The organism is Streptomyces albiflavescens, assembly GCF_014645835.1.
In the GTDB taxonomy this organism is placed as follows: Bacteria; Actinomycetota; Actinomycetes; order Streptomycetales; family Streptomycetaceae; genus Streptomyces; species Streptomyces albiflavescens.
The window spans coordinates 111,938-341,563 of the sequence record NZ_BMMM01000006.1 but is presented as its reverse complement, the minus strand read 5'-3'; the positions used below and the strand labels follow the sequence as shown (position 1 = coordinate 341,563).

Here is a 229,626-nt window from a genome sequence, read left to right as displayed (position 1 = left end):
CGGGCCGCTGGCCTCTTTGATCAACGGCCCTGTCGACCAAGGCGAGGTCTCGTTCACGTCCTCGGTCAAGTCACACCACCGCTCCAGTAGTGCGGCGACGTAGGCCGCAATCCGCTCGGTCGGCGGGTGCTCCACCTCCGTGTCGACGTAGCGGTCGTAGAGATCCCTGAAGGTCCGCACGGCTGCTCGGTCGTCCGCCGGGCGCTCGCCCTCCCACACTGCCAAGTCGTAGCTCATGCCCGGAGGCTCTCATGCGGCACTGACAGGCCGGCGTGGCCATCAGCTTGGGAAGCTGCGGTCATTTACGGCGGGTTTGGGCGCTGACCTGGGTGAACAGCCGAGGCGCAGCCTCGCCGGGCTCCACTGCTTTCACCGTGATTCCCCGCTGTTCCCCGCTCGCTCTGGTGCGCTTGTGGTGCGGCCTGCGCGACAGCCGGCAGCCTCCCGCTGTCAGATGCGAGTGCCATGATGGCCGGCATGGATGAGGACGCGTTCTGGGCGCTGATCGAGGAATCCCGACCGTCCGGGCCTGACCCCGATGCCGATGGCCTCGCGGCGGCCCTTACCGCTCGGCTTGCGGCCGGGCCGGTGTCCTTGATCGCCGAGTTCGCCGAGCAGTTGGCCTGGACGCTGTACCGATTGGACCTTCAGGAGTACGGCCGTGGCCTCTCCGGCGACGCGTTCCTCTACACGCGTGCGGCCGTCGTCGCCGATGGCCGCGAAACCTACCGGCGCGTCCTCCTCGATCCCGCGCGCTTCACGACGTATGCCGCGGGCCTGAAGTGGGCCGAGTCTCTGCTCTACGTGCCAGACCGGGCATACAAGGCCGTGACTGGGCAGGAGTGGGATCGCGGCACCCGCTACTCGTACGAGTCCTATTCGAACCGGGCCGGCTGGGGGCGACAGGCCATGACCGACGACGAGCTTGTCGAAGCCGTCCGCACCCGCGTCGCCGATCGTGACCTGCCCCCGCCGGCCATGCCGGAGGACATCGCGGCGGTCGAACGCGCGGTCGGCCGCCCGATGCCACAATTGCTGCGGCGCCTCTACCTCGAAGTCGCCAACGGCGGCTTCGGAGTCTGGGAGTGCCTCTCGCTGACGGACACCGGCAATTGGTTCAGCGACGAGCGAGACATGATCGAGGCCCACCGGCTCTTCTCGGCGAAGGACGACTCCGGCATCCCCGCAACGCCGGAGGGGGTCGTCCCGCTCATGGACCGCGGCTGCTGCATGTGGACCATGGTCGACTTCAGCACTCCCGAGGGCTGCGTCTGGGACTGGGATGCCAATGACTGCTGCGTCCTGGTACCGACCACCTTGACCCTCGCGCGGTGGCTCACGGGCTGGCTGGAGGGCTGGATAGTCCCAGGGCCGTACTCCCCGTTCCGTATACACGCTGACGGCTGCCCTGACCGGCAACCGTCAGTTTCTTCGTAGTGGGCTCGGCTCCAAGCATCATCCGTTACCGAGGTGATGGGACTCTGAGGCAACGCCGCTGTTCAGGGCGTTGCAGACGCGACGTCGGATAGGACTCGCCGCCGGTCGTCCACGGGAGCCCTGACCACCGCTTTAGGAGCGTGGTGGGGCGAGTTGAGGTCTGACCTGCGGGATACCGACTTCGGCGTCTGCTGGCTGTAGCCTCCGCCAGCAGCCGCAGTTCCCCGTGAGTCCCCGCCTGATCTGGCGCGGTTGTGGCACGGGGAACCGCTGATCCGTAGGCAGTACGGCGCCTGTGCTCGGGGCTGTCAGCCCTTCCGCCTAAGCTGCGCCCATGTGGAAAGAAGCCGCTGCTGGAGCCTCGCCCGACGTCGAGTTCCGGGCACCCGTTGCCGCGAAGGCGTTGGCTGAGGCGGAGCGGCGCCTGGGCCGAAGCTTGCCGGCGCAGCTGACTGCGCTGCTGATGGAGACCGACGGGATGGTCGGTGAGTACGGGACTGGCGTCGTGTGGTCCCTGGAGCGGATTGTGGAGCAGAACTTGCTGTTCTGGGCCCCCGATACGTTCCCGGGCCTGTATATGCCGTTTGATCCGCTGCTGTTCTTCGGCGACAACTGCGGGGGCGACCAGTTCGCCTTCGTAGTAACGCCCGAGCGTCCGGATATCTTCGTCTGGGACCACGAAAGCGACAGTCGGCTGTGGGCTGCACGGGAGTTGGAGGACTACCTGCACCGCTCCCTCGCGGGTGACGGCGACTGGTGGTAGCCGAGCATCCCCCGCCCAACAAGTTTGACCAGGTGACCTCATCCTTATCAGGTCGAAGACAGGGACTTGCCGACAGCGACAAACCGTCCTGGCGCTTCAGTCGAGCGTCCGCCGAGATCTGGCGTCGGCCGCCGATGTTCGCGTTCGTTGGTGTCAGTCGCTGATGTCAGCCCACGCCGTTACGCCTGCGCCTCTCCTGCCAGCGGGCGAATCCGCCGGCGATGTCGTCAAGCGAGTGGATCCACTCACCCTCACCCATGGTGCCGTGCCAGACGACTCCCGGACGATGCGGATCCCGGCACAGGTCGAAGCCATGCAGATGCTGCAGGGCCCCGAAGACTATCGGCGGGATGCGGATCGCTGCCTCGTCTTCGACCCATGAGGCTGCCCATGAATGGACCGCCTCACGGGTCACGTCGCCCGCGACAAGCGCCTGCCACTGAGCAGCCACTTCCTCGCTGCTGGGCGCGGGCTTCGGCGCCTTGAGATCGCTCATGCATCCACAATCGCAGCCGCGTGGGCCGGGAGACAGAGCAAATCCGATCCTTGATCGGTCGAACAGCTCCTAGTCGGACCACCGGCGCACCACGGTCTGCGGTCGACGACGCTGAGAGGTTGGCTCCGAGACTTTGGGCTGGAGCTGCCATGGGGCGAGTGATCATGGCCCCGTAAGCTTCCGGCGAGTCGGGCAGTCTGTGGACCTGCCCGTTAAAGCACGACGTTGGGGCCATGATCTTCGAGGCTCGCCCCATGGTGGCTGCCTAAAGTCTCGGAGCCAACCGGCCCATCAGGGTGTTTACCATTCTCGACTCGGGCCCGTACTCGCTGCGGCCCAGGGCTTGGCCCCCGCGCCGAAGGCGCAGAGGGGCCAAAGCCCAAGGGCCAGCCCGCGCTCGCGCGGGCACTTGATGAGGTAGAGAAACCTGTAACAGCTCGCTAGATCAGCGGTCTCGGAGGCTAGGCGTCGAGGATCTTGCGGCCGTCGTGAGATCGAACGTGTGGGGCGTCGTCTCGGAGGGCGTCGAGGATGCGGATTGAGTAGACCTCGCCCATGCGCTCGGCGACTTCCTCAGGAGACAACCATTCGACGGCCGTGGACTCGTCTGAGAGCTGCTCGTGCCCACCCTCTGCGCGGCATCGGAAGACCAGTGCCACGACCCCCAGCGTCATGTTCTTGTACACGCCTGTCAGGTCGCCGACCTCGACTTTTACACCGGTCTCTTCGAAAACCTCGCGCCGCACGCCATCTTCGGGTGCCTCGTCCAGTTCGAGAACGCCTCCAGGCGGCTCCCAAGTGCCGTTATCTGCACGCCGGATCGTCAGAACACGTCCGTCTTCGCGTACCACCACGCCAGCCACCGACACGGAGTGCAGTGGCGTTGACGGACTCTGACGAGGGCTGTTACTCATGTACAGGAGGATAGGAGACTCTGAAGGACTATGGCGAGTGGTGAGGTGGCCCCTTCAGCCAAGGCTAAGTACCTACAGATCGCGGATGATCTAGCGGCGCAGATCAGGCTGGGCACCTTGTCCCCGGGTCGGGCTGTCCCTAGCGAAACCGAGCTGATGCAGCGCTATGGGGTGGCTTCGGGAACCGTGCGGAAGGCCATCGCCGAGCTGCGGACGATGCAGTTGATCGAGACACATCATGGCCGCGGCTCCTTCGTTCGCTCTCGACCTCCTGTGCAGCGCAAGTCCTCTGATCGGTTTCGCCGTTCACATCGGAAGGCGGGTAAGGCTGCCTACTTGGTGGAGGAGGAGCGGGCCGGCGGCAAGCCGTCTGTGACTGTCCTGCATGTGGGTCCGGCAGCAGCCTCGGAGAACATCGCTCGACATCTGCGGGTGCCCGAGGGCACTCAGGTTCTGGTCCGGCGTCGTCGCTACTTCCGGGACGGTGTGCCGACCGAAGAAGCGACTTCTTACCTGCCCTGGGACATCGTGCGGGACATCCCGGAAATGTTTGCTGAGAACCCCGGCGGTGGTGGGATCTATGCCCGCCTGGAGGAGCACGGGTACGAGCTAGCAGAGTTCGTGGAGACCGTGCAGGCGCGGCTTGCCACCAAACCGGAGACAGCCGCACTGGCCCTGAGCCCGGGTTCACCCGTGATCCACCTCGTGCGACAAGCTTTCGACACTTCTGGGCGCGTCGTAGAGGTCTGCGACACGGTGATGGCCGCTGACCAGTTCGTTCTTGACTACCGTTTCCCTGCAACTGACTGACGAACAGTCACGTCGACACTCTGAGTCAAACAATCTTCACCGTGCGGGTTGACTCATGTACATGAGTCGGGCACTCTCGGAGTATCACTCATGTACATGAGTGCATGAGTAAGCCTCTTGTAGAGGAGACTCCCGGCTATGCCGTCCTTCAAGATCGATGTCTCGACCGCTGTGGTGTTCGTGGCGACCGCGCCGGCGCCGAAGCTGGTCAACAAGAAGACCGGGGAAGTCGCGATCGACAGGGAAACCGAGGCGGCGCTGTACACCGTCGGCCTGCTGGTCTCGGACGAGGGGGAGGGCAACCTGTACCAGGTCGCCGTTCCCGAGACGGGTATCCCGGAGGGTCTGGCGCCGGGCGCGTCGGTGCGTGTGATCGGGCTCAAGGCCCGTGACTGGGAGAACGAGTTCAACGGCCAGAAGCGGCACGGGATCTCGTTCCGTGCGGTCGCGATCACGGCGGCGGCCTGATCATGCCGGATCTGTCGATGTGGTTAGAGGCGTCCGGGGCCTTAGCGGGTGCCGGTGGTGTGGGCTATGGGAAGGTGCGCGCTCCGCGCGTGTACTGGTCGCTGGTCGGGCTGCCGATGGCTTGGGGCCGGTTCACGGTGACGTACCGCTCGACCATGGATGTGTGTGGGCTGACGGTTCAGCCGTCCGGCCTGCGGGCGTTCATGACCCGCAACGTCGCTCGCCGTGAGGTGCAGCCGGTGCCGCCGAAGGTCCGCCGGGTCCGCGGCACTTCGACGGGCCTGCGGGTCACGCTGCGGCTTCCCGCTGGCCTGGAGCCGGCGGACGTGGTCGCCTCTTCGGAGCGTCTTCGGCACGCCTGGGGCGTTCACTCAGTGATCGTCACCGAGACCAAGCCGGGCTTCGTGGAACTGCGGATGACGGGCTATGACGTGCTGCGCCGGGTGCGGATGCCGCGCAAGGCCCAGCCTCACGACATGGTCGTGCCGGTCGCCCTGCGGGAGGACGGGACCGCGTTCGAGCGGGACTACCGCAAGGTGCCCATGGCACTGACTCTGGGCGCCAACCAGTCCGGCAAGTCGATGTATCAGCGCAACCTGATCAAGGGACTGGCTCAACTGCCGGTGGCTGTGGTGGGCATCGACTGCAAGCGCGGAGTAGAGCAGAGTGCGTACGCGCCCCGGCTGTCGGCGCTGGCCATCACGCCGGACGATGCCGCATCCCTGCTCGATGTCCTGGTCGCGGAGATGGAATCCCGCTTCGACCTCCTCAGCGCTCACGGTGTCTCGGAGGTGTGGGACCTGCCGACGAAGGTGCGTCCGGTGCCGATCGTGGTCCTAGTGGATGAGGTCGCCGAACTCTTCCTGATCTCCTCGAAGAAGGATGAGGAGCGTCGGGAACGTCTGGTGACGGCGCTGATCCGGCTGGCACAAATGGCCCGCGCGGTCGGCATCTACCTGGAGATCTGCGGGCAGCGCTTCGGCTCCGAGCTGGGCAAGGGCGCCACCATGCTCCGCGCTCAGCTCACCGGCCGCGTCGTGCACCGCGTCAACGACAAGCAGACCGCCGAAATGGGCCTGAACGACGTGGCCCCCGAATCGGTCCCGGTCGCCACCACCATCGCCCCGGATCGCCCCGGCGTGGCCGTGGCGGCGGATGCCTCCGGCGGATGGTGCCGTATCCGAACCCCGGACTTGTCGCGGGATGAGGCCGTCGCGGTCTGCCGCGACTTCGTCCACATGGTTCCTGACCTGCCTGCTCTCGACCCGTTCCGGCCGCATGTTCCTGTGCCGGCGGCTGGCGGCCCCTCGCTGGTCAAGCCGGTCCCGGCCGTCGACTGAGCACCACTGCACCCCGGTTGACGCGACCGCTTCGCGCCAAGTCCCTACCCGATCCATGCCTGAACAAGGGAGAAAGCCACTCATGTGCGCGTCCTCCGAGGACTTCAACCGCACGGTGCTGATGCTCGGTGACCTGGCCCTGTACCTGGACCAGCCGGACGTTGACCAGGCATTCGTCGGCGTCATCGGCCCGTCGCTGGCCGCGTCGTTGCCGGAGCCTCCGCCCGGTCTGCTGCCGCCCGGATACGACCTCAACGAGGGTCCCGAGTACCCGGGTTCGGGGTGGTGATCGTGGCCACCGCGAAGAAGCCGGTTACCCGCCGTGCCGCGCCCGTGGCTGAGCCCGCGAAGTGCCCGGACTGCAAGGGCACCGGCGAGATCACGGAGACCGTCCGGGTCGGCGCCCGCAAGGGACGCGCCACCACCGATCAGCAGGCCGCACTGTGCCTGACCTGCTTGGGGGCCGGCCAGGCCCTCGACTGAACTGCCGGAGCCGGGCGGCCGGCCATCGGGTCCCGCCCTGCTCCTGGCCCAACTCCCCTGAAGGGAGGTGCAGAACATGAACCGCACGATCCGCCCGGACGCTGTTCTGATCCAAGCCGTCATCGCCGGCGCCCTGTCCTTCGCCCACCTGCACGACCTGGCCGAAGCCGCCGGACAGACCGGATGGAAGGCCTGGGCCTACCCCGTCTCCGTCGATCTGCTGCTGGTCGCCGCCTGGCGCCGACTGCGTACCGCCCGCCGTGACCGGTCGGCCTGGACCTGGTTCGTGATCGCCCTGTTCGCCTCACTGGGTGCGAATGTCGCCACCGCTGGACTCCTCGACCTGGATCACGTGCCGGACTGGCTGTGCATCCTCGTCGCCGGTTGGCCCGCGCTCGCTTTCCTCGGCGGCACCCTCCTCGTTCACGCGCCGACCGAAGCCGTGACGCCTCCACAGCCTGTGGACGGACCCGCCACGCCTGAAGTCGACATGCAGCGTGCCGACGAACCCGCTGCCACCCCGGCACCGGAACTGACGGCCGCTCCACCGCAACCGCCGACAAGCCTGCCGACGGTGCCGGTCGCGCTTCTGGACCACGCCCGGAAGATCGCCGAAGCCCACCGGGCCACGACCGGAACGCCGATGGGCGCGGACGCCCTGTCCGCCCGGCTCGGGCTGCCGGGCCCGATGTCCGAAGCGATCGCCGCTCAACTCCAACTCGCCTGATGGGAGGCGCTATGCGTCCGCACATTCGTGCCGCCTTGGAGCGGTCCGCCGAACTCACCCGAAGTAACCGTCTGGTTGAAGCCGTACGGATCGGCGAGGCCGCGATCAACCGAGCCACTGACGAGGAACAGCCCGAAATCCAGCAGTGGCTGAGCGACCACGTCAACGACTTCGTTGGGCGGGAGGACCTGCCGTGACCGTCTATCGCCGCTTCCGCGACCGGATCCGCATCGGCCCCGTGCAGGTCGCCACCTACTACGACGGCCGTGGCCGCGACAAGCACACCGCCGCCTGCACCGCCCCCGGCTGCGGCTTCTCCGCCGACTACCACGACCGCTCCGGTGCCGAACTCGCCGCCCGCACCCACCGCTGCAAGGCCTAGGAGACCTGCCGTCATGGATGTTCCGCTCTGGCTCGCCCTGATCGTCGTCGGATACCTCGGCGTCAAGCTCGTCCGCCCGCCCTGGTGGCTGGTGGCCGTGCTCCTGCTCGGCGGCTACCTCATCGCCGGCAGCGTCCTCGGCCCCGTCGTCGGCGCGGCCGTCAAGTAACCCACCCCAGAAGGGAGCAAGACCCGTGTTCACTCCGAAGTACCCGACCCCGGACACCGCACCACCCCCGGTACAGCACGCCCCTACTGCGGGCGCCAATGCCCCGGCCACCAGTACCCCGGCGCCGGCCCCGGTCGCCCCGGTCTCGAACCGCCCGACCGTGCAGCTCACCCCCGGCAGCGCGCTCGCCCTCGCCGCTGGCGGAGGCGCCGTGGTCCTCGTCGTCGGCGCGGTCCTGGTCTCGCTGCTCCTCGCGGTCGCCATCACCGGGATGTCCGTGGCCGTGTGCGCGGTCGTCCTCCGCTCGCTCCTCAACCAGGAAAGGAAGCACTGACATGGGCTTCTTCAAGAACAAGACCAACGACACCCCGAGCAACCCGGCCATGGCCGAACTCGGACGCGAATACGGCATCGCCAAGCGCCACGGAGACCGCAAGGCCATGCGCCGCATCGCCCGCGAGGTAGGCGCGAACACGGTCACGGACTCCGACGCCGAGTCCTTCCGCCAGGGACAGCAGGCCTACAACAGCATCCCGCCGGCCCACTCCAAGCCGCGCCGCAACCGCCGCTCCTAAACGGCCCCCGGGGCGGCCTCCGTCGCCAAACTTCCGCCGCCCCGGGCGCCTTCACCACTTCCTGATCCAACGGACCCGAAAGGGAAGCCTCATCATGCCCCAGCACGCCCGGAACACGCGCGTCTGCCGTAACTGCGACGGCTTCGCCACCGCCGCCATCACCACCGGTGGACGCAACCGCGACGGATCCCGCACCACTCTCCGCGTCACCTGCACCACCTGCCAGGGCACCGGTACGGCCCGCATCGCTCGTCGGCAGGAGGTGAGCGTCTGATGCCCCGCCGCTGGAGCCTCGGTGTCGACCGCATCCACTCCGACGGACTGGACGGCGAGTACGACCAGCTGAAGAAGACCGTCAAGGCCCACCAACTGCACGACGGAGCGACGAAACTGCCCGCTCCGAGCCGCGGGTCCAAGAACCAGTCCCAGACCACAAGCCGCGACGCCAGCACCCCGCAAAAGCGCCGCTGGGGCCGGTGATCGTGTGACCTACACCGCCACCCCGGCGGGCCTGGATGCGGCCACCTTCGGCGACGTGCTGAGGGTGGCCGGCTCCGCCGACTTCGACCGCTGGCAGGAACAGATCCGCCGCACCGGAGGATGCTCCGACCCCATCCGGCTGACCGGTGGCACCAAGACCATCGACCCGACCACCAAGACCGTCCTGCACGCCTACACGACCGAGCACGAGCCGGGCGGCATGCTCCGCATCGCGTGCGGCAACCGCCGCGCCTCCCGCTGCCCGGCCTGCGCCTGGACCTACGCCGGCGATACCTACCACCTCATCCGCGCCGGGCTCGTCGGCGACCCGGACAAGGGCACCCCGCACACCATCCGGGATCACCCCCGCGTCTTCGCCACCCTCACGGCACCGTCGTTCGGCCGTGTCCACAACCGTCCCGACACGGGCCGCTGCCGCTGCGGTATCCGGCATCCCGAGGACGCTCCCGAACTTGGCACCCCGCTCGACCTCGGCTCCTACGACTACGCGGGCGCGGTGCTGTGGAACAACCACGCCTCGGAGCTGTGGCGGTACTTCACGATCTATCTGCGCCGCGAGATCGCACGACGTGCCGGCCTCACCCAGAAAGAGGCCCGCGAACAGTCCCGCGTCTCCTTCGGCAAAGTCGCCGAATACCAAAAGCGCGGGGCCGTGCACTTCCATGCCGTGATCCGCTTCGACGGACCCGACGGGCCCGACGACCCCCCGCCCGCCTGGGCCACCCTTGACCTGCTCACCGACGCCATCCGCGCCGCCGCAGCCCGCGTCCGGGTCGACGTCGAGGCCGCCGGCGACCAACCGGCCCGCATCCTGCGCTGGGGCACACAGCTCGACGTCCGCCTGATCCGGGCCTTCGACGATGGCGGAGACATCACCGAACAAGCCGTCGCCTCCTACGTCGCCAAATACGCCACGAAAGCCGCCGAGACCACCGGTGCCGCTGACGCTCCGGTCCACTGCCGCAAATGCCGCGGCAGCGGCCGCTCCCCTTTGTACGAGCGCGCGGGCTCGGCGCTCAGCCGCTGCGCCGCCTGCCACGGCACCGGTCTGGGCGAAGATCTCATCCGCCTGGAGATCACAGAGCATGCCCGACGTCTGATGGCCGCGTGCATCGATCTCCAACCGCTCTATCCCGAGCGCCAACTGGCCCGCTGGGCCCACATGCTCGGCTTCCGCGGCCACTTCTCCACCAAGTCCCGCCGCTACTCCACCACCCTCGGCGCCCTCCGCCAGGTCCGCGCCGACTACCGAGCAGCCCAGCAACGCGCCGCCCTCGGCCTGCCCGACCCTGACGACCACCCGGAGGCCACCACCCTCGTGCTCGCCCACTGGACCTACGCCGGCCACGGCTACACCCCCGGCGAATCCTGGCTCGCCGCCAACATCCGCCGGGACATCCAACTCAACCGCGAAACCGCACGCGAAGCACTGCAAGACCAACTGGCCCTGGAAGGAGCCGCGACGTGACGACGACAGTGATTGAGCGGAAGTGGTACTCCACGCGAGAAGTCGCCGAGATGCTCGGCTACGGACTTTCCAAGACCAAGATGCTGGTCCTTACCGGAGAGATCCGCTCCATCAAGGACGGCCGAAACCGCCGCATCCTGGCTCGTTACGTAGATGAGTACGTGGAACGGCGCGCCCAGGAAGCCGAAGCGGGGCGGGCGGTATGAGGGGCAAGCGTGGCAACGGTGAGGGTTCCATCTACCCGTACAAGAACGGCTACGCGGCCTACGTCTGGGTAACCAAGCCGGACGGGAAGCGGGCCCGCAAGTACGCCTACGGCAAGTCACGCGAGGAGGTCCACGAGAAGTGGCTCCAGCTGCACGCCGATGCGAAGAAGGGGCCGGTGGCCACTCGTCACCGGACGCTCGATGCCTTCCTCGTGTACTGGCTCGACTCGATCGTGAAGCCCAACCTCGCCCCGTTGTCGTACGTCTCGTACGAGGGATACGTGCGGCTCTACATCGCCCCGCACCTCGGGCCCAAGCGGCTGGACAAGCTGACCGTCCGGGACGTGCGCGAGTGGCTGACCAAGCTGGCGACCGTCTGCCAGTGCTGCGCTCAGGGGAAGGACGCCAAGCGGGAGCCCAACCGCCGAAAGTGCTGCGCGGTCGGTGACTGCTGCGAGTCGTATCCGTCCCGGCGGGTGATCCAGGGGTCTCGCGACGCCCTGCGCGCCGCGCTCACTCACGCGGTCACCGAGGAGGAGATCACCAAGAACGTCGCTTCCCTGGTGAAGGTGCCCAAGCCTCGCCGCCGCCGGATCAAGCCGTGGTCCGTTGCGGAGGCGGGCCGGTTCCTCGCCGATGCGGCTGCCCGCGATGACCATCTCTTCGCGGCCTGGGTGCTCGTGCTGTCCCTCGGCTTGCGCCGTGGTGAGGTGCTCGGTCTGACCTGGAAGTCCGTCGACTTCGAGAGGGGCGAGCTGTACGTGGATCATCAGATCCAGCGGGCGGGTCGGCAGATCCTGCACCGCGAGACCAAGACCGAGGACTCCGACGACTTCCTGCCTCTGCCGGCGCTCTGTCTCAAGGCGCTGCGGATGCGTCATGCCCAGCAGACCGGCGACCGGAAAGCTGCCGGGGAGCTCTGGCAGGACGGTCACGGCCTGATCTTCACCACGAAGTACGGAACCCCGATCGAGCCGGGCAACCTGACCCGCATGTTCGCGCTGCGTGCTCGCCGCGCCGGCCTTCGGATGATCCCTCTGCGGAACACCCGGCACACGTGCAGTTCGCTCCTGGTCGCGCTCAAGGTCCACCCGAAGGTGGCGCAGCGCATCCTCCGTCACTCGCAGATCGCCATGACGATGGAGGTCTACGCCGAGGCGAGCGAGGAAGAGGTACGCGCGGCGATCGGCAAGCTGTCCGACGCAATGGGCGGTACCGGTTGACACGGTTGCTGTACTTCGCTGCTGTACGGCTCTGAAACGCAAGAGGCCCCGGATCTCTCCGGGGCCTCTCACCTGTGTGCACTCGGCAGGATTCGAACCTGCAACCTTCTGATCCGTAGTCAGATGCTCTATCCGTTAAGCTACGAGTGCTTGTTTTGTTTTTGTCCCGCTCCCGGGCTTTCGGCCCGCTCGCGGCGACAGGAAGAACATTACATGACTGCCGCCGCCATGTGAAATCCGTTTGCCGCACCCCTTGTGAGCTGGGCAAACGCTCTGCGGCGCGCCGAAACGCCGAAGCCCCGGTCCTAGTGGACCGGGGCTTCGGATCTTGGCGCGGAGGCGGAGGGATTTGAACCCTCGATGGGCTTTGAGGCCCAAACCGCATTAGCAGTGCGGCGCCATAGACCGGACTAGGCGACGCCTCCCGCACAGCCACTCGCGCGAGCGCGAGTGGTGCGTGCAGATGATGACACAGTCGAGCGTGGTGTCACCAATCGCCCCCTACGGTACTAGGCAGGCGGGCCGCAGAGCAAAGTCCATTGCCGCATCGCAACCGGGCGGCGCGCGCGGCGTTAGTCAGGTCATGCTGCACCGTCTTGTTCTCACCGCCGCCGCGTCCGCCACGGCCGCCCTGTCCGCCGTACCGACCGCGTCCGCCGCGCCCGCCGGTCCCGTGTCCGCCGTACCCGCCACCGCGTCGGCCACCGGGCTCGCCACCACCATGTACGGCGAACCGGTTCTCCGGAGCCTGCCCCGGATGCCCCCGCCGGGCTCCGTCGACGACTCCGGGGACCGGCTGACCGTGACCGTCCACGACGCGGGAGGCGGTGCGGACGGGACGTACGAACTGCGGTGTCATCCCGACGGCGGCAGTCACCCCGATGTGAGCGGGGCGTGCCAGCAGCTGGACCGGAGCACCACCTGGGGCAAGGACCCCTTCGCCGCAGTGCCGCCTGGCACGATGTGCACGATGCTGTACGGCGGTCCGGCCACCGCCCATGTCACGGGAACCTGGGCGGGGCGGCCCGTCGACGCGCAGTTCGACCGCGCGGACGGGTGCGAGATCGCACGGTGGGACGCGCTGGTGCCGCTGCTGCCGGACAGCCACGTGTAGCCCGGACAGCCACGTATGGCGAGGACATCGTGGAGTCACGGCGACCTCATGGTTCCGGGATGGATTCGGGGGTTGAAATGCGCGGTCACAGGTTCTACGCCTCTTCTGCGTCCTATCCGCGTCACTTCCGCGTGCGACCTCCCTCTCATCCGGCGTCGCGAGCGCAACCACTGCCCGTAGACTCCCTCGCGTGACACGCTGCGGACCGATTGGCAAGATGGCATCCGCGGTCGGCAAGGTGCGGTAACAGGGAGGAAGCGTCTCGTGAGCAGCAGGCCATCCCGAGGCGCTGCTCGCCTCGCAGCCATACTGGACGCGCTGCCCGATGCGTTGGTGCTGGTCAACGCCAATGGGACCGTCGTCAACGCCAACACCATCGCCCTGGAGGCCTTCGAGGCCCCGGGCACGGCTCTGGTGGGCCGGGGGCTGCTCGATCTGCTGCCGCAGTTCGACTCCCGGCTGATCCCCGGATCCATGCGGCGGCCCGACACCATCGACCAGAGCGGGCGGACCAAGCCGACCAGGATGATCGCGCGGCGGACCGACGGCACAGAGTTCCCGGTCGAGGTCACCAGTGCGAATCTGGAGAACGGCCAGCAGGCCTACGACAGCTACGGCCCCACCCCTGACGAGCTGCTCATGCTCGTCGTGCGCGATCTGTCGGGCACCGTCGACACCGAGGCCGAACTCGCGCGTTCGCAACGACAGACCGAGATGATCCTGCGCGCCGCGGCCGAGGGCGTGGTCGGGACGGACACGGAAGGGCGGGTCGTCCTCGTCAATCCGGCGGCCGCTCAGATACTCGGTTACCGGGCCAGCGATCTCGGCGGCCAGGATCTGCACGCCCTCATCCTTCACTCGCGCGCGGACGGCGAGCCCTTCGCGTACGAGGAGTCGCCGCTCGCCGACACCCTGCGCTCCGGGCGCAAGCACCGGGTGCGCGGGCAGGTGCTGTGGTCGAAGGCCGGGGACCAGGTGCCGGTCGACCTCACGACCGCGCCGGTGCGGGACGGGGACCAGCTCGTCGGCGCCGTCATGACCTTCACCGACCGGCGGCCGTACGACACCCTTGCCGAGGAGAAGGACGCCGAGGCCACCCGGCATGCCGACGAGCTCGTACGCCTCGCGGACGAGCACGCCGAGGAGCTCAAGACGCTGCGCGAGCGGCACGCGGCCGAGCTGGCCGAGCTGAGCGAGCGGCACGAGGAGGAACTCGCCGCAGGCGACGAGCGGTACGCGGCGCTCGGCGAGCGCGAGAAGGACCGTTACGAGGCGCTGACCGCCCGCCACGAGCAGCTGCTCGCGGTGCTCGGCCAGTCCCTGCGCGGGCCCCTCGACCAGCTGCGCGGCGAACTCTCCAAGCTCGCCGCCGACGACGCCGGACAGCTGTGGCCCGAGGCCAACCAGGTGCTCCACCACCTGGCGGCCGGCTACTCGCGGATCACGACGCTCGTGGACAACGTCCTCGGCTATCAGCGACTCGACTCCGGGGCCGAGGAGATCTCCCGTACGAAGGTGATGCTCGACGCGGTCGTCACGGCCGGTGTCGACGGGGCCGTCGAGCTGATCGGACCCGGACGGGTCCAGTTCGCCGTGCACGCGCCGCCGATCGAGGCCGAGGTCGACCCGGCACGGCTCGCGAACGCCCTCGCGCATCTCATCGCGGACGTCGCCGGAGTCGACGCGACCGGCAACGCGCCCGTGTCGGCGGGCGGTTACATGGACAACACCGTCGTCGTCGCAGCGGCGCAGCGCGGTGAGGGCGTCCGTATCGAGGTGCGCGGGCCGTACGCCGGGGGAGACCCGGTGCACGAGCCGATCGTGCGCGGGATCGTGCGCGCGCACGGCGGTGTGCTGCAGACGCACGAGGTGCCGGGGATGAGCGGCAGCGCGTTCGTGCTCGAGGTGCCGATCGGGGGTGGGGCCGGGACGGTTCCCGCTCCCGAGAACACTGCCGGTTCCGAGGTCGCCCTTCCTGAGCAGGCCCCGCACCAGAGCGGTGGCAGGCGGCGGGCCCGGCGGTCCTCCGTGGACGCCTTCCTGGAGAGCGAGGTACCCGGGGAGTCCGGCACCACGGCTGTCGAGACGGGCGGGGTCGCTCCCACAGGGCGACGGCGCCGGCGTGCGGGGGACGGCGAAGTATCGGTTCCCGCCCAGGCGTCGGGAGTCGAGGGTCCCGGTGACGGCGGGGCCTCCGGTTCCGGTGGTACCGGGCGCCGGCGGGGACGGCCGAGTCCGGCCGAGGGCACGGCCTCCGACGTGAACGGCGACGTCTCCGAGGGCGCGGTCGTCATGGCGGGCGAGCACGCGGCGGGGACCGCGGCCGTGGGTACGGGGCTCGGCGGGACCGTGCCTCCGCAGGGGGTGCCGGTGCCCTCCGGCCGGCGCGCACGGCGGGACGGCGAACAGCACGCGCTGCCGCCCGCGTTGCCCGCGGCGCCCAGTACGCCCGTCGCACCGGACGCGCCGGACTCCAGTGGCTCCGCCGACGCGGGGCAGCCGACCGGGCGGCGCCGGCGTGCGCTGGCCGCCGCGGCCGAGCGTGCCGCCGCGCAAGAGGCGGGCGCTCGTACGGTGTTCGCACTGCCGCCCGCTGACGCTGACCGCTCACCCGAGTACGCCCAGGCGCAGGCACAGGTCCAGACTCAGCAGGCCGACAGCGGTCTCGTCGGGCACGAGCCGGGCGACGACGGCCGTCATGACGCGATGCTGCACGACCCGGCCGACGATCACACTCCGCCGCAGCCGCACCCCGTTTCCGCTCCGACGGGACGGCGGCGCGCTCGCCGTGCCCCGGGTACTCCGGGTCAGCCGGACGCGGTGGGAACGCCCGCACAGGGGATTCCGGCACAGGCGGTTCCGGCACCGGGGGTTCCCGGCCAGACCGTGCCCGCGCAAGGCGTTCCCGCGCAGGGCGTTCCGGGTGCGGCCGCCGCCGGCCGGTCGGTTCTCGCGCAGACGACTCAGGCACCGCAGGCGGCGCCGGCCACACCAACACCGCAGACCGCTGCCGCCGCCCAGGCCACCCCGGCCGCCGGCACCCCGGCACCGGTCCCGGCTCCGGCGCCGCAGCCGTGGCCGAACGCGAACACCCCCGCCAACGCCAACGACACATCGGGCGCGGGAACTCCGACCCCCGTACCCCCCGCGGCGGCGTCCGCACAGCCCGGAGCTCCGGCACCGAGCGCGGCCCCCGCCGCCGCTCGGCCGACCCCTGCCCCGGGCACCCCGCTCCCCCCTGAGCTCCCGGCGCAGCCCCGGGTCGCCCAGCCCCTGCCCGCCGAGGCCGCGGACCCTGTCGACCCCAACTCGACACAGGGGCGCGCGATCAGCGTGCGGACGCTCGGCCAGGGCGTCCCGTTCGCCCGCCAGGCCCCGCCGAACCAGCCCGCGCCACAGGCCCAGCCCCAGACCCCCACTCCTCCGCCGCACCAGGCGAACGGCGGCGGCCGTCGCCGCAAGCTCGGAACGCCCCCCGAGCCCGCAGCTGAGCGTCCGGAGACTGCGGCCCGTCCGCACCCGCAGGCCGGACAGGCCCCGACGGCCCCCGGGGCCCGGCTGCCCGGAGCCACCGAGGGCGCCGGACGGTCGTACGCCATAGGAGCACCGGACGAGAACGCCGACGAAGGCCCCGAGCCGCTCGACGGTCCCGGCGGTGCCGTCGAGGTCGCCGACAAGCCGCAGCCGCGGCCCCTGGACGACGAACTGCCCCCGGAGCCGCTGGACAACCCGCGGCGGCTGCTCGTCTGGCCCGCGCCGGACGTGACGACCCAGCAGGCGCTGAGCGACCGCGGCTACCGGCCCGTCATCGTGCACTCGCGCGAGGAGGTCGACGCACAGATCGCCGCCTTCCCGGCCGCGCTCTTCGTCGACCCGCTGACCGGGCCCATCACGCGCACGGCGCTCCAGTCGCTGCGCCAGGCCGCCGTCGCCGCCGAGGTGCCCGTCCTCGTGACGGCGGGACTCGGCCAGGCGACACGCGAGGCGGCGTACGGCGCCGATCCCGCCGTACTCCTGAAGGCCCTGGCGCCGCGGGACTCCGAGCAGCACCCGCCACGCGTGCTGCTCATCGAGGAGCACGCGGAGATCGCGCTGGCGCTGACCGCGACGCTGGAGCGGCGCGGGATGCAGGTCGCACGTGCGTCGACCGACGAGGACGCCGTCACGCTGGCCTCGCAGATGCGGCCCAACCTGGTCGTGATGGACCTGATGCAGGTACGGCCTCGGCGCGCCGGGATCGTGGACTGGCTGCGCGCGCACGGCCAGTTGAACCGCACCCCGCTGGTCGTCTACACGGCCGCCGTCGACCACGCCGAACTGCCGCGCCTGGCCGCGGGGGAGACGGTGCTGTTCCTCGCCGAGCGCTCGACCAGCGCCGAGGTACAGGACCGCATCGTCGACCTGCTGGCACGCATCGGGACGAACTAGTCGGCGCACATGGGCACGAACTGGTCGGCACGTCGGGGTACGGGCTGCACGCTGATCACGCCGCGGGCCTGCGCGCCGGCGATGGCGGCGGTCTTGCGGGCGTGGTGCTCCTAACGCTCGGCCTCGTCGGGGAGTTCGGCCGTGCCGTACTGTGCGTCGGTGACGTGCCCCGTGCCCTTACGCAGGTGACATGCGCGTACGTCGGGCGGGGAGCCCTGGGGCGCCCCGCCCGACGGACCTCTTTGTCATTGTTGGGTGACGCTGTTGCCGTCGGTGACGCTGTGCCGTCGGTCAGAGCTTCGTCACGTCGAGTTCGCCCTCCGCGTACTGCCTGCGGAGCACCTTCTTGTCGAACTTGCCCACGCTCGTCTTCGGGACCGACTCGATGATCGTCCAGCGCTCGGGGAGCTGCCACCTGGCGATCTTGCCCTCGTCGGCGAGGAAGGCGCGCAGCGACTCGAAGTCGGCGGCGGAGCCCGCCTTCAGGACGACGGTGGCCAGCGGCCGCTCGCCCCACTTCTCGTCGGGGACGGCGACGACGGCTGCCTCGGTCACGTCCGGGTGGGACATGAGGGCGTTCTCCAGGTCGACGGACGAGATCCACTCGCCACCCGACTTGATGACGTCCTTGGCGCGGTCGGTGAGGGTCAGGAAGCCGTCGGCGCTGATCGTGCCGACGTCACCGGTCTTGAGCCAGCCGTCCTCGCTGAACTTGTCGGCGGGGCGCAGTGGTTCGACGCCCTGGCCGCCGTAGTAGGCGCCCGCGATCCAGGGGCCGCGGACTTCCAGCTCGCCCGCGGACTCGCCGTCCCAGGGGAGCCGCTCGCCGCCGGGTCCGGTCAGCCGGGCCTCGACGCTCGCCGGGAAGCGGCCCTGCGTCAGCCGGTATCCGAACTCCTCGTCCGTGCCCACGGCATGGGCCGGCGGCCGGGCGATCGTGCCGAGCGGCGAGGTCTCGGTCATGCCCCAGGCGTGGCAGACCCGCATGCCCAGCTCGTCGAAGGCCGTCATGAGCGAGGGCGGGCAGGCCGAGCCGCCGATGGTGACCTGAGTGAGGGAGGAGACGTCACGGGGCTTGGCGTGCAACTCGGCGAGCAGGCCCTGCCAGATGGTGGGGACGGCGGCGGCGTGCGTCGGCCGCTCGCTCTCGATCATCTCGGCGAGCGGCGCGGCCTGCAGGAAACGGTCCGGCATCAGCATGTTGATGCCGGACATGAAGGTCGCGTGCGGCAGACCCCAGGCGTTGACGTGGAACTGCGGGACCACCACGAGGGAGGTGTCGCGGTCGGTGAGACCCATCGACTGGGCCATGTTGACCTGCATGGAGTGCAGGTAGATCGAACGGTGGGAGTACACCACGCCCTTGGGGTCGCCGGTGGTGCCGGAGGTGTAACACATGGCCGCGGCCTGGCGCTCGTCGATCTCCGGCCAGTCGTACGTGGTCGGCTTCCCGGCGAGCAGCTCCTCGTACTCGTGCACCCGCACGGCCGCGCCGTCGAGCAGCGAACGGTCGCCGGGGCCCGAGACCACCACGTGCTCCACCGTGGGCAGATGGGGGAGGAGCGGCGCGAGCAGCGGCAGCAGCGAGCCGTTGACGATGACCACGCGGTCGGCGGCGTGGTTGACGATGAAGACGAGCTGTTCCGCGGGCAGGCGGAGGTTGAGCGTGTGGAGCACCGCGCCCATGGAGGGGATCGCGAAGTACGCCTCGACATGCTCGGCGTTGTTCCACATCAGCGTCGCGACCCGCTCGTCGCCCGTCACACCGAGGTCGTCGCGAAGGGCATGCGCGAGCTGAACCGCGCGCGTCCCGGCCTCCCGGAAACTGCGCCGCTGCGGCTCGCCCTCCCCGGTCCAGGTCGTGATCTGCGACGAACCGTGCACGAGCGCCCCGTGCACGAGAATGCGGGTCACAGTCAGCGGTACGTCCTGCATCGTGCTCAGCACGGCGTCCTCCCGGGGGCGACATTGCCTACGCGGCAGTAAGGGCTGCGCTGATTCTGCGCACATACCGCGCGGTATGTCACTAGTCCCGGGCGATCGATCACGTCACGTATTGGCTGTGCAACACCTCTACCAGCGGTAACTACCGCACCGGGCTCAACTCAGGATCCTCACGCAACTTGCCCAGCGCGCGCGAAACGGCCGACTTGACCGTCCCGACCGAGACCCCGAGCACCTCCGCCGTCTGAGCCTCGCTCAGGTCCTCGTAATACCGCAGGACGACCATCGCCCGCTGCCGCGCCGGCAACTTCATGATCGCCCGCCACATCGCGTCGTGCAGTGCCTGCTGCTCGGCGGGGTCCGAAGAGGGCAGCGCCTCCGGCTCCGGCAGCTCGTCGCACGCGAACTCGTCGACCTTGCGCTTGCGCCACTGGGACGTCCGCGTGTTCAGCAGCGCCCGGCGGACATACCCGTCCAGCGCCCGGTGGTCCTCGATCCGGTCCCATGCGACATACGTCTTCGTCAGCGCGGTCTGCAGCAGGTCCTCGGCGTCGCTCGGGTTCGCGGTGAGCGACCGGGCGGTACGCAGCAGCACCGGCTGGCGGGCCTTCACGTACGACGCGAACGATGAGTACGGCACGTACGGAAGGGTCCGCGTCGCGACGTTCGAAGCGCTGGTGCAGACGGGTGTGGTCATGGCTCCACGCTAGGTTCGCCCCCTACTCTCGCGGATCGGCCGCAGGTCCCGAAGCCATGTCCCCCTCAGGTTGTAGGAGGGGGGTTGCCCCCACCTCCTGAGGGTGGACGAGCAGCGCCTGCACCCTGAGGGTTCACCCCTGAGGGACGACTACCGTGGCAGTACCCAGGGGCAGTGGAGGGGTCCTGGGGACCGTGGACGGGACCTCGGGGGTGGTGCACGGGACCTCGGGGCAGTACACGGAGCCTTGGGGCAAGTGGGCGGGAACCCCGGGTCGGCGCACGGGACCTCGATGCAGTGGGCTGAACCCCGGGCGCGCTCGGACGGACTCGGACGAACGAACTCGGACGAACTCGGGCGGACTCGGACGCCCTCACCCGTCCGTCCCGAGGATCAGCCCCGAGGTAGGCACCCCCGTGCCCGCGGTGACGAGAACGCGGCCGGCCTCCGGTATCTGGTTCACGGACGTGCCCCGGAGCTGTCGTACCGCCTCAGCGATCCCGTTCATCCCGTGCAGATACGCCTCCCCGAGCTGCCCTCCATGTGTGTTGAGCGGCAGCCGCTCCTCGGCGACGAGGTCCGCGGCCTCCCCGGGCTTGCAGAACCCGAACTCCTCCAGCTGCATCAGCACGAACGGAGTGAAGTGGTCGTACAGAATCCCCACGTCGATCTCCGCCGGGGTCAGCCCGGACGTCCGCCACAGCTGCCGGGCCACGACGCCCATCTCCGGAAGCCCGGTCAGGTCGTCCCGGTAGAAGCTGGTCATCTGCTCCTGCGCCCGGCCCGCGCCCTGGGCGGCGGCCGTGATCACCGCGGGGGGATGCGGGAGATCGCGGGCCCGCTCCACCGAGGTGACCACCAGTGCCTGGCCGCCGTCCGTCTCCTGACAGCAGTCCAGCAACCGCAGCGGCTCGACGATCCACCGCGAGGCCGCGTGCTCGGCGAGGGTGATCGGTCTGCCGTGGAAGTAGGCGGCAGGGTTCGTCGCCGCGTACTTCCGGTCCACCACGGCGACATGGCCGAACGCCTCGGGCGTCAGTCCGTACGTGTGCAGATACCGCTGGGCCGCCATCGCCACCCAGGACGCGGGCGTGAGCAGCCCGAACGGCAGTGACCAGCCCAGCGCCGCGCCCTCCGCCGACGGCTCCCGCTGCTGCACGCCCGAGCCGAATCTCCGGCCCGACCGCTCGTTGAACGCCCGGTAGCAGACCACCACCTCGGCCACCCCGGTCGCCACCGCGAGCGCCGCCTGCTGGACGGTCGCGCAGGCCGCCCCGCCCCCATAGTGGATCCGCGAGAAGAAGGACAGCTCCCCCATGCCGGCCGCCTGGGCGACGGTGATCTCGGGGCTGGTGTCCATCGTGAACGTGACCATCCCGTCCACGTCCCCCGGCGTCAGCCCGGCGTCGTCGAGCGCGGCCCGCACCGCCTCCACCGCCAGCCGCAGCTCGCTGCGCCCCGAGTCCTTGGAGAACTCGGTGGCCCCGATTCCGACGACCGCCGCCCTTCCGCCGAGGCGGTCCCTCATCCGTACGCTCATCGGGCGCCTCCGGGCGGAAGAGTGACCGTCACAGTCCCGGTCACATGTCTGCCGATGCCGTTCGCCCCGACCACCCGCACCGTCGCCGTGTCGCCCGCGACCTCCTCCACGGAGCCGGTCAACACCATGGTGTCGCCCGGGTAGTTGGGTGCGCCGAGGCGTATGGCCACCTTGCGGAGCACCGCGTCCGGTCCGAGGCAGTCGGTGATGTACCTCCCGACCAGGCCGTTGGTGGTCAGGATGTTCATGAAGATGTCGGGTGAACCCTTCTGCCGCGCCAGCTCCGCGTCGTGGTGCACGTCCTGGTAGTCCCGCGACGCGATCGCCCCGGCCACGATCAGCGTGCGCGTGACCTCGATCTCCAGCGGCGGCAGTGCGTCGCCGACCCTCATGTCTCCACCTCCCCGCTCACGATCAAATCCCCCAATTCCTGGAGCACTTCGCTCCCGCACCCCAGATACGCGTCGAGCTGCCGCCCCCAAAGGAAGTGCCGGTGCACGGGATGCTCCAGGTCGGCCCCCGTCCCGCCGTGCAGATGCTGGCCCGTGTGCACCACTCGCTGTCCCGCCTCGGACGCCCACCACGCGGCGGTCAGGGCGTGCGTCGCATACGCCAGCCCCTCGTCGCGGCGCCACGCCGCCTCGTATGCCGTCACCCGTATCGCCTCGGTGTCCATGTACGCGTCGGCGGCCCGGAGTTGAACCCCTTGCTTGGCGGCGAGCGGCCGCCCGAACTGCTCCCGCCCGTTGGTGTGCTCCACGGCCCGCGCCAGCGACCCCGCACACACCCCGGCCTGCAGCCCCGCGAAGGCGGTACGCGCGAGAGCGAGCACGTCCTCGTACGCATCCACGCAGGGTTCTTCCCGCCCGCCTGACGCGCTCGCGGAAGCCTCCTCCCGCCCAGGCGGCTTGCTCGCGGAAGCCTCCTCGCTCCCTGCCCGCGTGCCCACGGGCGCATCTTCCCGCCCAGCCGACGCACCCAGCCGCTCTCCCGGCGTCCCGTCGAGCGTCAACCGTCCCGCCGACCAGGGCGCCGTCAGCTCCACCGGCTCGCACCCTGCCTCGGCGGTCCGCACCAGCCAGAGCCGACGCCGGTCGTCCGCGACAAGCACATGGGTGGCGTCCCGCAGCCAGGGCACCACGGGGACCACACCGCTCAGCCGCCCCGCTGCTTCCTCCCGCACGGCCCCCGCATCAGCGATGGCCCCGCTCACCACCACCGTGCCGTCCCCGATCCCCGGCACGAGCCGCTCCCGCTGCTCCCGTGAACCGTGCGCCGCCACCGCCAGCAGCCCGTACACACAGCTCGCCGCGAAGGGCACCTGAGCCGTGGTGCGCCCCTGCTCCTCCAGGAGGAGCACCAGGCCGAGGAGTCCTATGTCCGCCACGGCCGCCACGAGCCCGGCCGCGCACAGCTCCTTCCACAGCTCGGCGTCGCTGCCGGTTCCAGCCGCAGCGAGCCGCTCGTGCGTGGAGAGGTCGCCGAAGATCCGTGCGGCCAGGTCACGGGCGGCCGCCTGCTCCTCGGTCGGCGTGAAGTCCATCTCAGCTCCCCCCGCCATCGGTCTCGCCGGCCCGGAAGACCGGCAGCACCAACTCTTCGTCGTACCGCTCGAACTGGAGCCGCACGGGCATCCCGATCCGCACCTTGTCGTACGGCACCCCGACCACGTTGCTCACGATCCGCACGCCCTCCGCCAGCTCGATGAGCCCGACGGCGTAGGGAGGGTCGAAGGCCGGGAAGGGCGGGTGGTGCATGACGACGTACGAGTAGACCGACCCCTCGCCGCTCGCCTCGACCGTGTCCCACTCCAGGCAGCCGCAGGCGCCGCACCCTGGCAGCCAGGGAAACCGCAGGCTCCCGCACCCACCGCACCGCTGGATGAGCAGCTTGTGCTGCCCGACGCCCTCCCAGAACCCGGCATTGTCCCGGTTGACGACCGGCCTCGGGCGCCTGGCCTTCGGCTTCCCGCGTGCCGGCGCGTACTTGAGGATCCGGAACCGGTGCGTCCCGGCCAGTTCCCCTCCCGCGCGCACATCCATCCGCGTCGTGACGAAGTGGCCCGTCCCCAGCTTGGTCGTCTTGCGCTCGGAGACCGACTCGATCACCGCGTCGAAGGTGATCTCGTCCCCGGGGCGCAGGGGGCGTACGTACTCCTGCTCGCAGTCGGTGGCGACCACGGAGGTGTAGCCGGCGTCGTCGAGCAGTCCCAGCAGCTCGTCGTACGCGCCGGAGCGTCCCGTGTGGCCCGAGAGACCGCCCATCGTCCACGCCTGGAGCATGGTGGGCGGCGCTATGGCCTCGGGCCCCGCGTACGCCGGATTCGTGTCGCCCATCGCCTCGCACCAGTGCCGGATCATCGGCTCGTTGACCGGGTCCTTGCCCGCGCCCGCGACGGCTGCGGCCCGCCCCTCAAACGCCTTCAACCGCATCGCCAGTTCGTCCGATTCGTCGCTCACCGCCGCCCCCTCTTCATCCCGAGCCGCATCGTCGCCACGATCTCCCGCTGCACCTCGCTCACCCCGCCCCCGAACGTGTTGATCTGTGCCGCCCTGTTCATCCGCTCCAGCTCGCCGTCCCCGAACACCCCCGGCGAACCGGAGCGCACCAGCGCGTCCGCTCCCACAATTTCCTGACACATTCGGTACACCGCGACCGCGGATTCGGTTCCCACGACTTTCACGCCGCTCGCGTCGCCGGGCGCCAGCCGTCCGGCCCCCACATCGCCCACCAAACGCCAGTTGAGCAGGCGTGATGCCGCCAGTCGGGCATGCACTTCGGCCAGCCGGGATCGCACCCAGGGCTCGTCAATCCGACGCCGACCCGTCACTGGATCGGGTGTACGCGCCGCCTCCAGCGCGGCCGCGTAGAAGTCCTCGGCCTGCATCCCGATCGCGGCGAGCGCGACCCGCTCGTGGTTGAGCTGGTTGGTGATGAGCCCCCAGCCGCCGTTCTCCTCGCCGACGAGGTTCGCGGCCGGGACGCGGATCCCGTCGTAATACGTCACCGTGGTCGTCAGCCCGCCCACCGTCTCGATCGGGGTCCACGAGAAGCCGGGCGCGTCCGTGGGCACGAGGAGGATCGAGATGCCCTGATGCTTGGGCGCGTCCGGGTCGGTGCGGCAGGCGAGCCAGATCCAGTCGGCGTTCTGGGCGTTGGAGGTGAAGATCTTCTGTCCGTCGATGAGCCAATCGCCGCCGCCGGCAAGATCGCCGTCATCCCCACGATCGGCGTCACCCCCACGATCGGCGTCAGCCCCGCGATCGCCGTCCCGCACTGCGCGTGTCCGCAGGGAGGCGAGGTCCGTCCCCGCGGAGGGCTCCGAGTACCCGATGGCGAAGACGAGGGCTCCGCTCAGGATGCGCGGCAGGAAGAAGTCCTTCTGCTGCCGGCTCCCGTACTTCATGAGCGTCGGCCCGACGGTGTTCAGCGTGACCATGGACACCGGCGCGCCGGCCCGGTACGCCTCGTCGAAGAACACGAACTGCTCGTCCGCGCCGCGCCCCTGGCCTCCGTACGCGACCGGCCAGCCGAGCCCGAGCAGCCCGTCGGCGCCGATGCGACGGAGCAGGGCCCGCTGCCCTCCGTGGTCGTCGGCGGGCGGTGGGCCTTCGGGCATCAGGTCCCGGAAGTACGCACGCAGCTCGGCGCGCAGCCGCTGCTGGCGCTCGGTGGGGGCGAGGTGCACGGCGGCGGCCCTCCCGGACCTCGTACGAACAAGGGTTTCTGACTGTCCGTCAGATACTGTCGACTGTCAAGGTCGCCGGAGGGACCCCACGCCGCCTGCCCGTGAGCGGGTCCGCCCGTGCCGCGAACACGTCTGCGCGGCGGCACCGAAGTACCGCCGCGCAGATGCCTTACCACCCCACAGAGCACAACCCCGCACGGGGATTTCCGGGCCGATGTGAGCGCACCGGCCCCCGGCTCACCAGAGGTTGGTGAAGTTGACGACGGTGGTCGACTGGTCGATGGCCGTAAAGGCGGAGCCGTTCACCTGGGCCGTGTTGCTCTGGTTCGAGGCACCGGAGCCGACCGCCTGCTGCTGAGTGGTGGAGGAGTTGCCGTAGTTGTCGTGTCCGACCCCGCTGCGGCTGATGGTCGCCACTCCCGCGTTCGATCCGTCGTCCGCGAAGGCGCCGTTGTCCGCCGCCGCGACGCCCGTGAAGAGGGCGGCCGCGAGGGGCAGGGCTGCGACGGCGGCGAGAACGCGGGCGGTACGGATGCTTGCCATGTGAATTCCTCCATAACCGGTTGTACGCACCGGCGGTGAACCGGGATGTACGTGAAATACGGCTTGTTCCAAGGCAGTTGGCCGACCGCCTCGGAGTTGTTCACGACGTCGCGAGTCCAGAGTTGCCCACCGAATCCCCGGCGAACCACCCCGGAAGCCGTGATTCGCCCTCAAGCGTGAGGACATGTCGATAAACCCCCTTCACGCCCACTTCGCCCCCACAAAGCCCCTGCTCAGCCCCCGGCAGGCGACTCAACCCAGGCGCCGCAAGGGCTGAAGCGTTCCGGCACATTTTCGGCCAATCTCACCTGGCGCCCACCCCGCGCCCTCGCGTGTCCGGTCAGCCCTTCCTTTTTTCGAACACTCGTACGAACATGGAGTCATGGCCACCATCGACCGGCAGGCCACAACCCTGGCCCTGGCCCACGCCCTGTCCGCAGCCGAGCGCGGACTGGCGGTGATCCCGCTGTCCCGAACGAAGCTCCCGGCCCTGCGTTCCCCCCACCGCGACGACCCCGATCCCTCCCCCTGCCACGGCGAATGCGGCCGCTTCGGACACGGTGTGTACGACGCCTCGACCGACCCCCGGCGCATCCGCGAACTCTTCGCCGCCGCCCCCTGGGCCACCGGCTACGGCATCGCCTGCGGACTGCATCCGCACCACCTCATCGGCATCGACCTCGACACCAAATCCGGTACGGACTCCTCGACGGCCCTGCGCGAACTCGCGCTCCGCCACCTCTTCACGATCCCGGCCACGGTCGTCGTGATGACTCCCAGCGGCGGTCGCCATCTCTGGCTGAGCGGACCGCCGGACGTGGTCGTCCCCAACTCGGCGAGCCGCCTGGCCCCCGGCATCGACATCCGCGGCGCCGGCGGCTACCTCGTCGGCCCCGGCTCACGCACCGAACGCGGCGTGTACGCCACGGCTCCCGGCACCGCGCATCTCGCACCGGCGCCCTGCCCGCGCGAACTGCTGCGCCTGCTCATGCCCCCGCCCCGCGCGCACCACCCCACGCCTTCCGCGACCGGCCAACACGGCCAGGGGCTGGTCCAGTTCGTACTCGCCGCCCACGAAGGCCAGCGCAACACTCGTCTTTTCTGGGCCGCCTGCCGCGCCTACGAGAACGGCATCGGCCCCCAACTGACCGACCCCCTTGTCGAAGCCGCCGTCCAGACGGGCCTCACCGAACGCGAGGCCCGCTCGACGATCGCCTCCGCGGCGCGGATGACGGCCCCGTCGCCCCGCCACCGCGGTTGACCACCCCACGGCCGAAGCCACCGCGGTTGACCACCCCACGGCCGAGGCCGGCGCGGCTCAGTGCCACGCCGGCCTCGGTCGGTGTCATGGGTCGGCCAGGAGCCAGCCGGTGTCAGCCGACGGGTCAGCCGGCGAAGCGGTAGCCAAAGTTGCCACCGCCGACCGGGCCGCCGAGTGAGCCCAGGTGGAAGCTGACGGCACCGGTGCCGGTGACGCCCGACACGCCGGTCGCCAGCTTCCAGACGCGGCCCTTGTAGTGGTCTTCGCCATTGCCGCCGACGTACACCTCGGGGCTGCCGTTCCCATCGGCGTCGAGCACGGCGGCCGCGATACCGAAGTGGTCCTCGTTCTCCGAGGTGCTGGGGATGCCCTCGGCGTTCTGGGTGAACGACTGGGCGCCGCTCGTGGTGACCCCGGATGCGCTGCCGCGCAGCACGGTGATCGCGCCCGCGTGGATGCTCGCCGCCGTGCCGGAACCCGTCTCGTGCGAAACGCCGATGACCACGTCGGGATAGCCGTCCTTGTTGGTGTCGCCGATGGCCACCGCCGAGCCGAACTTGTCGCCCTCCTCGTCCGCACCGGGGACACCCGTGCTGGCCTGGGTGTAGGAACGGGCGCTCTTCGTGCTGCTCACGCCGTCCGGGCCGCCGTAGGTCACATAGATCTTGCTCTGGCCCGGATATCCGGTGACGAGGTCCTGATAGCCGTCCTTGTTCAGGTCGCCGAAGGCGGCGGGATAGTGGTTGGTGCTGAAGCTGTAGTACGAGTACGGGCCCGCGTACGTGCTGCCCTTGACCAGGCCGGTGGTCGAACCCTTGAGCACCACGCCACCCGCCGCGCCGTTGCCGCCCACGGTCTCGCCGCTCACCACGATGTCGGCGGTGCCGTCCCCAGTCATGTCACCCACATAGAGCGTGGACGTCGCGACGCCGTCCAGGGTCGGGGTGTCGCGGTGCCACACCCCGGCCGGCTTGCCGGTGGTCCGGTCGAGCGGGCCGAGCAGGACGGAGGTGCCGTAGGAGGTGCCGTTGTTGCCACGGCTGACGAAGTCGTCGATCCCGTCGCCGTTGACGTCGCCCACCCCGATGCCGCCTCCGAGCAGTTTTGGTGAGGTGGGGCTGTAGGTGCCGGTCGGCAGGGTGGTGCTCGCGCCCGTGATCCCGTTCTTGCTGCCCCAAAGGATCATGTTCTTCTCGAGCCAGTGGACGACCAGATCGTCGTACCCGTCACCGTCCAGGTCGCCGAACTCGCTGACTTCCCGCCACCTGTCGTTCTGCTCGGGATCCCCGGGAACCCCGTCCGTGGCCTTGCTGATGATGGACGCGGTGTCGTACTTCAGGCCCGTGGCGGAGCCGTAGGTAACGGTGACGACACCGGCGCTCGTAACCCCACCCACGGTCGCGGTGTGCGCTCCGACGGCGAGGTCCGCGTACCCGTCACCGTTGAAGTCGGCGAAGTTGCCCTTGCCGGCTGCCGACGCGGCACCGGCACTCGGCGCCAGGGCCGTACCGCCGAGAATCGTGGCCGCGCAGACGGCAGCCGTGATCAGCGCTCTCTCGCGCATGAGAACCCCCCCGGGTTCACAGGCGGCCCTTCCTCGGACCGCGTGAAGATCGTGTACCCCGGAGGATACGGGGCTGCAGTGACACAAGGGACGTGTCCCCGGCTCATCGGCTCTGCCCCCCGTCGGCCGACGTAGATGGCGGCGTTAGAGGTCACTTGCGAAATTGCTGGAGCAGTGTGCCGGCACTCCGGGCAGCTACCTGTGGTTCCAGGGCGACTGAAGCTCGTGCCCCATCCGTGCCCGATCGACCGGGGACTCACGGAGAGTCGCGGTCATCAGCAGGAAACGTGCATGAGGAAGGCCCTCGACCGACGTTGCTGGTCGAGGGCCTTCCATCTGCGGTGGGTGTGGGATTTGAACCCACGGTGACATCGCTGCCACGACGGTTTTCAAGACCGTTCCCTTAGGCCGCTCGGGCAACCCACCCCGCGCCGCCCACGATCGTCGGCGGCGCGGGGACAAGACTAGCCGGTCAGCTGTCGCCCTCGCGCTGCCCCAGGGTGACGTCCACGGTGTGGGTCTTGCCGTCGCGCGTGTAGGTGAGCTTGACGGTGTCGCCGGGCTGGTGGGTCCAGATCTCGCCGATCAGGGTCGGACCGCTGTCGATCACCTGGTCGTCGAGCTTGGTGATGACGTCGCCGGGCTTGAGGCCGGCCTTGTCGGCGGGCCCGTTCGGGGTGACCGCGTCCGAGCCGCTCGCGCCCTGCTCGGTGATCTTCGCGCCGCCGGTGCCCTCTTCGAGCGAGACCGACGCACCGATCACGGGGTAGACCGGCTTGCCCGTCTTGATCAGCTGCTGGGCCACGTGCTTGGCCTGGTTGATCGGGATCGCGAAGCCGAGGCCGATGGAGCCGGACTGGCTGGTGCCGCCGAAGCCGCCGCTGCTCGACGACTGAATCGCCGAGTTGATGCCGATGACCGCGCCCTGCGCGTCAAGGAGTGGGCCACCGGAGTTGCCCGGGTTGATCGAGGCGTCCGTCTGCAGGGCGCTCATGTACGAGGCCTTGCTGCTGGCACTGCCGTCACTGGAGGCCACCGGACGGTTCTTGGCACTGATGATGCCCGTGGTCACCGTGTTGGAGAGACCGAAGGGCGCGCCGATCGCGATGGTGGAGTCGCCGACGGCCACCTTGTCGGAGTCGCCGAGGGCGAGCGGCTTCAGGTCGGACGGGGCGTTCTTGAGCTTGATGACCGCGACGTCGTAGCCCTGCGCGTGGCCGACCACCTCGGCGTTGTACTTCTTGCCGTCGGGGAAGGTGGCGGTGAGCTTGCCGCCGTCGACCGCGTCCGCCACGACGTGGTTGTTGGTGAGGATGTGGCCCTGGGTGTCGAACACGAAACCGGTGCCGGTGCCACCCTCGCCGTTCGTGCTCTCGGCCTCGATGGTGACGGTGCTCGGCAGCGCCTTGGCGGCCACGTTCGCGACCGTGCCCGAGGCGCGCTTCACGTCGCCGCTGCCGCTCGGGGCGGAAACCGTCGTCGAGTCGGTGCCGTTGTTGTCGTTGTTCCTGGCCAGCGAGTAACCGATGCCGCCGCCGACACCGCCCGCGACCAGCGCGGCCACCAGGATCGCGGCGACCAGGCCGCCGCGCCCGTTCTTGGGCTTCGGCGCGGGCTGCTGGTAGGAGGAACCCCAGCCGCCGGCCCCCGAGCCACCACCGTCCGCGTACGACGGAACGGCAGGCGGCGGAGGCGGCCAGCCCGCCTCGGCCGCGGAGCCGGGGGCTCCGGTGCCCTGTCCGTGCGGGTCGGCGCCCTGTCCGGCTCCGACGGACGCATACGCCGGCTGCTCCGCGAGCGCCGGTGCCTGCTCCGGCGCGCCGGGGGCGCTCGGAGGCACCGCCGGGATCGGGGCGGTCGGTGCGCCCCCCTCGGGCGCAACGTTCTGCGCGGAAGCAGCGGGAGTGTCCACCGGCACAGGAGGTGCGGACGGGGCCGGGGGTACTGCGGTGCCCTCGTTCTCGGTGCTCACAGCTCTTCTCCTCGATCCACGGCTGTTGTTCTCGGTCGCACTCGGTCACGCTCACTCACGCTTGTCGACGGTCCGGCGCGATTCAGCTGTGCATGTGCATGTGTACGCCGTCAGCTTTTCCCACCGGCCGTCAGAGCACCATAAGCGGTGGCTGTGGGTCCGGGACCATCCTTTATAACGGACACGTCCGGCGAAATACATACATTCCTGACGTCTCAGACCTCACGTCCGCCCCGCGACGGTGGCACCATGACGCGGTGACCCTCGCACGACAGCACCCGATTCAGGTCGTCGCCCACCGGGGTGCCTCCGAAGAGGCCCCCGAGCACACCCTGTCCGCGTACAAGAAGGCGATCGAGGACGGTGCGGACGCCCTCGAGTGCGATGTACGGCTGACCGCGGACGGCCATCTCGTCTGTGTTCACGACCGCCGCATCAACCGTACGTCCAACGGCCGCGGAGCGGTCTCGGCTCTGGAGCTCGCCGAGCTCGCCGCGCTGGACTTCGGCGCCTGGAAGAACCGCGACGAGTCCCCCGACTGGGAGTACGGCCCAGGGGACCCGGAGGACACCTCCGTCCTCACCCTGGAGCGGCTGCTCGAACTCGTCGCCGACGCGGGCCGCCGCGTCGAGCTGGCCGTCGAGACGAAGCACCCGACCCGCTGGGCGGGCCAGGTCGAGGAGCGGCTGCTGGTCCTGCTGAAGCGTTTCGGCCTGGACGCCCCGGAGTCCGCGGCCGAGTCGCCCGTACGCGTCATGAGCTTCTCGGCACGCTCGCTGCACCGCGTCCGCGCCGCGTCCCCGAACTTGCCCACGGTCTATCTGCTGCAGTTCATCTCGCCCCGGTTGCGCGACGGACGGCTTCCGGCGGGTGTCCGGATCGCGGGCCCCTCGATGCGGATCGTACGCAGTCACCCCGCGTACATCGAACGACTGAAACGAGCCGGACACCAGGTACACGTCTGGACCGTGAACGAGCCAGAGGACGTCGATCTCTGCGTTGAGCTGGGGATCGACGCCATCATCACCAACCGCCCGCGCGCGGTGCTGCGCCAGCTGGGCCGCTGACTTCGGGGCACCGCTTCCAGGACGCCGCCTTCGGAACCCCGGACTCCGACGTCGAATTCAGGCCACGCGATTACAGGGAGTGCACCGGCGCGTTCGTTCTGTATTCGAACGTTACGAGTGCGTCAGCAGACGTGGATTGGCCGGTTTCCGGTCCAGCCCAGAGGGGCATCCACACCGTGGCGTGGGGCAAAGGAGGTCTCGGGGGTGGCGTTGGTGGTGGCACAGGAGGTGCCCACGTCGTCGAGCATGGCCGTACCCCATGGCCCTGCGGGCGTGGGGGAAGCAAGACACCGGATGCGTGATCAATTGCGCTCCAGTGGCGTGGCTGAATCGGTCATCGACGATGCCGTACTGATCCTTTCCGAACTACTGAGCAACGCGTGCAGGCACGGCAGGCCGCTGGGCGACGCCCTGGCCGGCGACGGCGACGTCCGGGCCGCGTGGCGCATCGATCCGTTCGGAAGACTCACCGTCGAGGTGACGGACGGCGGTGGTCCGACCCGCCCGGTTCCGGCCACGCCCTCGGTCACCGCACACGGCGGCCGCGGGCTGAACATCATCACGGCGCTCGCCAAGGACTGGGGCGTGCGGGACGACGCCCGCGGCGAGGTCACGGTCTGGGTCGTCGTCCAGGAAGACGTGGGCGACACGACGGCCGCGCGTCGGCGTGACGATTTCGCTACGCGCGTCGCGTCACCGACCGTGTCGGCGACACCCGACCTGGACTTCGCGGACGCCTTCGACGACCTGGACTGAACCCGACCGCGCCGCGCCGAGCGGGCTCGACTCGCCACGACACCGACCCCGACCGAAGCGTCCGTTCCGGGACGACTCGGTGCGTTGTCCACAGGGTCCCATCAGCTCTCGTACGAACGGCTAGGCTCGCGCCCGTACGAGACGAGCCGTGATCGGGAGACACCCACGATGGCCAAGAAGCGACCCCAGACGAAGGCCAAGCAGCCGCAGCTGAAGGACGGCGGCGAGATCCCGGTTGTCGGCGCTCGCGAGCCCTGCCCCTGCGGCAGTGGCCGCCGCTACAAGGCCTGTCACGGCCGAGCGGCCGCGCACGCCGTGACCGAGCTGGTGCACCGCCCCTTCGAGGGCCTGCAGGGCGAGGGCGACTGGGTCGCGCTGCGCGAGCTGGTGCCCGCCGCGACGGTCGAGCTGAAGCTCAAGGAGAAGCTCCCCGAGGACGTCCCCTCGGTCACGCTCGCCACCGTCCTGCCGATGGCATGGCCCGCGCTGCGCCGCGACGACGGCTCGGTCCTGCTCGGCCTGCAGAACGACACAGCGTCCGGTGACATCAGCCGCGATCTGGCCGACACACTCCAGCGCGCGCTCACCGCGCAGCCCGGCACTCCGGTCGAGGGCCGGCGGGCCCCGGCCGGCGGTCCGCGGCTGCAGGACGTGCTCGACCCCGAAGGCGCGTTCGAGCCAGTTGTGCACGCGGGCTTCGAATTCTGGGTCCCGGACGCGGAGAACGCGACGCCGGAGGTGACCGCCTCCCTGGAGCGGGCCAACGCCGCCGCCATCCCGACCGTGAAGCTTTCCGGGGTCGACGCCGCCTACTGGTGCGAGACCCCCGACAAGAACCACCTCCGCTGGGTCATGCCCTACCCGGAGGAGCACCTTCTGGACGCGCTGGCGCGGCTGCACGCGGCCGGTCGGTCGAGCCTCGGGGAGGGCACCCGACTGGTCGGCTCCTTCCGCGCCCACGGGCTCACGGTGCCGGTCTGGGACCTGCCGACGGGCGTCACGGCGGACGACATCGAAAAGCCGGCGGCCGAGTTCGCCGAGCGCCTCGCCACCGCTCTGGCCACGGACGCACCGCTCACCGCGGACGAGCGCCGCGCGCGCGGCGGCCTCACCAACCGACAGGTGACTCTCAGCTGACGCACAGACTGGGGAACTGACCGGCCGGTCAGCCGGTCAGGACCTCACAAACGGGTGACTCCTGTCACAACTCGCCGTTGTGACAGGTAAATCCGTGTCCGAATAGCCGAGATCGAATTTGCGAACCGCCGATCTCTTGTTACCGTTCGAGTAGCCCGGTTGCTGGTGCATCCCCCGTCGCCAGCAGCCGGGTCTTTCCATGCGCGCGATCCCTTGCGACGTCAACGGCCTTGCTACAGGCCCGAGTTGCTCCCCGAACGCAGCAACAGCGGCCCATGGGCCGCGGTACCTTTCGCGAACTCCGCGACCGCCGTGTAGCCCCCGACATCGCCCGTCGTCCGCTCCCTGGGCGTCTCGCACACCCCTGGATCGTCCTCCGCGCCCACCGCGCAGTTCATCTGCACCGTGCGGCCGCCAGGCCCCATGAGGCTCAGTACGGAGCTCAGCTCGTCGCCGCTCGCGTTGCGGTAGTAGGTGCGCGCCCAGGTGTCCTCACCCTCTGTGAGGACACAGGTCTGCGCCTCGATGCCGTCGGGCGAGGAGAGTTCGGGTCCGCACCGGGCGGCGGTGGCGAGGCCGAGACCGAGCAGCAGGGGAGAGTGCGTGGGCTCGGGAGCCTGCGGTCGGTCATCGGCACGCGCGGACCCGCGTACGTCTCCGGGGGCCGCGTCGCCCACAGGACCGGCGGACGCCACAGTGAGCGGCAGGGCGACGATGAACGCCACGACGCCTGCCAGCGCCACCAGGCGAACTCTTCGGGGGTCTGGGGGGCACCCCCCGGAATGACGCAGCATAGGGCGGACGATAACGAGCGGGAGCGGGCGTTCGGTTCGCCGCGCGCCCGACACCCCTACAACTCGGGTGCGCTCACACCCGTACGAGTGAGGGCCTCCACCACGGCGTCCACGACGGCCTCGACATCGGGCACCCAGGGGGCGGCCGAGCCGGGCAGCGGGGCACGCTCCCAGCGGATCTGGCCCTGGCCGGTCTCGGACGGCGGCAGCGCGATGTAGCCGCCCTCGCCGTGGAAGCGGAGGGAGCCGGGCACGAAGTCCTTGGCGTAGAGCAGCTCGCCGAGCTGCTCCATGGAGTAGGGCGCGACGAGGATCGACCAGCGCGCGGGGGATGCGACGACGGGGCCGAGGCGCATGCCCTTGCGGTCGAGGACGTCGAGGGCGCGAGCCGCCGCGAGAGCGGGCAGGCTCACCGCGCAGGGAGCCGAGCCGCCGGTGGCCAGCACGATGGGTGCCGACGGACGGTTGGTCCACCACCAGCGCACCATGCGCTCGTCGGTGGTGGCCGCGAGGAGACCGGGGTCGAAGGGATGGGCGCCGGGCACCGTGCACTCCGGGTCGGGGCATCCGCAGCGGGCGCGCCCCTGCGGGTCCGCCGCCACACCCGGGAGTACGGGCCACCGCCATTCGGTCGCGAAGGTCAGGGCCGCGCCGAGCACCTCAGGCCTCCCGTTGTTTCGCCTGGACAGGAGCCTGCGTCGCCTTCCGAGGATCTCGCGCATGAGCGCTCGTTCCTTTCCGTTGCACGCCTGGCAACACCGAGGACCACATCACACCATGTGTCGATCACTTCACTGTGCGTACCTGCTGGCGCATCACACCCCTGCTGGAGGCAAGGGGAACCCCTCTGGGTCGAGCGTTTGGCTGCGTCCGCGTCCATACTGCGTCTGTCTAAAGCATGGGCATGGCGTGGGGTGGCGGCGCCTGGCGTTTTGCTGTCCCGCGTATTTCTTGCCGCCTCCACCACGGGAGGATGGGGCACGGTCGTCGGTGGTTAAGACGCCCGGGTCCACTGCCAGGTTCCGGGCTGATCTCAACCACCCCTGGCCTTCTCCGAGTACGTACCCATCACGACCGCTGTGACGCTCCGTCGAACTAGGCCAGTCGACCTCAATAAGCCGTTGCCCGAGTCAGTTTTAAGCCAACTTTGCTTTCCCGCAAGGGTTACCGACAGTCTCATGGACACCAGGAATCCCAGCAGGACAATGCTGGACATCCCCTCACGAGTGCGTGTACATGTGGAGACACTGCTAGCGCCGCAGAACGACATGGGGGTTTGCGATGCTATCGAGCAATACGCACCGGTCGGAAAGCCGGACGTCATGAACGCCCCTCACCTTCCGAAAGTGGCTGGAATCGATTCAACGGTTCCCTCGCCCGCACACACTGTCGCGCCGACGCCTGCCGCCACGGGTGTCTCTTCGGCCACCTCTTCCACCGGCGCCGGAGCCGTACTCCAAGATCGCCTCGCCGGGTGGGTCTCGGATCTCACCACGCTCCACGAACTCACCGAGCGCCTGGCGCGCACCGCGACACTGAGCGACGCGCTGCAGGAACTGCTGCGCGCCGGAGCCGCCCTCGTCGGCGCCCGGCGCGGCCTCGTCGTGATGGAACCGGGCGACGGACTCGGCCCCGACACCACGATCGGCCTCGGCCTCGCCCGGGCGGATCTCGGCCACATCGAGACCGTGCCGCGCAGCTCCATGTCGTACGGAAAGATCCTGGACGGACTGCCGGGCGGCGAGGGCGAGATCACCCAGCCGGATCTCTTCTCCGAGGACGGCCTCGACCCCCGCCACCGCGAGGTGGCCGCCCGGCTCGGCTACGCCGCGAGCTACGCACTCCCCCTGACCACCGAGGCGGCGGGCCGACTGGGCGCCGCCGTATGGCTCTACGACGAGCCCGCCGAACCGGTCGAGCGCCAGCGCCATCTCATCGGCCTCTACGCCCGGTACGCGACCGAGCACTTGGCACGGCTGGTGGAACTGGAGCGCACGCGCGCGTGCGTGACGACGATCTCCGAGGAGCTGCTCCCCCCACGGCTTCCCCGGGTCTCCGGCGTCCAGCTCGCCGCACGGCACCGCACGGGCCCCCGCGGCGGCGGCGACTGGTACGACGCCTTGCCGCTGCCCGACGCAGCGCTCGGCCTCGCGGTCGGCTCGGTCACCGGGTCCGGGCCCAGCGCGGTCGCCGCGATGGGCCGGCTGAGGGCGTCCCTGAGGGCGTACGCCGTGATGGAGGGCGAAGACCCCGTCGCCGTCCTGTCCGACCTCGAACTGCTGCTGCGGCTGACCGAGCCCGCCCGCTCCGCGACCGCCCTGTTCGCGTACTGTGAGCCCGCGCTGCGCAAGCTCACGCTGGCCGGTGCCGGACACAGCCCGCCGCTGGTGATCGGCGCGCGGCGCACGGAGTTCGTGGAGACCTCCCTGTCGGCCCCCCTGGGGATGCTCGCCTGCTGGGAGGCGCCGAGCGTCGAACTGACCGCCGGGCCGGGCGAGACCGTGCTGCTCTACACCGACGGCCTGCTGCACCGCACCGGTGACCCCATGGACCGCGCCTTCGCCCGGCTGCACGCGGCGGCGGCGAGCGTCCCCCGGGCGCTGCGCGAGGACCCGGGCGCGATCGCCGATCACGTCCTTCGGAGTGTGCTGCCGGACGGACTCGACGAGGCCGACAGCGAAGAGGACGTCGTACTTCTGGCGGCGCGTTTCGAGTGAGCCGTACGTAACAGGTCTTCCGGCCCTGGGCCCCCTTCAGTACGACCGTACGATGGTGGGGGTCCAGAGTCGTATCTAGGAGGCAGACCGTGTCGGAGGCGCTCAACCCGGAGACCCCGGAAGCCGTACTCGACGACGCCGCTGACGAAGCGGGCGAAGAGGAGCCGATCAAGCAGCGCAAGAACGGCCTGTACCCGGGCGTGTCCGACGAGCTGGCCGAGAACATGAAGTCCGGTTGGGCCGACACGGAACTGCGCGGCCTGGAGCCGATCGCACAGGCCGAGTACACCGCCGCCCGCCGCGCCGCGCTCTCCGCGCGCTTCCCGGGCGAGCGCCTGGTGATCCCCGCGGGCAACCTGAAGACCCGCTCGAACGACACGGAGTACCCCTTCCGTGCCTCGGTCGAGTACGCGTACCTCACCGGCAACCTGACCGAGGACGGCGTCCTGGTCCTGGAGCCGACCACTTCCCCGAATGGGAAGGGCAGCCACAAGGCGACGATCTACCTGCTGCCGCGCTCCGACCGGGAGAACGGCGAGTTCTGGCTCTCCGGCCAGGGCGAGCTGTGGGTCGGCCGCCGCCACTCCCTCGCCGAGGCCGAGCAGCTGTACGGCATCCCGGCCTCGGACGTGCGCGAGCTGGCCGGCAAGCTGAAGGAAGCCACCGGTCCCGTCCGTGTCGTGCGTGGCTACGACGCCGGTATCGAGGCGGCCCTGACCGACAAGGTGACCGCCGAGCGCGACGAGGAGCTTCGGGTCTTCCTCTCCGAGGCACGGCTGGTCAAGGACGCGTTCGAGGCCGGCGAGCTGCAGAAGGCCGTCGACTCGACGGTGCGCGGCTTCGAGGACGTCGTACGGGTCCTGGACAAGGCCGAGGCGACCAGCGAGCGCTACATCGAGGGCACCTTCTTCCTGCGCGCGCGGGTCGAGGGCAACGACATCGGCTACGGCTCGATCTGCGCCGCGGGGCCGCACGCCTGCACGCTGCACTGGGTGCGCAACGACGGCCCGGTCCGCTCCGGCGACCTGCTGCTGCTCGACGCGGGCGTGGAGACACACACGCTCTACACCGCCGACGTCACGCGCACGCTGCCGATCAACGGCACGTACACGGAGATCCAGAAGAAGATCTACGACGCCGTGTACGAGGCCCAGGAGGCCGGTATCGCGGCCGTGCAGCCGGGCGCCAAGTACCGCGACTTCCACGACGCGGCGCAGCACGTGCTGGCCGAGAAGCTCGTCGAGTGGGGTCTGGTCGAGGGCCCGGTCGAGCGCGTCCTGGAACTGGGCCTGCAGCGCCGCTGGACCCTGCACGGCACCGGCCACATGCTCGGCATGGACGTCCACGACTGCGCCGCCGCGCGGACCGAGACGTATGTCGAGGGCACGCTGGAGCCGGGCATGTGCCTGACCGTCGAGCCGGGCCTGTACTTCCAGGCGGACGACCTGACGGTGCCGGAGGAGTACCGCGGCATCGGCGTCCGGATCGAGGACGACATTCTGGTCACCGAGGACGGCAACCGGAACCTGTCGGCGGGGCTCCCGCGCCGCTCCGCCGAGGTCGAGGCCTGGATGGCATCCCTGAAGGGCTGACATAGTGCCCCGCGAGGGCTGATACGAGACTGATGGCCGGGTGCCCTTCTGGGTACCCGGCCATTGGTGTGTCCAGAGGGCTTCCGGTGGCCCCCTGGTTTTTGGTGTGCCTAGGGGGGCGGCTTTTCGTGGACGACTTCTGGTCCGGCGTCGGCGTGGACCTGCATCTGGAACCGGACGCCGCTGCGGGGCGCAGGGCCGGGCTCGAGCGCGCTCTGCGGGACGCCGTGCGCGACGGGCGGCTCGCTCCGGGCACCCGGCTGCCCGCGACCCGGCGGCTCGCGGCCGAGCTGGGCATCTCGCGCGGGACGGCGAAGGGGGCGTACGACCAGCTGATCGCCGAGGGGTATTTGACGGCACGGCAGGGGTCGGGCACCGAGGTCGCCCGGTTGCCGGCCACCTCTTTGGAGGCGCCGGGCGCGCGTGCACGCGCGCGTGCACCGCGTTTCGATCTGCGCCCCGGCAGCCCGGACGTCGGTACGTTCCCGGCGGCGGCCTGGCTGCGGTCCCTGCGCCGGGCGATCGCGACGGCACCCTCCCTGGCGTACGACTACGGGGATCCGCGCGGCCGGATCGAACTGCGGACGGCGCTGTCGGGCTACCTCGGGCGGGCACGGGGGGTGAGCGCGCCGCCTGAGCGGATCGTCATCACTTCGGGGTACGTACAGGGGCTCGCGCTCCTCACGCGGGTGCTGAACGGCGGGGCGCTCGCCATGGAGGACCCGGGGCTGCCGTTCCACCGGGATGTGGTGCGCAGGAGCGGCGGAACCGTGGTGCCGCTGCCGGTCGACGAACGGGGCGCCTGTCCGGGCGAGCTGGACGCCGTGCGCGCGGACGCGGTCGTCGTCACGCCGGCGCACCAGTACCCGACCGGCGTGACCCTGCACCCCGAACGGCGGCGGGCACTCACCGACTGGGCACGCGCGCGTGCCGGACTGATCGTCGAGGACGACTACGACGGGGAGTTCCGCTACGACCGGCAGCCGGTCGGCGCCCTCCAGGGGATGGCGCCGGGCCATGTCGTGTACCTGGGCACGGCCTCCAAGACGCTCGGGCCGGCACTGCGCCTCGGCTGGATGGTGCTGCCGCCGCACCTGGTCGACGCGGTCGCCGACATCAAACTGCACAGCGACCATCACACCGAGTCCATCGGCCAGTTGGCGCTCGCCGAGATGATCGACAGCCACGCCTACGACCGCCATGTGCGCGCGTGCCGGCTGCGGTACCGGCGGCGCAGGGACCAGCTCCTGGACCGGCTGGGGGCGCGCAGAAGCGTACGGGGGATCGCCGCCGGGCTGCACGCGTTGGTGGAGGTGGCGGACGAGGCGGAGGTACTGGCCCGTGCGGAGGAGGAGGGGCTCGTGGTCGGGCATCTCGGGGACCACTGGCACGCGCCCGGTGAGGGGCGCCCGCAGGGGCTGGTCGTGGGGTACGGGACGCCTCGGGAGCGGCTGTATCCCGAAGCGTTGGAGGTGTTGGGGCGAGTGCTGGACGAGGTGTGAGCCCGGGCCGGAGCTGACGGATGTCATGGGAGGCCATGGATTGGGTCATGAAAAGACGTGAGAAATGGGCCTGTTGAGCGATCCAACCGGCCCATAGCGTCGGAGACATGACGAATCCGGCAGCACTTCCCACGTCGAGCCGCCTTGTTCCTCCCGCCGGCCCGCAGCGCGTGCTGGCCCTCGCCCAGCTGGGCAACTCCGTGGGGGACGGCGCCTATTACGTGACGTCCGCTCTGTACTTCACGCATGTCGTGGGGCTCGCCCCCGCGCGCGTGGGTCTCGGGCTGACCGTCGCGTGGGCGGTCGGCTCCCTGGTGGGGGTGCCGCTGGGCCGGCTCGCCGACCGGCGCGGGCCGCGTGGCACGGCGGCATTGCTGGCGCTGGCGACCGCGGCGGCGGTGGCGTCCTTCCTGGTCGTCCGCGGCTTCGTCCCCTTCGTCCTCGCTGCGTGCGCGTACGCGTCCGCGCAGTCGGGCCTCGCGGCGGCCCGGCAGGCGCTGCTCGCGGGGCTGGTGCCGGCCGGGGAGCGGACCGGGCTGCTCGCCCATCTCCAGTCGACGCTCAACGCCGGTCTGGCGGTGGGCGCGGGCCTCGGCGGGCTCGCGCTGCACGCGGGGACCCGGGCCGCGTATCTCGGGGTGTTCGCGCTGGACGCGGTGAGCTTCCTGCTGTGCGCGGCGCTGCTGTTGCGGCTGCCGTCGCCGGCGGCCGCGGCACCCGTGGCCGTGCGCCGGGGGCAAGGACTCGGCGTCCTGCGCGACGGCCCGTACGTGTTGGTCACGTTCCTCAACACCGTGCTGCTGCTGCGGATGCCGCTGTTGAGCCTCGGCATCCCGCTGTGGATCACGGAGCGCACCGAAGCGCCCGCCTGGCTGGTCTCCGCGCTGTTCGTGCTCAACACGGGTGCGGTGATGGTCTTCCAAGTACGGATGGCCCGCGGTGTCACGGACCTCGCGACCGCCACGCGCGCGATACGCCGCTCCGGGCTCGTCATGCTGGCGTCCTGTGCGGTCTTCGCCCTGTCGTCCGGCGCCACCCCGCTTGTCGCCGCCGGGATCCTCGTGGCGGGCGCGGTCCTGCAGGTCATGGCCGAGATGCAGCAGTCCGCGGGCTCCTGGCAACTGGCCTTCGGCCTCGCCCCGTCCGACCGCATGGGCGAATACCAGGGCTTCTTCGGCACCGGCGTCACCGTGGCCCGCACCATGGGCCCACTCGTCCTGATGACCCTGCTGGTGAGCTGGGGGACTCCGGGGTGGCTGCTGCTGGGGGGCTTGATGGTGGGGGCTTCGTACGGGATGGGGCCGGCGACAACGTGGGCTGCCACGAGGCGCGTCGGCGATCTGCCGTACACAACCGCGGGCAATCGGTCCGTGGGGGCCGCAACCCACGCGTCCTAGCTGCGGCCATTGTTGCGCCCGGGGCGACAGCCGTCCGAGCTGCGGGCAATCGCGCCGCAGGGCCCGCAACCCCACTCGTCCAAGCTGCGGGCAATCGTGCCGCAGGGCCCGCAACCCCACTCGTCCAAGCCGCGGGCAATCGCACCGCAAGGGCCACAGCCCCACCCGTCCAAGCCGCGGGCAATCGCGCCGCAGCGCCCGCGCCGTCCCAAGGGAGTGGCACCTGCTCAGCACCGGTGAGTGGCACCCTGCCGGCACCGATCAGCGGCACCCACTTCGAGCTCAGCCCCTGTGCCGGTTGCCCCTCAGGCAGCCCGCACCGAAGAGGCGACCACCACCGGCAAGGAGTCCACGAACAGCGCCCCGGCAAGAAGCACCCCGCTCCCACGCGGGCTCCACGCGCGTGCGTGCAGGTCGTCGTCGAAGGCGTACAACGCATCGCGACCCGCCTCCGTGAAGGTCCCGCCCGCTTCCAGCACTCCACGGGCACCCGCCTGGACATGGCGAAGCCCGAGAGGACCTGCGGTGTACAGCAACTCCGTGTCCTGGAGGGTGGACATGACGGTGAGAAGGGCGTCGAGCCGGGCGTACGGTTCGGGCGCACCGGCCGTGCGGGCCGCGGCGAGCGCGTCCAACGCCCGCCGCACGTGGGGGAATCCCGCTCGCGCCTCCCCCCGAGCCCCCGCGGCACCGTACTTCGCCGATACGGACGACCCCCGGGAGGGCCGCCGCGGTGCCCGTCGGTCGGCGTGCGCCGCGATCCGCTTGGCGCTCGCGGCGACGTCGTTCCCCCTGGCACGGGGGTTCAGGGCCGCGCCCGCGACCAGGAGCCCGAGGGCCCACAGGGCGCCGCGGTGACCGCCACCCGCCAGGGCCACCGAGTGCTCGGTGGACCGGCCGATCGCACCCAGCTCCGCACGGAGTTCGGGCGTGGGGTGGCCGGTACGGCGGGCGGCGGCGGCCATGGCCGCGAGGCCGGGTGTCAGCGCCTTGGCCGACCAGCGCAGGGAGCAGTGGTCCTGGCGGGTGGTGCGGGCGCCGAGATCGCGCGGGTCGGGCAGTCCGGGCTTGGGGGCCAGCTCCAGCTGCCACGTCAGCGCGGCCACCGCGGCCTGCGCCAGCGTCTCGTCCTCGCGGCTGCTCATCGGCGTACCTTACGAGGACGCCGAGGCGGACGGGGAAGCGCTGTCGCTCGGGGCGTCGCTCGGCGGGGTACCGGTCGGGGCGTCGCTCGGAGCGCCGCTCGGAGGCGTGCCGCCACCGCCGCTGCCCGCGCCGGTGTTCTCCACGTCCGGGTCGATGCCGAGGGTGATGAACCCCTTGTAGCCCTTGGACGGGTCCTTCTTGTGCACGGCCTTGAGGGTGAGCAGACCTCGTCGGCGAACGCCGCCTGGTATCCGGCGACCGCGAGGCCACCGGCGGCGACCGTGCCTCCGGCCACCGCGATGGCGCGGCGCCGGGTGATCGACTTGTCTTTGTGGCTTCCCGTCATGCTGGGAAATTAGGAACGTCAGCCCTCAAAGACATGGGGGTGCACTGTGATTGACCTATGGACTCTGAGAAAGCTGAAGGAGGCAGGGTTGACTTCCATATTGCGCAGCGGCACCAAGGGGGGTTCCACCGCTGCTCAGAGCCTTAGGCCGTCAGCAAAGAAGGGTCCTTCTTCCACTTGAGGATCTTGTCGAAGCTGACCACGGCGCCGCCTCGCCCCGGCTCATTGCCGATGTGGACGTGGTCGGCGAGCTCGTGGATCAGGCACAGGCCGCGCCCGTGCTCGGCGTCGCCGCGCGCCTGACGCAGGGGGGTGAGGGCACGGCCGGCCGGGAAACCCGGGCCGGAATCGACGACTTCGATGCGGCACTTCTCGCCGTCGAGGTAGGCGGTCACCCGGTAGGCCTCGGACGAGGCGCCGTGCGCCGAGTCCCCGCCGTGCTCGACGGCGTTCGCACAGGCCTCGCTGAGGGCGACGGACAGGTCGTAGGAGACGTCCGGGTCGACGCCCGCGCTCTCCATCGTGCCGAGCAGCAGGCGTCTGGCGAGCGGAACGCTCGCAGCTTCGCGCCGCAAATGGAGTGACCACCAGATGCTCATGCTCCAGCCTCCCGGCCGCGGCTCGACATACCGTTACGTATTGCCGCAAGCACCCGGACGCAATCGCCCACTTGACGTGATACCGCCCATACGGCGGACGCGCGCGCGACAGAGGTCGGTGTATGTGCGTTCGGCTTGCCCCAGATAGTGATCTTGTGGGCCGAACGTCACCTTGCGGACCTGCCGTATGCAGGGGGCGGAGCCAGTGCGATGATGAGCGCGCCATGACTGCCCCCCACCAGCGCGCGGCGCGCTCCGGACACGGTCTCCGGACGGTGCGCTCCGGACGCGATCTTCGGATCCTGCGGGCCGCGGTGTTCGCCGCGGTCTGCGTCGTGCTGGCCGCGGCCGGTCATGGGCTCGCCTCCTGCGCCACGGTCCCGCTGTGGACGCTGGGCGCCGGATTCCTCGCGGTCTTCGCCGTCGCCGCCGCGCTCGCGGGGCGTGAACGTACGCTGCCGGGCATCGTGGCGCTCCTCGCGGTCGGACAGACCGTGCTGCACACGCTCTTCGGACTCGGCCAGCACGCCGGTACGCCGTCCATGGGGTCCATGGCTTCGGGCATGTCGATGTCCGACACCTCGCTCGTCGAGCGGGCCGCACGCCTCGTGTGCGGCACGACCGCGGCGGCGATCAGCCCCGCGCAGGCCCAGAAGATGCTCGGCGACGCGCGGATCGACACGGCCATGACGCCGTCCATGCACCATCCGGCGGACGCCATGTCGGCCACCGCGGGCTCCTCGATGTCGGTGCTGCCCTCCCTGCCGATGGTGCTCGCACACGTCGTCGCGGCCGTCGCCGCGGGTTGGGTGCTGCGCCGCGGGGACATGGCGCTGCTGCGTCTCATGCGGCTGTCCGCGCACGGGGTTGCGGAAGGGGCGCTCGTACGGTCCTTGCGCTCCGCGTTCGCTCTCGTACGCGCCGTGCGTACGGGACTTCCCGGTGCGCCCGCCGTGGCGCGCACCCCGCGCACCGCACTCCTCGCGCCTCCGAAGCCGCGTACGACCGCACTTCAGCACACCGTCATCCGGCGCGGGCCGCCCTCCTCCACCGCACTCGTTCTCGCCGCCTGACACGACGCACCACTCCACCGAGGGGCTGCCGTCGTGCGGCACGCGCGCGTGCCCGCCTTTTTCGGTGACCCGCTCTGGGAGACGTTTCGCTCACCCCAGAGGCACCGGTCCGCACGCGCACCCCTCTTCCTCACTGGACTCATCGCTCAAAGTGGAGTGTTTCCTGTCATGAAGGCTTCCCGTATCGCCGCGGCCGGTGCCGTCGCCGCCTCGACCGTGGTCGTCCTGTCCGCCCCCGCCTTCGCGCACGTCAGCGTGCAGCCGGAGGGCCCCGCAGCCAAGGGTGGCTACGCGGTCGTCGACTTCAAGGTCCCGAACGAGCGCGACGACGCCTCGACCACCAAGCTCGAGGTCAACTTCCCGACCGACCACCCGCTGGCCTCGGTGATGCCGCAGCCGATGGAGGGCTGGACCGTCAACGTCACCAAGTCCAAGCTGGACAAGCCGCTGGAGATGCACGGCGAGAAGATCTCCGAGGCCGTCACCAAGGTCACCTGGACCGCCGACGGCAAGGGCATCGAGCCCGGCTACTTCCAGAAGTTCCCGCTCTCCATCGGCGCGCTGCCCGAGGACGCGGACGAACTCGTCTTCAAGGCGATCCAGACGTACTCCGACAAGGAGGTCGTGCGCTGGATCGAGCCGCAGAAGGAGGGCGCCGAGGAACCCGAGAACCCGGCTCCGGTGCTGACGCTGTCCGCCGCCTCCGAGGACGAGCACTCTCACGGTGCGTCGAACGCCGAGGACGCCTCCGACGACTCCAAGGCGGCCGCCGAGGACACCACCGCCGCGTCCTCCTCCGACAGCAGTGACACCACCGCACGGGTGCTCGGTGTCGTGGGCATCGTCGTCGGCGTGGCGGGCGTGGCGTTCGGCGTCGTGGCCAGCCGTCGGCGTACCAACGCCTGAGGCCCTACCGCTTTCGGTGCGCACCGGGACGTCGTACGACATCTCCGCGACGAACGGGGTACGACCTCGCCGTTCGGGCGTCGTACGACCCCGGTGCGCACCGGAGTTCTCACATCTGGGACATTTTTCTATGCGCAAGAAGACGTATGCCGCGGCCGCCCTGTTCGCCGCCGCCGCTCTGACCCTCTCCGCCTGCGGCAGCGGCGACGACAGCAACAAGCCGATCGCCGACGTATCCGCCGAGGCCGGCTCCGGCAAGGTCGCGACCATCCTCGACAAACCGTTCGAGAAGCCGGACCTCGTGCTCACGGACACGCACGGCAAGAAGTACGACCTGCGCGCGCAGACCAAAGGCCGGCCGACGCTGATCTACTTCGGCTACACCCACTGCCCCGACGTCTGCCCGCTGACGATGAACAACCTCGCCGTGGCCAAGAAGCAGCTGCCCAAGGCCCAGCAGGACAAGCTCCGCGTCGTGTTCGTCACCACCGACCCGGACCGTGACACGCCCTCCGCGCTCGGCACGTGGCTCAAGGGCATCGACTCCGACTTCGTCGGCCTGACCGGCGACTTCGCCACGATCCAGGCCGGTGCCCGCACCCTGGGCATCTCGATCGAGCCGACGTCGAAGGACAAGAACGGCAAGCTCGTCTCCGTGCACGGCACCCAGGTCATCGCGTTCTCGCCGAAGACCGACGGGGGCTATGTGCTGTACGGCGAGGACGCCACGGTCGACGACTACACCAAGGACCTCCCCAAGATCATCAGGGGAGAGAACCCGTGAGGCGTCCCGGCCGTCCTTCGCGGTCTCTCGCCGGATGCGCGACGGTCATAGCCGCGATCGTGACGCTGGCGGGCTGCGGCTCCGGCGGCAATGACTCCTCGGCCGAGCCCGAACTGAAGGTCACCGGCGCCTACATGCCCGCCCCGAGCATGGACTCCATGGCGGCCGGCTTCTTCACCGTCACCAACTCCGGTGGCGCCGACACCCTGACCTCGGTCAGCAGCGACCTCTCGGACGACATCACACTGCATTCCACCAAGGGCGGCGCGATGGAGGAGGAGAAGTCCTTCGCGATACCCGCGGACGGCAGGCTCGACTTCGCGAGCGGCGGCAACCACCTCATGTTCGAAAAGCTCACCCACAAGCCGAAGCAGGGCGAGAAGGTGTCCGTGGAGCTGCACTTCGCCAAGTCCGGCACCGTGAAGATCTCCATGCCGGTGAAGTCCGCGACGTACACCCCGAAGACCGGGCACTGAGGGAGGGATCACCTTGACGCAGACCATCGCCTCCCGCTTCCGGAACTTCCAGGGTCTCAGGAACTTCCGGACCCTCTTGCTGCTGTTCCTCGCCGTCTCCGGCGCGCTCCTGGCCGGCGCGACGCCCGCCTCCGCGCACGCCGCGCTGACCGGCAGCGACCCGAAGCAGGGGTCGGTGGTCGACAAGGCGCCCACCCAGGTCTCGCTCACCTTCTCCGAGAAGGTCGCGATGAACGACGGCTCGCTCCGCGTGCTCGACCCGAAGGGCAAGCGGGTCGACACCGGCAAGGCGACCGACCTGAGCGGCACCACGTACGGCGTGAAGCTGCACTCGGGGCTGCCCGACGGCACGTTCACCGTCACCTACCAGGTGGTGTCGGCGGACAGCCACCCCGTCTCGGGCGCCTTCACCTTCTCCATCGGCGCTCCCTCGCAGACCTCCGTCTCGCTGTCCGACCAGGCGGCGGGCGGCGGGGTCGTCGGCGTGCTCTACGGAACCGCCCGCTATATCTCCTACGCGGGATTCATCCTCCTCGTGGGCGGTGCGGCCTTCGTGCTGGCCTGCTGGCAGCGCGGCGCCGGGGTCCGGCCGGTGCAGCGGCTCGTGGTCTCCGGATGGCTCGCGCTGACCGGCGCCACACTCGCGCTGCTGCTGCTGCGCGGTTCATACGTCGGTTCCGGCAAGGTCGGCGACATCTTCGACCTGACGCTGCTCGGGCAGGTGCTGCAGACCAAGTCGGGCGCGGCGCTGGTGTCGCGGCTGCTGCTGCTCGCCGCGGCGGCGCTGTTCATCGCGGTGCTCTTCGGCGCGTACGTGAAGCGGGACGAGGCCGATGCGTCCGGCGGGTCCGGCGGGTCCGGGTCCGGCGGGTCTCACGAGTCCGACGGGACCGACGGGACCGACGGGACCGACGAGGACGCCGCCGAGGACGCCGCCGAGGACGCCGCCGAGGACGCCGCCGCCGAGAAGAAGGACCTCACCTTCGGGCTCGCGATCGGCGGTGCCGTCGTCGCGGCGGGCCTGGCCGCGACCTGGGCGATGGCCGAGCACGCCTCGACCGGGCTCCAGACGGGCATCGCGATGCCCGTCGACGTCCTGCACCTGCTGGCCGTCGCGACCTGGCTGGGCGGTTTTTCGACGCTGCTGACGGCCCTGTTCCGGGCGCCGGCGGAAGCGCAGATCGACTCGGCGGCCGTACGCCGGTTCTCGCGCCTGGCCTTCGGCAGCGTCCTCGCGCTGGTCGCGACCGGGATCTACCAGTCCTGGCGTCAGCTCGGCTCCTGGTCGGCATTCACCGACACGACGTACGGGCAGCTGCTGCTCGTGAAGATCTGCCTGGTGGCGGTCCTGGTCGGCATCGCGTCGATCTCGCGCCGCTGGACCGCGCAGTTGTCGGAGGTCGCCGCTCCGGAGTCCGTGGCGTCGGCCGTGGTCGCACGGCGCGAGAAGGCACGGACAACCGTTCCCGCGGACTCCCCACGCGCCGCCCAGCTCGCCCGGCAGCGGGCCGCCGTGGCCACCGCCCGCGAGAAGCGCGTCCGCGACGCCGACCCGCACCGCGCGGGGCTGCGCCGCTCGGTGCTCGCCGAGGCGGGCGTCGCCATCGTCCTACTGGCGGTCACCACCGCACTGACGACCACCGAGCCGGGGCGTACGGAGGAGGCCGCCCAACAGGCCACCGCGACTGCCTCCCAGCGGTCCGGACCGCTGTCCCTGAAGATGCCGTTCGACACGGGCGGCCAGGACGGCAAGGGCACCGTGGAACTCACCCTCGACCCGGCCCGTGTCGGCGGCAACGAAATGCACGTCTTCGTGGAGCGGCCGAACGGCAAGGCCTTCGACGTCCCCGAGGTGAAGGTCGCCTTCACGCTCACCGCGAAGGAGATCGGCCCGTTGCCCGTCACCCCTGATCGCATCGCCACCGGACACTGGTCGGCGAGCGGCGTGCAGATCCCCATGGCGGGCGACTGGAAGATCGCGGTGACCGTGCGCACCTCCGACATCGACCAGACGACCGTGAACAAGAACGCGCAGATCGGCTGAACCTCACCATGGCTGACCCGTCCGCTCCGGAGGCGTCCTCTACGGAAGCGTCCTCAACGGAAGCATCGTCTTCGGAAGCGTCCTCTACGGAGGCGTCGTCTTCGGAAGCGTCCTCTTCGGAAGCGTCTTCTCCGAAGACGTCCGATCCGAAGAAGACGTCCGCTCCGAAGGCGTCCTCTCGGGAGACCTCTCCCAAGGTGACCGCTCCCAGGGAGGCCGTTTCGGAAAACGCCTCCCCCAGGGAGGACGTTCCCCAGGACGCCTCCCCCAAGGGCGTCTTCTCACGTCGTCGGCTGCTCGGCACCGCGGGTGCCACCGGTCTCGCCTTGGGCGCGGCCGGAGGCGCCGCGGGATACGCGGCGGCGCCTTCCGCCGAGAAGGCCACACCCTTGGCGTCGCTCGGCGCGGACGCGGTGATGTTTCACGGGAAACATCAGCCCGGCATCACCACCGCTCTCCAGGCCCGCGGCCACCTCGTCGCCTTCGACCTGGCAGCGGGCGCGGGCCGCAAGGAGGCCGCCGCACTGCTGCGCCGCTGGTCAACGACGGCCCAGCGGCTGATGGCGGGCGAGACGGCCGCCCACGAAGACACGGACGTCGCCCGCGACGCCGGCCCGTCGTCCCTGACGCTCACCTTCGGCTTCGGGCACAGCTTCTTCGCGCGTACGGGTCTGGAGAAGCAGCGCCCGGTCGCCCTGGACCCGCTGCCCGACTTCTCCTCCGACCACCTCGACAAGGCGCGCAGCAATGGCGACCTGTGGGTGCAGATCGGCGCGAACGACGCCCTGGTCGCCTTCCACGCCCTGCGCGCGATCCAGAAGGACGCGGGCAGCGCGGCCCGCGTGCGCTGGCAGATGAACGGCTTCAACCGCTCGCCCGGCGCCACGGCGCAGCCGATGACGGCCCGCAACCTGATGGGCCAGATCGACGGCACCCGCAATCCGAAGCCGACCGAATCCGACTTCGACAAGCGGATCTTCGTGCCCGCGTCGGGTTCGGCCGACCCGGCGTGGATGGCGAACGGCTCGTACGCCGTCGTACGCCGTATCCGTATGCTCCTCGACGACTGGGAGAAGCTCTCGGTCAAGGCCCAGGAGGACGTCATCGGGCGGAAGAAGTCCACCGGGGCACCACTGTCCGGCGGCACCGAGACGACCAGGATGAACCTGGACAAGAGCGACGCCGACGGCAACTTGGTCGTCCCCATCAACGCGCACGCCCGGATCACCCGGCCCGACCAGAACGGCGGCGCCGCGATGCTGCGCCGTCCGTTCTCCTTCCACGACGGCATCGACACGGACGGGGTGCCCGACGCGGGCCTGCTCTTCATCTGCTGGCAGGCCGATCCGTTGCGCGGCTTCGTCCCCGTCCAGCGCAAGCTCGACCGAGGCGACGCGCTCTCCACGTTCATCCGCCACGAGTCCAGCGGACTGTTCGCGGTGCCGGGCGGGGCGTCAGACAGGGAGTACGTGGGGCAGCGGCTGCTGGAGGGCTGAGGTCACCTCTCGGGACCGCGGTTTCCCCAGGCGTAAGCCGGGATGAGCAAGGCCCATTAGGGTGAGGTCATGCCAGCCAGCTATGCGTATCTCGGTCCCGAAGGCACCTTCACCGAAGTCGCCCTGCGCACGCTTCCGGAGGCCGCGACCCGGGAGCTCGTCCCGATGGTGTCGGTTCCCGCAGCGCTGGACGCCGTCCGTATCGGCGAGGCGGAGGCCGCGTTCGTACCGATCGAGAACTCGGTGGAAGGTGGCATCACGACGACCCTCGACGAGCTGGTCGCGGGCGCGCCCCTGATGATCTACCGCGAGGTGCTGCTGTCGATCACCTTCGCGCTGCTGGTCAGGCCCGGCACCAAACTGTCGGAGATCAAGACGGTGACCGCGCACCCCGCCGCGCAGCCGCAGGTGCGCAACTGGCTGAAGAACAACCTGCCGGACGCGCTCTGGGAGTCCGCCGCCTCGAACGCGGACGGCGCACGGCTCGTGCAGGAGGGCCGGTACGACGCTGCCTTCGCGGGCGAGTTCGCGGCGGCCAAGTACGGTCTGCAGCCGCTGGAGTCAGGGATCCACGACGCGGAGAACGCGCAGACGCGCTTCGTACTGGTGGGCCGGCCGGCCCGGCCCGCGGCGCCGACCGGCGCGGACAAGACGTCCGTGGTCATCTGGCAGCGCGACGACCATCCGGGTGCCCTGCTGGAGCTGCTCCAGGAGTTCGCGGTGCGCGGCGTCAACCTGATGCTGCTGCAGTCCCGGCCGACCGGCGAGGGCATCGGCAACTACTGCTTCGCCATTGACGCCGAGGGCCACATCTCGGACCGCCGCGTGGGCGAGGCACTCATGGGACTCAAGCGGGTCTGCCCGCAGGTGCGCTTCCTCGGCTCGTACCCCCGTGCGGAGGTCGACCCCAAGGACGTACGCGCGCCCCGGGCCGGCACCTCGGACACCGAGTTCTCGGCCGCGTCGGACTGGCTGGCGCGCTGCCAGGACGGCCGGTTCTGAGCAGGCGGCGCGTCCGAGTCGCTCGGTCGGCCGTGAGCAGGCGGCTTGTCCGAATGACTCGGTCGGCTCTGGCAGGGCGGCCTGTCCGAATGACTCGGTCGGCTGTGAGCGGGACGGCCTGTCGGAGTAGCTCGCAGTAGCTCGGTCGGTTCCCAGCAGGTCTCACGTCACTGACGCGGCCAATTTCCACCAGTCCTATCTGCCGATTTCCGTCATCCACAGGTGTTATCCACAGGTGTGCTTCTCGACCTGGGGACAAGTCGACAACGAAGCACTACATCGTCGACAAATCGGCCTACAGGCCCCAACTTCGTCCACAGTCACGCACGTCACCCCTCGTCCACTCTTTTCCCTTGATCAATCCTTTGGAGCGAAGCATTTCCACTCGAACGTGGGTGTAGGGATGGTTTGAGCCGGGAATTCTTCGCCCCACATGCGGCTTTCGGAACGATCACTTCCGCAATCCACAGATCTTCCACACAGCCTGTGGATAACTTTGCGGGGGCGTGGATGCCTGTGGACAACGCCTTGCCAAGTACCGCTCTCCACAAGGAAATCCAGTCAACCCTTAGACTCCCCTCTGCCCCGTTTCAGGGAGTCGCGCCCCTTTTATTGACGCCTCTCGGCCCCCGACGAGACCCCATTGATGATCAAGAGATGCAGTCCGGCATTCCACTCATAACGTGATGGAAGCGACGGACCGGAATACCGAGTCGTTCGCCGGAACCGCGCACCGGTAGCCTTGAGGGGTGATCGACCTTCGCCTGCTCCGTGAGGACCCCGACCGGGTTCGCGCCTCCCAGCGCGCCCGTGGAGAGGACGTCGCCCTTGTCGACTCCCTCCTCTCCGCCGACGAGCGGCGCAGGTCGTCCGGCGTCCGCTTCGACGAGCTGCGTTCCGAGCAGAAGGCGCTCGGCAAGCTGATCCCCAAGGCCTCGGGTGACGAGAAGGCCGAGTTGCTGAAGAAGGCGGGCCAGCTGGCTGCCGACGTCAAGGCGGCCGACGCCGAGCAGCACGAGGCGGACGAGGAGACCAAGCGGCTCCTCCTCCAGCTCGGCAACCTGGTGCACCCCGACGTCCCGGTCGGCGGCGAGGAGGACTTCGTCGTCCTGGAGACGCACGGCACCATCCGCGACTTCGGTGCCGAGGGCTTCGAACCCAAGGACCACCTGGAGCTCGGCGAGGCGCTGGGCGCCATCGACGTCGAGCGCGGCGCCAAGGTGTCCGGCTCCCGCTTCTACTACCTGACGGGTGTCGGCGCGCTCCTGGAGCTCGCCCTCGTCAACGCGGCGATCGCGCAGGCCACCGAGGCCGGCTTCACCCCGATGCTGACGCCCGCGCTGGTCCGCCCGCGCGCCATGGAGGGCACCGGCTTCCTCGGCCAGGCCGCGGAGAACGTGTACCACCTGGAGAAGGACGACTACTACCTGGTCGGCACCTCCGAGGTCCCTCTCGCGGCGTACCACATGGACGAGATCCTCGACGCCGAGCAGCTGCCGCTGCGCTACGCGGGTTTCTCCCCGTGCTTCCGCCGCGAGGCCGGCACCTACGGCAAGGACACCCGCGGCATCTTCCGCGTGCACCAGTTCGACAAGGTCGAGATGTTCTCGTACGTCGCTCCCGAGGACGCGGAGAACGAGCACAAGCGGCTCCTGGAGTGGGAGAAGCAGTGGCTGACCGGCCTCGAGCTGCCCTTCCAGGTCATCGACGTGGCCTCGGCCGACCTCGGCGCCTCCGCGACCCGCAAGTTCGACTGCGAGGCGTGGATCCCGACCCAGGGCAAGTACCGCGAGCTGACCTCGGCCTCGAACTGCGAGGGTTTCCAGGCCCGCCGCCTGTCCGTGCGCATGCGCGACGGCAAGAAGGTCCAGCCGCTCGCGACGCTGAACGGCACGCTGTGCGCCGTACCGCGCACGATCGTGGCGATCCTGGAGAACCACCAGCTGGCCGACGGCTCCGTCCGGGTGCCGGAGGTGCTGCGTCCGTATCTGGGCGGTCGTGAGGTCCTGGAGCCGATCGCCAAGTGACCGGCACCACCGGGTCGACCGGGGCAACCGCCTCGTTCCCCTACAAACTCGTCGCGACCGATCTCGACGGAACGCTGCTGCGCTCCGACGAGACGGTCTCGAAGCGTACGCGTGAGGCGCTCGCCGCGGTCACCGCGGCGGGTGCGGCACACATCGTCGTGACGGGGCGCGCGGTGCCCTGGACCCGGCACATCCTCGACGACCTCGGCTACGAGGGCCTCGCGGTGTGCGGTCAGGGCGCGCAGGTGTACGACGCGGGGGAGCACCGGCTGCTCACCTCGGTGACCCTGGACCGGCAGCTGGCCGGTCTGGCGCTCGCCAAGATCGAGGCGGAGGTCGGCCCGCTGCTGCTGGCCGCGAGCCGCGACGGGCTCGACGGCGAGGTGCTGGTGGGCCCCGGGTACCAGGTGCAGGACGGCCCGCTGCCGGTCGTCCCGATCAGGGACGCTTCGGACCTTTGGTCGGCGCCCCTGAACAAGGTGTACGTCCAGCATCCGACGCTCTCCGACGACGAGTTGGCCGCGGTGGCCACGGAGGCCGCGGGCGGACTCGTCGGCGTCACGATGGCCGGCGCGGGGATAGTGGAGCTTCTCCCCCTCGGCCTCTCCAAGGCGACGGGGCTGTCCCTGGCGGCCCGCCGCCTCGGCGCCAAGGCCTCGGACACCATCGCCTTCGGCGACATGCCGAACGACATCCCGATGTTCGCCTGGGCCGCCCGCAGCGTGGCCATGTCCAACGCCCACGACGACCTCAAGGCGGTCGCGGACGAGGTGACGCTCTCGCATGAGGAGGACGGCATCGCGGTGGTACTGGAGCGCCTGCTGGGCTAGGTGCATTGCCCTGTGATGTGCCGACCTCGGGGGTCAGCAAGTCCCTGGTGCGTTCTTGAGGAGGATGCGCGGATCGAACGCGCGCGGGGTTTCACCCCCGACCGCGGCTTAGCAAGCCGGTGCCTTACCTCTCGGCCAATCCTCCGGGTGGGCGGCCCGCGCGAGATGCGCGCTCGAAGCGGCCGCCCCGGGCAGCCCCCCGTGCGGGCGGGTTCGACGGAGGGTAACTACTCCGGAACCCGCTGCGGGCTGCCCTGTCGGGAGCTCGACGAACTGCTCCTGATGAACATCGTCGCGCTCCTCTCCCAGAACGTGGCGCCGACTCGATGCGGCGGGGTGGACAGAACTACTGTGCCCGTACGCCGACTTGGGCGCCACTGATTAAAAGCCGCCGCCTCCGGGGGTCACCGGAAGCGCCACCTGCGCCGACGCCCCTTGCTGAAGAACCACCCCGCGGGCGGCTCGTCGGACCGCCAGGGCTGCGGATCGGGTCCACCCTCGCGCCAGCGGGCGGCGAGCATACGCGCACGTGCCGACGGCTCGGTCGTCTCCGCGGAGCGTATGAAGTTCTCGTCGAGTACGAGGTCGTCCCAGACGTCCCCGACGTCCCCGGACTGCTCGCGACCGTCACCTCGTGGTTCCTCGGATGCCATCCCCGTTCCTCCTGGCCGTGCGTCCCAGTTTGCCCAGTGTGCCCCGACACACGTGAAGCCACTGTCAAAGAAAAAGGGGCTCCACGCGCGCGTGCGTGGCGACGGCCCGCGCGCGTGGAGCCCCCGCTCACTCCTCGCCCGCCAGTGTCAGCGACCTCAGCCGCTGCCCGGCGTACCAGGTGGCGAGCACGGTGACCGCGGCCAGCAGCACCGTCGCGGTGGGCAGGCCCACGTCCGAGGTGACGAGGTCGCCGCCGGTGACCTTGTGGCCCACCGCGAGCGCCCACTGCTGGACGCTGAGCGTGCGCGCACCGGACACCAGCGACCCGAAGAGGGCCTCCCAGACCAGCGCGTAGACGAGCCCGAAGACCACGGCGTGCCGGGTCACGGTCCCCAGGAGCAGGAACAGCGCGGCGTACGCGATCGAGGCGACCAGCGCGGCCACGGTGTAGGCGACGGCGATCTGCTGCCCGTTGCCGTTCAGGATCATGCCCGCGATGAACGTCGGCACCGCCGAGAACGCCATGGTGACGGCAACCGCGACGATCAGCTTGGTGAAGATGATCGTGGGCCGCTTCAGGGGCTTGGCCAGCAGATACACCACCGAGCCGTCATCGATCTCGGGCCCGATCGCGCCCGTGCCGGCGATGACGCCGATGATCGGGACCATCGTGGCGAGCGCGAACCCGCCGAGCACGTCCGAGGCCACCTGGTCGTCGGCTCCGGAGAAGCCGCGTACGGCCGCGGAGATGATGATGAGCAGGACCGGCAGGGCGCCGAGGATGAGGGCCCGGCGGCGGCCGAGCAGGCCCCGATAGGTGAGCCGGGCGACTGTGGGGTCGTACATCTTGGGCCTCCTACGCCGCGACGAGATACGAGAAGACGGACTCGAGGGACTCGTCGGACGGCGAGACCGTGAGCAGCCGGATGCCGTGCTCGCGCGCGACGCGCGGCAGCAGGGCGGTGAAGCGGCCGAAATCGACCGCCTGAATGCGCAGCGCGCCCTCCGCCAGGTCCACCTCGATGCCGGACGTCGAAGGATCGGCGATCAGCGCGGCGGCCAGCGCCCGGTCGTCGCTGGAGCGGACCAGGTAGCGGTGCGGGCGGTCGGTCATCAGGCGGCGGATGCGCCGGAAGTCGCCGCTCGCCGCGTGCCGTCCGGCGACGATCACCTCGATGTGCGCGGCGAGTTGCTCGACCTCTTCGAGGATGTGGGACGAGAACAGCACCGTGCGCCCCTCGTCGCCCATGCGTCGCAGCAGATCCATGAGCTGCATGCGCTGGCGCGGGTCCATGCCGTTGAAGGGCTCGTCGAGCAGCAGCAGGGAGGGGTCATGGACGAGCGCGGACGCCATCTTCACGCGCTGCCGCATGCCCTTGGAGTACGTCGAGATCTTGCGGTCCTGCGCGTACTCCATCTCGACCGTGGCGAGCGCCTTCTGGGCCGCCTTCGTGCCGAGGCCGTGCAACTCGGCGTTGGCGACGACGAATTCGCGGCCCGTGAGGAAGTCGTACATCGCTTCCCGCTCGGGGACGATGCCGATGTGCCGGTAGATCTGTTCGTTGCGCCAGACCTGCTGGCCGTCGAGGGTGACGGTGCCCGTGGAGGGGGCGAGGAAGCCGCCCATCATGTTGATCAGGGTGGACTTTCCGGCGCCGTTCGGGCCCAGCAGGCCGGTGACTCCGGGGCCGATGGTCATGGTGATGTCGTTGACCGCCACCACGTTGCCGAACCAGCGCGAGACGTGGTCGATGTTGAGCGTGGTCACAGCCCGACCTTTCGGTAGCGACGCATCAGGAGGCCGTAGCAGCCCGCGATGAGACCCAGGACGACGAGGAGGTAGACGACACCCTGCCCGGACGAGGGGCCTTCACCTCCGGGGAAGGCGGAGGTGGCGCCGAGGAAGGCCGTCTGCACTCCGTCGATGAGTGTGATCGGCGAGAAGAGGCCGAGCCACGGGACGGCTCCGGTGCTGGACTGGTCGAAGGCGATGGCCTGGACGGTGGAGACCGCCCCGTAGGAGATGGTCAGGGCGGCGATGACGGCCGCGATGCCGAAGCCGCGGCGCGGCGTGACCGCCGAGATGACCAGGCCGATGCCTGCGAAGAGGAGCGACAGCAGCGCCACGGAGACCAGCCCCTGTCCGAATCCCTTCGTCTGGTCGGCGAAGTCGAGCTTGGCCAGCAGCGCCCCTACGTAGAGCACGATCAGCGGCGCGGCCGTGAGGATGAACAGCGCCGAGGCCAGCGCCGCGTACTTGGCGCGTACGTAGTCGACGGTCTCGATGGGGCGCGAGAAGTACAGCGGGACGGTCTTGAAGCGCAGGTCGCGCGAGACGGACTGGGGTCCCTGGGAGGCGACGTACAGACCGATGACGGCCTGCATGATGATCGCGTAGCGCGTGTAGTCGACCGGCAGGTCCTTGGCCTTGGTGGCGACCGCGACGGCCACCATGATCAGCGCGGGGACGCACATCACTACGAAGAGCAGCATCGGCAGCACCTTGGACTTGACCGAGCGGCCGAGTCCGTAGGCGCCGCGCAGGGACTGCGAGTACAGCGAGCGGCGGGCGTAGGCGCGGCCCAGGCGCGGGCCGTCGTAGTTGCGGTAGCCGATGTTGTGGATACGGGTCTGCTCACCGGGCTGGGTGAGGGAGTGCTCAACCGCCATGACCGACCGCCTCCTTCCGCTGGTCGTCGCCCGTCATCTGTTCGTCTCGCGCCCGCTGGTCGTCGCTGTCCTTGAAGACCTCGGCGATGTGGTGCCGGCGCTGCTCCATCCGGACCAGGCCGAGGCCGAGGTCGGCGACGACGTCGCGGACGAGGTCGTACGTCTCCTCGCCCTCGGCGGTGAGCAGCAGGATGTGTCCGGCGCCGGGCAGGCCGCTGCCGTCGTGGGTCTCGATCCCGCGCGCGTGGAGCACGTCGCGCAGCGCGCCGGTGCCGTCCGGGTGCTCGTCGGTGTCGGTGACCTCGATGGCGAGGGTCGTCGTGGTCTGGGTGAAGTCCGTGGTGGAGCTGGAGCGCAGCAGCTTGCCGCCGTCGATGACGACGACGTGGTCGCAGGTGCGCTCCAGTTCGCCCAGGAGGTGCGAGGTGACCAGGACCGAGATGCCGAAGTCGGTGTGGATGCGGCGGATCAGGCCGAGCATCTCGTCGCGGCCGACCGGGTCGAGGCCGTTGGTCGGCTCGTCCAGGAAGACCAGCTGGGGGTCGTGGACGAGGGCCTGCGCGAGCTTCACGCGTTGCTTCATGCCCGTCGAGTAGCCGCCGATGGGGCGGTAGCGCTCCTCGTACAGACCGACATGGCGCAGCGTGTCCGCCGTGCGCTCGCGGGCCGCGGCCGGCGGGAGCCCGGACATGCGCGCCATGTGGACGACGAACTCGGTGGCCGAGACGTCGGGCGGCAGGCAGTCGTGCTCCGGCATGTACCCGACGCGCTCGCGGATGGCGCCGCCCTCGGTGGCGACGTCGAGGCCGAGCACTTGTGCGCGGCCCTCGGTGGCGGGGGACAGACCCAGCAGGATCTTGATCAGTGTGGACTTGCCGGCTCCGTTGGCTCCGACGAGTCCGGTCACACCGGGCCCGACGTCCACGGAGAGCCGGTCAAGAGCGGTCACCCTGGGGAACCGCTTGCTCAGGCTTTCGGTCGCGATCACAGTCACGCTTCGAAGGTAGTGGCGCACGCCACAGCGGTCGTCAGCCCACGGAGCTGGATCCGCATCAGACTCCAGTCGTACGGGCCCGTAGGGGTCCCCCTGAGGTCGAACAACCGACGGTCGGTCATCCACATCGGCGCGGTTGTCCACAGGCGTCACGCAGGTCTATTGACGCAGCCTCTAACAACTGTCACATTCACCAGTGTCAAGTTACGGGCACGTACCGCAGTCAGCGTGGACACAGGGTGGGCGGTGGCATGACGACGGCAGTGACAGATGAACTCTCCGCGGAACTGCGGGGGTTCAGGGAGGTGCAGCGTCTCGCGTACGCGTGCGCGGAGGCCGTGGCCGCGCAGCTGAAGCCCGGCGTGACCGAGCGCGAGGCGGCACGCATGCAGCGCGAGTGGCTGCGCGAGCGCGGGGTGCGGGACTGGTTCCATCTGCCCTTCGCCTGGTTCGGAGACCGCACGGCGTTCGTGAACTTCCGGATCCCGCTGCAGTTCTTCCCCACCAACCGCCGCCTGGAGCCGGGGATGCCCTTCATCCTCGACATGGCCCCGGTCCACAAGGGCTTTACGGCGGACATCGGTTATTCGGGCTCGCTCGGGCTCAACCCCGTGCAGGACAAGCTGCTCGCCGACCTGGAGGCGCACCGCGAGCTGATCCTGCGCGAGGTGCGCGAGCGGCGGCCGCTGCGCGAGATCTACGAGGACGTGGACCGGCTCATGGTCCGCCAGGGCTATGCGAACCGGCACCGGGCGTATCCCTTCGGCGTGATCGCCCACAAGGTGGACCGCGTGAAGGAACGCCCCTGGTCGCCGCATCTGTTCGGGTTCGGCACCCAGTCCCTCAAGGGGCTGGCGAGCGACGCGATCCACGGGCACCGCGACGGCTGGTCGCCGCTGTGGTCGCCCTACAGGTTCTCCGACCATCCGCCCCAGCCGGGGCTGTGGGCGGTCGAACCGCACCTCGGCTTCCGGGGTACGGGCGCGAAGTTCGAGGAGATCCTGGTCGTCACCGACTCCAAGGACCCTGAAGCGAGCGCGTTCTGGCTGGACGACGATCTGCCGCATGTGCGGCGCTGGGCGGAGGACAAGTGAGTCTCGAGGGCGCGCGCGAGCGCTGGGTACGGACGGGCGGAGTCGAGCTGTGCGTCGCGGAGTTGGGCGACGAGACGCAGCCCACGGTGGTGCTCGTGCACGGCTATCCGGACTCCAAGGAGGTGTGGTCCGAGGTCGCGACGCGCCTCGCCGACCGCTTCCACGTCGTGCTGTACGACGTACGGGGACACGGCAGCTCGACGGCACCGCAGCCACTGCGCGGCGGCTTCACGCTGGAGAAGCTGACCGACGACTTCCTGGCGGTCGTGGACGCGGTGAGCCCCGACAAGCCGGTGCACCTGGTCGGGCACGACTGGGGTTCGGTGCAGTCGTGGGAGTTCGTCACCGTCCGGCGCACCGAGGGCCGGATCGCGTCCTTCACCTCGATGTCCGGGCCGTCACTCGACCACTTCGGACACTGGATCAAGCAACGTGTGAAGCGGCCGACCCCGCGCAAGGTAGGCCAGCTCCTCGGCCAGGGCGCCAAGTCCTGGTACGTGTACCTGCTGCACACGCCCGTGCTGCCCGAGCTGGCCTGGCGCGGCCCCCTCGGCAAGCAGTGGCCCAAGATCCTCCAGCGGGTCGAGAAGGTGCCCTCGGGCGACTACCCGACCCCGTCGCTGCCGACCGACGCGGCGCACGGCGCCTGGCTGTACCGCGACAACGTACGGGCCCGGCTGAACCGACCCCGCGACGACGCGTACGCGCACGCGCCCGTGCAGCTCGTCACGCCCCTGGGGGACGCGTTTCTCTCCGAGCGGCTCTACGACGAGCTGGAGCAGTGGGCCCCGCAGCTGGTGCGCCGTACGCTCCCGGCCAAGCACTGGATTCCGCGCACACGCCCGGATCAACTGGCCGCCTGGATCACGGAGTTCGTGCACGCCAACGAGGACGGAGTGCCCGTGCGGGACACCGTGGCCACCGGCAAGTACGCGGACCGCTTCGGCGGGCAGCTCGTACTGGTCACCGGCGCGGGCAGTGGCATCGGACGGGCCACCGCCTTCGCGTTCGCCGAGGCCGGCGCACGCGTGATCGCCGTCGACCGGGATTCCGAGAGCGCGGCCCGCACCGCGGAGATGTCCCGGCTGATCGGCTCCCCCGAGGCCTGGGCCGAGACGGTCGACGTCTCCGACGAGCAGGCCATGGAGAAGCTCGCCGAGAAGGTCGCCACCGAGTACGGAGTGGTGGACGTACTGGTGAACAACGCCGGGATCGGCCTGTCGGGCTCCTTCTTCGACACGACCGCCGCGGACTGGAAGAAGGTCCTCGACGTCAATCTGTGGGGCGTGATCCACGGCTGCCGGCTCTTCGGGAAGCAGATGGCCGAGCGCGGCCAGGGCGGCCACATCGTCAACACCGCGTCGGCGGCGGCGTACCAGCCCTCCAAGGCGCTGCCCGCCTACAGCACCTCCAAGGCGGCCGTCCTGATGCTCAGCGAGTGCCTGCGCGCGGAGCTGGCAGGGCAGGGCATCGGCGTCTCGGCGATCTGCCCCGGCTTCGTCAACACGAACATCACCTCGACCGCTCGCTTCGCCGGGGTCGACGCCCTGGAGGAGAAGCGGCGCCAGAAGAAGTCGGCGCGGCTGTACGGGCTGCGCAACTACCCGCCGGAGAAGGTGGCCGACGCGATCGTACGCGCGGTGGTCCGCAACCAGGCGGTCGTGCCGGTCACCCCGGAGGCGCGGGGCGCCCACCTCATGTCGCGCTTCACGCCGAAAGCGCTCCGCGCGATCGCGCGAATGGAGCCACCGCTGTGACCGAGATGCCGAGCGACTCGATCGGCGACTCCGTGAGCGACGGCCACTACCCGATCACCCCGAGGCGGGTGTCCTTCGACTGGGAGGAGACCCCTCTCCACCGGATACCGGACGAGCCCACCGCCACGCACCTCACGACCCCCGGCTCGCCGGGCGCGCGCTACTCGCTCGCCGCACACAACAGGTCCGTACGCAAAGGGCTGTTGCCCACCTGGAGGGAACTCGGCGCGGCCATACCCCGCTATCTGCGGGGGTCGTACCATCCGTCGCAGGAGGGCTCACTGCGCAGGGCCGTGGAGTATCCGGCGCAGTCGCCGGCGGCGCGGTCGGCAGCGGGGGCGATCGGTCGGGCGGCGATCGCGTAGCGATGTCGCCCGACGCTGCGGGAGGGCAGGAAGTGTGAGCGACGAGTCGGTCGGTGTCGCCTACCGGATCGAGGACCTGGCACACCACAGCGGTGCCACGGTCCGGACGATCCGCGCCTATCAGGACCGCGGGCTGCTCCCCCGCCCCGAGCGGCGCGGCCGCGCCAATGTGTACGCGGACGCCCATCTGACCCGGCTGCGGCAGATCGCCGGTCTCCTCGACCGCGGCTACACGCTGGCCTCCATCAAGGAGCTCCTGGAGGCCTGGGACGCGGGTCGGGGCCTCGGCGGGATCCTGGGCCTGGTCGCGGAGGTCGACGGGCCGTGGACCGACGAGGAGGCAGCCCGGATCTCGCGTGCCGAGCTCGACGAACGGTTCGGCGGCAGCCCGGACGACGACGCGGTGGCCGACGCCGTGGAGCTCGGCGTGCTGGAGCCGATTCCCGGAGACGAGGACTCCTTTCTCGTCCCGAGCCCTCAAGAGCTGGCCGTGGCAGTCGAGTTGTATGCGACGGGCGTTCCGCTGTCCGCGATCTCGGGCCATCTGCGGGAGTTGAGGGGTCAGGTCGAGCACATCGCCGCCCGTTTCCTGGAGTTCACGACCGAGCATGTCTTCGCGCGTTATCTGGGGGAGCACCCGCCGACCGACGCCGAGGCGGCCGAGGCGGCCTCGCTCGTACGGCGGCTGCGGCCGCTCGCGCAGCAGACGGTGGACGCCGAACTGGCCCGCGCCATGCGACTGTTCGCCAACCGGTACCTGCATCAACACCTTGGCGCGGGGCAGCCGGTGGAGCGCCGCATCGAGACGCATACCGTGGAGATTCCCACGGACACAATGCGGGCTGTGGAAGGGCTGGTTGGGGCGGGCCAGGTGGCGGCCTTCATCACGGCTGCCGCCGAACGGGAGGTGCAGGCACGCACCTTGGATCGCCTCGCGTCAAACCACGGCAATAACAGCAAGGTTGATGAAACCGCCTAAATTGCCTGTGAGTTGTCCACAGAATCGCCAAATCCCCTGTGGATAACAGGACTTGGCTGTGGATCAAACCTCCGAATCAAAATCAAATGCGTGACCCGTCTCTCGCCAGGCACCCTGGAGAGATGAACGAACGGATGGATGAAAGACGCACCGTGAAGGTGTCGAAGTACCTCTCGAAGCATCTGCGGCACCAGCCCGAGCGGATCGGGCTCACCCTCGGCGAGGGCGGCTGGGTCGAGATCGAGACGCTGATGGCCGCGGCGGCCGCGCACGGCTTCCGGTTCACGCGTGAGGAGCTCGATCACGTCGTGGCCCACAACGACAAGCGGCGCTTCGCGATCGAGGGGACCCGGATCCGCGCCAGCCAGGGCCACTCCGTCGAGGTCGACCTCGGACTGCCCCCGGCGACCCCGCCCGCGTACCTCTATCACGGGACCGTGGCCCGCAACCTGGACGCGATCCGCGCCGAGGGCCTGCGGCCCATGAACCGGCACGACGTGCACCTCTCGCCGGACCGGGAGACCGCGACCCGCGTCGGCGCCCGCCGCGGCCGGCCGGTCGTGCTCTCCGTGGACGCCGCCGCCATGCACCGCGACGGCCATGTCTTCCGGGTCAGCGCGAACGAAGTCTGGCTCACTCAGGCCGTACCCCCGCAGTACCTGCGATTTCCCTCGGGGCACTGACAGGCAGGCAGCGCGGGTCATCACAGGCAGGCAGCGCGGGTGATCATGCGGTGGCCGCGACCACTCCGCGATTCCCTTTACGCTCGATGCATGAGTCTGCGTCTGAGCACCGTGATCCTGCCGTACGTCCGCTGGCACGAGGGCGGGCGTTCCGCCTGGCAGCGTGCGGAGCAGCTCGGCTTCCACACCGCGTTCACGTACGACCATCTGTCGTGGCGGACCTTTCGGGACGGCCCGTGGTTCGGGGCCGTGCCGACACTGACCGCCGCGGCCGCCGTCACCGAGCGCCTCCGCCTCGGCACGCTCGTGACCTCGCCGAACTTCCGGCATCCGGTGACCCTCGCCAAGGAACTGATCTCCCTCGACGACATCTCGAACGGCCGGATCACCCTGGGCATAGGAGCGGGTGGCACCGGCTTCGACGCCACGGCGCTCGGCCAGGACCCGTGGACCCCGCGCGAGCGCGCCAACCGCTTCGGCGAGTTCGTGCCGCTGCTCGACCGGCTCCTCACCGAGGACTCCGTTTCGTACGGCGGTGACTACTACTCGGCGCACGAGGCGCGGAACATCCCGGGCTGTGTCCAGCGCCCCCGGCTCCCGTTCGCGGTGGCCGCCACCGGTCCGCGCGGACTGAAGCTCGCCGCCCAGCACGGACAGGCGTGGGTGACGACCGGTGACCCGAAGCTGTACGAAACGGGCACCCCTCACCAGTCGATTCAGGCCATTCGCGGGCAGGCCGACAAGCTGGCCGACGCATGCGCCGCGATCGGCCGGGACGCGAACGAGCTCGACAAGATCCTGCTCACCGGCTTCACTCCGGACCGCGGCCGTCCGCTGGAGTCCCTGGACGCGTTCGTCGATTTCGCAGGCAGGCACGCTGAGCTCGGCTTCACCGACATCGTGATCCACTGGCCCATCCCCGACTCGGACTTCGCGGCTGACGTGAAGGTCTTCGAGCGGATCGCGATGGAGGCCCCGGCACAGCTGCCCTGAGGTCCCGCACAGCTGCCCTGAGGTCCCGCACAGCTGCCTTGAGGTCCGGCACGGATGTCCTGAGAGCCGGCCCAGTTGTCCTGAGGGGTCGGCCAGCCCGAACCGAGAGTCAGGCCCTGCCGGCTCTGGTTCGACGGGGCGTAACGATGCTGGTGAGGACGGTAACCACTCAAGTGTGCGCACCGCCGCACGGCCGTGCGCGCATATGCGGGAGAATGGGCGCGTGACCTCAGCGACTCGACAGCCCGAGACCCCGGCCTCCACTGTTCCGCCCCGGCTGATCGCCACGGATCTCGACGGCACCCTGTTGCGCGACGACAAGTCGGTGTCCGAGCGCACGATCGCCGCCCTCGCCGCCGCCGAGGAGGCGGGCATCGAGGTCTTCTTCGTCACCGGCCGCCCGGCCCGCTGGATGGACGTCGTCAGCGACCACGTCCACGGGCACGGCCTGGCGATCTGCGGCAACGGCGCCGCGGTGGTCGACCTGCACGGCGGCCCCGGCGCCCACCGCTTCGTGAAGATCCGTGAGTTGGCTCCCGACATCGCGCTCGACGTCATCCAGCTGCTGCGCTCGGCGGCGCCCGGCACTGTGTGCGCCGTCGAGCGGACGTACGGCCTCCACCTCGAACCGGGCTACCCCTCGCTGCACATGGAGCCCCCGGAGACCGTCGCACCCGCCGAGAAGCTCCTCGCCGAGGATGCGCTGGACGCCGATCAGCCGGTGCTCAAGGTACTCGCGTACCACCCCGAGATGGACCCGGACGGTTTCCTCACCGTCGCCCGCCTGGCCATCGGCGACCGGGCCAATGTGACCAGGTCGAGTCCCAGCGCCCTCCTTGAGATCAGCGGCCCCGGCGTCTCCAAGGCCAGCACCCTGGCGCTGTGCTGCGCCGAACGCGGCATCTCCCACGAGGAGGTCGTCGCCTTCGGTGACATGCCGAACGACGTCGAGATGCTCACCTGGGCGGGCCAGTCGTACGCGATGGGCAACGCCCACCCCGAGGTGATCGCCGCGGCCTCCGGGCGCACGGTCGCGAACAACGACGACGGGGTGGCGGTCGTCATCGAGCGGATCCTCGCGGAGCGGCTGTAAGCGGATTCTCGTGGAGCGGTTGCAGGAGCGGGAGCGCGCCCTTTACCGGGCGCCCGCGCCCGCCGTCCGCTGGATGTCCACCCCGTGCTCCGCGAGCCATGGCACAGGGTCGATGGCCGACCCCGGGTCCGGTGTGACGCGCACCTCGAAGTGCAGATGCGGACCGGTCGAGTTGCCGCTGGTGCCGGACTGCCCGATCCACTGCCCGGTGGACACCCGCTCTCCCTGGTCCACGGCGACGGCGGCGAGGTGTGCGTACCGCGTGCAGTAGCCGCCGGGGTGTTCGATCACGATCTCGATGCCGAACGCGCCGCGGCAGGACACACTCACCACCCGGCCCGTCCCGACCGCGCGGACCGGCGTGCCGATGGGCACCGCGAAGTCCTGCCCGGTGTGCCGGCTCGCCCAGTGCTTGCCGGCACGGCCGAAGCCCGCGGAGAGTACGTACGTCCGCACCGGCGCGACCCACGCGCGCTTGGACTTCGTCTTCGGCTGCTCCAGCCGGACGGCGCCACGGCAGGAGCCCGCGGCCACCGAGGCGTCCGCCTGGCTCTGGAGCGTCGACCGCGCCTCTTCGAGCTTCGCCTGGATGATCCGCTTCATCTCGGCGAATTCACCGTTCCGGTGCTCCACCGCCTGCCACTCGGACCGGGCCCTCGCCTCGTCGGCGGCGAGCCGGGCTTCCGCGCGACGGCTCTTGGTCACCGCGTTGCTGACGTCGAGATCCGCCCGCCAGACAGCGCGCTGACCGCGTATCAGGTCATCGGGGCCGCCCGCGATCAGAATCTGCGCGGTGTACGGGAGCCCGCCACCCTGCCGGTACTGTTCGCGAGCGATCCGGCCCAGGTCCTCATGCCGCGCCGCGACCTCCTGCCGCTCACGTGCGAGGAGTCGCTCGGCCCGCCGCGCCTTGGTCCGCTGCGCCTCGGCCTCCCGCCGTCCCGCCTCGTACTGCCGCGTCGCCACGGAGGCGTCCTCGTACAGCCGCGCCACGCGTGCGCTGATGCCGGGGTCCTCGCCATCGTCTTCGGCCGCCGTGGGCCGGGCCGCGAGGACCACGAGCGCACACAGGAGCGCCGACACGAGCAGCGGACGGCGGCGGGAAAAACGCATGGCAGCGATCGTGTCCCGCGCCGTCGGGCGCGGTCTCGTCCACGTCGTGCACCTGGGGGACCGATCGCCACGGATGGGTCACTCGGCTGGGCCGAACAGGTGCCTGGCCTCGGTACGTTGGCCACAGCGCTCGGGGGACGAGGGGGAGCCGGGGGGGGGACGAGGGCCCGGGATGCAACGGCGACCCGGGGGGTTGAGGGCCCGGGATGCCAGGGCGACCCGGGAGCGTCAGTGGGGCGCCTGCCACACCACCGTCGTGCCGCTCCCGTCGTCACCGATCCCCGGCCCGTACCAGCTGTCGCCGCCCAGGGCCTCGGCGCGCCGCTTGAGGTTCCGCAGACCGCTGCGTCGGCCGCCGCTCGGGATGCCGACGCCGTCGTCGGCGACCGTGAGCCGTACGGCCTGCCTCCCGCCCGGCAGTTGGACGGTCGCGTCGACGACGACGTCGATGTGGGAGGCCCCGGAGTGCCGGAAGGCATTGGAGAGAGCCTCGCGCAGGGCGGCGATGAGGTTCTTGCCGGTGAGTTCGCCGACCACCGTGTCGACGGGCCCGATGAAGCGGTGGCCAGGCTTGAAGCCGAGGGGCACGGCGGCCATGTTGATCTCGCGCAGCACGCGGGTGCGCAGTCCGGACGGCGCTTCGGCGGGGCCTTGGCTGAGGGCGAAGATGGCGGTGCGGATCTCCTGGATGGTGACGTCGAGTTCGTCGACCGCCTTGCCGACGCCCTCCTGAACCTCGGGCACGATCGACCTCCGCTGCGCGCTCTCGAGCAGCATCCCCGTCGCGAACAGCCGCTGGATGACGAGGTCGTGCAGGTCACGGGCGATCCGGTCACGGTCCTCGTACACCGCGAGCCGCTCCCGGTCCCGCTGGGCCTCGGCCATGATCAACGCGAGCGCGGCCTGGGCGGCGAACTGCGCGGCCAGGGTGCGCTCGGTCTTCGTGAACGAACGCTCTCCTTGGGCGCGCGCCAGGACGAGGGCCCCGAGCAGTCGGCCTTCGCTCTGCAGCGGCAGCATCATGACCGGCCCGTAGTCGCGCACGAGATCGGTGAGCAGGCGCGCGTCGGTGGTCGCGTCCTCGACGAACACCGGCTTTCCGTCGAGGAGTTCGGCGACGGCCTCGCTCTCCGGCGGGATGACGAGGCCGAGCGCCTTCGACCGGCGTTCCGAGGCGACGGCGACGATCTCCAGACCGCCCTCCTTCGCGGGAAGCAGCACGATCCCGGCCGCTGAGCCGGAGAGCCGGCGGGCCTGTTCGGCGACGACCTGGAGGGCTTCCTCGGCGTCGCTGCCCGACAACAGCGTCGTCGTGACGGCCACCGAGCCGTCGATCCAGCGCTCGCGCTGGTGGGCGGCCTCGTACAGGCGGGCGTTGCCGATGGCGATGCCCGCCTCCGCGGCCAGCACCCGGACCATGTTGAGGTCGCCGTCGTCGAACGGGCCGCCGCCGCGCTTCTCGGTCAGGTACAGATTCCCGAAGATCTCTCCGTGCACCCGGATCGGAACCCCGAGGAAGCTCCGCATCGGCGGATGGTGCTCGGGGAACCCGCAGGCCCGCGGATCATCGGCCACGTTCGCCAGCCGCACCGGCTCCGGATCGTGGATGAGCGCCCCGAGCAGCCCCGTGTGCCCGTCGGGCAGCCGTCCGATCCGCCGGGCGGTCCCCTCGTCGAGCCCGTGGTGGATCAGGTCAACGATGCCCTCCCCGTCCTCTGCCGCGACCCCGATGGCCGCGTACCGCGCGTCCGTGAGCTCGGCCGCCGTCTCGCAGATCCGGTCCAGCGTGGAGTGCAGTTCCAGCCCCGATCCGACCGACCGGATCGCCTCCAGCAGTTGTGGCACCCGCGCGGTCACCTCGGTAGGCAGCCCGTGCGGACCCCGGGGCAGCCGAGTCGCCGCGTCCGGGCTGACGTCCGGGCCGCTGTCCCGGTCGGGCGAGGCGGGAGCTACTGACATGCCTCGAGCGTAGTTAGTCCTATTTGTAACGGAAACTTGGGCTATGCGGCCTGGACCAGCAGATCCCCCGCCGCCTCCCGCTCCACCATCTCGCGCAGCGGACCCGCGACAGCCGCCAGCGCCGCGTACCGACCTCGCTGGACGACCCGACCCTCCGCGAGCACGATCACCTCGTCCACCGCGTCGAGCCCGGCCAGCCGGTGCGTGATCAGCAGCGTCGTACGGCCCTCGGTCGCGGCCAGCAGATCAGCGGTGAGCGCGTCGGCAGTCGGCAGGTCGAGGTGTTCCGCGGGCTCGTCGAGGACGAGGACGGGGAAGTCGGCGAGCAGTGCCCGGGACAGTGCGAGCCGCTGGCGCTGGCCGCCGGACAGCCGGGCCCCGTGCTCCCCGATGAGTGTGTCGAGCCCGTCGGGCAGCCCGTCCACCCAGTCGAGGAGCTGCGCCCGCGCGAGCGCCTCACGCAGTTCGGCCTCGGTCGCCTCCTTCCGGGCCAGCAGCAGGTTCTCGCGGACCGTGCTGTCGAAGAGGTGGGCGTCCTGGGCACAGAGCCCGACCAGACGGCGTACGGCGTCTCCGTCCATCGCGTACGCGTCCACGCCGCCCAGCGTGTACGTCCCGGCGCCCGCGTCCAGGAATCGCAGCAGCACCTGCGCGAGCGTGGTCTTGCCGGACCCCGAGGCGCCGACGACGGCGATCCTGCGGCCCTGCTCGAGAGTCAGGTCGAGCCCGGCGAGCGCGTCCCGGTCCTGTCCGGTGTGGCGGGCCCGGAGCCCTCGCACAGACAGCGGGAACGGCGACGCCGGGGCCGGCTGCGGACGCTCCGGTTCGCGGACCGGGTCGGGGGCGTCCAGCACCTCGTACACGCGCTCCGCGCTCTTACGCACCCGCTGCCGGTACTGGACGGCGAGCGGCAGCCCCATGACGGCCTCGAACGCGGCCAGCGGGGTGAGGACCACGACGGCCATCGCCACGCCGCCCAGCCGTCCCGTGGCGACCGCCTGGGCGCCCACGAGGGCGGTGGCCGCGACGGTCAGCCCGGACGCGAGTGCCGTGAGTCCGTCGCCGAGCGCGGTCGCGGTGGCAGCCCGGGAGGCGATGCGGGTGAGCACCGTGTCGGCCTGCCGTGCCTCGGCGGTACGGGCGGGCAGCGCGCCCGCGACGGTCAACTCGGCCGTTCCCGTGAGCAGGTCGGTCACCCGGGTCGCCAGGACGCCGCGCGCGGGAGCCAGCCGCCGTTCGGCTCGCCGCGCCACGGCGCCGGTGACGAGCGGGACGCCGACCCCGGCCGCCAGCAGTCCGACGGCGAGTGCGGCACCGGCCTCGGGCAGCAGCCAGGCGGTGAAGCCTACGGAGGCGGCGGACACCACGACCGCGGCGCCCGCGGGCAGCAGCCACCGCAGCCAGTAGTCCTGCATCGCGTCCACGTCCGCGACCAGCCGCGACAGCAGATCGCCTCGCCGGGTCGTCCGCAGCCCCGCGGGCGCGAGGCTTTCGAGGCGCCGGTACACGGCGACCCGGGTGTCGGCCAGCATCCGCAGCACCGCGTCGTGCGACACGAGCCGCTCCGCGTACCGGAACACGGCCCGGCCGATCCCGAACGCCCGCGTGGCCGTCACGGCCACCATCAGATACAGCACGGGTGGCTGCTGGGACGCCCGCGAAATGAGCCACCCGGAGGTGGCCATCAGCCCGACGGCGCTGCCGAGCGCGAGGCTGCCGAGGAGCAGAGCGAGCGCGAGCGGCCCCCGCCGGGGAGCGGCCATGGCCCGGACTCGGGCGAGCACGCCGCCACGCTGCCGCGGAGCCGGTGGGGGCTCTTGGCCCTCGGTCAGGGGCAGGCTTTCCGGCTCGACCGGCCGGAGCGGCCGGGCGGGGCCGGCTTCCACGGGGCCGGACGCCTCGACAGGTGCCCCGGACTCCAGTCGCACCACCCGGTCCGCCACTCCCAGCAACGCCGGGCGGTGCACCACCAGCAACACCGTCCGCCCCACGGCGAGCCGCCGCACCGCCTCCACGACCTCCGCCTCCGTCGATCCGTCCAACGAGGCCGTCGGCTCGTCGAGGAGCAGCACGGGCCGGTCCGCGAGGAACGCCCGGGCGAGGGCAAGGCGTTGGCGCTGGCCGGCCGACAGCCCGGCGCCGTCCTCGCCGAGGACCGTGTCGACCCCGTCGGGCAGCGCTTCCACGAAGCCGGCCGCACCCGCGTCGACGAGCGCCTGCCGTAGCGCCGCGTCGTCCGCGTCGGGCCGCGCCAGCCGCACGTTCTCGGCAATGGACCCGGCGTAGAGATGGGGCCGCTGCGGCACCCAGGCCACCCGTGACCGCCACTCGGACAGGTCGGCCTCGGCAAGATCGACTCCCCCGACCCGCACCCGCCCCGTGGTGGGCTCCACGAACCCCAGCAGGACGTTCAGCAGCGTCGACTTGCCCACGCCGCTCGGCCCGACCAGGGCCACGGTCTCACCGGGCTCGACTGCGAAGGAGACGTCCGTGACCGCGTCGCCGGAGCGCCCGGGATACCGCACGCTCACCCCCTCGAAGCCGATCTCCCCCACCGGCGCGTGCAACGAGCCCGAGGCCGGCACCGGGGCTTCCAGCACCGAGAAGATCTCCTCGGCCGCCGCGAGCCCCTCGGCGGCGGCGTGGTACTGCGCCCCCACCTGCCGCAGCGGCAGATATGCCTCGGGCGCGAGGACGAGGATGACGAGCCCCACATACAGATCCATCTCGCCGTGCACGAGCCGCATTCCGATGGTCACCGCGACCAGCGCGACCGAGATGGTGGCGAGCAGCTCCAGCGCGAAGGACGACAGGAAGGCGATCCGCAGCGTCCGCATGGTCGCCTGCCGGTACTCACCGGTGATCTTCCGGATCGACTCGGCCTGCGCCTTGGCCCGGCCGAACACCTTGAGCGTGGGAAGTCCCGCGACGACGTCCAGGAAGTGCCCCGAAAGGCGGGACAGCAGCCGCCACTGGCGGTCCATCTGGGTCCGCGTGGCCCAGCCGATCAGAATCATGAAGAGGGGAATCAACGGCAGCGTGCCGACGATGATCGCCGCCGACTCCCAGTCTTCGGTGACGATCCGGGCGAGGACGGCCACCGGGACCACCACCGCGAGCCCCAACTGCGGCAGATAGCGGGAGAAGTAGTCGTCGAGCGCGTCGACTCCCCGTGTGGCGAGGGACACCAGCGAGCCCGTCCGCTGCCCGCTCAGCCACCCGGGACCGAGCAGCGCAGCCCGCTCCAGCAGCCTCCCCCGCAACTCCGACTTGACCGCCGCGCTCGCCCGGTGCGCAGCGAGCTCGGTGAGCCAGGAGACGACCGCCCGTCCGATGGCAACCACCGCCAACAGCAACAGGGGCGTGCGGAGCGCTCCGGCCGAGAGACCGTGCTGGAAGGCGCCGACCACCACTTCGGCGATGAGCATCGCCTGAGCAATGACCAGGGCCGCTCCAGCAGCCCCCAGTCCAACGACGGCCGCGAGAAACAGGCGAGTGGCGCGGGCGTACCGAAGCAGACGCGGATCGATCGGTTTCACGTGAAACACACCCTTGGCTCATCAGGCATGTTTCACGTGAAACGACCGTTTCACGTGAAACATGCCCTGTGATTCAGCGGACCTCCGCGCGCAGCGCGCCCTTCGGCCCTGCGGACTCAGTGCGCCACATCGGGGGCGATGTGATGCGTGCCGATCCGCTTGCGGAACACCCAGTACGTCCACGACTGGTAGAGCAGGATGATCGGCGTGGCGATTCCTGCGCACCAGGTCATGATCTTCAGGGTGTACGGGCTCGACGACGCGTTGGTGACCGTCAGGCTCCAGTCGTCGTTGAGCGAGGACGGCATGACGTTCGGGAAGAGCGTCAGGAAGAGCATCGCGACGGCGGCCACGATGGTGAGCCCCGACAGTGCGAACGCCCAGCCCTCACGGCTCCCACTGACCGCCACGAGCGCCGCGACCAACGCGACCACGGCGACGACCAGCGCGACCAGCGACGTGCCGTCGCCGTTCTCGACCTGGGTCCAGAGCAGGAAGATCAGCGCCAACACGGCTGCCGCCGGTCCGAGTCGCAGCGCCAGCTTCCGCGCCCGTTCCCGGATGTCCCCGACGGTCTTGAGCCCGACGAACACCGTCCCATGGAAGGTGAACAGCGTCAGCGTGACCAGGCCGCCGAGGAGCGCGTAGGGGTTGAGCAGGTCCCAGAAGTTGCCCACGTACTCGAAGTTCTGGTCGATCTTCACTCCGCGCACGATGTTGCCGAAGGCCACACCCCACAGGAATGCCGGGATCAACGAGGTCCAGAAGATCGCGGTCTCCCAGTTGCGCTGCCAGTTCTCCTCGGGCCGCTTCGCCCGGTATTCGAAGGCGACACCGCGCACGATCAGGCAGACCAGGATGATCAGCAGGGGCAGATAGAAGCCGGAGAAGAGCGTCGCGTACCACTCAGGGAAGGCGGCGAAGGTCGCACCACCCGCGGTGATCAGCCACACCTCGTTGCCGTCCCAGACGGGGCCGATCGTGTTGATCAGCACCCGCTTCTCCAGGCGGCCCCGGGCCAGCATCTTGGTGAGGATGCCGACGCCGAAGTCGAATCCCTCCAGGAAGAAGTAGCCGGTCCAGAGGACCGCGATGAGCACGAACCAGACGTCGTGAAGTTCCATGACTCAGCAGCTCCCTCGGCCTAGTAGGAGAAGGCCATCGGCTTGTCGGCGTCACGGGAGTCGCCGCCGATCCTGGTGGGCGGTTTGAGGTCGGCCTCGGTGAGCTCGGGCGGTCCGGCCTTGATGTACTTCACGAGCAGCTTGACCTCGATGACGGCGAGGATCGCGTAGAGCGACGTGAAGACGATCATCGACGTGAGAACCTCACCCTGCGAGACGCCGGGGGAGACCGCGTGCCGGGTCTGCAGCACGCCGTAGACGACCCACGGCTGGCGGCCCATCTCGGTGAAGATCCAGCCCCAGGAGTTGGCGATCAGAGGGAAGCCCAGGGTCCAGATCGCGATGAGCCAGTACCACTTGGTGAGCGTCGGGCCGAGCGCCTTGTTCTTGAAGAGCACGAGATGCGGCACTTCGTCGTCGCCGACCCTCAAGTGCTGCGGCAACATGAACTTCTTGCGGGTCAGCCAGAGTCCGACCAGGCCGATGGCGAAGGACGCCATCCCGAAGCCGATCATCCAGCGGAACGCCCAGAAGGTGACGGGGATGATGGGCCGGTAGTCGCCGGGACCGTACTTCTCCTGCTCGGCCTTGTTGGTGTCGTTGATGCCGGGGACGTACGAGCTGAAGTTGTCATCGGCAAGGAACGACAGTATCCCCGGGATGGACAGCTCGACGGTGTTGTGTCCCTTACTGACGTCGCCGTACGCGAAGACCGAGAACGGCGCGGAGTTCTGGCCGTCCCACAGCGCTTCGGCAGCCGCCATCTTCATGGGCTGCTGCTTGAACATGACCTTGCCGAGGGTGTCGCCGCTGATCGCGGTGAGCAGTCCTGCGATGGCGACGGTGACCAGGCCCAGCCGCAGCGAGGTCTTCATCACGGAGACGTGCTTCTTGCGGAACAGATGGAAGGCGGCGATTCCGACCATGAAGGCGCCACCGGTCAGGAACGACGCCGTGAGCGTGTGGAATGCCTGGGCTAGCGCGGTGTTCTGGGTCAGCACGTGCCAGAAGTCGGTGAGTTCGGCACGCCCCCTCGCCTTGTTGATCTTGTAGCCGACGGGGTGCTGCATCCACGAGTTGGCCGCGAGGATGAAGTACGCCGACAGGATCGTGCCGATCGAGACCATCCAGATGCAGGCCAGATGGATCTTCTTGGGCAGCTTGTCCCAGCCGAAGATCCACAGACCGATGAAGGTGGACTCGAAGAAGAAGGCGATCAGGGACTCGAAGGCGAGCGGGGCACCGAAGATGTCACCGACGAACCGCGAGTAGTCGGACCAGTTCATGCCGAACTGGAACTCCTGCACGATGCCGGTGACCACGCCCATCGCGATGTTGATCAGGAAGAGCTTGCCCCAGAACTTGGTGGCCCTGAGGTACTTCTCCTTCCCTGTGCGTACCCAGGCCGTCTGCAGGCCGGCGGTGAGCCCGGCGAGCGAGATCGTCAGGGGGACGAAGAGGAAGTGGTAGACGGTGGTGATGCCGAACTGCCATCGCGCCAGAGTCTCCGGCGCCAGAGCCAATTCCACGTCGTCAGTCTCCTTACGTCGCCGTGGTACAGCGGCAGTTTGCCCCCTTTGTCACGTACATCACGGGAGCAACCGGGACACGTTTGTGAACGCGTTCACATTCACAAGCAATTATGACGCATAGCCGTTCGAGGGTTGACGGGTGGGGGGTACCTAAGCGTGGCCGTACGGGCCACAGGCGCGGCTGCCTCCACCAAGAGGCCCGCCGAGCCCGGCGAATCCCTTGGCAAGAACTTCAACATATTGTTGAATCCGTGGCATGCAGATACGGATCTCCTGGCCCGCGGGGCACCTCACCGCGGCCCTCGACGACACCCCGACCGCCCGGGCCCTCGCCAAGGCACTGCCGCTCGCCTCCACCGCCCGCACCTGGGGCGAGGAGGTCTACTTCGACACCGGCGTCTCCGTCGCTCGTGAGGAGAGCGCCCAACAGGTCGTCGAGCCCGGCACCGTGGCCTTCTGGACCGACGGCGACGCCCTTGCGCTCCCCTACGGCCCCACCCCGATCTCGAGAGGCGAGGAGTGCCGCCTCGCGAGCCCGTGCAACGTCCTCGGCCGCCTCGACGGGGACCCACGCACGCTCGCCACCGCAAGGGACGGCGACCCGGTACGCGTAGAACTCGTGGCGGACTAGAGCTCCTTGCGGAACGCCTCCGTCGCCTTCAGGAAGATGTCGTTGGCCTCGGTCTCGCCGATCGTGACGCGGACTCCCTCGCCGGCGAAGGGGCGTACGACGACACCGGCCTGTTCACAGTGGGCGGCGAAGTCGAGCGTGCGCTCCCCCAGTCGCAGCCACACGAAGTTGGCCTGCGTCTCGGGCACCGTCCAGCCCTGACCGTGCAGCGCCTCGACCACACGCTGGCGCTCGCAGACCAGCGAGCCGACCCTGCCGAGCAATTCGTCCTCGGCGCGCAGGCTCGCCACCGCGGCATCCTGGGCCAGCTGGCTCACGCCGAAGGGGACCGCCGTCTTGCGCAGCGCCGCGGCGACCGGCTCATGGGCGATCGCGAAGCCGACCCGGAGGCCGGCGAGCCCGTACGCCTTGGAGAAGGTGCGCAGCACGCAGACGTTGGGCCGATCACGGTAGATGGCCACGCCGTCCGGCACCTCGACGTCACGGATGAACTCGCGGTACGCCTCGTCCAGCACGACCAGCACATCGCTGGGCACCCGGTCCAGGAACCGCTCGAGCTCGGCCCGGCGCACCACGGTGCCGGTCGGGTTGTTGGGGTTGCAGACGAAGATCAGCCGGGTCCGGTCGGTGATCGCGTCCGCCATCGCGTCCAGGTCGTGCACCTCGCCCGGCGTCAGCGGCACCTTCACCGAGGTCGCCCCGCTGATCTGCGTGATGATCGGGTACGCCTCGAAGGACCGCCAGGCGTAGATGACCTCGTCGCCGGGGCCGCTCGTCGCCTGCAGCAGCTGCTGGGCGACCCCGACCGAGCCGGTGCCGGTCGCCAGGTGCGAGAGGGGGACGCCGAAACGGTCCGACAGCTCGCTGATCAGCCCGGTGCACGCCATGTCCGGGTAGCGGTTGAAGGACCCGGTCGCGGCGGTCACGCTCTCGATCACACCGGGCAGCGGCGGATACGGGTTCTCGTTCGAGGACAACTTGTACGCCACCGGACCGTCGGCCGCGGCCGGCTTGCCGGGCTTGTAGGTGGGGATACCCTCCAGCTCGGCACGCAGCTTGGGGTTCGTCTCGCTCACCGCAGTCCTCCTCGTGACCACCACCGGCTCATGACCACCACCGGCTACCAATGCTTCTCACCTTATGAGGATTCGGCGCCGCTGCGAATGGGCTGTGGACAACCGAACGGCAACCGGGCCACCACCGGCCGCGGCCCGACGATCACTCACGTGCGGCCCGGCGGTGATCCTCGTACGTCCCGGTGATCATCCTCGTCCCGTCCGCCGGTCATCCTCGTACGAAGGCGTACGAATTGGGGGGCGCACCATTTGGCCGCGCACGCGCCGGTGGCTCACGCCGTGGCGCGCATCCCTCGTGAAGGTGAGTTGAGACCTCTTCGAAACATGACCCCCTTGGCAGGCCCATGCGTGCCGACAAGTCATGTACTACCGTAGAATCGCTCAACTTCCTTTATTTCCAAGGAAGTTGACTGCCTTTGACCATGCAGAAACGTGCCTGTCAACGAGTGCATATGCGTCCGCACTACCCCACCGCATGAGCCCTACTATCGGCTCGCCATGACAGCAGCAGGGAAGCACCAGGTGAGCCGGGCGGAAACCTCCCGCCGAGGCGGTCGACCGGGCCGGGCGGGTATCAGAGACGTGGCTGCGGCCGCAGGAGTCTCCATCACGACCGTGTCCGATGCCCTCAACGGCAAGGGCCGGCTCCCGGACGCCACCCGACGCCACGTCCGCGAGGTCGCCGACCGGCTGGGCTATCGCCCGTCGGCCGCGGCCCGAACCCTCCGTACCGGCAAGTCGGGCCTCATCGGCCTGACCGTGACGACATACGGGGATGAACCTTTCACCTTCACGGAGTTCGCGTACTTCGCGGAGATGGCCAGAGCCGCCACCTCGGCCGCGCTCGCCCGGGGCTACGCCCTGGTCATCCTCCCCGCGACCTCGCGCCACGACGTGTGGTCGAACGTCGCCCTGGACGGAACCGTGGTCATCGACCCGTCCGACCAGGACCCAGTCGTCAGCGAGCTGGTCCGGCAGGGATTACCGGTCGTCTCCGACGGCCGCCCGGCCGGCTCGCTCCCGGTCACCGCCTGGGTGGACAACGACCACGAGGCCGCGGTTCTGGGCATCCTCGACCACCTGGCCGACGCCGGCGCCCGCCGGATCGGCCTCCTCACCGGCACCACCACCGACACGTACACCCACCTCTCGACCACCGCATACCTGCGCTGGTGCGAGCGTGTGGGCCAGGATCCGGTGTACGAGGCCTACCCCGCGCACGATCCGTGCGCGGGAGCCGTCGCCGCCGACCGGCTCCTCGCCCGGCCCGACCGCCCTGACGCCGTCTACGGTCTCTTCGACCCGAACGGCACCGACCTGCTCGCCGCGGCCCGGCGCTACGGCCTGCGCGTACCGGACGACCTGCTGCTGGTCTGCTGCAGCGAGTCCACCGTCTACGCCAACACCGAGCCGCCCATCACAACGCTCTCCCTCAAGCCGCGCCGGATCGGCACGGCGGTGGTCCAGCTCCTCATCGACGCCATCGAGGGGGTCGAATCGGACCAACCGGTCGAGCAGGTGATACCGACGGAGCTGATCGTGCGGACGTCCTCCGAGCGCCGTCCGCCCCGTACGACAGTCAGTCCGCCCCGATCACCCGAGGAGGGTTGACGCCCGGTGCAGAAAGGGCGGGGAAAGCCCCGCCCAATTCGGGCGAAAACCGCGGTGAACTGGGCTCCTCCTCCGATTCACCACCCCTGGGTCATCACATGGCGCGATCCGCATTCCTATGATGGGCGGACGACACCGCGGGCCGCTGCGACCAGGCAGTCCGATCCGGTGCAGATGCGGCGCGATGGTGGTGGAGGGGTCGATGACTCAGGGGGCCGGTCAGGGACCCGAGGTGGTGCGGACGGCGACGTTGCGCGACTTCCGGGTGCCCGCGTACGTCCACGAGACCGGTCCGTACGCACAGAACACGCCCCCCGGTGGGGGCACCAGACCCGCCGAGGAGTCCCCTGCCTACCCGGCGGACTCCACGGAGGCGTACACCCCCACCCTGCGCGATCTACCCGTCATCAACCGAGGTGACACGCTTCAGGTCGCTGTTGACCCCGCCGCTGTGGCCGCTCCGCAGCCGATCGACGGGCCCGGCCCGCTGTACGTCGTCGGGGACGTGCACGGCTATCTCGACCAGCTGGTCGCCGCGCTCCAGGAGCAGGGCCTCGTCGACGCCGCGGGCAACTGGTCCGCCGGAACCGCACGCCTGTGGTTCCTCGGCGACTTCACCGACCGCGGCCCGGACGGCATCGGCGTGATCGACCTCGTGATGCGGCTGTCCGCCGAGGCGGCCGCGGCCGGCGGCTACTGCAAGGCGCTCATGGGCAACCACGAGCTGCTCCTGCTCGGCGCCAAGCGGTTCGGCGACACCCCCGTCAACTCCGGAGCGGGCACCGCCACCTTCCAGGCGGCCTGGCTGCTCAACGGCGGCCAGAAGACCGACATGGACCGTCTCCAGGACCACCACTTGCAGTGGATGGCCCGCCTCGACGCCATGGAGCTGGTCGACGATCACCTCCTGGTGCACTCCGACACCACCGCCTACCTCGACTACGGCGACTCCATCGAAGCGGTCAACGACACAGTCCGGGAGACACTCACCCGCAATGACGCGGACGAGTGCTGGGACCTCTTCCGCAAGTTCACCAAGCGCTTCGCCTTCCGCGACGACGGCGGCGCCGAGGCCGTCCGCGAACTGCTCGGCACGTACGGCGGCACCCGCATCGTCCATGGTCACAGCCCCATTCCGTACCTCCTGGGCGAGGTCGGCTCGGAGGACAGCGAGGACAGCGCGGGCCCGGTGGTCGAGGGACCGCATCTGTACGCCGACGGGTTGGCCATCGCGATGGACGGCGGCGTGACCATGGCCGGAAAGCTACTGGTCCAGCAATTGCCCCTGGATAGCTGAGCGTTCACCGGGCAGGCGTCCCCCAGGAGGACTGCGCTGGCCAGGGGGCAATTTCTGGAAACCCCCTGTCACGGCGTGCCGTCACCGCTCTACCATCGGCTTATCCGTAGCAGGCTCCCCTCCGTTTCTGCCCAACGGCTCGTCAGCGTGCGAGCCACCAGCCCTACGGAGCATCGGGGGATGCACATGAACAGCGTTCCGCAGCACCTGCTGAGCGAGGACCGCCAGGAATACGAGCGGATCCTCGATGAGGCGCTGCGCTCCGCACCAACCCGCCCGGAACTCGCCGCTGTCGGCCAGCGGCTCAACCCCGAACAACTGCGCACCATGGCGCTCAACGCCACCGCACTCATCACGGTGGCCGCGGCGACCGAATACCAGCATTACGTGAAGGTCCGCGAGGAACTGCGCCAGCCGGCGTCGTCCGCCCAGGTCGTGAGCGAGGAAGCCGGCTCCGCGGAGCCGGGTGCGACCGCGATGGGGCTCGCCGCCACCGTCGGCGAGGTCTCCGAGACCGCCGGGGCCGGCGCCATCGCCGTCGTCGCGGTGCTCGCCCCCGTCCTCGCCGGGACAGCGGCGGCGATCTTCCTCCTCGTGGGCTACCTCCTGAAGATGCTCGCCCCTGAGCAGGCGTTCGCCAAGACCCTCCTCACCACCGGATGGGTCTTCGGCGCGGTCACGGCCGCCGCGATTCTGGTCGCCGCGGTCGGACTACTGCTGACCGCACTGCGCAACAGCTCGTCCTCGCTCCAGGCCGGAGCGCGCGGCGAGCTGGACGAACGGGTGGCCCGGGCCAGGGAAGCCTGGCACGAGGCCCTGCTGGAGCGCGGCATCCTGCCGTTCCTCCGGGAGGCCCTCGCCGACCCGGGCTCGGCGGCACTGGGCCGTCCGGCACCGACGCCCAGCCGCATCCCACAACTCGGCTACAACCGGCCGGGGTTCAGCAGCCCCGAGGGCGGGCCCGCGGCCGGCCCTCGCCCGAGCTTCTCCAGCCCGGACTTCACGAGCCCGGACTTCGGAGGGCCGGAGCACCAGCCGGAGTGACGCCCGGGCCGGCCGGGTGGCTCATGTCCGGGGGTGACGCCGGGTGCGGGGAGGAACCGGGGCCCGCGCTGATGAGGCGTGGGCCCGAACCGGTGGGTGACGTACGCCCGTGCGCTCCCCGGGAGGGCGCGTTCGAACGCCCCCTGGCCGGGCGCCATCAGCCGATGCCCGGTCCGGCAGGACCCGGTCGGATGCCGCGCACCCCGGAAGGGTTCGGTCAGATGATCCCGAGCCGCCGGGCCGCGGTCATCCAGGCCGGGAACTCGGACAGCAGCCGGTCGTACAGCTCCGGGTCCGGGACGCCGCTGATGTCGTCGACGGCCAAGAATCCGACGTTGTCGACGCGTCGGCCCGACAACGTGTCGAACCGCTCCAGCACGCCGTAGTTGGACCGGCCCAGGCCCACGACTGCCAGAAGATCGGCTCCTCGACCGCTTCCCGCAGCTCCTTCTCGATCTCCTTGTTGCGATAGACACCTCCATCGGAGAAGAACAGCACCAGAGTGGGATCGGCGGCCGGGTGCTCACGCGGCGTTGGCGAGTCGCTCGGCTGTGCCCCAGGCCGGGGGTTCGCCGTCCGGTCCAGCCGGGCCGTCGAGACGAACGACCGCGTGCACGTGGACGGCGGCGCGCTTCTGGTATTCGGCGACGCGGGCGAAGGACAGCCGCGCGTCGTCTGGGAAGCGGGACTGACGAGGCCCGCCGAGGAGGCGAGCTGACGCCGAACGGCGATAGCGGGCCTCGCGAAAGCCGCGAGCCCGGCGCGATGCCGGACCCGCGGCGGGGTCATGCCAGAATCAGGCCAGGGTCACGCCTTGTCGAGGGTGACCTGGGTGGTCTGCTGCCCAGTGTTCACAGTCGCCGGGTAGTCGCGGTCGTCCGCCTTGGCCGCACCCCGCAGGGTGGCGGCGCCGGAGCGGAAGGCGGTGCCGGGCTCGATGCTGGCGAAGGAGACCGTCCACGGGACCGGCGCGCCGGGCGTGCAGGCGACGGTCGTCTCGTAGTAGCCGATCGCCGTCGCCTTCTTCTGCACCTGGTCGACGTTGCCACTGACGGCGACCTGCGCCGGTTTGTTGCAGGTCACCGAGCCGCCAACGGTGATCTGGCCGGTTTGCGAGTTGACCTTGCCCGCGGAGTCGAGGGTCATGCCCAGGGTGAGCTCGGCGGGCGGCTCGGGCATCTGGGCGTGGAGTTCACCGCGCGCGGGCACGGTGGCCCCGTTGCAGTACTGCTCGAAGGTGGCGTCGATCTCGCGTACATAGCCGTACGGTCCGAAGGCGATATGCGAGACGGTGAAGGAACCGGTGCTGGTGTCGCACTGGCGCGCGTCCTCGCCGAACGCCAACTCCGGGTCCTGCGGCTGGGCGTAGGGCCAGCGCAGGGCCCCGGTGTAGGTGGTGCCCTCGGTGAGCTTCTGGCCGTCGGGGGCGGCCAGGTGGAGCGTCCAGCGTTTGCCCTCGTTCGTCACCACGGAGGTGAACACGGAGTTCCCGTCGGTGGCGCCCTGGACGTCGAACTGCTGGACCGCCCCGGCCGTGTACGTGGCGGACTGGCCGCCGGTGGTGTACTCGCCCGGGTCGCCGCTGAAGCTGAGCGTTCCCGTCGCCGCCTCGTGAGCCTGTGCTGTGCCCGTCAGCGGGGCCGCCGCCACCGCGAGCCCCAGGGCCGCCGTGAGAACGGCCGCAATACGGGCCGGACGCCCCAGCACGCTGCGTGTCTTCAAGTTTCTCCTCCAAGGAGTGACTCGTCCGGTCGAGTGGACCGGGCGTAATCGCACGGCTCGTGCGCATACGTCACTGAATGTCAGGTGCGAGTCGCTCTGCACCTGAAGGGGGGCGGCCGTGATCTCTTCAGCGACGCACAGGAAGCTAACAGGAGCCACTGACAACCCAGACCCCCCGCCGTGCGACCTACGCCTCACGCCTCACCGGCGCCGCCCCCGGCAGATGGGTTACCAGCAGGACGACCCCGGTGGAATTTTCGAGTCGCGTGGGGCCACTTGAGTCCGAAGACCGGCGGCCTTGACGCGCTCGTTGAGCCTCGTCGGCGTCCCAAAGCCTCCCGGCCCGGGCCCGGACTCCCACCCGGCTCGAAAAACCGCAGGCCAGCCCCACAACGCGAACCCGGGAAGACCGTGAAACGAGCCGAAATCACGACGAAGGTGGGCGACAGTCCCGCTTCCTTCCCCGCCGATTTGATCAACAAGCAGGTCGAGCGGCTCAGGAATGCCCAGCGACAGTGAACTACGGCGGTGCTCCTTGGTCGACTGCCCCAAGGAACACCGCCGTTCCAGCGATCAGTTCGCGAGCGGCAGGTACACCCGGTTCCCGCTAGCCGCGAACTCCTTCGACTTCTGGAGCATCCCCTCAGCGACCTCCTCAGCCGTCGCCCCCGCAGCCGCCGTACCACCGAACTGCTCTGTGATGCTTTGACTAATCTTCATCGAGCAGAACTTCGGCCCGCACATGGAGCAGAAGTGGGCCGTCTTGGCGGGCTCGGCCGGCAGTGTCTCGTCGTGGAACTCCCGTGCCGTGTCCGGGTCGAGGGCCAGATTGAACTGGTCCTCCCACCGGAACTCGAAGCGGGCGTCGGACAGCGCGTCGTCCCATTCCTGCGCACCCGGGTGCCCCTTGGCGAGGTCGGCTGCGTGGGCGGCGATCTTGTAGGTGATGACGCCGGTCTTGACGTCGTCACGGTTGGGCAGGCCCAAGTGCTCCTTGGGCGTGACATAGCAGAGCATGGCCGTGCCCCACCAGGCGATCATCGCGGCACCGATGCCGGAGGTGATGTGGTCGTACGCCGGCGCGACGTCCGTCGTCAGCGGGCCGAGCGTATAGAACGGAGCTTCATCGCAGATCTCCTGCTGAAGGTCGATGTTCTCCTTGATCTTGTGCATCGGGACATGTCCCGGGCCCTCGATCATGGTCTGTACGTTGAAACGCTTGGCGATCGTGTTGAGTTCCCCGAGCGTCCTCAACTCCGCGAACTGCGCAGCGTCGTTGGCGTCCGCGATGGAACCGGGCCGCAGCCCGTCGCCGAGCGAGTACGTGACGTCGTACGCCGCGAGGATCTCGCAGAGCTCCTCGAAGTTCTCGTACAGGAACGACTCCTTGTGGTGCGCCAGGCACCAGGCCGCCATGATCGAGCCGCCGCGCGAGACGATGCCGGTCTTGCGGTTCGCGGTGAGCGGCACGTACGACAGGCGCACGCCCGCGTGGACCGTCATGTAGTCCACGCCCTGCTCGGCCTGCTCGATGACCGTGTCCTTGTAGATCTCCCAGGTCAGCTCCTCGGCGCGACCATCGACCTTCTCCAGCGCCTGGTAGAGCGGCACCGTGCCGATGGGGACAGGGGAGTTGCGCAGCACCCACTCGCGGGTGGTGTGGATGTTGCGGCCGGTGGACAGGTCCATGACCGTGTCGGCGCCCCAGCGGGTCGCCCAGGTCATCTTTTCGACCTCCTCCTCGATGGAGGACGTCACGGCCGAGTTGCCGATGTTGGCGTTGACCTTCACCAGGAACCGCTTACCGATGATCATCGGCTCGATCTCCGGGTGGTTCACGTTCGAGGGCAGCACCGCGCGGCCCGCGGCGATCTCCTCGCGTACGACCTCGGGGTCGACGTTCTCGCGGACCGCCACGAACTCCATCTCGGGCGTGATCTCACCGCGGCGGGCGTACGCGAGTTGCGTCACCGCCTGTCCGGGGCGGCCCCGGCGAGGCTGGCGCGGCCGCCCCGGGAAGACCGCGTCGAGGTTGCGCAGCCCCCCGCGCGGTGAGGTGTGCTTGATCCCGTCGTCCTCGGGGCGGACCGGACGGCCCGCGTACTCCTCGGTGTCACCGCGGGCGATGATCCAGTTCTCGCGCAGCGGTGCCAGCCCCCGGCGTACATCGGTGTCGACGGTCGGATCGGTGTACGGGCCGGAGGTGTCGTACAGCGTGACGGACTGCCCGTTGGTGAGGTGCACCTGACGGACCGGCACTCGTAGATCGGTGCGCGAGCCCCCGACATACGCCTTGTGCCAGCCGATGGACTTCCCGGCCTCGCCGTTCTCGGCCGGGGCGGATACCCCACCGCTTTCGTCCGGAACAAGCGTCCCGTCCGTCTGGCTGGAGGCAGGCGTGCGTACGTCCTTGTTGGTCATGAGACCTACTCCCTACGCCGGCATTACCCGGTAACAGGTTCGGCGGTCGACGCAGCGGCTTCCGTCCGTCGATGTTTCATGTGAAACATCGCTGAGACGAAGGTCAGCGCCCTCTCAGCCCGGTGCTCCGAGCTCCCGCGTGTGCAAAGGTGCCTCCACGCTAGCGTCATATCTGGCGCGCTGAACAGAGGGCCCCTTCCGTTCTTGCGATGATCGGTCGGTGACCACAATGCAGCAGCCCCCGTTCCCACCGTCCGGACCGCCTCGCGGATCCGGCTCCGGTGACGGCCATGGACATGGTTCCGGCGACGGTCGCGGACATGGACCGATCGGTGGCGGCCATGGCCCCGGACCCGGCGACAGCCACGGGCCGGGCGCCGGGCACGGCCACTCACACAGTCACAGCCACGGCCCCGCAGCGCCCGTCTCCAAGCACCTGCGCAAGGTCATCGCCGCGGTGCTGATCCCCTTCGCGACAGCGGTCGTCGTGGGCCTTGTTGTGCTCTGGCCGGGGGGCGCCCCGTCCCACGAGCGCACCGGTGTCGGCTTCGACCGGCAGACCCAGCAGGCGACGGTCACCAAGGTCGACAAGGTGGACTGCAAGTCCGTGAACGCCTCGGGGGAGACCCCGACCGGTGACACCTCCACCGCCGAGGGCTCCTCCGCGCAGCAGCAGGCGACGGGCGACTGCAAGAAGGCGTCGATCCGGATCGACACCGGCAAGGACAAGGGCCGTACGTTCACCGAGATCGTCCAGCCGGACCAGTCGCGGCAGTTGCATCAGGGCGAGAAGGTCGTGGTCGCCTACGAGCCCTCCGCGCCCAGGGACTTGCAGTACTCGGTCACCGACGTGAACCGGAAGTTCCCCCTGGCGCTGCTCGCCGGGATCTTCGCGCTGGTCGTCGTGGTGGTGGGCCGGATGCGCGGTGTCATGGCGCTCATCGCGCTGGCCATCAGTTTCCTGATCCTGAACCTCTTCATCCTGCCCGCGATCCTGCATGGCTCGGACCCGCTGATCGTGGCGGTCGTCGGGGCCAGCGCCATCATGCTGATCGCGCTCTACATGTGTCACGGCCTCTCTGCCCGCACGTCGGTGGCCGTCATCGGCACACTGCTCTCGCTGGTGCTGATCGGTGTGCTCGGCTCCGTCTTCATCGGCTGGGCGGCGCTGACCGGAAACACCGACGACAACACCGGCCTGATCCATGGCTTGTATCCGTCCATCGACATGAGTGGTCTGCTGCTCGCGGGCGTGATCATCGGTTCGCTCGGTGTGCTCGACGATGTGACGGTGACGCAGACGTCCGCGGTCTGGGAGCTGCACGAGGCGAACCCCTCGATGGGCTGGCGCGGCCTGTACCGGGCGGGCATCCGCATCGGCCGCGACCACATCGCGTCCGTCGTCAACACCCTTGTCCTGGCCTACGCGGGCGCCGCGCTGCCTCTCCTGCTGCTGTTCTCGATCGCGCAGAGCAGCGTGGGCAGGGTCGCCAACAGCGAGCTGGTCGCCGAGGAGATCGTGCGCACCCTGATCGGCTCGATCGGCCTCGTCGCCTCGGTACCGGTGACCACGGCGCTGGCCGCCCTGGTGGTTTCTGCGGACCGCACGGAGACCGCGGCCGACCCTGTGGGGCCCGCGGGAGCCAGGACGCCGGTACTCAGTGGGAAGGGCCGCCGCCGCAAGCGCTGAAGGCAGCCGGCACCCCTGCCCCTTGTGAGGAAGCGTTACTCCGCTTAGGGGTGTCGATGCGTCAGCCCGCGCTCTGCTCCTCCGCCAGAATGCGGTCCAGCGCCTCGTCGAGGTGCGTGTCGAAGTCCGCGAGGGAACGCTCCTGTCCCAGCGGCACCAGCTTGTCCGTGCGGTCGAGGAACGCCACGAGCGGCGCCGCCCCGGACCGGAACAGCGCGTGGTCGCCGCCCACCTGAAGTCGGATCAGCACCTCGCCGAACGCCTCCGGGTCCGCGGGCGCGATGTGCACATCGCCGTCGCCGCACGGCCGGCCCACGCCATCGATCATCAACTCTCGGCCGAACGCCCAGGTCACAGGGGCGTCTCCGGGCAAATGGAAGGTCAACCGCACGGCATACGGATCACAGGTCTCGTATCGGAGCTCCACCGGAATGCGGAAGGACAACTCCTCCGACACGAGGAAGCTCATCATGACCTCTGCCTGTACTGACTCGCGCATCGCCTACCCCGTCGTTTGCCGTCGACTGGCCAGGAATCGTCCCCCTGACACTGCTGGAATCTTGCTCAACGTGCACGAGAGATCACAAGGAGTGAGTTTTCAGATACTGATAGAGATCGCGAGTGTCCCTAGCAACTTGCCGATTTCGCTCTGCAATTGGCGTGCGGCGGGTAGCAGTCGCTCGGCCTGATGACAAGGCAGAGAAATGGCCATCGTCCCGGCAGTTGAGCCTGCCGTGATGGGGATCGCGGCGCAGACGGTGCCCAGCGCGTACTCCTGGCGCTCGATGACGGGCTCCATCCGTCCCGTCCGCTCCAGGCGCCGCAGCAGGCTGTCATTGTCACGCACCGTGTACGGAGTGATCGACTGCACCGGGTAGCGGTCGAGGTGGTCCCGGCGGGCCTTCTCGTCCAGCTGGGACAGCAGGCACTGGCCGATCGCGTGCGCGTGCCCGGTCTCCCGGAAGTCGGCCCACTCCTCGACCGCGGGGTTGCTCGGGGTGTCGGCGACGCACATGACCTCGATCTCGCCGTCGCGGTAGATCGCGTAGTAGACGGGTACGCCGATCGAATCGCGCCAGTGCGCGAGCATGTCACTCACCGTGCTGCGACGTTTCTGCTGTGCTCCGCTGCTGCTCAGCCGCTCGGCCGCCCCACCGAGGAAGAACAACCCCTTGTCGCGGCGCAGATAGCCCTCATGGACCAGGGTGCGCAGTAGGTGGTACGCCGTCGGCAGCGCGAGCCCGGCCTCCCGGGCAAGCTGCTTGGCGGGGGCACCGTGCTCGCGCGCAGCAACGGCCTCCAGAAGGCGCATCGCGCGCTGCACGGAGCCGATCAGGGTCGTGGCGTGCGGCTCGAGGGGCGCGGCCTCCGCGGGCGGGGTGCGCGGGGCACACGTCTCTCCGGGCGTGGTGCGGGGCTGGGTGGGCGGGACACATGATCCCGCGGGCACCACCGATCGCTGGACGGGTGGAGTGGGGGAATCTGCGGGTGCGGTGTCAACCGTGGCCAAGGGGCACTCCCGAAGCGCGAAGGGGACCACCCGTGCGGGGGAACACGGGAGGGGGCTGTGCGCTGCCCGCGGGGGGTCGACCCCGCGTCGAGTTCCGGACTTTAACCGCCCGCCACCACTCGCAGACGGCCTCGCCGGAAACTTCCCTCGCCCGAGGGAACCTCAGGTTCCCTTTGCCGACCTGCCCGTTACCGGTCGTTCACCCTCCAGCGCCTCACCCGTCAGCCCGACACCCGTCACCCCGCCAGGCCTCACCCGTCACCGTGCGAAGCCTCACCAGTCGCTGCGCGACGACGAGCTCGACATGAACTTCCGCACGATGTAGATCAGTCCGCCGACCAGTGCGACGAAGACCAGGGCCTTGAAGAGCAGGCTGATGACCACGCTGAGCACGCTGACTATCACCGTGCCGAACACAACCAGGGCGATGACCGGCACCGCGACCCACTTCACCCACCACGGCATACCGTTGAAGATCTCTCGCATCGCCCTCGTCCTTACCTCTCCGCCCGTTGCCCCAAGTCCGGGGCGATGATTACGGGTTCTCAGATGTCCAGCATTGATGTGCTGCATTGATGTTCTGCATTCGATGCTAGGGCCGAGAGGGGGCCGGGCGGAGGCCTCGCGCCCCTTGTCCTCCCCTGACCGTTCCCCTAGGGAACCCTGAGGCGGAGGTCAGCTCTCCGGCGGAGAGAACACCACCAGCACCCTCAGGTCCTCGGTGATGTGGTGGAACTTGTGGGCGACCCCGGCGGGTACGTAGACGACGCTGCCGCGTGCCACCTGGGTGGTCTCCAGACCGACGGTGATCGATGCGCGCCCGCTCACCACGAAGTAGACCTCGTCCTGCTGGTGCGGCTTCTGCGGGTCGAGGGCGCCCGCGTCGAGCGCGTACAGGCCGACCGACATGTTCCGTTCACGCAGAAACTGCAGGTAGGCGCCGTCGTTGGCGGCGCGTTCCGCCTCCAGTTCATCCAGCCGGAATGCCTTCATCGCCCTCGTCCGCTCTCGTACGCCGCAGGCTGTATCCACAGCCTGGTCCCCAGTCGATCTCTTCTGCCACGATCAGACACATGAAGAATTTCGTAGTCAAGACGCTCGCCAACGCGGGGGCCCTGGCCGTCGCCGTGTGGCTGCTCGACAAGATCACCCTGACGGGCGACAGCACCGGCAAGAAGGTCGGCACGCTGCTGATCGTGGCGCTGGTCTTCGGCCTGGTGAACTTCCTGGTCAAGCCGATCGTGAAAGTGCTGACCTTCCCGCTGTTCATTCTCACGCTCGGCCTGATCACCCTGGTGGTCAATGCCCTGATGCTGCTGCTCACCTCGTGGCTGGCCGACAAGCTCGATCTGAGCTTCCACGTGGAAGGCTTCTGGACCGCGGTCCTCGGCGGCCTGATCATCTCCATCGTGTCCTGGGCGCTCAACGTCGTGCTGCCCGACGGCAAGGACTGAGTGCCCGATGCCCTATCGAGTCTGCTTCGTCTGCACCGGCAACATCTGCCGCTCCCCGATGGCCGAGTCCGTCTTTCGCGCCCGCATAGAAGAGGCCGGGCTCGATGGCCTGGTCGAGGTCGACAGCGCGGGCACGGGCGGCTGGCACGAGGGCGACGGCGCCGACTACCGCACCGTCGCCGTGCTGGAGGCGGGCGGCTACGAGAGCGACCACGCGGCCCGGCAGTTCCAGGTCGCGTGGTTCTCCCGCCTCGACCTCGTCATCGCCCTCGACTCCGGCCACCTGAAGGCGCTGCGCCGCCTCGCACCCACCCCGCAGGACGCGGCCAAGGTCCGGCTCCTGCGGTCGTACGACCCGGCCGCGGGCGACGATCTGGACGTCCCCGATCCGTATTACGGACATATGGACGGCTTTGAGGAGTGTCTTGAGATGGTGGAAGCGGCGAGCCCCGGACTGCTCGCCGCGGTACAGGAGCAAGTGGAGGGACGAGCGGCATGACGTCAGGGGATTTCGTCACGGGAACAGGTGACGGCACGCGTGCGGTGCGGGCGGGACTGCCCGAGCCCGTCAAGTACGAGTCGACGCTCCCGGGCCCGGTATTCGCCGCGCACTTCCATCTGCCGGGCGAGCCCACCGGCCCGTACACCTATGGCCGTGACGAGAACCCGACGTGGACGCTCCTGGAGCGTGCCATCGGCGAGCTGGAGGCGCCCGGACAGGACGGCGTCGAGACGCTCGCCTTCCCTTCGGGTATGGCCGCCATCTCGGCGGTGCTCTTCTCCCAGCTGCGCGCCGGCGACATCGTGGTCCTGCCCGACGACGGCTATCAGGTGCTGCCGCTGGTGCGCGAGCAGCTGACCGCGTACGGCATCGAGGTGCGCACCGCCCCGACCGGCGGCGACGCCCAGCTGGAGGTGCTCGACGGCGCGAAGCTGCTGTGGATCGAGACCCCGTCGAACCCGGGCCTCGACGTGTGCGACGTACGGCGGCTCGTCGCGGCGGCACACGCCCAGGGCACCCTCGTCGCGGTGGACAACACCCTGGCGACCCCGCTCGGCCAGCGCCCGCTGGAGCTGGGAGCCGACTTTTCCGTGGCCAGCGGCACCAAGATGCTCACCGGGCACGGCGACATCCTCCTGGGATACGTCACCGCGCTCGACGCCGCTCTGATGGCTCCCGTACGGCGCTGGCGGAAGATCGTCGGTGCGATCCCCGGCCCCATGGAGGCCTGGCTGGCACACCGCTCGCTGGCCACGCTCCAGCTGCGCGCCGACCGGCAGACCGCCAACGCCCTGACGATCGCCGAGACGTTGCGGGAGCGGCCCGAGGTCACCGGACTGCGCTATCCGGGACTGACCGACGACCCCTCGTACAAGATCGCTTCGCAGCAGATGCGGCGATTCGGGTGTGTGGTGTCCTTCACGCTGCCCACGCGCGCGCGTGCCGAGCGTTTTCTCGATGCGCTGCGACTGGTGGACGACGCGACGAGCTTCGGTGGCGTGCGGTCCACGGCCGAGCGGCGCGGCCGGTGGGGTGGGGACGCGGTACCGGAAGGCTTCATTCGCTTCTCCGCCGGCGCCGAGGATCCCGAGGACCTGGTGGCGGACGTGCTGCGGGCACTCGCCGAATCCGCGGAGTGAATGCCTACTGAGCGACCGGTGAGTACCCGGTGGCGCGCGTCCGCGCCGCCGGTTTAGTACCCCGCTACGTACAACGGACGGTCCGAGCCTCCCCCCTCGTGGCTCGGACCGTCCCGGTTCTGCGCGCGAAGAACCGCGCAAACAAGGCTAGTTGACTCTGTGTCAGTGTCCAATCACAGTAGCGACAGAGACCTATCGACTTATTTATAGTTGAGGCTCGCGCGGGGGTGCTGGGAGGGGAGGGGCACCATGGACTTGGCCTTGCTGCGCACTTTTGTGACTGTGCACCGGGCCGGTTCCTTCACTCGCGCCGCCGCGTTGCTCGGACTGTCGCAGCCCGCCGTCACCTCGCAGATCCGCACGCTGGAGCGGCAGTTGGGGCGGCCCCTGTTTTTGCGCCAGGCCCGCGGGGTGACTCCGACCACCATCGGCGACGAGCTCGCCCACAAGGCCGCTCCGCATCTCGACGCCCTGGTGGAGATCGCCGAGACCGGGCTCGAAGAGGACTCGTCCTTACGCACCCTGCACCTCGCAGGGCCACCGGAGTTCACCGCCGAACGGGCCCTGCCCGCGCTGACGGAACTGACGGGCGACGACGGCCAGGGCTTCGCACTGCGCGCCTCCTTCGGAAACGCCGAGGAGACGCTGGAGGGGCTGGCTGCCGGACATCATGATCTGGCCATTACGACAGCCCGCCCACGGGGTGCGCTGCTCACCGCGACTCCGCTCTGCGACGAAGAACACGTCCTGGTCGCCGCCCCGCGCTGGGCCGCCTGCGTGGGCCCGGGCAAGCTGCGCCGCAAGGGTGCCCACGTGCTGGAGAACCTCCCCGTGGTCGAGGTGCACGAGTCGCTGCCACTCGTCGCCCGCTACTGGGCCTCTGTCTTCGACTGCCGCCCGGCCGCCTCGGGCACCGTCGTCGTCCCCGATCTGCGCGCCGTCCTCGCCTGTGCCGCCGCCGGCGCCGGCCTCGCCGTGCTGCCCCGGTATCTGTGCACCGACGCCCTGGAGCGTGGCGACGTCGTGGCACTCCTCGACCCGGCGGTGCCTCCTCTTCGTACGTACTTCCTGGTGGTCCGCACCGGAACGCTGGCGATGCCGCATATCGCGCGGGCGCACGAGTGGCTGCTGAGAGCGGCCGCCGACTGGAGCTGAGGCCGCCTGGGCCTCAGGTGGAGCCGAGGCCGGGAAGGCTCGGCCGGTACTGAAGCCCGTACTGAGGCCCGTACTGAAGCCCGTACCGAGGCCCGTACCGAGGCCCGTACCGAGGCCCGTACCGAGGCCCATTCTGAAGCTCTTGGGGCTTTGCGATGTTTCACGTGGAACCAGCCGGGCCACATTTCTCCCATGACCGTCCGACCCGTGGTCAAGCGCACCGCCCGCGCCATCCTGCTCGATGGCGACGACCTGGTCTTGATCAAGCGCACCAAGCCCGGCGTCGATCCCTACTGGCTCACACCGGGTGGCGGGGTCGAACCGGAGGACACGACTGTCGTCGACGCACTCCACCGTGAAGTGCACGAGGAGCTCGGCGCAAAGATCACCGATGTGGTGCCCTGCTTCGTCGACACCGTCGAGCACATCGGCGACGACGGCGGCGCGACCGGCGTGAAGGTGCAGCACTTCTTCGTCTGTCGTCTTGAGTCCATGGACCCGGCCCTGCGGCACGGTCCCGAGGTGGACGAGCCGTGCGGCGAGTACGAGATCGTACGCGTGCCGTTCACCCGGGTCGGGATCGCCTCCGTCCACCTCGTACCGCTGTCACTGCGGCACTACCTCGACGGGAACATCGAGGGCGTACGGGCCATGCACGCCCCCGACCTGGGCTGACTTGGGCGGCTGCGGCTTGCCCGGAGAAGCCCGAGGCCCAGGTCAGTCCCCGGCAGCGACAAGTTCCTCCACCGAGTCGTGGCGTATGCGATCCGACGGGATGCCGATGTCCCTCAGCGCGTCCACACCGCTGCGGATCATCCCGGGCGGACCCGAGAGATAGGCGTCGTACTCATTCCACGGCCCGTACTCGCGTACGACGTCCGGCAGCTGAAGATGGGCCTGCTGGTCGACGACCGGGCGCACCGCGAGCCACGGGTGACTCTGCTGGAGCCGCAGCATCGTGTCGATGTCATACAGGTCGTGACCGGTGCGAGCACCGTAGAAGACCTCGACCGGGCGGCGTTCCCCGTGCTCGGCGACATCCTCGACCAGGGCCTTGATGGGCGCTATACCGGTGCCGCCGCCCAGACAGAGCAGTCCGCTGTCTGTGGTGTGGTCGACGGTCATCGTGCCGGCCGGCGGTCCGAGCCGGATGATGTCGCCGGGCCGGGCGCGGTGCACCAGCGCGTTGGACACCCAACCCGCCGGAACCGCCTTCACGTGGAACGACAGCAGCCCGTCGGAGCGGGGCGCCGAGGCGAACGAGTAGTGCCGCCAGATCCGCGGCCACCACGGTGTCTCCAGGCTCGTGTACTGCCCGGCGAGGAAGGGGTACGGCTGGTCGGGGCGGACGGTGATGACCGCGACGTCCGGGGTCCTGAGGTCGTGCGAGACCACCTCGGCGTACCACCAGGCCGGGGCCCGCAGTTCGTCGGCGGCCGCCGCGTCGATCATGACCTGGGAGATGGTCGTGTAGGCCCGCACCCAGGCCGCCTCCGTCTCGGTGTCCCAGACCGCCGAGGCGTACCGGCTGAGCGAGCCGATGAGGCACTCACCGACGGCCGGGTAGTGCTCGGGCCGCGTGCCGTACTTGCGGTGGCCACGGCCGAGGTTCTGCAGATACGCGACGAGGACCTCGGTGTTGTCGATGTGCTCGGCGGCGGTCAGCAGCGCCTTGAGAAGCCGGTCCCGCTGGGTGTCCATCGCGGCGGGGAACAGTGAGCGCAGTTCCGGGTGCCGCACGAAGAGCAGCGCGTAGAAGTAGGAGGTGACCTTGTCGGCGATGGGGCCGACCTCGGCCATGGTCTGGCGGATCAGCACGGCGTCGGGGGACGCCTTGGGAGCGGGCCTTTGGGCGGGCACACGCGGCTGAGGGCCGGGATCAGGCTGTGGAGAGCCGTACGGGGGCCTCTCGGGACCCGGCTGCGGTCGTACGGCTTCGTGGGCGTCGTGGGCGGGCTCGGGCTGTGCTGCCTGGTGGGGGCGCGACTGCGCCGGTACGGGCTCGTGGGGCCGTACCTGAGTCGGTGCGGGCTCGTGGGGCCGTACCTGAGTCGGTGCCGCCTCGGGGTGTCGCGTCCCAGCCTGTGGCGTCTCGTGGGGCCGCGTCCCAGGCGATGGCACGTCATGGGATGCCGGCGCCGCATCATGCTGGGCGGGTGGCGCTTCCACGGCCGGGGATATTCGTTCCTGTGCCGACGATCCCTGCTCCGGCGCTCCCTGCCCCGTGGCGGGACGTCCGACCGGACGCATCGCGGCCAGTCGACGGCCGTCGGCTGCCCCCTGGTCCCCAACGGAAGGCGCCGGCTCCTTGCGCGGTGTGAACCAGCCGCCCCCGCCGTTGCCGTCGGAAGTACCGTTGTCGGCCGACGTGGTGGTCGGAGCGTCCATGGTGTGCCTCGCCTCGAACATCTTTCGGTCGGTCTGCGCACTTCCACGGTCGGAAAGTGCCTGCTTTCCCCCGCAGACGGCTTGCTTGCTTTCCCCGTTCAGTCCCCGTCGGCCAATGCGGCCACATTGAACCGGATTCCCGCTCTGTACGGACAAGTAAGGCGAGAATGTGACATTGGCCGCAGTACTCTCACCGCAGCATGCCACGCCGAGCCGACGAGCGGCCGCATAGCGAAAAATGCGGGTCTTCGATCTCTCCGTCCCGTTAGGCTGCTTCGGCCTGCGTTCGTGCCCCCATGGGACTTGCGCACATCTCGGCGGACGCGAACCGGACTCGACCCTACCGGCAGCGGCTGCATACACAAGTCCCCCCTCGCATCACCACGAATTGGCGGGGCCGATCCATCAATGGCCCCAATTACCGGGCGCGACGTACCAATTCATAGGCATCCGATAGATCCCGCCCCCCCCCGTAGGCATGGGTGGCGAGACCCTGCAGATGTCGATCCGCATTGACCGCCACGGATACCGGCACGGCACCGAACAGGTCCCTGTCGGACAATGAGTCGCCATAGGCGACGCGGTCGGCCCGGCTCACCTCGAACTCCTCACAGAGCCGGTCCGCGATCTGCACCTGGGCTGCACTGCTGAGAATCCCTGCCGGATCGACCGCCTCGGTGAACGGCACGGCGGGAAAACGCGAGCCATCCATCAGAAGCCCCCTAAGCGCCCCGCGGAGATCGCCTCATCGAGCGCGACGGTCTCGGCTTCCAGCCCGAGCTGTCGCGAGATCTCCACCGGTGCGGTGCTCCCGTGCAGCAACGTCCCGTCGAGATCGAAGAGATGAAGTCGCGCCATGTCCGCCGAGGCTAGCGGTGCTGTCCCTCCATCGGAGAGCCCAGCGAATGATCCACGCCGTTTCACGTGAAACATCTGTCCGTGCGCTGTGCGGTTGTGCACGACATGGCCAAAAGCGCGTACGTGTGCCCGCAAAGCGGTGGACGTCAGGGGTGCGTGTCAGACAGCCTGACATGCGTGTCGACACCTTCCCCCGCCGCTCCGCCCATTCGCCGTCTGACGCCTCGCGATCTCACCGCCTGCGCCGACTTGTCCGAGAATCGGGGCTGGCCCCGTGAGGAACACAAGTGGGGCCTACTCCTCGCGGCGGGAACCGGTTACGGCATCGATGACCCCGAAGGCGGTCTCGTCACCGCCTGTGTCGTGACCGAGTACGGACCGCGGGAGCGCCCCGATCTGGGGGCGGTCGGCATGGTGCTCGTCGCCGAGCGGCATGCCCGCCAGGGCATTGGCCGCCGACTGATGCGCCATGTGGTCGCTGAAATGGGGACGACCCCGCTGACCCTGCACGCAACTCCGAGCGGCCGCCCGCTCTACGAGGAACTGGGCTTCAAGGTCACCGGCCGGGCCGAGATGGTCCGTGGACACTTCGTCCACGGCGGGGTGGAGCCCAAGGTCTTCACCCGCCCGGCCACTGCGGAAGATCTCGCCGCCATTCTCCGGCTCGACGAGGAGATCTTCGGTGTCGACCGCACCCATGTGATCACGCGGCTGCCCGCCTTCTCCGACCAACTGCGCGTCGCCGAGGAGAACGGCCGGATCATCGGATATGCGTCCGCCTGGCCCAACGTGGACAACCATGTCGTGGGTCCGCTGATCGCCCGTGACACGGAGACCGCGAAGGCGCTCATCGCCTCGCTGGCCGCCCACACCGACCGCCTGATCCGCACCGACATCGACGTACGGCACGAAGAGCTGCTGTCCTGGCTGAAGGACCGCGGCCTGACGTCCATCGCCTTCAACGCGGTCATGACGTACGGAATCTCAGAGCTGCCTGGGGACTGGACGCGACGGTTCGCTCCCCTGACAGTGGCGGCGGGTTGAGACGGCTTGTCTACAGGCGTCTATAGACGACCTGCGTCGGCCGCCTGTAGACGCCTCCGAGACACCTTTGAACGCCCGTAAGCGTCTGCAGAGAAGCGGGGGGGGGGGNCCCCCCCCCCCCCCCGCTTCTCTGCAGAGGTGCACTCAGACGAGCGAGTCCACGGCGGCGGCAGCGAAGCCGTGGTCCTGGTCCGGCGCACCACCGCCGACGCCGATGGCTCCGATCAGGCGGCCATCACGATGGACCGGCACGCCGCCCGCGATGAACAGCAGCGGCCGGTCGAGCGCGGTGGGCAGGGTGTGGAACAGGCCTCCGGGCTGGACCGCGTCGACGAGATCGGCGGTGGCGGAGTCCAGCTGGAGTGCCGTGTAGGCCTTGCGGGTGCTGGTCTCACCCGAGATCAGCACGGCCTGGTCGTCGCGCCGGAAGGCGAGCAGGTGACCGCCCGCGTCGAGGACGGTGACGCTGACCCTGACTCCGGCGGCCTCGGCGGCGCGGCGGGCCGCGGTGACGAGAACTTCGGCGTCCTCGGTGGTCAGCGGTGCGATGGCGGTGGTGGTGCTCATGAGGGGGTTTCTCCTTGTGGAGGCACGTGCTGAGTCGCTTGCGGGTGGTGCTGAGTCGAGCCAGTGCGGGGACGGCCCTGGCCCCACGCCGTCTCGACCCCGGTCAGTGGTGGACGGCAGTTCGCCGTTCTACGGGCGCGCCGCCGGCGACAACGGTGCTGGGGTTGTCCGCACGGCGCTCCAAGGCGGCCGAGAGGACGGCGAGGACGAGCGCGCTCGCGGCGAGGACGGCGCCGACCCAGTTGGGGGCGGTGTAGCCCAGGCCGGCCGCGATGACGAGGCCGCCGAGCCAGGCCGAGAGGGCATTGCCGAGGTTGAAGGCGCCGATGTTCACGGCCGACGCCAGTGTGGGGGCGCCGTGCGCCTGGTCGAGGACTCGCTTCTGCAGCGGCGGCACGGTCGCGAAGCCCAGAGCGCCGATGAGGGCGATCGTGACCGCCGCGAGGATCTTGTTGTGCGCGGTGACGGTGAACAGGGCGAGCACGACAGCGAGGCCGCCCAAAGACACGTACAGCATCGGCATCAGCGCGCGGTCGGCGAACTTGCCGCCGATGAGGTTCCCGCCCACCATGCCGAGGCCGAAGAGGACCAGCAGCCAGGTGACGGAGCCGTCGGCAAAGCCCGCGACGTGCGTCATCATCGGCGCGATGTAAGTGATGGCCGCGAAGACCCCGCCGAAGCCGAGCACGGTCATCGCCATGGCCAGCAGCACCTGGACGTTCTTGAAGGCGGCCAGCTCATGACGGAGGTGTACGCCTTCGGGCTTCGGCAACTCGGGTACCAGCTTGGCGATGCCCAACAGACCGATCAGGCCGAGCGCGGCGACACCGGCGAAGGTGACCCGCCAGCCCGCGGACTGTCCGATCAGCGTGCCCAGGGGGACTCCGACGACGTTGGCGATGGTGAGCCCGCTGAACATCATGGCGATGGCACCGGCCTTCTTCTCGGGAGCGACCAGTTCGGCCGCGACGACCGAACCGATGCCGAAGAAGGCGCCGTGGGCGAGGGAGGCGACCACTCGGCCCGCCAGCATCAGTCCGAAGGCAGGTGCGACGGCGGAGAGCAGATTGCCGAGGACGAACAGTCCCATCAGCAGCATCAGCATCCGCTTGCGGGGCACCTTCGTGCCGAGCGCGGTCATGATCGGGGCACCGATCACCACGCCGAGGGCATAGCCGGTCACCAGCAGTCCGGCGGTGGGGATGGAGACGCCGAAGTCACCGGCGACCTCGGGCAGCACGCCCATGATCACGAATTCGGTAGTTCCGATTCCGAAGGCCCCGATCGCGAGGGCCAGAAGCGCGAGAGGCATGGTGGGGTACACCTTCCCAGAAGATTGCAGGAGCGCTTTGCGTGCTTCCATAATAGTTGCAGACGCGGGCTATATGCAACAGCGGGCTATTGCACTGGTGCTCTATCCTGGGTTTCAGCCACTCCGGGACGGAGGAAAACGCCATGACAGCCACGGACCCCGCGCTCACCGCCCTCTCTCAGGGCTGGTGCGCTCTCTCCCTTTTGCACGGGAGGATCGAGGCCCGCATCGAGCGCGAGTTGCAGGCCAAGCACGACCTGAGCGTGCGGGAGTACTCGCTGCTCGACGTGCTCAGCCGACAGCACGACGGTGAGGGCGGTCATCTGCAGATGAAGCAGGTCGCGGATGCGGTCGTCCTGAGTCAGAGCGCCACCACTCGCCTTGTCACCCGGCTCGAGGACCGCGGGCTGCTTTCCCGTTACCTCTGTCCGACCGACCGCCGCGGCATCTACACGAATGTCAGCGAGGCGGGCCTCAAGCTCCTCGAAGCGGCACGTCCCACCAATGACGCCGCCCTGCGCGAGGCACTCGACGAAGCGGCCAAAACCCCGGAGCTGGCCCCGCTGGTCCGAGTCGTGGAGTCGGCGAGCGTGCCCGCATAGACCGTGCACCCCATGCCCGTGCCCTCATAAGGTGCGGGCATGGGAGATCTTGAAATACGAGCGGCTGTCGCCGAAGACGTGCCCGCCATCGTCGCGATGCTCGCGGACGATCCGCTGGGCGCCCAACGCGAGTCGCAGGACGACCTGACCCCGTATCAGACCGCCCTGGAGCGCCTGCGCGCCGACCCGAACCAGCACCTGGTCGTCGCCGTGCGCGAAGGCCGCGTCGTCGGCACCCTTCAGCTCACGGTGATTCCCGGGTTGTCCCGCAAGGGAGCGACTCGCTCCATCATCGAAGGCGTACGCATCCATGCCGACGAGCGCGGCAGCGGCCTCGGCACCCAGCTCATCGAGTGGGCGATCGACGAATCCCGGCGCCTGGACTGCCAGTTGGTCCAACTGACCTCCGACGTCACCCGCACCGACGCCCATCGCTTCTACGAGCGGCTCGGCTTCACAGCCTCCCACGTGGGTTTCAAGCTGCCGCTCTGAGGCATACCGCTGCATGGTGTGGGGTGGTGTGTTTCACGTGAAACACACCACCCCACACCATGGCGCCGTCTACTGAATCCCTCGCCAGCCCTCGGGGTCCACCCCACCCGGCACAGGAGCCCCCTCGTCGTAGGGCTGCCGCGTGAAGACGAAGGACCCGAGGTCGAGATGGCTCACAGAGCGGCCCGGGCGCCGTACGGCCCGCAGCAGCTCCCCCGCGTAGTAGCCGTCGAGCCCCGTCCATGTCCCGTCACCGTTCGCCCGGAATCGGGCGCGCCGACCGACGCCGGACAGCGGCTCCAACGTGACGTCCCCGCCGGCCGTCAGCCGCAACCCGAACGCCTGAGTCCCCCAGTACCACTGCCCCACCAACTCCAGTACGGAGCTGTCGACTTCGATCATGGGACGCCAGGGCTCGGGGATTCTCGGCTCGGCCTCCGCAACAATCCGTACGAGATCAGCGGCAACGGTCAGCGCGGGCGGGCCCGAGGTGCAGTTGGACAGCACGACCGCCGCCACGTCGTCCTCCACACCGATCACCAGGCCGGCCAGGAATCCCGGCAGGGAGCCGGAATGTCCGACGAGCATGTGGCCGTCTCGGTGCAGGATCTGCATGCCGAGGCCGTAGGCACCACCCGCGGCCAACTCCGCCGCCTCGGGCGGCGCGGCAGGCGTACGCATCTCTCGTACGGACTCCGCGCTCAGCACCCGGTCGTCGCCCTGAGCCAGAAAGGCGGCGAAGCGCGCCAAGTCCGCGGTGGTGGACCACAGTTGTCCGGCTGGAGCCATCCGGCCGAGATCCTGCGCAGGTTCGGGCATCATCACGTCCGCCCAGGGATGGACGGCCCAGCCTCCCGCGTGCGGCGCCTGCGGCCGACCGCTCGTACGGTGCAGACCCAAGGGCTCGAGCACCTCGCGCCGCAGCACCTCCTCCCAGGGGGCGCCCCGCAACTCCTCGACCAGCGCGCCCAAGAGTGTGTAGCCGGGGTTCGAGTAGTGGTGCCGACGCCCCACCGGGTGCCGGAAGGGCTGCTCGCCCAGAACGTCGGACAGCTCGGGACGGAGCGAGCCCGGCGTGCGCTCCCACCAGGGTGCGGGCGACTCGGCAGCCAAACCGCCGGTGTGCGCGAGCAGTTCGGCGATGGTGGCCTCCCCCGCGCCGGTCCCGGGCAGATGCTTCTCCAGCGGGTCACAGAGGTCCAGCACGCCGTCGTCACGCAACCGCAGTACGAGTACGGCGGTAAAGGTCTTGGTAATGGAGCCGATCCGGTACTGGACGTTCTCGTCGGGCCCGTGCCCGTCCACCGAGGTCCGTGCCCCGTTCCACACCGTCTCCCCGCCCCGGACGACCGCCGCGACCAGCGACGGCGCCCGGCCCTCGGTCTGTGCGACGGCGATATGGTGCAGCAGAGCCCGGCGCGTGGCGGGAAGCAGATCATCCTGAGGCGTCGTCATGACACCAGTCCACCCGGCCCGGCACCGCACGTCGAGCGCATTAACCTGAGGCCGCCCCGCAGCGCGTGTGGGGTCTCGCTGCTCGTGACATGTCGATCTTGCGTGACCTGGGCGTTCTTGGCTGTCTCACGGCCTTGTCACCCATGATCAGCTCAAATCCGTGGCATTTCCTCGCGAGGGCGAGGTCGAGATCAGGCGGCTTGCCCGTGTCGGCCGAGTACACCACGCTGAGCCCCGAGCACGAGGAATACCGGCGATGCCGCCGGGCTGATCGACGAGTACGTGATCGCCGCCCATCCGGTCCTGGTGGGCGGCGGCACGCCGTTCTTCACCGCGCTGGACAGCTGGGTGAACCTGAACCTGGTGGAGACGCGGACGTTTCCCGGCGGCGTGGTCCTGACCAGGTACGAGACGAGGCGCTGAGCAGCTTCCCGCTGTCTCACGGCTTGGATGGATGTTTCCTCTCACCGTCGCGGCGATCTCCCCCACCGCACACCCCCGAGCCCACGAGCGATGCCCCGTGAGCCCACGGTGTCAGTGGGCTTCTACCAGGGCACCAGCATCAGAGCCCAATCACCCATACGAGTGGGCGGCTTGACCTGCCAGTCTCAGATTCGTGTCAGGTATGCCATCGCTTGGCCATCGCTCGTGAGATTTGGCCACGAAATCTGAGACCCTACAGCGCGTCGGATCAGGTCTGCGCCATGTCCACGAAGCGCGAGTAGTGGCCCTGGAAGGCCACCGTGATCGTGGCCGTCGGACCGTTACGGTGCTTGCCGACGATGATGTCCGCCTCGCCTGCGCGCGGTGACTCCTTCTCGTATGCATCCTCGCGGTGCAGCAGGATCACCATGTCCGCGTCCTGCTCGATCGATCCGGACTCACGCAGGTCGGAGACCATGGGCTTCTTGTCCGTACGCTGCTCGGGACCACGGTTGAGCTGCGACAGCGCGATCACCGGCAGCTCCAGCTCCTTGGCCAGCAGCTTCAGGTTTCGCGACATGTCGGAGACCTCCTGCTGACGGCTCTCGGACCGCTTGCCGCCCGACTGCATCAGCTGGAGGTAGTCGATGACCACGAGCTTGAGATCACTGCGCTGCTTGAGGCGACGGCACTTGGCGCGGATCTCCATCATCGACAGGTTCGGGGAGTCGTCGATGTAGAGCGGTGCGGCCGAGACATCCGGCATGCGGCGCGCGAGCCGGGTCCAGTCCTCGTCGGTCATCGTGCCGGATCTCATGTGGTGCAGGGCCACCCGGGCCTCGGCCGACAGCAGACGCATCGCGATCTCGTTGCGGCCCATTTCGAGCGAGAAGATCACGCTGGGCATGTTGTGCTTGATCGAGCAGGCCCGCGCGAAGTCCAGGGCCAGCGTCGACTTACCCATGGCGGGACGAGCCGCGATGATGATCATCTGGCCCGGATGCAGACCGTTGGTGAGCGAGTCGAGGTCGGTGAAGCCGGTCGGCACACCGGTCATCTCCCCCGAACGCGACCCGATCGCCTCGATCTCGTCGAGAGCGCCTTCCATGATGTCGCCGAGCGGCAGATAGTCCTCGGTGGTGCGCTGCTCGGTGACCGCGTAGATCTCGGCCTGGGCGCTGTTGACGATCTCGTCGACGTCTCCGTCGGCCGCGTATCCCATCTGGGTGATGCGCGTGCCTGCCTCGACCAGGCGGCGCAGAACCGCCCGCTCGTGCACGATCTCGGCGTAGTACTCGGCGTTCGCCGCGGTCGGGACCGTCTGTACCAAGGTGTGGAGATACGGGACGCCGCCGACCTTCGTGATCTCGCCGCGCTTGGTGAGCTCGGCCGCGACCGTGATGGGGTCGGCGGGCTCGCCCTTGGCGTACAGGTCGAGGATCGCCCCGTAGATGGTCTCGTGTGCCGGCCGGTAGAAGTCGTGCCCCTTGAGGACCTCGACCACATCGGCGATGGCGTCCTTGGACAGGAGCATGCCGCCGAGGACGGACTGCTCGGCGTCCAGGTCCTGGGGCGGTACGCGCTCGAAGGACGAACCGCCGCCCTCCCACGAGCCACTGTCCCGGTCGCGGTCGTGCTGCTCGTCTCGGCCGCGGCCACCGTTGCTGTGCTGGCGGGAAGCGGGCAGACGATCACTGGGACCGCTGTCGGCCCAGGGGTCGTCCAAAGGCTCGGAAATACTCACCGAGCCACCTCCTCCCGTCCGCCGAGCGGACCTAACCGTGCCTCTCATTTCTACGGCACGGCACTGACAACTGAGATGCCCAACTCCGGTTCTGACACGTCGGTTTTGCCAGGTTTCCGAGGACGGAGGAGAGAGCGGGCGCCGCACCACGTTAGGGCCGCGGGCACCGTCAGCCAATCTGGTTATCCACAGGCCATGTGGACGACGGCCCGGATGCTGTGGAGAACCCCACAAAACCTGTGCACGACCCGGTGGACAGCCCTGTGAACAAGCCCTCAACCTCTCCGACACACCCACTCTGACCAGCTACTTTCCCATCCACCGGCTGTGCAGAAGAAAAACTTTCCCAGTCGGACCAAGATCGCTGCAAACGGTACGTGACGGCACACCCCACCCTGGGCTGAGTAAGGGTCCTTATGGCATTGCATCTCTTACCTGTGGAAGATTAGATTGGTGCTCATGACACAGGCTCCCGTGGCGCCCAAGGCCACCCGACGCCGGCACGACCGAGAGATCGTCGCGCTGGCCGTTCCGGCCTTCGGCGCACTCGTAGCCGAGCCTCTCTTCGTGATGGCCGACAGCGCCATCGTCGGCCATCTCGGCACCGCACAGCTGGCCGGCCTCGGCGTCGCCTCGGCACTCCTCATGACCGCCGTCGGCGTCTTCGTGTTCCTCGCCTACGCCACCACGGCCGCCGTCGCCCGCCGTGTCGGCGCAGGCGATCTGCGGTCCGCAATTCGCCAGGGCATGGACGGCATCTGGCTTGCCCTGCTGATCGGCGCAGCCGTCATAGGCATCGTCCTGCCGGCGGCCCCCAGCCTCATGGAGCTGCTCGGCGCCTCCGACACCGCCGCCCCGTACGCCACCACCTATCTGCGGATCTCAACACTCGGCATCCCGGCCATGCTCGTCGTGCTCGCCGCCACCGGTGTCCTGCGCGGACTGCAGGACACAAAGACTCCCCTCTACGTGGCTGTCGGGGGCTTTGTCGCCAACGCCGTCCTCAACGCAGGCCTCGTCTACGGTGCCGACCTGGGCATCGCCGGCTCCGCCTGGGGCACCGTCATCGCCCAGTTCGGCATGGCCGCCGTCTATCTGTACGTCGTCATCCGCGGCGCACGGAAACACGGTGCCTCGCTGCGGCCGGATGCCGCCGGGATACGAGGCTGCGCCCAGGCCGGTGCTCCTCTGCTCGTGCGCACGCTGTCGCTGCGGGCCATTCTCGTGGTCGCCACGGCGGTGGCCGCGCGGCTCGGGGACGCCGAGATGGCAGCGCACCAGATCGTCCTCTCCCTGTGGAGTCTGCTCGCCTTCGCACTCGACGCAATCGCCATAGCGGGACAGGCCATCATCGGACGGTATCTCGGCGCGGACGACGCCCAAGGAGCCCGCGAGGCCTGTCGGCGCATGGTGCAGTGGGGCATCGCTACTGGGGTCGTACTCGGTCTGCTCGTCGTCGCCGCTCGCCCCCTGTTCCTGCCCCTCTTCACCGGTGATTCGACCGTGCGAGACGTTGCGCTCCCGGCCCTGGTGCTGGTGGCCGTCTCGCAACCAATCTGCGGCATCGTCTTCGTCCTGGACGGAGTCCTGATGGGGGCGGGGGACGGGCCATACCTGGCCTGGGCCATGCTGCTCACCCTGGCGATCTTCGCTCCCGTCGCGCTGCTCGTCCCTGCACTCGGGGGCGGTCTCACCGCGCTCTGGGGTGCCATGACGCTGATGATGACGATGCGGATGCTGACTCTGTGGCTGCGTTCTCACTCGGGGCGCTGGATCGTCACAGGCGCAACGCGCTGACCGTTTCACGTGGAACCCGCGTTTCACGTGAAACAAGGAGCACCAGGCGTCTACGTGAAACGCAGCCTCGCACTCGAGAAACGCAGAAGGGCCGCACCCCGAGGGGTGCGGCCCTTCTCTCAGCTATGCCGAGCGCTGCACTCAGGCAGCAACAACCTCGATGTTGACCTTGGCGGCAACCTCGGGGTGCAGACGCACGGACGTCTCGTGGGCGCCCAGGGTCTTGATCGGCGCGCCCAGCTCGATGCGGCGCTTGTCGACCTCGGGGCCACCGGAAGCCTTGATCGCCGAGGCGATGTCGGCCGGGGTGACGGAACCGAAGAGACGACCGGCGTCGCCGGAGCGAACGGCCAGGCGGACCTTGACGCCTTCGAGGCGGGCCTTGATCTCGTTGGCCTGCTCGATGGTCGCGATCTCGTGGATCTTGCGAGCACGACGGATCTGCTCGACGTCCTTCTCGCCGCCCTTGGTCCAGCGGATCGCGAAGTTCCGCGGGATCAGGTAATTGCGAGCGTAGCCGTCCTTGACGTCGACTACGTCGCCCGCGGCACCGAGGCCGGAGACCTCGTGGGTGAGGATGATCTTCATGTGTCGGTCACCCTTCCCTTATCGCGCGGTGGAGGTGTAGGGCAGCAGCGCCATCTCACGGCTGTTCTTCACGGCCGTGGCGACGTCACGCTGGTGCTGCGTGCAGTTGCCGGTCACGCGGCGGGCACGGATCTTGCCGCGGTCGGAAATGAACTTCCGCAGCATGTTCGTGTCCTTGTAGTCCACGTACGTGACCTTGTCCTTGCAGAAAGCGCAGACCTTCTTCTTCGGCTTGCGCACAGGCGGCTTCGCCATGGTGTATCTCCTGTGTGATCAAGAAGTGGGGGTACGACCCACCCTCGGCCCGGGGGCCTAGAAGGGGGGCTCGTCCGAGTAGCCGCCGCCGGAACCGCTGGAGCCGCCGGAGCTTCCGCCCCAGCCGCCGCCACCGCCGCCGCCCTGGTTGCCACCGGCAGGGGCGCTGGTCGCCCAGGGGTCGTCGGCGGGAGCGCCGCCACCCTGCTGCTGACCGCCGCCGGGGCCTCCGCCCCAGCCGCCGCCCTGCTGGCCGCCGCCACCGCCGCCGTAACCGCCCTGGCCACCTCGACCAGTGGTCTTGGTGACCTTGGCCGTGGCGTTCTTCAGGCTGGCGCCGACTTCCTCGACGTCCAGCTCGTAGACCGTGCGCTTGACGCCCTCACGGTCCTCGTAGGACCGCTGCTTCAGCCGGCCCTGCACGATGACGCGCATGCCTCGCTGGAGCGATTCGGCGACGTTCTCAGCCGCCTGACGCCAAACCGAGCAAGTCAGGAACAGGCTCTCGCCGTCCTTCCACTCATTGGTCTGACGGTCGAAGGTGCGGGGAGTGGACGCGACACGGAACTTCGCGACCGCCGCACCAGAAGGGGTGAAGCGCAGCTCGGGGTCGTCGACAAGATTGCCGACGACCGTGATGACGGTCTCGCCTGCCATGGGGGTACCTCTCGGCGGGTTTGCTGCTGGCTGCTTGCTGCTACTCGAATCCCGAGTACCGCTGAGCTAGGAAGCTCAGTGGGTCTCGGGACGGAGGACCTTGGTCCGGAGGACCGACTCGTTCAGGTTCATCTGGCGGTCGAGCTCCTTGACGACCGCAGGCTCGGCCTGCAGGTCGATGACCGAGTAGATGCCCTCAGGCTTCTTCTTGATCTCGTACGAGAGACGACGACGGCCCCAGGTGTCGACCTTCTCGACCTTTCCGTTGCCCTCACGGACGACGGAGAGGAAGTTCTCGATCAGGGGGGCGACAGCGCGCTCCTCCAGATCGGGGTCGAGGATGACCATCACCTCGTAGTGACGCATGTGGAACCCACCTCCTTTGGACTCAGCGGCCACGGTCGTTCCGTGGCAGGAGGGTTGTGATGCGTACGCAACGGTATCGGCCGCCACTGACAATCGGGTTCCCCGTCGGCGGACCGAGCGGGATTCCCTGTCGTGACCTGGCCATGCCCTGGGCAGACACCGGTGCAGAGGGTACAGACTACCTGCACACCGGCTTCCGGTTGAAATCCGACCGTGTTGACCGTCAATCTGTACACATCGGGTGTGTATGGCGCTACGATGCGCCGCCTTCCGCAGGAGGTGCCCCATGGCACAGGTATTGCGACCCAACACCACGACCGGCTCTCTCTTCGCCACGGATGGCAAGCCCCATCCGCTCCAGGACACCTTGCTCGCGGTGACCCTGGTGCTGGGGATCACGGCCTTCGTCACGGCGATGTTCCACAGCTTGCATCTGATCAGCTCCTGGGCCGGCCTGGTGGGAATCCTCACCGGTGCGTACGGGCAGTTCATCTCCGTGACGACCCGCGAGCGCTTCGGGCTGATCCTGGGGCTCGGTGCCTCGGCGATCGGCTTCTTCCTCGGCATGGCCCACGGGGGTCTCTTCGGCGGCCTCTTCTGACCCGAACGCCCGTTTTCCTCTGACCCCGGGACTCTTCGACATCTGTCCCCAGGGCGCAGGTTCCATACGGCCATTCGAGGCGCTCCCAGGGCGCAGTAGGCTTCGGCGCGAGAGCCGGAGCCCCTGTACCCATGGGGACACACCAGCCCGAGGAGCGCCCCGAATGAGTCTGACCCTGAGGACCATCAGTCGAGAGCAGCATCTGGCGTACATCCAGAGCCTGCCCGCGGCGAGCCACATGCAGGTCCCGGCCTGGGCAGATGTGAAGGCGGAGTGGCGCTCCGAGAACCTCGGCTGGTTCGACGACAGGACCGGCGAGATGGTCGGCGCGGGCATGGTGCTGTACCGCCAGCTGCCCAAGATCAAGCGCTATCTCGCGTATCTGCCCGAGGGTCCGGTCATCAACTGGTTCGCGCCGAACCTCGACGACTGGCTGCAGCCGATGCTCGCGCACCTCAAGCAGCAGGGCGCCTTCTCCGTGAAGATGGGCCCGCCGGTGATCATCCGCCGCTGGGAGGCCGCTTCGATCAAGGGCGGCATCCAGAACCCGGACGTGAAGCGCCTGCGCGACATCGAGGCGGACTTCATCGAGCCGCGCGCCTTCGAGGTCGCCGACAAGCTGCGCCGCATGGGCTGGCAGCAGGGCGAGGACGGCGGCGCCGGCTTCGGCGACGTCCAACCCCGCTATGTCTTCCAGGTGCCGCTGGCCAACCGCTCCCTGGAAGAGGTCCACAGGAACTTCAACCAGCTGTGGCGCCGCAACATCAAGAAGGCCGAGAAGGCGGGCGTCGAGGTCGTCCAGGGCGGCTACCACGACCTGGAGGAGTGGCAGCGGCTGTACGAGATCACAGCCGTCCGCGACCACTTCCGGCCCCGGCCGCTGTCGTACTTCCAGCGCATGTGGACGGCCCTCAACACCGAGGACCCCAATCGCATGCGGCTGTACTTCGCGCGCCACAACGGGGTGAACCTGTCGGCCGCGACGATGCTGGTCGTCGGCGGGCACGTCTGGTACTCCTACGGCGCCTCGGACAACATCGGCCGCGAGGTCCGGCCCTCGAACGCGATGCAGTGGCGGATGCTGCGCGACGCATACGCCCTGGGAGCGACCGTCTACGACCTGCGCGGTATCTCCGACTCGCTGGACGAGACGGATCACCTCTTCGGCCTGATCCAGTTCAAGGTGGGCACGGGCGGGCAGGCCGCCGAGTACCTCGGCGAGTGGGACTTCCCGCTGAACAAGCTGCTCCACAAGGCGCTCGACATCTACATGTCGCGCCGCTGAGCCAGCCCGAATCGCATGCCGAGCCGCTGATCCGGCCCGGCGTCGCCCCGTCGGTCCGGCGAATCCGCCACAATTTCCTTTCATACCTCTGATACACCGCAGCCACGAGAAAGGTTCCGGGACCGGCCATGGCGCTCACGCTCTACGTCGACACCGCGCGCTGGCGGGCACACCACAAGCAGGTGTCCGAGCAGTTTCCGGGGCTGGTCCCCGTCTGCAAGGGCAACGGCTATGGCTTCGGCCACGAGCGGCTCGCGGACGAGGCCACCCGCCTGGGCTCGGACATCCTCGCCGTCGGCACCACGTACGAAGCCGCCCGGATCAAGGACTGGTTCGGCGGCGACCTGCTGGTCCTGACACCGTTCAGGCGGGGCGAGGAGCCCGTGCCACTGCCCGACCGCGTCATCCGCTCCGTGTCGTCCATCGACGGCGTGTACGGCCTCGTGGGCGCCCGTGTCGTCATTGAGGTGATGTCCTCGATGAAGCGGCACGGCGTGAGCGAGCAGGATCTGCCCCACCTGCACTCCGCCATAGAGAACGTCCGGCTGGAGGGCTTCGCCATCCATCTGCCGCTGGACCGCACCGACGGCTCGGATGCCGTCGAGGAGGTCATCGGCTGGATGGACCGTCTGCGCGCCGCCCGCCTGCCGCTGCACACGATGTTTGTCAGCCACCTCAAGGCCGAGGAACTCGCCCGTCTCCAGCAGCAGTTCCCGCAGACCCGCTTCCGCGCCCGCATCGGCACGAGGCTGTGGCTGGGGGACCACGAGGCGACCGAGTACCGCGGGGCCGTCCTGGACGTCACACGCGTCTCGAAGGGCGACCGCTTCGGCTACCGGCAGCAGAAGGCGGCCTCCGACGGCTGGCTGGTCGTCGTGGCGGGCGGTACGTCGCACGGAGTGGGCCTGGAGGCCCCCAAGGCGCTGCACGGCGTCATGCCCCGCGCCAAGGGTGTCGCCCGCGCCGGCCTCGCGACGGTCAACCGGAACCTTTCGCCGTTCGTCTGGGCGGGCAAGCAGCGTTGGTTCGCGGAGCCCCCGCACATGCAGGTCTCGATCCTCTTCGTGCCCGCGGACGCCACGGAACCGAAGGTCGGCGACGAGTTGGTGGCCCATCTGCGGCACACCACCACGCAGTTCGACCGCATCGTCGAACGCTGACCCCAGGGTCCGACCCGCTCGGAAACAGCAGAGAGGCCGTACACGAACACCGTGTACGGCCTTTTGCGTGGCTTCCCTACGCCCTGTTCGCTCAGGGCGAACTGTCCCCGGCCGCCGCGCTCTGGCTGCCCCATTCGACCTGCGGCCCGTCGAAGTGCGCCGCGTGCCGCGGCGGATGGGCCGCGGCCCCGAGTACGAAGACGTCCTCCGCACCGTCCAGGACACCGCCCGATGGATCGTCGTCACCGGCTCGGCGCACCATGTCGCGGTCCGGCATGAAGATGTCGCGTACGACCACAGCGCACAGGTACAGCGTCCCCAGCAGGTGGACGGCGATGGCGACTTGGTACCCGTCGGTCGGCAGGCCCTTGTGGGCGTCCCCGCTGGTCGTATACGCGAGGTACATCCAGATGCCCAGGAAGTACGCGACCTCGCACGCCTGCCAGATCAGGAAGTCCCGCCAGCGCGGCCGGGCCAGCGCGGCGAGGGGGACCAGCCACAGCACGTACTGGGGCGAGTAGACCTTGTTGGTGAGGATGAAGGCCGCGACGATCAGGAAGGCGAGCTGGGCGAAGCGAGGGCGGCGCGGGGCGGTGAGCGTGAGCGCGGTCAGGCCCACGCAGATGAGCAGCATCATGATCAGCGCCCAGTTGTTCGCCGCCTGGAAGGTGATCGTGATCTTCAGCCACTGTGAGATGAACAGGAACACCGACCCGAAGTCGACGCCGCGGTCGTGGCTGAAGCTGTAGAACTTCGCCCAGCCTTCCGGCGCGAAGTACATCACCGGAAGGTTCACGGCGAGCCAGGCGCCGACGGCGCCGAGCAGCGCGGTTCCGAACTCGCGCCACTTGCCGGCCCGCCAGCACAGCAGGAAGAGCGGTCCGAGCACCAGGAACGGGTAGAACTTGGCGGCCGTGGCAAGCCCGATCAGCACGCCGAACGCCAGAACCCGGCCCCGCGACCACATCAGCATGGCGGCCGCCAGCAGGGCCACCGCGAGGAGATCCCAGTTGATGGTGGCCGTAAGCGCGAAAGCGGGCGCTAGGGCGACCAGGAGGCCGTCCCAGGGCCGCCGACGGTGGGTGCGCGCAGTGCACACGGCGATGACCGCCGCGCACACCATCAGCATCCCGGCGTTGACCATCCAGTAGATCTGCTCCTGGTCCTGGATGCTCCCGCTGCCCGGGGTGAGCCAGGCCGCAACCTCCATGAACACACCGGTCAGCACCGGGTACTCGAGGTAGTCCATATCGCCGGGGATCTTGTCGAAGTACGGCACAAGACCGTCGGCGAAGCCGCGTCCCTGGTAGAGGTGCGGGATGTCGGAGTAGCACGCGTGGGTGTACTGCGAGCTGGCGCCGAAGAACCAGCCACCGTCGTAGCACGGCAGCTTCTGCACCATGCCGAGGGCGAACATGCCGATCGCGATGAGCGCGACGATCCGCACGGGCGTCCACCAGGACGTCCCGGGCAGGGCTCGTCGGCCGATGGGTCCGCCGATCAGCTCACTGCCGCTCGCGGCGACCTCGTCCTCCTTGGTCGGCCGTACCAGCTCCGGCTCGTGCACGCTCGCTCGCGTCGTCTCTGCACTGGGCATGCCGCACATCCTGCCGTACGCAGCTAGGAATACGCCGAGGGCCGCCGCACCTGGTCGGTGCAGCGGCCCTCGTTTCACGTGAAACGGTGTGTTTCACGTGAAACACAGACGGAGGCGGCTATCCGGTCGGCCCTCCGAAGATCCCTCCGTTGCCGTTGCCATTACCTCTGGTGGATCCGGTGCTGGTGGTCTCCGTCGGTGTGGCGGTTACCCCTCCGTCCGTTCCACCGGTATCCGTGCCACCCGTGTCCGTCCCGCCGGTACTGCCGCAGTTCAAGTCCCACTTTTTACAGGTCTCGCTCACCGAGGGTGAGGGAGAGTTCAGACTCTCGCTGGGGGTCGGAGTCGGCGTCGCACTCTCCGTGGCGCTCTCGGTGGCCGAGGGGGTCGCGCTCGGGCTCGGGGTGTCATTGAGGACCGTGCCGATTGGCTCGGGGGTCGGGAAGTTCTCGACAGGTTGCCCCTTGAGCGCCTGTTCCATGTAGTCGCGCCAGATCTGGGACGGGAACGAGGCGCCGTGGATCGTCTTCTCGCCACCCGTGCCGTACATCTGCAGGAACTCGCGGTTCTTGTTGGTCTCGTTGTCGTCCATGCGATACATGCCGATCGAGGTCGACAACTGCGGCGTGTACCCGACGAACCAGGCGGACTTGTTGCCGTCGGTAGTACCGGTCTTACCGGCCACTTCACGACCGGTCAGCTGGGCGTTGGTACCGGTTCCCTTCTCGACCACGGTCTTCAGGACGTCGGTGACGTTGTCGGCCACCCGCGCGGTGAAGGCCGTCTTGGTCTTCTCGACGTCGGCGTGCCGGAAGACCGTGCCGTCCTTGTCGGTGACCTTGTCGACCGAGTACGGGTCGTTTTGCTTGCCGCTGGCCGCGAAGGTCGCGTACGCACCGGCCATACGGATCGCGCTCGGGGAGGAGGTACCGAGCGAGAAGGAGGGAAACCTTGAGCTGGCGAGACTCGACTCCTTGATGCCCGCGTCCACGACGGCTTCCTTCACCTTGTCCAGACCGACGTCCATGCCCAGCTGGACATAGGCGGAGTTGACGGACTCGCGCATCGCCTCACGTAGGTCGATCTTGTAGCTGGGCGGGTTGTAGGACCGCTCACCGTCGTTCTTCTGCAGCCACTCCTTGCCCTTGTCATCCTGCCAGGGAGTGTGGTCGTAATCCTGGATCTTGAGCTTGTTCTTACCGCTGTACAGGCTCTTCGGAGAGACGATGGTCCGCTCATCCTGTGCCTGGTCCGGGTCGCCGTCGGGATCCTTGACCCCCCACGACATGGCGGCCGCCAGTACGAAGGGCTTGAACGTCGAACCCACCTGGGCACCGGTCTGGTCGGCGTTGTTGGTGAAGTGCTTGGTCGCGTCCTCACCGCCGTAGATTGCCTTGATCGCGCCGGTCTTCGGGTCGACGGAAGCCCCACCGAACTGGACGTACTTGTCCGTCTTCGGACGCAGCTTGGGCTTGATGTTGGCCTTCTGGACCTTCTTCACGGCGGCCTGGAGCGCTTCGACCTTCTTCTTGTCGAAGGTGGTGTGGATCGAGTAGCCGCCCTGCTGGAGCTGGTTGGCGGTGATGTTGGTGTTGTTGATGATGTAGCCCTTGGCGAGGTCGACGAGATAGCCGATCTGGCCGCTGAGCCGGGTGTTCGAGCGCGGGTTCTGCCACTTGGGGAGTTCCTTGTACTTGGCCCGCACCGAGGCGCTCAAGTGGCCGTACTCGACCTCCTTGTCCAGGGTGTCTCTCCACTGGGCCGTGGCCCGCTTCGTGTTGGACTTGGGGTCGGCAGCCGGGTCGAACTCCGTCGCACCCGCCGGGTCGTAGTACGTGGCGCCCTTGAGCATCGCCGCGAGGAAGGCGCACTCGCTGGGGTCCAGCTTGACGGCGTCCTCGTTGAAGTACGCGCGCGCGGCCGCCTGGATACCGTAGGCCCCGCGACCGTAGTACGCGGAGTTCAGGTAGCCGGCCATGATGTCTTCCTTCTTGACCGTGGCGCCGACCTTTATCGCTACGAAGAGCTCCTTGAACTTCCGCGAGACCGTCTGCGACTGGTCGTCCAGCATCGCGTTCTTCACGTACTGCTGGGTGATGGTCGAGCCGCCCTGCGTCTGACCGCCCTTGGCCATGTTGAGGAGGGCTCGGGCGATGCCCTTCGGGTCGATGCCGCTGTCGGTCTCGAAGGTCTTGTTCTCCTGCGAGATGACGGCGTACCGCATCGCTTCGGGGATCTGGTCGTAGTTGATGATCTGGCGGTTGGTCTCACCACCGGTGGCGACCATCTCGCTGCCGTCAGCCCAGTAGTACACGTTGTTCTGTGCCCTGGCGGTGTCGGCGACCTTCGGGACCGAGACCATCGCGTACGCGATACCGGCCACAGCGACCAGGCTGCCGAAGAAGCCGATACACAGTCCCGACACGAGCTTCCAGGACGGGACCCAGCGCGCCGCGCCGTACCTACCCGCGCGCGGGTAGTCGATGAAGCGCTTCTTGACGGGCCCGGAAGGACGGCCGCGGCCACGTCCCGGACCGTTGGGGCCCGGGGGGCCACCACGTCGGCCGCCACCGCCTCCGGGGCCGCCACGTCCCGCGCCGTCGGCCGATCTGCGTCGGCCTCCGCCACCGGCACTTCTCTGTGCCGCCCGTCGGGCCTCGGCACGGCCACCGTACGGGCGCTCCTCTTCACCTCCCGACCCATAGGAGTCGGAAGGAGACCCGGTGGCGCCTCGCGGTGCCGCACGGCGACCGGAGGGCGTGCCGGACTGGCCGCGTCGGGCCGCGGCACGTCCGCCTTCCTGCGGTTGCGGCAGTTTGCGACGGTGCTCGCTCATCGAACGATTACTCCTCGGGCAGGCGCACCCATGCGCGCCTGGAAACGGCGGCTGGTTTCCGGTCCCCCCGAAGTACGGATGCGGTCGTTTGCGCATTCACCCGTACTGCACCAAAGACGTTGACGCCCTCAGGCGTCACTCGGTTCCCGGTGGTGTGCATGCCGCACAGACTACGCACCGTCAAAACCCACCTAGGGCCGAAGTTCACCCCAAATCAGGCAACTCGCTTCGTATGAATCGGTGATGTGACGCCGTTCACCGTGACCCCTCTTGTCGCATCCGGATGGCCGTTCTATCGTGCTGATGTATCGAGTCGATACATCAGTGCGGCATAAAGACTGTGCCGACGAGGCAGCGACAGGGAGGAGGCGACGATGAGCCGGCGTTCCGGGATCCTTGAGTTCGCCGTACTCGGCCTGCTCCGCGAGTCCCCGATGCACGGCTATGAGCTGCGCAAAAGACTCAATACGTCACTGGGTGTGTTCCGTGCGTTCAGCTACGGGACGCTCTACCCCTGCCTCAAGACGCTGGTCGCCAACGGCTGGTTGATCGAGGAATCGGGATCCACACCTGAAGACGCCCTCACGGCAACACTCGCGGGGCGTCGCGCCAAGATCGTCTATCGATTGACGGCGGAAGGTAAGGACCACTTCGAGGAACTTCTCGCGCAGACGGGTCCCGACGCGTACGAGGACGAGCACTTCGCCGCTCGCTTCGCCTTCTTCGGTCAGACGTCACGCGATGTACGCATGCGCGTACTGGAGGGTCGCCGCAGCCGTCTGGAGGAGCGCCTCGAAAAGATGCGCGCCTCGCTGGCGCGCACCCGGGAGCGCCTCGACGACTACACGCTTGAGCTCCAGCGCCACGGAATGGAGTCCGTGGAGCGCGAAGTGCGCTGGCTGAACGAGCTCATCGAGAGCGAGCGGGCGGGACGGGACATCAAGAGTTCCGCCTCCGAAGGCTCCGCTCAACAGAACAACACATCTGGAGAGACGGGCGGCCTGCCCCGGCACCGGGACAGCACCCGGCCGGATCCGTCCGACGACACCGCCACGTGAGGCCCATTCGGGGTTTCACCGATACACACAGGGAGCAACCGGAATGGGTTCGGTTCGCGTAGCCATCGTCGGCGTGGGCAACTGCGCCGCCTCGCTGGTACAGGGCGTCGAGTACTACAAGGACGCCGACCCGGCGTCCAAGGTGCCCGGTCTGATGCACGTCCAGTTCGGGGAGTACCACGTCGGTGACGTCGAGTTCGTCGCCGCCTTCGACGTCGACGCGAAGAAGGTCGGCCTCGACCTCTCCGACGCCATCGGTGCCAGCGAGAACAACACCATCAAGATCTGCGACGTCCCGAACAAGGGCATCAAGGTCCAGCGCGGCCACACCCTCGACGGTCTCGGAAAGTACTACCGCCAGACCATCGAGGAGTCCGCCGAGGCCCCGGTCGACGTCGTCCAGATCCTCAAGGACAAGCAGGTCGACGTCCTCGTCTGCTACCTGCCCGTCGGTTCCGAGGACGCGGCGAAGTTCTACGCCCAGTGCGCCATCGACGCCAAGGTCGCCTTCGTCAACGCCCTCCCGGTCTTCATCGCCGGCACCAAGGAGTGGGCGGACAAGTTCACCGAGGCGGGCGTCCCGATCGTCGGCGACGACATCAAGTCGCAGGTCGGCGCCACCATCACGCACCGTGTGATGGCGAAGCTGTTCGAGGACCGCGGTGTCCGTCTTGAGCGCACCATGCAGCTCAACGTCGGCGGCAACATGGACTTCAAGAACATGCTGGAGCGCGACCGCCTCGAGTCCAAGAAGATCTCGAAGACGCAGGCCGTCACCTCGCAGATCCCCGACCGCGACCTGGGCGAGAAGAACGTCCACATCGGTCCGTCGGACTACGTGGCCTGGCTGGACGACCGCAAGTGGGCGTACGTGCGCCTCGAGGGCCGTGCCTTCGGTGATGTCCCGCTGAACCTGGAGTACAAGCTCGAGGTCTGGGACTCCCCGAACTCCGCGGGTGTCATCATCGACGCCCTGCGCGCCGCGAAGATCGCCAAGGACCGCGGCATCGGCGGCCCGATCCTGTCGGCGTCCTCGTACTTCATGAAGTCCCCGCCGGTCCAGTACTTCGACGACGAGGCCTACGACAACGTCGAGAAGTTCATCAAGGGCGAGGTCGAGCGCTAAAGCACGTCTTTGTGAGTGCTGTCGAGGGTCCCTGGGCATACCGCCCGGGGACCCTCCTCGGATGTGAGGCTGTGCCCCATGACTGTCGTGCGTGACCTGCGCGTACTTCTGCGTTTCCAGGGCTTCAGACGCCTGCTCGGCGTACGACTGCTGTCCCAGGGCGCCGACGGCGTCTACCAGGTCGCGCTCGCCGCGTACGTCGTCTTCTCACCGGAGAAGCAGACCTCCGCGGCCTCGATCGCCTCCGCGATGGCGGTCCTCCTGCTCCCTTACTCCCTCATCGGCCCCTTCGCCGGCGTCCTGCTGGACCGCTGGCGGCGCCGCCAGGTCCTGCTCTACGGCAACCTGCTGCGGGCGGCGCTGGCCTGTGTGACGGCCGTCCTGATACTGAGCCCTGTCCCCGACTGGCTCTTCTACGTCTCCGCGCTGTGCGTCACCGCGGTCAACCGCTTCGTCCTGGCGGGCCTGTCGGCGGCGCTGCCGCGCGTCGTCGACTCCGAGCGCCTGGTGATGGCCAACTCCCTGTCGCCGACCGCGGGGACACTCGCCGCCACCACGGGCGGCGGTCTCGCCTTCGTCGTACGGCTCGTCGCCTCGGACTCCGACGCGACGGTCGTCCTCCTCGGAGCGGCCCTGTATCTGTGCGCGGCGCTCGCCTCTCTGCGCATCGCGCCGGACCTGTTGGGCCCCGACGCGAAGTTGGTGCAGTCACGCCTGGCTACGGCGCTCGTCGGCACGGCACGCGGCCTCGTGGCCGGCGTACGCCATCTCGCCGAGCCCGAGCGTAGGGAGGCGGCCTGGGCACTCGTGTCGATGACCCTGATGCGCTTCTGCTACGGCGCCCTGTTGGTCATGGTGCTGATGCTCTGCCGGTACGCCTGGTCGTCCGACTCGGACGACGGCCTCGCCCTGCTGGGACTGGCCGTGGCCATCTCCGGAGCGGGCTTCTTCGCGGCGGCCGTAGTGACCCCCTGGGCAGTGGGGCGACTCGGCTCCGGCGGCTGGATCGTCGCATGCGCGGGCGCTGCCGCGATCCTGGAGCCGGCGCTCGGCCTCCCCTTCGCGGCCTCGCCCATGCTGGTCGCCGCCTTCGTCCTCGGCCTGACCACGCAGGGCGCGAAGATCGCCACGGACACGATCGTGCAGTCATCCGTCGACGACGGCTTCCGCGGCCGGATCTTCTCCCTCTACGACGTCCTCTTCAACGTCGCGTTCGTCGGCGCGGCGGCAGTAGCCGCTCTGGTACTGCCTTCTGACGGACGCTCGGTTTCCCTCGTCGTCTCCGTGGCAGCGCTCTACGCGGCAATTGCTGCCGCTATGGCCCACTTCGAACTGCAGTAAGTGTCACATCAGTGCCACAGAGCCCCTCCGGGCTACTGAGTTGTCACAGGGGCCCGATAGCTTACGTGCGTCTTATTCGCGTCACGCGCCTACGTTCTAGGGGGACCCCCAAGTGACCACTCCGCCGCCCCAGGGCCAGAACCCGTTCGCCCAGGGTCAGCAGCCCTACGGCCAGCCGCCCCAGGGGCAGGCCCCGTACGGCCAGCAGCCGCCGCAGGGTTACCCGCAGCAGCCGGGCTACCCTCAGCAGCCCGGCCAGCCCGGCTTCCCGCAGCAGGGCGCCCCGTACGCCCCCGTGCCGCCGCAGCGCCCGAAGCGCAGCTTCAAGCAGTACCTGCGCATAGTCGTGGCCATCGCGGGCGTCGGAATCATTGTGGGCGGCTGGCTGATCAACAAGGACGGCGATGACGCCAAGAAGCTTTCCGTGGGCGACTGCCTGTACAACAAGGGGACTTCGAACAAGCCGGACGTCGTCCAGGTCGACTGCAGCGACTCCAAGGCCACGCACAAGGTCCTCAAGAAGGCCGACGGCGCCTCGCTGCCTTCGCTGACCTGCGGAAGCGTCACGGGCACGACGGCGACGCTGACGTGGAAGGAAACGGGCGAGTCCTTCACGCTCTGCCTGGGGGACAACAAGTAACCCGCGGAGCCGGATGCGCGAAGGGGCGGTGTTTCACGTGAAACACCGCCCCTTCGCGTTGCCCAGGGTCATGTTTCACGTGAAACATGACCCGCTGCATGGGCCTCAGCTCTGCTCGGCCCACCACTCCTTGAGCGCCGCCACCGCCGCGTCGTGCTCCATCGGACCGTTCTCCAGCCGGAGCTCCAGCAGGAACTTGTACGCCTGGCCGATCGCCGGGCCCGGGCCGATACCCAGGATGTCCATGATCTGGTTGCCGTCGAGGTCGGGGCGGATCGCGTCGAGCTCTTCCTGCTCCTTGAGCTGGGCGATGCGCTCCTCCAGGCCGTCGTACGCACGGGAGAGCGCCGCCGCCCTCCGCTTGTTCCGCGTGGTGCAGTCGGAGCGGGTCAGCTTGTGGAGGCGGTCGAGGAGCGGGCCCCCGTCGCGGACGTAGCGACGAACTGCGGAGTCCGTCCACTCGCCGGTGCCGTACCCGTGGAAACGCAGATGCAGTTCGACCAGACGTGAGACGTCCTTCACCAGATCGTTCGGGTACTTGAGCGCTGTCATGCGCTTCTTGGTCATCTTGGCGCCCACCACCTCGTGGTGGTGGAAGGAGACCCGCCCGTCCCCCTCGAATCGACGCGTCCGCGGCTTGCCGATGTCGTGCAGCAGCGCGGCGAGCCGGAGGGTCAGGTCGGGACCGTCCTCCTCCAGCGCCATCGCCTGCTCCAGAACGATCAGCGTGTGGTCGTAGACGTCCTTGTGCCGGTGGTGCTCGTCGCGCTCCAGCCGCAGAGCGGGAAGCTCAGGCAGCACATGGTCGGCGAGTCCGGTGTCGACAAGCAGCGTCAGGCCCTTACGGGGGTGCGCGGAAAGGATCAGCTTGTTCAGCTCGTCCCGCACCCGCTCGGCCGAGACGATCTCGATACGGCCGGCCATGTCCGTCAGCGCCGCGACGACGTCGGGGGCCACGTCGAAGTCGAGCTGCGCCGCGAACCGCGCGGCACGCATCATCCGCAACGGATCGTCGGAGAAGGACGCCTCGGGCGTACCAGGGGTGCGCAGGACGCGATCGGCAAGGTCGTCGAGGCCACCGTGCGGGTCGATGAACTCCTTCTCCGGCAGTGCCACGGCCATCGCGTTCACCGTGAAGTCACGCCGTACAAGGTCTTCCTCGATGGAGTCGCCGTACGACACCTCGGGCTTGCGCGAGGTCCGGTCGTACGCCTCGGAGCGGTAGGTGGTCACCTCGATCTGGTAGCCGTCCTTCTGGGCACCGACCGTCCCGAAGGCGATCCCGACCTCCCACACGGCGTCCGCCCAGGGCCGCACGATCTTCAGTACGTCCTCGGGGCGTGCATCGGTCGTGAAGTCCAGGTCATTGCCGAGCCGGCCAAGGAGCGCGTCCCGGACAGAGCCGCCGACCAGGGCGAGCGAGAACCCGGCGTCCTGGAAACGGCGGGCTAGGTCGTCGGCGACAGGAGACACCCGCAGCAGTTCATTCACCGCGCGGTGCTGCACCTGATTCAGGGCACGGGGATTGTCTTCGTTGGCGTTCGGCACAACAGAAAAGGGTACGTGGCCCGCACGGGCGCGGGCGCCTCCATTAAATATGCACAGGTGCTCCAGCCGTCCCTGGCCGTGCGCCCTCCTTGATACGCATATATATAGGACAGAACGGACCCGATCCCCCGATCTTGTGGAGCGGACCGCGGCACTTCCCCTCAGCGCACATCGTTACCATGCGTGGACGCACATTCCGACGACCACTGACGACGACGAGGGACGGGCGAGCGCGTGGCCGAGGCGGCAGACTTCCAGGGGACGAGTCCCTCACCTGCCCGCCGGTGGCTCCGGCGAAGCGGCGCACTGCTGGCTGGAGTACCCCTGCTGGCAGGGCTGCTCCAGCTGCCCATGAGCACGTCCGCGTCCGCTGCGGAGAAGACCTCCGTGGCCGAGGCCACCGGGTCGAGTACGGTCGACGTCTCTCTCGACTCGCTCAGCCCCAGCGCTCCCGCAGACGGCGACACCATCACCGTCTCGGGCTCGGTCACCAACAACGGCAAGCAGACGGTCACGGATGCCCATGTGGGCCTGCGGGTGGGACCGTCCCTGAGCAGCCGCTCCGCCATCGACAGCGCCGCACAGCGCACCGGGTTCCAGCTGGGCCTGGACGCCCCGGAGGTCGGCGGAAAGTACGTCACGGAGTTCTCCAAGATCGCGGCGGGCGTCTCTCAGCACTTCAGCATCTCGGTGCCGGTCAAGGAGCTGGACCTGGGCTCCGACGGGGTCTACCAGCTCGGTGTCTCGCTCACGGGCCGGACCGCCGCCCAGCCGTGGGACCAGATCCTCGGGATCCAGCGGACGTTCCTGCCGTGGCAGCCCGAGGCGGCGGACACGAAGACGAAGACGACGTACCTCTGGCCGCTCATCTCCACGGTCCACCTCACCGCGGAAACCGGCTCGGACGAGAAGCAGACGCCCGTCTTCAAGAACGACGACCTGGCCAAGGAGATCTCCCCGGGCGGCCGCCTGGACCAGCTCCTGTCTCTGGGCAGCGACCTCGACGTCACCTGGGTGCTCGACCCGGACCTGCTGGCCTCCGTCGACGCGATGAGGGACGGCTACCAGATCCGGACCGAGGACGGCAGAACCACGGCGGGCAAGAGCCAGGGGGTCGCCAAGGCCTGGCTCGACAAGCTGGAGAAGACGGTCCAGGACAAGAAGGTCGTCGCCCTCCCCTTCGCCGACCCCGATCTCGCGTCGCTGGCCCACAACGGCAAGGACGTCACAGGTTCCCTGAGCCACCTGAAGGACGCCACCGATGTGGCCTCCGACACGGTGGACACGATCCTTCATGTGAAGCCGAGCACCGATTTCGCCTGGCCCGCCGACGGTGCCGTCGACCCGTCGATCGTCAAGGTGGCCACCTCGGCCGGTGCCGACAAGGTGATCGCCCGCAGCGACAGCCTGCGTGAGAGGGGCGGACTGCCGTACACGCCGAGCGCGGCGCGCCCCATCGGCGGCGGCACGACGGCGGTGGTCGCCGACGCCCGACTGTCGACCGCTTTCCAGGGCGACATGACGAAGGCCGACACCTCCACGCTCGCGGTACAGGAATTCCTCGCCCAGAGCCTGATGATCAACCTGCAGGAGCCGGACGAGCAGCGCAGCATCGTGGTCGCCCCACAGCGCATGCCGTCCGCGAGCCAGGCCCAGACGATGGCGCAGGCACTCAAGGCCTTCCAGGAAGGGAACTGGTCCGAGTCTCAGGACCTGTCCGCGGCCGCCAAGGCCAAGCCGGACGCGGACGCCACCACGAAGGTGCCCTCCGCGTCCTCGTATCCGTCGTCGCTGCGCAAGCAGGAGCTGCCGCGAGCGGCTTTCGAGAAGATCCAGGACACACAGACCAAGCTCGACAACTTCCAGGTGATCCTCACCGACAAGTCCCGGGTCGTCACCCCGTTCGGTCGGGCCATAGACCGGGGGATGTCAACGTCCTGGCGGGGCCGCGCCTCCCAGGGGGCGTCCTTCCGCGAGGGCGTGGAGTCGTACCTCAACGACCTCACTGGCCTGGTCCATCTCATCGAGAAGTCCGACGCGAAGCTCTCCGGGCGCAGCGCCACGATCCCCGTGACCGTGCAGAACAACCTCGTGCAGGGCGTCGACAATCTGGTGCTGCGCCTCACCTCGCGCCAGCCCACCCGCCTCAAGATCGGTGACGGTCCCTACGACGAGCGGCCGATCCAGGTCGCGGGCGAGCACAGCCAGTCGGTGAAGTTCACCACCTCGACGAAGGCCAACGGTCCGGTGGAGGTGGTCGCCCAGCTGTACACGAAGGACGGCCAGGCGTACGGCCCCGAGGTCTCCTTCGAAGTGAAGGTCACCGAGATCACGTCCACGGTGATGCTGGTCATCGGCGGCGGCGTCCTGCTGCTCGTGCTCGCTGGATTCCGGATGTACACGCAGCGCAAACGGACCGCCGCCGTGCGGGCCGCGGAAGGGCCTGAGGACGGTCCCGAGGCCGAGGGCGTGAACAAGGACACGGACGGCACCGTAGACACTGAGGACACCGAAGACTCCGCGAACGGTTCCGAAGGGGAATCCGGCGTGGAGTCCGGGGCAGACGACCCGGAGCACCCGAGTGACCCGACACCGGACACCGCACCGGAAAGCGCCGACCCGTCCGGCACGGGTGAGAGAGTGGACCGTTGAGCGATGTCGTGGCCGGTGGGCCCGGGGACGATGAGGTGGGGTAACCATGAACGCGCCGTACGACGGTGACCGTGGCCAGGGCGCCGGCAGCCCGGGCTACCCCGAGGGCTACCCGGACCAGGGCGCGGGTCACTCCGGCTACCCCGAGGGCTACCCGGAGGGTCCGCCGCCCGAGCACGCCCAGATGCCGCCGGGATCTCCCGCGGACATGTACTTCCAGGACGCCTACGCCCAGGATCCGTACCGGGCACAGGACCTCGCTGCCCAGGACCCGGTGACCGAGGCGCTCTACGACCGTGCCGCGCACCCCCCGCCGCCCCCCGGCACGTACTACCCGCAGCAGCCCCTCTACACCCAGCCGCCCACGCCGCAGCACGCCCCCGACCCGCGCGTGTGGGCCCAGACGCCCCCTCCGGAACCGGCCGGCCCGACACGGCACCTGCCCTACGGAGAGGACGCGCGCACGACCCAGTTCGTGGGCGTCGACGACCTGGTCACCCAGGCCGGTGAGGAGCGTCACGAACCCGACGCCTTCGCCCATCTCTTCCGTGACCAGCAGCAGGCCGGCGGTCGTCCTCCTGCGGAGGCCGCAGCCGTCCCCGCCCCGTCCCCGGCACCATCCGGGAACCAGGGGATGGCGGCACAGCCTCCCGGCCCGGCGTCCGACCAGACGATGACGCTCACCCCCACATCTGCGCCCGCGCCCGCGTCGAAGAAGGGCGGACGGGCATCGGGTCTGCTGAAATCGAGCGCGGTGATGGCCGCGGGCACGCTGGTGTCCCGGCTCACCGGTTTCGTCCGGACCATGATCATTACGGCGGCCCTGGGCGCCGCGACACTCGGCGACGTGTGGAGCGTGGCGTACACGCTGCCGACGATGATCTACATCCTGACGGTCGGCGGTGGCCTCAACTCCGTGTTCGTGCCGCAACTGGTGCGGTCCATGAAGGAGGACGAGGACGGTGGTGAGGCCTACGCCAACCGCCTGCTGACCCTCGTCATGGTCGCCCTCGGCGTGATCGTCACGCTCGTCGTCTTCGCCGCGCCGCTGCTGATCCGGCTGATGTCGGACGCCGTCGCCAGCGACCCTGCCTCGAACAACGTCGCCGTCACCTTCGCCCGCTACTGCCTGCCCACGATCTTCTTCATGGGCATCCACGTGGTGATGGGCCAGATCCTCAACGCCCGCGGCAAGTTCGGCGCGATGATGTGGACTCCGGTCCTCAACAACATCGTCATGATCGCCACCTTCGGCCTGTTCCTGTGGGTGTACGGGACCGCCGCGGACTCCGGCATGTCGGTGCACAACATCCCCCCCGACGGAGTCCGTCTTCTGGGCATCGGCACCTTGCTCGGCCTGGTCGTGCAGGCCGTGGCGATGGTGCCCTACCTGCGCGAGACCGGCTTCCGCTTCCGCTTGCGGTTCGACTGGAAGGGCCACGGTCTCGGCAAGGCGGTCAAGCTCGCGAAGTGGACCGTGCTGTTCGTCCTCGCCAACCAGGCAGGCGTCCTCGTCGTCACCCAGCTCGCGACGGCTGCAGGCAAGGCCTCCGGCAAGAGCGGCGCGGGCATCATGGCCTACTCCAACGCGCAGCTGATCTGGGGCATGCCGCAGGCGATCATCACCGTCTCGGTCATGGCCGCGATGCTGCCCCGCATCTCGCGCGCGGCCCACGACGGCGACCCCGGTGCGGTGCGCGACGACATCTCCCAGGGGCTGCGCACCTCGGCCGTCGCGATCGTCCCCGTGGCCTTCATGTTCGTCGCGCTCGGCATCCCGATGTGCACCCTGCTCTTCGGCTCCAGCGGTATCGGAGCCGCCCAGTCCCAGGGCTACGTCCTGATGGCCTTCGGTCTCGGCCTCATCCCGTTCTCCGTGCAGTACGTGGTCCTGCGCGGCTTCTACGCGTACGAGGACACCCGCACGCCCTTCTACAACACGGTCATCGTGGCGGCGGTCAACGCGGCCGCCTCAGCCCTGTGCTACGTGATCCTTCCCGCGCAGTGGGCCGTCGTCGGCATGGCCGGCGCATACGGCCTCGCGTACGCCGTCGGCGTCGGCGTCGCCTGGCAGCGGCTGCGCAGGCGGCTCGGCGGCGATCTGGACGGCGCGAGCGTACTGCGGACGTATGCGCGTCTCTGCCTCGCGGCCGTCCCTGGCGCCGTCATCGGCGGCGCGGTCGGGTTCGCGATCACCGGGGCTCTGGGACACGGGGCCCTCGGGTCGATCGCTGCCCTGCTGGTCGGCTCGATCGCCCTGCTCGGCGTCTTCTACATCGCTGCGCGCAAGATGCGCATCGAAGAACTCAACTCAATGGTCGGAATGGTCCGCGGGCGCCTGGGGCGCTGAGGCGGGGGTATGCGCACAACCATCGTCCGTCGCCGTGTGTCGTGCATAGCGCCGGACTGTGGGCACAATTGGTTTCTGCGGCGGACAGCGCGCAACGGATGGGGAGGCAGGAACGACGGTGGCGGAACGGAGCACGGCTGCCGTCGACGTGGCAGACAACAGCGGTGACGAGCCGCTGACCGCCAAGGCGGACCAGTCCACGGCCGACGGGGTGGCCCAGAACCGGGAGCGGGACACGGAGAGCGAAGAGGCACAGGGGAGCGGCGGGACCGAGCGTCCCGAAAAGGCCTCACCGCCCGAGTTGCACAGCGGTCACAAGCTCGCCAGACGCTACCGCCTTGAGGAGTGCGTCACCCGTCTGGACGGTTTCAGCAGTTGGCGTGCGGTGGACGAGAAACTCCGCCGCGCCGTCGGCGTGCACCTGCTGCCCGCCGACCATCCGCGGGCCCGCTCGGTACTGGCGGCGGCCCGCTCGTCCGCCCTGCTGGGCGATCCCCGCTTCGTCCAGGTCCTGGACGCGGTCGAGGAGAACGACCTCGTCTATGTCGTGCACGAGTGGCTGCCGGACGCCACGGAGCTGACGACGCTCCTGACCCCGGGCCCGCTCGAAGTGCACGACGCCTACCAGATGGTCAGCCAGGTCTCCCAGGCCATGGCCGCAGCGCATCGTGAGGGCCTCGCGCATCTGCGGCTGACCCCGGGCGCCGTGCTGCGCACCTCGTCCGGCCAATGGCGCATCCGGGGGCTCGCAGTGAACGCCGCGCTGCGCGGCATCAGCTCCGACACCCCCCAACGCACCGACACGGAGGCGATCGGCGCGCTCCTGTACGCCGCGCTCACCCAGCGCTGGCCGTACGAGAACGACGCGTACGGCCTCTCCGGGCTGCCCAAGGGCGTCGGTCTCATCGCCCCCGATCAGGTACGCGCCGGTGTTCACCGGGGCCTGTCGGAGCTCGCCATGCGTGCGCTCGCCAACGACGGCGCGACCGCCTCCCGCCATGAATCCCCGTGCACCACGCCGGAGGAGCTGGTGAAGGCGATCAGCGAGATGCCCCGCATCCGCCCGCCGGAGCCGGCGTTCACCGCCCCGCCCGAATACCAGCGCACGACGTATCAGCAGGGCACGTACGGGCGCCCTGCCCCGCGTCCGGGTGTCACGCAGCCCGTACCGGCCCCGCCGCCCCCGCTGCAGAGCCGTACCGGCAAAGCCCTCAAGTGGGCCGTGTCGGCGCTCCTCATCGCCGCGCTGGGCCTTGGTAGCTGGCAGCTCGCCGACGCGCTGATGGACCGCGGCAAGTCGGACGACAACACCAACCGGACCCACACGAACGACGGCAACGACAAGAACGGCGACAAGACCAAGCCGGTCAAGCAGATCAAGATCCAGGGTGCCCAGGAGTACGTCGCGAAGGGGGACGCCCAGGCACCTGAGGACGTGGACAACACGTACGACGGCAACAGCTCGACGTATTGGCGGACCAAGAGCTTCGTAGACGGTCCTGAGATGAAGCCGTCCTTCAAGCCCGGTGTCGGGATCGTCTACGACCTCGGCTCGCAGCAGACGATCTCGGCCGCCTCGATAGGGCTCCTGTATCCGGGTGACCACACGACGATCACCCTCTACGCCACGGACTCGGCGAGCTCATCGACTCCCCTGGAGTCGATGACGAAGATCGGGACCGTGACGACGAGCGGCACCACCGCGAAAATCACGATCGGCAAGAAGGTGAAGAGCCAGCACGTGCTGCTGTGGATCACCGCGATGCCACGTGCGGCCGGTGACCAGTACAGCGGCGACGGCTACAAGCAGGCCATCACGGACGTGAAGTTCACCGGCTGACGGCTCGAAGGCGAAGGGGAGGGGGTCCGATGGCCGATGAAGCCGGATACGGCGAAGCAAGCGATCAGGATCTCCTCGCCCGCCATGTAGAGGGCGATCCCGACGCCTTCGGTGAGCTCGTACGGCGTCACCGCGACCGACTGTGGGCGGTGGCGCTGCGGACGCTGGGAGACCGCGAGGAGGCCGCTGACGCCGTCCAGGACGCGCTGGTCTCCGCCTACCGAGCCGCCCACACCTTCCGCGGCCAGTCGGCCGTCACGACCTGGCTGCACCGCATCACGGTGAACGCCTGCCTGGACCGCGCCCGCAAGGCCGCCACCAGGAAGACCTCTCCCGTCGACGACACCGAACGCCTGGAGCAGCTCCTCGAACCGCACGAGTCCGCCTCCGCTCCGGCTGAGCGCAACGATCTGCACCGCGAACTCCTGGAAGCACTGGGCACGCTCCCGGCCGACCAGCGTGCCGCCCTCGTCCTGGTGGACATGCAGGGCTACCCCGTGGCGGAGGCGGCCCGCATCCTCGATGTGCCGACCGGCACCGTGAAGAGCCGTTGCGCACGCGGCAGAGCCAGACTGCTCCCGCTGCTCACCCATCTCCGTACGGAGAACGGGAGCGACAAAGACAGCAAGAAGTCGGGCGGCGGAAGGAACCGGACGCAGGGGACATCCGTCCCACCGGCAGCGGGACCACACGATGCAGGGCCAAGCGATTCAGCTGCTGTGAAGGGCGGAGGTGGGCGAGCGTGACATCCACGACGGATACGGCCGGGCACCCGGACGTCGCGGAACTCTCCGACCTCACCGAAGGTCTGCTCCCGCCTGCCCGTACCGCGAACGTGCGACAGCACCTCGAAGGCTGTGTGCTCTGTGCCGACGTGTACGACTCGCTGGAGGAGATCCGGGGTCTTCTCGGCACCTTGCCGGGCCCGACGCGGATGCCCGACGACGTGGCCGGGCGCATCGATGCCGCCCTGGCCGCGGAAGCCTTGCTGAGTGCCACGTCGCCCGATCACGCATCCGGCGCGGCGGACGACGGGGCGAGTGTTCCACGTGAAACATCCACCGCCGGCCTCTCCGTCGCAGCGGCCGACTCGGGCCCCACTTCGTCCGCAGACCGTCCCTCGGGACATCCCCGTGCGTCCACCGGCCCCGGCCGTGCCCACCGAGTACGGCGTGGGCGGCGCAGGGCGGCGGTTCTCGGCACGGTCTTCACGGCCGCCGCTCTGGGGCTGGGCGCGATCCTCGTACAGTCGATGGGCGGCGACGGCAAGGGCTCCGAGACGACAACGACGCAGGAATCGGGCTCGACGGTCACCTTCTCCGAGGGACAGCTGAAGCATCACGTCGCGGATCTCCTCGCGAAGAACAAGAGCACGGGCAGCCGTTCCGGCAGCGCGAAGCCCTGGGGCATTGAATCCAATGGCGCGGAGACCGACTCCGGCGGGGTCGGCACCTTGATCTCGCCCACCGTTCCCGTCCCTGACTGCGTCCAGCAGGGGACAGGCAACAGTGGGGTAGTCCTCGCTGCCGAGAAGGGCACCTACAAGGGGACGAGCGTCTATCTCGTCGTGCAGCCCGACGCCTCCGACAGCACGAAAGTCGCGGCCTACATCGTCGACGACGCGTGCGAGAAACAGGGCTCGACATCCCCCGGCAAGCTGCTGCTGACCCAGTCCTACGCCAAGTCCTGAGGACGTCAGTAGCCCACCGTCTCCTCCCCGGATACCGCATGGCATCTCTGTGCGGTTGCGCGTCTCCGTGTGCCCGGACACACCGGGAATTGAAGCCCCTTAGGATCCGTTGGGTGGGGTGAGAGTACTGAGAGAGGCTCCCACCGGTACGCAGCATTCTCCAGAGACGAGGAATCAAGCCGTGAGCGACGTCCGTAACGTGATCATCATCGGCTCCGGGCCCGCCGGCTACACGGCAGCGCTCTACACCGCGCGCGCGTCGCTGAAGCCGCTGGTGTTCGAGGGCGCCGTCACCGCAGGCGGTGCCCTGATGACCACGACCGAGGTGGAGAACTTCCCCGGCTTCCAGGACGGCATCATGGGCCCCGAGCTCATGGACAACATGCGCGCCCAAGCCGAGCGCTTCGGTGCCGAGCTGGTTCCGGATGACATCGTCGCCGTCGACCTGACGGGCGAGATCAAGACCGTCACGGACACGTCGGGCACCGTGCACCACGCCAAGGCTGTCATCGTCACGACGGGCTCCCAGCACCGCAAGCTCGCCCTGCCCAACGAGGACGCCCTCTCCGGTCGTGGCGTCTCCTGGTGCGCGACCTGTGACGGCTTCTTCTTCAAGGACCAGGACATCGCCGTGATCGGCGGTGGTGACACCGCGATGGAGGAGGCCACCTTCCTCTCCCGCTTCGCCAAGTCCGTGACGATCGTCCACCGCCGGGACAGCCTGCGCGCCTCGAAGGCGATGCAGGAGCGCGCCTTCGCCGACCCGAAGATCAAGTTCGTCTGGGACAGCGAGGTCGCCGAGATCAAGGGCAGCCCCAAGCTCGAAGGCCTGACGCTGCGCAACCTGAAGACCGGGGAGACTTCGGAACTCCCGGTCACCGGCCTGTTCATCGCGATCGGTCACGACCCGCGCACCGAGCTCTTCAAGGGTCAGCTCGAGCTGGACGACGAGGGCTACCTGAAGGTTGAGGCACCTTCGACCCGGACAAACCTGACCGGTGTCTTCGGCGCCGGTGACGTGGTCGACCACACGTACCGCCAGGCGATCACCGCGGCCGGCACCGGTTGCTCGGCCGCCCTCGACGCGGAGCGCTACCTCGCCGCTCTCGCGGACAGCGAGACCGCTGCCGCGACCGCCACCGTCTAATCCCCCATCCGCCTCACCGCAGAATCAAGTTAAGGAGCCCGCCGTGGCCGGCACCCTGAAGAATGTGACCGACGACTCCTTCGAGCAGGACGTCCTCAAGAGCGACAAGCCCGTCCTGGTGGACTTCTGGGCCGCCTGGTGCGGTCCGTGCCGCCAGATCGCTCCGTCCCTCGAGGCGATCGCCGCCGAGTACGGCGACAAGATCGAGATCGTCAAGCTCAACATCGACGAGAACCCGGGCACGGCCGCCAAGTACGGCGTCATGTCGATCCCGACCCTGAACGTCTACCAGGGTGGCGAGGTCGCCAAGACCATCGTCGGTGCGAAGCCGAAGGCCGCGATCGTTCGCGACCTTGAGGACTTCATCGCCGAGTAGTCGGTGACGGCCGCACGAGCGCCGTACGTTTCACGTGAAACACGAATGGGCCAGCCCGGAAGGGCTGGCCCATTCGCCGTATAGGCAGAGCGCCGGCTACAGGGGACGGAGTGCCGGTTCTTTCTGTACCGCTCCCAGGAGGCGGTCCAGCGCCAGCTCGACGTCCTCCTTCCAGGAGAGCGTCGTTCGCAGCTCCAGCCTCAGCCGTGGATAGGTGGGGTGCGGCCGGACCGTCTTGAAGCCAACAGCGAGCAGATGGTCGGCGGGCAGCACACAGGCCGGTTCCTTCCACCGCGCGTCCCCGAAGGCCTCGATCGCTTTGAAGCCACGGCGCAGCAGATCCTTGGCGACCGTCTGGACCATCACCCGGCCGAGTCCCTGACCCTGATAGCCCGGCATGATGAAGGCGGTCATCAGCTGAACCGCGTCCGGCGACACCGGGCTCGTGGGAAATGCTGTTGAGCGGGGGACGTAGGCGGGGGGCGCATACAGCACGAAGCCGACCGGTACGTCGTCCACGTAGACGACACGGCCGCAGGAACCCCAGTCCAACAGGACCGCAGAGATCCAGGCTTCCTTTTCCAGGGCGGGAGTGCCCGCGTTTACCGCGGCCTCACCGCTGACTGGATCCAGCTCCCAGAAGACACACGCGCGACAGCGGTTGGGAAGGTCCTGAAGGTTGTCCAGCGTGAGCGGTACGAGCCGGCGCCCCATGAAGGATGTTCCTCGCTTCCTTCGCCCGCAGCATCGCGGGCGGCTGTCAGAGCGCTTCGCTCCCTGAGCAGGCTGCCGACGAAGCCGCCGACCGCTCCCAGGCCCAGGCCCGCGGTCACCAGTCCGGTGCGGCTCACGGTTTGCATGGCCCCCGCCTCCCCAATGAAGGTGCCGCCAGGTGGATGCGCCATACCCGATCGCATCGTATCCACGATGCGATTCCATCGATACCGTCAGAAAGCAAAGAGCGGGCCGTGTTCCGGTACACACCGGACACGGCCCGCGCTGCTGTTCGACTTGTGAAGTTCAACCCGCCGCTGAGCGACTCAGTCTTCCGTGTCCTCGGAGCCACCGTCCAGGAGGCTGTTCTGAAGGACCGGACCCTCGCCCGGGGCGAGAGTGCCCAGGATGCGCTCAAGGTCGTCCATCGAGGCGAACTCGACGGTGATCTTGCCTTTCTTCTGCCCCAGATCGACCTTCACCCGCGTCTCGAAACGGTCCGAGAGGCGCGTTGCCAGATCACTCAGCGCCGGAGAGAGCCGAGCGCCGGCTCGCGGCCCCTTGGAACGCGGCGCGGTCTGCGGCCGCGATCCCATGAGGGTGACGATCTCCTCGACCGCCCGCACCGAAAGCCCCTCGGCCACAATGCGGTGAGCGAGCCGGTCCTGCTCCTCCGAGTCATCGACGGAGAGCAGAGCTCGTGCATGCCCCGCGGAAAGGACTCCGGCGGCAACGCGACGCTGGACCGCCGGCGAGAGCTTCAGTAGACGCAGGGTGTTGGAGACCTGCGGGCGCGAGCGGCCGATGCGGTCCGCCAGCTGGTCGTGCGTGCAGTTGAAGTCCTTGAGCAGCTGGTCGTAGGCGGCCGCCTCTTCCAGCGGGTTCAACTGGGCGCGGTGCAGGTTCTCCAGCAGGGCGTCCAGGAGGAGCTTCTCGTCCTCCGTGGCCCGCACGATCGCCGGAATGGCCTCCAGCCCCGCCTCACGGCACGCCCGGAAGCGCCGCTCGCCCATGATGAGCTCGTAGCGCGCCGGGCCCACCTGCCGAACGACGACCGGCTGGAGCAGCCCGACTTCCTTGATGGAGGTGACGAGTTCAGCAAGTGCGTCTTCGTCGAACACCTCACGGGGCTGGCGTGGGTTGGGGGTGATGAAGTCGAGGGGCAGTTCGGCGAAGTGAGCACTGAGAGGCGCAGAGGAAGCCTCCAGGGCTCCATTCGCCGAAGGTTCCTCCGTTTCATGTGAAACAGGCGGCAGTGTGGCCACCTTCGCCGCCGCCACCCCGCGCTCCGCGGTGAGCACGGGTACGGCCGTCGGTGAGGTGGAGGATCCACCCGCTGCCGAGGAAGCCGAAGAAGCCGCGTTCTCTCCGGTCGGAGCCGCCGGGATCAGTGCGCCGAGGCCCCGCCCCAGCCCTCGTCGTCGCTCACTCACTAGATCCCCTCCACCATGCTCTGATCATTCTGTGCGCCCAAGTGGGCGTGTTGCGCGTCGTAAGCCACACCGACTCCGCGGAGGGCGATTTCTCGTGCGGCCTCAAGATACGAGAGAGCACCGCTCGACCCAGGATCGTAGGTCAGTACCGTCTGCCCGTAGCTCGGGGCCTCGGAGATACGGACCGAGCGAGGAATGCTCGTCCGCAGCACCTCGTCGCCGAAGTGGTTGCGCACCTCGTCCGCGACCTGGGACGCGAGACGTGTCCGGCCGTCGTACATGGTGAGCAGAATCGTCGAGACATGGAGGTTGGGGTTGAGGTGCCCCCGGACCAGGTCCACGTTGCGCAGGAGCTGGCCCAGGCCTTCCAGCGCGTAGTACTCGCATTGGATGGGGATGAGGACCTCCGCACCGGCAACCAGCGCGTTGACCGTCAGGAGTCCGAGCGACGGCGGGCAGTCGATGAGGATGTAGTCCAGCGGCTGCTCGTAGGCCTGGATCGCTCGCTCCAGCCGACTCTCCCGTGCCACCAGGGACACCAGCTCGATCTCCGCACCGGCGAGATCGATCGTGGCGGGGGCACAGAAGAGACCCTCGACATCAGGGACCGGCTGAACGACTTCGGAGAGCGGCTTGCTGTCGATCAACACGTCGTAGATGGATGGGACTTCGGCGTGATGGTCGATGCCCAGCGCGGTGGAGGCGTTGCCCTGAGGGTCGAGGTCGATCACCAGGACACGGCCGCCGTGCAGGGCCAGCGAGGCAGCCAGGTTGACCGTGGTCGTGGTCTTACCCACCCCACCCTTCTGGTTGGCAACCACCATGACGCGGGTCTGCTCGGGCCGTGGCAGGCCCTCACCGGCGCGCCCTAGCGCCTCCACGGCCAGTTGGGCAGCACGACCAATGGGAGTGTCGTCCATCGGGGGCGGTGTTTCACGTGAAACATCCTCCCCCATCGACTCGGTACGGGGACCGGGGACCGGATCGGTCATCGGTCCCGCGATGTTGGCGTCGGACCGCAAGGATTCACTCTCCTCGACTTCAGGCTCGCAATGAACAGAGCCTCCCATGCCTTCGGGGTCGTGAACCAGCGAGGCCCGTTCTTCTGTGGAGAAATCCACCTCTGTGGACAACTCCACACCCTCTCCGAGTGAGCCGAGAGGCCTCCGGTCGCGGGGTTCGGCCGCGGCGCGGCCGCGACTGATGATGCCGTGCAACAGTGAGCGACGTTTCACGTGAAACACGATGCATAGCGGCCACGGCCATCACGGCGCGACACTCCGAGTTGCATTGGTTTGGCAGCTTGTGTGGAGTACGGCTCGTCCTCAGGACGGATCAGCGGGAGTGACGAAGAACTCCTGGCCCCGTACAGAAAAACTCTCGGCTCCCCACACAGCGGAGCCGAGAGTCCTCGGAGAACCGGAAACCTCGTGGGTCAGCGGCGCCGTCGGGTGCGTCCCGTCCGGGCCGCCTTGGCTCGCTTCGCCGCGAAGCGCACCCCGCCGGGGCTCTCCCCGACCTCCACCCGCACCACGGTGGACAGCGGGTCCACGACGCCCTCACCAACGTGCAGGATGGACGTCTCCACGGCGCCGAGCTTACTGAGAGCCGTGGCGGCGGCCTTCAGTTCCTCCTCGGCGGTGTCGCCCTTGAGCGCGAGCATTTCGCCGTACGGGCGAAGCAGTGGGATCCCCCACGCCGCCAGCCGGTCCAGCGGAGCTACGGCCCTGGCCGTTACCACGTGGACGGGTTGCAGCGTCCCCATGACCTCTTCGGCGCGACCGCGCACGACGGTGACATGGTCGAGGCCGAGCAGCTCGACGACCTCGGTGAGGAAGTTGGTCCTGCGCAGGAGCGGCTCGAGCAGTGTGATCTTGAGGTCCTCGCGGACGAGGGCCAGCGGGATGCCCGGCAGCCCGGCGCCGGAGCCGACGTCGCACACGGTGACGCCCTCCGGCACGACCTCGGAGAGCACCGCACAGTTCAGCAGGTGTCGCTCCCACAGCCGGGGCACTTCGCGGGGGCCGATCAGCCCGCGCTGCACTCCCGCCTCGGCCAGCAGCTCCGCGTACCGGACCGCGTCCGCGAAGCGATCGCCGAATACCTCGCGCGCCTGCTCGGGCGCAGGGGGAAGCTCCGCTGCCTCCGTCACGGGGGACCGTCCTTCCGTACCGCATGAGCGCACTGAGCGCTGAGTTCCAGGACTATCAGGGACCACAGCTGCCGGGACCGAAGCTGTCGGGGACTTCTACAGCTGCCGGGGGGCTACCAGCTGTCAGGGACTACCAGGCTGACAAAGTTCGGCCCCGCCTGCGCAACAGACGGGGCCGGAGGAACGTACGTACCGATCAGGCGGGAAGCACGACGACGAAGCGCTGCGGCTCCTCGCCTTCGGACTCGCTGCGCAGTCCCGCGGCCTTGACCGCGTCGTGCACCACCTTGCGCTCGAAGGGCGTCATCGGCTTCATCTTCACGGGCTCACCGGAGCTCTTGACCTCGGCCGCGGCCTTGGCACCCAGCTCGGAGAGCTCCTCGCGCTTCTTGGCGCGGTAGCCCGCGATGTCGAGCATCAGGCGGCTACGGTCGCCGGTCTCCCGGTGCACGGCCAGGCGCGTGAGCTCCTGGAGGGCCTCCAGTACTTCGCCGTCCCGGCCGACCAGCTTCTGCAGATCGCGGCTGCCCGCGTCGCTGATGATCGAGACAGCGGCGCGGTCGGCCTCGACGTCCATGTCGATATCGCCGTCGAGATCGGCGATATCCAGCAGACCCTCGAGGTAGTCCGCCGCGATCTCGCCTTCCTGCTCAAGGCGGGTCAGGGTGTCGCCCTCAGCGGCGGCGGAGGTGGTGCCTTCCGTCACGGGATGGACTCCTTCTTACTTCTTGGAGGGGGACTTGGGCCGCTGCGGGCCCTTGCGCTGTCCGGACTGGGCTTTGCTGCGGGTACCGCTGCCGGGCTTGTTTCCACCGCCGGCCCCCTTGGGGGCGGGCTTGGCGTCCTCAGGCTCGTCGGACTTGCTCAGCGAGGTCTTCGGCTCGGCCGCGGCCTCGCCCGCCGCCTTCGGCGTACCGGCCACCGTGCCCGACTGGCGCTGGGACTTGGACTGCCGCTTCGGCTGCTGGCGCTTGGGAGCGGCGCCACCTGTGGTGGTCGGGGTGCCGTCCTCGGTCTCCACAACGGTTGCGCTCTCGCTCTTCAGCACGGCGCCGTCGGACTGGGCCGCCAGGCCCACCTTGGTCAGGCTGTTGATGAACTTGCGCTCGAACTCGTTGCGGTCGCGGCCCTTGGAAACGATGGCCTTGACGATGGCCTTCTCGCGGCGGCTGCGGGTCTTGCCGTGGTGCGTGACGTGCTTCTGCAGGCGCTCCAGGTACGCGGCCTGGGCCTTGCTGCCCGGAGTCGGGTTGTTGCGGATGACGTACATCTGCTGGCCCATGGTCCACACGTTGGTGGTCAGCCAGTAGACGAGGACACCGACCGGGAAGTTGATGCCGAAGACGGCGAACATGACCGGGAAGACGTACATCAGCATCTTCTGCTGCTGCATGAAGGGTGTCTTCACCGTGGTGTCGACGTTCTTCGTCATCAGCTGACGCTGGGTGTAGAACTGCGAGCCCGACATCAGCACGATCATGATCGCGGTCACGACACGGACATCGGTCAGCGTGGCACCGAGCTGGGCGACCTTGTCGGCGCTGTCGGTGAACTTCGCCGCGAGCGGGGCGCCGAAGATGTGCGCCTTACGGGCGCTGGCGAGCAGCGGATCGTCGATGACGCCGATCGTCTTGCCGGTCGCGATGCCGTTGAGCACGTGGTACAGGGCGAAGAAGAACGGGGACTGCGCCAGGATGGGAAGGCACGAGGAGAGCGGGTTGGTACCCGCCTCCTTGTACATCTTCATCATCTCTTCGGACTGGCGCTGCTTGTCGTTCTTGTAGCGCTCCTGGATCTTCTTCATCTCGGGCTGCAGCGTCTGCATGGCCCGAGTGGCCTTGATCTGCTTCACGAAGAGCGGGATCAGGCAGATACGGATCAGGATCACCAGGGACACGATGGACAGGCCCCAGGCCCAGCCCGTATCGGGACCGAAGATCTTCCCGTACACGGCGTGGAACTGGACGATGACCCAGGAAACGGGTGTCGTGATGAAGCTGAAAAGACTGGCAATCGTATCCACTAATCAGGCTCCTTGAGCATGGGACGGGGTCTCGGCGGCCGGGCTTGAGGGGTGGTCGGACATACCGTGCCCCTCGGTGGCCGGTTCGGCGGCGGAGTTCCCGCCCTTGCGTGCACGCCAGGCGTTACGCAGCATTTCGTGCCACCGCGGACGCTTGCGCGGCGGAACATGGTCCACACCGCCCAGCGACCACGGATTGCACCGGAGGATGCGCCAGGCGGTGAGTGCCGTTCCCTTGATCGCACCGTGCCGGTCGATGGCCGTGTAGCCATAGTGGGAGCACGACGGGTAGTACTTGCAGACCGGCCCGAGCAACGGGCTGATCGTCCACTGGTACAGCTTGATAAGAGCCAGCAGCGGGTACTTCATCGCGCGCCCCCTCCCAGCAGCCGCTGAAGGGCAGCGTCCAGGTCTCGGGCCAGCTGTTCATGGTCGGCGTCGCCCGCACCGGGCAGCGCTCGTACGACTACCAGGCTACCGGGGGGCAGCAGAGCGACTCGGTCACGCATCAGATGGCGAAGTCTGCGCTTCACCTTGTTGCGTACGACCGCTCCACCCACGGCCTTGCTCACGACGAAACCCGCACGCGTCGGGGAAGCGCTCTCCCCAGGCGCGTGCGGGTCCGTTGCACCGCTACGTAGATGGACGACGAGGAGCGGGCGTCCGGCCCGGCGTCCTCGGCGTACCGCGGTCGCGAAGTCCTCGCGCCGCCTCAGCCGATGCTCGGTAGGCAGCACGACGTCATGACCTGTAAGTGATCAGGCGGACAGGCTGGCGCGACCCTTGCCACGACGGTTCGCGAGAATCGCGCGGCCGGCACGGGTGCGCATCCGCAGGCGGAAGCCGTGGGTCTTGGCGCGACGACGGTTGTTCGGCTGGAAGGTGCGCTTGCTCACTCGGGGGCTCCAGAAAGAATCGGTGGTGGCGGGGTGCCGTCCTGGCTGTCACCGTGCGCCCACGAGGTAGCTCGTATTACGCCCGAGTGCACCGCTTCCCGATCACTCTTCGCGATCTGTGCCCATCGGAGGCAGGCGGCAGCAGCCATCGACAACTCGACCTGGTTACGGTACGCGCGGCTACGCCATCCGGTCAAACCAGCCCCTGCCGGGAGACACTATCCACAGGCTGGGGACAACAACTTGAACCGCACCGGTCGCCCTGACTACCGTGGCTGGACTCCGATTCGTTCCCTTCCCACCGCCGCAGCGGTTTTGTTCCCCCCGCCCCACCCGACTGACTTCCCAACCCGTTCCCAGAACCACACGTTCGTGGGACCCATGAGAGAGCGTGCCCTGTGGCTGACGTACCTGCCGATCTTGCCGCAGTGTGGCCACGAGTACTCGAACAGCTCCTCGGTGAGGGCCGCGGTCAGGGTGTCGAGGTGAAGGACGAACACTGGATCAAGCGCTGCCAGCCATTGGCGCTGGTCGCGGACACCGCGCTCCTCGCGGTCCCGAACGAGTTCGCGAAGGGCGTACTCGAAGGTCGCCTCGCGCCGATCGTCAGCGAAACGCTGAGCCGTGAGTGCGGCCGCCCGATCCGGATCGCGATCACCGTCGACGACTCCGCCGGTGAGCCCCCGGCCCCGGCACCGCAGGCACAGTCCCGATACGAGGAGCCCGAGCTGCCCTCCGGGTCGGGCCAGGTCCGCGACGCGTACGACGGCCAGGGCCGCGACGAGCGCAGCAGCTACGACGGCCAGGGCCGCGACGAGCGCAGCAGCTACGACGGCCAAGGACGCGACGAGCGCAGCAGCTACGACGGCCAAGGACGCGACGAGCGCAGCGGCTACGAGTCCGAGGGGCGCGGCGAACGCAACGCCTACGAGCCCCAGGGACGCGACGAGCGCAGCCCTTACGACACCCAGCGCCGCGACAGCTACGAGGGGTACGGCCGCCACCGCGCCGACGACCGCAGAAACGGCCGCCCCGACCACCTCCCGGGCGCCCCCAGCGACCAGCTGCCGTCCGGCCGCCCGGACCAGCACTCATCGGGCCACCCCGACCAGCTCCCGACTGCCCGTCCCGCCTACCCGGACTACCAGCGCCCCGAGCCGGGCGCCTGGCCGCGGCACTCGCAGGACGACTACGGCTGGCAGCAGCAGCGCCTCGGCTTCCCGGAGCGCGACCCGTACGCCTCGCCGTCGCAGGACTACCGCCCGCAGTCCATGGAGCGCCCGCCGTACGAGCAGCAGCGCCCGGACTACGACCAGCCGCGCTCCGACTACGACCAGCGCCCCGATCGCCGCGATCTTCAGGAGCCGCCCTCGGGCAGCGGCCAGGTGCACCGCGGCGGCCCCGCGCTGCCTTCTTCCAGTGGTGCCCCCGGCCCGCTGGCCGCGCAGCCGGCGCCGGCGACCGGTCCGGGCGAGCCCACCGCGCGCCTCAACCCGAAGTACCTCTTCGACACGTTCGTCATCGGCGCCTCCAACCGCTTCGCACACGCCGCCGCGGTCGCTGTCGCCGAGGCGCCTGCGAAGGCGTACAACCCGCTCTTCATCTATGGGGAGTCGGGCCTCGGCAAGACGCACCTGCTGCACGCGATCGGGCACTACGCCCGCAGCCTGTACCCGGGCACGCGCGTGCGCTATGTGAGCTCCGAGGAGTTCACCAACGAGTTCATCAACTCCATCCGGGACGGCAAGGGCGACAGCTTCCGCAAGCGGTACCGGGAGATGGACATCCTGCTGGTCGACGACATCCAGTTCCTGGCGGACAAGGAGTCGACGCAGGAGGAGTTCTTCCACACCTTCAATACGCTCCACAACGCGAACAAGCAGATCGTGCTGTCCTCCGACCGGCCGCCCAAGCAGTTGGTGACCCTGGAGGACCGACTGCGGAACCGTTTCGAGTGGGGTCTGATCACGGACGTCCAGCCGCCCGAGCTGGAGACCCGTATCGCGATCCTTCGTAAGAAGGCGGTGCAGGAGCAGCTCAACGCTCCGCCGGAGGTACTGGAGTTCATCGCGTCCCGGATCTCGCGCAACATCCGGGAGCTGGAGGGCGCGCTGATCCGGGTGACGGCGTTCGCGTCGCTGAACCGGCAGCCGGTGGACCTCGGTCTGACCGAGATCGTCCTCAAGGACCTGATCCCCGGGGGCGAGGACTCGGCCCCCGAGATCACCGCGACCGCGATCATGGCGGCCACCGCCGACTACTTCGGCCTGACGGTGGACGACCTGTGCGGTTCCTCGCGCAGCCGTGTCCTGGTGACGGCGCGACAGATCGCCATGTATCTGTGCCGGGAGCTCACCGACCTGTCGCTGCCGAAGATCGGCGCACAGTTCGGCGGCCGCGACCACACGACCGTCATGCACGCCGACCGCAAGATCCGCGCGCTGATGGCCGAGCGCCGCTCCATCTACAACCAGGTCACCGAACTCACGAACCGCATCAAGAACGGCTGACGGGCACGGCGGTACGCCGCCGAGGGCGCCCCGGGACACGCTCCCGAGGGCGCCTTTCGCCGTTCCAGTGGGCGCGTCGAGGGCGACCGCCGGCTTTCTCGTCCCGCCTCGAGGGCGGTCGTCGGCCTTCACCTCCCCGCCTCGAGGGCGACCGCAGACCTTCACGTCCCCGCGTCGAGGGGCAACCACAGGCGTTCTGGTGCAGGCGCCGAGGGCGCCCACCACCGTTCTCTAGCGCGCCCCGAAGGCGTCTTTCGCGGTTCTCGTACGCGTGCCGAAGGCTTCCGCCCCCTTGTCGCCGCTATCGACCCGACACCTGCTGTTCGAATACGCGCCCGGTTACGGCCACTCTCCACAGATTCGGTGACTTTCCGGCGTCCACACCCTGGGGACTGGGAAGTTGTCCCGATCGTGTCCACAGGGGCCTCTGGTGAGAGACCATCGGACCAGGTCAACCCCCTGTGGATTCGTGGACGAAGACTCTCCACAGACTGTGGACGAAGGAAAGATCCACAGGGTGTGCACGAAGTTGTCCACCGGCGACCCACAGGCCCGAGCCGGTTGTCCCCAGTGATCCCCAGCTTCTCCACACCTCTGTCCACTGTTCGGCAACGCGACGCGCCTTCTCACCGTGTCGAGTGAAAGGCGTCACACAAAGGTGCCCGGTTGGCCTGTGGGGAACGTGGGTAAAGCTGGGGACAGCGCTGGGGAGAAGTGGCCCCGGGCTGTGCATCGAGTGTGCAGAACTTTTCGTCGTCCACAGAGACCCCCGGTTGTCCACCGCCTCCGCCCACAGGGTCAGTGGACAAAAAATCGCCTCTGAGCTGCGAAAACACGGTTATCCACGGTTTCCACAGGGCCTACTACTAAGACCAACTAGAGAGAGCCTGGGAATCGTTTCGAAGACGGGGCTGTGCACAACTCGCTCTCGGAGGCTCAGGTGCCGCTCGGCACGACTTGACCCCGAGGGGCACCGACTGTCAGCGCGGTGCGTCAGACTGTTCTCCGGTGTCCTTCCCCTCACAGGGCCGAGCGACACCGAGTCAGACGACGAAGGCCAGCAGGGCGAGAGCGCCGGCAACAGACGGAGGCGGCAACGGTGAAGATCCGGGTGGAACGCGACGTACTCGCGGAGGCAGTGGCCTGGGCGGCACGCAGCCTCCCGGCCCGTCCGCCGGCGCCTGTGCTCGCCGGCCTCCTGCTGAAGGCGGAGGACGGCGCCCTCAGCCTCTCCAGCTTCGACTACGAGGTCTCGGCACGCGTCTCCGTGGACGCGGAGGTCGACGAAGAGGGCACGGTCCTCGTCTCCGGCCGCCTCCTCGCGGACATCTGCCGCGCCCTCCCCAACCGGCCGGTGGAGATTTCCACAGACGGTGTACGGGCGACCGTGGTCTGCGGCTCCTCGCGATTCACACTCCACACCCTGCCTGTGGAGGAGTACCCGGCGCTGCCGCAGATGCCGTCGGCGACCGGCACCGTCCCGGGTGAGGTCTTCGCCTCGGCCGCCGCCCAGGTGGCCATCGCGGCGGGGCGTGACGACACCCTTCCCGTCCTCACCGGCGTGCGCATCGAGATCGAGGGCGACACGGTCACCCTCGCCTCCACCGACCGCTACCGCTTCGCGGTCCGCGAGTTCCTGTGGAAGCCGGAGAACCCGGACGCGTCCGCGGTCGCCCTGGTGCCCGCCAAGACGCTCCTGGACACCGCCAAGGCCCTCACGAGCGGCGACAGCGTGATCCTGGCGCTGTCCGGCTCGGGTGCGGGCGAGGGCCTGATCGGCTTCGAGGGCGCCGGGCGGCGTACGACCACCCGTCTGCTCGAAGGCGACCTCCCGAAGTACCGCACGCTGTTCCCGACGGAGTTCAACTCCGTGGCCGTGATCGAGACCGCCCCCTTCGTGGAGGCCGTCAAGCGTGTGGCCCTGGTCGCCGAGCGGAACACCCCGGTGCGGCTCAGCTTCGAGCAGGGTGTGCTGATCCTGGAGGCTGGCTCGAGCGACGACGCACAGGCTGTGGAAAGGGTCGACGCCCAGTTGGAGGGCGACGACATCTCGATCGCCTTCAACCCGACGTTCCTGCTCGACGGACTGAGCGCCATCGACTCGCCGGTGGCCCAGCTGTCCTTCACGACGTCCACGAAGCCCGCGCTGCTGAGCGGCAAGCCCGCCGTGGACGCCGAGGCGGACGAGGCCTACAAGTACCTGATCATGCCGGTGCGCCTGTCCGGCTGAGCCGTCGTGGCCCGCTGGACCGCACGGTCCGGCGGGCGAATGCGCAGGTGGGGCGTTCGTCTGAGCGGCTATGCCCACAGGTGTGCGTGAGCGTCCGGGTTTAGGCTCGGACCTAGGTACGAGAGTGCCCTCACGCCACGTCGCAACCCCTAAGGAACAACTGATGGAGCTCGGTCTCGTCGGCCTCGGCAAGATGGGCGGCAACATGCGCGAGCGGATACGCCGCGCAGGCCACACCGTCATCGGATACGACCGCAACCCGGACCTCGCCGATGTCCACAGCCTTGAAGAACTTGTGGGCAAGCTCAAGGGCCCGCGCGTGGTGTGGGTCATGGTCCCGGCCGGTGCCGCGACCCAGGCCACCATCGACGAGTTGGCCGCTCTGCTGGAGCCGGGCGACGTCGTCGTGGACGGTGGAAACTCCCGCTGGACGGACGACGAGAAGCACGCAGTCGAGCTCGGCATCAAGGGCATCGGCTTCGTCGACTGCGGTGTCTCGGGCGGCGTTTGGGGCCTGGAGAACGGCTACGCGCTGATGTACGGCGGCACCGAGGAGAACGTCGCCAAGGCGCAGCCGATCTTCGACGCGCTCAAGCCCGAGGGCGACTTCGGGTCGGTGCACGCTGGCAAGGTCGGCGCGGGCCACTTCGCGAAGATGGTCCACAACGGCATCGAGTACGCCATGATGCAGGCCTACGCCGAGGGCTGGGAGCTGCTGGAGAAGGTCGACTCCGTGACGGACGTACGCGAGGTCTTCCGCTCCTGGCAGGAGGGCACGGTCATCCGCTCCTGGCTGCTGGACCTCGCCGTCAACGCGCTGGACGACGACGAGCACCTGGACAAGCTCAAGGGCTACGCGGAGGACTCCGGCGAGGGCCGCTGGACCGTGGAAGCCGCCATCGACCACGCGGTGCCGCTGCCCGCGATCACCGCGTCGCTCTTCGCACGCTTCGCCTCGCGGCAGGACGACTCGCCGCAGATGAAGATGATCGCGGCGCTGCGCAACCAGTTCGGCGGCCACGCCGTCGAGAAGGCCTGATCCGCGCCCCGGGTTCACCACCCGAGGCGCCCCGGTTGTCCACAGCCGGGGGAAAAAACCCGACGGCCGGGGCCGACCCGACCGTCGGGAAGTACCGAAACACCACGCTGGGGGAGGTCGGCGAACGACCATGCACGTCACGCATCTGTCGCTGGCCGACTTCCGCTCGTACGCCCGGGTAGAGGTTCCGCTCGACCCGGGCGTCACCGCGTTCGTGGGCCCCAACGGGCAGGGCAAGACGAATCTGGTCGAGGCCGTCGGTTACCTCGCCACCCTCGGCAGCCACCGCGTCTCCTCCGACGCGCCGCTCGTCCGCATGGGCGCCGACCGGGCGATCATCCGGGCCAATGTCCGCCAGGGCGAGCGCCAGCAGCTCGTCGAGCTGGAGCTGAACCCCGGCAAGGCCAACCGCGCCCGCATCAACAGGTCCTCGCAGGTCAGACCCCGTGATGTCCTCGGCATCGTACGAACCGTGCTGTTCGCCCCGGAGGACCTCGCCCTGGTCAAGGGGGACCCGGGCGAGCGGCGCCGCTTCCTCGACGAGCTGATCACCGCCCGCTCGCCGCGGATGGCAGGTGTCCGTTCGGACTACGACCGGGTCCTCAAGCAGCGCAACACCCTGCTGAAGTCGGCCGCGCTGGCCCGGCGGCACGGCGGCCGCACCATGGACCTGTCCACGCTCGACGTGTGGGACCAGCACCTCGCGCGCGTGGGCGCCGAGCTGCTCGCCCAGCGGCTCGACCTGATCTCCGCGATCCAGCCGCTGGCCGACAAGGCGTACGAGCAGCTGGCGCCCGGAGGCGGGCCGGTCGCGCTGGAGTACAAGCCGTCCGCACCCGGCGAGGCGCACACGCGAGAGGATCTGTACGAGCAGCTGATGGCGGCGCTCGCCGAGGTGCGCAAGCAGGAGATCGAGCGGGGCCTGACCCTGATAGGACCCCATCGAGACGATGTGCTTCTCAAACTCGGTCAGCTGCCCGCCAAGGGATACGCCTCCCACGGGGAGTCCTGGTCGTACGCGCTGGCGCTGCGCCTGGCCTCGTACGACCTGCTCAGGGCCGAGGGAAATGAGCCGGTGCTGGTCCTGGACGACGTGTTCGCGGAGCTGGACACGCGCAGGAGGGAGCGTCTCGCGGAACTCGTCGCCTCGGGCGAGCAGGTGCTGGTGACCGCCGCGGTCGACGACGACGTCCCGGACGTACTGGCGGGGACGCGGTATGCCGTGTCCGAGGGCACGGTGGAGCGCGTATGACGGAGAACACACCCGGAAAAAACGCTCCCGAAGGCGCATCCGGCGAAGCCCCCAGCCCCGGGAAGAACACCCCCGAGCCCTCCGGCGTCGACCTCGCGCGCGTGGCCCTGCGCGCCGCGAAGGAGCAGGCACGCGCGCGTGGGGACGCGGCGCAGCAGAAGAAGCAGGCGCGGCGCGGCGGCCTGCGCTCCGGCGCGCGCGCCGACGGGCGCGACCCCATGGCGCTCGGCGCCGCCATCAACCGGCTGCTCACCGAGCGTGGCTGGGAGACCCCGGCCGCGGTGGGCGGTGTGATGGGCCGCTGGCCGCAGATCGTCGGCGACGACCTGGCCAAGCACTGTGTGCCACAGCGCTACGACGAGGAGGAGCGGGTGCTGACGGTGCAGTGCGACTCGACCGCCTGGGCGACCCAGCTGCGCCTGCTCGCCCCGCAGTTGGTCGCGCGGCTGAACCAGGACCTCGGGCACGGCACGGTGCGGTTGATCAAGGTGCAGGGCCCCGGGGGTCCTGCGCGCCGCTTCGGGCCCCTGCGCGCTCCCGGCAGCACGGGTCCCGGCGACACCTACGGGTGACCGAGGCCTGCGAAAACAGGCCGTCACCCCTGATCACGACCGAGCGGGACCGTCGATGCGGCCGATCATGAGGGGGCCCCGGGCGTGGGTCAGAGCCGATCATGAAGCGGCCCCTGTCCTGCGGCACAGCCGATCGCGGAGCGACCCCGGTCGGCGGTCACGGGCGACCGCATGCGGTGGTGAACACCGACCTGACTCCGCAGTAGCCAAGGGTTGACACCCGGAAGCGCTGAGTGCCGCTGTGAGCCTCTTTGGGCCCGGGTCCGTATATGGGGAGTCGGCCGAGACCGGTTCAGGGCGGCACATGCGGACTCAGGTACCGGCAAACCCCCATCACTGTCGGCGCTACCGGTAGACTGGAGGCTAATCCCGCCCCATTCGAGGGGACCCATCGGGAAACGGTGTGCAACGCTGATCAAGGCTTACCAACGCAACATGCCGCAGCCGCTCCGGCAACCCGCCGACGAGCCAAGCTTGTGCTGTGCCAGAAAGGGCGCTTCGTGGCCGATTCCGGCAACCCCAACGAGAACATCCCGTCCATCGATGCCGGCGCCAATGGCGAGGTCACAGCCTCGTACGACGCCAGCGCCATCACCGTCCTCGAGGGTCTGGACGCGGTCCGCAAGCGACCCGGCATGTACATCGGCTCGACCGGTGAGCGCGGACTGCACCACCTCGTGTACGAGGTCGTCGACAACTCCGTCGACGAGGCGCTGGCCGGCCACGCGGACACGATCGACGTGACGATCCTCGCCGACGGCGGCGTGCGTGTCGTCGACAACGGCCGCGGCATCCCGGTGGGCATCGTCCCCTCCGAGAACAAGCCGGCCGTCGAGGTCGTGCTGACGGTCCTGCACGCGGGCGGCAAGTTCGGCGGCGGCGGCTACGCGGTCTCCGGCGGTCTGCACGGCGTCGGCGTCTCCGTCGTGAACGCCCTGTCGAGCAAGGTCTCCGTCGAGGTCAAGACCGACGGCCACCGCTGGACGCAGGACTACAAGATGGGCGTCCCGACGGCCCCGCTCGTCAAGCACGAGGCCATGGACGAGACCGGCACCTCGGTCACCTTCTGGGCCGACGCGGACATCTTCGAGACCACCGACTACTCCTTCGAGACGCTCTCGCGGCGCTTCCAGGAGATGGCGTTCCTCAACAAGGGTTTGACGATCAAACTCACTGATGAGCGCGAGTCGGCGAAGGCCACCGCCGGGGCGGACGAGGCGGGTGCGGACGAAAAGGACGAGGTCAAGACCGTCGCCTACCACTACGAGGGCGGCATCGTCGACTTCGTGAAGTACCTCAACTCCCGCAAGGGAGACGCGGTGCACCCCACCGTCATCGACCTCGAGGCCGAGGACAAGGACAAGAGCCTGTCCCTCGAGGTCGCGATGCAGTGGAACAGCGGCTACAGCGAGGGCGTGTACTCCTTCGCCAACATCATCCACACCCACGAGGGCGGCACGCACGAGGAGGGCTTCCGCGCGGCGCTGACCTCGTTGATCAACAAGTACGCGCGCGACAAGAAGCTGCTGCGCGAGAAGGACGACAACCTCACGGGCGACGACATCCGCGAGGGTCTGACCGCGATCATCTCCGTCAAGCTGAGCGAGCCCCAGTTCGAGGGCCAGACCAAGACCAAGCTGGGCAACACGGAGGCGAAGACCTTCGTCCAGAAGGCGGTCTACGAGCACCTCAACGACTGGCTGGACCGCAACCCGAACGAGGCCGCGGACATCATCCGCAAGTCCATCCAGGCCGCCACCGCGCGCGTGGCAGCCCGCAAGGCGCGTGACCTCACTCGCCGTAAGGGCCTCCTCGAGTCGGCCTCCCTGCCGGGCAAGCTCTCCGACTGCCAGTCGAACGACCCCACCAAGTGCGAGATCTTCATCGTCGAGGGTGACTCCGCCGGCGGCTCGGCCAAGTCCGGCCGCAACCCGCAGTTCCAGGCGATCCTCCCGATCCGAGGCAAGATCCTCAACGTCGAGAAGGCCAGGATCGACAAGATCCTGCAGAACCAGGAGATCCAGGCACTGATCTCCGCCTTCGGTACCGGAGTCCACGAGGACTTCGACATCGAAAAGCTCCGCTATCACAAGATCATCCTGATGGCGGACGCCGACGTCGACGGCCAGCACATCAACACGCTGCTGTTGACCTTCCTGTTCCGCTTCATGCGGCCGCTGGTCGAGGCCGGGCACGTATTCCTCTCCCGCCCGCCGCTCTACAAGATCAAGTGGGGCCGGGACGACTTCGAGTACGCGTACTCGGACCGCGAGCGCGACGCCCTGATCGAGCTGGGCCGCCAGAACGGCAAGCGCATCAAGGACGACTCGGTCCAGCGCTTCAAGGGTCTCGGTGAGATGAACGCCGAGGAACTGCGCATCACGACAATGGACCAGGAGCACCGCGTCCTCGGCCAGGTCACCCTCGACGACGCCGCCCAGGCCGACGACCTGTTCTCGGTCCTCATGGGCGAGGACGTCGAGGCGCGCCGCGCGTTCATCCAGCGCAACGCCAAGGACGTCCGCTTCCTCGACATCTGAGTCGGTCTCAGCTGACCGCATCAGAAAGGATCTTCACCAGCAATGGCCGACGAGAACACCCCCAGTACGCCTGAAGAAGGCGGCGAGATCGTCCTGCGTGTCGAGCCCGTCGGGCTCGAGACCGAGATGCAGCGCTCGTACCTCGACTACGCGATGTCCGTCATCGTGTCGCGCGCGCTGCCCGACGTCCGGGACGGGCTCAAGCCCGTCCACCGCCGCGTCCTGTACGCCATGTACGACGGCGGTTACCGGCCCGAGAAGGGCTTCTACAAGTGCGCCCGCGTCGTCGGCGACGTCATGGGCAACTACCACCCGCACGGCGACTCCTCGATCTACGACGCGCTGGTCCGACTCGCGCAGCCGTGGTCGATGCGGATGCCGCTGGTGGACTCCAACGGCAACTTCGGCTCCCCGGGCAACGACCCCGCGGCCGCCATGCGCTACACCGAGTGCAAGATGGCGCCGCTGTCCATGGAGATGGTCCGTGACATCGACGAGGAAACCGTCGACTTCACGGACAACTACGACGGCCGCTCCCAGGAGCCGACCGTTCTGCCCTCCCGCTTCCCGAACCTGCTGATCAACGGCTCGGCGGGCATCGCGGTCGGCATGGCCACCAACATCCCGCCGCACAACCTGCGCGAGGTCGCGGCCGGCGCCCAGTGGTACCTGGAGAACCCCGAGGCGAGCCACGAGGAGCTTCTGGACGCCCTGATCGAGCGCATCAAGGGCCCCGATTTCCCGACCGGCGCCCTTGTAGTGGGTCGGAAGGGCATCGAGGAGGCGTACCGCACGGGCCGTGGCTCCATCACGATGCGTGCGGTCGTCGAGGTCGAGGAGATCCAGAACCGCCAGTGCCTGGTGGTCACCGAGCTCCCCTACCAGGTCAACCCCGACAACCTCGCGCAGAAGATCGCCGACCTGGTGAAGGACGGCAGGGTCGGCGGCATCGCGGACGTCCGCGACGAGACGTCGTCCCGCACCGGCCAGCGTCTCGTGATCGTGCTCAAGAGGGACGCGGTCGCCAAGGTCGTCCTGAACAACCTCTACAAGCACACCGATCTGCAGACGAACTTCGGCGCCAACATGCTGGCGCTGGTGGACGGCGTCCCGCGCACGCTGTCGCTCGACGCGTTCATCCGCCACTGGGTGACGCACCAGATCGAGGTCATCGTCCGCCGTACGAGGTTCCGGCTGCGCAAGGCCGAGGAGCGCGCGCACATCCTGCGAGGCCTCCTGAAGGCCTTGGACGCCATTGACGAGGTCATCGCGCTGATCCGGCGCAGTGACACCGTCGAGATCGCGCGCGAGGGCCTGATGGGCCTCCTGGAGATCGACGAGATCCAGGCCAACGCGATCCTCGAGATGCAGCTGCGCCGGCTCGCAGCCCTGGAGCGCCAGAAGATCATCCAGGAGCACGACGAGCTCCTGGCGAAGATCCGCGAGTACAACGAGATCCTGGCCTCGCCGGTGCGCCAGCGCGGCATCATCAGTGAGGAACTCGCCGCGATCGTCGAGAAGTTCGGCGACGACCGCCGATCCAAGCTGGTGCCCTTCGACGGCGACATGTCCATCGAGGACCTGATCGCCGAAGAGGACATCGTCGTCACCATCACGCGCGGCGGCTACGTCAAGCGCACGAAGGCGGACGACTATCGGTCCCAGAAGCGCGGCGGCAAGGGCGTACGCGGCACGAAGCTCAAGGAAGACGACATCGTCGACCACTTCTTCGTGTCGACGACGCACCACTGGCTGCTGTTCTTCACCAACAAGGGGCGCGTCTACCGGGCGAAGGCGTACGAGCTTCCCGACGCCGGCCGTGACGCGCGTGGACAGCACGTCGCCAACCTGCTGGCCTTCCAGCCGGACGAGGCGATCGCCGAGATCCTCGCGATCCGCGACTACGAAGCGGCGCCTTATCTGGTCCTCGCCACCAAGGGCGGTCTTGTGAAGAAGACGCCCCTGAAGGATTACGATTCCCCGCGCTCCGGTGGTGTCATCGCGATCAACCTCCGTGAAACGGAGGACGGATCCGACGACGAGCTGATCGGAGCCGAGCTGGTCTCGGCAGAGGACGATCTGCTTCTGATCAGCAAGAAGGCGCAATCGATCAGGTTCACCGCTACGGACGACGCGCTGCGCCCCATGGGCCGTGCCACCTCGGGCGTCAAGGGCATGAGCTTCCGCGAGGGAGACCAGCTCCTCTCGATGAATGTTGTTCGACCCGGTACGTTCGTGTTCACTGCTACAGACGGTGGGTACGCGAAGCGGACCGCCGTTGACGAGTACCGCGTCCAGGGTCGCGGCGGCCTCGGTATCAAGGCCGCCAAGATCGTCGAGGACCGTGGGTCGCTCGTCGGCGCGCTGGTGGTCGAGGAGACGGATGAAATCCTCGCCATCACGCTGTCCGGCGGTGTGATTCGCACGCGAGTCAACGAGGTCAGGGAGACAGGCCGTGACACCATGGGCGTCCAACTGATCAACCTGGGCAAGCGCGATGCCGTGGTCGGTATCGCACGTAACGCCGAGGCCGGTCGTGAGGCGGAGGAAGTCGACGGTGACATCACCGTGGACGAGTCCGCCGAAGGTGCCGAGGCCATCGGTACGGACGAGGGCGAGCAGTCCTCGGCCGAGTAGCGCGAGGAGTGAGTCATCGTGAGCGGAGCCACGGGCGCCGGATCGACCGGTACGGAAACGGACGGCGGCCGTGGCCCCGCCACGCATACTGACTCCCATGACTCTCATGGATCCCAGGGGGGAACTGTGACGGACACCCGAGGCCCGCAGGCCCAGCAGTACGCGGGCGGGCACGCAGCCCCGGCCGCCGCTCCGGCGGCGCCTGGCTCGCCGCCGCCGGGTTCCCCCCTTCCGGGGGAGCGGCAGCCGCAGACGGCTCAGCCGTACCACCCTCCGCAGGCGTACCCGGCTCAGCAGCCGCCGGCGGGCGCGGTCCGTCGGCCTCGCACCGGGGCGCGTACGACACCGCGCACGCGCAAGGCGCGGCTGCGGGTCGCCAAGGCCGACCCGTGGTCGGTGATGAAGGTCAGCTTCCTGCTCTCCATCGCGCTCGGCATCTGCACGATCGTGGCGGCCGCGGTGCTGTGGATGGTCATGGACGCGATGGGCGTCTTCTCGACGGTCGGCGGCACGATCTCGGAGGCGACGGGCTCGAACGAATCCAACGGATTCGACCTCCAGTCGTTCCTCTCGCTCCCGCGCGTCCTGACGTTCACCGCGGTCATCGCGGTCATCGACGTGGTTCTCGCCACCGCGCTGGCCACCCTCGGCGCGTTCATCTACAACCTCTCCGCGGGCTTTGTCGGGGGCGTCGAGCTGACGCTGGCCGAGGACGAGTAGACGCCGGAAGGCGCCCGCTCAAACGTCGGCCGACTATCGATTTTGGGACTGGCCACGTCGTGCGCTAATCTTCAGAGGTCAGCGCGCGGGACACACACCGCAAAGCGCGGCGGGGCTATAGCTCAGTTGGTTAGAGCGCATCCCTGATAAGGATGAGGCCACAGGTTCAAATCCTGTTAGCCCCACCAGCGAGAAGGCCCCCGGTCCGTACGGATCGGGGGCCTTTGACATTCACGGCGGACATCCACGTCCGCGGGCAGCCTGTCAGCCGATCAGCGGGTCCTCCAGGAGTTCGGCCGACATCCAGCCCCGGCTGCGTGCCTCCGGCGGGGGATCTGCCGGCACCGGGAGGGAGGGGGCGCCGTTCCCGACTGCGGGTCCGTAGTGGCGTGTGCGGGGAGCTCCCATCCCGCGTGCAACTTTCCTCCCACCTGACGAGTCTCCACGCTGTACCTCCTCCCCGCACAGCGCGAAGGGTCCCCGTGCACCTGAAGAGTCTCGCCGCCGCCCGGACCGGTGGCGCCCTGTCCGCCGTCGTCCTCGGCAGTCTGCTGGTCGCCGCCCCGCAGGCGGCAGCCGCCGACGTCACCTGCTCGAGCAACGTCTACACGCGGACGTTTTACAAGAACACCTCGTTCTCCGGCTCTCCGGTGAAGACCGACTGCGACAGCACCATCAGCCAGAGCTGGTCCGGCAGCCCGGTCTCCGGCCTGCCGTCGAACAATTTCGGTGTCCGCTGGTCGGTGACCCGCGACTTCGGCTCCGGCGGTCCCTTCACGTTCACCGCCTCCGCCACCGACGGCGTCCGCGTCTACCTGGACGGCGTCCGCAAGATCGACCTGTGGCAGGGAACCGGTGACACCGCCCGCTCCAAGAGCGTCAATCTCACCGTCCCCTCCGGCAAGCACACCCTCCGCGTCGACTACGTGAACTGGACCGGCGCCGCGAAGGTCACGTACGCGTACATGCCCCGGACTTCGGCCACGTACGACAAGACGAAGCCACTCGCCCCCACCGGCGTGAAGACCGCCTACAACACCACGACCCGCAAGACGACCGTCTCCTGGTCCGCCAGCAAGGAGATGGACCTGGCGAGTTACTCCCTCTACCGGCGGCCCGTCGGCTCCAGCACCTGGACGGCGGTCACCACGACCACCGCCCGCAGCCACACCGACCCCCTCGTGAACCCCGACGACCGCACGCCCTACTACTACGAGGTTCGGGCCAAGGACAAGGCGGGCAACACCTCGTCGGGCAGCACGGACACCATCGTCCGTCCCCTGCCCGTCGTCACCTCCCTGACCGGCACCTACGACAAGGCGACCGGCAAGGTCACCCTGAAGTGGCCCCTCAACACCGAGCCGCAATTCGACCACTACACGGTCCTGAGCAACGACAACGTGGACGGTTCCTACGTCTGGGTCCCGCTCGGCACCACCCAGGGCAACACCTGGACCACCGGCCCCGTCACCGCAGACGGCGAGACCCGCCACTACCGCGTCCTCGTCACCAACGACGGCGGCACCACCACCTACAACCCGAGCCGGCTCGACTCCACCGCCACCAATGAGCTCTGGCTCGACATCCCCGACGGCATCGCCCCCGCCTACGCCCCCGACCTGACCCTGGGCTCCTGCGCGGGCGGCATCAAGGCGACCGCCACCGACTACACGCCCGCCCCGATCCGCGACTTCTTCGGCTTCGAGATCGAGCGCCGCGAAGCGGGGACGAACACCTGGTCGGTCGCCCTGCACAAGGCCTACGACCCGCGCCTCGACCCCGCCGAGGCCACCGTCTGCGACCCGCTGCCCGCCGACGGGCGCACCTATGAGTACCGGGCCCGTACCTATGACACGGCCGGGAACTACTCGCCGTACAGCGAGATCCGTGCCATGACCGTGCCGGTCGGCTGACGGTCACGGGGAACACGCGGCAGGGGCCCGGAGGCCCCTGCCGGCCCCACCAGCACGAAGACCCCCAACCGATCATGGTTGGGGGTCTTTGCGTCGAGCGCGCCGAGAAGTCCTCGTGCAACCGTCCGGCCGGGGTACTTCGGCATGCGGAAGGCCCGGCACCTCATACGAGGTGCCGGGTCTTCACCCTGTGTGGCTTTGTACGCAAGTTCGCCGCTACGTCAGGGGTGCCGTGGGGTGGTGCCGCGCGTGCTCAGCGCTGGAGGGGTGCGATGGGCTCCGTGGCAAGCTCCGTGTCGGCCTTCGTGAGGGTCTGGGGGCCGCAGAGGGCTGAGATGTCCGCCATGACGTCGTCGGCGGGCGGGCGGTGGCGGCAGCTCGGCGAGGAGCCGTGGGCCTCGGCGCGGATGCGTTGCTTCATCGTGGGGGGCAGGGCCCGGCTGGTGGGCCAGGTCCTGTGGGACATCGCCGGCAGCGTCAGGGAGGGCGCGCTGTTGCGCGTCGCCTCGGCCTGCGGTACGGCGGCGGCCGCGGTGGTCGTGATCAGTCCGAGCGCCGTGCACAGTGCCAGGAAGGCGGTGACGAAGGCGGTCCACAGCTTCATGACCTTGTTCTGGGTCATGGCCCCTCACTTTCGGGTCAGGCGATTTGCGTACTTTCCTCATGATGTGTATGTGGGCCGCGAAGTGGTGGACCGACGCCCGTGGCGCGTCGATGTTCAGATGAACACCACCCGGATGGCCGCAAGAGACCCGAAAAGTCAGAGATCGTGGCGAAAATTACTGTCTGTGAGGTGTGATCACCCTGTGATCACTCTTCGATCGGAGTGGTCACGTCCGGTTCTATCGCTGTGTTCCGGGCGGGAGTTGAGGGCCGATCCAGGTCACCGATCGATATCGGTCGGTGTGTATAGTCGGGCGCCAGAGGTCCCCTACGTCAAGGAAAGACGAGGTCGCGCGGTGAAGAAGCTTCTCCTGGTCGCACTGGCCGCCATCGGCGGGCTCCTCGTGTACCGCCAGATCCAGGCGGATCGCGCCGAGCAGGATCTGTGGACGGAGGCGACTGACTCCGTGCCCACGGGTTCGTGAGTATCGACAACAGCCTTAGAGCAGACCCCGGCCGCCTTGCGGTCGGGGTTTTGTGTTGTCCGGGGAACCTCGGTTTCACCTACGCAAACGAATTGATTGCGTTGGCAACGTGTGGGCGAGGGTGAGGGCTCAAGAGTGTCGAGAGAAGGTCCCTTTCGGCCGCTCGTACGGATAGCACGGGTGGCGCGGTGGCCGGCGGGGCAGTATGGGCCACGGTCCGGGGCTTTGACGAGGGACGAGGGACGAGGGGTGGCGCGTGATGGGGCGGCGCACCGTGAGGTGGTACGGCGGCCGAGTGCTCGTGGCCGCCGCGGCGGCGCTGTGTGCGACGTTCGCGGGGGCGGCGGGGCAGGCCGCCGCGGACGGATTACCGACGCCGTACGCCTTCGCTCAGGACGCCACCACCGTCAAAGGCGCCACGGACACCACCGACGCCGTACCGCTTGAGCCGGGCAAGACCTACAAGAGCTCCATAGGCCGGGACGCCAAGCTCTACTACCGCCTCGAACTCGACGCCACGTCCAACGCGTACGTCTCGGCCACCGCCGTCCCCAGGCCGGGGACGACGGTCTCCTACTCGGACGGCGTCAAGGTGTCCGTGCAGGACGCCAACAGCCGCCACTGCTCCTTCTCCGGAACCGCCCACTTCGGCGCCACCCAGAGCCCCCACCCCATCGCCGCCTGGGCGTCGCGCGAGACGGGCGGCGATCAGTACGCCTGCCAGACGTTGGGCACGTACTACGTGGTCGTCGAGCGCAGCGGTACGGCGGACTCCCCGTCCGGCGACTGGGACCTGGAGCTCAGTCATGTGTCGGAGCCCGCCCTGAAGAAGGCAGCCGGTTCGACAAGCGCTCCCGAGGTCTGGAACTCCGCGTCGCCCGACGCCCTCGCGGGGAATCCGAAGCGCCGCAGGGGCGGAGCGGGGTTCGCCACGGCGAGCTCGCTGAGGCAGGGAATCTGGCAGGACGGGATCAGCCCCGGACAGACGCTCTTCTACAAGGTGCCGGTCGACTGGGGACAACAGCTCTACGCCACGGCGGACCTGGGCAGTTCGAGCCGCGGTAACCGCTATGTCGGTACCGCTCTTGTCATGTCTCTCTACAACCCCGTACGTGGCTTCGTCGACGACGTCGGCTCCGGCTACGACGGCAGCCAGCGCTCCGCCGCGCTCGATCCGCTGCCCCCCGTCGCGTACGAGAACCGCTACGCCCTCAACGACCGCGTGAGCGGGATGCGGTTCGCGGGCTCGTACTACCTCGTGATCCACCTTTCCGCGCAGGTCGCCGACAAGATCGGCGACGGGCCGTTCGGGCTGACACTGCGCGTACGCGTCGCTGGAACGGCGCGGACAGGTCCCGCGTACACGGGGCGGCCGGAGCCCCGCGACGCGTTCGCCGTCCCGGCGGGGGACTCCGACGAAGCGGCCGACGGCACCGTGGGCGGAGCGGCCGCTACCGGAGGGGGTGGCAGCAGCGGCAGCGACAGCAGCACGTTGCGGCTGGTCGCCGCGGGGGGGATCGGCACGGGGAGCGCGCTGGTGCTGGGGCTCGGGGTGTGGACGGTGGTTGCTCGGCGGCGGGCGGGGGTGCCGCCGGAGGAAGCGGATACGGCTTCGGCTCCGATGCCCGCGCCCTGGGAGCGCGGGGCGCCTCGGGGCTGGTGACTTCAGCCGGCCCCGCTCAGATCTGGGCCAGCGCCCAGAACCCCACCGCGAAACAGGCCAGCGCCAGCAGCAGGACAGGGACGGCCACCTTCGCGGGCGGCCCTGGGCGCGGCCGTGCGCGCCTGGCGCGGTGTTCCGGAATTGTCCCCGCCTGAGGCGGAACCTGCGCGGACCGAGCGGTGTATGAAGCAGTAGAGGCGTACGCGTGCTGCGGCATCGCAGCGGCTGGAGCCGCAGGCCGGTGGGGGGAGGGCACTTGCGGAGGTGTGGGGGTGGTAGGGGGAGTGGGAGTCGGCGTGGGGTCGAAAGGCGGGGTGTAGAGGGGAGCTTGCGCCGGAAGCGCGACCGCGGTGGGGGGAGTGGGCGGCTGCTCGGCCTGGGGTCGCGGATGGTGGGGGGAGGGCTGCAGCTGCGTCTCTTGCCATGCCTGCTGGGGCTGTGGCTCGGGCCCCGAGTGGCCTCGGGGCTGCGACTGCGACTGCGTGTCAGGAGCCGCAGGCTGTGGTGGCGGCAGGTGGAAACTGCCGGTGTCCGACATCGTGGACGGTCGTGGGGGGACGGTGTCGGTGTCGGTGTCGGTGTGGGTGTCGGTGTCGGTGTCGGTGTCGATGGCGGTGTCGATGGCGTGGCCAGGTTGCGGTGGTCCGTCATCGGAAGCGGGCTTCGGCCCTACGTTGCTCGGGACGGCCTCCGGCTGTGCGTCACTGGCAGTGGGCTCGGGGCGCACGTGATCTGGGGTGGACTCCGGGCGTACGCGATGGCCGGTGGGCTCGCGGCGTACGTGGTCGCCGGTGGACTCCGGCCGTACGTGCCCCGTGCGGAACTCCGGGCGTACGCCACTGGTGCTGGACCTGGGCCGGACGCTCCCGGAAACGGCCTCCTGAGACAGCGTCCCCGAGGCGTGATGCCATGGTTCGGAGCCGGAGCCGGAGCCGGAGCCGGAGCCGGAGCCGGAGCCGGAGCCGGAGCCGGAGCCGGAGCCGGAGCCGGAGCCGGGGGCAGAGGCAGAGGCAGAGCCTGGACCGGAGGCAGAGCCTGGACCGGAGGCCGAGCCTGGACCGGAGGCCGAGCCTGGACCGGAGTTGGAAGCAGAGCCAGGGCCCGAGCTGGGCGCCGACATGGAGCCGGAGCCGGAGTCGGAGTCGGCTTCTGGGCCGGGCCAAGACGGTGTGTTGTCGTGTCCAGGCCGGGACAGGGTGGTGTCGGGCCCGCGCCAGGACGGTGTGTCGTCGGGCCCAAGCCAAGACGACGTGTCCTCGGGACCGAGCTGTGCCGCGGCCGGCACGCCCGGACGCGTCCCGGACGACGAGCCCCCGGAGCTCGGTCCCGGCGCTGCTCGCAGCGGTCCCTTCGGACCGAACCCCTCCGGGAGCGGGCCGAGCTGGTCGAAGACTTCGACGAGTTCGTCGTCGGGCCCGGGCTCGGGCAGCAGCTCGGCGGCCGAGGCGAGCGCCTTCCGCGCCCCGGTGGCGGTGCGGAACCGCGCATGCGGATCGGGTTGCACCAGTGTGGCCACGACCTGCCACAGCGGCGCGGGTATGCCCCGCGGAGCGGACGGCGTGCCGTTCTCGGCGAAGTACTCGATCAGCGCCTTGGCGTCGGGCTTGGCACCTTCCAGCAGATAGAGGGCGACCAGACCGACGGCGAACAGGTCGGCGGGGAAGTCCGGTTCGGCGCCCATCATCTGCTCGGGGGCGAAGTAACCGGGTGTTCCCACCACGTAGTTGGTCTCTGTCAGTCGTGGTTCGCCCAGCCGCATCGCGATGCCGAAGTCGGACAGGCGCAGCCGTGGCCGAGCCGTCCCGGTCGCTTCGAGCAGCACGTTCGCGGGCTTGATGTCGCGGTGCACGACGCCCTCCGCGTGCACGGCGGCGAGGCCCGCCAACAGCTGGTCGAGCAGGACACAGACGAAGGAGGGAGGCAGGGGGCCGTAGTCATTGACCAGATGGACCAGAGAGCCGCCGGCGACCAGATCCATGGTGAACAGGACCTTGTCGTCATCGGCGGCCCAGCTGGCGGGAGCAAGCACATGTGGATGGTCGATCCGCAGCGCCTGCTCCCGCACGAAGCGCAGCAGCGCGTGCGCGTCGCTCTGCTGCAGCACCTTGGCGGCCACATACCGGCGCCGCCGGTGGTCCCAGGCGCGCCAGACCGCACCGACTCCCCCGCGTCCGATCGGGTCGACCAGTTCGTACCGGCCTGCGAAGACCTCACCCATGGTCGTGCGTCGCTCCCCTTCGGCGGTCGGTCCGGAGACCTCTTCCGAGGTGCCCGGCTGCCTGACTTGCGGCGGCTGGAAGGTGTAACGGGCCTTCAGCGGCCGGGCGTTCGGCGGCCGGGCGGCCTGCTCAGCTCTGGTGGGACTGGTAGTGCGCGACCGCGTCGGAGGTACGGCCGGCGCCGTACACCCGGAGGAACTCTGCCAGTTCCGGGTGGGTCGGGGCGAGGGTGTCCGCCGCCTCGATGATGTCCCCGGCGGCGGCCACTGAGCGCAGCAGCGACTGAATCTCCCGGACCACTCGCTTGACCGTCGGCGCGCCCGAACTGGTCGTCGACTGCGTGGTGTTGCTGAGCACCGATCCCCCCTGCGACTTCTTGATCTCGTCCATACGCTCGGTCGCCTCGACGGCGCTGACGCTGCCGTCCGCGACCTGCCCCGCCAGGTCCTGCAGCAGCTGCACACGCTGGACCACCGCGGGGTTGCCGATCTTGGCGCGCTGACCGCTCATCAGCTGCGACAGCATGGGCGCGGACAGGCCCAGCACCCCGGCAAGACGCGCCTGGTTGAGACCCAGGTCGTCGATGAGCCTACGGAAGAGCGCCCCCAACGGCTCCCCGTACCAGTTCCGCTGCAGCTCCCGGGCTCTTGCGGTTGCTTCCTGCTGTGCGGCGTCCATTGCGTCTCCCCATCGCTTCCCCAAATACCGCGGTTCGCTGTCGCGAACCACGACGAGCATCTTACGGAGAGTGGTCGTCCACGGGGACCCCCAATCTTTTTGCGAGATCCCGGGGGTGACCCGGTACTCTGGTCTGCGGCGCCCGTCGGCAGGAGTTTTCTGCGGCCGGACGCTCCTCTCCCGGGGCCTTAGCTCAGTTGGTAGAGCGCTGTCTTTGCATGGCAGATGTCAGGGGTTCGACTCCCCTAGGCTCCACACCTCGGACCGGTCAGGCGCCCCTCGCGGCGACCTGGCCGGTTTTTGTATGTCCCACTTTCTTCCCTCGGCGGTCCCGGTTCGGGTGGCCGTGGGGCAGCGACCGGGGCGACGCGAGGATCGACAGTGACGTGTGTCACAGGCGGGGCTTTGCAGGCATTGCAGTTCTTTGCGCAAATGGGAGCGGGGAGTGACGCCTGTGCATCCGCCGCGCCGGTGATCGAAGTGGTACGTGTGGGGGCACCGCTCGGTGCGGGAGCCTTGCGTGAGCTGGCGTGGATGAGCGGGCGTAATCGGAACATCACACTCCGTCAACAAGATCTGCACGGATACTGCACACGAAGGCCGTTGCAAACGTCATCGCGGACACTATGCGTAAATCTGCCTCATCGGCGGACGCGTGCCGGTCTCACGCCTGTTCCACGTGAAACAGCGCTGTGGGGCAGAAGACTCTCAAGTCTTCTGCCCCACAGCGCTGTTGAGTCAGGTCGCGATCAGCGGCGGTCGTCGCGGTCCGCCGCCTGCTCCTCGGCCTCCTTGGCCTGGACCTCGGGGTCCAGATCAGGCTGGCCGCTGCCGTCGACCGACCTCAGGCGATCGCTTGCCGGAACCTCGGTCGCGGCGGGCGGCTCGACCAGCCAGTCGGGATTGGCCTGTTTGTCCCACCACTTCCAGGCGGCGAAGGCGCCGGCCGCCACAATCCCCACGATGGCCAGTCCCTTGGTGACACGGCCGACCCTCGCCCGCCGCTCATGCTTACGGACCAGCTTCTCGATCTCCTTCGGCGAGACCTGGCCGCGCAGCGCCGCCAGCGCCGCCACACCGCGCGAGGCGGCCTCCTCCCGAACAGGCTGGGTCGCGGCCACCGCCTGCTCGATCCTTGGCCTGGAATAGTCGGCGGCCTGACGAGCCGCCCTGCGCGTACGGATGGCGGCCTCCTGGGCGGCCTGGTCCACCTTCGGCGGCACATGGGTACGGGCCTGCTCAAGGCGCGGCGCCAGATGGGCGTCGTACTGCACGCGGGCCTGTTCGGCGGCCTGCGACACCTTCGGCGCGAGCCGTACGCGTGCCTCTTGCGCATAGTGCGAGGCCCTGTCCTTGGCCGTGTCGGCGTAAGGCGCCACCACTTCCGCGGCGTGCAGCACGCTGTCCTTCGCCGAGCCGGTCGCGGCGCGCACGCTGTCGATGCGGGTCACGGGTTTTCCTCCTCCTCGGTGGCGTACGTCGGGGGTTCGGGTACCCCCAATGACACACAGTTCACCTTTCCACCCTTATCGGGATCATGCCCGCCCACGAGGTCCGGGGCATGTGAGGACGGGCATCCGGGTCACGCGTACTGACTACGGGTGACACCGGAGCCAGACCCGGCCGGGTGTCGATCACGTGCAATAGCGGATTAATACGGGGCAACGGGAGCTTGTCGTCGACAATGCCACGGAACGACGCGACGCGCCCCAGTCCCGAGGGGACTCACCCGGATTTCTGAAGCCGCGACCCACGGATGCCCGCCCAGAGGTGGTGGCCGGGCGACGAGCGGCCCCGTCCGTGCGAGGATCGGGGAGTCAAAAGAAGGCAACGGAAGGCAGATCGTGGCTGAGCAGCTCTACGCCACCCTGAAGACCAACCAAGGCGACATCGAAGTCCGGCTTCTGCCGAACCACGCGCCCAAGACGGTCCGGAACTTCGTCGAACTCGCCAAGGGCGAGCGTGAGTGGGTCAACCCGGAAACGGGTGTGCAGTCCACGGACAAGCTCTACGACGGCACGGTCTTCCACCGGGTGATCAGCGGCTTCATGATCCAGGGCGGTGACCCGCTGGGCAACGGCACCGGCGGACCCGGCTACCAGTTCGAGGACGAGTTCCACCCGGACCTCGCCTTCGACAAGCCGTACCTGCTGGCCATGGCCAACGCCGGCCCGGCCACCAACGGCTCGCAGTTCTTTATCACCGTCTCCCCGACGGCCTGGCTGACCCGCAAGCACACCATCTTCGGCGAGGTCGCCAACCCGGCCAGCCAGAAGGTCGTGGACGCCATCGCGAGCACCCAGACCAACCCGCGCACCGACCGCCCGGTCAACGACGTCGTCATCCAGTCCGTCGTCGTCGAGACCCGCGAAGGCTGAGCCCAACGGCACGCCGCGGCTCGACACCACCGAGTCCGAAGGCTCCCGCAGGGAACCAAACGCCCCGTTCATCCGTAAGGATGGACGGGGCGGTGCGTTGCGCACACGGACCCGGTGTGCCCGCTCGCGAGCCGTCGTACGGAGATTGAGGGGACCCCATGGACCAGGCGCCAGGCAGCCCACAGGACCCGCGGGATCAGGGACCGCGGGACGCCCGAAGCCTGCCCACCTGCTACCGGCACCCGGACCGCGAGACCGGCATCCGCTGCACCCGCTGCGAGCGCCCGATCTGCCCCGAATGCATGGTCAGCGCCTCCGTCGGCTTCCAGTGCCCCGACTGCGTGCGCAGCGGCTCCGGCACCGGCCACTCCCCGGCGGCCACCCAGCCCCGCACCCTCGCGGGCGGCACCGTCACCGCGGACACCCGGCTCGTCACCAAGATCCTGATCGGCATCAACCTCGCCATCTACCTGGTGCAACTGTCGGTCGGGAACGCCTTCACCGACCGCTTCGATCTCTTCGGGCACGCCGTGCTCTCCGGCCAGTGGCAGGGCGTCGCCGACGGCCAGTGGTACCGAATGCTGACGTCGATGTTCCTGCACGGCAGCTACATCCACATCCTGTTCAACATGCTCAGCCTGTGGTGGATCGGCGGCCCCCTTGAGGCCGCCCTCGGCCGCGCCCGCTACCTCACCCTCTACTTCGTCTCGGGCCTCGCGGGCAGCGCGCTCAGCTACCTCCTCGCCGCGCCCAACCAGCCGTCGCTCGGCGCCTCCGGCGCCATCTTCGGCCTCTTCGGCGCAACCGCCGTCCTCATGCGCCGGCTCAACTACGACATGCGCCCGGTCATCGCCCTGCTGGTGATCAACCTGATCTTCACCTTCAGCCCGGGATTCAACATCGCCTGGCAGGCCCATATCGGCGGCCTCATCGGCGGCGTCCTCGTCGGCTACGCGATGGTCCACGCACCGCGCAAACGCCGGAACCTCACTCAGTACGGGGTGAGTGCCCTGGTCCTGGTCGCCGTGGTGGTCGCGACGCTGGTCAGGACGGCTCAGCTCACCTGAGGAAGTCCCCGGCTCACCTGGGGATGCCCACAGCTCGCCTGGGGATGCCCACAGCTCAGCTGAGGGAGCGCCCCGATCACCTGAGCAACCGATGTTGTCCACAGATCGTGGCGGATCTTGTGCACGCTGTGCGGGAACAGCTGTGCCCCCTGTCGCTGACCCGAGTTTTCCCAGGTCGGACAGGGGGCGAACAGGTTTACGGATCCCGGTAGGTCAGTCACACCGGCGTCAACCGCTGATGAGTTATCCACAGATCGTCTTTCTTTTCCACCTGTGGAAAACTGCTGTGGATAACTCAGTGGATAACCGTGGGCAGAGCTGCAGGCCGGAGTGGCCGGGACACCTCGGGAAGCGTTACTTCCACTGTGTGGAGACGCCGAACCCCGCCGCGATGAAGCCGAAGCCGACGACGATGTTCCAGTTGTCGAGGGCGTCGATCGGCAGGGATCCGTCCGTCACGTAGAAGACGACGATCCAGGCGAGGCCGATCAGGAACATGGCCAGCATGACCGGTGCGACCCAGCCGCGGCTGGTCAGCTTGATGTTGGTCGCCTGCTTCGCCGGCGGCGGCGTGTAGTCGGCCTTCTTGCGGATACGTGACTTCGGCACGAGGGTCTCTCCTGTCGATGCGCTGCGTGGCCGCGCAGGGAACTGGGGCGGGCTCCGGGGCAGCGTACAAGGGGACACTGAGCGCTCCCCCGGGCGTCCGTTAGCGTAGTGCTTCCGCGGCGCCGAAGGAGATAAGGGTACGTTGAGCAATTCTGCCGACACCCCAGGGACGGGTTCCAGTCCTGCCGGTACGCGCCGTTTCCGGCCCATACGCGTGCTGACCGCAGCCGTGTTCGCTCTCGCAGGCCTGATTTTCTTCACCAGCTTCAATACGGCCAAGGGCACCAATATCCGCACGGACACGTCCTTGCTGAAGCTCTCCGACCTGATCCAGGAGCGCAGCCACAAGAACGCGTCGTTGGACGAGTCCAACGGCGCCCTGCGCGACGACGTCGACGCCCTCGCCGGGCGGGAGGACGGCAGCAGCAAGGCCGAGGACGCCAAGCTCGCCGCTTTGGAGGAGAACGCCGGTACTCAGAAGCTCAAGGGCGAGGCCGTCACGGTCACGCTCAACGACGCCCCGCCGAATGCCACGGCCAAGCTGCCCGGTTACCCGGAGCCGCAGCCCGACTACCTGGTCATTCACCAGCAGGATCTGCAGGCGGTGGTGAATGCCCTGTGGCTGGGCGGTGCGAAGGGCATCAAGGTGATGGATCAGCGGCTGATCTCCACGAGCGCGGTGCGCTGCGTCGGCAACACCCTGATCCTTCAGGGCCGGGTGTACTCACCTCCGTACAAGATCACCGCAGTCGGTGACCCGCAGAAGCTTCAGGATGCCCTCGCTGCCTCCAAGGCGATCCAGAACTACATGGTGTACGTCAACGTCTACGGGCTCGGCTGGAAAGTCGAGAAGGACGGGACGGTGACTCTTCCTGGCTACTCGGGCACAGTGGATCTCCACTACGCGAAGCCTGTGGAGTAGCTGAAGCAGCTGCCGCTGGGGGGACCTTGTGTCGGTGCGAGTGGTCGTCAGGACGATCAGTGAACTGTGCATCACCGTCGGCACGCTGATCGTGCTCTTCGTGGTCTACGTGCTGTTCTGGACGGGTGTGAAGGCCGACAGCGCGATGGATCACCAGATCGATGTGCTGCAGAAGCAGTGGTCGAAGGGGTCGGTCGGGCAGGGGTCGAAGGGGCCCGCGGGTGGCACGGCCGCTCCGGCCACCGAGAGTCCGAAGGCGCCCGCCCCTTACAAATACGGCGGGCCCTTCGCGGTGATGTACATCCCGCGGCTTGGTTTCACGTGGAACAAGCCGGTGCTGGAGGGCACCGCCACGAGCGTCCTGAAGAAGGGGCTCGGCCACTACAGGGGCACGGCCCAGCTGGGGCAGACGGGGAACTTCGCGGTGGCCGGCCACCGGCGCACGTACGGCGATCCCTTCAAGGACTTTCCGAAGCTGCGCCGGGGTGACGCGGTGGTGCTGACCGATGGGGCGACCTGGTTCACGTACCGGATCGACAAAGGTCCTTACAAAACCGTGCCCGCGGACATTGAGGTGATCGACGCTGTGCCACGTAAGTCCGGGTACACGCGGCCGGGCCGCTATCTCACGCTGACCACGTGCGACCCGGAGTGGGGGCACAGCCATCGGCTGATCGTCTGGGCGCACCTTGATTCCACGCAGCCTGTGGAGGCTGGGAAACCGCAGGCTCTACGCCGTTAGTCTGGTGCTGTACGGCATGAGTCCGGTGGTGTGTGATGTGGCTCCGGTGCCGTGGTGCGACGGAAGGGACGGCATGTACGGCTGGATCTGGCGGCATCTGCCGGGGAATGTATGGGTGAGGGCGCTGGTCTCACTCGTACTGGTCCTCGCGGTGGTCTACGTGTTGTTCCAGTACGTCTTCCCGTGGGCCGAACCACTGCTTCCCTTCAACGACGTGACGGTGGACAACCAGTGAGCGCGCGCATTCTTGTCGTGGACAACTACGACAGCTTCGTCTTCAACCTGGTGCAGTACCTGTACCAGTTGGGCGCCGAGTGCGAGGTGCTGCGCAACGACGAGGTGTCGACTGCGCACGCCCAGGACGGTTTCGACGGGGTGCTGCTGTCGCCGGGCCCGGGCGCTCCCGAACAGGCCGGGGTCTGCATCGAGATGGTCCGGCACTGTGCCGCGACCGGTGTCCCTGTCTTCGGTGTCTGTCTCGGCATGCAGTCGATGCAGGTGGCGTACGGCGGTGTGGTGGACCGGGCGCCCGAGTTGCTGCACGGCAAGACCTCGCTCGTGGAGCACCATGGGAAGGGCGTCTTCGAGGGGCTGCCGTCGCCGTTCACGGCCACGCGCTACCACTCGCTGGCGGCCGAGCCGGAGACCGTCCCGGACGAGTTGGAGGTCACGGCTCGCACCCACGACGGAATCATCATGGGCCTCAGACACCGTGAACTTCCCGTCGAGGGCGTGCAGTTCCACCCCGAGTCGGTGCTGACCGAGCACGGGCACCGGATGCTCGCCAACTGGCTGATGGAGTGTGGCGACAAGGTGGCCGTGGCGAGGTCGGCGGGGCTCGCCCCGGTGGTGGGCAGGGCCACGGCGTGACCGCGCTGCGCCCCGAGCGCGACAGCTCCCCCTATGGCGGCGAGGCCGCGTACGGGGGCGCTGACGCGTTCGAGGGCGCGGGCGCCTTGGGGGGCGCGGGTGCTTTCGAGGCGGCGGTGGAGCGGCTCGCGGATCCGCTGACGGATCCGCTGCCCGGGCAGCAGCCCACCGGCCGGCAGGAGGAGTGGTACGACCCGGAGGGCTATGCCCGCGACTGGTATGCGGGGCAGGACCCTGCGCAGCCGCAGCCGCAGCCGCAGCCGCAGCCGCAGCCCGCGCGACAGGTGCAGCAGCCGCTGCAGCAGTCGGCGCCGTCGTACGAGGAGACGTACGCCCGGCCGTTCGAGGAGCCGGTGGCGGTCCCCTACGAGGAACCGGTCGCCGCTCCCTACGAGGAATCCGTCGTCGCGCCCCTGCCGTTGGACGATGAGACGGTGGCGCTGCGGATCCCGGAAGCGCCCCGCATAGCCGGGAGCGCCACGGGCGTGGCTGGGAGTGCGGCCGGGAGCGGGTCCTTGCCCGCGCCAGGGGGCCGTGCGGCGCGACGCAAGGCGGCACGGCGTCATGGGCGGCACGGCGGAGCTCAGGAGCCCCAGGAGTCGCAGGAGCCCCAGGAGTCGGCGGAGAAGGCCGCTGAGGCGCCTCTGAGTCGTATGGAGGCCCGGCGGGCGGCGCGGGCGCGGAAGCCCAGTGCGGGTGTCATCGTGAGCCGGGTGGTCGGCGAGGTGTTCATCACCACCGGCGTGGTGATGCTGCTGTTCGTGACCTACCAGCTGTGGTGGTCGAATGTGCGGGCGCATCAACAGGCGGGCAGCGCCGCGCACCACCTCCAGCAGGACTGGGCGAGCGGCAAGCGGAACCCGGGGACTTTCGCGCCCGGGCAGGGGTTCGCCATTCTGCACATCCCGAAGCTGGATGTGGTCGCGCCGATTGCGGAGGGCACGAGCAAGACGAAGGTGCTCGACCGCGGGATGGTCGGCCATTACGGCGAGGGCGCGACCAAGACCGCGATGCCGGACGCCAAGTCGGGCAACTTCGGGCTCGCTGGGCATCGGAACACGCACGGCGAACCGTTCCGGTACATCAACCGGCTCAAGCCGGGCGACGAGATCGTGGTCGAGACGCAGGACGACTACTACGTCTACGAGATGACGTCGATTCTGCCGGTGACGAGTCCGAGCAACACGAGCGTGCTCGATCCGATACCCAAGGGTTCGACTTTCACCAAGCCGGGCCGCTACATCACACTGACCACCTGCACGCCGGAATTCACCAGCAAGTACCGGATGATCGTCTGGGGCAAGATGGTCCAGGACCGGCCGCGCAGCAAGGGCAAGCCGGACGCGCTCGTCGACTGAGAGGTCGACTGAGCGGTCGGCCCAGAACACTTGAGACAACCTGCGACAGACCAGACGGGGCAGATGCACAGTGGCAGCGAGGACCGACCACGGGGGGCGCGCCGAATTCGACGCCGAGGCTGGATCGGCTGCGCCCGCACCGCGACGCCGCGGTTCCGGTCGTGTCGCGATGGCGGTCAGCGTCTTCGGTGAACTCCTCATCACCGCGGGTCTGGTGCTCGGCCTGTTCGTCGCCTACTCCCTGTGGTGGACGAACGTCGTCGCGGACCGTGCGGCGCACAAGCAGGGCGACAAGGTCCGCGACAACTGGGCGCAGGACAAGGGCGGCCCTGGGGCGCTGGACACCAAGGCCGGTATCGGCTTCCTGCACGTCCCGGCGATGAAGAACGGCGAGGTGCTCGTGGAGAAGGGCACGTCGACCAAGGTCCTCAACAACGGCGTGGCCGGCTATTACACCGACCCCGTCAAGGCGGCCCTGCCGATGACCGGCAAGAACGGCAACTTCACCCTCGCCGCTCACCGGGATGGCCACGGCGCCAAGTTCCACAACATCGACAAGATCAAAAAGGGCGACCCGATCGTCTTCGAGACCAAGGACAAGTGGTACGTCTACAAGGTCTACTGGATCCTCCCGGAGACCTCGAAGTACAACGTCAAGGTCCTCCAGCAGGTCCCCAAGCAGTCTGGCAAGAAGAAGCCCGGCCACTACATCACGCTGACGACCTGCACGCCGGTGTACACGTCCCGGTATCGGTACGTGGTGTGGGGCGAGCTGGAGCGCGTGGACAAGGTGGACAGCGACCGGACTCCGCCGAAGGAACTGCGCTGAACGGCAGCCCTCTGTAGGGGGGTTGGTCACCTAGGATGACGAAGGCCCGAAGCCGCAACTTGCTCTTGCGACTTCGGGCTCTTTCGGTTGCCTCTGGTGACGCCTACTGGAGGACAGGGAGTGGAACTCCAGCGCTCCACTTCTCCAGGTGGGCGCGGTCCACGAGGGTGACGCCGCAGCTCTCCGCGATGGCACGTGCGGCGGGCGTGAATGATGTCGTAGCGACGAAGAGTGCCACGTCGGCCGCGTGCTGGACGTGTGAAGCGCCGAGGAACTTCTGCAGTTCGCCGCTCCACACGGGGCGGTATGGCGCGAAGCTCTTGCACTGTGCGACGACCGTGCGGCCGTCGGCGGTGCACGCCGTGACATCCACTCCCCGGTCACCTGGACCGCCGTGCACGATGACCTCCGTACAGCCGTCGCGGCGCAGCAGAACGGCGATGTGGTGCTCGAACTCCCGCCAGTTCATGGCGTCGATCGAGGCCATGATCCCGGTGTACGGGCGTGGACCACGAGTGTGTTCGAGATCCGTGATGCGGGCGTCGTGGTCGCACAGCCGCTGCTCGACCCGCTGGACATCCTCACGTAGGGCGACGAGCTCCTGACGGTGTTCGCCCGAGGTTTCGATCAGGGCATTGAGCATCGGGACGACGGTCTTGCCAAGGATGTGGGTGATCTGTCGGTCGATGCGATCGTCCAGCGGCAGCGCGTTGCTGGGGGCAGGTTCCTTCATGGGGCGAGTGCGCGCCAGGTACTCCATATCGAGAAGGTAGGTGCGGACCTGGCGGGCGACGTCGCTGTCGCGGAGCAGCATGGCGACGTTGAGGACGGCCCGGCGGGACCAGAGGGCCAAGCTGGAGCGGGGCTGTGGATAACTCTGCGGATAGAGAGACAACGTGTCTCCCTTAAATCGCGAGAGCTCTTCTCCGCGCAGGATCCGCAGGCCGTTCACCGTCAGCTCGTCCCGGTGCCGCTGCGCCATCCGGTTGATAGCACGCTCCGCGACCTCGAAGTACGCCGCGACCATAGCCGTAGTCACGTGCATGCCATCCGGCAGCAGCGACAGCGCTTTGACTTTGTCCAGTACGTCCGTGCGCTCCAGCGCGCCGTCCCGCAGCGCCTTCGATTCCAACAGAGCCGCTTCGTTGATCACGTTCTGCCCCCTCTACTCGTGTGGTGGCCGTGTGGCCGGGGCAGAGCTCTGTTTCCCCACCCCACCCCTGGGCCCAGCGATCCTTGGAGCAGAAGGTGCAGGATCCGAGTGGTTCTGTTACACCGGAGCGATCAACTGCTGGAGACGTGCACGGCAAGGTGCCACGGATGCGCTTTCGGTTGCTCGGGCCGAGCGCGCTCGGTTGGGTAAACGAATCCGCACTCATCGAACGGAACACTTCTGCCTGCTCCGCACAATGTTTTCATGCTGCGTTCCAGCTACGTGGGCCGAGCTCACATATGGGATCGCGACGGTCGGGGGAAGCTTGCGAACACGATTGCGTCGACTTTCGGCCAGTCGACGGGTTCACCCACGGCTGGTAGCCGATGCTCACCGGGTGCCTGGCGAGCGAGCCGGGCAAAGCATTGTGTCGCGGTCGCGCGAGTTGTGCGCAGTGACGTCATGTCTTGAGGGAATTTTGCAGTATTGAACGTGGTCGCTGACGGGGACTGAAATTTCATCCATCAAGACTGAGGAGATCCTGTCCGTATTGGAGTAGTTAGTCGGCAAGGTTCGCTTTCATGTCTGGCCGAAAATGTCACATGCTGCACGAGTTGTATGCTTTGCTGTCACTAGCTGCGGCCTAAAACGTACCAATGGGAGAGCGAGGAAAGATGAAGAAGGTTGCCATGAGGCTTTCTGCTGTGATGGGGGTGGTCGTATCAGCAAGCGTTTTGATGGCGCCGGCATCTCATGCAGCTGTTACGCCTCCACGCGACTGCTCAGGGTTCAACGAATATCTCGTTTGCGCTTATTCTAAGACGCATTTCAGTGGTACTAAAAAGTGGACGAATGAAGGTCCCTTTAAGTGCAAAAATATGCCGTGGGCCATAAAGTCCATAGCGAACCGAAACAACAATCAGCTGATCGTTTACAGTCAGAAGGATTGTAAGGGGCAGAAGCTCTATATGTACGGGAAGACGCAAGCTGATAATATTCCCGAGCTGTATCACATGTCGGGTCGCAGCTATCAGGTTTACTAGCCCCTTGTTCGGGCGAGCGGGTGGACTTAATCCAGCTGTAGTTGCGCACTGATTCTCGGCCATAAAACCATTGCTGTCCGATCTGCTGGGCAACGGTACGGCGATTGATGGATTGCTTAAACAGTGCGGCTGAATCCCCCGCTCAGGCGAGTCAACGAACGAACTGTGCCCCGCTCGGAGAGTTCCGGGCGGGGCACAGTCTTGTTCAGGGCGATGCTTCAGCCGGTGGTGCCGCCGAAGATGTTCGTACCGCCGTTGTCGGTGCCACCGTTGTTGTTTCCGCCCGCCGCGGTCAGGTTGACCGGGGTGTTCTTGGCGACCTGGCTGCCTGCTGGCGGGTCCTGGACGAAGACAATGGCGTTGTCGTCCTGCGAACCGGTGATGGTGCCGATCTGTAGGTTCGAGTCCCGGATGGCCTTCTTCGCGTCCTTGAGCGTCTGATTCGTCAGGGTCGGGACGGTCACCAGTTCCTGCTCGGCGGCCTTGCCGATCTGGATCGACACCTTGGAACCGGGGTCGGCCTGGGTGTTGGCCTGCGGAGACGTCTGGATGACCTTTCCGACCAGGTTGGGGTCGGCGGTCTCCACCTCGGTGCATTCGCCGACGAGGTTGTTGACCGTCATCTGCTGCTTGGCCTCGTCGCAGGTCTTGCCGGTGACGTCGGGGACCGGGACCTGTTTCTTCTGCTTGGCGACGGTGAGGGTGATCGTCGACCCCTTCTGCACCTCGTCACCGAGATTCGGGTCCTGCTGCAGGACGGTGTCCGGGTCCTCTGCGGATTCCTGGTACGTCGTCTCGACGTTGAACTGGTACTTGTCGGCCTCGAGGATCTGCTTGGCCTTGTCCAGCTTCTTGCCGAGAACGCTCGGCACCGCCACCTTCGGCGCCCCAGTCGACACCACCAGATTGATCGTGTCGCCCTTCTTCACCGTCGTGCCCGCTTGCGGGTCCTGGGAGCAGATGTTGCCCTTGGGTTCCTTCTCGCAGGGCCTCTTGGTGGTCGACAGCTTCAGATCGCGGTTCTCCGCCATCTTCGTGGCGTCGGTCAGCGTCTGGCTGACGAAGTTGGGCGCCTGGAACGTGTCATTGCTCGCCCCCTTGTCCTCGAACGCCCACTTCCCGATCAGGATCGCTCCGACAAGGACCAGGACGCCCGCCACGACCAGCAGGATTGTGGAGGTGTTGTTCTTCTTCTGGCGGCGGCGGTCGGGGCGGTCGTCGTAGCCGTAGCCGCCGTCGTCCGGGTTCGTCGGGGGCAGCATGGACGTGGCGCCCGCGTCCGCGGAGCGCAGGGCCGTGGTCGGCTGGTCGTCGGGGTAGCCGCCGTAGCCGACCGAGCCCATGGCGGCGGTGGCCGCGACGGGCTGGCCGTCGAGGCAGGCCTCGATGTCGGCGCGCATCTCGTCGGCGGACTGATAGCGGTAGTCCGGGTCCTTGACCAGCGCCTTCAGGACGATCGCGTCCATCTCGGGCGTGATCTCGGGGTCGAAGACGGAAGGCGGCTGGGCCTCCTCCCGCACGTGCTGGTACGCGACCGCGACCGGGGAGTCCCCGATGAAGGGGGGCCGGACCGTCAGCAGCTCGTACAGCAGGCAGCCGGTGGAGTAGAGGTCCGAGCGGGCGTCGACCTGCTCGCCCTTCGCCTGCTCCGGCGACAGGTACTGCGCCGTGCCGATGACCGCGGCCGTCTGCGTCATCGTCATGCCGGCGTCGCCCATGGCGCGGGCGATGCCGAAGTCCATCACCTTGACCTGGCCGTTGCGCGTCAGCATGACGTTCGCCGGCTTGATGTCGCGGTGGACGATGCCGTTTCTGTGGGAGTACTCGAGCGCCTGGAGGATGCCGATGGTCATCTCCATGGCGCGTTCGGGCAGCAGCTTGCGGCCCGAGTGCAGCAGCTCGCGCAGCGTGGACCCGTCGACGTACTCCATCACGATGTACGGAATGGAGGTCCCGTCGATGTAGTCCTCACCCGTGTCGTACACGGCGACGATCGCGGGATGGTTGAGCGAGGCGGCCGACTGGGCCTCCCGGCGGAACCGGGCCTGGAACGACGGGTCGCGCGCGAGGTCCGCCCGCAGCGTCTTCACCGCCACGGTGCGTCCGAGCCGGGTGTCATGCGCGAGGTAGACCTCCGCCATGCCACCACGGCCGAGCACCTGGCCCAGCTCGTACCGGCCGCCGAGGCGACGCGGCTCTTCCATAGCTACCTACCAGCCCTCTCCGTCGGTCCCGACCGCACAGGTGTGTGGTCCGGCGGTGTGCCGTCCGGGCATACCGTACCCGGCTCCGCTTCTGTGACCTGGCCAGAACCGTCACCCGATACAGGACCGGTATCGCAACGTGCACCGATGTGAAGGGGACGTGAGCGGGGTCACTTCTTGCTGTCGATGACTGCCTTCATCACGTCCCTTGCGATGGGGGCGGCGAGGCCGCCACCCGAGATGTCGTCACGGTTGGCGCTGCCGTCCTCGACGACCACGGCCACGGCGACCGGCGAGCTGCCGTCGCTGAGCTTGGCGTACGAGATGAACCAGGCGTACGGCTTCTCGCTGTTGTCGATGCCGTGCTGGGCGGTACCCGTCTTGCCGCCGACCGTCACACCGGGGATCGCGGCCCTGGTGCCGGTGCCGCCCGGCTTGATGACCGTCTCCATCATCGACTGCAGAACCTGCGCGTTCTTCTGGGAGAGCGGCTGGCTCAGCTTCTGCGGGTCGGTGTGCTCGATGACGTCCAGGTTGTGGGTGCTCAGCTCGCTGACCATGTACGGCTTCATCAGCGTGCCGTCGTTGGCGACGGCGGACGCCACCATGGCCATCTGCAGCGGGGTCGCGGCGGTGTTGTACTGGCCGATCGAGGACAGCGCGGTCTGCGACTTGTTCATGTCGTCGGAGAAGACCGAGGCGTTGGAGCGGACCGGCGTGAACTGCTCGGAGCCGAAGCCGAACTTCTTGGCCTCCTCCAGCATCTTGTCGTTGCCAAGGTCGGCGCCGACCTTGCCGAAGACGCTGTTGCAGGAGACCTGAAGGGCGACCCGCAGGGTGGCGTTCTTGCAGGGCAGGTTGCCCTCGTTGGGCAGCACGGTGGTGGTGCCCGGCATGGTCCACGGGTCCGGCGAGTCCGTCTTGGTGTCCGCGTCCGGGACGAGCCCGTTCTCCAGCGCCGCGGCGGCGGTGACGACCTTGAAGGTGGAGCCCGGCGGGTAGGTCTCGCGCAGTGCGCGGTTGAGCATCGGGTCGTCGGGGTTGTTCTTCTTCTGGAGCTTGTTCCAGGCCTTGCCGTCCGTGTTGGTGCTGTTACCGGCGAACGTCGAGGGGTCGTACGACGGGGTGGAGGCCAGCGCCAGGATCGCGCCGGTCTTGGGGTCGATCGCGGCGACGGCGCCCTTCTTGTCGCCCAGGCCCTCGAAGGCGGCCTTCTGGGCGGCGCCGTTGAGGGTGGTGACGACGTTGCCGCCCTGCTTCTTCTTGCCCGTGACCATGTCGAGGGTGTTGCGGAAGAAGAGCCGGTCGTCGTTGCCGGTGAGGATGCCGTCGTCGATGTTCTCCAGCTGGCTGGCACCGAAGGCCTGTGAGACGTACCCGGTGACCGGTGCCCACATCGGGCCGTTCTTGTAGGTCCGCTTGTACTCGAAGTCGCTGTTCGTGGACTTCTTGGACCCGGTGATCGGGTCGCCGTCCACGATGATGTCGCCGCGCGGTGTGGCGTACCGCTCGATGGTGACGCGGCGGTTCTTCGGGTCGGTCCTGAGCTCGTCGGCCTGGACGTACTGGAGCCAGTTGTCGCGGATGAGCAGAGCCAGGACGAGGAGGCCGCAGAAGATCGCGATCCGGCGCAGGGGCTTGTTCACGGGCGGACCACCTGGGTCATCTCGGCGTCGGGGTTCGGGGCGGGCGCCGGGGCCGGGCGGCGTGCGGTGTCGCTGATGCGGATCAGGATGGCGATCAGGGCCCAGTTGGCGATGACGGAGGAACCGCCGGAAGCCAGGAACGGCATGGTCATACCGGTCAGCGGGATCAGGCCCATGACGCCGCCGGCGACTACGAAGACCTGGAGTCCGAAGGCGCCGGACAGACCGACGGCGAGGAGCTTGCCGAACGGGTCGCGGGCGGCGAGGGCGGTGCGGATGCCGCGTTCCACGATCAGACCGTAGATCAGCAGGATCGCCATGATGCCGGCCAGGCCCAGCTCCTCGCCGAAGGTGGCGAGGATGAAGTCGGAGTTGGCGGCGAACTTGATCAGCTCGGAGTGGCCCTGGCCGAGGCCGGTGCCGAGGGTGCCGCCGGAGCCGAACGCCCACAGCGCCTGCATGGCCTGCTCGGAGTGGACGACACCGTCCTTGACTCCGGCCTGGCTGAGCATGTACTCGTGCATCGGGTCGAGCCAGGCCTGCACACGCGTCTGGACGTGCGGTTCGAAGCTCGCCACGCCGACCGCGCCGGCGGCGGACATCAGCAGACCGAAGACGATCCAGCTGGTCCGCTCGGTGGCGACGTACAGCATGATGATGAACATTCCGAAGAACAGCAGCGACGTACCGAGGTCGGTCTCGAAGACCAGGATGAGGATCGAGATCGCCCAGACGACGAGGATCGGGCCGAGGTCGCGGCCGCGCGGCAGGTACAGGCCCATGAAGCGGCGGCTGGCGAGGGCCAGCGCGTCCCGCTTCACCATCAGGTAGCCGGCGAAGAAGACCGCCAGCACGATCTTCGCGAACTCACCGGGCTGGATGGAGAATCCGGCGACCGAGATCCAGATCTTGGCGCCGTAGGTGATGTCGGCGCCGAGGCCCGGGACCAGCGGGAGCAGCAGCAGGACCAGCGCGCCGACCATGGAGATGTAGGTGTAGCGCTGCAGGACGCGGTGGTCCTTGAGGAAGATCAGCACGACGACGAACAGGGCGATGGCCAGCGCGGTGTACATCAGCTGGCGCGGCGCCGCGTTGCCGGCCTGGTTGACCGACTGGAGCAGCTTGGACTGGTCGAGCCGCCAGATGACCACCAGGCCGAGCCCGTTCAGCAGCGTGGCCAGGGGCAGCAGCAGCGGGTCCGCGTACGGGGCGAACTTCCGTACGACGAGATGGGCGACTCCGGCCAGCAGCCCGAGGCCCAGGCCGTAGCCCAGCAGGCCGGACGGCACCTGGTCGTCGATGGCCAGGCCCACATTGGCATAGGCGAACACCGGGATGACAACGGCGAACACCAGGAGCGCCAGCTCGGTGTTGCGCCGGCTCGGTGTGCCGATCGAGCCGATCGTGGACGTGTGGTGCGTCGGCGTGTTCGTACTACTGCTCATCGTGTGACAGGGCCCCTCACGGCTGCTTACTGCTTACCGCACAGCGAGACCAGCTTCTGCTCTTCGTCGGAGAGGCTGGGGCCGGGTGTGGGAGTGGGTGCGGTCGTGGACTTGGAGGACGACGGTGCCGAGTTCGACGGGGTCGGCGTCGGGCTGGACGTGGCCTTGGACGTCAGGGAGGTCTTTGTGGTTCCCGTGGTTCCGCCGGCCTGGCCTTCACCGGTCTTGGAGTTGTTCTCGCTCTCGGCGGCGCGGCGCTGGGCGTCCTTCTCGCATGCGGAGGCCTGTACGGCGAGCTCGTCGATCTTCTTCTGCGCGTCGCTCAGGCCGCCTTCGGCGATGGTCGCCTTGACCTGCTTCTGCTGGTACGGCGGCAGGTACTTGAGTTCGATCTCGGGGTGGTCCTTCTCCACCTTCGAGAGCGAGACCCAGGCCAGGTCCTGGCTGATGCCCTGGTACAGCGCGACGTGCTCGCCCTTGGTGCCGACGTAGTACTGCGTCTGCGTCCAGCGGTAGCCGCCGTACAGGCCGCCGCCGATGACGGCGAGGGCGAGCGTGATGTAGAGGGATCTCTTCAGCCATTTGCGTCCGGCGCGCGGTTTGACGAAGTCCTCGTCGGAGTAGTCGCCGAAGCCGCCGGTGGGCACATAGCCGGTGGTGTCGCCGCTGCCGGGCGGGCCGAACTCGCCGCCCCCGCCCTGTCCGGGCACCGGACGGCCGAGGCTGGAGGCGCGGCCCGCGGGTGTCTGCATGGCGCCGTTGTCGTGCAGCTGGTGCTGGTTCTCGGCGACCGCGCCTACCACGACCGGGGTGTCGGAGAGCTGCCCGGCGAGGGTGTCTCCGGAGTCGATGTCGAGGACGTCGGCCACGATGACCGTGATGTTGTCGGGGCCGCCGCCGCGCAGCGCGAGCTGGATGAGCTCCTGCACGGTCTCCTGCGGGCCCTGGTAGCTGGCGAGGGTGTCCTCCATCGTCTGATGGGAGACGACCCCGGACAGCCCGTCGGAGCAGATCAGGTACCGGTCGCCGGCGCGGACCTCACGGATGGAGAGGTCGGGCTCGACGTGGTCGCCACTGCCCAGCGCGCGCATGAGGAGCGACCGCTGCGGGTGCGTGGTGGCCTCTTCCTCGGTGATGCGTCCCTCGTCGACCAGGCGCTGCACCCAGGTGTGGTCCTGTGTGATCTGCGTCAGTACGCCGTCCCGCAGCAGGTACGCACGCGAGTCGCCGACGTGGACGAGACCGAGCCGCTGCCCGGTCCACAGGAGCGCGGTGAGGGTCGTCCCCATGCCTTCGAGCTGGGGGTCCTCCTCGACCATCATCCTGAGCTGGTCGTTGGCACGCTGTACGGCGGTGCCGAGCGAGGTGAGGATGTCGGATCCGGGCACGTCGTCGTCGAGCGCGACGATCGTGGAGATCACCTCGGAGCTGGCGACCTCACCGGCGGCCTGGCCGCCCATCCCGTCGGCGATCGCGAGCAGGCGTGGACCGGCGTAGCCCGAGTCCTCGTTGCCCTCGCGGATCATGCCTTTGTGCGATCCGGCGGCGAAGCGCAGTGACAGACTCATGCGCACCTCGCCCGTCGGCTCCGGGTACATCCGCACGGTGCCCACCCTCCGGTCGGGAGCGCGCCGGAGCCCGTTGTGTGGGCTGCCGCTGCGTGCTCGCTCCGCTCGCTCATTGTCGTACTACTTCCGCAGCTCGATGACGGTCTTGCCGATGCGGATCGGCGCGCCCAGCGGTACGGGCGTGGGGGTCGTCAGTCGGCTCCGGTCGAGATACGTGCCGTTGGTGGAGCCGAGGTCCTCGACGATCCACTGGCCGTCCCGGTCCGGGTAGATCCTGGCATGCCTGCTGGACGCGTAGTCGTCGTCCAGCACGATGGTGCTGTCGTGGGCGCGGCCCAGCGTGATGGTCTGCCCCTGCAGCGCCACCGTCGTGCCCGTCAGGGTGCCCTCGGAGACGACCAGCTTGGTGGGGGCGCCGCGGCGCTGCCGACCGCCGCCGCTCGGTGCCGCCTGCTGGCGCTGCGGCGGCGGCGCGGTCTGTCGCGCGGCCTGCTGCGGCCTGTTGGCTTCCCGGCGCGAGCCGCGCTGTGTGACGCGCGTTCCGAACAGGTCGCTGCGGATGACCTGCACGGCCACGATCACGAACAGCCACAGTACGGCCAGGAAACCCAGCCGCATGACCGTGAGGGTCAGCTCTGACATTGCCCCCGCTTCACCCTTCGGCTTGCCGGTAAATGATGGTGGTGCTGCCCACGACGATCCGCGAGCCGTCGCGGAGCGTAGCGCGGGTGGTGTGCTGCCCGTCCACCACGATGCCGTTGGTGGACCCGAGATCCTGGATCGTCGAGGGCGTTCCGGTCCGGATCTCGCAGTGCCGGCGCGAGACGCCGGGGTCGTCGATCCGCACGTCGGCCTCGGTGCTGCGGCCCAGCACCAGCGTCGGGCGGGAGATCTGATGGCGGGTGCCGTTGACCTCGATCCAGTGCCGCATACGGGCGCCCGGCTGCGGGCCGGCCGGGGGGCGTGCGCCCATCGGCTGTCCCGTCGGGGCCGCGCCCGTCCGGCCGCCGGGCGGCGGCGCGGACGGCATGGGGGGAGCGGCCGCGGGCGGATAGCCGTAGCCACCCTGGCCGCGCGGGGCCGCCGGGGCGGGGCCCGCGGGGGCGCGCTCGGGAGCCTGCTGGTTGCTGGAGGAGGCGAGCGTACGGCTGCGCACCCGGTACAGACCGGTGTCGAGGTCGTCCGCCTTCTCCAGGTGGACCTTGATGGGGCCCATGAAGGTGTAGCGCTGCTGCTTGGCGTAGTCGCGCACCATGCCGGCGAGCTCGTCGCCGAGCTGGCCGGAGTAGGGGCTGAGGCGCTCGAAGTCCGGCGTGCTCAGCTCCACGATGAAGTCATTGGGGACGACGGTCCGGTCCCGGTTCCAGATGGTCGCGTTGTTGTCGCACTCCCGCTGGAGCGCTCCCGCGATCTCCACGGGCTGGACCTCGGACTTGAACACCTTGGCGAAGGTGCCGTTGACCAGACCTTCGAGACGCTGCTCGAACTTCTTCAGGACTCCCATGGGGCACCTCCTCCTTCGTAGCCGTCCTGGTACAGCTTGCTGTTGTCTTCCTGGTCCTGCGGGTCTTGTCGACCCCGCCGGTCCTGCGGGTCTTGCTGGTACTGCTTACTGATCGTATCCACGCGTCGGGAAATCGGCTGGTTCCCCCTGTCGGCCCGGTCGACGGTTGTCGACGCCTTCCGAAGTCCCCTCCCGAGGTTCCCTCCGAGGCACCTCTTCGAACTCCTCCCGGCACTACTCCTGCCAAGGATCGTAGAGGCGCCCCGTCACCAGTGTCCCGCACCTGACCGTGCGGCCCGTCCGGCTCCTGGAGAGATGCCCAGGACCGGTACGAGGTTGATACGTGAACCGGTTCTGGCTGAGACGTACGACGTGCGCCGACGTCGGTACGGGGGACGTGGCCTGCGCGGGAGCCCCGCCGGATGTGCCCGCGGGGCCTCGGGAAAGGGATGTGATTCCACCCCTGGCAGCGTGCTAATCTTCTCGATGTCGGCAGGCGCTCACACCACTTGGTGGGAGACGGACGACACACCCAATGCGCGGGTGGCGGAATAGGCAGACGCGCTGGATTCAGGTTCCAGTGCCCGCAAGGGCGTGGGGGTTCAACTCCCCCCTCGCGCACAGCTGAAAGCCCCGCAGGTCTTCGGACCTGCGGGGCTTTTGCGTTGTCGCGGGGCGCACGGGTGCGCCGTGTGATCATCCAGGGTGAGGACAATCACACGGCGCGGTTGGGGTGGGGGCGAGCCCCCGAGGGGTTACGCGGCGAGGCGCTCCGTGAGCTCCTTGGCCTTGGTGGCGGCGGCGTCGAGGGCCTTGCTGTGGGAGGCCTCGAAGAGGGGGACCAGCTCGGCCATCGCCGGGTTGTGCGGCGCCATCGTGAGCTCGGGGACGATGAAGTCGGGGTCCAGGGCGAGCATGTCGCGCAGGATGGCCTCCAGGTAGTTCTGCACGTACTCGTAGCCCTCGCGCGGGGTGCCCGGCGCGTAGGAGCCGCCGCGGCTGGCGACCACGGTGACCGGGGTGCCCTTCGCCTTCGACTCCTCGTTCATGGCGGTACGGCCCGCGAGGATCACGTTGTCCAGCCACGCCTTGAGGGTCGACGGGATCGCGAAGTTGTACATGGGCGCGCCGATCAGGATCGCGTCCGCGCGCTCCAGTTCCTCGATGAGCCGCACACGCTCGGCGAAAGCGGCCGCCTGCTCGGGGGTGTGGGTGTCCGGGGCGGCGAAGCCGGCGGTGTGGGCGTCGGCGGTGATGTGCGGCACGGGGTTCGCGGCGAGGTCGCGGTAGATCACCGTGCCGTCGGGGTGCTGCTCCTCCCAGACCTTGCGGAAGGCGTCCGTCACCGTGCGGGAGGCGGAGGCGGAGCCCGGAAATACGGACGAGTCGATGTGAAGGAGGGTGGCCATGGGGTGCTCCAAGCAAAGGGGGCTTCTGTTTCGTACTCGACTATGAATAACACAGCAGCTTACTTTTTTTCATCCCCTTGCGCGGGCGCAGTACTCTGAACCCATGGCGGAACGGGGAAGCCACGCCTCCGAGGCGTGTCAGCAGGTCAACGACGACATGGCGCGCGTCTTCCAACTGTTCGGAAAACGCTGGACGGGCCTGGTCGTGGCCGTTCTGCTGCAACGTCCTGTCCACTTCGCGGAGCTGCGCAGGGCGATCCCCGGCATCAGCGAGCGGATGCTCTCGGACCGGCTCACCGAACTCGGCGTGGCCGGACTGGTCGTGCGCGAGGTCGACGAAGGGCCTCCGCTGCGGGTCTCGTACCGTCTGACGGAGGCGGGAGCGGCGCTGGAGCCCGCGCTCAAGGAGCTCGGCTCCTGGGCGGAGAGGTACCTGCCGGAGAGCGCACCGTGCCGGAGGGAGCTCCGGAACTAGCCCGGTGCTTCTGTGGCTGACGGGCCGGTGCCTCCGTGGCCGAGCAGGCCGGCACTTCTCCTCGCTCCGCAGTCCGGACTTCTGTGGCCGTGGAGTTGTCCACAGGGTCTGACGCGTTTCGACGACCGGCTGTACGGTCAGCACGAGTTGATGTTCGTGCACGGGGGAGGCGGTCGGAATGACCGAGCTCGGGACAGCGGGTCCGGCGCAGCAGGCGCCCAGGGCCTTCGGGGTACGGGAATTCGCGGTGCGCGGATTTGCCGCACGGCCGGTGCAGGGCTCGCCCAAAGAAGAGGGGAAGGCCCTGCGTGGGCAGGTCCCGCGCGGCGCGCACGCCGAGCTGACGGTGGACGCCGGCCGGCCGGAGGCCGTGACCGCGGTCGAGGAGTCCAACCGCGGCCGGATTCCCGGGCTGACGCCGATACGGGTCGGCAGGATGGCGGCCACCCCCTTCGCCTTCCTGCGCGGTTCGGCGGGCCTCATGGCGTATGACCTCGCGCGCACCCCGGTGACCGGCATCGGCGCCCAGATATGCGGTGACGCGCACGCGGCGAACTTCGGTCTGTACGGGGACGCGCGCGGCGGCCTCGTCATCGACCTGAACGACTTCGACGAGACGGTGCACGGCCCCTGGGAGTGGGACCTCAAGCGGCTCGCCACCTCGCTCGTCCTCGCGGGCCGGGAGGCCGGGGCGGACGAGGACACCTGCCGGGCCGCCGCACACGACACCGTGGGCGCGTACCGCCGCACCATGCGCCTGCTGGCCAAGCTGCCGGTACTGGACGCGTGGAACGCGATCGCCGACGAGGAGCTCGTCTCGCACACCGACGCCCATGATCTGCTCGGCACGCTGGAGAGGGTCTCGGAGAAGGCGCGGGCCAACACCAGCGGCCGGTTCGCCGCGAAGTCGACGGAGCCGGCGGAGGACGGCGGCCGACGCTTCGTGGACGCGCCGCCGGTGCTGCGCCGGGTACCCGACGCGGAGGCGGCGGCGGTCGCCGCGTCCCTGGAGCACTATCTGACGACGCTCTCGGAGGACCGCCTCCCGCTCCTCGCCCGGTACGCGGTGCACGACGTCGCCTTCCGTGTCGTCGGCACCGGCAGCGTGGGCACCCGCTCCTACGTTGTGCTGCTCCTGGACCACCGTGGCGAAGCCCTCGTGCTCCAGGTGAAGGAGGCCCGTGCCTCGGCACTGCTCCCGCACCTGGCGACCGCCGGGCACCCGATACCCGACGTGTCGCACGAGGGCCGCCGCGTGGTCCTCGGCCAGAAGCGCATGCAGGTCGTCAGCGACATCCTGCTCGGCTGGACCACGGTCGAAGGCCGCCCCTTCCAGGTACGACAGTTCCGCAACCGCAAGGGCAGCGTCGACCCCGCCGCCCTCGCCGCCGACCAGGTGGACGACTACGCCCGCATGACCGGCGCCCTCCTCGCCCGTGCCCACGCCCACAGCGCCGACCCACGCCTCATCGCCGGATACTGCGGCAAGAACGAGGAGCTCGACGAGGCCGTCGCGTCGTTCGCCGTGGCGTACGCGGACCGCACGGAGGCCGACCATGCGGAGTTGGTGGGGGCGGTGCGGGACGGGAAGATCGCGGCTGAGCTGGGGGTGTGAGGTCGGTGGAGCGCGGCGTCGCGGAGCATCGCGAAGAGCGCGTCGGCACGGCGACAGCGGGTTGATCCGGTGGGCCTCTTCGACAAACTGACCGGCACGAAGCGCCCTGCCAGTGGTGTCGCACCGCGTTCCAGCGAGGAAGTCCGGTCGGTGCTGCTCGGGGGCTTGGCTTCGGCGGGGTACGGGGCATGACGCCGGTGGGGCATGGGGCTTGGCTTCGGTGGGGTGCGGGGGCATGACGCCGGTGCGGCACGGAGCTTGGCGTCGGTGGGGCGTGGATTCGGCGAAGGACTCCGCGGTCACTGCCTTCTGCGCGTGGCCTACGCTGGTCGCGTGACGACGCCGGAAGCCGAGCAGAGCCAGTCCGAGCCCACCGATGAAGGGGTGCGGGAGCAGTCCGGTGCCCTGGAGGACGGTGCGGACGAGTCCGACCGGTCCGACGCGACGGGGTTCTCGCAGGCGGCTCCCGAGGGCGAGAAGTCCTCGGCAGCGGCGCCCGAGGCGGAGACACTCCAGCCCGCGGACACCGAGGGTGCCGCACGGCCCGAGGAGCGGTTGGAGCGGGCCGTGCGGGCGGCCGAGCAGGCGTTGATCGAGTTCGAGATCGCCGTGGAGACCTTCCGGGTCGAGGTCGAGAACTTCTCGCGGCTGCACCACCAGAAGCTCGGACCGATGTACTCCCGGCTCGACGAGCTGGATGCCCAGATCGCCGAGGCACGGGCCGCGCGCACCGGCGACCCGGAGGACATACGCACAGCGCACGAGGCGCGGGCCCGGGTCATGCCCATGCCCGGCGTCGAGGAGCTGTTTCACGGCTGGATGGACTCGGAGGGCCTGTTCCCGGAGGCCGTGGCGATGCTCACCGACCAGCCCGTACGGCCCCCGCAGCGCGTGCGCCCCAGCGAGGAGGCCCGCAAGCTCTTCCGCGAGCTGGTCCGCAAGGCCCACCCCGACCTGGCACAGGACGAGGACGAGCGCAAGCGGCGCGACGAGTTCATCGCCCGGGTGAACGCGGCGTACAGCCGAGGCGACGAGGCCCTGCTGCGGGAGCTCTCCGAGGAGTGGGCCGCGGGTCCCACGCCCGAGGAGTGGAAGCCGAGCCGCAGCGAGGAGCTGTACGCCCGCCTCGAATGGCTCGCCCAGCGCAAGGAAATGCTCACCTTCGTCGCCCACGAACTGGAGGAGAGCGCCATCGGCGCCATGCTCAAGCTGGCCCCGGACGACCCGGACCGCCTCCTGGAGGAAATCGCCGAACAGCTGCTGGCCCAGGTCGGCGAGCGCGAGGCGGAGCTGGCCCAGCTGATCGCCCAGGCTCCCTGAGGCCTCCGAGCTCCTGAAGGGGATCGGGCCGTCGACAGGGGATGGGGCTGTCGACGCGGTCAGGTAGCGTCGGAGGCATGAGTTTCGGAGTTGGTGTGCCCACGGTCGAGGTCGGGAATCTCGCGGACGGCGACTTCCTGCTGGACGTCCGGGAGGACGACGAGTGGGAGGCAGGTCATGCCGAGGGGGCGCTGCACATCCCCATCAGTGAGTTCGTCGCCCGCTACGGCGAGCTGACCGAGGCGGCCCCGCAGGACGGCCGGGTCCATGTGATCTGCCGCTCCGGTGGCCGTTCGGCCCAGGTCACGCAGTACCTGGTTCAGCAGGGCATCGACGCTGTGAATGTCGACGGCGGCATGCAGGTCTGGGCAGCTGTCGGCCGCCCGGTCGTGGACGACAAGGGTCAGCCGGGCTTCGTGCTCTAGGTCCTGTCGTCACATTCCCGTCGTCCGCCCGGAGGGCGGGGCAGACGGGAATTTGACGACAGGGCCTAGTCCCCCGGGGACCGGGGGTACCGGCCACCGGTGGCGGCGGACGTGAGCCCGCGCGGCGGCGCGTGCTCGGCGCCGTCGGCCGGCGATCGGCCCCGCCAGTGCGGCGCCCGAACAGGTCCTGGGGCGCCTGGCGTGCTGCTCAGCCCGGCGGGTTCGACGTGCGGTGGGTGCGACGTGCGGTGGGTGGCCGGGTCCGACGTGCGGCGGGTGCGACGTGCGGTGGGTGGCGGGGTCCGACGTGCGGCGGGTGTGGCGAGTGCGACGTGTGGCGAGTGCGCTGTAGCGCGGCGATCAGCCCGGCGGATGCACCGCCGCCCCGGCCTTCACCCCAGCGGATGCGCCGCCAGCAGATCCCCCAGCGTCTCCTCGTGCGCCGCCGCCGGTCCGAGCGAAAGCTCCAGCTGCTTGGCCCAGGCGTGGTACCGGTGCAGCGGATAGTCGGTGTCGGCGCCGAACCCCCCGTGCAGGTGCTGCGCGGTCTGCACGACTCGCCGTACCCCTTCCGAAGCCCAGATCTTGGCGACGGCCACGTCCCCGGAGGCCGGCAGCGCACCCCCGGCCCCCGTACTGATCCGCCACGCGGCCTGCCAGAGTGTCGCCTCCATGGCGCGCAGGTCGATGTAGCGGTCGGCGGCCTGCACGGCGACCGCCTGGAACGTGGCGACCGGGAACCCGAACTGCTCGCGCTTGCCGGTGTATTCGCTCGTCATTCCGAGGACGCCCTCCCCGAGCCCGAGCGCCAGCGCACACGTCCCGGTGGCCAGCAGTTCGCGCAGCCACTCCCAGGCCCCCTCCGCGTCGATGACGTCCCGGGCGGAGATCCGCGCGGACTCAAGACGCACTTCGCCGAGCCGCTCACCGGTGGTGGAGATCTGCTCGGCGAGTACGACCCCCTCGTGGACGCGGGGGACGAGGGCGAGGACCGCCCGGTCGGCGTCCGTGTGCGCGGGTACGACGATGTAGTCGGCGTTGTGCGCCCAGGCAACCGCCGTCTGCACTCCGTCCAACACCCACACGTCACCGTCCCGGCCGTCCTGCCGTGCGGTCACGGCGAGCTCGGCCGGGTCGTGGCCGGTGCGGCCGTTGGCGGCGACGGTCAGCACGAGCTCGCCCCGTCCCGCCCGGGCCAGCAGCTCCGCCTTCAACTCCGCACCGCCGTACGTCTGCACGGCCACCGCCGCCGCACTGCTCTCCAGCAGCGGCACCCGCGCCAGCACCTTCGCCGACTCGCGCAGCACCAGGCACAGCGCGACCGCGTCAAGGCCCGCCCCGCCGTGCTCCGCGTCGAGCAACAGGCTCAGCAGGTCCGCGTCGGCGAGCCTCGCCCACAGCGCCCGGTCGAAGTCCTCGGCGACGGCGCCCGCGGTGAGCGCGGGGCTGGGCACCCCGTCCGGCGCGACCCCGCCGAACACAGCCTTCGCCGCCTCGACCGCCGCCTGCTGCTCCTCGGTGAAGGTGAAGTCCACGGTCCTGTCCTCCCACGCGCCGGCCAACCGACCGGAGTTCCGGATCTCCGGACTCCCGATCTGACGGATCGTCAAGATAGAACAGGTTCTACGAGAAGGGAACGGTCGGCCTCGACCTACCTGCGGCCACACCGAGCCGCCGGCCTCATCGAACCGTTTGCCACAGCGAGCCGTCGGCCACATCAAGCCGTCGGCCACGCCGAGCCGTCTGCCACGCCCTATCGGTCGAAGTCCAACTCCACAGTCTCCGTGGCCGGATGCGACTGACAGGCCAGTACGTACCCCGCCTCCGTCTCTTCCCGCTCCAGCGCGAAGTTGCGGTCCATCCGCACCTCGCCCGAGACCAGGAACGCGCGGCAGGTCCCGCACACCCCTCCCTTGCAGGCGTAGGGCGCGTCCGGCCGGTTGCGCAGTACCGCCTCCAGGAGCGATTCACCGTCGTGGACGGGCCACGTCCCGCCGCGGCCGTCGAGCCGCGCGGTCACCGTGCTGTGCGCGGGGGCCGACACACGGGGAGCCGTCGCGGCCCCCTCGTCCACGTGGAATATCTCCTCGTGGACGCGCGTCCGTGCCACGCCGAGCCCGCGCAGCGCGCGCTCCGCCCCCTGCACCAGACCGAACGGCCCGCACAGGAACCACCCCGCCACCCGGTCCACGGGCAGCAGCGCCGGAAGCAGCCCGGTGAGCCGCTCCTGGTCGAGCCGCCCGGACGGCAGCCCCGCCTGCTGCTCCTCCCGGGAGAGCACCATCACCAGCTGGAACCGCTCGGGAAAACGGTCCTTGAGGTCGGCGACCTCCTCCAGGAACATCGTCGAGGCCGATGTCCGGTCGCTGCGTATGAGGCAGAACCTCGCTTCGGGCTCGCGCGCCAGCAGCGTCGAGGCGATCGACAGCACCGGGGTGATCCCGCTGCCGCCCACCACGGCGGCGTACAGCCCGGCCGCGGGTTCGAGCGTGAAGCGTCCCGCCGGCGTCATCACTTCCACCTCGTCGCCGACGGCGATCTCCTTGAGCGCGTACGTCGAGAACGCGCCGCCGTCGACCAGGCGCACCCCGACCCGCAGCGTTCGCGGACCCTCGTCGCCGGGGGCGGGCGCCGGTGAGCAGATCGAGTACGTACGGCGGATCTCCGTGCCGTCGACCGTGCGGCGCAGCGCGAGGTGCTGGCCGGGCGCGTGTCGGTAGTCCTCGCGCAGGGCGGGCGGCACCGCGAAGGTCAGGGCCACCGAGTCGTCGGTCAGCCGGTCGACCGCGGCCACCGGGAGCAGGTGGAACCGGGCCATCACAACTCCTTGAAGTGGTCGAACGGTTCGCGGCAGGACAGGCAGCGGCGCAGTGCCTTGCACGCGGTGGACGAGAAGCGGCTGAGCAGCTCGGTGTCGCCGGATCCGCAGTGCGGACAGCGCACCGGCTCCAGCTCCGGCTCGGAGGTCACCGTCCGAGTGGGTCCCAGGGTGACGGTCACCGGTCCCGACGAACGCCCGCCGCGCGGCGGCGCTATCCCGAACTCCCGCAGCTTGCGGCGGCCTTCGTCCGAGATGTCGTCCGTCGACCAGGCCGGGCTGAGCACCGTACGGACCGACACCTCCCGTACGCCGTGCTCGTGCAGTACCCGCTCGATGTCCACGGACATGGCCTCGATGGCCGGGCAGCCGGTGTACGTCGGGGTCAGCTCGACCTCGACCGAGTCCGCGCCCCGGACATGTACGGCGCGCAGTACGCCGAGCTCCTCCAGGGTGAGCACGGGAAGCTCGGGGTCGGGAACCGACCCGGCCAGCCTGAGCAGTTCCTCCTCGACAGCGGTGGTCGTCACCATGACGCCCCCGGGTGACTGCGGTGCAGATGCTGCATCTCGGCGAGCATCCGTCCAAAGGGTTCGGTGTGCAGACCCTGACGACCCGCGCCGGCCGTCCACGCCCCGGACTGCGGTCCCTCGGGAAGGGGCAGGGTGGCGCGGCGCAGGATGCTCCCCACGGAGTCCAGCCAGGCGGCCCGCATGCCGTCCCAGTCGATGTCCACACCCTCGATCGGCTGGAACATCTCGCCCGTGAACCGCCACAGCGCCTCGGACGCCTGTCGCATCCGCTCATGGCTGACGTCGGTGCCGTCGCCGAGCCGCAGCGTCCACTGCTCGGCGTGGTCCTGGTGGTAGGCGACTTCCTTGACGGCCTTCGCGGCGAGCGGCGCGAAGTCGCCGTCCCCGGAGGCCAGTTGCGCGTACAGGAGCCGCTGGTAGGTGGAGAAGTACAGCTGGCGGGCGATGGTGTGGGCGAAGTCGCCGTTCGGCTGCTCGACGAGCTGGAGGTTGCGGAAGGCGCGCTCCTCGCGCAGATAAGCCAGCTCGTCCTCGTCGCCGGCCATGGACAGCAGCACCCGGGCCTGGCCCAGCAGGTCCAGGGCGATGTTGGCCAGGGCGACTTCCTCTTCGAGAACGGGCGCGTGGCCCGCCCACTCCCCCAGACGGTGCGAGAGCACCAGGGCGTCGTCGCCGAGGGCCAGGGCGGCCGCGGTGTTCACGGTGGGCGTCACAGGTGCTTCACCCCCTCTGGAATCTCGTAGAACGTCGGGTGCCGGTAGGGCTTGTCCGCGGCCGGTTCGAAGAAGGGGTCCTTCTCGTCGGGCGAGGAAGCCGTGACGGCGGCGGACGGGACGACCCAGATCGAGACGCCCTCGCCGCGGCGCGTGTACAGATCGCGTGCGTTGCGCAGGGCCAGCTCGGCGTCCGGCGCATGCAGGCTGCCGGCGTGGGTGTGCGAGAGGCCGCGGCGCGAGCGCACGAAGACCTCCCACAGGGGCCATTCGTTGGTCGTCATGCTCGCGCCTTCCCGTTCTCGTCGGCCGTGCCGTCGCTGTGTTCGTCCGCGTGTCCCACGGCGTGTTCCGTCCGGTCGGCCCGCTTGTCCGCGTACGCTGCGGCCGCCTCCCGGACCCATGCGCCCTCGTCGTGCGCGCGCCTGCGCTGCGTGATGCGCTGTTCGTTGCAGGGGCCGTTCCCCTTGAGGACCTCCCAGAACTCCGCCCAGTCGATCGCGCCGAAGTCGTGCTGTCCCCGCTCCTCGTTCCACATCAGGTCCGGGTCCGGAAGGGTCAGGCCCAGTGATTCGGCCTGGGGAACGCAGATGTCCACGAAGCGCTGACGCAGCTCGTCGTTCGAATGGCGCTTGATCTTCCACGCCATCGACTGCGCCGAGTGCGAGGACTCGTCGTCCGGCGGGCCGAACATCATCAGGGAGGGCCACCACCAGCGGTTCACCGCGTCCTGCGCCATCTCGTGCTGCTCGGGGGTGCCGCGGCTGAGGACCAGCAGCAGCTCGTACCCCTGGCGCTGATGGAAGGACTCCTCCTTGCAGATGCGGACCATCGCGCGCGCGTACGGCCCGTACGAGCAGCGGCACAGGGGGACCTGGTTGGTGATCGCGGCGCCGTCCACCAGCCAGCCGATGGCGCCGACGTCCGCCCAGGTCAGCGTCGGGTAGTTGAAGATCGACGAGTACTTCTGGCGGCCGGTGTGCAGCTTGTCGAGGAGCTCGTCACGCCCGGTGCCGAGGGTCTCGGCCGCGCTGTACAGATACAGACCGTGCCCGGCCTCGTCCTGGACCTTCGCCATCAGGATCGCCTTGCGGCGCAGGGAGGGCGCGCGCGTGATCCAGTTGGCCTCCGGCTGCATGCCGATGATCTCCGAGTGCGCGTGCTGCGCGATCTGCCGGACCAGGGTGGAGCGGTAGGCGTCGGGCATCCAGTCGCGGGGCTCGATGCGTTCGTCGGCCGCCACCGCGGCGTCGAAGACGGCCTCGTACGCCGCGGTGCGCGCCGCTTCGTCCGCCGGTCCGTCCGCTGGTACGCGGGCCGTGTGGTGCGCTGCTGCTGTCGCCATGCGGTCCCCCTCGACCTCTCACTCCCGACCGACCGTTCGGTCCACTTGAATCAATGGTCGGCCGAGCGCCGTAAGGTGTCAACCGCTGTGGATAACCTCACGGGCACTGGGTGGATAACCTCACGGGCACTGGTGTGACTGCTGTGTCTTGGAGGGGCTGTGCCGGGTGGCACGGTCTGAGTACGGTTCCGGAGCGAACGTCGCGGTGCGGTGCGGCGTGACGGTACGGTGCCCGCGGCCCGGCGGACGGCATCGGATTCGGGATCGTGAATCGGGGCGGAATGGATGCGTACGACGAGAGCGCGGGGACCGGGCCAGGGCCGGACGGTGCCACGCCTGACGCTTCCATGCCCGACGGGTCCGCGCCGGACGGGTCTGTGCGTGATGGGTCGGCGCCGGACGGGTCTGTGCGTGATGGGTCTGTGTCTGACAGGTCTGTGTCTGACGGGTCTGCGCGAGACGGTTCGGTGCCCGACAGCTCCGTGACCGAGCCCCCCACACCCGAGCCCCCCACATCCGAGGCCGTCGCCTCCGAGGTCGCCACATCCGAGGTCGCCACATCCGAGGCCGGCCCGTCCGAGGCCGTCGCCTCCGAGGTCGCCCCGTCCAAGGCGGCCACATCCGAGGCCGGCCCGTCCGTGGCCCCCGCCTCCGAGCCCCCCGCGTCCAAGGCACTCGTCCGCCAACCGAGGGAGCCGGTCGTCGAGCCACCCGCCCTCACCGGCATAGCCGCCCTCCCCCTTCGCTCGCAGATCGCCGCCGCCCTCGCACTCGCGGTCGTCGCGGTCGTCGCCTGTGTGCACCTCGGCATGGTCTTCCTGCACGTCGCGCCCTCGAACACGGTCACCAAGCAGCACGGCCGGGCGATCGACGAATGGATCTATCCCGAGTTCGAGCAGAACTGGAAACTCTTCGCCCCCAACCCGCTGCAGCAGAACATCGCGATCCAGGTCCGCGCCCTGGTCCGCACGTCGGACGGCACCAGCCGCGAGACCGGCTGGTACGACCTGTCCGCGCTCGACGGCCAGGCCATCGACGGCAATCTGCTGCCGAGCCACACCCAGCAGAACGAACTGCGCCGCGCCTGGGACTTCTACGCCAGTACGCACGACGGCCAGAACCGCCCCGCGGGCCTGCGCGGCGACCTCTCCGAACGCTATCTGCGCCGGATCGCCGTACTGCGCCTCGACCGCGAGCACGCGGGCGGCGCGGGTGCCGTCGTCGAACGCCTCCAGGTTCGCTCCCGCACCACCAATGTTCCGCCCCCCAAGTGGAGCGAGGAGAAGGTGTCCGACAAGCCCATCGTCCGCGAGCTGCCCTGGTGGTCCGTCCCCGACAGCGACCGCAAGGACGGGCTGACGGAGGCGAGCGCCCGATGAGCCGATTCGCCCTGTCGGTCTCGCGCGGCATCGCCCGAGTCACCGAGAGCGCTCTGGGCCCGTACCAGAGCGCCGTGATCCGCATCGGCTTCGCCGTCACCTGGCTGCTGTTCCTGCTGCGCGAGTACCCGCACCGCCAGGAGATGTACGGGCCCGACGGACCGTGGGGCTGGGACCTCGCCCAGCAGCTCGTCGCGATCAATCACTCGTTCACGGCCCTGATGTGGTCCGACAGCCAGGTGTGGTTCGAGATCGTCTACGCCGTCGCAGTCCTCTCCAGCGCCCTGCTGCTGGTGGGCTGGCGGACCCGCACGATGTCCGTGCTCTTCATGGTGGGCGTGCTCTCCCTGCAGAACCGCAGCATCTTCATGGGGGACGGCGGCGACAACGTCATCCACCTGATGGCGATCTACCTGGTGTTCACGCGGTGCGGGCAGGTGTGGTCGCTGGACGCGCGGCGGGCACGGCTCGCGCGGGAGGCACGCCCGCGTGGCGAGCGGACCGGACCCGACCGGGTCGGGCCGGCCCTGTGGGGTGTGCTCGGTCTGACGCTGGCGGGGGTGACGCTCACCGGCTGGGTCGGCCCGGGCTGGCTGGTGTTCTTCTGGGGACTGTGGGCGGTGCAGGCCCTGTGGTGGGTCGTCGGCCGCCGCGCCCGCACCGCGGAGCCACGGGTCCTGCTGGACGTCTTCGCCAACCTCGTGCACAACGGGGCGCTGCTTGTGATCATGGCCGAGGCCTGTCTGATCTACGCGACCGCCGGCTGGTACAAGATCCAGGGCTCGCGCTGGCAGGACGGCACCGCCGTCTACTACCCGCTCCACCTGGACTACTTCTCGCCCTGGCCCGCCCTGTCCGACCTGATGTCCGCGCACGGCACGATCGTGATGCTGGTGACGTACGGGACGGTCGCCGCGCAGGTCGCCTTCCCGTTCACCCTGTTCAACCGGCGGGTCAAGAACGTCCTGCTGGCGGCCATGATGACCGAGCACGCGGTGATCGCCGTGGTCCTCGGACTGCCGTTCTTCTCGCTCGCGATGATCGCCGCCGACGCGGTGTTCCTGCCGACGTCCTTCTTGCGGGGCCTCGGCGGATGGGCGGCACGCGCGCGTGGAGGGCAGTTCGCGGTCAGTGGCCGTACGGTGCCGGGGCCGCGCGAGCAGCAGGAGCGCATCCCGAAGCAGGCCGAGGACACCCACGTAGGCTTCAGGGCATGAACGAGACGGGCGCCCGTACACCGGACGAGGAGATCGGCGCCGGTACGCCGGACGAGGAGATCGGCGCCGGTACGCCGGACGGCAGGAGCGGCGCCGGTGCACAGGACGACGAGCGCGCCGCCGGTGCTCCGGACGTCTCCCACGGCGCGCGTGCCGTCCGCGCCTGGCGACAGCTCGCCGAGGGCTCCGTCCTGCTCGACGGTTTCCACGCGCTCAAGCACGCGGTGCGCTTCCAGGCGCGTATCCCGGTGGCCGTCACGACCGACCGGCGGGCGGCGCTCGCGCTGGCCGACGAGCTGGCCCCCGACGTACGCGAAGCCGTCGACGCGCTGTTGGTGGAGGTCCCGGAGGCGACGTTCGCGTCTCTCGTGGTGCGCCCGCACCCCACGGCGATGGCGGCTCTGGCCGTGCGTCCGTCCAGGGCGGCCCATCTGGAGACGCTGGCCCGCACGCCCCGCACCACGCCCGTCGTCGTCCTCGACAACCCCCGCAACCTGGGCAACGCCGGTGCCGTGATCCGGCTCGCGGCCGGCTTCGGTGCGACGGGTGTGGTCACCACGGGCACGCTCGACCCCTGGCACCCCACGGTCGTGCGCGGTGGGGCCGGCCTGCATTTCGCGACCGCCGTGGAGCGGCTGACGGTGGACGAACTGCCGCCGGGCCCGCTGTTCGCCCTCGATCCGGAGGGCGAGGACATCCGAGGGTTGAAGCTTCCCGACGACGCCGTGCTCGCCTTCGGCTCCGAGCGCAGCGGTCTGTCCCCCGAACTACGGGCCCGCGCCGACCACTTGGTGTCGCTGCCGATGCGCCCCCAGGTCTCCAGCTACAACCTCGCGACCAGTGTGGCGATGACGCTGTTCCACTGGAGCGCGACCGGGGGCGCATCGGCGTAGCCGCTTACGCCTCCCGGCGTACTTCGACCACCCGGAAGCGGTTGGCGACGAACGCCCCGTCGCACAGCGCGGCGTTGGCGGCCGCGTTGCCGCCCGAGCCGTGGAAGTCCGAGAAGGCCGCCGTCTGGTTGACGTACACCCCGCCCGTGAGGTTCAGGGAGAGCTGGGCGCACTCCTCCAGGCAGGCCTCCTGCACGGCCTGCTCGACCTCCTCGTCGCTGGTGTACGCGCCGACCGTCATCGCGCCCTTGTCCCTGATGGTGCGGCGCAGCAGCTCCACGGCGTCCGCGGCCGAGTCGACCGCGACGGCGAAGGAGACGGGCCCGAAGCACTCGCTCATGTAGGCCGATTCGTCGTCCGGCTTGGCGCCGTCGAGCTTCACGATCAACGGCGTACGGACGACCGCGTTCGGGAACTCCGGGTTGCTGATCTCCCGCGAGGGGAGGGCGACCTCGCCGAGACCGGTGGCGGCCTCCAGGCGGGCCTTCACGTCCGGGTTCACGATGGCGCCGAGCAGCGCGTTGGCCCGGGCGTCGTCTCCGAGGAGTCCGCCGACCGACTTCGCGAGGTCGGCGACCACCTCGTCGTAGGACTTGGGGCCCTCGTCCGTGCGGATGCCGTCACGGGGGATCAGCAGGTTCTGCGGGGTCGTGCACATCTGGCCGCTGTACAGGGACAGGGAGAACGCCAGGTTGGACAGCATCCCCTTGTAGTCGTCGGTCGACTCCACGATCACCGTGTTGACGCCGGCCTTCTCCGTGTAGACCTGCGCCTGGCGGGCGTTGGCCTCCAGCCAGTCGCCGAACGCCGTCGAGCCCGTGTAGTCGATGATCCGGATCTCGGGCCGGACCGCCAGGGTCTTGGCGATGCCCTCTCCGGGGCGCTCGGCGGCCAGCGCCACCAGGTTCGGGTCGAAGCCCGCTTCGGCGAGCACCTCGCGCGCGACCTGGACGGTGAGCGCGAGCGGCAGCACCGCGCGCGGGTGGGGCTTCACCAGGACCGCGTTGCCGGTGGCGAGGGAGGCGAACAGACCCGGGTAGCCGTTCCACGTCGGGAAGGTGTTGCAGCCGATCACCAGCGCGATGCCGCGCGGGACGGGCGTGAACTGCTTGGTCAGCGCGAGCGGGTCGCGCTTGCCCTGGGGCTTGGTCCACTCGGCGTTGTCCGGGGTGCGGACCTGCTCCACGTACGCGTACGCCACCGCCTCCATACCGCGGTCCTGCGCGTGCGGGCCGCCCGCCTGGAACGCCATCATGAAGGCCTGGCCGCTGGTGTGCATGACCGCGTGCGCGAACTCGTGCGTCCGGTCGCTGATGCGCTTGAGGATCTCCAGACAGACCACAGCGCGGATCTCCGCGCCCGCGTCGCGCCAGGCGCGCTGTCCGGCCCGCATGGCGGGCAGCAGCACGTCGAGGTCCGCGTGCGGGTACGCGACGCCCAGATCGATGCCGTACGGCGACTTCTCCTCGCCCACCCAGTCGTCCGTGCCGGGCTGGCCGAGGTCGAGGCGGGTGCCCAGGAGGGCGTCGAAGGCGTCCTTGCCTTCCGCCATGCCCAGGCTGCCGTTCTCGCCGTACGCCTTGGGGTGCTCGGGGTGCGGGGACCAGTACGCGCGCGTGCGGATGGCTTCCAGCGCCTGATCGAGAGTGGGCCGGTGCTGCGCGATCAGCTGGTGCGCGGACAGTTCGGCGGTCATGCGGGACCAACTCCTCGTCTCAAGAGTTCTTCGTTGAACTCATGACCTGGGCAGAAACAGCCGGACAGAGTTAGAGTAACCGAACGATCGGTCGGGACAAGGGGGTCCGCCGCATCTGTGGAAAACCCCGTGCGGGAGGATCGCGCACATGACAGCACTCGACCTGAGCCGCCCCGTAGCCGTCGTCGGCACCGGCACCATGGGCCAGGGCATCGCCCAGGTCGCGCTGGTGGCGGGCCATCCCGTGCGGCTCTACGACGCCGTTCCCGGGCGTGCCGACGCGGCGGCCGAAGCGATCGGCGCCCGCCTCGACCGGCTCGTCGAGAAGGACCGGCTCACCGGCGCCGACCGGGACGCCGCCCGAGCCCGGCTCCAGCCGGCCGGGAGCCTCGCCGACCTCGCGGACTGCGTGCTCGTCGTGGAGGCGGTGCTCGAGCAACTCGACGTGAAACAGCAGCTGTTCCGCGATCTCGAGGACATCGTCGAGGACGACTGCCTGCTCGCCACCAACACCTCCTCCCTGTCCGTCACGGCCATCGGCGGCGCCCTGCGCAACCCCGGCCGCCTGGTCGGACTGCACTTCTTCAACCCCGCGCCCCTGCTGCCCCTCGTGGAGGTCGTCTCCGGGTACGCGAGCGACTTCTCGTCGGCCACGCGCGCGTACGAGACGGCCCGCGCCTGGGGGAAGACCCCGGTGGCCTGTGCCGACACCCCCGGGTTCATCGTCAACCGCATCGCGCGGCCCTTCTACGCCGAGGCCTTCGCGGTGTACGAGGCCCAGGCCGCCGACCCGGCCACCATCGACGCGGTCCTGCGGGAATCCGGCGGCTTCAGGATGGGCGCCTTCGAGCTCACCGACCTGATCGGCCAGGACGTCAACGAGTCCGTCACGCACTCCGTGTGGCAGTCCTTCTTCCAGGACGTGCGCTTCACGCCCTCGCTCGCCCAGCGGCGGCTCGTCGAGTCCGGCCGGCTCGGCCGCAAGACGGGACACGGCTGGTACGACTACGCGGACGACGCCGAGCGCTCCGAACCGCACACCGCCGAGAAGGCGCAGGCGCCCGCGTACGTCGTCGCCGAGGGCGATCTGGGCCCGGCCTCCGAACTGCTCGCCCTGATCCGCGAGGCCGGCATCCAGGTCCGCGAGGACGAGGAGGACCACGGAACCCGCCTGGTGCTGCCCAGCGGCGGCCAACTGGTCCTCGCCGACGGCCAGACCTCGGTGGAGTTCCGCGACGTCGTCTACTTCGACCTGGCGCTCGACTACCGCAAGGCGACCCGGATCGCCCTGTCGGCCTCCCAGGACACCGCTCCTCAGACGCTCTCCGAGGCCGTCGGACTCTTCCAGGCGCTCGGCAAGGACGTCAGCGTCATCGGGGACGTCCCCGGCATGATCGTCGCCCGGACCGTGGCCCGGATCGTCGACCTGGCGCACGACGCCGTCGCCAAGGGCGTGGCCACCGAGGAGGACATCGACACCGCGATGCGGCTCGGCGTCAACTACCCCCTGGGGCCCTTCGAGTGGAGCCGCAGGCTCGGCAGGAGCTGGGCGTGCTCCGTCCTGGACGATCTGCACCAGCGCGACCCCTCCGGGCGCTACGCGCCGTCCCTCGCGCTCTACCGCCACGCGTACGCCTCCGAGAAGCGGGATGGCACCTCATGACCACCGCCAAACGCGACACCTACACCCCGGAGAGCCTGCTCTCCGTCGCCGTCCAGGTCTTCAACGAGCGCGGCTACGACGGCACCTCCATGGAGCACCTCTCCAAGGCGGCCGGCATCTCCAAGTCGTCGATATACCACCACGTCTCGGGCAAGGAGGAGCTGCTGCGCCGGGCCGTCAGCCGGGCCCTCGACGGCCTCTTCGGGATCCTCGACGAGGAGCACGCGCGCGTGGGTCGTGCCGTGGAGCGCCTGGAGTACGTCGTACGGCGCATGGTCGAGGTGCTCACCGCCGAACTTCCGTATGTGACGCTGCTGCTGCGCGTGCGCGGCAACACGGACACCGAGCGCTGGGCCCTGGAGCGGCGCCGCGAGTTCGACCACCAGGTGGCCGAACTCCTGAAGGCCGCGGCCGCCGACGGGGACGTCCGCGGCGACGTGGAGGTCCGGCTCGCGACCCGGCTGGTGTTCGGGATGATCAACTCGATCGCGGAGTGGTACCGGCCGGACGGGCGGGGCATGGCCGAGCGGGAAGTGGCCGACGCGGTGGTGCAGTTGGTCTTCGGGGGACTGCGCAGCGAGCGCTGAGACTCAGCCCTCCGGTTCCAGGTCCTCCTCCTCGAAGACCAGCAGGGTGCGCGTACTGAGCACCTCCGGGATGGCCTGGAGACGGGTGAGCACCAGCTCGCGGAGTGCTTTGTTGTCCGGCGTGTGCACGAGGAGCAGTACGTCGAAGTCGCCGCCCACCAGGGCGATGTGAGAGGCCCCCGGGAGCATCCTCAGCTGCTCGCGCACCGTGCGCCAGGAGTTCTGCACGATCTTGAGGGTGATGTACGCCGAAGTGCCCTGGCCGGCGCGCTCGTGGTTGACGCGCGCCCCGAAGCCGCGGATCACGCCGTCCTCGATGAGACGGTTGATCCGTGCGTAGGCGTTGGCCCGCGACACATGGACGCGTTCGGCCACGGAACGTATCGAGGCGCGGCCGTCCGCCTGGAGCATCTGCAGGATGTCCTGATCGATGGCGTCGAGCGGGCGGGCGGGCGGAACGGCGGGGCCGGCCTCCGGTGGCTCGGCCATTTGTTCAGGTGCCATGTCCCCCCGCCTCCCTACCATGGACGTACTGCGTCCATCTCAGGCTGTGCAGGACCGTTTGTCCACAGCCTGGCGGTGCCTGTAGCCAAAATGTGCCGACGACCGAACAATCGGTAGGTGAGGCGCCTCACACCCGTGGTGCGCCTGAAGCCGCTCCCACGAGGAGGTGCCGTTATGACGGTCATGGAGCAGCGAGGCGCTTACCGGCCCACGCCGCCGCCCGCCTGGCAGCCCCGTACCGACCCCGCGCCGCTGCTGCCCGACGCGCTGCCGTATCGCGTCCTCGGCACCGAGGCGGCCGCGCAGGTCGACCCGGGCCTGCTGCGCCGTCTGTACGCGGAACTGGTACGTGGCCGCCGTTACAACACGCAGGCCACGGCCCTCACCAAGCAGGGCCGCCTCGCCGTCTACCCCTCCAGCACCGGCCAGGAGGCCTGCGAGGTCGCCGCCGCGCTGGTCCTGGAAGACCGTGACTGGCTCTTTCCCAGCTACCGCGACACCCTCGCGGCGGTCGCCCGCGGCCTCGACCCCGTCCAGGCCCTCACCCTCCTGCGCGGCGACTGGCACACCGGGTACGACCCCCGCGAGCACCGCATCGCGCCCCTGTGCACCCCCCTCGCGACACAGCTCCCGCACGCCGTGGGCCTCGCGCACGCCGCGCGACTCAAGGGCGACGACGTGGTCGCGCTCGCCCTGGTCGGCGACGGCGGCACCAGCGAGGGCGACTTCCACGAGGCACTGAACTTCGCCGCCGTCTGGCAGGCCCCGGTCGTCTTCCTCGTCCAGAACAACGGCTTCGCCATCTCCGTCCCGCTCGCCAAGCAGACCGCCGCCCCGTCGCTGGCCCACAAGGCCGTCGGCTACGGGATGCCGGGCCGGCTGGTGGACGGCAACGACGCGGCGGCGGTCCACCAGGTGCTCGGCGAGGCCATCGCCCACGCGCGCGCGGGAGGCGGTCCGACGCTCGTCGAAGCCGTCACCTACCGCATCGACGCCCACACCAACGCCGACGACGCGACCCGCTACCGCGGCGACGCCGAGGTGGAGACCTGGCGCGGGCACGACCCGATCGCGCTCCTGGAGCACGAGTTGACCGAACGCGGGCTGCTCGACGACGAAGCCATCCGGGCCGCGCGCGAGGACGCCGAGACGATGGCCGCGGATCTGCGCGAGCGCATGAACCAGGACCCGGTGCTCGACCCCATGGATCTGTTCGCCCATGTGTATGCCCAACCCACCACTCAACTGCTCGAGCAGGAGACCCAGTTGAGGGCCGAGCTCGACGCCGAGGCGGACGGTCCGCATCACCACGGGCCGGAAGGAGCCGGGCGATGACGACCGTTGCTCTCAAACCGGCGACCATGGCGCAGGCCCTCGGGCGGGCCCTGCGCGACTCCATGGCCGCCGACCCGACGGTCCACGTCATGGGCGAGGACGTCGGCACCCTCGGCGGTGTCTTCCGGGTCACCGACGGGCTCGCCAAGGAGTTCGGCGAGGACCGCTGTACGGACACCCCGCTGGCCGAGGCGGGCATCCTCGGGACGGCCGTCGGCATGGCCATGTACGGCCTGAGGCCGGTCGTGGAGATGCAGTTCGACGCGTTCGCGTACCCCGCGTTCGAGCAGCTGATCAGCCATGTCGCGCGGATGCGCAACCGCACGCGGGGCGCCATGCCGCTCCCCATCACGATCCGCGTTCCCTACGGCGGCGGCATCGGCGGCGTCGAGCACCACAGCGACTCCTCCGAGGCGTACTACATGGCGACTCCGGGGCTCCATGTCGTCACGCCCGCGACGGTCGCCGACGCCTACGGGCTGCTGCGCGCCGCCATAGCCTCCGACGACCCGGTCGTCTTCCTGGAGCCCAAGCGGCTGTACTGGTCGAAGGATTCCTGGAACCCGGACGAGCCGCCGGCCGTTGAACCGATAGGCCGCGCGGTGGTGCGGCGCTCCGGCCGGAGCGCCACGCTCATCACATACGGGCCGTCCGTGCCCGTCTGCCTCGAAGCCGCCGAGGCGGCGCGGGCCGAGGGCTGGGACCTCGAAGTCGTCGATCTGCGCTCGCTGGTGCCGTTCGACGACGAGACGGTGTCGGCCTCGGTGCGGCGGACCGGACGCGCGGTCGTCGTGCACGAGTCGGGCGGGTTCGGCGGCCCGGGCGGGGAGATCGCGGCCCGCGTGACCGAGCGCTGCTTCCACTACCTGGAGGCGCCGGTGCTGCGCGTGGCCGGGTTCGACATCCCGTATCCGCCGCCGATGCTGGAGCGGCACCATCTGCCCGGCGTCGACCGGATCCTGGACGCCGTGGGGCGTCTTCAGTGGGAGGCGGACAGCTGATGGCGCAGGTGTTGGAGTTCAAGCTCCCCGACCTCGGGGAGGGGCTCACCGAGGCGGAGATCGTCCGCTGGCTGGTGGAGGTCGGTGACGTCGTCGCCGTCGACCAGCCCGTCGTCGAGGTCGAGACCGCCAAGGCGATGGTCGAGGTCCCCTGCCCCTACGGCGGTGTGGTCACCGCCCGCTTCGGCGAGGAGGGCACGGAACTGCCCGTGGGCGCGCCGCTGTTGACCGTCGCCGTCGGTGCTCCGGCATCCTCCGTCGACGGTGACGCCGGCGACGAGGGGTCCGGCAATGTGCTGGTGGGGTACGGCACGGGGGCGCCTCCGGCGCGGCGCAGGAGGGTGCGGCCGTCCGCCGGGGCGGTTCCGGTGCGGCCGCCGGCGGGTCCGCCCGAGAGTGAGGACCGCCGCACGGCCACCGCTCCCGTGGGCCGCGAGCCGGGGCAGCGCACCGACACGCGCGACGGCGGTCACCGCAACTCCGCGCGGTTGCATGCCGAGGGTCCTGTCCCCGTCATCTCGCCGCTCGTGCGCAGGCTCGCCCGGGAGAACGGAGTGGATCTGAGGGAGTTGGAGGGCTCCGGGCCCGACGGCCTGATCCTGCGGGCGGACGTGGAGTACGCGTTGCGTGCGGCGGCCGGTCAGATGCGGACGCCCACGCCTGCGCCTGCCCGCGTGTCGGCGCCTGCCGCTGCCCCCGGGGAGTTTTTGCAGGCCCCGTCCCTCGCCCGCGGCGTGGGAGCGCCCGCCTCCCCCGGGCTCACCGGGGCGCCGACTCCCGCGCACGGCATCCGCGTCCCCCTCCGGGGCGTCCGCGGCGCCGTCGCCGACAAACTCTCCCGCAGTCGTCGCGAGATACCCGACGCGACCTGCTGGGTGGACGCCGACGCGACGGAGCTCATGCACGCGCGCGTGGCGATGAATTCCGCGGGCGGCCCGAAGATCTCCCTGCTGGCGCTGCTGGCCCGGATCTGCACCGCCGCGCTGGCCCGCTTCCCCGAGCTCAACTCGACGGTCGACATGGAGGCCCGAGAGATCGTCCAGCTCGACCAGGTGCACCTCGGCTTCGCGGCGCAGACCGAGCGGGGCCTCGTCGTACCCGTCGTACGGGACGCGCACACGCGCGACGCGGAGGGGCTGAGCGCGGAGTTCGCCCGGCTGACCGAGGCGGCGCGGACCGGGACGCTGACGCCCGCGGAACTCACCGGCGGCACCTTCACGTTGAACAACTACGGGGTGTTCGGCGTCGACGGCTCCACGCCGATCATCAACCACCCCGAGGCGGCCATGCTCGGCGTCGGCCGCATCATCCCCAAGCCCTGGGTGCACCAGGGCGAACTGGCGGTGCGCCAGGTCGTCCAGCTCTCGCTCGCCTTCGACCACCGGGTCTGCGACGGCGGTACGGCGGGCGGTTTCCTACGGTATGTGGCGGACTGCGTGGAACAGCCGGCGGTGCTGCTGCGGACCCTGTAGCCCCGCCGCGGCCATCCCCGTCCACATGCTGTGCACGGGGATGGCAATGATCCTTCGGACGCCCATACTCGGGGGATGACCTCGTACGAGCGGCCGGCTTCGCCGGAGCCACCGGGTACGCCTGAGCCCTCGGGCAGCCCCGTGCCACCGGGCACCCCCGGCGCCGATGTCCCGTACGACGCCGTCGTGCTCGCGGGCGGCGCCGCGCGGCGGCTGGGCGGCGCGGACAAGCCCGGCGTGCGCGTGGGCGGCCGGGCGCTGCTCGACCGGGTGCTGGCCGCCTGCGCCGATGCCGTCACCACGGTGGTCGTGGCCGAGCCCAGGGCGACCGCACGCCCTGTGGAGTGGGCCCGTGAGGACCCGCCCGGCGGAGGGCCACTGGCCGCGCTCGACGCCGGGCTGCGGCACACCGGCGCGGAGTACGTCGTCGTGCTCTCGGCCGATCTGCCGTTCCTGGACGAGGGGACGGTACGGCGCCTGCTGGCCCCCCTTCTGGAGCGCCGCCCCCCGCAGGGGCCGGCGAAACCTGAGGGCGTGCTGCTCACCGACCCCGACGGCCGGGACCAGCCCCTCGTGGCCGCGTACCGCGCGGAGGCCCTGCGCCGCGAGCTGGCCGTGCTCGCCGCCACCCACGGCGAACTCACTGGACTGCCACTGCGGCGGCTCACCGCCGCGCTCGACCTCACCCGCATCTCCGACCCTGTCGCGTCCTTCGACTGCGACACCTGGGACGACATCGCCGCCGCCCGGGCACGTATCAGGGAGCATGGACACGTGTTGGATGAATGGATTTCCGCAGTCAAGGACGAGCTGGGCCTCGACCTGGACGTCGACACCGGCGTCCTGCTCGACCTGGCGCGCGATGCCGCGCACGGGGTGGCCCGGCCTGCCGCGCCGCTGACCACATTCCTCGTGGGATACGCGGCCGCGCGGGCCGGCGGAGGCCCGGAAGCCGTGGCCGAGGCCGCCCGCAAGGCGGCGGCGCTGGCACTCCGCTGGGCCGACGAGGACTCCTCCGAGGCCAAGCCGGATACCGGAGACGCCACCAAGCCGGACACCGGAAGCACCCCCCAAGCCAAGCCGGACACCGGAAACACCCCCCAAGCCAAGCCGGACGCAGGATGACGCCCGCCCGCTCGACCCGGGACAGCCAGGACGCCGACGATCTCGACGTCGAGGAGGCGCTCGCCCTGGTCAAGGAAGACGGCGCGTCCGCCCCCGAGGGCCGTTCGGTGCCCGCACCCGCCTTGGAGACCGAGCGGACCGGACGACGGTCCACGCACGCCCATCACAAGGCCACCTCCTGGCCCGAGGCCCGCGTCGTCGCCGAGCGAGCCGCCCGGTCCGTGCCCCGTCAGGCCCCCGTCTCCGTACCCCTCGACGCCTCCCTCGGCCTCGTCCTCGCCGCCCCCCTCACCGCGCTCACGGACCTCCCCTCCTTCGACACCTCCGCGATGGACGGCTGGGCGGTCGCGGGGCCCGGGCCCTGGGAGGTACGGGAGGACGGCGTGCTCGCCGGGCATGCGGAGCCCGAGGCGCTCACCGACGGCGAGGCGGTGCGCATCGCCACCGGGGCGAGAATCCCGCCGGACGTCACCGCCGTATTGCGCAGTGAGCACGGGCGGATCGACGACAAGGGGCGGCTGCACGCGACCCGCGATGTCGTGCACGCGCAGGACATCCGCCCGCGCGGCCAGGAGTGCCGCCGCGGCGATCGGCTGTTGCCGGTCGGCGTGCTGGTCACGCCGGCCGTGCTGGGCCTCGCCGCGGCCGCCGGGTACGACACGCTCGCCGCCGTACCTCGTCCGCGTGTCGAAGTCCTGGTGCTCGGGGACGAGTTGCTCACCGAGGGCCTGCCCCAGGAAGGGCTCATCCGGGACGCGCTCGGCCCGATGCTGCCGCCGTGGCTGCGCGCGCTCGGCGCCGAGGTCGTCGCGGTGCGCAGGCTCGGCGACGACGCCAAGGCGCTGCACAAGGCCATCAGCGGCTCGGACGCCGATCTGATCGTCACCACCGGCGGTACCGCTGCAGGTCCCGTCGACCACGTCCACCCCACCCTGCACCGCATCGGTGCCGAACTTCTTGTGGACGGGGTCAAGGTGCGCCCGGGGCACCCGATGCTTCTGGCCCGCACCAAGGAGAAGCAGTACCTCGTCGGTCTGCCCGGCAACCCACTGGCCGCCGTTTCCGGCCTGCTCACGCTCGCCGAGCCCCTGCTGCGCACCCTCGCCGGACGTACGGCCCCGGAGCCGTACACGCTGCCCCTCCAGGACGCCGTGCACGGGCACCCCTACGACACCCGACTCGTTCCCGTTGTGCTGCGCGCCGACCGGGCCGTGCCGCTGCACTACAACGGCCCGGCGATGCTGCGGGGCATCGCGGCGTCCGACGCCCTCGGGGTCGTACCGCCGGGCGGCGCACGGGCGGGTCAGGAGCTGGAACTTCTCGACCTGCCCTGGGCCACCGCAGGGATCGACGTGTGCTTCACATGAGCGTGGACAGACTGCGATTCAGATGAGTCCGAACGGGGGGGTGCGGTTCACATGAATCCGAACGGGGTGTGTTTCACATGAAACCGAACGGGGTGTGTTTCACGTGAAACTTCCGGGCCATGACGCGATCGCCCGCCAAGCGGACGAGCATCTCGTGACCCATCGGGTGGAACTCCCGAAGAGAGTCGTGGAACGCCCGATCCGCCAGGTCCTCAAGCGGCTGGCGATGGCGCTGCTGGTGCTCGTCGCCACCGCGCTCATCGTCTGGGCCGACAGAGATGGCTACAACGACAACTCGGACGGCACGGTCGACCTGCTCGACGCCTTCTACTACGCGACCGTCACCCTCTCCACCACCGGATACGGCGACATCACCCCGGTCAGCGACGCCGCCCGGCTCACCAACATCTTCGTCATCACGCCGCTGCGCGTGCTGTTCCTGATCATCCTGGTCGGCACCACGCTCGAGGTCCTCACGGAACGCACCCGGGAGGAGTGGCGGCTGAACCGCTGGAGGGCGGCCTTGAGGGATCACACCGTCGTTGTCGGCTTCGGAACCAAGGGCCGGTCGGCCATCGAGACCGTCATCGCGACCGGGCTGAAGAAGGAGCAGGTCGTGGTCGTCGACCCCAGCTCCAAGGTGGTCGACGCGGCAACGGCCGATGGGTATGCGGGGGTCATCGGGGACGCGACGCGCAGCGATGTGCTGGACCGGGCGGAGGTCCGCAAGGCCCGGCAGATCATCATCGCCACGCAGCGGGACGACACCGCCGTACTGGTCACACTGACCGCCCGGCAGCTCAACCGCGCGGCGAAGATCGTCGCCGCCGTACGGGAGGAGGAGAACGCGCCGCTGCTCAAGCAGTCCGGCGCCGACGCCGTCATCACCAGCGCCAGCGCCGCAGGCCGACTGCTCGGACTCTCCGTGCTCAGCCCCGCCGCGGGCATGGTCATGGAGGACCTCATCCAGCAGGGCAGCGGGCTCGACATCGTCGAACGGCCGATCATAAAGTCCGAGGTCGGCAAGGGCGTACGCGAGACGGACGACCTGGTGGTCAGCGTCGTACGAGGGCACCGGGTCCTTGGCTACGACGACCCGGCGGTCGGGACACTCCAGTTGACGGACCGCCTCATCACGATCGTGCGGGCGACACCGGGCACACAGGTGGCGCCCCATATGCGACCGCTTCCTCGGGACTAGGGCCTGTCGTCACATTCCCGTCTGCCCCGCGACGCCTGGCACGCACTCTCGCCGCACCAGGCGAAAGCCCAAGTACGTCCAGGACCCATCCGGGCGAGGAGTCTCCCGACACCCCGGCCTGGGCCGAGGAGTAGCGTCCCCCTCATGTACGCGATCACGATTCCAGAACCTGGTGGGCCCGAGGCGCTGGTGTGGGACGAGGTCCCGGATCCGGTGCCCGCCGAGGGCGAAGTGCTGGTCGAGGTGGTGGCCAGCGCCGTCAACCGCGCCGACCTGCTCCAGCGGCAGGGCTTCTACAACCCGCCGCCCGGTGCGTCCCCGTACCCCGGGCTCGAATGTTCGGGACGCATCGTCGAGATCGGTCCCGGTGTGTCGGGGTGGGCGGTCGGTGACGAGGTGTGTGGGCTGCTCGCGGGCGGCGGATATGCCGAGAAGGTCGCCGTTCCGGCCGGTCAGCTGCTCCCCGTGCCAGCGGGCCTGGACGTCCGGCAGGCGGCCGCGCTGCCCGAGGTGACCTGCACCGTCTGGTCCAACGTCTTCATGGTGTCCCACCTGCGGCCGGGCGAGACCTTGCTCGTGCACGGCGGCTCCAGCGGTATCGGCACCATGGCGATCCAGCTGGCGAAGGCCGTCGGCGCGAAGGTCGCGGTCACGGCGGGCAGCAAGGAGAAGCTCGACTTCTGCGCCGAGCTGGGCGCGGACATCCTGATCAACTACCGCGAGCAGGACTTTGTCGAGGAGATCAAGCAGGCCACGGACGGCAGCGGCGCCGATGTCATCCTCGACAACATGGGCGCCAAGTACCTGGACCCGAATGTGCGCACCCTCGCCGTCAACGGACGGCTCGCGATCATCGGCATGCAGGGCGGAATCAAGGCCGAGCTGAACATCGCCACCCTCCTCAACAAGCGTGCCGCCATCAGTGCCACCTCACTGCGCGCCCGCCCGCTCGGCGAGAAGGCGGCGATCGTGGCGGCCGTACGTGAGCACGTCTGGCCGCTGATCGACTCCGGCCACGTACGCCCGATCATCGACCGCGAGCTGCCGATGAGCGACGCGGCGGCGGCGCACCGGATCCTGGAGGAGAGCGGCCACATCGGCAAGGTGCTACTCGTCGCTCCCTAGCGAACGCGCTCCCTGGCCGGCGCGCTCGTGGCGAACGCGCTCCCTGGTCAGCGCGCTCCTGGGGAGCGCGCTGACCGCGCGGCGGCGTCGTACGCCTTCAGCGGCGCCGTACGCGCAGGGCGACGAAGGCCAACCCAAGGCCCAGTCCCATCAGGATCAGTCCGCTGCCGAGGGGCAGGATCTGGAGGACCGGTTCGGGGGCGGGTGGCGGGACGACCGCGTTCTGCTGGACGGGGATCACCGCGTTCCCGGACGGCTCGGCTGCGGCGCTCGCCTCCTGGCGGTCCGGGACGGCGGGATCGCGGCCGGCGTCCGTCGGCTCCGCCTCCCCCGTGTCGTCAGCGGTGTCCGGCCCCGTTGGCTCCGCGCGCCCGGGCCGGACGCGCCCCTGACCTGCGACGCTCCCCGCGCGGGAGGCGTCGGCGGACGGGGCGGGCTCGGCGGCGTACGACAGCGGTACGGCGCCCGTCATGAGGACGAGCAGCAGTCCCGTCACGTGCAGCGTGCGAAGCCATGGAGTCATTCCGGTGACCCCCTCCTGGTGAGGAGTCCCCGAGATCAACGCGACCAGCCTCACACGCTCCTTCTGACCCGGCATCCCGGCGGACGCCCAGAGAGGGACATACATGGTGGATCACCCCGCACCGGGGGCACCACCGTGGTGTGGTGTGCGGTGCGAGAGAATGGCGGCATGGAGATGCCGAGGAACGAAAGGTCGCCGGAGAACCCTCAGATCCTGGTCGTGGGCCAGGACGGGATGGCTCTCGGCGGCACCGGAGACGAGGACTCCCGCGAGGTCCCGGTGACTGAGATGGTGGAACAGCCGGCCAAGGTGATGCGCATCGGCAGCATGATCAAGCAGCTGCTGGAGGAAGTGCGTGCCGCACCTCTCGACGAGGCGAGCCGTGTCCGGCTCAAGGAGATCCACGCGAGCTCCGTGAAGGAGCTGGAGGACGGCCTGGCCCCCGAGCTCGTCGAGGAACTGGAGCGGCTCTCCCTGCCCTTTACGGACGAGGCGACGCCCAGCGATGCCGAACTGCGGATCGCGCAGGCCCAGTTGGTGGGCTGGCTCGAGGGACTCTTCCACGGGATCCAGACGACCCTGTTCGCCCAGCAGATGGCGGCCAGGGCCCAGCTGGAGTCGATGCGCCGCGCGCTCCCGCCCGGTGTCGGAGGCCCCGACGGCGACGAGGACCGCGCTGGAGGCCGCTCGGGCGGACCGTACCTGTAACCGGGGAGCGACACCCCCTACGAAACCGGGGAGCGACAGTCCCCGCACAAGAGCCCGGCACGAAAGTGCCGGGCTCTTCGCTCGTCAGAGGCGGGTCAGCCCGCGCCGAACGTGGATCAGGACGGGTCGCCCGTCGAGACCTTGAGCTCGATCTCGGGCATGTTCTTCGGGTCGACGTCCGTTCCTTCGGAGGGGAACTGGTCCATGATCGTGCCCTCGCCGTACGTGTTCTCGTCGACCTTCGTCTCCTTCATCTGCCAGCCCGCGGCCTGGAAGCAGGACTTGACCGACTTGATGTTCTTGTAGGTGAAGTCGGGGACCTGGATCTTGTTCGGGTCGTCGTACGACTCCTGCGGCTCCGTGCACTTGGCCGTCTCGATCGTCTTCGTCGTGTCCGGACCCTTGTGCCCCGCCACCACGGAGGGTGACGTGCTGGCGTTGTTGCCGCCCTTGTCGTCGTCGCTGCCGCCGTTCAGCGTGAGCGCCGTGATCAGGCCGCCGATCGCGACGAGCGCGACCACGATCGCCCCGACGACGACTCCCTTGTTGCTCTTCTTGCCCCCCGAACCGCCCGAGACGGGGGGCGTGGGCTGGGGCGCGAGGTTGTACGGCGGCGGAGTGGACGTCGCCTGCTGCGGGGAGTACGCCGCGGTCTGCGGCGGAGTCTGGTAGCCGCCCTGCTGCGGATAGCCGTACGCCGGGGAAGGGGACGGCGCCGAGGTCGGCGTGCCGTACGGGCCCGGCTGGTACGGCGTCTGTACGGGGCCCGGCGCCGGGGTGCCCTGCTCGACGGGCGGGAAGACGGCGGAGCCGACGCCCGCGCCGCTCGACGTCTGGGCGCCCGGCACGATGCTCGGCGCGGCGGCCTGGAACGACTGGGCCACGCGCAGGCACTCGTCGCGCATGCTCTCGGCGCTCGGGAAACGCTCGTTCGGGTTCTTCTTCAGCGCGCGGGCCACCAGCGCGTCCACGGCCGGGGGCAGCGAGCGGTTGATCGAGGAGGGCGCGACCGGCTCCTCCTGGACATGCGCGTAGGCGATGGCCAGCGGCGAGTCCGCCTCGAACGGCAGCCGCCCGGTGACCAGTTGGAACAGCATGATGCCGACCGAGTACAGGTCGGATCTGGCGTCCACGCCTCTGCCGAGGGCCTGCTCCGGGGAGAGGTACTGCGGGGTGCCGACGACCATTCCGGTCTGCGTCATCGAGGTGACACCGGATTGCATGGCGCGGGCGATGCCGAAGTCCATCACCTTGACGACACCGCGCTTCGTCATCATCACGTTGCCCGGCTTGATGTCCCGGTGGACCAGGCCCATTTCGTGGCTGATCTCCAGGGCCGCCAGTACGTCCGCGGTGATCTTCAGGGCCTTGTCGGCGGGCATGGCGCCGTACTGCGCGATGTCCTGGTCGAGCACGGAGCCGAGCGGGCGGCCCTCGACGTACTCCATGACGATGTACGGAGTCGTCATGCCGTCGAGGTCGTCCTCGCCGGTGTCGAAGACCGAGACGATGTTCGTGTGCGTGAGCTTCGCCACCGACTGGGCCTCGCGGCGGAAGCGCTCGCGGAAGGCCTGTTCGCGGCCGAGCTCGGTGTGCAGGGTCTTGATCGCCACTTGGCGGTCGAGCACCGAGTCGTACGCGAGATGCACCGAGGCCATGCCGCCCTCGCCGAGCAGATCGCGCAGCTGGTAGCGGCCGCCGGCGACCGCACGCCCCGCGTACCGGCCCTGTGCGCCGTCCTGGCTCATGTTCTGCGTCCCCCATCGGCGCGGCGGCAGCGGCTGGTTGCTCCCGCGGTCCGTGATCTATTGTGCGGCGCGCAACTGTGCGGTGCGCGGCCGGTCTTCGGTGATCGATTGGCTTATTCCCGGCCAAGTCTGCCCCAGGGCACTGACACGTCAAGCTCGGTGCCCGTTCCGTGACCGTCTGCGAAAGAAGCGTCGCGGAAGCGTTACAGGTGCCGTACGGCCGGTACACAGAATTTGCACGCGGGCCCCTGTGGGGGGTTTGATGGCCGGTCCATCTCACGTCCATCTCGGCTCGGCGCCTTGCGCCGAGCCTGTAGCGTGGCCCGACGGAGACCGTAACAACCACCGCGCAGACCGCGGGCAGAAACGACGGCGAGGACTGATGGCACAGCAGCAGCGCGCTCAGGGCCCGTCCGACCCCGAGGCGACTGGCGGCGGTATGTCAGATGCGCCGGAGATGTGGGGTAACGGCGGGCTGGTCGGCGACGGCCGATATCGGCTGACCCGCAGACTCGGCCGGGGCGGCATGGCCGAGGTGTTCGCGGCCGAGGACGTGCGCCTCGGACGGACCGTCGCGGTCAAGCTGCTCCGTTCCGACCTGGCCGAGGACCCGGTGTCCAAGGCCCGCTTCACACGCGAGGCACAGTCGGTCGCCGGGCTCAACCACCACGCGGTCGTCGCCGTGTACGACTCCGGCGAGGACGTGGTCGGCCACGGCGTCGTCCCGTACATCGTGATGGAGATCGTCGAGGGCCGCACCATCCGCGATCTGCTGATCAACGCCGAGGCCCCCGGGCCCGAGCAGGCGCTGATCATCGTCTCGGGCGTCCTCGAGGCGCTCGCCTACTCGCACCAGCACGGCATCGTGCACCGCGACATCAAGCCGGCGAACGTGATCATCACGGACACCGGCGCGGTCAAGGTCATGGACTTCGGCATCGCGCGCGCCCTGCACGGCGCGCAGTCGACGATGACGCAGACCGGCATGGTCATGGGTACCCCGCAGTACCTCTCCCCGGAGCAGGCGCTCGGCAAGGCCGTCGACCACCGCTCCGACCTGTACGCGACCGGCTGTCTGCTCTACGAACTCCTCGCACTGCGGCCCCCGTTCACCGGCGAGACGCCCCTGTCGGTCGTCTACCAGCACGTCCAGGACATTCCGGTGCCCCCGTCCGAGGTCTCGGACGCGGCTCCGCCGGAGCTCGACGGGCTCGTCATGCGCTCGCTCGCGAAGGAACCGGACGACCGGTTCCAGACCGCCGAGGAGATGCGTGGGCTCGTCCAGTACGGGCTGCAGATGCTGTACGACCAGGGCAGCCACACCGGCACCTGGAACACCGGCCCGGTCACCGTGCACGAGGGCCGGCACACTCCCGCGGCGGGCTTCGCCGGCACGACGGCGCTGCCGCACCCCGCCGACTCGGGCACCACGCAGATCCCGCAGCCGATCCTGCCCGCCGGGTACGGCGGCGGGGACGACGGCGGATTCGAGGGCCACGGCAACCGGGGCGGCGGCCGCGGCAAGCTGTGGATTCTCGCCGTGCTCGCGGTGATCGCGATCGCGGTGGGTGTCGCGCTCGCGGTCCGTAACACCGGCGGCGACGGCGGCGGCGGGGGCACCGGTACGACGCAGTCGCCGACCACCACGCACTCCAGGACCGAGGACCAGTCCACCGAGACGCCGAGCGACGAGGCGACCGACGAGACCACGGACACCTCCACGGACGACTCCACCAGCACCGGCGGCGGCCAGGACTACACCCCGTCGGACACGCCCTCCGCGAGCGACACCAGTCGGCCGACGGACGAGCCGACCGGCGAGCCGACCAAGACGACGCCGACCACCGAGGAGCCGACGGAGGACCCGACGACGCCGACGGAGGACCCGACGACGCCGGGTCCGACGGACGGCGGCGCCGACATCGGTGGCACGACAGCCGATGGCGGTGTGGGTCCCTGAACCGCGCTGTTCCGCGGACCCGTTGAGCGAAAGCACCCTTCACGCGCGCGTGCGGCCCGAATCGGGCTTCACGCGCGCGTTGTTCGTCCTGGCCTCGGGGTAGCGGTTGTCACAGACAGTCGTCTTCGATCGCGGGAGAGTCACAGGATGTGCTGGAACTGCCGTTCCAGGCCACCGTCCGTGGAGTGGACGGTGGAGAACTGCGGGTCTATGCCCAGATAGACCGGCTCGAAGGGCTCACCGTCGACGAAACGCGGGGCGGGACCGAAGAGCTCCCGTTCGGCCGCGGTCGGCTCGACGGGCTCGCAGTGGCCCACGATCTGCACGGACCACAGACTCTCGCCCGGCCGCGCGGAGCTCAGGTTGTCGGTGCCGTACGCGACGACACTGCCGGCGCAGGCGTGGTGGTAGCCGCAGTTCCGGGGCATCCGCAACAGCACGCGGGCATCGACCACGATATGGCGGGCGAACCCGAGGAAGGGCAGTGCGCGGATGCTGGTGGCCACCCGGCCGTAATCGGTGCGGCCGATCAGTTCCACGGCGAGCTGTTCGTCGGTGGATCGCTCGTCTGCGGATCGCTCGCCGGCGGGCCGTTCGTCGGTGGATCGCTCGTCTGCGGATCGCTCGTCGGCGGGCTGTTCGTCGGTGGGCATGCCACCCAATCTCCGGCACCCTGGGGGCGCCGGAGTAGGGGCACCCGCCCTCCTGTGGGGGGTCGAAAGTCCCGAATCAACCGACGGTGTGCGTGAAGAACACGCTCAGCGGTGCTGTTGCTCCGCCTGCACCCGCGCCACATACGCCGCCGCCTGGGACCGCCGTTCCATTCCCAGCTTGGACAGCAGACTTGATACGTAATTCTTGATCGTTTTCTCGGCGAGGTGCAGCCGTTCCCCGATCGCGCGATTGGTGAGGCCCTCGCCGATCAGGTCGAGGATCTTGCGCTCCTGCTCGGTGAGGTGCGCGAGTCTGTCGTCGCTCTTGGTGCCGCCGCCGTCGCGCAGCCGTTCCAGGACGCGGGCGGTGGCCACCGGGTCGAGCAGGGACTTCCCGGCGGCGACGTCCCGTACGGCAGAGAGCAGTTCACTGCCGCGGATGGCCTTGAGGACATAGCCCGAGGCGCCTGCCATGATCGCGTCGAAGAGGGCCTCGTCGTCGGCGAACGAGGTCAGCATCAGGCACTTGATGTCCTCGTTCCGGGACCGGATCTCGCGGCAGACCTCCACCCCGCTGCCGTCCGGGAGCCGTACGTCCAGGACGGCCACGTCCGGTCGGGTGGCGGGAATCCGTACCAGCGCGTCGGCCGCTGTGCCGGCCTCGCCGACCACCTCGATGTCGTCCTCCACCGAGAGCAGTTCATGAACTCCTCGGCGCACCACCTCATGGTCATCGAGAAGAAATACGGTGATTTTTCCTTCTTCGCGCACAAAGTCAGTGTCACACACGGCCATCGGCCCCGCCCGAAGTGAACTCTTCCCGAGTCCGGGGTGGCCGGGATAACGTGCCGGTGTTCCGGCCCCCTGCAAGGCTGAAACCAGTGCTGTGACCAGCGGCTGTTCCCGACCGACTCGATTTAGTAGGAAATCCAACTTTGGAAGTACTTGGATTTCCTATCAAAATCGCAGGTCAGGAGGGGTTTCACAGAATTGTGAAGCACTGGGTAACGTGGCTGTTGCAGGGCGCTCGCCGGGGCACCTGTCACGCCTGTTCCCGGCCGAGTGGCACCCACCCCGTGCACGGGTACCGGAACAGGCGAGCCGCACTGGCCACCCGGCAACCCCGGGGGCCGGACCGACGGAGGAGCACACGTGACCGTGGAGAGCACTGCCGCGCGCAAGCCGCGACGCAGCGCCGGTACGAAGAGCGCCGCGAGCGCAGGTGCCAAGCGCACCGGCTCGGCCGCCAAGAAGTCGCCGGGTACGACGGGCGCCGAGCCCGAACTCGTGCAGCTGCTGACCCCGGAAGGCAAGCGGGTCAACGACGCCACGTACGACCCGTACGTCGCCGACATCACCCCCGAGGAGCTGCGCGGCCTGTACCGGGACATGGTGCTGACCCGTCGCTTCGACGCCGAGGCCACCTCCCTGCAGCGCCAGGGCGAGCTGGGCCTGTGGGCCTCGCTGCTCGGCCAGGAGGCCGCCCAGATCGGCTCCGGACGGGCCACCCGTGAGGACGACTACGTCTTCCCGACCTACCGCGAGCACGGCGTCGCCTGGTGCCGCGGGGTCGACCCGACCAATCTGCTCGGCATGTTCCGCGGCGTGAACAACGGCGGCTGGGACCCGAACAGCAACAACTTCCACCTCTACACGATCGTCATCGGCTCGCAGACGCTGCACGCCACCGGCTACGCCATGGGCGTCGCCAAGGACGGCGCCGACTCGGCCGTGATCGCGTACTTCGGAGACGGCGCCTCCAGCCAGGGCGACGTCGCCGAATCGTTCACCTTCTCCGCGGTCTACAACGCCCCCGTCGTGTTCTTCTGCCAGAACAACCAGTGGGCCATCTCCGAGCCGACCGAGAAGCAGACCCGCGTCCCGCTCTACCAGCGCGCGCAGGGCTTCGGCTTCCCGGGCGTCCGCGTCGACGGCAATGACGTCCTCGCCTGCCTGGCCGTCACCAAGTGGGCGCTGGAGCGGGCCCGCCGCGGCGAGGGCCCCACCCTGGTGGAGGCGTACACCTACCGCATGGGCGCGCACACCACCTCCGACGACCCGACCAAGTACCGGGCCGACGAGGAGCGCGAGTCCTGGGAGGCGAAGGACCCGATCCTGCGCCTGCGCACGTACCTCGAAGCCTCGAACCACGCGGACGAGGGATTCTTCGCGGAACTCGAAGCGGAGAGCGAAGCGTTGGGCAAACGAGTACGCGAAGTCGTACGGGCCATGCCGGACCCTGACCACTTCGCCATCTTCGAGAACGTGTACGCGGACGGGCACGCGCTCGTCGACGAGGAGCGGGCCCAGTTCGCCGCCTACCAGGCGTCGTTCGCGGACGCAGGGGAGGGCAAGTAGCGATGGCTGCGGAAAAGATGGCGCTGGCCAAGGCGATCAACGAGTCGCTGCGCACGGCCCTCGACGCCGACCCCAAGGTCCTGATCATGGGCGAGGACGTCGGCAAGCTCGGTGGTGTCTTCCGGGTCACCGACGGCCTGCAGAAGGACTTCGGCGAGGACCGGGTGATCGACACCCCGCTCGCCGAGTCGGGCATCGTCGGCACGGCGATCGGCCTCGCGCTGCGCGGCTACCGCCCAGTGGTGGAGATCCAGTTCGACGGTTTCGTCTTCCCGGCGTACGACCAGATCGTCACGCAGCTCGCGAAGATGCACGCGCGGGCGCTCGGCAAGATCAAGCTCCCCGTCGTGATCCGCATTCCCTACGGCGGCGGCATCGGCGCCGTCGAGCACCACTCCGAGTCCCCCGAGGCGCTGTTCGCCCACGTGGCGGGGCTGAAGGTGGTCTCTCCGTCGAACGCGTCCGACGCGTACTGGATGATGCAGCAGGCCATCCAGAGCGACGACCCGGTGATCTTCTTCGAGCCCAAGCGGCGCTACTGGGACAAGTCCGAGGTCACCAAGGACGCGATCCCCTCGCCCCTGCACAAGGCGCGTGTGGTGCGCGAGGGCGCCGACCTGACGCTCGCGGCGTACGGCCCGATGGTGAAGGTGTGTCTGGAGGCCGCCGCGGCCGCCCAGGAGGAGGGCAAGTCGATCGAGGTCCTGGACCTTCGCTCGATGTCCCCCATCGACTTCGACTCCGTCCAGGCCTCGGTGGAGAAGACCCGCCGCCTGGTCGTGGTGCACGAGGCCCCGGTGTTCCTCGGTACGGGCGCGGAGATCGCCGCCCGCATCACGGAGCGGTGCTTCTACCACCTGGAGGCGCCCGTCCTGCGGGTCGGCGGCTATCACGCCCCGTATCCGCCGGCGCGCCTGGAGGAGGAGTACCTTCCGGGCCTGGACCGGGTGCTCGACGCCGTCGACCGCTCGCTGGCGTACTGAGGAGAGGGTCGTGACGACGATGACTGAGAACGCGTCGGGGCTCCGCGAGTTCAAGATGCCCGACGTGGGCGAGGGACTCACCGAGGCGGAGATCCTCAAGTGGTACGTCCAGCCCGGTGACGAGGTCACCGACGGGCAGGTGGTCTGCGAGGTCGAGACCGCCAAGGCGGCCGTCGAGCTGCCCATCCCGTTCAACGGTGTGGTGAGCGAACTCCGCTTCCCCGAGGGGACGACGGTGGACGTGGGCCAGGTGATCATCGCGGTGGACGTGGCCGGTGGGGCACCCGCCGAGCAGGTCCCGGTCCAGGAGGCCGTCACCGAGGAGCCGGCCCCCGCCGAGGAGCCCAAGCCCGAGGGCCGCAAGCCGGTCCTCGTCGGGTACGGCGTCGCCGAGTCCTCCACCAAGCGCCGCCCCCGCAAGGGCGTCGAGGTCCCGGCCCAGCAGCCCGAGCCGTTCCTGGCGGCCACGGCGATCCAGGGCGAGCTCAACGGCCACGGACCCACCAAGCAGCGCCCCCTCGCCAAGCCCCCGGTCCGCAAGCTTGCCAAGGACCTCGGCGTCGACCTGGCGACGGTCACCCCGTCGGGCCCGGACGGCATCATCACGCGCGGGGACGTGCACGCGGCGGCGGCCCCGGCACCCGCCCCGGTCGTGGAGGCGGCTCCGGTTCCCGTTCGGGCCGAGGCACCCGCCCCGGTCGTCGCGTACGACACGGCGCGTGAGACCCGTATCCCGGTCAAGGGCGTCCGCAAGGCGACAGCTCAGGCCATGATCGGCTCGGCGTTCACCGCGCCGCATGTCACCGAGTTCGTGACGGTCGATGTGACGCGCACGATGAGGCTCGTGGAGGAGCTGAAGCAGGACAAGGAGATGCAGGGCCTGCGGGTGAACCCGCTGTTGCTCATCGCCAAGGCCCTGCTGGTCGCGATCAAGCGCAACCCCGAGGTCAACGCGTCCTGGGACGAGGCCAACCAGGAGATCGTCCAGAAGCACTATGTGAACCTGGGCATCGCCGCGGCCACGCCCCGTGGCCTGATCGTGCCGAACATCAAGGACGCCCACGCCAAGACCCTGCCCCAGCTGGCCGAGTCACTCGGCGAGTTGGTGGCCACGGCCCGTGAGGGCAAGACCTCGCCCGCCGCGATGCAGGGCGGCACGGTCACCATCACGAACGTCGGCGTCTTCGGCGTCGACACGGGCACGCCGATCCTCAACCCCGGCGAGTCCGCGATCCTCGCGATCGGCGCGATCAAGCTCCAGCCCTGGGTCCACAAGGGCAAGGTCAAGCCCCGTCAGGTCACCACGCTGGCGCTCTCCTTCGACCACCGTCTGGTCGACGGCGAGCTGGGCTCCAAGGTCCTCGCCGATGTGGCGGCGATCCTGGAGCAGCCGAAGCGGCTGATCACCTGGGCGTAAGCCCGCACTCCGGCACTGGGCGCCTCCTCTCGTTCGAGAGGAGGCGCCCTTTGCTTGGGATTCCGATGCTTGGGATTCCGACGCTTGGGATTCCGAGTGTTCTGAGCGACCCGAGCGTTCTGAGCGAATGGAACAAGCCAAGTTTCGAATTACCTGCTTTCCTTGATCTTTGCCTGCCTAAGATCACCGACGTCGGATGGTTCGACCAGCCATTCGGCAGCTGGCGGGGGGAAAGCGCACGAGCCCGCCGACTCGGAAGTGGTTCGGCGGGCCCACTTTTTCGGACGTGGGCCCTTCTCGAAAGGAAAACCCTTGACGGTTGGGAAGTCCCTGACGATGGGCAAGTCTCTCGCCACGTTCGCCCTCGTGGGTGGCGCGCTCGCCGGCGGTATCGCGTTCGCCTCTCCGGCGGCCGCGGTCAGCTCGTGCTCGGATTCGTTCGCGCACCAGTTCAACATCATTTTCCCGGGCCAGAAGCCCGAGACGACGTACTACATAGCGAACTGTGCCGATGTGACCTCGGGGAAGGTGACCGCGTCGAGCAATGTCACCTGGAATATCGTCGACGACCAGGTGATCGACAACAGCAAGAGATTCACTTCTTTCAAGATCACCACGCGGATCGAGTCGCGTGCGGACTCGGGCGGCAGCGACACGATCGTGGCCTCCAGGACGTGCGACTGGACGGCCCTGTTCAACAACGATTACTCGGGCCCCGGTGAGCCCGGCCCCGCGAGCACCTGCACGGTGCCGTCGGTGACGTACAACAAGGACCTGTACTGGTCCTCGGACTCGACGGTCGTGTACGACATCGAGGGCGACGGCAAGGGCGCGATCACCAAGGAGCTGGTCGGCTCGCCGCTCATGCACGGCTGAGCTCCGCGGAGAAACCGAAAGGGCCTGCCGCGCGATCCGCGGCAGGCCCTTCGACGCGTGCGTCGCCTACTTGGCGAAGCCGTAGGTCAGCAGTTTCTTCGCGTCCGCCGTACGGGCGTCGATGGACGTGGAGGCGAGGACCGTGCCGATGACCGTCTTGCCGTCGCGAGTCGCGGCGAAGACGAGGCAGTACTTGGCCTCGGGGCCGGAGCCGGTCTTGACCCCGATGGTGCCGGTGTAGCCGGTCAGCAGCGGCTTGTTGGTGTTCTCCCAGTTGTAGTAGCGGTAGCCGCCGCTCGCGGTGGTGACCTTCTGCTTCGTGGTCACCGTCTTGACGATCGACTTGAAGGTCGAGTTCTTCATCGCGCTGCTGGCGATCTTCGTCAGGTCGCGCGGCGTCGAGTAGTTGGCGCCGTGGCCGATGCCGTCGAACGAGTCGAAGTGCGTGTTCGTCAGGTGGAGGCTCGTCGCGGCGGCGTTCATCTTGCCGATGAACGACTTCACGCGCGCGTCACGGGTCGTGCCGCTGCCGAACTTGTCGGCGAGCGCGTAGGCGGCGTCACAGCCGGACGGCAGCATCAGCCCGTACAGGAGCTGACGGACCGTGACCTTGTCGCCGACGATCAGGTGCGCCTGTGAGGCGTTGTTGGCGACGACGTAGTCGCTGTACGCCTTCTGGATGGTGACCTTGGCATCCAGGTTGAGGTTCGACTGGGCCAGCACCACCTTGGCGGTCATGATCTTGGTGGTGGAGCCGGTGGAACGGCGGGTGTCCGCGGCCTTGGTGTAGAGGGTCGTGCCCGTGCCGTTGTTCATCACGTAGCCGCCCGCGGCGGCGATCGTGGGCGTGGTCACGGCGCCCGCGGGTGCCGCGCCGAAGGCGCCGGCGGCCAGCACGGCGCCAGTCGTGAGGGTCACAGCGGCGGCCCTGCGGAAACGCGTGCCCTTAATGCCGGTAATCAAAATGAACGCTCCGAATGCGCGAAATGCCCCTGGGAGATCAGCACATGGCAGTGCCGTCTCAGGTACGGACTCGTGAGGCGCGAAAAGGGATGTACGGCGATGGGGTGAGAATCGTGTGACGCGGGTTACACCGGAAGCCTCGCGCGATCCATGGGCAACTCCTGGGGTCCGCATGCTGGAACGCCGCAGCCATGCGTACGTGTTGTATCTATGATGTGCGCATGCCCTCCGCCCCACCCGTGTCCGCGCATCAGCCGCTGAAGCAGCCCATGAAGCAACCTCCCGCCGCCGACCGCGTCTACGCACACGTCAAGCAGGGTGTTCTGGAACGCCGTTATGAGGGCGGGACGCTGCTCACCGAGGGCGAGCTCGCCGAGGCCGTGGGGGTCTCGCGCACGCCGGTGCGCGAGGCGCTGCTCCGGCTGGAGGTCGAGGGGCTGATCAAGCTCTACCCGAAGAAGGGCGCGCTCGTCCTGCCCGTCTCCGCACAGGAGATCGCGGATGTGGTCGAGACCCGGCAGCTCGTCGAGGAGCACGCCGCGCGCAAGGCCGTACCGGCCTCGCCCCAGCTCATCGCACGTCTGGAGGAGTTGCTGGCGCAGCAGAGGGAGCAGGCCGACGCCGGGGATCTGGCGGGAGCCGCGGTCACCGACCGCTGCTTCCACGCCGAGATCGTCCGCAGCGGCGGCAACGAGATTCTCTCCCGGCTCTACGACCAGCTCCGCGACCGGCAGTTGAGGATGGGAGTCGCCGTCATGCACGCGCACCCCGACCGGATCACCAAGACGCTCACCGAACATCGGCAGATGCTCGAAGCGCTGCGCTCCGGCGACGCGGAGGCCGTCGTCGGCATCATCCACCGGCACGTCAGCTGGTTCTCGAACCTGGCGCGGGGCGAGGTCCGATGAGCTCCAGCTCCGCCGTGTCGCTGCCCGGAGACCCGCCGGGCGGTCGCCGCGCGATCGCCGTCTGGGGCATCGGTGTCTCCGTCTACTTCGTCGCCGTCATCTTCCGTACGTCGCTGGGGGTGGCCGGGCTCGACGCCGCCGACCGCTTCCATGTGGGCGCCTCCGCGCTGTCCACCTTCTCGATCCTCCAACTTCTCGTCTACGCGGGTATGCAGATACCCGTCGGCCTGCTGGTCGACGGGCTCGGCACCAAGAAGGTGCTGACCATCGGCGTCCTGCTGTTCACGGCCGGGCAGTTGGGCTTCGCGTTCTCCTCCTCGTACGGCATGGCGCTCGCCTCGCGCGCGCTGCTGGGCTGTGGCGACGCGATGACGTTCATCAGCGTGCTGCGGCTCGGCACCCGGTGGTTCCCGGCCCGGCGCGGTCCGCTGGTCGCGCAGCTCGCCGGTCTGGCCGGCATGGCGGGCAACCTGGTCTCGACCCTCGTCATCGCGCGGCTGCTGCACGGGGTGGGCTGGACGACGGCGTTCGCGGGCAGTGCGCTCGCCGGCGTCGTGGTCCTCGTACTCCTGCTGCTGTTCCTGAAGGACCACCCCGACGGACACGAGCCGGAGCCGTTCCCGCACCAGGGGGCCGCTTACGTCCGTCGCCAGATCGCCGCGTCCTGGCGGGAGCCCGGCACTCGGCTCGGCCTGTGGGTGCACTTCACGACGCAGTTCCCGGCGATGGTGTTCCTGCTGCTGTGGGGCCTGCCGTTCCTGGTCGAGGCGCAGGGGCTCAGCCGGGCGACGGCGGGTGAGCTGCTGACACTCGTCGTCCTCTCCAACATGGTGGTCGGCCTGATCTACGGACAGGTTGTCGCCCGGCATCACACGGCGCGGCTTCCGCTGGCGCTCGGCACGGTGACGGCGACGGCGGCCGTCTGGGCGGCGGCGTTGGCCTATCCCGCCGAGCACGACCCCATGTGGCTGTTGATCGTGCTCTGTGTCGTGCTGGGGGCCTGCGGCCCGGCCTCGATGATCGGCTTCGACTTCGCCCGGCCCGCCAACCCTCCCGAGCGTCAGGGCACGGCCTCCGGCATCACCAACATGGGCGGTTTCGTCGCCTCCATGACGACACTGCTGGCCATCGGCGTGCTCCTCGACGCGACCGGCGACAACTACCGTGTCGCCTTCGCCGCCGTGTTCGTCCTCCAGGCGGTCGGCCTGAGCCAGATCTTCCGGTTGCGGAAGCAGGCGGCTCGCAGGGAGCGCGAGCGGTTGGTCGCGAGCCGGGTGGAGACGGTGCACGTGCCCGCGTAGCGGCACGTCGGTACGCGGCGGTACGTCGGTACGCGGCGGTACGTCGATGCGCGGCGGTACGTCGATGCGCGGCGGTACGTCGGTACGCAGCAGCACATCGGTACGCAGCGGTACGTCCGTGACTGGCGGTGCGTCAGGTCGTGGGGACCAGAGTGAGGTAGGCCAGGCCCAGGATGCCGCGGTAGCTCATCCAGCTGCGGCGGTGGCGGTCGAGGCGCTCCCGGGTCTCGGCCGCGAGGGGGTGGTCGGTGTGGCCGGCGAGCCACACCTCCGCGTCCGCCTGGTAGCCCGACTCGAACTCCTCCCACTCGTCCAGGGAAGCCGTCTCGATCCACTCGGGCCGGAAACCGGCCGCGACGGCGAGATCGACGAGTGCCGGGAGTTCGTACTGCTCGTCCACCGAGGCGCCCGGCCACATGCCGGACAGCTCGGCGGATGTGGGCGTGCGCTGCCAGAAGCCCTCGCCGAGCAGCACGCGGCCGTCGTCGGCGACGAGGCGGCGCAGCTCGCGAAGGGCCTCGACGGTGTGCCCGGGGGGTTCGGCCTCGTTGAGGGCGTGGCTTGAGCCGAGACACAGGACGACGTCGGCGGGGCCGTGCGCCGTGCCCCGCGCGGACTCCTCGATGAAGTCGACCCTGTTCGCCAGCCCCCGCTGCTCTGCGGTCCGTCGGCCGCGGTCCAGGTCATCGGCGTTCAGGTCGATGCCGATGCCCTTCGCGGCGGGCGCGGCGGCCAGGAGACGGAGCATCAGCTCGGCCCAGCCGCAGCCGATGTCGAGCACGGTGGTGGGATTTGTGCGGGTCAGGCGCTGCACCAGGCGCGCTGCTCGTGCCTCGGAGAGGGGGCCGTGGAAGGTGAGGCGGGTGAGGCGGGGCGGGGCCGCGGGGTCGGTCATGGGGAGAAGGGTAGGTTCGCGGGGGGTGGCGGTAGTAGTTCTTTTCGCCCCCTCCGCCCCCTCCGCCCCTACCCGTCCCGCACGTGGGGGGCTGCCGCCCCCACACTCCCCGCTTCGGCCTGAACGGCCTCGTCCTCCAGCGCCGGACGGGCTGAAAGATCAAGCGCCCGACGGGCTGAAAGGTCAGGCGCCGGGCGGGGCAGAGACCTTTACGGCGTGACCGCGAAAGACCTGAGGATTGCTGCTGTCAGGTCCGGGTCGCCCTCTGCCTTGATGCGGTCCGAGACGGCGTCGGCGTGGACGCGGCCACAGGCCAGGCGGACGAAGGTCTCCCAGTCGAGGGCGAGGGTGACGGCCGGGCCGAGGGAGGGGGCGCCGTCTATGGAACCGCGCCCGTCGGCGTCGACGCGGACCGTGCGAAGGAACTCGACCGGCCCGTGGACGTCGAAGACGACCGCCGAGTTCGCCGGGGCGCCCGCGTCCTTGGCGACCACCTTCGGGAGGGCGGCGAGGAGTTGGTCGCGGACGATGTGCGCGCCCAGGGAGTCGAGGTTGCCCGGCCGGCCGAGGGCGGCGCGGAGGTCCTGCTCGTGCACCCAGACGTCGAACGCGCGATTCCGCATGGCCTGTTCAAGGGTGATCTCGGTGCCGAGGGGGCCGCGCACCTTGGCGTCGGGCTGCCGGGACTCGTTCCGCAGCTGACGGTTGCGGCGGATGATCGTGTACTCCAGTTCGGAGGTCATCTCCGGCGCGGTGTGGTGGCGGCGTACGTCGACCTGCATCTCCATGTACCGCTGGTGCTCGTTCGTCACGTGGTACAGGTCGCGGGGGAGCGTGTGGATCGGCCGCGGGTCGCCGAGCATCTCGCAGTCCATCCCGATGACGTGCGAGACGAGGTCGCGGACGGACCAGCCGGGGCACGGGGTCCGCCGGTTCCACTCGCCCTCCACAAGCGGCTGCACCAGCTCTGATATCGCTTCGATCGATTGGGTCCAGGCGTCGGCGTAGGACTGAAGGTTGGGATGCAGACTCACGGAACGGGACCCCTCGGGCGGTTGGGCGCGGGCAGTGCACAGGCAGCGGGTGTCTTGGGACGCTAAGTTACGCTGCTGTGAGGCACCCCGGCAGTGCTTTCGTGTGACGATCGTAGGCCCGTATCGACGGCTCGAATGCCAGGACGGTGGTACTGTGCGCGCCTCTCTCCTCCAGATCGATGTAAACGATGCCGAAACGGTCGATGCGCGCCGGCGTCGTGTGGCGGCTCTCGTACGAGAACAAGCCGGTTCCGATCTCGTGGTGCTGCCCGAGCTGTGGACGACCGGGGCGTTCGCGTACGAGGAGTTCGCGGCGGAGGCCGAGCCGCTGGAGGGGCCCACGTACGAGGTGATGGCCAAGGCGGCGAGCGACGCGGGGGTGTGGCTGCACGCGGGCTCGATTCCCGAGCGGGCGGCATCCGACAGCGGCTCCGCCGCGGGCGACGGGCCCCTGTACAACACCTCTCTCGTCTTCTCACCCTCCGGTGAACTCGCCGCCGCCTATCGGAAGATCCACCGGTTCGGCTTCGACAAGGGCGAGGCCGTGCTGATGGGGGCGGGGGCCGAGTTGGTGACGGTGCGGCTGCCGGAGACGGTGGTCGGGGTCGCCACGTGCTACGACCTCCGCTTCCCCGAGCTCTTTCGGGGGCTCGTCGACGCGGGCGCCGAGACGCTGGTCATCCCGGCCGGATGGCCCGAGCGGCGGCGCTCCCACTGGACGCTGCTCGCGCAGGCGCGGGCTGTCGAGAATCAGGCGTATGTGCTCGCGTGCGGGACGGCCGGTACGCACGCGGGGGTTCCCCAGGCAGGGCACTCCATCGTGGTCGACCCCTGGGGCGAGGTTCTCGCGGAGGCGGGGGCGGGTGAGGAGATCCTCGTGGTGGACTTCGACCCCGCGAAGGTCGCGGCCACGCGTGAGCAGTTCCCGGCACTGAAGGACCGGCTGCTGGGGCTTGAGGCGCCGCGCCGCTGAGGGTCCGGCACCCTGCGGCGGGGCTGAGCTCGGGGTGGGTGCGCGCCGGCGCCGACAGGGTGCCGCTCTCCTGGGGACGGGTGCCGCCCCAGCGGCACGACGGCCCGCAGCCGAGTCAGTCGTCCTCACCCCTTTCCCTCTCTGCCAGATGGATGACGCACACCGCGATCGCGATCAGGAGTGCCGAGTCCGCGTCGTCCCGTACGACGTCGACCCCGTACGTCTCACGGACGTGGAGCCAGCGGCGGGAGATCTGGGCGAGGAGTTCGTTGTCGTAGTCGATGGCGAACTCGCGGTCGAGGATCTTGCCGCTGACGTCGAGTTCCGTCCCGTCGACGAGGGACACGCGGTAGTGGTTGCGGAGCAGGGACAGGCGTTTGCGCTTGATGGTCGCCAGGGGATCGCCGTCCCGCTCGATGATCATCGTGTCGCGCAGGGCGAACATCTTCTGGTGGATGTCGATCAGGACCCGCCCGCGGGTGTCCTTCAGCTCGAAGGTGTCCCGCAGCCGCATGGCCTTGCCGTCGACGAGGAAGACCTTGTTGCCGCGGTCGTCCTCGATCCAGTAGTCCTCACCGAAGCCGAGGATCCGGTCGCGTACGAGGTATCTCATGCCATCACCGGTTCCCCGGTGGGCGGTCCGAAACGCCGCCGGTAGGCCGACGGGCTGAGTCCGGTCGCGTGGCGCAGCCGCGCCCGCAGGTTCGCCGCGGTCCCGAGACCGCTGCGTTCCGCCACCACGTCCAGCCGTCCCTCCCCGCGCTCGATGAGCCGGCAGGCGAGTGCGACCCGCTCGCCGGTGAGCCACGCGAGTGGGGTCGTCCCCAGCTGGGCACGGAAGCGCCGGTGCAGCGTCGCCGGGCTGACCGCCGCCCGCGTCGCCAGGTCCGCGACCGTCAGCGGTTCGCCGAGCCGCTCCTGCGCCCAGGCCAGCAGGGGTGCGAGGGACTCGTCCGGTACGTCGGGCACGGGCCGCTCGACGAACTGGCGCTGACCGCCGTCGCGATGCGCGGCGAAGACCAGTCGGCGGGACACCGCGTTGGCGATCTCCGCGCCGTGGTCGCGCCGTACGACATGCAGCCCGAGGTCCAGCGCGGACGCGCTGCCGGACGCGGTGAGGATGTCCCCGTCGTCGACGAAGAGGACGTCCGGCTCCAGGCGCACTCGCGGAAACCGCGCCCGGAAGGACTCCGCCCACATCCAGTGGCAGGCTGCCGGCCGCCCGTCCAGCAGTCCGGCCTCCGCGATCGTGAACGCGCCGGAGCAGAAGCCGATGAGCCGGGCGCCCCGCTCGTGCGCTCGGCGTACGGTGCCCAGCACCTCGGAGGAGCGCGGGGCGTCGGTGTCGGGCCGGTTCGGCACGATCAGCGTGTCCGCGCTCTCGGCCGCGTCGAGCCCGGCGACATCGGTGAGCGTGAAGAACCCGTCCCGCATCCGGGTGTGCGGCTCGGCGGCGCACAGCCGGAAGTCGTAGAGCTCCCGCCCGAGTTCGGGCCTGCGCAGCCCGAAGATCTCAATGGCGCAGCTCATCTCGAAGGGATTCGAGTTCTCGTCGACGACAAGGACGACGCGGTGAGCGGCACCTTTCGGTGACGGCTGAGCGAGGTCTTTCGGTGACGGCTGAGCCGGACCGTCCGGTGACGGCTGAGCGGCACCTTTCGGTGACGGCCGAGCGAGGTCTTTCGGCGACGGCTGAGCGGCCTCTTCGGTCGGGTCCTGAGAGGATCCTTGCGGCATACGCGATTTCTAGCACTCGCGGCGACGTCCGGCCACCGCGGAGGATTGCCTCATGAGCAGCGAACCCGAGCCGAGCAGCGAACCCGAGCCGATCAGCGAATCCGCCCCGCGCGGCGAACCCGTCTCCCTCCCCGCCGCCCTGGCCTCCTTCACCGACCTGTGGAGCCCCCGCATCGTCACCGCCGTCAACGACTACGACGTACGCATCGCCAAGGTCGAAGGCGAACACGTCTGGCACGTCCACGATCACACGGACGAGTTCTTCCTGGTCCTGGAGGGCGAGCTGACCATCGCGCTGCGCGAGCCGGACGGCGAGCGCTCAGTCGTACTCCCCAAGGGCTCGGTCTTCACCGTCCCGCGCGGCACCGAGCACAAGCCGTACGCCCCGGCCGGCGCCGCGATCCTGATGTTCGAACCCACGGGCACTCTCACGGTCGGCGACCGCCACGACGAGGTGCCCGACCACGTGGACGCGACGACGGGGCGCGCGCTGGCCTGAGAGCCGACGCGGTCGAGTCCCCCGCTGCCGTGGCGGCGGGGGACTCGACGCGTTCCGGCTCGGCGGCTAGAAGCCCTCCCGCCGCATGTCGTCCTCGTCCTCGGCGTGGTCGTCGCCGATGGCGCGGTCGCGTATGTCGGAGTCACGCATGTCCGAGTCGCGCCTGTCGTCGTCCCGCATCCGCTTGTCGCCGCGGTCCCGCGCGACGGCGTCGCTCATGCCGGAGTCGCGCATCCGGGAGTCGGGCATGCCGGAGTCGCGGCGCATCTCGGAGTCGCGCATACCGGGGTTCTTGGGCTTGCGTGCCATGGAAACTGCTCCTTCGCAGTGGCCCCCCTGCATGCCTAGAGCATCCCTCCGCCACGAGCCGTGCGCATCCGGTGGGCTGACGGGCACGCACAGTGACCGCCGCGGCGATGCCTCGCGGCGATGCCTCGCGGCGATGCCTCGCGGCGGGCGACGTGGCCCGCGGTGGCACCCTTGTTCCATGAACGACTCCGCCCCGGCCCCCGCGCCCCGACGACGCGCCCGTGTCCGCGCCCCCGAGCTGATCGGCAAGGGAGGGTGGATCAACACCGGCGGGAAGGATCTCAAGCTCGCCGACTTCCGAGGTCGCATATTGATCTTGGATTTTTGGACGTTCTGCTGCATCAACTGTCTGCACGTCCTCGACGAGCTGCGGGAGCTGGAGGAGAAGCACCGGGACACGGTGGTGATCATCGGGGTGCACTCGCCGAAGTTCGTGCACGAGGCAGAGCATCAGGCGGTCGTCGACGCGGTCGAACGGTACGGGGTGGAGCACCCGGTTCTCGACGACCCCGAACTCGCGACGTGGAAGCAGTACGCCGTGCGCGCCTGGCCGACGCTCGTCGTGATCGACCCCGAGGGGTACGTCGTCGCACAGCATGCCGGTGAGGGGCACGCGCACGCGATCGCCCGGCTCGTGGAGGAGCTGGCGGCCGAGCACGCGGCGAAGGGCACCCTGCGGCGCGGCGACGGACCGTACGTCGCGCCGGAGCCCGAGCCCACGGCGCTCCGCTTCCCCGGTAAGGCGCTCGCCCTGCCGAGCGGGCACCTGCTGGTCAGCGACACGACCCGGCATCAGCTGGTGGAGCTGGAGGCCGACGGGGAGACCGTCGTACGGCGGATCGGATCCGGCGTACGGGGCTTCGCGGACGGCGCGGCCGAGGTGGCAGGGTTCAGCGAGCCGCAGGGGCTGGCGCTGCTGGACGACGGCGCCGTGGTCGTCGCCGACACCGTGAACCACGCCCTGCGCCGCCTCGATCTCGCGACCGGGGAGGTCACGACCCTCGCGGGGACGGGCCGCCAGTGGTGGCAGGGCTCGCCGACGTCCGGGCCCGCCCGCGAGGTCGATCTGTCCTCGCCCTGGGATGTGGCTGTGTTCGACGGGCGCGTGTGGATCGCCATGGCCGGGGTGCACCAGCTGTGGGCGTACGACCCGGCTGGGGGTACCTCCCAGGCTTTCGGCTCTGGGGGAGGGACCGTCGGTGTCGCCGCCGGCACGACCAACGAGGGGCTCGTCGACGGGCCGGGGACCGAGGCCTGGTTCGCGCAGCCGTCGGGGCTCGCCGCCACCGCCGACCGGCTCTGGCTCGCCGACTCCGAGACGTCCGCGCTGCGCTGGGTCGACCTCGACGGCGCCGTGCACACCGCCGTCGGCACGGGACTCTTCGACTTCGGGCACCGCGACGGTGCGGCCGAACAGGCACTGTTCCAGCACCCGTTGGGCGTCACCGCGCTTCCGGACGGCTCGGTGGCGGTGAGCGACACGTACAACCACGCACTGCGCCGCTATGACCCGGTGACCGGCGAAGTGTCCACTTTGGCCACGGACTTGCGGGAGCCGAGCGACGCGGTGCTCGTCGATGACGACATCGTGGTCGTCGAGTCCGCCCGCCACCGGCTGACCCGGCTGCGGCTCCCCGAGGAGGCCGTACGGGTCGATTCGGTCGCCCACCGCACGCAGCGCGCGGCCACCGAAGTCGCCCCGGGCAGCTTGCGGTTGGACGTGATCTTCCAGGCTCCGGCGGGCCAGAAGCTGGACACCCTCCCCCAAGCTCTCGACTCCGCTCGAGCAGGGGGGACCCCCATCGGCCCCTCCACCCGGCTCCTCGTCTCCTCGACCCCGCCCGAGCTGCTGCTCGAGGGCGAGGGGGCGGGAACCGATCTCTCCCGCACCCTGGAGCTGAACCCGGCCGTCACCGAAGGGGTTCTGCACGTCTCCGCGATGGCCGCGTCCTGCGACGACACTGCATCCCATAGCGGCTCCGCCGCGGGTTCCAACGAGTACCCGGCCTGCCACGTCCACCAGCAGGACTGGGGTGTACCGGTCCGTCTCACCCGGGGCGGCGCGGACCGGCTGCCGCTCGTCCTCGCGGGCATGGACGACTGACGTACGGCCGGGCGTGAGGACCTACACGCCGTACCCGTCGCTGTAGCCGCCCCGGTGGTGTCGTTCTTCCTCGACCACCGGGGTGGCCGGCGGCACGATCACCCGCCTGCGCCGGGCGATGCTGCTGAACGTCGCCACGCCGATCAGTCCGACGATCATGAAGATGACCCCGACCAGGTCGAGGTTGACTCCCTGCATGTTCCAGTCGGTCGCGAACGCGAGGATCGCTCCCACGGCGATCAGGATGATGCATCCGCCCAGGCCCATGAGTCTCGCCTCCCTGCCCGGTTCAGGTGTTCCGGGCGGGAGCCGAGTACCCGCGACCCCGCGGGCCATGCGGAGTTCGCTGTCGGGGAACGGCGGAGGACTATCCCTCCAGAAACGCCACCAGGGCGTTGGCCAGCAGGAACGGGTCGTCGGCGCCGCAGAGTTCGCGGACGCTGTGCATGGAGAGGATGGCCACGCCGATGTCGACGGTCTTGATGCCGTGCCGGGCCGCGGTGATGGGGCCGATGGTGGTGCCGCAGGGCATCGAGTTGTTGGAGACGAAGGACTGGAAGGGCACGTCGGCCTTCTCGCAGGCGGCGGCGAAGATGGCGCGGCCGGAACCGTCCGTGGCGTAGCGGTTGTTGACGTTCACCTTGAGGATGGGGCCGCCGTTGGCGCGCGGGTGGTGCGTCGGGTCGTGCCGCTCGGCGTAGTTGGGGTGGACGGCGTGGCCGGTGTCGGAGGACAGACACACGGTGCCCGCGAAGGCGCGCGCCCGGTCTTCGTACGAGCCGCCGCGCGCGAACACCGAACGCTCCAGCACGCTGCCGAGCAGCGGCCCGTCGGCGCCGGTGTCGCTCTGCGAGCCGTTCTCCTCGTGGTCGAAGCCCGCGAGTACGGGGATGTACGGGAGCCCGGAGTCGCCCGCCGCCACCGCGACCAGTGCCGCCGTGCCCGCGTGCAGGGAGAGCAGGTTGTCCATGCGCGGGCCCGCCACCAGCTCCTTGTCGCGGCCCAGGTAGGAGGGCCGCTCGACGGAGTGGGTCATCAGGTCCCAGCCGGTGACCTCGCCCGCGGCCAGCCCCAGCTCCTCCTCCAGGAAGGCGATCAGGTCGCCCTCGCGGGGGTCGCCGAGGCCCCAGATGGGCTGCAGATGGCGCTGCTTGTCGAGCTTGAGCCCCTCGGTGCTGACGGAGCGGTCCAGGTGGACGGCGAGTTGGGGCACGCGCAGCAGGGGACGGTCGATGTTCACCAGGCGGGTCGAGCCGTCCCGCAGCGACAGGCGTCCGGCGAGGCCCAGGTCGCGGTCCAGCCAGGAGTTCAGCAGCGGTCCGCCGTAGATCTCGACGGCCACCTGCCGCCAGCCGTGCGCGCCGCTGTCCGGCAGCGGCTTGACCCGCAGGTTCGGGGAGTCGGTGTGTGCGCCCACGATCCGGAACGGGGTGTGCGGATCGGTGCCCTCCGGCACGTACCAGGCGACGATCGCGCCACCGCGCAGCACATACTTTCCGCCGCTGGTGCCCTCCCACGCGTCGGTCTCGGCGACCTGACGGAATCCGGCCTTCTCCAGCCGCTCGGCGGCGTTCGCCACCGCGTGGTACGGCGTCGGGCTCGCCGCCAGGAAGGACATGAGGTCGTCGGTGTGGCCGCGGTCGAAGCGAGAGGGTGCACTCATGGGTTCACCTTAACGACGCCCAAAGGCCCGCTCCCCAAGGATGGGAGCGGGCCTTCGTAAGAGGGATGTGGAAGGTTGGGCGGCTGACTGGACGGACAGGGTCCGGTTGCCGCCCGACCCGACCCCGGGTGGGGGATCACGGCGGGCGCGCACCGGGCAGGACCGACGTGCACGCCCGCGGCTGGTACGGGCCTAGAACGCCGCCTCGTCCAGCTCCATCAGGTCCAGCTCCACGGCCTCGGCGAGCTTGCGGGCGCCGGTGACGCCCGGCAGGACGTTCACGGCGAAGAACTTCGCGGCCGCGATCTTGCCGGTGTAGAAGGGCTTGTCCTTGGCGGAGGCGGTCTCCAGCTTCTCGGCGGCCACGGCGGCACCGCGCAGCAGCAGGTAGCCGACGACCACGTCGCCGGAGGCCATCAGCAGGCGGGTCGTGTTCAGGCCCACCTTGTAGATGTTCTTGACGTCCTGCTCGGTGGCCGCGAGGTCGGTGAGCATCAGGCCGACGATGGCCTCCAGCTCGACGGCCGCCTTGGCGAGCTGCTCACGGGCGGCGGAGAGCTCCTCGCCGCCGGTGCCGAGCGCCAGGAACTTCTTGATGTCCTCGGCGAGGGAGTTCAGCGCCGCGCCCTGGTTGCGGACGATCTTCCGGAAGAAGAAGTCCTGGCCCTGGATCGCCGTCGTGCCCTCGTACAGGGTGTCGATCTTGGCGTCGCGGATGTACTGCTCGATCGGGTACTCCTGCAGGAAGCCGGAGCCGCCGAAGGTCTGCAGGGACTGCGCGAGCTGCTCGTAGCCCTTCTCGGAGCCGTAGCCCTTCACGATCGGCAGGAGCAGGTCGTTGAGGGCCTCAAGGGCGGCGGCGTCCTCGCCGGCGGCCTCCTTGACCTGGATCTCGTCCTGGATCGCGGCGGTGTGCAGCACCAGGGCGCGCATGCCCTCGGCGTACGCCTTCTGCGTCATCAGCGAGCGGCGCACGTCCGGGTGGTGCGTGATGGTGACCTTGGGCGCGGTCTTGTCCATGAAGTTCGCCAGGTCAGGGCCCTGGACGCGCTCCTTGGCGTACTCCAGGGCGTTCAGGTAGCCCGTCGAGAGCGTGGAGATCGCCTTCGTGCCGACCATCATGCGGGCGAACTCGATGATGCGGAACATCTGGCGGATGCCCTCGTGCTTGTCGCCGAT

Annotated in this window: 207 protein-coding genes, 7 tRNA genes and 6 pseudogenes (2 of these 220 only partly in view); 123 read left to right on the top strand and 97 right to left on the bottom strand. The window is 69.2% G+C overall.

Annotation, left to right across the window (positions count from 1 at the left end):
• Nucleotides 1–237: the 5' portion of a hypothetical protein gene (locus IEY95_RS19105; RefSeq protein ID WP_189187238.1), read on the bottom strand. The gene continues 120 nt to the left of window position 1, outside the view; only the first 237 of its 357 coding nucleotides appear in the window; its start codon is at nt 235–237; its stop codon lies beyond the left edge, outside the window.
• A gap of 240 nt (nt 238–477) precedes the next feature.
• Here IEY95_RS19105 and IEY95_RS19100 point away from each other — a divergent pair, with 240 nt between their 5' ends.
• Together IEY95_RS19100 and IEY95_RS19095 are read left to right on the top strand one after the other, a co-directional pair.
• Nucleotides 478–1,437 (top strand): DUF4240 domain-containing protein, encoded by a 960-nt coding sequence (locus tag IEY95_RS19100; RefSeq protein WP_229703137.1) that lies wholly within the window; start codon nt 478–480, stop codon nt 1,435–1,437.
• 334 nt (nt 1,438–1,771) lie between these two features.
• Complete coding sequence (locus tag IEY95_RS19095; protein WP_189187236.1) at nt 1,772–2,200, top strand: SMI1/KNR4 family protein; 429 nt, start codon at nt 1,772–1,774, stop codon at nt 2,198–2,200.
• A 166-nt stretch (nt 2,201–2,366) separates the two neighbouring features.
• Here the strand turns inward: IEY95_RS19095 and IEY95_RS19090 are convergent, their stop codons facing one another.
• Nucleotides 2,367–2,696, bottom strand: coding sequence for a hypothetical protein (locus tag IEY95_RS19090; protein WP_189187235.1), 330 nt, complete (start codon nt 2,694–2,696; stop codon nt 2,367–2,369).
• Nucleotides 2,697–3,157: 461 nt separating this feature from the next.
• Nucleotides 3,158–3,622: an NUDIX hydrolase gene (locus tag IEY95_RS19085; protein WP_189187377.1), complete on the bottom strand. Its 465-nt coding sequence runs from the start codon at nt 3,620–3,622 to the stop codon at nt 3,158–3,160.
• A gap of 18 nt (nt 3,623–3,640) precedes the next feature.
• On the opposite strand from IEY95_RS19085, the gene IEY95_RS19080 reads away from it, so the two are divergent.
• From IEY95_RS19080 to IEY95_RS19005, 16 genes are all read left to right on the top strand, one after another.
• Nucleotides 3,641–4,420, top strand: coding sequence for a GntR family transcriptional regulator (locus IEY95_RS19080; RefSeq protein ID WP_189187234.1), 780 nt, complete (start codon nt 3,641–3,643; stop codon nt 4,418–4,420).
• 138 nt (nt 4,421–4,558) lie between these two features.
• A complete protein-coding gene (locus tag IEY95_RS19075) occupies nt 4,559–4,888 on the top strand; it encodes an SCO3933 family regulatory protein (RefSeq protein WP_189187233.1) in 330 nt (109 codons plus the stop codon).
• 2 nt (nt 4,889–4,890) lie between these two features.
• Nucleotides 4,891–6,228, top strand: coding sequence for an FtsK/SpoIIIE domain-containing protein (locus tag IEY95_RS19070; protein ID WP_189187232.1), 1,338 nt, complete (start codon nt 4,891–4,893; stop codon nt 6,226–6,228).
• A gap of 82 nt (nt 6,229–6,310) precedes the next feature.
• Nucleotides 6,311–6,517, top strand: coding sequence for a hypothetical protein (locus tag IEY95_RS19065; RefSeq protein ID WP_189187231.1), 207 nt, complete (start codon nt 6,311–6,313; stop codon nt 6,515–6,517).
• Nucleotides 6,518–6,519: 2 nt separating this feature from the next.
• Nucleotides 6,520–6,711: a hypothetical protein gene (locus IEY95_RS19060; RefSeq protein WP_189187230.1), complete on the top strand. Its 192-nt coding sequence runs from the start codon at nt 6,520–6,522 to the stop codon at nt 6,709–6,711.
• 76 nt (nt 6,712–6,787) lie between these two features.
• Nucleotides 6,788–7,438, top strand: coding sequence for a DUF2637 domain-containing protein (locus IEY95_RS19055; RefSeq protein ID WP_189187229.1), 651 nt, complete (start codon nt 6,788–6,790; stop codon nt 7,436–7,438).
• Between the two features lie 11 nt (nt 7,439–7,449).
• Complete coding sequence (locus IEY95_RS19050) at nt 7,450–7,635, top strand: hypothetical protein (RefSeq protein ID WP_189187228.1); 186 nt, start codon at nt 7,450–7,452, stop codon at nt 7,633–7,635.
• Entirely contained in the window at nt 7,632–7,820 is a 189-nt protein-coding gene (locus tag IEY95_RS19045; protein ID WP_189187227.1) for a mobile element transfer protein, read from the top strand. Before IEY95_RS19050 ends, IEY95_RS19045 begins: the two co-directional genes overlap by 4 nt.
• 13 nt (nt 7,821–7,833) lie before the next feature.
• Nucleotides 7,834–7,989 carry a hypothetical protein gene (locus IEY95_RS19040; protein WP_189187226.1) on the top strand — a complete coding sequence of 52 codons (156 nt, stop codon included), beginning with the start codon at nt 7,834–7,836 and terminating at the stop codon, nt 7,987–7,989.
• Between the two features lie 25 nt (nt 7,990–8,014).
• Nucleotides 8,015–8,323: a SpdD protein gene (locus tag IEY95_RS19035; protein ID WP_189187225.1), complete on the top strand. Its 309-nt coding sequence runs from the start codon at nt 8,015–8,017 to the stop codon at nt 8,321–8,323.
• A gap of 1 nt (nt 8,324) precedes the next feature.
• A complete protein-coding gene (locus IEY95_RS19030; RefSeq protein WP_189187224.1) occupies nt 8,325–8,564 on the top strand; it encodes a hypothetical protein in 240 nt (79 codons plus the stop codon).
• 94 nt (nt 8,565–8,658) lie between these two features.
• Entirely contained in the window at nt 8,659–8,838 is a 180-nt protein-coding gene (locus tag IEY95_RS19025) for a hypothetical protein (protein ID WP_189187223.1), read from the top strand.
• Complete coding sequence (locus tag IEY95_RS19020; RefSeq protein ID WP_189187222.1) at nt 8,838–9,044, top strand: hypothetical protein; 207 nt, start codon at nt 8,838–8,840, stop codon at nt 9,042–9,044. Before IEY95_RS19025 ends, IEY95_RS19020 begins: the two co-directional genes overlap by 1 nt.
• A gap of 4 nt (nt 9,045–9,048) precedes the next feature.
• Nucleotides 9,049–10,533, top strand: coding sequence for a replication initiator (locus IEY95_RS19015; protein WP_189187221.1), 1,485 nt, complete (start codon nt 9,049–9,051; stop codon nt 10,531–10,533).
• Entirely contained in the window at nt 10,530–10,739 is a 210-nt protein-coding gene (locus tag IEY95_RS19010) for an excisionase family DNA-binding protein (protein WP_189187220.1), read from the top strand. Before IEY95_RS19015 ends, IEY95_RS19010 begins: the two co-directional genes overlap by 4 nt.
• A complete protein-coding gene (locus IEY95_RS19005) occupies nt 10,736–11,962 on the top strand; it encodes a site-specific integrase (protein ID WP_189187219.1) in 1,227 nt (408 codons plus the stop codon). The genes IEY95_RS19010 and IEY95_RS19005 overlap by 4 nt, the downstream gene beginning before the upstream one ends.
• 77 nt (nt 11,963–12,039) lie before the next feature.
• Here IEY95_RS19005 and IEY95_RS19000 read toward each other — a convergent pair.
• Together IEY95_RS19000 and IEY95_RS18995 are read right to left on the bottom strand one after the other, a co-directional pair.
• Nucleotides 12,040–12,112: transfer RNA gene (locus IEY95_RS19000), tRNA-Arg, on the bottom strand.
• 184 nt (nt 12,113–12,296) lie between these two features.
• Nucleotides 12,297–12,387, bottom strand: a tRNA-Ser gene (locus IEY95_RS18995).
• Between the two features lie 158 nt (nt 12,388–12,545).
• On the opposite strand from IEY95_RS18995, the gene IEY95_RS18990 reads away from it, so the two are divergent.
• Nucleotides 12,546–13,076, top strand: a complete 531-nt coding sequence (locus IEY95_RS18990; protein ID WP_229703135.1) for an SSI family serine proteinase inhibitor — start codon at nt 12,546–12,548, stop codon at nt 13,074–13,076.
• Between the two features lie 264 nt (nt 13,077–13,340).
• A complete protein-coding gene (locus tag IEY95_RS18985; protein WP_189187218.1) occupies nt 13,341–17,504 on the top strand; it encodes a PAS domain-containing protein in 4,164 nt (1,387 codons plus the stop codon).
• Between the two features lie 291 nt (nt 17,505–17,795).
• On the opposite strand, the gene IEY95_RS18980 is transcribed toward IEY95_RS18985, so the two are convergent.
• The 8 genes from IEY95_RS18980 to IEY95_RS18945 all read right to left on the bottom strand — a co-directional run bounded on the left by IEY95_RS18980 (nt 17,796) and on the right by IEY95_RS18945 (nt 25,916).
• A complete protein-coding gene (locus IEY95_RS18980; RefSeq protein ID WP_189187375.1) occupies nt 17,796–19,439 on the bottom strand; it encodes a long-chain fatty acid--CoA ligase in 1,644 nt (547 codons plus the stop codon).
• A 151-nt stretch (nt 19,440–19,590) separates the two neighbouring features.
• Nucleotides 19,591–20,145 (bottom strand): SigE family RNA polymerase sigma factor, encoded by a 555-nt coding sequence (locus tag IEY95_RS18975; protein WP_189187217.1) that lies wholly within the window; start codon nt 20,143–20,145, stop codon nt 19,591–19,593.
• A gap of 373 nt (nt 20,146–20,518) precedes the next feature.
• Entirely contained in the window at nt 20,519–21,685 is a 1,167-nt protein-coding gene (locus IEY95_RS18970; protein WP_189187216.1) for a lipid-transfer protein, read from the bottom strand.
• Complete coding sequence (locus IEY95_RS18965; protein WP_189187215.1) at nt 21,682–22,077, bottom strand: MaoC family dehydratase; 396 nt, start codon at nt 22,075–22,077, stop codon at nt 21,682–21,684. The genes IEY95_RS18970 and IEY95_RS18965 overlap by 4 nt, the downstream gene beginning before the upstream one ends.
• A complete protein-coding gene (locus IEY95_RS18960) occupies nt 22,074–23,228 on the bottom strand; it encodes an acyl-CoA dehydrogenase family protein (protein ID WP_189187214.1) in 1,155 nt (384 codons plus the stop codon). Before IEY95_RS18960 ends, IEY95_RS18965 begins: the two co-directional genes overlap by 4 nt.
• A gap of 1 nt (nt 23,229) precedes the next feature.
• Entirely contained in the window at nt 23,230–24,117 is an 888-nt protein-coding gene (locus tag IEY95_RS18955; RefSeq protein ID WP_189187374.1) for a bifunctional MaoC family dehydratase N-terminal/OB-fold nucleic acid binding domain-containing protein, read from the bottom strand.
• 23 nt (nt 24,118–24,140) lie between these two features.
• Nucleotides 24,141–25,373 carry an acyl-CoA dehydrogenase family protein gene (locus IEY95_RS18950; protein WP_189187213.1) on the bottom strand — a complete coding sequence of 411 codons (1,233 nt, stop codon included), beginning with the start codon at nt 25,371–25,373 and terminating at the stop codon, nt 24,141–24,143.
• Nucleotides 25,374–25,610: 237 nt separating this feature from the next.
• Complete coding sequence (locus tag IEY95_RS18945) at nt 25,611–25,916, bottom strand: hypothetical protein (protein ID WP_189187212.1); 306 nt, start codon at nt 25,914–25,916, stop codon at nt 25,611–25,613.
• A 382-nt stretch (nt 25,917–26,298) separates the two neighbouring features.
• Between IEY95_RS18945 and IEY95_RS18940 the strand changes: the two genes are divergently transcribed.
• Nucleotides 26,299–27,177 (top strand): bifunctional DNA primase/polymerase, encoded by an 879-nt coding sequence (locus IEY95_RS18940; RefSeq protein ID WP_189187211.1) that lies wholly within the window; start codon nt 26,299–26,301, stop codon nt 27,175–27,177.
• A 124-nt stretch (nt 27,178–27,301) separates the two neighbouring features.
• On the opposite strand, the gene IEY95_RS18935 is transcribed toward IEY95_RS18940, so the two are convergent.
• The 3 genes from IEY95_RS18935 to IEY95_RS18925 form a co-directional block, all read right to left on the bottom strand.
• Entirely contained in the window at nt 27,302–28,741 is a 1,440-nt protein-coding gene (locus IEY95_RS18935; RefSeq protein ID WP_189187210.1) for an FG-GAP and VCBS repeat-containing protein, read from the bottom strand.
• Nucleotides 28,742–29,080: 339 nt separating this feature from the next.
• A tRNA-Ser gene (locus IEY95_RS18930) sits at nt 29,081–29,167 on the bottom strand.
• 46 nt (nt 29,168–29,213) lie between these two features.
• Complete coding sequence (locus IEY95_RS18925) at nt 29,214–30,713, bottom strand: S1C family serine protease (protein WP_189187209.1); 1,500 nt, start codon at nt 30,711–30,713, stop codon at nt 29,214–29,216.
• 257 nt (nt 30,714–30,970) lie between these two features.
• On the opposite strand from IEY95_RS18925, the gene IEY95_RS18920 reads away from it, so the two are divergent.
• The 3 genes from IEY95_RS18920 (at nt 30,971) to IEY95_RS18910 (ending at nt 33,673) form a co-directional block, all read left to right on the top strand.
• Nucleotides 30,971–31,780 (top strand): glycerophosphodiester phosphodiesterase, encoded by an 810-nt coding sequence (locus IEY95_RS18920; protein ID WP_189187208.1) that lies wholly within the window; start codon nt 30,971–30,973, stop codon nt 31,778–31,780.
• 117 nt (nt 31,781–31,897) lie between these two features.
• Entirely contained in the window at nt 31,898–32,536 is a 639-nt protein-coding gene (locus IEY95_RS18915) for an ATP-binding protein (RefSeq protein ID WP_189187207.1), read from the top strand.
• Between the two features lie 168 nt (nt 32,537–32,704).
• Nucleotides 32,705–33,673, top strand: coding sequence for a DUF5926 family protein (locus IEY95_RS18910; protein WP_189187206.1), 969 nt, complete (start codon nt 32,705–32,707; stop codon nt 33,671–33,673).
• Between the two features lie 233 nt (nt 33,674–33,906).
• Here IEY95_RS18910 and IEY95_RS18905 read toward each other — a convergent pair whose 3' ends face one another.
• Nucleotides 33,907–34,467 (bottom strand): hypothetical protein, encoded by a 561-nt coding sequence (locus tag IEY95_RS18905; RefSeq protein WP_189187205.1) that lies wholly within the window; start codon nt 34,465–34,467, stop codon nt 33,907–33,909.
• Between the two features lie 56 nt (nt 34,468–34,523).
• Nucleotides 34,524–35,189: a bifunctional DNA primase/polymerase gene (locus IEY95_RS18900; RefSeq protein ID WP_189187204.1), complete on the bottom strand. Its 666-nt coding sequence runs from the start codon at nt 35,187–35,189 to the stop codon at nt 34,524–34,526.
• Nucleotides 35,190–35,672: 483 nt separating this feature from the next.
• Between IEY95_RS18900 and IEY95_RS18895 the strand changes: the two genes are divergently transcribed.
• From IEY95_RS18895 to IEY95_RS18880, 4 genes are all read left to right on the top strand, one after another.
• Nucleotides 35,673–37,184, top strand: a complete 1,512-nt coding sequence (locus IEY95_RS18895) for a PP2C family protein-serine/threonine phosphatase (RefSeq protein WP_189187373.1) — start codon at nt 35,673–35,675, stop codon at nt 37,182–37,184.
• An 89-nt stretch (nt 37,185–37,273) separates the two neighbouring features.
• On the top strand, nt 37,274–38,776 hold the full coding sequence (locus tag IEY95_RS18890; protein WP_189187203.1) for an aminopeptidase P family protein: 1,503 nt from the start codon (nt 37,274–37,276) through the stop codon (nt 38,774–38,776).
• 128 nt (nt 38,777–38,904) lie between these two features.
• A complete protein-coding gene (pdxR, locus tag IEY95_RS18885; protein WP_189187202.1) occupies nt 38,905–40,278 on the top strand; it encodes a MocR-like pyridoxine biosynthesis transcription factor PdxR in 1,374 nt (457 codons plus the stop codon).
• Nucleotides 40,279–40,385: 107 nt separating this feature from the next.
• Entirely contained in the window at nt 40,386–41,675 is a 1,290-nt protein-coding gene (locus IEY95_RS18880) for an MFS transporter (RefSeq protein WP_189187201.1), read from the top strand.
• Nucleotides 41,676–41,980: 305 nt separating this feature from the next.
• Here the strand turns inward: IEY95_RS18880 and IEY95_RS18875 are convergent, their stop codons facing one another.
• The 3 genes from IEY95_RS18875 to IEY95_RS18865 form a co-directional block, all read right to left on the bottom strand.
• Entirely contained in the window at nt 41,981–42,820 is an 840-nt protein-coding gene (locus IEY95_RS18875; RefSeq protein ID WP_189187200.1) for a triphosphoribosyl-dephospho-CoA synthase, read from the bottom strand.
• A gap of 9 nt (nt 42,821–42,829) precedes the next feature.
• Nucleotides 42,830–43,027, bottom strand: coding sequence for a hypothetical protein (locus IEY95_RS18870; RefSeq protein ID WP_444544766.1), 198 nt, complete (start codon nt 43,025–43,027; stop codon nt 42,830–42,832).
• A 283-nt stretch (nt 43,028–43,310) separates the two neighbouring features.
• Complete coding sequence (locus IEY95_RS18865; RefSeq protein WP_189187199.1) at nt 43,311–43,766, bottom strand: ATP-binding protein; 456 nt, start codon at nt 43,764–43,766, stop codon at nt 43,311–43,313.
• 224 nt (nt 43,767–43,990) lie between these two features.
• Here IEY95_RS18865 and IEY95_RS18860 point away from each other — a divergent pair, with 224 nt between their 5' ends.
• The 9 genes from IEY95_RS18860 to IEY95_RS18820 all read left to right on the top strand — a co-directional run bounded on the left by IEY95_RS18860 (nt 43,991) and on the right by IEY95_RS18820 (nt 54,404).
• Nucleotides 43,991–44,839 carry a hypothetical protein gene (locus IEY95_RS18860; RefSeq protein WP_189187198.1) on the top strand — a complete coding sequence of 283 codons (849 nt, stop codon included), beginning with the start codon at nt 43,991–43,993 and terminating at the stop codon, nt 44,837–44,839.
• A gap of 168 nt (nt 44,840–45,007) precedes the next feature.
• Entirely contained in the window at nt 45,008–45,745 is a 738-nt protein-coding gene (locus tag IEY95_RS18855) for a YcnI family copper-binding membrane protein (protein ID WP_189187197.1), read from the top strand.
• Between the two features lie 130 nt (nt 45,746–45,875).
• Entirely contained in the window at nt 45,876–46,529 is a 654-nt protein-coding gene (locus IEY95_RS18850; protein WP_189187196.1) for an SCO family protein, read from the top strand.
• Nucleotides 46,526–47,005: a copper chaperone PCu(A)C gene (locus IEY95_RS18845; protein ID WP_229703133.1), complete on the top strand. Its 480-nt coding sequence runs from the start codon at nt 46,526–46,528 to the stop codon at nt 47,003–47,005. The genes IEY95_RS18850 and IEY95_RS18845 overlap by 4 nt, the downstream gene beginning before the upstream one ends.
• A gap of 13 nt (nt 47,006–47,018) precedes the next feature.
• Nucleotides 47,019–49,049, top strand: a complete 2,031-nt coding sequence (locus IEY95_RS18840; protein ID WP_229703131.1) for a copper resistance CopC/CopD family protein — start codon at nt 47,019–47,021, stop codon at nt 49,047–49,049.
• 197 nt (nt 49,050–49,246) lie between these two features.
• Nucleotides 49,247–50,545, top strand: a complete 1,299-nt coding sequence (gene efeB, locus IEY95_RS18835) for an iron uptake transporter deferrochelatase/peroxidase subunit (protein ID WP_189187195.1) — start codon at nt 49,247–49,249, stop codon at nt 50,543–50,545.
• Nucleotides 50,546–50,614: 69 nt separating this feature from the next.
• Nucleotides 50,615–51,547 carry a prephenate dehydratase gene (gene pheA, locus IEY95_RS18830; RefSeq protein ID WP_189187194.1) on the top strand — a complete coding sequence of 311 codons (933 nt, stop codon included), beginning with the start codon at nt 50,615–50,617 and terminating at the stop codon, nt 51,545–51,547.
• 749 nt (nt 51,548–52,296) lie between these two features.
• Nucleotides 52,297–53,574, top strand: coding sequence for a serine--tRNA ligase (serS, locus tag IEY95_RS18825; RefSeq protein WP_189187193.1), 1,278 nt, complete (start codon nt 52,297–52,299; stop codon nt 53,572–53,574).
• Complete coding sequence (locus IEY95_RS18820) at nt 53,571–54,404, top strand: HAD family hydrolase (protein WP_189187192.1); 834 nt, start codon at nt 53,571–53,573, stop codon at nt 54,402–54,404. The genes serS and IEY95_RS18820 overlap by 4 nt, the downstream gene beginning before the upstream one ends.
• Before the next feature lie 58 nt (nt 54,405–54,462).
• Here IEY95_RS18820 and IEY95_RS18815 read toward each other — a convergent pair.
• The 6 genes from IEY95_RS18815 to IEY95_RS18790 all read right to left on the bottom strand — a co-directional run bounded on the left by IEY95_RS18815 (nt 54,463) and on the right by IEY95_RS18790 (nt 58,716).
• Nucleotides 54,463–54,549, bottom strand: a tRNA-Ser gene (locus IEY95_RS18815).
• A gap of 259 nt (nt 54,550–54,808) precedes the next feature.
• The gene (locus tag IEY95_RS18810; protein ID WP_189187191.1) at nt 54,809–55,057 is read right to left on the bottom strand and encodes an SGM_3592 family protein; all 249 of its coding nucleotides are present in this window, start codon (nt 55,055–55,057) and stop codon (nt 54,809–54,811) included.
• A gap of 127 nt (nt 55,058–55,184) precedes the next feature.
• Entirely contained in the window at nt 55,185–55,904 is a 720-nt protein-coding gene (locus tag IEY95_RS18805) for an ABC transporter permease (RefSeq protein ID WP_189187190.1), read from the bottom strand.
• A gap of 10 nt (nt 55,905–55,914) precedes the next feature.
• A complete protein-coding gene (locus IEY95_RS18800; protein WP_189187189.1) occupies nt 55,915–56,826 on the bottom strand; it encodes an ABC transporter ATP-binding protein in 912 nt (303 codons plus the stop codon).
• Nucleotides 56,823–57,728 (bottom strand): ABC transporter permease subunit, encoded by a 906-nt coding sequence (locus tag IEY95_RS18795; RefSeq protein WP_189187188.1) that lies wholly within the window; start codon nt 57,726–57,728, stop codon nt 56,823–56,825. The genes IEY95_RS18800 and IEY95_RS18795 overlap by 4 nt, the downstream gene beginning before the upstream one ends.
• A complete protein-coding gene (locus tag IEY95_RS18790) occupies nt 57,718–58,716 on the bottom strand; it encodes an ABC transporter ATP-binding protein (RefSeq protein WP_189187370.1) in 999 nt (332 codons plus the stop codon). The genes IEY95_RS18795 and IEY95_RS18790 overlap by 11 nt, the downstream gene beginning before the upstream one ends.
• Nucleotides 58,717–58,973: 257 nt before the next feature.
• On the opposite strand from IEY95_RS18790, the gene IEY95_RS18785 reads away from it, so the two are divergent.
• From IEY95_RS18785 to IEY95_RS18755, 7 genes and pseudogenes are all read left to right on the top strand, one after another.
• On the top strand, nt 58,974–59,816 hold the full coding sequence (locus IEY95_RS18785) for a M24 family metallopeptidase (protein ID WP_189187187.1): 843 nt from the start codon (nt 58,974–58,976) through the stop codon (nt 59,814–59,816).
• Entirely contained in the window at nt 59,813–61,573 is a 1,761-nt protein-coding gene (locus IEY95_RS18780; RefSeq protein ID WP_189187186.1) for an SDR family oxidoreductase, read from the top strand. Before IEY95_RS18785 ends, IEY95_RS18780 begins: the two co-directional genes overlap by 4 nt.
• 133 nt (nt 61,574–61,706) lie before the next feature.
• Nucleotides 61,707–61,938 (top strand): annotated as a pseudogene (locus IEY95_RS18775) (metal-dependent hydrolase); the annotation flags it as partial.
• A gap of 34 nt (nt 61,939–61,972) precedes the next feature.
• Complete coding sequence (locus IEY95_RS18770) at nt 61,973–62,917, top strand: MerR family transcriptional regulator (RefSeq protein WP_189187185.1); 945 nt, start codon at nt 61,973–61,975, stop codon at nt 62,915–62,917.
• A gap of 134 nt (nt 62,918–63,051) precedes the next feature.
• Complete coding sequence (locus IEY95_RS18765) at nt 63,052–63,600, top strand: RNA 2'-phosphotransferase (protein ID WP_189187184.1); 549 nt, start codon at nt 63,052–63,054, stop codon at nt 63,598–63,600.
• A 90-nt stretch (nt 63,601–63,690) separates the two neighbouring features.
• Entirely contained in the window at nt 63,691–64,593 is a 903-nt protein-coding gene (locus tag IEY95_RS18760; RefSeq protein ID WP_189187183.1) for an LLM class flavin-dependent oxidoreductase, read from the top strand.
• Between the two features lie 205 nt (nt 64,594–64,798).
• The gene (locus IEY95_RS18755; RefSeq protein ID WP_189187182.1) at nt 64,799–65,686 is read left to right on the top strand and encodes a Cof-type HAD-IIB family hydrolase; all 888 of its coding nucleotides are present in this window, start codon (nt 64,799–64,801) and stop codon (nt 65,684–65,686) included.
• Between the two features lie 42 nt (nt 65,687–65,728).
• On the opposite strand, the gene IEY95_RS18750 is transcribed toward IEY95_RS18755, so the two are convergent.
• From IEY95_RS18750 to IEY95_RS18730, 5 genes are all read right to left on the bottom strand, one after another.
• Entirely contained in the window at nt 65,729–66,799 is a 1,071-nt protein-coding gene (locus IEY95_RS18750; RefSeq protein ID WP_189187181.1) for a M23 family metallopeptidase, read from the bottom strand.
• Nucleotides 66,800–67,027: 228 nt separating this feature from the next.
• Nucleotides 67,028–68,758, bottom strand: a complete 1,731-nt coding sequence (locus IEY95_RS18745) for a GAF domain-containing sensor histidine kinase (RefSeq protein ID WP_189187180.1) — start codon at nt 68,756–68,758, stop codon at nt 67,028–67,030.
• Nucleotides 68,759–68,799: 41 nt separating this feature from the next.
• Nucleotides 68,800–72,297: a thiol reductant ABC exporter subunit CydD gene (gene cydD, locus IEY95_RS18740; RefSeq protein WP_189187179.1), complete on the bottom strand. Its 3,498-nt coding sequence runs from the start codon at nt 72,295–72,297 to the stop codon at nt 68,800–68,802.
• Between the two features lie 116 nt (nt 72,298–72,413).
• A complete protein-coding gene (gene cydB / locus IEY95_RS18735) occupies nt 72,414–73,421 on the bottom strand; it encodes a cytochrome d ubiquinol oxidase subunit II (protein ID WP_189187178.1) in 1,008 nt (335 codons plus the stop codon).
• Between the two features lie 20 nt (nt 73,422–73,441).
• Nucleotides 73,442–74,950: a cytochrome ubiquinol oxidase subunit I gene (locus IEY95_RS18730; RefSeq protein WP_189187177.1), complete on the bottom strand. Its 1,509-nt coding sequence runs from the start codon at nt 74,948–74,950 to the stop codon at nt 73,442–73,444.
• A gap of 259 nt (nt 74,951–75,209) precedes the next feature.
• Here IEY95_RS18730 and IEY95_RS18725 point away from each other — a divergent pair, with 259 nt between their 5' ends.
• Nucleotides 75,210–75,584 (top strand): cyclophilin-like fold protein, encoded by a 375-nt coding sequence (locus IEY95_RS18725; protein ID WP_189187176.1) that lies wholly within the window; start codon nt 75,210–75,212, stop codon nt 75,582–75,584.
• Here the strand turns inward: IEY95_RS18725 and hisC are convergent.
• Nucleotides 75,581–76,660: a histidinol-phosphate transaminase gene (gene hisC, locus IEY95_RS18720; RefSeq protein WP_189187175.1), complete on the bottom strand. Its 1,080-nt coding sequence runs from the start codon at nt 76,658–76,660 to the stop codon at nt 75,581–75,583. The two genes, IEY95_RS18725 and hisC, sit on opposite strands and share 4 nt — an antisense overlap.
• 498 nt (nt 76,661–77,158) lie before the next feature.
• Here hisC and IEY95_RS18715 point away from each other — a divergent pair, with 498 nt between their 5' ends.
• From IEY95_RS18715 to IEY95_RS18705, 3 genes are all read left to right on the top strand, one after another.
• Complete coding sequence (locus IEY95_RS18715) at nt 77,159–78,271, top strand: LacI family DNA-binding transcriptional regulator (protein ID WP_189187174.1); 1,113 nt, start codon at nt 77,159–77,161, stop codon at nt 78,269–78,271.
• Nucleotides 78,272–78,473: 202 nt separating this feature from the next.
• Nucleotides 78,474–79,568, top strand: coding sequence for a metallophosphoesterase (locus IEY95_RS18710; protein ID WP_189187173.1), 1,095 nt, complete (start codon nt 78,474–78,476; stop codon nt 79,566–79,568).
• Between the two features lie 180 nt (nt 79,569–79,748).
• Nucleotides 79,749–80,612, top strand: coding sequence for a hypothetical protein (locus IEY95_RS18705; RefSeq protein ID WP_189187172.1), 864 nt, complete (start codon nt 79,749–79,751; stop codon nt 80,610–80,612).
• Between the two features lie 217 nt (nt 80,613–80,829).
• Here IEY95_RS18705 and IEY95_RS18700 read toward each other — a convergent pair.
• From IEY95_RS18700 to thiC, 4 genes and pseudogenes are all read right to left on the bottom strand, one after another.
• A pseudogene (locus tag IEY95_RS18700) lies at nt 80,830–81,140 on the bottom strand (VWA domain-containing protein); the annotation flags it as partial.
• Nucleotide 81,141: 1 nt separating this feature from the next.
• Nucleotides 81,142–81,353 (bottom strand): annotated as a pseudogene (locus tag IEY95_RS49105) (replication initiator); the annotation flags it as partial.
• A gap of 66 nt (nt 81,354–81,419) precedes the next feature.
• Complete coding sequence (locus tag IEY95_RS18695) at nt 81,420–82,334, bottom strand: hypothetical protein (protein ID WP_229703129.1); 915 nt, start codon at nt 82,332–82,334, stop codon at nt 81,420–81,422.
• 573 nt (nt 82,335–82,907) lie between these two features.
• Nucleotides 82,908–84,755 (bottom strand): phosphomethylpyrimidine synthase ThiC, encoded by a 1,848-nt coding sequence (thiC, locus tag IEY95_RS18690; RefSeq protein WP_229703127.1) that lies wholly within the window; start codon nt 84,753–84,755, stop codon nt 82,908–82,910.
• 220 nt (nt 84,756–84,975) lie between these two features.
• Here thiC and IEY95_RS18685 point away from each other — a divergent pair, with 220 nt between their 5' ends.
• Nucleotides 84,976–86,445 (top strand): YibE/F family protein, encoded by a 1,470-nt coding sequence (locus tag IEY95_RS18685; protein WP_189187171.1) that lies wholly within the window; start codon nt 84,976–84,978, stop codon nt 86,443–86,445.
• A 61-nt stretch (nt 86,446–86,506) separates the two neighbouring features.
• On the opposite strand, the gene IEY95_RS18680 is transcribed toward IEY95_RS18685, so the two are convergent.
• The 4 genes from IEY95_RS18680 to IEY95_RS18665 all read right to left on the bottom strand — a co-directional run bounded on the left by IEY95_RS18680 (nt 86,507) and on the right by IEY95_RS18665 (nt 88,948).
• Nucleotides 86,507–86,944 carry an SsgA family sporulation/cell division regulator gene (locus IEY95_RS18680; RefSeq protein ID WP_189187170.1) on the bottom strand — a complete coding sequence of 146 codons (438 nt, stop codon included), beginning with the start codon at nt 86,942–86,944 and terminating at the stop codon, nt 86,507–86,509.
• Nucleotides 86,945–87,043: 99 nt separating this feature from the next.
• Nucleotides 87,044–87,955: an IclR family transcriptional regulator gene (locus IEY95_RS18675; RefSeq protein ID WP_373294491.1), complete on the bottom strand. Its 912-nt coding sequence runs from the start codon at nt 87,953–87,955 to the stop codon at nt 87,044–87,046.
• Between the two features lie 273 nt (nt 87,956–88,228).
• Nucleotides 88,229–88,441, bottom strand: a complete 213-nt coding sequence (locus IEY95_RS18670) for a DUF5326 family protein (RefSeq protein ID WP_189187169.1) — start codon at nt 88,439–88,441, stop codon at nt 88,229–88,231.
• Between the two features lie 189 nt (nt 88,442–88,630).
• Nucleotides 88,631–88,948, bottom strand: coding sequence for a cupin domain-containing protein (locus tag IEY95_RS18665; RefSeq protein WP_189187168.1), 318 nt, complete (start codon nt 88,946–88,948; stop codon nt 88,631–88,633).
• 80 nt (nt 88,949–89,028) lie between these two features.
• Here IEY95_RS18665 and IEY95_RS18660 point away from each other — a divergent pair, with 80 nt between their 5' ends.
• The 5 genes from IEY95_RS18660 (at nt 89,029) to IEY95_RS18640 (ending at nt 92,880) form a co-directional block, all read left to right on the top strand.
• Nucleotides 89,029–89,409, top strand: coding sequence for a phage holin family protein (locus tag IEY95_RS18660; RefSeq protein WP_189187167.1), 381 nt, complete (start codon nt 89,029–89,031; stop codon nt 89,407–89,409).
• A gap of 7 nt (nt 89,410–89,416) precedes the next feature.
• Complete coding sequence (locus IEY95_RS18655; RefSeq protein WP_189187166.1) at nt 89,417–89,908, top strand: low molecular weight protein-tyrosine-phosphatase; 492 nt, start codon at nt 89,417–89,419, stop codon at nt 89,906–89,908.
• Entirely contained in the window at nt 89,905–91,050 is a 1,146-nt protein-coding gene (locus IEY95_RS18650; RefSeq protein ID WP_189187165.1) for a cystathionine gamma-lyase, read from the top strand. Before IEY95_RS18655 ends, IEY95_RS18650 begins: the two co-directional genes overlap by 4 nt.
• A 249-nt stretch (nt 91,051–91,299) precedes the next feature.
• Nucleotides 91,300–92,205, top strand: a complete 906-nt coding sequence (locus IEY95_RS18645; protein ID WP_189187164.1) for a LysR family transcriptional regulator — start codon at nt 91,300–91,302, stop codon at nt 92,203–92,205.
• A gap of 192 nt (nt 92,206–92,397) precedes the next feature.
• On the top strand, nt 92,398–92,880 hold the full coding sequence (locus IEY95_RS18640) for an NUDIX domain-containing protein (protein WP_189187163.1): 483 nt from the start codon (nt 92,398–92,400) through the stop codon (nt 92,878–92,880).
• A 42-nt stretch (nt 92,881–92,922) separates the two neighbouring features.
• Here IEY95_RS18640 and IEY95_RS18635 read toward each other — a convergent pair whose 3' ends face one another.
• Complete coding sequence (locus IEY95_RS18635) at nt 92,923–94,593, bottom strand: globin domain-containing protein (protein ID WP_373294490.1); 1,671 nt, start codon at nt 94,591–94,593, stop codon at nt 92,923–92,925.
• A gap of 418 nt (nt 94,594–95,011) precedes the next feature.
• Nucleotides 95,012–95,451: pseudogene (locus tag IEY95_RS18630) on the bottom strand (hypothetical protein).
• Between the two features lie 177 nt (nt 95,452–95,628).
• Between IEY95_RS18630 and IEY95_RS18625 the strand changes: the two are divergent.
• Entirely contained in the window at nt 95,629–96,495 is an 867-nt protein-coding gene (locus IEY95_RS18625; RefSeq protein ID WP_189187161.1) for a GNAT family N-acetyltransferase, read from the top strand.
• 144 nt (nt 96,496–96,639) lie between these two features.
• Here the strand turns inward: IEY95_RS18625 and IEY95_RS18620 are convergent, their stop codons facing one another.
• Nucleotides 96,640–97,062, bottom strand: a complete 423-nt coding sequence (locus IEY95_RS18620) for a GlcG/HbpS family heme-binding protein (protein ID WP_189187160.1) — start codon at nt 97,060–97,062, stop codon at nt 96,640–96,642.
• A gap of 103 nt (nt 97,063–97,165) precedes the next feature.
• Entirely contained in the window at nt 97,166–98,374 is a 1,209-nt protein-coding gene (locus IEY95_RS18615) for an MFS transporter (RefSeq protein ID WP_189187159.1), read from the bottom strand.
• Nucleotides 98,375–98,517: 143 nt separating this feature from the next.
• On the opposite strand from IEY95_RS18615, the gene IEY95_RS18610 reads away from it, so the two are divergent.
• Nucleotides 98,518–98,976, top strand: coding sequence for a MarR family winged helix-turn-helix transcriptional regulator (locus IEY95_RS18610; RefSeq protein ID WP_189187158.1), 459 nt, complete (start codon nt 98,518–98,520; stop codon nt 98,974–98,976).
• A 39-nt stretch (nt 98,977–99,015) separates the two neighbouring features.
• Nucleotides 99,016–99,468 (top strand): GNAT family N-acetyltransferase, encoded by a 453-nt coding sequence (locus IEY95_RS18605; protein ID WP_189187157.1) that lies wholly within the window; start codon nt 99,016–99,018, stop codon nt 99,466–99,468.
• A 69-nt stretch (nt 99,469–99,537) separates the two neighbouring features.
• Here the strand turns inward: IEY95_RS18605 and IEY95_RS18600 are convergent, their stop codons facing one another.
• Nucleotides 99,538–100,923, bottom strand: a complete 1,386-nt coding sequence (locus tag IEY95_RS18600) for a serine hydrolase domain-containing protein (protein ID WP_189187156.1) — start codon at nt 100,921–100,923, stop codon at nt 99,538–99,540.
• A 261-nt stretch (nt 100,924–101,184) separates the two neighbouring features.
• On the opposite strand from IEY95_RS18600, the pseudogene IEY95_RS18595 reads away from it, so the two are divergent.
• Nucleotides 101,185–101,346 (top strand): annotated as a pseudogene (locus tag IEY95_RS18595) (dihydrofolate reductase family protein); the annotation flags it as partial.
• A gap of 268 nt (nt 101,347–101,614) precedes the next feature.
• Here the strand turns inward: IEY95_RS18595 and dnaB are convergent.
• Entirely contained in the window at nt 101,615–103,090 is a 1,476-nt protein-coding gene (dnaB, locus tag IEY95_RS18590; RefSeq protein WP_189187155.1) for a replicative DNA helicase, read from the bottom strand.
• Between the two features lie 450 nt (nt 103,091–103,540).
• Between dnaB and IEY95_RS18585 the strand changes: the two genes are divergently transcribed.
• Nucleotides 103,541–104,887 (top strand): MATE family efflux transporter, encoded by a 1,347-nt coding sequence (locus tag IEY95_RS18585; RefSeq protein WP_373294489.1) that lies wholly within the window; start codon nt 103,541–103,543, stop codon nt 104,885–104,887.
• A gap of 141 nt (nt 104,888–105,028) precedes the next feature.
• Here the strand turns inward: IEY95_RS18585 and rplI are convergent, their stop codons facing one another.
• From rplI to rpsF, 4 genes are all read right to left on the bottom strand, one after another.
• Nucleotides 105,029–105,475, bottom strand: coding sequence for a 50S ribosomal protein L9 (gene rplI, locus IEY95_RS18580; protein WP_189187153.1), 447 nt, complete (start codon nt 105,473–105,475; stop codon nt 105,029–105,031).
• 18 nt (nt 105,476–105,493) lie between these two features.
• A complete protein-coding gene (gene rpsR, locus IEY95_RS18575; RefSeq protein WP_003949403.1) occupies nt 105,494–105,730 on the bottom strand; it encodes a 30S ribosomal protein S18 in 237 nt (78 codons plus the stop codon).
• A gap of 57 nt (nt 105,731–105,787) precedes the next feature.
• Entirely contained in the window at nt 105,788–106,387 is a 600-nt protein-coding gene (locus tag IEY95_RS18570; protein ID WP_189187152.1) for a single-stranded DNA-binding protein, read from the bottom strand.
• 75 nt (nt 106,388–106,462) lie between these two features.
• Entirely contained in the window at nt 106,463–106,753 is a 291-nt protein-coding gene (gene rpsF / locus IEY95_RS18565) for a 30S ribosomal protein S6 (protein ID WP_005482942.1), read from the bottom strand.
• A 286-nt stretch (nt 106,754–107,039) separates the two neighbouring features.
• Between rpsF and IEY95_RS18560 the strand changes: the two genes are divergently transcribed.
• The 3 genes from IEY95_RS18560 to IEY95_RS18550 all read left to right on the top strand — a co-directional run bounded on the left by IEY95_RS18560 (nt 107,040) and on the right by IEY95_RS18550 (nt 109,799).
• Nucleotides 107,040–107,354 carry a hypothetical protein gene (locus IEY95_RS18560; protein WP_189187151.1) on the top strand — a complete coding sequence of 105 codons (315 nt, stop codon included), beginning with the start codon at nt 107,040–107,042 and terminating at the stop codon, nt 107,352–107,354.
• Between the two features lie 163 nt (nt 107,355–107,517).
• Complete coding sequence (femX, locus tag IEY95_RS18555) at nt 107,518–108,639, top strand: peptidoglycan bridge formation glycyltransferase FemX (protein WP_189187150.1); 1,122 nt, start codon at nt 107,518–107,520, stop codon at nt 108,637–108,639.
• A 128-nt stretch (nt 108,640–108,767) separates the two neighbouring features.
• Entirely contained in the window at nt 108,768–109,799 is a 1,032-nt protein-coding gene (locus IEY95_RS18550) for an alanine racemase (RefSeq protein WP_189187149.1), read from the top strand.
• Nucleotides 109,800–109,890: 91 nt separating this feature from the next.
• Here the strand turns inward: IEY95_RS18550 and IEY95_RS18545 are convergent, their stop codons facing one another.
• Both IEY95_RS18545 and IEY95_RS18540 read right to left on the bottom strand, forming a co-directional pair.
• Complete coding sequence (locus IEY95_RS18545; protein WP_189187148.1) at nt 109,891–111,396, bottom strand: glycosyltransferase family 87 protein; 1,506 nt, start codon at nt 111,394–111,396, stop codon at nt 109,891–109,893.
• Nucleotides 111,397–111,514: 118 nt separating this feature from the next.
• The gene (locus IEY95_RS18540; RefSeq protein ID WP_189187147.1) at nt 111,515–114,232 is read right to left on the bottom strand and encodes a transglycosylase domain-containing protein; all 2,718 of its coding nucleotides are present in this window, start codon (nt 114,230–114,232) and stop codon (nt 111,515–111,517) included.
• 374 nt (nt 114,233–114,606) lie between these two features.
• Between IEY95_RS18540 and IEY95_RS18535 the strand changes: the two genes are divergently transcribed.
• The 4 genes from IEY95_RS18535 (at nt 114,607) to IEY95_RS18520 (ending at nt 118,397) form a co-directional block, all read left to right on the top strand.
• Entirely contained in the window at nt 114,607–115,290 is a 684-nt protein-coding gene (locus tag IEY95_RS18535) for a PadR family transcriptional regulator (protein WP_189187146.1), read from the top strand.
• A gap of 43 nt (nt 115,291–115,333) precedes the next feature.
• The gene (locus IEY95_RS18530) at nt 115,334–116,416 is read left to right on the top strand and encodes an inositol-3-phosphate synthase (RefSeq protein ID WP_189187145.1); all 1,083 of its coding nucleotides are present in this window, start codon (nt 115,334–115,336) and stop codon (nt 116,414–116,416) included.
• Between the two features lie 78 nt (nt 116,417–116,494).
• Complete coding sequence (locus tag IEY95_RS18525) at nt 116,495–117,757, top strand: MFS transporter (RefSeq protein ID WP_189187144.1); 1,263 nt, start codon at nt 116,495–116,497, stop codon at nt 117,755–117,757.
• A 112-nt stretch (nt 117,758–117,869) separates the two neighbouring features.
• Nucleotides 117,870–118,397 (top strand): LppU/SCO3897 family protein, encoded by a 528-nt coding sequence (locus IEY95_RS18520; RefSeq protein ID WP_189187143.1) that lies wholly within the window; start codon nt 117,870–117,872, stop codon nt 118,395–118,397.
• Between the two features lie 105 nt (nt 118,398–118,502).
• On the opposite strand, the gene IEY95_RS18515 is transcribed toward IEY95_RS18520, so the two are convergent.
• Nucleotides 118,503–119,945: a CCA tRNA nucleotidyltransferase gene (locus IEY95_RS18515; protein ID WP_189187142.1), complete on the bottom strand. Its 1,443-nt coding sequence runs from the start codon at nt 119,943–119,945 to the stop codon at nt 118,503–118,505.
• A 234-nt stretch (nt 119,946–120,179) separates the two neighbouring features.
• On the opposite strand from IEY95_RS18515, the gene IEY95_RS18510 reads away from it, so the two are divergent.
• The 7 genes from IEY95_RS18510 to trxA all read left to right on the top strand — a co-directional run bounded on the left by IEY95_RS18510 (nt 120,180) and on the right by trxA (nt 130,000).
• Complete coding sequence (locus IEY95_RS18510; RefSeq protein WP_189187141.1) at nt 120,180–122,597, top strand: DUF6049 family protein; 2,418 nt, start codon at nt 120,180–120,182, stop codon at nt 122,595–122,597.
• Nucleotides 122,598–122,643: 46 nt separating this feature from the next.
• Entirely contained in the window at nt 122,644–124,947 is a 2,304-nt protein-coding gene (murJ, locus tag IEY95_RS18505) for a murein biosynthesis integral membrane protein MurJ (RefSeq protein WP_189187140.1), read from the top strand.
• A gap of 118 nt (nt 124,948–125,065) precedes the next feature.
• Entirely contained in the window at nt 125,066–126,787 is a 1,722-nt protein-coding gene (locus tag IEY95_RS18500; protein ID WP_189187139.1) for a protein kinase family protein, read from the top strand.
• A gap of 29 nt (nt 126,788–126,816) precedes the next feature.
• A complete protein-coding gene (gene sigM, locus IEY95_RS18495) occupies nt 126,817–127,533 on the top strand; it encodes an RNA polymerase sigma factor SigM (RefSeq protein WP_189187138.1) in 717 nt (238 codons plus the stop codon).
• A complete protein-coding gene (locus IEY95_RS18490; RefSeq protein ID WP_189187137.1) occupies nt 127,530–128,477 on the top strand; it encodes an anti-sigma factor family protein in 948 nt (315 codons plus the stop codon). Before sigM ends, IEY95_RS18490 begins: the two co-directional genes overlap by 4 nt.
• A gap of 181 nt (nt 128,478–128,658) precedes the next feature.
• Nucleotides 128,659–129,624 carry a thioredoxin-disulfide reductase gene (gene trxB / locus IEY95_RS18485; protein WP_189187136.1) on the top strand — a complete coding sequence of 322 codons (966 nt, stop codon included), beginning with the start codon at nt 128,659–128,661 and terminating at the stop codon, nt 129,622–129,624.
• 43 nt (nt 129,625–129,667) lie between these two features.
• Nucleotides 129,668–130,000, top strand: coding sequence for a thioredoxin (gene trxA / locus IEY95_RS18480; RefSeq protein WP_007383275.1), 333 nt, complete (start codon nt 129,668–129,670; stop codon nt 129,998–130,000).
• Between the two features lie 96 nt (nt 130,001–130,096).
• Here trxA and IEY95_RS18475 read toward each other — a convergent pair whose 3' ends face one another.
• The 9 genes from IEY95_RS18475 to rpmH form a co-directional block, all read right to left on the bottom strand.
• Nucleotides 130,097–130,714 (bottom strand): GNAT family N-acetyltransferase, encoded by a 618-nt coding sequence (locus IEY95_RS18475; protein WP_189187135.1) that lies wholly within the window; start codon nt 130,712–130,714, stop codon nt 130,097–130,099.
• Between the two features lie 326 nt (nt 130,715–131,040).
• The gene (locus IEY95_RS18470) at nt 131,041–132,147 is read right to left on the bottom strand and encodes a ParB/RepB/Spo0J family partition protein (protein WP_189187134.1); all 1,107 of its coding nucleotides are present in this window, start codon (nt 132,145–132,147) and stop codon (nt 131,041–131,043) included.
• The gene (locus IEY95_RS18465; protein WP_189187366.1) at nt 132,147–133,217 is read right to left on the bottom strand and encodes a ParA family protein; all 1,071 of its coding nucleotides are present in this window, start codon (nt 133,215–133,217) and stop codon (nt 132,147–132,149) included. The genes IEY95_RS18470 and IEY95_RS18465 overlap by 1 nt, the downstream gene beginning before the upstream one ends.
• Nucleotides 133,218–133,582: 365 nt before the next feature.
• A complete protein-coding gene (gene rsmG, locus IEY95_RS18460) occupies nt 133,583–134,299 on the bottom strand; it encodes a 16S rRNA (guanine(527)-N(7))-methyltransferase RsmG (protein WP_189187133.1) in 717 nt (238 codons plus the stop codon).
• Nucleotides 134,300–134,495: 196 nt separating this feature from the next.
• Nucleotides 134,496–135,005, bottom strand: coding sequence for a Jag family protein (locus tag IEY95_RS18455; RefSeq protein ID WP_067376675.1), 510 nt, complete (start codon nt 135,003–135,005; stop codon nt 134,496–134,498).
• Nucleotides 135,006–135,020: 15 nt separating this feature from the next.
• Nucleotides 135,021–136,322 carry a membrane protein insertase YidC gene (yidC, locus tag IEY95_RS18450; RefSeq protein WP_189187132.1) on the bottom strand — a complete coding sequence of 434 codons (1,302 nt, stop codon included), beginning with the start codon at nt 136,320–136,322 and terminating at the stop codon, nt 135,021–135,023.
• Nucleotides 136,323–136,325: 3 nt separating this feature from the next.
• Nucleotides 136,326–136,691, bottom strand: a complete 366-nt coding sequence (gene yidD / locus IEY95_RS18445) for a membrane protein insertion efficiency factor YidD (protein ID WP_189187131.1) — start codon at nt 136,689–136,691, stop codon at nt 136,326–136,328.
• On the bottom strand, nt 136,688–137,059 hold the full coding sequence (gene rnpA, locus IEY95_RS18440) for a ribonuclease P protein component (RefSeq protein ID WP_189187130.1): 372 nt from the start codon (nt 137,057–137,059) through the stop codon (nt 136,688–136,690). Before rnpA ends, yidD begins: the two co-directional genes overlap by 4 nt.
• 21 nt (nt 137,060–137,080) lie before the next feature.
• Nucleotides 137,081–137,218, bottom strand: a complete 138-nt coding sequence (gene rpmH, locus IEY95_RS18435) for a 50S ribosomal protein L34 (protein ID WP_006381191.1) — start codon at nt 137,216–137,218, stop codon at nt 137,081–137,083.
• 398 nt (nt 137,219–137,616) lie between these two features.
• Between rpmH and dnaA the strand changes: the two genes are divergently transcribed.
• From dnaA to IEY95_RS50400, 10 genes are all read left to right on the top strand, one after another.
• Nucleotides 137,617–139,728: a chromosomal replication initiator protein DnaA gene (dnaA, locus tag IEY95_RS18430; RefSeq protein ID WP_189187129.1), complete on the top strand. Its 2,112-nt coding sequence runs from the start codon at nt 137,617–137,619 to the stop codon at nt 139,726–139,728.
• Between the two features lie 1,099 nt (nt 139,729–140,827).
• Nucleotides 140,828–141,958 carry a DNA polymerase III subunit beta gene (gene dnaN, locus IEY95_RS18425; protein WP_189187128.1) on the top strand — a complete coding sequence of 377 codons (1,131 nt, stop codon included), beginning with the start codon at nt 140,828–140,830 and terminating at the stop codon, nt 141,956–141,958.
• A gap of 163 nt (nt 141,959–142,121) precedes the next feature.
• Nucleotides 142,122–142,997, top strand: a complete 876-nt coding sequence (gene gnd / locus IEY95_RS18420) for a phosphogluconate dehydrogenase (NAD(+)-dependent, decarboxylating) (RefSeq protein ID WP_189187127.1) — start codon at nt 142,122–142,124, stop codon at nt 142,995–142,997.
• Nucleotides 142,998–143,127: 130 nt separating this feature from the next.
• Nucleotides 143,128–144,249, top strand: coding sequence for a DNA replication/repair protein RecF (gene recF / locus IEY95_RS18415; RefSeq protein WP_189187126.1), 1,122 nt, complete (start codon nt 143,128–143,130; stop codon nt 144,247–144,249).
• Nucleotides 144,246–144,821, top strand: a complete 576-nt coding sequence (locus tag IEY95_RS18410) for a DciA family protein (RefSeq protein ID WP_189187125.1) — start codon at nt 144,246–144,248, stop codon at nt 144,819–144,821. The genes recF and IEY95_RS18410 overlap by 4 nt, the downstream gene beginning before the upstream one ends.
• A gap of 476 nt (nt 144,822–145,297) precedes the next feature.
• The gene (gyrB, locus tag IEY95_RS18405) at nt 145,298–147,361 is read left to right on the top strand and encodes a DNA topoisomerase (ATP-hydrolyzing) subunit B (RefSeq protein ID WP_308429325.1); all 2,064 of its coding nucleotides are present in this window, start codon (nt 145,298–145,300) and stop codon (nt 147,359–147,361) included.
• 42 nt (nt 147,362–147,403) lie between these two features.
• Nucleotides 147,404–149,998, top strand: coding sequence for a DNA gyrase subunit A (gyrA, locus tag IEY95_RS18400; protein WP_189187123.1), 2,595 nt, complete (start codon nt 147,404–147,406; stop codon nt 149,996–149,998).
• An 18-nt stretch (nt 149,999–150,016) separates the two neighbouring features.
• Nucleotides 150,017–150,718 carry a DUF3566 domain-containing protein gene (locus IEY95_RS18395; RefSeq protein ID WP_189187122.1) on the top strand — a complete coding sequence of 234 codons (702 nt, stop codon included), beginning with the start codon at nt 150,017–150,019 and terminating at the stop codon, nt 150,716–150,718.
• A 111-nt stretch (nt 150,719–150,829) separates the two neighbouring features.
• Nucleotides 150,830–150,906 (top strand) — tRNA-Ile (locus IEY95_RS18390).
• 294 nt (nt 150,907–151,200) lie between these two features.
• A complete protein-coding gene (locus IEY95_RS50400) occupies nt 151,201–152,631 on the top strand; it encodes a PA14 domain-containing protein (protein ID WP_308429324.1) in 1,431 nt (476 codons plus the stop codon).
• A gap of 253 nt (nt 152,632–152,884) precedes the next feature.
• Here IEY95_RS50400 and IEY95_RS18375 read toward each other — a convergent pair whose 3' ends face one another.
• Nucleotides 152,885–153,253, bottom strand: a complete 369-nt coding sequence (locus tag IEY95_RS18375) for a DUF6344 domain-containing protein (RefSeq protein WP_189187121.1) — start codon at nt 153,251–153,253, stop codon at nt 152,885–152,887.
• A 337-nt stretch (nt 153,254–153,590) separates the two neighbouring features.
• Between IEY95_RS18375 and IEY95_RS49100 the strand changes: the two genes are divergently transcribed.
• Entirely contained in the window at nt 153,591–153,719 is a 129-nt protein-coding gene (locus IEY95_RS49100) for a DLW-39 family protein (protein ID WP_003999697.1), read from the top strand.
• Nucleotides 153,720–153,978: 259 nt separating this feature from the next.
• Nucleotides 153,979–155,382: a hypothetical protein gene (locus tag IEY95_RS18365; protein WP_189187120.1), complete on the top strand. Its 1,404-nt coding sequence runs from the start codon at nt 153,979–153,981 to the stop codon at nt 155,380–155,382.
• Between the two features lie 1,323 nt (nt 155,383–156,705).
• Here the strand turns inward: IEY95_RS18365 and IEY95_RS51065 are convergent.
• Both IEY95_RS51065 and IEY95_RS18355 read right to left on the bottom strand, forming a co-directional pair.
• Nucleotides 156,706–157,600, bottom strand: a pseudogene (locus IEY95_RS51065) (serine/threonine-protein kinase); the annotation flags it as partial.
• 130 nt (nt 157,601–157,730) lie between these two features.
• On the bottom strand, nt 157,731–158,279 hold the full coding sequence (locus tag IEY95_RS18355; protein ID WP_189187118.1) for a helix-turn-helix domain-containing protein: 549 nt from the start codon (nt 158,277–158,279) through the stop codon (nt 157,731–157,733).
• A 182-nt stretch (nt 158,280–158,461) separates the two neighbouring features.
• On the opposite strand from IEY95_RS18355, the gene IEY95_RS18350 reads away from it, so the two are divergent.
• Nucleotides 158,462–158,534 (top strand) — tRNA-Ala (locus tag IEY95_RS18350).
• A gap of 494 nt (nt 158,535–159,028) precedes the next feature.
• On the opposite strand, the gene IEY95_RS18345 is transcribed toward IEY95_RS18350, so the two are convergent.
• Nucleotides 159,029–159,730, bottom strand: a complete 702-nt coding sequence (locus IEY95_RS18345; RefSeq protein WP_189187117.1) for a DUF5324 family protein — start codon at nt 159,728–159,730, stop codon at nt 159,029–159,031.
• Between the two features lie 393 nt (nt 159,731–160,123).
• On the opposite strand from IEY95_RS18345, the gene IEY95_RS18340 reads away from it, so the two are divergent.
• Together IEY95_RS18340 and IEY95_RS18335 are read left to right on the top strand one after the other, a co-directional pair.
• Complete coding sequence (locus IEY95_RS18340) at nt 160,124–160,657, top strand: peptidylprolyl isomerase (protein ID WP_189187116.1); 534 nt, start codon at nt 160,124–160,126, stop codon at nt 160,655–160,657.
• Nucleotides 160,658–160,815: 158 nt separating this feature from the next.
• The gene (locus IEY95_RS18335; RefSeq protein WP_189187115.1) at nt 160,816–161,724 is read left to right on the top strand and encodes a rhomboid family intramembrane serine protease; all 909 of its coding nucleotides are present in this window, start codon (nt 160,816–160,818) and stop codon (nt 161,722–161,724) included.
• A gap of 354 nt (nt 161,725–162,078) precedes the next feature.
• On the opposite strand, the gene crgA is transcribed toward IEY95_RS18335, so the two are convergent.
• Nucleotides 162,079–162,333, bottom strand: coding sequence for a cell division protein CrgA (gene crgA / locus IEY95_RS18330; RefSeq protein WP_189187114.1), 255 nt, complete (start codon nt 162,331–162,333; stop codon nt 162,079–162,081).
• Between the two features lie 142 nt (nt 162,334–162,475).
• Here crgA and IEY95_RS18325 point away from each other — a divergent pair, with 142 nt between their 5' ends.
• From IEY95_RS18325 to IEY95_RS18300, 6 genes are all read left to right on the top strand, one after another.
• Nucleotides 162,476–163,255 (top strand): DUF881 domain-containing protein, encoded by a 780-nt coding sequence (locus IEY95_RS18325; RefSeq protein ID WP_189187113.1) that lies wholly within the window; start codon nt 162,476–162,478, stop codon nt 163,253–163,255.
• Between the two features lie 34 nt (nt 163,256–163,289).
• Nucleotides 163,290–163,997, top strand: coding sequence for a class E sortase (locus IEY95_RS18320; RefSeq protein ID WP_189187112.1), 708 nt, complete (start codon nt 163,290–163,292; stop codon nt 163,995–163,997).
• A gap of 16 nt (nt 163,998–164,013) precedes the next feature.
• Nucleotides 164,014–164,232: a hypothetical protein gene (locus tag IEY95_RS18315; RefSeq protein WP_189187111.1), complete on the top strand. Its 219-nt coding sequence runs from the start codon at nt 164,014–164,016 to the stop codon at nt 164,230–164,232.
• Entirely contained in the window at nt 164,229–164,867 is a 639-nt protein-coding gene (locus IEY95_RS18310; protein WP_189187110.1) for an aminodeoxychorismate/anthranilate synthase component II, read from the top strand. Before IEY95_RS18315 ends, IEY95_RS18310 begins: the two co-directional genes overlap by 4 nt.
• Entirely contained in the window at nt 164,864–166,225 is a 1,362-nt protein-coding gene (locus IEY95_RS18305) for a class E sortase (RefSeq protein ID WP_189187109.1), read from the top strand. The genes IEY95_RS18310 and IEY95_RS18305 overlap by 4 nt, the downstream gene beginning before the upstream one ends.
• 169 nt (nt 166,226–166,394) lie before the next feature.
• Nucleotides 166,395–167,054, top strand: a complete 660-nt coding sequence (locus IEY95_RS18300) for a class E sortase (protein ID WP_189187108.1) — start codon at nt 166,395–166,397, stop codon at nt 167,052–167,054.
• A gap of 103 nt (nt 167,055–167,157) precedes the next feature.
• Here the strand turns inward: IEY95_RS18300 and IEY95_RS18295 are convergent, their stop codons facing one another.
• Entirely contained in the window at nt 167,158–168,207 is a 1,050-nt protein-coding gene (locus IEY95_RS18295; protein ID WP_189187107.1) for a restriction endonuclease, read from the bottom strand.
• Nucleotides 168,208–168,863: 656 nt separating this feature from the next.
• Between IEY95_RS18295 and IEY95_RS50720 the strand changes: the two genes are divergently transcribed.
• A complete protein-coding gene (locus tag IEY95_RS50720) occupies nt 168,864–169,250 on the top strand; it encodes a peptidase inhibitor family I36 protein (protein ID WP_373294488.1) in 387 nt (128 codons plus the stop codon).
• A gap of 218 nt (nt 169,251–169,468) precedes the next feature.
• Here the strand turns inward: IEY95_RS50720 and pknB are convergent, their stop codons facing one another.
• The 6 genes from pknB to IEY95_RS18260 all read right to left on the bottom strand — a co-directional run bounded on the left by pknB (nt 169,469) and on the right by IEY95_RS18260 (nt 177,617).
• Nucleotides 169,469–171,454 (bottom strand): Stk1 family PASTA domain-containing Ser/Thr kinase, encoded by a 1,986-nt coding sequence (gene pknB / locus IEY95_RS18285; RefSeq protein ID WP_189187105.1) that lies wholly within the window; start codon nt 171,452–171,454, stop codon nt 169,469–169,471.
• Between the two features lie 170 nt (nt 171,455–171,624).
• Entirely contained in the window at nt 171,625–173,100 is a 1,476-nt protein-coding gene (locus tag IEY95_RS18280; protein WP_189187104.1) for a peptidoglycan D,D-transpeptidase FtsI family protein, read from the bottom strand.
• The gene (locus IEY95_RS18275) at nt 173,097–174,545 is read right to left on the bottom strand and encodes an FtsW/RodA/SpoVE family cell cycle protein (protein WP_189187103.1); all 1,449 of its coding nucleotides are present in this window, start codon (nt 174,543–174,545) and stop codon (nt 173,097–173,099) included. The genes IEY95_RS18280 and IEY95_RS18275 overlap by 4 nt, the downstream gene beginning before the upstream one ends.
• Nucleotides 174,546–174,571: 26 nt before the next feature.
• Nucleotides 174,572–176,143, bottom strand: coding sequence for a Stp1/IreP family PP2C-type Ser/Thr phosphatase (locus IEY95_RS18270; protein WP_189187363.1), 1,572 nt, complete (start codon nt 176,141–176,143; stop codon nt 174,572–174,574).
• Between the two features lie 90 nt (nt 176,144–176,233).
• Nucleotides 176,234–176,755 (bottom strand): FHA domain-containing protein FhaB/FipA, encoded by a 522-nt coding sequence (locus IEY95_RS18265; RefSeq protein ID WP_189187102.1) that lies wholly within the window; start codon nt 176,753–176,755, stop codon nt 176,234–176,236.
• A gap of 10 nt (nt 176,756–176,765) precedes the next feature.
• Entirely contained in the window at nt 176,766–177,617 is an 852-nt protein-coding gene (locus tag IEY95_RS18260; RefSeq protein WP_189187101.1) for an FHA domain-containing protein, read from the bottom strand.
• A 537-nt stretch (nt 177,618–178,154) separates the two neighbouring features.
• Between IEY95_RS18260 and IEY95_RS18255 the strand changes: the two genes are divergently transcribed.
• A tRNA-Leu gene (locus IEY95_RS18255) sits at nt 178,155–178,238 on the top strand.
• Between the two features lie 134 nt (nt 178,239–178,372).
• Here IEY95_RS18255 and IEY95_RS18250 read toward each other — a convergent pair.
• The gene (locus IEY95_RS18250) at nt 178,373–179,026 is read right to left on the bottom strand and encodes an FMN-dependent NADH-azoreductase (RefSeq protein WP_189187100.1); all 654 of its coding nucleotides are present in this window, start codon (nt 179,024–179,026) and stop codon (nt 178,373–178,375) included.
• A gap of 103 nt (nt 179,027–179,129) precedes the next feature.
• Between IEY95_RS18250 and IEY95_RS18245 the strand changes: the two genes are divergently transcribed.
• The 4 genes from IEY95_RS18245 to IEY95_RS18230 all read left to right on the top strand — a co-directional run bounded on the left by IEY95_RS18245 (nt 179,130) and on the right by IEY95_RS18230 (nt 182,861).
• The gene (locus IEY95_RS18245; RefSeq protein ID WP_189187099.1) at nt 179,130–179,501 is read left to right on the top strand and encodes a winged helix-turn-helix transcriptional regulator; all 372 of its coding nucleotides are present in this window, start codon (nt 179,130–179,132) and stop codon (nt 179,499–179,501) included.
• A 178-nt stretch (nt 179,502–179,679) separates the two neighbouring features.
• Nucleotides 179,680–181,116 (top strand): DUF2252 domain-containing protein, encoded by a 1,437-nt coding sequence (locus IEY95_RS18240; protein WP_189187098.1) that lies wholly within the window; start codon nt 179,680–179,682, stop codon nt 181,114–181,116.
• Nucleotides 181,117–181,449: 333 nt separating this feature from the next.
• The gene (locus tag IEY95_RS18235; protein ID WP_189187097.1) at nt 181,450–182,436 is read left to right on the top strand and encodes a hypothetical protein; all 987 of its coding nucleotides are present in this window, start codon (nt 181,450–181,452) and stop codon (nt 182,434–182,436) included.
• A 95-nt stretch (nt 182,437–182,531) separates the two neighbouring features.
• Nucleotides 182,532–182,861 (top strand): rhodanese-like domain-containing protein, encoded by a 330-nt coding sequence (locus IEY95_RS18230; RefSeq protein WP_189187362.1) that lies wholly within the window; start codon nt 182,532–182,534, stop codon nt 182,859–182,861.
• Between the two features lie 392 nt (nt 182,862–183,253).
• On the opposite strand, the gene IEY95_RS18225 is transcribed toward IEY95_RS18230, so the two are convergent.
• The 6 genes from IEY95_RS18225 to paaA form a co-directional block, all read right to left on the bottom strand.
• Nucleotides 183,254–184,396 carry an acyl-CoA dehydrogenase family protein gene (locus IEY95_RS18225; RefSeq protein ID WP_189187096.1) on the bottom strand — a complete coding sequence of 381 codons (1,143 nt, stop codon included), beginning with the start codon at nt 184,394–184,396 and terminating at the stop codon, nt 183,254–183,256.
• Between the two features lie 218 nt (nt 184,397–184,614).
• Nucleotides 184,615–185,679, bottom strand: coding sequence for a 2Fe-2S iron-sulfur cluster-binding protein (locus tag IEY95_RS18220; protein WP_189187095.1), 1,065 nt, complete (start codon nt 185,677–185,679; stop codon nt 184,615–184,617).
• Nucleotides 185,679–186,212: a 1,2-phenylacetyl-CoA epoxidase subunit PaaD gene (gene paaD / locus IEY95_RS18215; protein ID WP_189187094.1), complete on the bottom strand. Its 534-nt coding sequence runs from the start codon at nt 186,210–186,212 to the stop codon at nt 185,679–185,681. The genes IEY95_RS18220 and paaD overlap by 1 nt, the downstream gene beginning before the upstream one ends.
• Complete coding sequence (paaC, locus tag IEY95_RS18210; protein ID WP_189187093.1) at nt 186,206–186,925, bottom strand: 1,2-phenylacetyl-CoA epoxidase subunit PaaC; 720 nt, start codon at nt 186,923–186,925, stop codon at nt 186,206–186,208. The genes paaD and paaC overlap by 7 nt, the downstream gene beginning before the upstream one ends.
• Nucleotides 186,922–187,209, bottom strand: a complete 288-nt coding sequence (paaB, locus tag IEY95_RS18205) for a 1,2-phenylacetyl-CoA epoxidase subunit PaaB (protein WP_189187092.1) — start codon at nt 187,207–187,209, stop codon at nt 186,922–186,924. The genes paaC and paaB overlap by 4 nt, the downstream gene beginning before the upstream one ends.
• On the bottom strand, nt 187,206–188,270 hold the full coding sequence (paaA, locus tag IEY95_RS18200; protein WP_229703122.1) for a 1,2-phenylacetyl-CoA epoxidase subunit PaaA: 1,065 nt from the start codon (nt 188,268–188,270) through the stop codon (nt 187,206–187,208). The genes paaB and paaA overlap by 4 nt, the downstream gene beginning before the upstream one ends.
• 482 nt (nt 188,271–188,752) lie before the next feature.
• Here paaA and IEY95_RS18195 point away from each other — a divergent pair, with 482 nt between their 5' ends.
• Genes IEY95_RS18195 through IEY95_RS18185 form a run of 3 tightly spaced genes read left to right on the top strand, consistent with a single transcriptional unit; the run spans nt 188,753 to nt 191,759 of the window.
• Nucleotides 188,753–189,649 carry a DUF5819 family protein gene (locus IEY95_RS18195; protein ID WP_308429322.1) on the top strand — a complete coding sequence of 299 codons (897 nt, stop codon included), beginning with the start codon at nt 188,753–188,755 and terminating at the stop codon, nt 189,647–189,649.
• Nucleotides 189,646–190,866 carry an HTTM domain-containing protein gene (locus IEY95_RS18190; RefSeq protein ID WP_189187090.1) on the top strand — a complete coding sequence of 407 codons (1,221 nt, stop codon included), beginning with the start codon at nt 189,646–189,648 and terminating at the stop codon, nt 190,864–190,866. The genes IEY95_RS18195 and IEY95_RS18190 overlap by 4 nt, the downstream gene beginning before the upstream one ends.
• Nucleotides 190,863–191,759, top strand: a complete 897-nt coding sequence (locus IEY95_RS18185; protein ID WP_229703120.1) for a TrmH family RNA methyltransferase — start codon at nt 190,863–190,865, stop codon at nt 191,757–191,759. Before IEY95_RS18190 ends, IEY95_RS18185 begins: the two co-directional genes overlap by 4 nt.
• A gap of 4 nt (nt 191,760–191,763) precedes the next feature.
• Here the strand turns inward: IEY95_RS18185 and paaN are convergent, their stop codons facing one another.
• Complete coding sequence (paaN, locus tag IEY95_RS18180) at nt 191,764–193,455, bottom strand: phenylacetic acid degradation protein PaaN (RefSeq protein ID WP_189187089.1); 1,692 nt, start codon at nt 193,453–193,455, stop codon at nt 191,764–191,766.
• A 148-nt stretch (nt 193,456–193,603) separates the two neighbouring features.
• Here paaN and IEY95_RS18175 point away from each other — a divergent pair, with 148 nt between their 5' ends.
• A complete protein-coding gene (locus IEY95_RS18175) occupies nt 193,604–195,118 on the top strand; it encodes a 3-hydroxyacyl-CoA dehydrogenase (protein WP_189187088.1) in 1,515 nt (504 codons plus the stop codon).
• On the top strand, nt 195,115–195,705 hold the full coding sequence (locus IEY95_RS18170) for a TetR/AcrR family transcriptional regulator (protein WP_189187087.1): 591 nt from the start codon (nt 195,115–195,117) through the stop codon (nt 195,703–195,705). The genes IEY95_RS18175 and IEY95_RS18170 overlap by 4 nt, the downstream gene beginning before the upstream one ends.
• 3 nt (nt 195,706–195,708) lie before the next feature.
• Here the strand turns inward: IEY95_RS18170 and IEY95_RS18165 are convergent, their stop codons facing one another.
• Nucleotides 195,709–196,194 carry an Lrp/AsnC family transcriptional regulator gene (locus tag IEY95_RS18165; protein WP_189187360.1) on the bottom strand — a complete coding sequence of 162 codons (486 nt, stop codon included), beginning with the start codon at nt 196,192–196,194 and terminating at the stop codon, nt 195,709–195,711.
• A gap of 189 nt (nt 196,195–196,383) precedes the next feature.
• On the opposite strand from IEY95_RS18165, the gene pdhA (IEY95_RS18160) reads away from it, so the two are divergent.
• From pdhA (IEY95_RS18160) to IEY95_RS18130, 7 genes are all read left to right on the top strand, one after another.
• Entirely contained in the window at nt 196,384–197,544 is a 1,161-nt protein-coding gene (gene pdhA, locus IEY95_RS18160; RefSeq protein ID WP_189187086.1) for a pyruvate dehydrogenase (acetyl-transferring) E1 component subunit alpha, read from the top strand.
• A complete protein-coding gene (locus IEY95_RS18155; protein WP_189187085.1) occupies nt 197,541–198,545 on the top strand; it encodes an alpha-ketoacid dehydrogenase subunit beta in 1,005 nt (334 codons plus the stop codon). The genes pdhA (IEY95_RS18160) and IEY95_RS18155 overlap by 4 nt, the downstream gene beginning before the upstream one ends.
• A complete protein-coding gene (locus tag IEY95_RS18150) occupies nt 198,545–200,017 on the top strand; it encodes a dihydrolipoamide acetyltransferase family protein (RefSeq protein WP_189187084.1) in 1,473 nt (490 codons plus the stop codon). The genes IEY95_RS18155 and IEY95_RS18150 overlap by 1 nt, the downstream gene beginning before the upstream one ends.
• Nucleotides 200,018–200,092: 75 nt before the next feature.
• Nucleotides 200,093–201,142: an NTP transferase domain-containing protein gene (locus IEY95_RS18145; RefSeq protein ID WP_189187083.1), complete on the top strand. Its 1,050-nt coding sequence runs from the start codon at nt 200,093–200,095 to the stop codon at nt 201,140–201,142.
• Entirely contained in the window at nt 201,139–202,509 is a 1,371-nt protein-coding gene (locus IEY95_RS18140) for a molybdopterin molybdotransferase MoeA (RefSeq protein ID WP_189187082.1), read from the top strand. The genes IEY95_RS18145 and IEY95_RS18140 overlap by 4 nt, the downstream gene beginning before the upstream one ends.
• A 103-nt stretch (nt 202,510–202,612) precedes the next feature.
• Nucleotides 202,613–203,710 (top strand): potassium channel family protein, encoded by a 1,098-nt coding sequence (locus tag IEY95_RS18135; protein WP_189187081.1) that lies wholly within the window; start codon nt 202,613–202,615, stop codon nt 203,708–203,710.
• A gap of 144 nt (nt 203,711–203,854) precedes the next feature.
• A complete protein-coding gene (locus IEY95_RS18130) occupies nt 203,855–204,835 on the top strand; it encodes an NAD(P)H-quinone oxidoreductase (RefSeq protein WP_189187080.1) in 981 nt (326 codons plus the stop codon).
• 97 nt (nt 204,836–204,932) lie between these two features.
• On the opposite strand, the gene IEY95_RS18125 is transcribed toward IEY95_RS18130, so the two are convergent.
• On the bottom strand, nt 204,933–205,358 hold the full coding sequence (locus IEY95_RS18125; RefSeq protein ID WP_189187079.1) for a hypothetical protein: 426 nt from the start codon (nt 205,356–205,358) through the stop codon (nt 204,933–204,935).
• Nucleotides 205,359–205,526: 168 nt separating this feature from the next.
• Here IEY95_RS18125 and IEY95_RS18120 point away from each other — a divergent pair, with 168 nt between their 5' ends.
• Nucleotides 205,527–206,066: a bacterial proteasome activator family protein gene (locus IEY95_RS18120; RefSeq protein ID WP_189187078.1), complete on the top strand. Its 540-nt coding sequence runs from the start codon at nt 205,527–205,529 to the stop codon at nt 206,064–206,066.
• Nucleotides 206,067–206,182: 116 nt separating this feature from the next.
• Here IEY95_RS18120 and IEY95_RS18115 read toward each other — a convergent pair whose 3' ends face one another.
• Complete coding sequence (locus tag IEY95_RS18115; RefSeq protein WP_189187077.1) at nt 206,183–207,814, bottom strand: protein kinase domain-containing protein; 1,632 nt, start codon at nt 207,812–207,814, stop codon at nt 206,183–206,185.
• 382 nt (nt 207,815–208,196) lie between these two features.
• Between IEY95_RS18115 and IEY95_RS18110 the strand changes: the two genes are divergently transcribed.
• Nucleotides 208,197–209,774 carry a protein kinase domain-containing protein gene (locus tag IEY95_RS18110; RefSeq protein WP_189187076.1) on the top strand — a complete coding sequence of 526 codons (1,578 nt, stop codon included), beginning with the start codon at nt 208,197–208,199 and terminating at the stop codon, nt 209,772–209,774.
• Between the two features lie 140 nt (nt 209,775–209,914).
• On the opposite strand, the gene IEY95_RS18105 is transcribed toward IEY95_RS18110, so the two are convergent.
• A complete protein-coding gene (locus tag IEY95_RS18105) occupies nt 209,915–210,427 on the bottom strand; it encodes a pyridoxamine 5'-phosphate oxidase family protein (protein ID WP_189187075.1) in 513 nt (170 codons plus the stop codon).
• Nucleotides 210,428–210,532: 105 nt separating this feature from the next.
• Nucleotides 210,533–211,198, bottom strand: coding sequence for a response regulator (locus IEY95_RS18100; protein WP_308429321.1), 666 nt, complete (start codon nt 211,196–211,198; stop codon nt 210,533–210,535).
• Between the two features lie 381 nt (nt 211,199–211,579).
• On the opposite strand from IEY95_RS18100, the gene pdhA (IEY95_RS18095) reads away from it, so the two are divergent.
• The 4 genes from pdhA (IEY95_RS18095) (at nt 211,580) to IEY95_RS18080 (ending at nt 216,061) form a co-directional block, all read left to right on the top strand.
• Complete coding sequence (gene pdhA, locus IEY95_RS18095; protein WP_189187073.1) at nt 211,580–212,785, top strand: pyruvate dehydrogenase (acetyl-transferring) E1 component subunit alpha; 1,206 nt, start codon at nt 211,580–211,582, stop codon at nt 212,783–212,785.
• A 2-nt stretch (nt 212,786–212,787) separates the two neighbouring features.
• Entirely contained in the window at nt 212,788–213,768 is a 981-nt protein-coding gene (locus IEY95_RS18090; protein WP_189187072.1) for an alpha-ketoacid dehydrogenase subunit beta, read from the top strand.
• Between the two features lie 10 nt (nt 213,769–213,778).
• Nucleotides 213,779–215,185, top strand: a complete 1,407-nt coding sequence (locus IEY95_RS18085; protein ID WP_189187071.1) for a dihydrolipoamide acetyltransferase family protein — start codon at nt 213,779–213,781, stop codon at nt 215,183–215,185.
• Nucleotides 215,186–215,497: 312 nt separating this feature from the next.
• Complete coding sequence (locus tag IEY95_RS18080) at nt 215,498–216,061, top strand: hypothetical protein (protein ID WP_189187070.1); 564 nt, start codon at nt 215,498–215,500, stop codon at nt 216,059–216,061.
• Between the two features lie 66 nt (nt 216,062–216,127).
• Here IEY95_RS18080 and IEY95_RS18075 read toward each other — a convergent pair whose 3' ends face one another.
• Nucleotides 216,128–217,024: a D-alanyl-D-alanine carboxypeptidase family protein gene (locus IEY95_RS18075; protein ID WP_189187069.1), complete on the bottom strand. Its 897-nt coding sequence runs from the start codon at nt 217,022–217,024 to the stop codon at nt 216,128–216,130.
• Between the two features lie 221 nt (nt 217,025–217,245).
• On the opposite strand from IEY95_RS18075, the gene IEY95_RS18070 reads away from it, so the two are divergent.
• Both IEY95_RS18070 and IEY95_RS18065 read left to right on the top strand, forming a co-directional pair.
• Nucleotides 217,246–217,932 (top strand): GntR family transcriptional regulator, encoded by a 687-nt coding sequence (locus IEY95_RS18070; protein ID WP_189187068.1) that lies wholly within the window; start codon nt 217,246–217,248, stop codon nt 217,930–217,932.
• Entirely contained in the window at nt 217,929–219,233 is a 1,305-nt protein-coding gene (locus tag IEY95_RS18065) for an MFS transporter (protein WP_189187067.1), read from the top strand. The genes IEY95_RS18070 and IEY95_RS18065 overlap by 4 nt, the downstream gene beginning before the upstream one ends.
• A 133-nt stretch (nt 219,234–219,366) precedes the next feature.
• Here IEY95_RS18065 and IEY95_RS18060 read toward each other — a convergent pair whose 3' ends face one another.
• Nucleotides 219,367–220,128, bottom strand: a complete 762-nt coding sequence (locus IEY95_RS18060) for an SAM-dependent methyltransferase (protein WP_189187066.1) — start codon at nt 220,126–220,128, stop codon at nt 219,367–219,369.
• 209 nt (nt 220,129–220,337) lie between these two features.
• Nucleotides 220,338–221,162: a maleylpyruvate isomerase family mycothiol-dependent enzyme gene (locus IEY95_RS18055; protein ID WP_189187065.1), complete on the bottom strand. Its 825-nt coding sequence runs from the start codon at nt 221,160–221,162 to the stop codon at nt 220,338–220,340.
• Nucleotides 221,163–221,316: 154 nt separating this feature from the next.
• Between IEY95_RS18055 and IEY95_RS18050 the strand changes: the two genes are divergently transcribed.
• Complete coding sequence (locus tag IEY95_RS18050) at nt 221,317–222,135, top strand: carbon-nitrogen family hydrolase (protein ID WP_189187064.1); 819 nt, start codon at nt 221,317–221,319, stop codon at nt 222,133–222,135.
• Nucleotides 222,136–222,250: 115 nt separating this feature from the next.
• Here the strand turns inward: IEY95_RS18050 and IEY95_RS18045 are convergent, their stop codons facing one another.
• Together IEY95_RS18045 and IEY95_RS18040 are read right to left on the bottom strand one after the other, a co-directional pair.
• A complete protein-coding gene (locus IEY95_RS18045; RefSeq protein WP_189187063.1) occupies nt 222,251–222,748 on the bottom strand; it encodes an LURP-one-related/scramblase family protein in 498 nt (165 codons plus the stop codon).
• A complete protein-coding gene (locus IEY95_RS18040) occupies nt 222,745–223,665 on the bottom strand; it encodes a helix-turn-helix domain-containing protein (RefSeq protein WP_229703118.1) in 921 nt (306 codons plus the stop codon). The genes IEY95_RS18045 and IEY95_RS18040 overlap by 4 nt, the downstream gene beginning before the upstream one ends.
• A gap of 259 nt (nt 223,666–223,924) precedes the next feature.
• Between IEY95_RS18040 and IEY95_RS18035 the strand changes: the two genes are divergently transcribed.
• Nucleotides 223,925–224,371 carry a cupin domain-containing protein gene (locus tag IEY95_RS18035; RefSeq protein WP_189187061.1) on the top strand — a complete coding sequence of 149 codons (447 nt, stop codon included), beginning with the start codon at nt 223,925–223,927 and terminating at the stop codon, nt 224,369–224,371.
• A gap of 66 nt (nt 224,372–224,437) precedes the next feature.
• On the opposite strand, the gene IEY95_RS18030 is transcribed toward IEY95_RS18035, so the two are convergent.
• Entirely contained in the window at nt 224,438–224,680 is a 243-nt protein-coding gene (locus tag IEY95_RS18030) for a hypothetical protein (protein WP_189187060.1), read from the bottom strand.
• 178 nt (nt 224,681–224,858) lie between these two features.
• Here IEY95_RS18030 and IEY95_RS18025 point away from each other — a divergent pair, with 178 nt between their 5' ends.
• Complete coding sequence (locus tag IEY95_RS18025; RefSeq protein WP_189187059.1) at nt 224,859–226,784, top strand: NHL domain-containing thioredoxin family protein; 1,926 nt, start codon at nt 224,859–224,861, stop codon at nt 226,782–226,784.
• Between the two features lie 21 nt (nt 226,785–226,805).
• Here the strand turns inward: IEY95_RS18025 and IEY95_RS18020 are convergent, their stop codons facing one another.
• The 3 genes from IEY95_RS18020 to IEY95_RS18010 all read right to left on the bottom strand — a co-directional run.
• Nucleotides 226,806–227,051, bottom strand: a complete 246-nt coding sequence (locus IEY95_RS18020) for a DUF6458 family protein (protein ID WP_189187058.1) — start codon at nt 227,049–227,051, stop codon at nt 226,806–226,808.
• A 100-nt stretch (nt 227,052–227,151) separates the two neighbouring features.
• A complete protein-coding gene (locus tag IEY95_RS18015) occupies nt 227,152–228,447 on the bottom strand; it encodes a M18 family aminopeptidase (protein WP_189187057.1) in 1,296 nt (431 codons plus the stop codon).
• Nucleotides 228,448–228,639: 192 nt separating this feature from the next.
• Nucleotides 228,640–229,626, bottom strand: the 3' portion of a protein-coding gene (locus IEY95_RS18010; RefSeq protein WP_189187056.1) for an acyl-CoA dehydrogenase. It continues 840 nt past the right edge of the window; the window shows 987 of its 1,827 coding nt (coding positions 841–1,827); the start codon falls outside the window, past its right edge — the gene reads right to left on this strand; it ends in the stop codon at nt 228,640–228,642.

Coding starts and splice junctions, on each gene's coding strand:
- IEY95_RS19100 (WP_229703137.1), top strand. CDS start 478: ATGGATGAGGACGCGTTCTGGGCGCTGATCGAGGAATCCCGACCGTCC.
- IEY95_RS19095 (WP_189187236.1), top strand. CDS start 1,772: ATGTGGAAAGAAGCCGCTGCTGGAGCCTCGCCCGACGTCGAGTTCCGG.
- IEY95_RS19090 (WP_189187235.1), bottom strand. CDS start 2,696: ATGAGCGATCTCAAGGCGCCGAAGCCCGCGCCCAGCAGCGAGGAAGTG.
- IEY95_RS19080 (WP_189187234.1), top strand. CDS start 3,641: ATGGCGAGTGGTGAGGTGGCCCCTTCAGCCAAGGCTAAGTACCTACAG.
- IEY95_RS19075 (WP_189187233.1), top strand. CDS start 4,559: ATGCCGTCCTTCAAGATCGATGTCTCGACCGCTGTGGTGTTCGTGGCG.
- IEY95_RS19070 (WP_189187232.1), top strand. CDS start 4,891: ATGCCGGATCTGTCGATGTGGTTAGAGGCGTCCGGGGCCTTAGCGGGT.
- IEY95_RS19065 (WP_189187231.1), top strand. CDS start 6,311: ATGTGCGCGTCCTCCGAGGACTTCAACCGCACGGTGCTGATGCTCGGT.
- IEY95_RS19055 (WP_189187229.1), top strand. CDS start 6,788: ATGAACCGCACGATCCGCCCGGACGCTGTTCTGATCCAAGCCGTCATC.
- IEY95_RS19050 (WP_189187228.1), top strand. CDS start 7,450: ATGCGTCCGCACATTCGTGCCGCCTTGGAGCGGTCCGCCGAACTCACC.
- IEY95_RS19040 (WP_189187226.1), top strand. CDS start 7,834: ATGGATGTTCCGCTCTGGCTCGCCCTGATCGTCGTCGGATACCTCGGC.
- IEY95_RS19030 (WP_189187224.1), top strand. CDS start 8,325: ATGGGCTTCTTCAAGAACAAGACCAACGACACCCCGAGCAACCCGGCC.
- IEY95_RS19025 (WP_189187223.1), top strand. CDS start 8,659: ATGCCCCAGCACGCCCGGAACACGCGCGTCTGCCGTAACTGCGACGGC.
- IEY95_RS19020 (WP_189187222.1), top strand. CDS start 8,838: ATGCCCCGCCGCTGGAGCCTCGGTGTCGACCGCATCCACTCCGACGGA.
- IEY95_RS19005 (WP_189187219.1), top strand. CDS start 10,736: ATGAGGGGCAAGCGTGGCAACGGTGAGGGTTCCATCTACCCGTACAAG.
- IEY95_RS18990 (WP_229703135.1), top strand. CDS start 12,546: ATGCTGCACCGTCTTGTTCTCACCGCCGCCGCGTCCGCCACGGCCGCC.
- IEY95_RS18980 (WP_189187375.1), bottom strand. CDS start 19,439: ATGCAGGACGTACCGCTGACTGTGACCCGCATTCTCGTGCACGGGGCG.
- IEY95_RS18975 (WP_189187217.1), bottom strand. CDS start 20,145: ATGACCACACCCGTCTGCACCAGCGCTTCGAACGTCGCGACGCGGACC.
- IEY95_RS18970 (WP_189187216.1), bottom strand. CDS start 21,685: ATGAGCGTACGGATGAGGGACCGCCTCGGCGGAAGGGCGGCGGTCGTC.
- IEY95_RS18965 (WP_189187215.1), bottom strand. CDS start 22,077: ATGAGGGTCGGCGACGCACTGCCGCCGCTGGAGATCGAGGTCACGCGC.
- IEY95_RS18960 (WP_189187214.1), bottom strand. CDS start 23,228: ATGGACTTCACGCCGACCGAGGAGCAGGCGGCCGCCCGTGACCTGGCC.
- IEY95_RS18955 (WP_189187374.1), bottom strand. CDS start 24,117: ATGCGGTTGAAGGCGTTTGAGGGGCGGGCCGCAGCCGTCGCGGGCGCG.
- IEY95_RS18945 (WP_189187212.1), bottom strand. CDS start 25,916: ATGGCAAGCATCCGTACCGCCCGCGTTCTCGCCGCCGTCGCAGCCCTG.
- IEY95_RS18940 (WP_189187211.1), top strand. CDS start 26,299: ATGGCCACCATCGACCGGCAGGCCACAACCCTGGCCCTGGCCCACGCC.
- IEY95_RS18935 (WP_189187210.1), bottom strand. CDS start 28,741: ATGCGCGAGAGAGCGCTGATCACGGCTGCCGTCTGCGCGGCCACGATT.
- IEY95_RS18910 (WP_189187206.1), top strand. CDS start 32,705: ATGGCCAAGAAGCGACCCCAGACGAAGGCCAAGCAGCCGCAGCTGAAG.
- IEY95_RS18905 (WP_189187205.1), bottom strand. CDS start 34,467: ATGCTGCGTCATTCCGGGGGGTGCCCCCCAGACCCCCGAAGAGTTCGC.
- IEY95_RS18900 (WP_189187204.1), bottom strand. CDS start 35,189: ATGCGCGAGATCCTCGGAAGGCGACGCAGGCTCCTGTCCAGGCGAAAC.
- IEY95_RS18895 (WP_189187373.1), top strand. CDS start 35,673: ATGCTGGACATCCCCTCACGAGTGCGTGTACATGTGGAGACACTGCTA.
- IEY95_RS18880 (WP_189187201.1), top strand. CDS start 40,386: ATGACGAATCCGGCAGCACTTCCCACGTCGAGCCGCCTTGTTCCTCCC.
- IEY95_RS18875 (WP_189187200.1), bottom strand. CDS start 42,820: ATGAGCAGCCGCGAGGACGAGACGCTGGCGCAGGCCGCGGTGGCCGCG.
- IEY95_RS18865 (WP_189187199.1), bottom strand. CDS start 43,766: ATGAGCATCTGGTGGTCACTCCATTTGCGGCGCGAAGCTGCGAGCGTT.
- IEY95_RS18860 (WP_189187198.1), top strand. CDS start 43,991: ATGACTGCCCCCCACCAGCGCGCGGCGCGCTCCGGACACGGTCTCCGG.
- IEY95_RS18855 (WP_189187197.1), top strand. CDS start 45,008: ATGAAGGCTTCCCGTATCGCCGCGGCCGGTGCCGTCGCCGCCTCGACC.
- IEY95_RS18850 (WP_189187196.1), top strand. CDS start 45,876: ATGCGCAAGAAGACGTATGCCGCGGCCGCCCTGTTCGCCGCCGCCGCT.
- pheA (WP_189187194.1), top strand. CDS start 50,615: ATGCCAGCCAGCTATGCGTATCTCGGTCCCGAAGGCACCTTCACCGAA.
- IEY95_RS18810 (WP_189187191.1), bottom strand. CDS start 55,057: ATGGCATCCGAGGAACCACGAGGTGACGGTCGCGAGCAGTCCGGGGAC.
- IEY95_RS18805 (WP_189187190.1), bottom strand. CDS start 55,904: ATGTACGACCCCACAGTCGCCCGGCTCACCTATCGGGGCCTGCTCGGC.
- IEY95_RS18795 (WP_189187188.1), bottom strand. CDS start 57,728: ATGGCGGTTGAGCACTCCCTCACCCAGCCCGGTGAGCAGACCCGTATC.
- IEY95_RS18785 (WP_189187187.1), top strand. CDS start 58,974: ATGACGACGGCAGTGACAGATGAACTCTCCGCGGAACTGCGGGGGTTC.
- IEY95_RS18765 (WP_189187184.1), top strand. CDS start 63,052: ATGGATGAAAGACGCACCGTGAAGGTGTCGAAGTACCTCTCGAAGCAT.
- IEY95_RS18760 (WP_189187183.1), top strand. CDS start 63,691: ATGAGTCTGCGTCTGAGCACCGTGATCCTGCCGTACGTCCGCTGGCAC.
- IEY95_RS18755 (WP_189187182.1), top strand. CDS start 64,799: ATGCGGGAGAATGGGCGCGTGACCTCAGCGACTCGACAGCCCGAGACC.
- IEY95_RS18750 (WP_189187181.1), bottom strand. CDS start 66,799: ATGCGTTTTTCCCGCCGCCGTCCGCTGCTCGTGTCGGCGCTCCTGTGT.
- IEY95_RS18745 (WP_189187180.1), bottom strand. CDS start 68,758: ATGTCAGTAGCTCCCGCCTCGCCCGACCGGGACAGCGGCCCGGACGTC.
- cydB (WP_189187178.1), bottom strand. CDS start 73,421: ATGGAACTTCACGACGTCTGGTTCGTGCTCATCGCGGTCCTCTGGACC.
- IEY95_RS18725 (WP_189187176.1), top strand. CDS start 75,210: ATGCAGATACGGATCTCCTGGCCCGCGGGGCACCTCACCGCGGCCCTC.
- IEY95_RS18715 (WP_189187174.1), top strand. CDS start 77,159: ATGACAGCAGCAGGGAAGCACCAGGTGAGCCGGGCGGAAACCTCCCGC.
- IEY95_RS18710 (WP_189187173.1), top strand. CDS start 78,474: ATGACTCAGGGGGCCGGTCAGGGACCCGAGGTGGTGCGGACGGCGACG.
- IEY95_RS18705 (WP_189187172.1), top strand. CDS start 79,749: ATGCACATGAACAGCGTTCCGCAGCACCTGCTGAGCGAGGACCGCCAG.
- thiC (WP_229703127.1), bottom strand. CDS start 84,755: ATGACCAACAAGGACGTACGCACGCCTGCCTCCAGCCAGACGGACGGG.
- IEY95_RS18680 (WP_189187170.1), bottom strand. CDS start 86,944: ATGCGCGAGTCAGTACAGGCAGAGGTCATGATGAGCTTCCTCGTGTCG.
- IEY95_RS18670 (WP_189187169.1), bottom strand. CDS start 88,441: ATGCGAGAGATCTTCAACGGTATGCCGTGGTGGGTGAAGTGGGTCGCG.
- IEY95_RS18665 (WP_189187168.1), bottom strand. CDS start 88,948: ATGAAGGCATTCCGGCTGGATGAACTGGAGGCGGAACGCGCCGCCAAC.
- IEY95_RS18660 (WP_189187167.1), top strand. CDS start 89,029: ATGAAGAATTTCGTAGTCAAGACGCTCGCCAACGCGGGGGCCCTGGCC.
- IEY95_RS18655 (WP_189187166.1), top strand. CDS start 89,417: ATGCCCTATCGAGTCTGCTTCGTCTGCACCGGCAACATCTGCCGCTCC.
- IEY95_RS18650 (WP_189187165.1), top strand. CDS start 89,905: ATGACGTCAGGGGATTTCGTCACGGGAACAGGTGACGGCACGCGTGCG.
- IEY95_RS18645 (WP_189187164.1), top strand. CDS start 91,300: ATGGACTTGGCCTTGCTGCGCACTTTTGTGACTGTGCACCGGGCCGGT.
- IEY95_RS18640 (WP_189187163.1), top strand. CDS start 92,398: ATGACCGTCCGACCCGTGGTCAAGCGCACCGCCCGCGCCATCCTGCTC.
- IEY95_RS18635 (WP_373294490.1), bottom strand. CDS start 94,593: ATGGACGCTCCGACCACCACGTCGGCCGACAACGGTACTTCCGACGGC.
- IEY95_RS18620 (WP_189187160.1), bottom strand. CDS start 97,062: ATGAGCACCACCACCGCCATCGCACCGCTGACCACCGAGGACGCCGAA.
- IEY95_RS18615 (WP_189187159.1), bottom strand. CDS start 98,374: ATGCCTCTCGCGCTTCTGGCCCTCGCGATCGGGGCCTTCGGAATCGGA.
- IEY95_RS18610 (WP_189187158.1), top strand. CDS start 98,518: ATGACAGCCACGGACCCCGCGCTCACCGCCCTCTCTCAGGGCTGGTGC.
- IEY95_RS18605 (WP_189187157.1), top strand. CDS start 99,016: ATGGGAGATCTTGAAATACGAGCGGCTGTCGCCGAAGACGTGCCCGCC.
- IEY95_RS18600 (WP_189187156.1), bottom strand. CDS start 100,923: ATGACGACGCCTCAGGATGATCTGCTTCCCGCCACGCGCCGGGCTCTG.
- rplI (WP_189187153.1), bottom strand. CDS start 105,475: ATGAAGATCATCCTCACCCACGAGGTCTCCGGCCTCGGTGCCGCGGGC.
- rpsR (WP_003949403.1), bottom strand. CDS start 105,730: ATGGCGAAGCCGCCTGTGCGCAAGCCGAAGAAGAAGGTCTGCGCTTTC.
- IEY95_RS18570 (WP_189187152.1), bottom strand. CDS start 106,387: ATGGCAGGCGAGACCGTCATCACGGTCGTCGGCAATCTTGTCGACGAC.
- rpsF (WP_005482942.1), bottom strand. CDS start 106,753: ATGCGTCACTACGAGGTGATGGTCATCCTCGACCCCGATCTGGAGGAG.
- IEY95_RS18560 (WP_189187151.1), top strand. CDS start 107,040: ATGGCACAGGTATTGCGACCCAACACCACGACCGGCTCTCTCTTCGCC.
- femX (WP_189187150.1), top strand. CDS start 107,518: ATGAGTCTGACCCTGAGGACCATCAGTCGAGAGCAGCATCTGGCGTAC.
- IEY95_RS18550 (WP_189187149.1), top strand. CDS start 108,768: ATGGCGCTCACGCTCTACGTCGACACCGCGCGCTGGCGGGCACACCAC.
- IEY95_RS18545 (WP_189187148.1), bottom strand. CDS start 111,396: ATGCCCAGTGCAGAGACGACGCGAGCGAGCGTGCACGAGCCGGAGCTG.
- IEY95_RS18540 (WP_189187147.1), bottom strand. CDS start 114,232: ATGAGCGAGCACCGTCGCAAACTGCCGCAACCGCAGGAAGGCGGACGT.
- IEY95_RS18535 (WP_189187146.1), top strand. CDS start 114,607: ATGAGCCGGCGTTCCGGGATCCTTGAGTTCGCCGTACTCGGCCTGCTC.
- IEY95_RS18530 (WP_189187145.1), top strand. CDS start 115,334: ATGGGTTCGGTTCGCGTAGCCATCGTCGGCGTGGGCAACTGCGCCGCC.
- IEY95_RS18525 (WP_189187144.1), top strand. CDS start 116,495: ATGACTGTCGTGCGTGACCTGCGCGTACTTCTGCGTTTCCAGGGCTTC.
- murJ (WP_189187140.1), top strand. CDS start 122,644: ATGAACGCGCCGTACGACGGTGACCGTGGCCAGGGCGCCGGCAGCCCG.
- sigM (WP_189187138.1), top strand. CDS start 126,817: ATGGCCGATGAAGCCGGATACGGCGAAGCAAGCGATCAGGATCTCCTC.
- IEY95_RS18475 (WP_189187135.1), bottom strand. CDS start 130,714: ATGGGGCGCCGGCTCGTACCGCTCACGCTGGACAACCTTCAGGACCTT.
- IEY95_RS18465 (WP_189187366.1), bottom strand. CDS start 133,217: ATGGGAGGCTCTGTTCATTGCGAGCCTGAAGTCGAGGAGAGTGAATCC.
- yidD (WP_189187131.1), bottom strand. CDS start 136,691: ATGAAGTACCCGCTGCTGGCTCTTATCAAGCTGTACCAGTGGACGATC.
- gnd (WP_189187127.1), top strand. CDS start 142,122: ATGGAGCTCGGTCTCGTCGGCCTCGGCAAGATGGGCGGCAACATGCGC.
- recF (WP_189187126.1), top strand. CDS start 143,128: ATGCACGTCACGCATCTGTCGCTGGCCGACTTCCGCTCGTACGCCCGG.
- IEY95_RS18410 (WP_189187125.1), top strand. CDS start 144,246: ATGACGGAGAACACACCCGGAAAAAACGCTCCCGAAGGCGCATCCGGC.
- gyrA (WP_189187123.1), top strand. CDS start 147,404: ATGGCCGACGAGAACACCCCCAGTACGCCTGAAGAAGGCGGCGAGATC.
- IEY95_RS18375 (WP_189187121.1), bottom strand. CDS start 153,253: ATGACCCAGAACAAGGTCATGAAGCTGTGGACCGCCTTCGTCACCGCC.
- IEY95_RS18365 (WP_189187120.1), top strand. CDS start 153,979: ATGGGGCGGCGCACCGTGAGGTGGTACGGCGGCCGAGTGCTCGTGGCC.
- IEY95_RS18355 (WP_189187118.1), bottom strand. CDS start 158,279: ATGGACGCCGCACAGCAGGAAGCAACCGCAAGAGCCCGGGAGCTGCAG.
- IEY95_RS18335 (WP_189187115.1), top strand. CDS start 160,816: ATGGACCAGGCGCCAGGCAGCCCACAGGACCCGCGGGATCAGGGACCG.
- IEY95_RS18315 (WP_189187111.1), top strand. CDS start 164,014: ATGAGTCCGGTGGTGTGTGATGTGGCTCCGGTGCCGTGGTGCGACGGA.
- IEY95_RS18300 (WP_189187108.1), top strand. CDS start 166,395: ATGGCGGTCAGCGTCTTCGGTGAACTCCTCATCACCGCGGGTCTGGTG.
- IEY95_RS50720 (WP_373294488.1), top strand. CDS start 168,864: ATGGGAGAGCGAGGAAAGATGAAGAAGGTTGCCATGAGGCTTTCTGCT.
- pknB (WP_189187105.1), bottom strand. CDS start 171,454: ATGGAAGAGCCGCGTCGCCTCGGCGGCCGGTACGAGCTGGGCCAGGTG.
- IEY95_RS18275 (WP_189187103.1), bottom strand. CDS start 174,545: ATGAGCAGTAGTACGAACACGCCGACGCACCACACGTCCACGATCGGC.
- IEY95_RS18270 (WP_189187363.1), bottom strand. CDS start 176,143: ATGTACCCGGAGCCGACGGGCGAGGTGCGCATGAGTCTGTCACTGCGC.
- IEY95_RS18265 (WP_189187102.1), bottom strand. CDS start 176,755: ATGTCAGAGCTGACCCTCACGGTCATGCGGCTGGGTTTCCTGGCCGTA.
- IEY95_RS18260 (WP_189187101.1), bottom strand. CDS start 177,617: ATGGGAGTCCTGAAGAAGTTCGAGCAGCGTCTCGAAGGTCTGGTCAAC.
- IEY95_RS18250 (WP_189187100.1), bottom strand. CDS start 179,026: ATGGCCACCCTCCTTCACATCGACTCGTCCGTATTTCCGGGCTCCGCC.
- IEY95_RS18245 (WP_189187099.1), top strand. CDS start 179,130: ATGGCGGAACGGGGAAGCCACGCCTCCGAGGCGTGTCAGCAGGTCAAC.
- IEY95_RS18240 (WP_189187098.1), top strand. CDS start 179,680: ATGACCGAGCTCGGGACAGCGGGTCCGGCGCAGCAGGCGCCCAGGGCC.
- IEY95_RS18220 (WP_189187095.1), bottom strand. CDS start 185,679: ATGGCCCGGTTCCACCTGCTCCCGGTGGCCGCGGTCGACCGGCTGACC.
- paaD (WP_189187094.1), bottom strand. CDS start 186,212: ATGGTGACGACCACCGCTGTCGAGGAGGAACTGCTCAGGCTGGCCGGG.
- paaB (WP_189187092.1), bottom strand. CDS start 187,209: ATGACGACCAACGAATGGCCCCTGTGGGAGGTCTTCGTGCGCTCGCGC.
- paaA (WP_229703122.1), bottom strand. CDS start 188,270: ATGGCGACAGCAGCAGCGCACCACACGGCCCGCGTACCAGCGGACGGA.
- IEY95_RS18190 (WP_189187090.1), top strand. CDS start 189,646: ATGAGCCGATTCGCCCTGTCGGTCTCGCGCGGCATCGCCCGAGTCACC.
- IEY95_RS18185 (WP_229703120.1), top strand. CDS start 190,863: ATGAACGAGACGGGCGCCCGTACACCGGACGAGGAGATCGGCGCCGGT.
- paaN (WP_189187089.1), bottom strand. CDS start 193,455: ATGACCGCCGAACTGTCCGCGCACCAGCTGATCGCGCAGCACCGGCCC.
- IEY95_RS18175 (WP_189187088.1), top strand. CDS start 193,604: ATGACAGCACTCGACCTGAGCCGCCCCGTAGCCGTCGTCGGCACCGGC.
- IEY95_RS18170 (WP_189187087.1), top strand. CDS start 195,115: ATGACCACCGCCAAACGCGACACCTACACCCCGGAGAGCCTGCTCTCC.
- IEY95_RS18165 (WP_189187360.1), bottom strand. CDS start 196,194: ATGGCCGAGCCACCGGAGGCCGGCCCCGCCGTTCCGCCCGCCCGCCCG.
- pdhA (WP_189187086.1), top strand. CDS start 196,384: ATGACGGTCATGGAGCAGCGAGGCGCTTACCGGCCCACGCCGCCGCCC.
- IEY95_RS18155 (WP_189187085.1), top strand. CDS start 197,541: ATGACGACCGTTGCTCTCAAACCGGCGACCATGGCGCAGGCCCTCGGG.
- IEY95_RS18150 (WP_189187084.1), top strand. CDS start 198,545: ATGGCGCAGGTGTTGGAGTTCAAGCTCCCCGACCTCGGGGAGGGGCTC.
- IEY95_RS18145 (WP_189187083.1), top strand. CDS start 200,093: ATGACCTCGTACGAGCGGCCGGCTTCGCCGGAGCCACCGGGTACGCCT.
- IEY95_RS18140 (WP_189187082.1), top strand. CDS start 201,139: ATGACGCCCGCCCGCTCGACCCGGGACAGCCAGGACGCCGACGATCTC.
- IEY95_RS18130 (WP_189187080.1), top strand. CDS start 203,855: ATGTACGCGATCACGATTCCAGAACCTGGTGGGCCCGAGGCGCTGGTG.
- IEY95_RS18125 (WP_189187079.1), bottom strand. CDS start 205,358: ATGACTCCATGGCTTCGCACGCTGCACGTGACGGGACTGCTGCTCGTC.
- IEY95_RS18120 (WP_189187078.1), top strand. CDS start 205,527: ATGGAGATGCCGAGGAACGAAAGGTCGCCGGAGAACCCTCAGATCCTG.
- IEY95_RS18115 (WP_189187077.1), bottom strand. CDS start 207,814: ATGAGCCAGGACGGCGCACAGGGCCGGTACGCGGGGCGTGCGGTCGCC.
- IEY95_RS18110 (WP_189187076.1), top strand. CDS start 208,197: ATGGCACAGCAGCAGCGCGCTCAGGGCCCGTCCGACCCCGAGGCGACT.
- IEY95_RS18105 (WP_189187075.1), bottom strand. CDS start 210,427: ATGCCCACCGACGAACAGCCCGCCGACGAGCGATCCGCAGACGAGCGA.
- IEY95_RS18090 (WP_189187072.1), top strand. CDS start 212,788: ATGGCTGCGGAAAAGATGGCGCTGGCCAAGGCGATCAACGAGTCGCTG.
- IEY95_RS18070 (WP_189187068.1), top strand. CDS start 217,246: ATGCCCTCCGCCCCACCCGTGTCCGCGCATCAGCCGCTGAAGCAGCCC.
- IEY95_RS18065 (WP_189187067.1), top strand. CDS start 217,929: ATGAGCTCCAGCTCCGCCGTGTCGCTGCCCGGAGACCCGCCGGGCGGT.
- IEY95_RS18060 (WP_189187066.1), bottom strand. CDS start 220,128: ATGACCGACCCCGCGGCCCCGCCCCGCCTCACCCGCCTCACCTTCCAC.
- IEY95_RS18045 (WP_189187063.1), bottom strand. CDS start 222,748: ATGAGATACCTCGTACGCGACCGGATCCTCGGCTTCGGTGAGGACTAC.
- IEY95_RS18040 (WP_229703118.1), bottom strand. CDS start 223,665: ATGAGCTGCGCCATTGAGATCTTCGGGCTGCGCAGGCCCGAACTCGGG.
- IEY95_RS18035 (WP_189187061.1), top strand. CDS start 223,925: ATGAGCAGCGAACCCGAGCCGAGCAGCGAACCCGAGCCGATCAGCGAA.
- IEY95_RS18030 (WP_189187060.1), bottom strand. CDS start 224,680: ATGGCACGCAAGCCCAAGAACCCCGGTATGCGCGACTCCGAGATGCGC.
- IEY95_RS18025 (WP_189187059.1), top strand. CDS start 224,859: ATGAACGACTCCGCCCCGGCCCCCGCGCCCCGACGACGCGCCCGTGTC.
- IEY95_RS18020 (WP_189187058.1), bottom strand. CDS start 227,051: ATGGGCCTGGGCGGATGCATCATCCTGATCGCCGTGGGAGCGATCCTC.
- IEY95_RS18015 (WP_189187057.1), bottom strand. CDS start 228,447: ATGAGTGCACCCTCTCGCTTCGACCGCGGCCACACCGACGACCTCATG.